This is a genomic window from Sporolactobacillus caesalpiniae, assembly GCF_040513385.1.
In the GTDB taxonomy this organism is placed as follows: Bacteria; Bacillota; Bacilli; order Bacillales; family Sporolactobacillaceae; genus Sporolactobacillus.
In genome coordinates this window covers 57,672-288,357 of the sequence record NZ_JBEVCB010000001.1, presented here as the reverse complement: position 1 = coordinate 288,357, position 230,686 = coordinate 57,672, and the positions used below count along the sequence as shown (strand labels likewise).

The window sequence follows — 230,686 nt, the reverse complement described above, 5'->3', positions numbered from 1 at the left end:
ATCAATGATTTTCCTGAATCAGGCAGTTTTTCATTAGAATCCGGGTTTATCGCGGAGCAGATACAGCATCAGATCGGATGCGTTGCGGAAACGTATATGGAAATCAAAACCGGCCGCCAAAAGAAAGTCGTTTTTCTTATAAAATGGGACGCAAAAGACCATGTAGGAGTGGAAAACTAACTTTTCTCTCTGCATGCATCCGAATATGACAATAGCCCGGGGAAGACGAAACTTAGTGTGTTGTTTTTCTTTATACACTCAAATTAAGACACACAAAAAGCAGGCGATATGCCTGCTTTTTGTTGTTCCTATTTTTTCCTTTAACCTTACAAGCTTACCGATTCTTCTTCTGCCAAATGAAAAGTTTCATGGAGCGTATCGAGCGCTTCAATAAGCTTGCTCTCGTCAATAATCGTTGACACTTTAATTTCAGAAGTACTGATCATTTTAACTTTAATGTCTCTTGCTGCCAGGGCGTGAAACATCTGGGCAGCAACACCGGGATTAGATGCCATTCCTGATCCGACAATTGAAACCTTTGCAAGTTCCGACTCAAAGATCATCTGATGGTATTCCAGTTCTTTCTCCTGTTCACGGAGTACATCCAGTGTTTCATTTAAGACATCGTGATCAACAGTGAACGACAGGCTCGTTCTCGCTTCATCGAGCACGTTCTGAACGATAACGTCGATATTTATATGCTTCGCCGCAATCGCGTCGAATACGCGCGATACCGCCTCCACACTATTTGGAAGTCCGAGCAGCGTCACCTTCGTCACATTTTTCTCAAATGCGAGTCCTCTGACCGACTTAGTCTTCTCCATTGACACTTCCTCCTTAATTACCGTGCCCTCTTCGTCGGAAAACGAAGAGCACACCACGAGTTCGAGATGACTGTTCTTCGCATACTCAACCGCACGCGGATGGAGTACGCCCGCTCCAAGATAAGCCAATTCAAGCATTTCATCATAACTGATTTCCTGCAGTTTTCGCGCCTTGTTCACGTAGCGCGGATCTGTAGTAAAGACACCGGTCACATCCGTGTAGATTTCGCATCGCCGCGCACCGAATGCTGCAGCGATCGCCACGGCGGATGTATCGGATCCGCCTCTGCCCAGTGTTGTAATCTCACTGTCTTCAGTCACACCTTGAAATCCTGCGACGATGACAATCGAACCCTTTTTCAACTGCGGCCGGATTAATGAGGTGTCAATTGACGCGATCCGCGCGTTTTCGTGAACTGCTTCCGTTTTGATACCGGCTTGCCAGCCGGTGAATGAAACAGCGTCATATCCACGTTCAACCAAAACCATGGAAAGCAAAGCGATCGTTACCTGCTCGCCTGTGGATAAGAGCACATCCATTTCCCGTTTAGACGGTCTGCTCGAAATCTCACCAGCCATCGAAACAAGTGCATCCGTTGTTTTCCCCATTGCGGAAACAACCACAATCACTTGGTTCCCAGCCTCTTTTTTCTTAATGACTTTATCCGCTACCTTCTGCAACCGTTCAACTGACGCTACCGATGTTCCGCCAAACTTCATTACCGTTAAAGACAACTTCACTCGCTCCTTTAAACTATGACCGGCATATATGTGCTTACTCTCTCCGGATCCTCTTTAATGAAGCCGCGGGATCTCTGTGATAAGAGCGTGCTCCTTATAATTCGTTCACGTCAGTGACAAAAAGAACAGCGAGAAATCCCCGCTGTTGAACAGTCAATCTATTTCAACAATGCTGAGATAGTTCTCCACACTTAAAGATTTCATAAGGCTCAATGCCTTTATAAACTCCTTAAAGTGTGACAGCTCTGCATTTATTCAATGCAGATCCAGCACGGAACGGTGATGAAGCTGTTCCGGCTTCGGCAGGATTCCCTTTCTGTCGCGGTCAATGAAATTCATCTTTCTCGCGCGCCATACTTATGAAGACTGCTCCTCTATCACTTCAGTTATTTGAAAAATTAAGTTATGGAAATTATAACAAACCTAAAGAATTGAAACAATACCCTTCATCGGGAATTGTCCAAATAATTTCTCATGGATTCGGCAACTTTTTTGGGCAATCCCGCCTCCCGAAGTTCTTCACTGCTCGCCTCACGTATCTTCTTAATCGAACCAAATTTGCGCAGCAGCATTCGCTTCCGCTGCTCGCCAACGCCAGGCACATCGTCTAACAATGAGTGAATCATTGACTTGTCTCTGACTTGTCGATGGAATGTGATCGCGAACCGATGCACTTCATCTTGGATACGCTGAAGCAGGTAGAAGGCTTGGCTGTTTCTCGCAAGCGGAACAATCTGCGGCGGCTCACCAATCACAAGCTGAGATGTCCGGTGTTTGTCATCCTTCACAAGACCGCAGACCGGAACATAGAGTCCGAACTCATTTTCCAGCACATCAATCGCCGCGGACAGCTGCCCTTTACCCCCGTCAATTAAAATTAAATCAGGGAGCGGTTTTCCTTCCTTGAGAACCCTTGTATAGCGTCTGCGCACAACCTCTCGCATCGTCGCGTAATCATCGGGTCCGTTCACCGTTTTGACACGATATTTTCGATAATCGCTTTTCTTTGGACGGCCGTCTTCAAAGACAACCATCGCCGATACCGGATCGGCACCTTGAATGTTCGAGTTGTCAAAGGTTTCAATTCTGCGTGGTGCCGGCATGTCCAGAGCTTCGCCAAGCTGTTCGACAGCGCCGACGGTTCGCTTCTCGTCGCGCTCAATCAGAGCGAATTTTTCTTTGAGTGCGATACGCGCATTCTTCACCGCCATCTCAACTAGATCTTTCTTTCGTCCACGCTGAGGCTGAATGACATCGGTTTCCAGCATCTGTTCGATCAGATTCTGGTCGACAGAATTTGGAATAAGCACTTCTTTAGGTTTGATGTGATTCTGGTGACTGTAGAACTGGCCGATAAAAGTCAGAAAGTCTTCCTCCGGTTCCTGATAAAAAGGAAAATGAGAGACTTTCCGTTCGATTAATTTTCCTTGGCGCATAAAGAACACCTGAACACACATCCAGCCTTTATCAAAGGCATAACCAAAGACATCTCGATTATCGAGATCATTAAAAATAATTTTTTGTTTTTCCATGATCGTCTCAATGTTGCTGATCTGATCACGCAGTTCCTTAGCCTTTTCAAAATTAAGTTGATCTGAGGCTTCAAGCATCTCCTCTTTCAAGCGTTTTTTCACATCTTGATAGCCGCCATTCAGAAAACGGGTGATATCCTCCGACATCGACTCGTAGGTTTCTTTCGGAATTTCGTTGACGCACGGCGCCAGACACTGCCCGATATGATAGTAAAGGCATACGCGATTCGGCAAGGTGCGGCATTTTCGTAAAGGATAGAGATGATCAAGGAGCCGCTTCGTCTCATTCGCCGCAGTCACGTTCGGGTAGGGACCAAAATATTTGCCGCTCTTACGGTTCACCTTTCTCGTAATGATCAGGCGCGGATATTTCTCAGACGTCAGCTTGATGAACGGATAACTCTTATCATCCTTAAGCATGATATTGTATCTAGGCTCATATTTCTTAATCAAATTAATTTCCAAAAGTAACGATTCAATTTCTGAAGAAACGACGATATATTCAAAATCCGCAATATCTGCAACAAGCCGCTGCGTTTTCGCGTCATGCGAACCACTGAAATAGGAATGCACGCGGTTGAACAGATTCTTCGCTTTGCCGACATAAATAATTTCTCCCTGTGCATTCTTCATTTGATAACAGCCCGGCTGTTTTGGAAGCAAGCTGAGCTTTTCTTTTATTTTCTGACTGACCATTCTATGAATCATCCTTTAATAGGTGTACATAAGTTCATAAACACATTCTTTATTTATTATCTAAGAGATGCGAGAAACATTCAACTTTTAGAATTCAAAAACAAAAAAGGACAGTGGGCGGGAAAATGCACGCCTCTGTCCCGGTTAGAACTCTCTGTTAAAAAATAGTCATCAGAATGGGAATTTCAATCATGCTGAGGAGCGTTGTTTCAGTCACCATCACAGCCGCATAGTCCGAATCTGCATGATACAACTCCGAGACGACAGGGGCGTTCGTCATGACCGGCATCGCTGATTGCAAGATAAATACTTCCTTCATGAGTGCGGGCATCGGTGCCGGCAATACAAGCAAGGTCATGATTGCGGGTGCCGCAACAAAACGGCCGATCAGGACACCTATGTTGTCTTTATTAAGACGGAGTTTGCTCAAACCCGCCTGATGAATCGCGATACCAATAAAGATCATTGATAACGGAATGGTGAGCCCGCCGATATAATTAAAATCGGACATGAGAAACGCAGGAAGCTTCACATGCAGAAGAACTAAAATGACGCCTGCGATGAACCCCAAGAGCGGCGGCGAAAATATTTTGCCAAGTGTTTGTTTCAGACTTATTTTGCTCAAATAGTTTCCATCTCGTTGGATCAGATAGACACCCAACGTCCAAAAGAAAGTTGTATTGGCCATATAAAACACAAGTACATAGGGCAGGCTCTGCTCGCCGAACAGCGCCAGATTGACCGGCAGACCAATGAAAACCGTATTCGAGTTGCAAAACATTGATTTAAACAATCCACTATGATTTTTCTGAACAGAAAAGATCTTAACTGCCCAAAAAGAGATGGCGAATAAAATCAGCATCGACAGAATCGGAAAACGCAGATTCGGCAGCAATTCAATTAATTCCTTACTTGTAAAATGATTGGTAATTGTACTAATCATATAAGCAGGAAGCGCAATTTGTGTCACCAATTTGGCGATTAATTTACTTGCCTTTTTATCAAACCAGCCGAGATGAGTCAAACCATAGCCCACGCTGATCATTACAATAATTACTAGAATCCCTTGAATTCCTTGAAAAAAGGTGCCCACTCCAAGTGCCTCCATGACTGACATGATGCGTCTACTCATTGTCGTTTTTTTCTTGTACCAATGAGCATACATCTTTGCTAGAGTCATAGTCAACAACTATTTTAGAAAAACTTGACTGCCATTAAATCATGATTGGTGGCTTGAAGGTTTGTACTTTCTGCATTTTTTAACCAAGGAACTTCGTTCTTCAATGCGCGAAGCAAAAGATTTAAGGCATAGGCGTTTAAAAATGAGACTTGGGGAGTGTTAGGGTACCGTTCGATCAGCATGCTCAGCATTTGATTCCAAACAAAACGATTATAGCCAAAGTTCAAGTGAATCATTACATTCTGTTTTTCGTTTGGATAGATGCTTACTTTGAGTTCTTTTAAGGTCATGGGTTCACCATAGCCTAATTACAGAACGTGCATTCACTTTTTTATCAACGATTTAAATAGTTACTAAACAAAGAACGGAGACCTAGACGCTGATACATCTCGGCAATGAATTGCCGAGTTTTCTCAGGCTGGTCTCCTAATAAAAAAATGACCCTCGTGCTCCAAAACGATTCTTGAAACACGAGGATTCATCTTTCCCTGTACTAGCAAATATGACAGGTGATCATTCATTGGGTGAACTCTATAATTCAGCTCATTCAACGGCGCCTGCCATCGATTTAATCGCTGCTTCGCTCAATCCGGTCAATTCACTGATTTCAGCATGACTCATTCCTTTTTGCAGCAGCTTCCGGGCAACCTGTTCAATTCCCTCTTTCTTTCCGCGATCATAAAAGGAATTGGGCCACTTGAGCACTTCTTCTCGAATTTCGTCTGGGAGTTTTTTCGCTTGGTCCATCAATTGATCCACCTCTTCCTTTTCTAATTGAAGATAGGTCTCGAAAAATCCATTGATCATGCTCTCACGCGCTTCTCCAAGATGCATGTGGATCATTTGCCTAATAAAAGCGAGTCGTACTTGTACACGTTCCCTTTTCGAGTAGTTCATCCTGCTCATCAGCGCGGCGGCGGCCGGATTATTGCTGTTCATAAATTTTCGCCAGTTCATTCTGGAAAGTTCGAGTTTCAAAAAATGGAACTCGCTAACAATCATTAGATGAGGCACTTTCACCACAAATTCGTCCGATTCATCTCTAACTCCATCATAACTGAAAATGGCGATTGGTAAAACAGGTTTTCGAAATTTCAGATAGATCATGCTGTAATAGATATACATCCGTTCAGAAAAATCTTCTTGGTAATAATTCTGTGCTTCAAGATGGACAATCAGAATGACGTCTTTTTTTGATTTCAGCTTCGTTTCCGCGATAACATCTGCCCGTTTTTTGTCGCCTTCGATCATATCTGCGAACAGTTCCTCGGAAAGAAATTTTTTCTCGGAAAGATCAAGCGCCTGGTAAATTTTTGGGAAGAAGGCTTCGAGAAATTCATCAAAAAACTCGTGCAGCAGGACTTTAAAGCGTCGGTCGTGGTCTATAGACATAGGAAGCCTCCTTGCGAGGTATGTTTCGGTCATGCGAAAGGAATGTGTGGAACGAATCGAGAAGAGAACAAACGGTCGTGTTGGCTATTAGTATACCTTATATTGAAATAAAATGCGTCAATTATTTTGGACAGTTGATGTGTATGACCGAAGATTCAGTATCGGTTTCGTCTTCTATCGAGCATAGGCACTGCACTCGAACCATTCATAAAGGCGACCCGCGATCAATTCACCTGTTACAGTTGCTGCCGCTTAACTGATGAAGTTTTCAATCATCTGCCAAGTTATTCGTTCACCTGCTTGAGATGCGGTTTACCTGAATCAACCAAAGTGGTTGTTGAGGATTCCGCTGCTTTGTGTAGCCAGGTTCCGTTTCTCCAGAAGTTCTAAAACGAGTTAACTAAAATTCAGATAATTCCCTAGACAATAAAAAAAACCGGGCGTTGTCGCATGTGAGCGATACGTCCCGGTTTCGGTGAATTACTTAATTCAATTGCTTAGCTGTCAGCCGATATGCTGCTTGATACGTTCAGCCAATGCTTCTTTCGGCTGGAAACCAACAACTTTGTCGACCACTTCGCCATCTTTGAACAAGAACATCGTTGGGATGCTCATAACTCCGTACTTGCTCGCAGTAGCTTGATTTTCATCAACATCCAACTTAACAATTTTAAGATTATCCGCTAATTCGGAATCAACTTCTTCAAGAACTGGAGCCATCATTTTGCATGGTCCGCACCATGTTGCCCAAAAATCAGCAAGTACGAGTCCTTTTGACGTTTCATCCGTAAAATTTGCATCATTTACCTGACTAATTGCCATTACTGAAAAACCTCCTCAAAAAGTTCAAAATGCTCTATGTCACAAAGTATAGCATGTGCAAGAAGCAGATGCCATTATTCAGCTTGGCGCCCGCGTCACTTGAATTCAACGACGGTCACGCCGCTTCCGCCCTCGCCTTGTGCACCTAATCGTGACGCTTTCACACGTGGATGACGATCAATCAATTGAGTCACGCCTTTTCTAAGCGCGCCGGTTCCTTTCCCATGAATAATGGAGACGCGCGCGTAACCGGCGAGCAAGGCCTCGTCCAAATACTTCTCGACCTTAAGCATCGCGTCTTCATAACGCTCACCGCGCAAGTCCAATTCCGGACGCACGGTTTGCCCCGATGTACGCACGTTCACAACCGGTTTGACTTTCTTTTTTTCTTTAACTTTCTTCAAATCACTCGCCTTGACATTCATTTTTAAAATGCCGGCTTGAACCAGATATTCCTGATTGCTGATCTTGCTGACGATGTACCCATCCTGACCGAAGCTGAGGATCTTCACTGTGTCTCCCGGATGGAATCCGGAGCCTGTCTCTTGAGCAGGCTTCGCTTTATTAGCAGAATCCGTCTGTTCGAGCGCGTCAAGCGCGTGTGTGAGTTTGGTTTTCGCATCGATCAATTGGTGATCCTTAACCTGACCATTCCTCTTGAAATGGCGCAGCTCATCAATAATTTCCTCTGCCTCACGCCGAGCATCCTTGAGCGCGCGCTCCGCCTTATCACGCGCCTTTTTCAGAATGTCTTCTTTCGACCGTTCCAGTTCGCTTAATTTCTTGGATAAGTCCGCTTCCTTCGCTTCAACCTGAAGCTTCAGCTCGCGCGCTTTTTCTTCCTCCATCTCAGCAGCCTTCTGATTCTTTTCCAGTGAAGCGATCATTTTGTCGACTTGATTGGTCTCTGTGCTGATTTGAAGACGCGCTCCGTCTATAATATCGGCCGGCAAGCCTAATTTTTGCGAAATTTCAAAGGCATTGCTTCGGCCGGGAACGCCAAGCAGCAGTCGATAGGTTGGACTCAAGGTTGCAACATCGAATTCCACGCTCGCATTCATTACACCCGGCCGTTCGTAAGCGTAGGCTTTTAATTCACTGTAATGCGTTGTACAGACGATCGTTGCTCCTTTTCCATAAACCGCATCAAGAATCGACATTGACAGCGCCGCGCCTTCCTGCGGATCGGTTCCGGCACCAAGTTCGTCAAAAAGAACGAGGCTGTTAAAATCAAGGTGTTTCAGAATTTCAACAATATTCGTCATATGTGAGGAAAAGGTACTAAGACTTTGTTCAATCGACTGTTCATCACCAATATCTGCAAACACCTCGTGAAAAACGCTTGCCTCTGAATCCTCATCCACCGGAATCTGCAAACCGGATTGGGTCATAAGTGTGAGCAGACCGATCGTTTTCAGCGAAACGGTTTTGCCACCGGTGTTCGGTCCTGTGATGATCAGCGCATGTGTATGCTCATCAAACACAACATTAATCGGTACAACACGTTCGCGGTCAATCAGCGGATGGCGTGCCTTCTTCAAACGAATCAAACCTTGGGCATTTAATTTGGGGCGTGTCGCCTTCATCTGATGTCCATAGGCAGCCTTCGCAAAGATAAAGTCAAGCTGTGCCAGTGCCTCAACATTTTCAAGCATCGATTCAGCGTATTCCGCTGTTTCCTCAGACAGGAGGCGCAAGATCCGTTCAATTTCATGGCGTTCTTTAGCTCGCGCTTCACTTAACTGATTGTTCAGATCCACAATGGCTTGCGGTTCAATAAATAGTGTCGCGCCCGAGGCTGACTGATCATGAACAATGCCGCCAAATGATCCTCGGTATTCCTGTTTCACCGGAATAACTTGACGATCGTTACGAATTGTGATGATCTGTTCAGACAGCATCTTGGCGTTCGATCTGACAATGTTCTCCAGCTTCTGCTTCACTCGGCTGTCACAGGTTCTGATTTGCCCACGAATATGGCGCAATGCCGGACTAGCTGAGTCCATAACACCGCCTTGGTCATCGATCGCACTGCGGATTTTCCGTTCCAAGCTTCCCGGCGGGTCAATTGCTGTAACCAACTCCATCAGGATTGGAAGATCAAGCGCGCGGTCTTCAACCAAATCTGTGATAAAACTTTTCATCAAGCGCGCGCCGCGGATTGTATCGGCGATGTCGATTAATTCCTTCGCCTGAAGAATTCCGCCGATCTTTGAACGCTTCAAAGCCGAACGAACGTCGGTAATCCCGCCAAACGGAATTGATCCTTTCAGACGAAGCACCGTAGCGCCTTCCTCGGTCTCTCCCTGCATCCGCTTCACTTCATCCAGATCACCAGATGGCGTTAGGTCTGCGATCCGGCTCTTACCCAAAGACGAAGCTGTATAATGCATTAATTGTTGTTTAATTTTCTCATATTCAAGAATGCGCAGTGCATGTTTGTTCAACAATGACATCTCCCTCTATTTGAGGATACGTATCGATTAAAATTTTTTCTTTTGATTGAAAAATTGCTTGAGCCGATCTGTCGGCCATGTATTAATCACATTCTCCGGCTTTATACCTGCGCGGATTGCTGTCGCTACGCCTAGTTTCATGTCGTCCATCATCTTCAATGAATGGCTGTCTGTATCAATCGCGATCTTCACGCCCGCATCCTGAACCTTTCCCAACCACTCCGAAGACAAATCAAGTCGAAATCGGCTAGCGTTCAGTTCGAGCGCTGTTCCTGTTTCCGCTGCGATTTGAATGAGACGGTTTACATCAACGGCGTAACCCTTCCGTTTGCCAAGCATGCGCCCGGTTGGATGCGCGATCAAGCGTACATAGGGATTGCGGCAAGCATTTTCCAAGCGCTTCATGATCTGTTTCTGATCTTGGGAAAATGATGAGTGAATGGAAGCAATTACAAAGTCCAACCTGCTTAATACTTCGTCAGGATAATCTAATGATCCATCAGGCAAAATATCCATCTCTATGCCGGAAAACAGCGTAAAATCGTCGTATTGATCATCAATTTTCGCTGCTTCATCAATTTGTTCAAGCAAACGTTCCGTGCTCAATCCGTTTGCAACCCGAAGTGAGCGGGAGTGATCAGTCAGGCAAGCATACGCATAACCTTTCGCGTGCATTGCTTCTGCCATTTCTGCGATTGTATGCGATCCATCACTCCATGTTGAGTGCATATGCAAGTCGCCTTTAATGTCGGAAAACTGAATCAAGTTAAGCGGCCCGTCTTTCGCTCGGTCTAACTCATCCTTCCCCTCGCGTGCCTGCGGAGGTATAAAATTCAGACCAAAATAGCGGTAAAATTCCGCTTCAGTAGTGAATGTGCGCATGGTGCCGTCTTCCATCTCGACGCCATATTCGCTGATTTTCTCATTGCGTTCCTTCGCCAGTCGGCGCAGTTGGGCATTATGTTCCTTCGAACCAGTGAAATGCAGCAGCATCGAGGCATAGAAATCTACCGTGGCAAATCGAAAATCAACAGAAACCCGATTAGGATCATCAAGCAGGACGGTCATTTTGGCGTCCCCTTTGCCAACGATCTCATGAATCGGTAATTTCTCAAGCAGTGCTTCTGAGACGTTCTCAGGATCAGTCGTTTCAATAACAAAATCCAGATCCTTCATCTTCTCTTTCGCACGTCTGAGGCTGCCCGCATGAGAAAATCGGCTGATGGATTCCATCGACTTCAAGACGCGCGCGATCTTTTCCGAAAGATCAAGCATATAAGGAATCGGCAACACGATCGGCCGCTGCTGCTGATCGTTCAATGCTTGCAGCAGATGTTCTTCGGTTTTCTTCCCAAACCCTGCAAGTGCATGAACCTTCCCATGTTCACATACATCCCGCAAGGAATCAAGGCTAGTGACACCGAGTTCACGATATAGTTTTCCAATCTTCTTGCCGCCAAGTCCGGGCAGGCGAAGCAGATCGAGCAATCCATAAGGGATTTCTTTTTCAAGGGCCGCAAGAACACTTGATTCTCCGCGAGTCATTAATTCCTCAATGACCTGAGCTGTTGATTTTCCGATCCCTTTAATTTTGCTTAAATCGTCAATACCGGCCATCGATCGTGGATCATTTTCTAAGGCCAGCCCTGCGCGATGATAAGCGGCAACTTTAAATGAGTTCTCACCTTTTATTTCTAGATAAAGCGCAATTGTATCCAATTGATTAATAATCTGTTTTTTATTCACAAGTCTTCACCTTTTAAAATCGAGCAAAATAGACATAACATCTTGCGATTACCCCATCCATACCGCAAACGCGACCCATATCTCTTTTAACAGCGCAGAAAAATACGGAGTGTGTGAAATCATTGATTGAGCGAGCGACGAATTATCAATCGCTGATTGTATCTCGCCTAGCGGTGTCAGCGATCCGGCATACAGCAGGAAGAAGGCGATGAGATAGACTTCAACGAATCCAAGAAGCGCTCCACCTAAATGGTTCACAGACCGCAATATAGGGAGTTCCGCCAAGAAATTGAGCATTGATCCTAAGATGTTCAAGATAATTTTCGTGGCGATAAATAAGATGACGAACGCGATCGCACGATAGTACGCGGTCTGTAAATCCATATTTCCTAGAAACTGAAACATATCGCTTTGCGATGCGGAGGTAGGAAAAGGAATCCAGAATTTCAACGTGCCGGCGAGCGGCTTAAAGTAGATCATCGCAACAATATAGGCGATGACAAAACCTGCCAGATGCACCAGTTGCAAAATCAGGCCACGCCTGAAACCAGTAAAAAATCCCGAAGCAAGTACGATCAGTAAAATGAACGTGAGAAGCATAACATCTATCCCAACTTTCTTTTTTTACATATGATAAAGATTCGTTGTCGCCCTCATAGAACATAGCGAAACATGCCGCTTTTTGTATTAATCATATCAGAAACTCAGGCAGATGAAAAATATGATTTAGCTTGTGCTGATAAGTTTTGGGGCAACCCAGTCGACATCATTGATCATCCGTTCTTCGCAATAAAAGTTTGGCTCAATTGTATGCCCTAGAAAAAGCGGGCACTCTTGGAACTTAACTCATGCTGAGAGTTGAATACACTCCTGTTACTCGCATCAACAAGATACGGTCGCAGATGATATTGACCAATAAGGTAAAACACTTTACGCTAGCATTAACCTAATAGGTCAATTTACATTGAGGAGAATTAAATGAACACAAGGTTACAGGATTTAACTAGTGAACGACGTGATGCCATTTTAAATGCCGCGCTTAAAGAGTTTTCATTAAAAGGATTTGACGATGCTTCAACAAATAAAATTGCAAAAGCAGCTGGAATTTCAAAACCTTTGATGTTTCATTATGTAAGTAGCAAACATGAGCTTTTTCTATTCGTATATGACTATTTCGCAGAATTGCTTAACAGAGAATATTATCAGCTAATCAATTATGATGAAACAGATATCTTTACTAGACTCCGCCAGTCTTACGCTCTTCAAATTAAGCTACTAAAAAAATATCCGTGGATACTTGATTTTAGTAAACTTTCATCGACCACTAGTTCTAATGAAATAAATAATGAGCTAACAAAAAGACATAGTATACAAAACACTACATGTTATCCATCTATCTTCGACTCGATAAGTGAAGCAAGGTTTAGAGCAAATTTAGATATAGAAAAATGCAAGCAAATTATTTACTGGTCTAATGTTGGCTTTACAAATCAAATTTTAGAAACTATTAGGAATACTGAGTATAGCAGTATTAACTATATAAAAACTAGTAAGTTACTCAATGAATATATTAATGACCTTGAATCAATTTTTTATCAGAACTAATCCTTTATATGAACGTAATTTCAACTATGAATGAGTGATCTTTTTAATCAGGTTAAGGAGGGTGGCAGGATGCATAGGCATGATAAAAAAATTAAGCATACTATTTATTTTGCTATTTATTGGAGCTTTTTTCACAAACATTAGTCCAGAAAAATCAGTTCAGAAAGAAGGCGAAATAATGGATAGAGAGGTAACTATCATTGAATTTCCGCTACGTGGAGAATGGGTTACTGAAGTTAGTCCAGCAGACCGTATTCCCAGCCATGGAACCAATCGTTTTGGGTTACGGTATGCGTTTGATTTTATTCAGGTAAACTGGGATAATGCAAAGCACCCCACTCATGATAAAAAAACTCAGACTATTTTCTCAAAGGTATTCCTTTAGAAAGCTATTATTGTTTTGGAAAACCTGTCTATGCTCCTTTTTCGGGAGAGGTTGTTACTGTTGAGAATAGTGTGCTAGATGGGGAGAAGGCTTCTTGGCTTCATGACCAGCCTTTGGCAATCCACAATTCCCTCTTCTTCGATTCTGAACGAGATGGGTTTGAATCAATCGGAGGCAACTATGTATTATTAAAGAAAAAAGAAGGAATCTATGCAGTATTTTGTCATCTCCAAAAAAACTCTATTGTGATTAAGGCAGGAGAAAAAGTTCAAAAAGGACAACTAATAGGAAAAGTTGGACATTCAGGAAATTCTACAGAACCACATTTGCATTTTCATTTGATGGATTCTGCTGATATTGAAAAAGCTAACGGAATTCCTTTTGTTTTCGAACAATACGAAAAATATAACGGGTCTAACTGGGAAAAAATAACGAATAAAATTCCTGCTGCAAAAGATCGTATACGATTTTTGAAGTGATATCGGGTATACATCTGGTGCTTTTCGACAGATCGCAGGCAATAAGAACCTATCAACAAACACATTGAATAATGACATAATGTCCATAAAGTATATTTGCGTGTTGTCACCTGTTTTCATTCGTTAAATAATGCGGGTCAATTTCAATTAATGAGCGACATTTCTGTTTCATAAATCCACTTGGTCCTTAATACAGAATCGCGGAGTAAAATAAGCGGAGATTTTCCGGTTATTTGCATCAGGGCGCTTGTTTCACAGGTAAATAAGGGTAATTTATCCGCTTATACACAGAAAAAACCTCCATTTTCACGTTTTTCGATTCAATAAGCGGAATTTTTCCGTCTATTCAAGCGATTTTTTCCTTCATTATCTAAATAAGCGGAATTTTTCCGCTTATTTTTCAGATTAGGCACTTACCTACCTGGTCACCCAACCGAATCCTACGACCTTATCGTCGAACTTGTAAAAAAAAAGGCCAATGTGACGAATCACATTGGCCTCAGATGTATTTTTTCTGAATTATCCTCTTAGCTCCGCGCCTAATTGTTCGGCACATGCGTGAACGATTTTTTCGTGAACCGCGTTCACTTCGTCATCGGTCAACGTCCGCTCGGGATCAAAATAGACGAGCGAAAAGGCCATGGACTTCTCGTCTTCGGCAACATGACTACCTTCGTAGACATCGAAAAGTCTCACTGATTTCAACAATGACGTCCCGTTCTCGCGAATCACGCGATCCAGATCCGACGCCGACACTGTGCGTTTAACAACAAGGGCAATGTCTCGGGTCGTTGAAGGGAAACGCGGCAAGAAGTGATAGTCAATGGCCGTTTTACCATGACGGAGGAGCGATTCAACCGCAACTTCAAATACAAATGTTGCATTTAATCCGTTGTCGTTCTGAACCTTCGGGTGAAGAGCGCCAAGATAGCCAATCACCTTACCATCGCGTAAAATATCCGCTGTTTGCCCCGGATGTAATCCGTCACGCTTTGACGGACGATACTCTATTTGATCAGCAACGGCTAAGGAATCAAACAGCGTTTCAACAATTCCTTTAATTGAGAAAAAGTCTACCCCTGCCGATTCGCCTTCCCAATTACGTTCGGTTCGTTTTCCTGTAATGATGCCTGCTAAATGTTCTTCCTCAGCCGGTCTTGGTTCACCTTTTACCGGGAGAAATACTTTACCGATTTCATAGAATTTAACATCCGGCATCTGACGATTTGAATGATAGTTGACAACATTTACGAGTTGAGGAACAATGCTTTGGCGGAGCGCCGCGTGCTCTTCACTCATTGGCCAAACCACTTGCGTCGGCTCAATTTCTTGATCATGAATCACATAGGACGAGGCGCTCTCTTTTGACGTTAAGGAATACGTATACACTTGGCTTAAACCGGTGCTTTCCATCAAGCGTTCCACTTTGCGTCGAATTTTCTGATAAGGCGTAAGCCCTGCGTGCGTTGAAGAGCCCTCAGGCAGCGTCGCCGGAATGTGATTGTATCCATAAATCCGCCCAACCTCTTCAACGAGATCTTCAGGAATGGTCACATCAAATCGCCGTGCAGGAACAGATACATGCATGAGTTCATCTGCCACTTCTACCGTGAAGTTCAACCGTCTTAATGTACCGACGATCTGCTCGCGTGTCAGTTCAGAACCTAGAACCTGATTAATTTTTTGCCATGGCATCGTAATCTTGTGTTCAGGAACTGTTCGTTCACCAGCTTCGACAATGCCTTTTAGCACGGTTGCATGAGCAAATTGAGTGAGCAGTTCTGCGGCACGGTCGGCAGCAAGTCCGACACGATTGCGGTCAAGCCCTTTCTCATAACGACTGCTCGCATCCGAACGCAGTTGGAGTCTGGCTGCCGTCTTGCGGATCGAGATTGGATCGAAGACAGCCGCCTCAAGCAAGACATTTTCTGTTGTACTTGAGACTTCCGTATTTTCTCCACCCATGACACCCGCTACGGCTACACCTTTTTTACCATTGGTAATCAGAAGATCCTCAGAAGTTAGTTTCCGCAGCTGGCCGTCAAGCGTCGTCACTTCTTCATTCTCGCCGGCATGACGAACCAACACGTGATCCGAACCGAATTGATCATAATCAAAAGTATGCAGCGGCTGACCATATTCAAGCATGACATAATTCGAAATGTCGACCACATTACTGATTGGACGTACACCTGCCGCGATCAAGCGCAGCTGCATCCAACGTGGAGATGGGGCAACCTTAATCCCCGTCAACATGCGCGCACCATAATAAGGCACTTTATCCGTCGCTTCAACAGAAATACTGATTTTGTCGCTTGCAATCTGATCCGTTTCATCAACTACAGGCTTTTTCAATTGAACCTTTTGATCCAGAATCGCGGCCACTTCATAAGCAACACCGATCATGTTCATACAATGCGCACTGCTCACAAGGATATCCAAATCAAGAATCGCGTCATCAAGGTTCAAGTAGGGAAGCGCGTCCGCGCCGACCGGCACATCATTATCAAAAACATAAATACCGTCTGCGTATTCCTTAGGTACATAATTATGATCGAAACCGAGTTCGTCGAGTGAGCAGATCATGCCGTTTGAAATCTCGCCGCGCAGCTTTGCGCGCTTGATTTTTACATTATCGGCGATTCTTGCGCCGACCGTTGCAACCGGCACTTTCTGACCGGCGGCGACATTGGGCGCGCCACATACGATTTGAACGGATTCCGTACCTAGGTTCACCTGACAAAGATGCAATTTTTCCGCTTCGGGATGTTGCTCACAGGATTCTACCTCGCCGACAACAATCCCTTTTAATCCTGCTCCGGGATAATCAATATGCTCCACTTCAATCCCGGCATTTGTAATTTTATCTGCTAACTTTTCCGGCGTAACGCCGCTTAAATCTACATACTCTTGCAACCATTTATAGGAAACCAACATGGTCAATTCTCCTCCTTACGCCCGATTAAATTGTTTCAAGAAACGAATATCATCTGTGTAGAAATGGCGAATGTCTTCAATACCATATTTCAGCATCGCGATTCGTTCCGGTCCCATGCCAAACGCGAAGCCGGTATACTCGTTCGGATCAAAACCGGACATGCGCAATACGTTCGGATGCACCATGCCGGCACCAAGAATCTCGATCCAGCCGGTACCTTTGCAGACATTGCAGCCATGACCGCCGCACCTGAAGCAGGAAATATCCATTTCTACCGACGGTTCGGTAAATGGGAAGAAGCTTGGGCGGAGACGGATTTCACGATCCGCACCAAACATATGCTTTGCAAATACCGTCAGGACGCCTTTCAAATCACTTAACCGCACATTGTGATCAACATACAATCCTTCTATTTGCATAAATTGATGTGAGTGTGTGGCGTCGTCATTATCACGTCGATAAACTTTTCCTGGGCAGATAACTTTAACCGGACCGACACCTTTGTGTTTTTCCAAAGTATGTGCCTGAACGGGTGATGTGTGGGTACGCATTAAGAGTTCATCGGTAATATAGAATGAATCCTGCATGTCACGTGCCGGATGATCTTTCGGCAAGTTCAGCGCTTCAAAGTTATAATAATCCTGCTCAACCTCAGGCCCTTCTTCAATAGAAAATCCGAGCCCAATGAACAGATCCTCAACTTCTCGAATAATTGAGCCAAGCAGATGACTGCTGCCCGTTGCTATCTTTCTGCCCGGGAGTGTCACATCAATCTTTTCCGATTCAAGCTTCTTTTCAATCAGTTTCGCTTCAAGTTCCGCTCTCTTCTCTTCAATCCTTGCGGCAATGAGTTTACGTACTTCATTTGCCAGTTGTCCCACTACCGGACGCTCCTCGCTTGAGAGCTTGCCCATACCCTTCAATACTTCCGTAATCGGACCTTTCTTGCCAAGGAAACGAATATGCGCATCTTGAAGTGCTTTTAATCCTTCGGCAGAGCCGATATTTTCAAGCGCCTGAGCGCGCAGTTCAAGCAATTTCTCCTTTAACATCTGTCTTCATCCCTTCATTATTTTTTCCCAGACTTTTTGAACATCCGCTGAAAACAAAAAGGCTCCGCCCCTAAAAAGGGACGAAGCGTCGCGGTACCACCCTGTTTGACAGCCTGCTCGCAGACTGCCCACTCAAAAATCGTTTAACGGCGAATGCCGGCTCATTCTAGAACCGGCATTCGCGCCGGCATTCAAATGGCAACTCAGAAGTGAATTCGTTCGGTTCGATCATAAGCATGCTTTCAGTCGACGACATGCTCTCCCTGATTGATGATGCCGAATTACTACTCTCCATCACAGTTTTTTCATTCATTTTGGTTCATCGAATACACCAATGAATCCAATCAGTCATTCAAGTCTTTACCTAGTATAGGCAATTTCATACTGTTATGCAAGTCCCCCAGACTCCAGCCAATACAGCAAAATACCTGATGCGACCGCGACATTCAGCGATTCCGCATGTCCGGCCATCGGAATCTTTACTTGCTGATCCATCTGCGCAAGTAACTCGGGTGAAGCTCCGTTACCTTCATTTCCAACAACCAGTCCGTAATAAGAACCATTTACTTTAACTTTATGCAGTTCATCGCCTTGCAGTGAGGAACCATATAGGGGAATGTCTTGTTCTTTCATCTCATCAGCGAGACTGAATAGATTTTTGTGAATAACCGGTAGATGGAAATGCGATCCCTGAGCGGAACGAAGTGTCTTCGCGTTGTAGCCGTCAACACAGCCATCGCCAAGATAGATGGCGTCAAGACCAAACGCATCTGCAGTCCGGATCAACGTCCCCAGATTGCCCGGATCCTGAACACCGTCAACGAGTAAATAGCGTCCCGGCCGTAATGTGACCGCGGATTGACTCATATCACAGACCGCGATAATTCCTTGCGGCGTTTCTGTTTGAGACAGTTCAGTAAAAATTTTGTGCGTCACCTGGAAAACTTCAATAGATTCAAGCGGCCAATCCGCAGGGAGATGGAACGCTTCATCAATTAGAATCGTGTTGATCTGTTCTTTTGCAGAAAAAATCGCTTCTTGGACGAGATGCGGACCTTCAAGTAAATATTTTTGTTCTCGGTCCCGCCATTTTCTTATTTTTAATTTCTTCCATAGTTTAACTTTTTCATTTTGTAATGACACCATTCGCCGCACTATAATAGCCCCTTTAAGATCGGTACATATTTGTCTGTTTATTACCCATACTATACCATATCACCGACACTAAATGCTTCAAAGAAAGGGGATTTGCGAATTTATGGATTTGGATATTCGGCGTGCCGTTCTGCATAATTTATCCGGCAATAACAAACAGCAGCTTCAAGACACCGTCGTTGACGCAATTCAGGATGGTCAGGAAAAAATGCTGCCGGGACTCGGCGTCATTTTCGAAGTACTTTGGAACAAATCGGACAACACGTTCCGTGATCAGATGCTGACCCGTCTGGAGCAAGGAATTTAACGACATATCACGTGAAAATCGGGAGCACGCAGCTTCCGATTTCATTTATATTTACAACGATTTCTACATGCTTTATTCAAAACGGGCAGTAAAAAGCAAATGAGCGTATAAAGCAATATCATCTTACCAGCACCGAACTACCTTCAATTTTTTTTCAAACGTTTACATTAGCATAAGGAATTTTGCCTGCAATCATGGAATTCGAGTTATTTGGCTCGACTTGTAGCAATTTTGGATCAGCATTGCTGCCATGATTAAAAGCTTGCTCATCTCTTAGTTATTCATCAAAAAGTATAAACTCGCGATATTTTCTGGCAATCACGTCGAGGATCACTTCCAGACCAATAAGTGAATGAACAGATTGCTTATAACGACGACTGGGCAGTGGTGTGGCTTCAAAGAAAAATGAATAGTCAGCATGTTCACTCAAAAAGTTGCTGCCGAATCTTGTGACCGTTGCAATGGGTATGTTCTTCATTTTAAGTATGCGAACGACATCCTTTATACCTGGTGTTTCGCCGCTAAATGAAGTGAATACAATCAAGTCCTCTTCTGTCAAGACAGAACTGCTCATCGACAAATTGGACTCTCCGGAAATCACCATGTTTGCCCGATTTGCAAGCATCAAATCCTTTGAGAATTCCTTCGTAAAGTTATTCTGGGAAAATCCGGTCGCATACAAAAAGACCATGCGCGCACCTTTTATTTTTTGTAAAAACGGCTGGAAATTTGTTTGATCCGCATAGCGAAACGTTCGATCCAAATCCTGTTTTAATAATTGAGTTAAATCTGAGGGCTCCAGGGTAGAGACCGTCATCGATTCGCGAATAACATATTTTAACTCTGAAAATCCATGGTAGCCCAGCTTTTGTGCCAAGCGAAGCACGGAGCTTTTGGAACTAAGCATGGCTTTGCCCAATTCAACAATTGTCATATTGATCACATCTTGTGGTCGATTCATCATAAATCTGACCATTTCTTTTTCAGAATCAGTCAATTGATCATAATTCATCTTTACACTTAACTCAAAATCCATATGACTCCGCCTTAATTTTTGATTTATCCTTATTGAATTTAATTACGTCTCTATTAATCCAGCTGCTTGGGACTTCCATATCATTCCTCCTCAGTATACCGCAAAAAAAGACCAGCAAGAAAAAATGTTCTTACTGGCCCTGTTTATCGCTTATGCTTCAATAAGATAGATAACCGCTTCATACGGACGAAGTTCTAAGTTGCCGAGTTCTTTTTTTGTATCCTGATAATTCGAGAGCAGTAATTTTCCTGCATCTCTTTTTAACTCTTCAGGTAACAAATAGTTCACCTTATGCTCTGAAAAGGAACAAATCACCACCAGCTTCTGCCTTTCCAGTCTGCGCATATACCCATAGACATCAGAATCGGTAGGATTAATGAGTTCATACGTTCCATCCACCACAATCGGCAACTCCTTGCGAAGACGAATAAGTGCCTTATAGTGATAGTAAACAGAGTCCTTATCTTCAAGACAGTTTTCTACGTTAATGGTCTCATTATCTGGGCTGAAATTGATCCACGGTGTCCCGGTCGTAAATCCGGATTTTTCCCTTCCGTTCCAGGGCATCGGTGTACGGGCGTTATCTCTGGACTTCAAAAAGATCGATTTTTGTATGTAGGACTCTGGAAGCCCTTTGGCTTCAAAATCATTCTTTACACCAATGGTTTCAATGTCCTTATAGCGATCAAGGGAATCGAAGCGAACATTACGCATGCCAAGCTCCTCCCCTTGATAAATATACGGTGTCCCTTTCATCATATGAAGAAGTGTCCCCAGCATTTTCGCTGATTCCACGCGGTATTTGGTGTCGTTACCAAAACGCGTGACGGCACGCGGCTGGTCATGATTGCTCCAATAAAGCGAGTTCCATCCCCGGCCCTCCAGCTTGCTTTGCCATTCCGTCATCACGTCTCGTAAATCGCTCATTTTGAATCGAACATCTGAAAACTTTCCATAAGGTCCATAGTCCAGATGCATATGGTCAAAATGAAAGACCATATTTAGTTCTTCGCGTTTCGGGTCCGTATATAAAATCGCTTGGTCACTGTTCGTGTTGGCTGTTTCACCCACGGTCATCACGTTGTACTGGCTCAATACTTTTTGATTCATTTCATGGAGAAATTCGTGGACACGCGGTCCATTTGATGCGCCAATATAATAGGACTTAGTGTAGACCGCATCGTTCGGTGCATCCGGCCAATCCTGACGTTTACTAATTAAACTGATGACATCCATTCGGAAGCCATCAATGCCCAGTTCAAACCAGAATTTCATCATGTCATAAATCGTTTCACGAACCTTGGGATTCTCCCAGTTTAAATCAGGTTGTTCTTTCGCAAACAAATGGAGATAATATTGACCGCGACTTTCCACATACGTCCAAGCAGGACCGCCAAAGGTAGATCCCCAGTTCGTTGGCGGACTTCCATCTGCTTTCGGATCTTTCCAAATATAAAAATCAGCGTATGCGTTCTCACGCGACGCGCATGATTTTTTAAACCATTCATGCTGATCGCTCGTGTGATTGACCACCAAGTCCATGATGATCCTGATCCCTAGACGATGTGCTTCCTTCAAAAGTTGCTTAAAATCGTCAATCGTTCCATATTCAGGATTGATTTTAAAGTAATCCGAAATGTCGTATCCATTATCCACCAACGGTGATTGATAAATGGGATTCAGCCAGATGACATCAATGCCTAAATCGGCTAAATAAGGAAGTTTTTCGATAATTCCATTCAAGTCCCCCATTCCGCTTCCCGTTGTATCTTTGAAGCTTTGCGGATATACCTGATACACGACGCTTTTCTTCCACCAATTTTTTTCCATGGGGTCCTCCTTACTCATCATCTTCAGACATATTGGTCACAAGATCATTCACATAAACAAGCTGTTCCTTCGCTTCATTTAGAGCCGTGTGGATTTGATCTGCAGTCAGATAGCCTGGTTCAGGATTCAAGACCAAAGACATAATCACCGGTAAATTCATCCCCGTAATTACATGAACATGCGGGCGATTAATATATCGGGAGAAAGCCTGGTTGACCGATCCGCCAAGTAAATCAGTAAAAATCACGACTTCGTCTTCTTCTTTTATTTCTTTAACTAGTTCTTCAATTTCTTCCTGGATCGGTATGTTTTTCAGATAGGCTGAAAGCGCGTAAATGTTGCCCTGACCACCGGTTATATAGTTAAGGGTATCCTTGACCCCTTCCGCCATCTTATGATGACTGGCAATAATAAATTTTCGCATATGAGTCGTTCCTTTCTTTAAAATAGGGTGAGACAAGTTGCCTCACCCACAATCTTTAAACACCTAAAATACCAAAGAATGAGCAAACCAACGCTAGGCCAATTACCATAAAGATAATTTGTGTCACGCTAAACTTCTTCGAAGCAATCAATTTATAGACAACAAACGTTAGTATTGCTGGAAGCAACGCCGGCATAATTTTATCTAGGATATCGGCCTGAATCGGTAAGGACACTTTTCCGGTTTTAAACTCAATTGGAATCGTCATTTTCACGACAGATGGAATCAGGGCACCAATGACCGTTAAGCCCATGATTGACGCTGCCTCAGTAAATACATTCAGCTTGTCGCCAAGAGCCGTGATGAGCTTCAATCCGGAAGTATGGCCTATATCGAATAATTTCACACGAAAGAAGAAGAAAAACACATTCAAGAGCAACCAAATGATCGCGCCGGTCGGGTTACCTTGCAGTCCCATGTACCCGGCAATTGATCCCATAATCGTCGGATAAAGAACCCAAACCAGCGTATCACCAACCCCAGCCAATGGACCCATCATCCCCGTTTTGAATGCTTGAACGGCATCTTTTGATTTAATACCATCCTTTTCTTCCATCGCGACAGAGGCACCCAAAAGCAAATTGGCCATCCATGTTGTGGTATTGAAATAGTTAAAATGGTTATTTAATGATGCCTTATAATCTTCATCTTTTTTATAGACTTTGCGCAGAACTTTGCTCAATCCATAGACAACTGCAGGACCTTGCTGATTTTCATAGTTAAATGTATTGCATGCCATGAACATATAGCGAATGGCTGCTTTTCGAATATCCTTTTTCGTTACGGACTCGTTTGTCTTTTCTTCGTTATTCATCAAAGTCATCTCCTTCACTTATTGCCTCTGTAGCTCCAGCCGTTGCCGGTGCTTTTTTAATATTTTGCGTGAAGTAGTAATAAGCAAAAGCAAAGCCTAAGATTGCAATGCCCAAGATGGGTAATTTAAAATACGCAGAAACGACAAAGCCGATTAAGAGCATGGTTAAGTATTTTTTAACAGGCATGAATTGCAGTAATAGTGCAATACCGACAACCGGCAGCATCGATCCGGCAATGGATAATCCATCGGTAAACCATTTAGGTACAAAATCGAGAATCAGCCGAACAAGCTTATCGCCAAACAACACACACAGTGCGGTTGGCAGCGCCGTCGTTAAACCAAAGATTAGCGGCCCTAGCCAAAAAATACGTTCCATTTTCTTGAACTTCCCTTGATTTAACGCTTTTTGAGCTGCATGTGAGACATATGAATTCAACAATTTTCCTAAAACATCGAGTTGAATGCCTAACATACCAACAGGCACACCCACTGCCAGTGCAATTGCTTTTGCATGTGAAACATCGTGGGTTGTACGAATCGCAACATAAATGCCTACAAGTGTCGCGAGTCCGTAGTTTGGCACGGACGAACCGCCAATGTTGGCTACCCCGAGAGCCATTAGCTGAAAGGTTCCCGCTATAATCATCGCTGTGGGCACATCGCCCATAATAATACCTGCAATCATCCCGATAATGGCTGGGAACCATGTTGTAATGACAAATCCTTGTTGGTCAAGGACCATCCAGAAGGCAAGTGCTATGATGAGTATTCCTTGAATAATTTCCATCTCTTTTTCCTCTTCCCAGTCTTATTTCATTTCTAAAAAGTATTTTGACAACGACTGAATCATTTAATATAGGTTTCCAGCGGTTCTTCCGGTTCTCCAGGGACAAAGTGGAAGGTAACCGGAATGCCTTTTTCTTTTAAAGCTTTTAAGTCCGAAACTTCTTTTTCACTGACGGAAACCATCTTTTTCAGCGTTTTTTTACCTTCACCGTCAAAAATGATGCCGACGTTAATCTTCGGAATATGAACGCCTCCTGCGGCAAGCGCTAACAAAGTTTCAGGCTCACGGACAACTAAAAAAACATTATGGCTGTCATATTTTCCAGCATTGAAATTGGCAATTGCTGTCTTCGTATCAATGATCGACATCCCTGTTCCTGCGGGTTTACTCATACGCATAGCCGCTTTTTGAACTTCATCTTTACTTACCTCATCATCAACGACCATCAGCCGCTTTGCTTTTGTATGTGCTGCCCATTGTGTCACGACAATTCCGTGAATCAAGCGCTGATCAATTCGTGCTAAGACTAATCCCATTATTAAATCCTCCTTAATTGGATGCGTTTTCTTTTTTGATAAATAGAGATTATCACTATTTGAAAGCGTAAACAATGAATTGTAAGGGTATCGGGAAATGAACAGTCATAACGAGAAAAGCGTCAATTGTTCGGGAATTTTCCCTGATTTTGTTACAGTTACTCATATTTATGATCAAGCCTGATATACCGCAGCTCCTTCATAAAATTTCCTACTGAAGTAGGATGATGGGTCAACCTCGCGTCCATTGGCTGAATAATTCACAGTCATGTATAATCGACTTAATTGATGCAACCGAGGTCAAAAAAGATGAGAATCGCAATCTGTGAAGATGACAAAACGCAAAGAGAATACTTGGCAGCCATCGTAAGAGAATGGGCGAAAAAAAGCAACAAGACGCTTACTCTTGAACACTTTGAAAACGCGCAAGCATTTCTATTCTCGTGGAGTGCCGATCAGAGCTATGACGCTCTGCTTCTGGACATTCAAATGCCCGGTTTAAATGGGATGAACCTCGCCAGGAAAGTTCGCGAGCGCGATGAGCAGCTGGCGATCATCTTTATTACCGGCTTCTCTGATTATATGGATGAAGGATATGAGGTCTCTGCACTGCATTATCTGATAAAGCCAGTCAAAGTGGAAAAAATCCTCGCAGTTCTCGATCGCGCTTCAAAAAAAGTTACGGAGCAAGCGAAAACGCTGCTGATCGAGCAAGAAAGCGAAATGATCCGAGTGAATCAAGAGGATATCATCAGTCTTGAGGCTTTTGCCCATACCATTGATGTGACGACTACAGAGCATCACTACCACATTAAGGCAAGCATCGATCAGCTCGAGCACCAGCTTGATCAAGATCTGTTTGTGCGTCCTCATCGCTCTTATCTCGTCGGATTGAAGTACATCAGCCAGCTTGGCAAAACAGAACTCACCTTGGACTCCGGCAGGACAATTCCGGTCAGCAGACGCCGTTATCACGCGGTTAACCAAGCGTTCATCCGCTTTTACAAAGGAGGCGCTTCACGGTGACCTTTTATCTCATTTTCGGACTGATTATTCTTGTTTTGATCGTTCTAACTGTGATCATGACACATCGCCAAACCCTGCGCGCAGGCGAACGTCGGCTTGATACCTACCAAAAAGACCTACTCGCCAAACACTATGATGAAGTTCAGAATATCTACCACAAAATGCGCGGGTGGCGCCATGACTACCACAACCATATCCAAACCATGAAGGCCCATCTTGCGCTTAATCAAATGGACGAACTCAAATCTTATTTAGACATGCTGGACAATGACCTCGAAACCGTTGATACGGTGATTAAAACCGGAAACATTAAGCTGGACGCGATTCTGAACAGCAAGCTTTCACTGATCACAAGCAGCAACATCAAAGTAAATGCTAAAGCTCAGGTTCCAGCCAAGCTTTCTGTGAATGAGGTTGATCTATGCATCATCATCGGCAACCTACTCGATAACGCGCTTGAAAGCTGCCGAAGCCTGCACAGCGAAGATCAACCGTTTATTCGCATCTATATTGGTATCTTCAAAAAACAGCTCTATCTTTCCGTGATGAACTCGGCACCGGAAAAGCTGAAGAAAATAGGCATTGGCCGCTACCTGACAACAAAAGGCGGCGGCCACGGCTTCGGCCTGAAGCGCATCGACGCTTTAGTCAAAAAATATGACGGGTATCTCAACCGTCAAAACGAGCCCAGAGTGTTCGCCACCGAAATCATGCTCCCCCTTTAGCTGAGGAGGGGTCACAGATAGGGCTGAATTGTGCTTCCCCTTTAACTATGTAGGGGGCACAGATGGAGCTTAGTTGTGCCCCCACTGTAGAGAAACAGTGCGAAACGGGTATGACCGTTCGTGTTTCATATCGTGCCATTCGTGCACGTTTTTATTTTTGAGACGGTTCCTGTGCTAATTTTAGTCATAAGGAGTTGGTGCTTTGTGAAGAAAACAGTTCAAAAGCCAAGTTATTCGACACGACAAAATATTGGCTACGTGCTGAAAAATATGTGGCGCTGGAACAAGACGTTATTTCTCGCTGCAGCCGCACGCGTTCCTTTTCTTGTTTTACTCCCATTTCTCGGGATTTTGATGCCGAAGCTCGTGATTGACAGTTTGACCGAAAAAGTAAGCCCCTTGCATTTCTCATTGGTGATTGGTCTCATGACACTTGCCATCATGATCTGCAATGTTGTCGGACGTTCCCTTGATGCCTGGCTGCAATGGAATGTCACCTCAAATCGAACGAATTATATTATCTTAATTTTTCAAAAGATGATGGATACCGATTATGGAAATCTCGAAAGTCCCGATGGACAGAACAAGTGTGAAAAAGCTCACCAAGCAACTAGAGGCAATCGTAATGGAACAGAAGCGATCATTATGGCATTGGTTAGCTTTGCCGCCACTATTTTCGGAATGATCCTTTATGGCGGCGTACTTGCCGCGCTGAATCCGCTGGTTATTGCTTTTCTTCTTATCACCGCGGCCGTTGGATTCCTATTTTCTCGCCACGCACAAGTCTATGAACATGTACATAAAGATGATTGGACACCGATTGAAAATAAACTAGACTATCTGATTCGTGAATGCGACGACTATTCTACCGGAAAAGATTTGCGACTTTATCATATGACCTCTTGGTTCGATGAACGATTTAATACGCTGATGCATGATCGAACAATTTGGCTCAAGCGAATTGCACTGCGCCACTATTATTCCGATGGTGCCGTCGGCGTCATGGCACTTTGCCGAGATGGCGTTGCTTACGCTTATCTCATTTATCTCGTGCTGAATGGACATTTGACCGTTGCTAATTTCACTCTTTATTTTGGAACGATCGCCGGTTTTTCCACGTGGCTGACCAGTTTGACTGAACAACTGGCAAAAGTACAGCATATGAGTCTGGAAATCTGTGATGTCCGCAATTATCTGGATATGAAAGATACATCCAACCGTAATGAAGGGCCACCGCTGCCGCCTAAAAACAGCTGGCCCTGCTCGATCGCCTTCGACCATGTATCCTTTTCCTATCCCGGAAATGATCGGAAAATTCTCGATGATGTCAGTCTTCATATCGATGCAGGGGAAAAAATTGCACTTGTTGGTTTGAACGGTGCCGGAAAAACAACCTGCATTAAATTACTGTGCGGATTCTACCAGCCGACATCCGGTCACATTTTGATTAACGGCAAACTTGCGACTTCCTTTAATCGTGACGATTACTATAAGCTGTTTACAGCAGTTTTTCAGGACATTCATATTCTGCCGGTTTCGATTGCGCGCAATATTGTACCGAAACTCGATGAACCAATTGATGAGAAGAAAATGGAGCGATGTCTGCGACTAGCGGGTTTCAAGGAGAAAATCGACAGCCTCGAACAAGGATTAGAATCTATGATGGTTAAAGAGGTGCACGAACATGCGGTACAATTCTCCGGCGGCGAGTTGCAAAAAATGCTGCTGACACGCGCTCTGTATAAAGAATCGCCAATCCTGATTCTCGATGAACCGACCGCGGCACTTGATCCAATCTCAGAAAATGAACTTTATGAGCGTTATGGAACGCTAACTACAGGCAGAACATCACTGTTTATCTCCCATCGTCTCTCAAGCACGCGTTTCTGTGATCGAATTATTTTTCTATCTGACGGAAAAATTGCTGAATCTGGGACGCACGAAGAACTGATGAAACAAGATGGAAAATACGCGGAACTTTTTGAGATCCAAAGTCACTATTACCAAGATCAGCTTCACAGAGATACTGTAGGAGGCGAGCAGTTTTGAAAAGCAGCATTCAGCAATCAAAATTCAAAACGAAATGGCATTATTTATGGCGCGGCATGGGATTTATTCAAGCCAAGGTTCCCTCACTGCTCCCAGCCGTTGCTTTTGGCGCACTGCTGAAAGCGTTCAGCCCCTTCATCACCATTTATTTGACCGCCCGGATCCTTGATGAATTGTTTGGCGCACGTTCCGTGATTCATCTTGCATGGCTGACCGGAGCAGCAATTGTATTGAACCTGATTGTTTACCTCATGCAAAAAGCGATGGAACGAATAGAAGATATGGGCCAATTTCGATTGAATTATTTCGGATCATTTGAAATGGATCAACTAATTCTGAATACCGATTATGAAAATGTGGAAGAACCTGATTTTCACCTGAAGAAGCAGAAAATTGATGAAGGTGCCAACATGAGTATGAGAGGAATTTGGCGGCTTCCAGAAATAACCGGACAGTTCATCTCTAATCTGTGTACCGTTGTTTTTTCAATTACACTTGCCTTTCCACTGTTTCTAACCTATTCGGTACGATCAAGCTCCTTTATCGATTCGCCATGGCTTTCTATTATCTTGTTGGGCCTTATTCTTACCTCATCCATATACTCTGTTCTATCGAATTCCCGATTCAGTAAATGGATCTTTCATAAATTAGATGGCATGATGGCAATCAATCGCGCATTTAGCTTTTACGGTAATCTGATGCAAGATCATCAATTGGGGAAAGATATTCGAATTTATCAGGAACAAAAATTGATTGGAAAAGCCTATGATGATTTTAACCGACGAGGGATGAAAGCTTTTGCTTCTGATGTATCCAAACGGCAAAGCCGTTTTTGGGGAATCAGCGCCACTATCTCTTCACTAATCAGCGGCTTTGTCTACCTTTTCGTCGGTATGAAGGCACTGGTTGGGCTGATCAGCATTGGTTCGGTTGTACAGTATGTTGGCGCGATCAGCCAGTTCACCACTGGTTTCTCTGAACTGATCACTTCGGCAACCGACATTTGGCAGGATATTGATTATGTTGAGCTCTATTTCAATTTTCTCGACACGCCGAACCCAAAGTACCAAGGCAGCTTGCCTGTTGAGAAACGCAATGATAATGAATATGAGATTGAATTCCGCAATGTATCCTTTAAATATCCTGGATCGGACACTTATGCTTTGATAAATCTTTCACTTAAACTGAAAATCGGCGAGCACTTCGCTGTGGTTGGCCGCAATGGATCGGGCAAAACAACGTTTATCAAGCTGCTCACCCGGCTCTATGATCCACAGGAAGGCGAAATTTTGCTCAACGGTATCAACATTCAGAAATACGACTACACCGAATATCTGAGCCTTTTCTCCATAGTCTTCCAAGATTTTAAGCTGTTTGCCTTTTCTGCCGGACAAAACGTTGCAGCAGATGTGCATTACGACAAGGAACGCGTGATGGAATGCCTCGACAAGGCAGGTGTTGGTAATCGAATTCGCAAAATGAGCAAAGGTCTGGACACACCACTCTATAAAATAGACGCGGACGGTGTCGAGATCTCGGGCGGAGAAGCTCAGAAAATTGCCATTGCTCGTGCACTTTACAAAAATGCACCGTTTGTTGTCCTTGATGAACCAACCGCAGCATTAGATCCGGTTGCGGAGTTTGAGGTCTATTCAAAATTTAAGGAGATTGCCAGTGATAAAACCGCGATCTATATTTCGCACCGACTATCGTCATGCCGCTTCTGTGACAATATTCTTGTCTTCAATCAAGGCGAGCTGATCCAAAGCGGCAGCCATGATGAGCTGATTCAAGATGAAGATGGCCAATATTACAAACTGTGGAATGCGCAGGCACAGTATTACCGAGAAGATCCACGTAAATCGAGATTGCATGGATAAGCTTTTTCAAATTATCTAGCGTTTTAGAGTTTATATCGAGCGCTTTCGCAAATTTATCGAGCGTTTCCGGATTTTTTCATTGCTCAACGGATTATTCGTACTTGTTTGCCAGCCTTAGTTCACTTACGCCTATTTCCTTGAATTTTTTACCTTTTATACTTTTATCAGTGTAAGAAAAACCGGGCAAAGAGCGCCTGCGGGATTAGCGTGCCGGCGGGACCCCGCAGATTTCTGCCTGTTTGAGGAGGCTCGCGGTGCGCCCGCGGCAAGCGAGTAACCGAAGCGACGATTCAGCACCGAAAAGACACAAAACCATCACACATGGCTGGAGATTAAGGACCGGGCTGTGCCCGGTTTTTCTAATAAATCATTTTGATCCTTAATTAAGTAACGCGGCCGGAATAAAATAAGCGGAGATTTTCCGCTTATTTGCATCCTGGCGCTTGTTTCACAGGTAAATAAGGGTAATTTTTCCGCTTATACACAGAAAAACCCTCCATTTTCACGTTTTTCGATTCGATAAGCGGAATTTCTCCGTCTATTTAAGCGATTTTGTCATTCATTTTCTAATTAAGCGGAATTTTTCCGTTTATTTCTCAGATTGGCGCTTACCTGATCGTCCCAACCGAATCTTATGACCCTATCGTCGTACCGGCAAGGCAAAACGCTATACTTTCTTCACTTGTAAAAAAACAACACCCCCGCATGCTTAGTAGCATGTGGGGGTGTTTATTCGTTCAATCGCTCTTATTTAGCGACTGCTTTTGCTTTTTCAGCGAGTGTTGCGAATGCTGCTGCGTCGTTAACGGCGAGGTCAGCAAGCATCTTGCGGTTTACTTCGATACCTGCAACCTTGAGACCGTTGATCAGCTTGCTGTAAGACAAGCCGTTGATACGAGCTGCTGCGTTAATACGCGCGATCCACAGTCTGCGGAAGTTACGCTTTGTTTGACGACGGTCGCGGTATGCATAAGACAGGGATTTGAAGACCTGTTGCTGTGCGACTTTAAACAGCTTGTGCTTTGCGCCAAAATAACCCTTTGCTAACTTAAGAACTCTTTTGCGTCTGCGACGAGTCACATATCCGCCTTTAACTCTTGCCATTGTAAAAACCTCCTAGAATGAGTCGTCCGAAATTGCCACCTGTGGCTTTCGAACCGACATTGAAAAATAGCCTGTTACGTTTGTTAGAATTAGTTGTTGATCAGTTTCTTGAGCTTGTTAGCAAGCGTTGATGTCGCAATCGTACTCTTGTCAAGATTACGTTTTTGCTTGTTTGACTTATGGCTGAACATGTGGCTCGTGAAGCCGTGTTCCCGTTTGAACTTGCCGGTACCCGTCTTTTTGAAACGTTTTGCTGCACCTTTGTGTGTTTTCATTTTTGGCATAAAAAGAATCCTCCTAGTAAGATCAGTGGCTAAAAGCAGCCGAAATCACTTTTAGATCTGCTCCGTTAATTGCTTTATTGCTTGTCGGCTTTAGGAGCAAGCACAAGAAACATGCTGCGTCCTTCCATTTTCGGCCTTGCCTCGATAACACTGACATCTGCACATTCTTCGGCGAGCTTTTCAAGTACTTGCCTTCCGAGATTGGAGTGCGTAATCGCGCGCCCTCTGAATCGAACGGAAGCCTTGACTTTATCGCCTTTTTCAAGAAATTTCTTGGCATTGCGCATTTTCGTATTGAAGTCGTGTTCTTCAATACTCGGACTGAGCCGAATTTCTTTCAGATTGATGACTTTCTGATTCTTACGCGCTTCGCGATCTTTCTTCTGTTGTTCGAACCGGAACTTGCCGTAGTCCATAATCCGGCATACCGGCGGTTTCGCGCCTGGAGCAACCATGACCAAATCCAAATTAACATTGTGAGCCATGGTCAGTGCTTCTGCCTTCGACTTAATACCGACTTGTTCCCCGTTCTGACCGATCAGACGAACCTGCTGCGCACGAATCCCTTCGTTAACAATCATATCTTTGCTAATATTGAGCCACCTCCAAATAAATTTGAGCAAATCGCTGGCTAAGTGTACAAACAAAAATACGGGCGCAAAAACGCCCGTATTGACTATTTCTTCCTTAATTCATACCTGGCAACAGCATGACTGCGTCGATCAGGTGAGAAGCCGGGCGGCTCTGCTTTACTCGTTGTAAATTCCTTTAATACTATAACATGCCGTTTTTTATATTGCAAGCCCATTTGTATTATGAATGGAGCTTATCACGGTTTTCCATGAGAAAATCAAACAACATGTCGTGGCTGACTTTTTTTGCTTCTTGCTCCAAACCAAGTTGGCGCAGGATCTCCAGGCCAATCGGCAGCGTGGTTCCAGCGGCTCTGGATGTAATAATCTTGCCGGAGACGACGACCGGATCTTCGCTGTAAGCCGCGTCTTTAATATGATCCCTAAAGTCCGGATTGCTTGTCGCCGTTTCTCCTTTGAGAACACCGGCGCGTTCCAAAGCAATCGGTGCCGCACAAATCGCCGCCACTAGCTTGCCGTTTTCTTTGTAGGCACGAATCAGCTTCTGCGCACGCTCATCATCACGAAGCGTCGTCGCTCCTTTGACGCCTCCCGGCAGATAGATACCGTCAAAATCAAGCAAACCATCACTATTTATGCTCCGATCCGCTTTCACAACAATATTTCGTGAACCCTCAACGAGCAAAGATTTAGCAAGCGAGCAGAGAACAACTTCAACGCCGCCGCGACGAAGCACATCAATCGCAGTCACAGCTTCAGTTTCTTCAAATCCTTCCGCAAGTAAAACAAGAAACTTCTTCACCATCGCTCACTCCCTGTTTTCTTCTGACATTATCGTATCACATCAGAACAGCCAATCAAAGTAGAGCGCAGTTACAAAAATTGTGTACCCTTTCCGAAACGTACGCGAATCACAAAAACAATTTTATTAATCATTTGAATCTCCTCCTCTTATTTTTTTCAAAATAGAATTATCTAATGTGACGTTCGTACTCAAACCGTTTATCAAGCATTTTGTTTCTCAAAGCCTCAATGCGCTTGCGGTCTTCATAGCGTTGTTGTACTGATGCCGGCTTCCTGATTGAAACCGTGAACGTCAACGCAAATAAGTTGAATTTCATCATCGCACGACCTCCCTCCATTTTTAATTGTGTTTTGTTGAAAAATCCTTTTTGTTCAATCGGCATACGTAGATTTGCAGTTGATGCTTGCATGTTCTTCATCCTTTCATTTAGCATTTTTGTGGGTTAAGATCGCCGGACGGAGTGTTGATCAACATTCCGAGAGACAACATTTATTTATATAAAAGCGAAGCGCAAAGCGCTCAGCTTCATACCAAAAAGCAAAAAAAGACCGCAAAGGCAGCACGCCGATACGGTCAAAAGAGCATAAAAAGACCGCAGTCAGTGGAGACCTGCGGATTTATTCTTATTCATTGCTTAAAAAGAGCCAATTAGTGCACTAAGAAATTCGTCGAGGTCATCCGAACAGAATATACAATTGATGATACGGTAACTTTCTTCTCAACTGTCATCATGTTTTGATGACCTCCTTTCGTTAATTTGCTTTTTTATTATATATGGTAAATGTTTCAAAGTAAACCCTTATTGAAAAAAACAGGCGTTTTTTACACTGATAAGAACGTATAAAAAAGATTCAAGGAAATGAGTGTAAGTGGTCCGACATAACGCCACGTCCTGTGGCAGGCCGGACACTAGGCCATCCATGACCGTCGCAACTAAGCCTTTGCCAGAGGCTTGGTGAAGCCAAGTTTTCTAATGGGGGTAGCTGCCCCCTTTCCGATCAAATTTATTGCGTTGCGCCGCTTCCACTGCTTAAATGCAAGGTTGAGGCGACAAAACATACGCGATCCTCAAACACGTGGTGCAAGGTCTTCATCATTCCGTGTTCCGGCCGGTCTGTATACACAATGACTTGCTTCGGCGCCAGGGCGATCAAAGTCAGAACAATCGAAGGTTCAGCCTCAATGCCCCATTGCTTGAGCAGCGGGTAAAAGGAACGTACCGATTGCACATTGCGGATCAGACGGTGGTGATCGTCATATAATCGAAACGGATGCTCATCGTATACTTCAATCTTTTCACAAAGAGGCTTATAAGCCCGGATGATGCGTCTTAGCTTGTCTATAAAAACTTGATACTCCTGCTCCAGCTTATATTCGTCAATCGCGATCTCCACGTATTGACGGAGTGCTTCTTTATACGCGATCAAGCGGAAGCGGATGATGGATTCGAAAGAAAACGTATTGTGTTCTTTTAAAATTCCTTCAAGCGATTCCATGATGGTTTCACGTCGGTCTTTAAGTGTTTCTGTTTGCGGCAAATCATTTTTTTCACCCGCAAAAATAGCGAATACTATATTTAAGATTGCCACTTGTTCTTCCGGTTCCGTAAAATAGTAATACTTTTCAATGATCGTCATGATCCAGTCTTTTTCATGATGTTCGATTATATAGCGGGTAATTAATTGTGCAAATTCTTTATAGTCCGCCGTTTTGTCCGGAAAAACGGCGAGACGGCTGTTAATGAGCAGCACACCGGTCACTTGCCTGAAGGAAGAGGGCAGTCTTCGATAAAAATCTGCCGCCTCCTGCTGGGTATCAAAAACAATCTCCAATGGTTCATCCTCCCCGTCCCATCTTATATAAAGACTATATGGGAGGAAGTCCTCATTCATGCTTTCGAAAAAATTATATTTTTGCTTTTATTTGCTAACGGCGGTTAGAGCCGTCCATTTTAACAAGTTTTGTGAAATGGCGGATACGCTCCATCAGTCGCTTCGCTTTGACATTTTCGATACCGCTTTTCTGCGAATAGGAAAAATGATCTTCCAATTCATCGTAGTTAAAGTTAGATGTATAAAGCGTTGGCAGATGATCCATCATTCGGTATTGAAGAATACTTCCGAGCACTTCATCGCGCACCCATGGCGTAATTGTCTCAGCACCGATATCGTCTAGGATTAAAATGGGTGTTTTTTTCAGCACATCAAGCTTCTTATCAACGGAGTTATCTTGGATCGCACCTTTAATTTCTCTAAAAAAATCGGGAACATAGACAATAAGCGAGGCAACATGCCGCCGTTCAGCTAAACGATTCATGATCGCTCCCATTAAATAGGTTTTCCCGACACCAAACTGACCGCAAAGATACAGTCCCTTTGTCTCGCCAGGATCCGTCAGGTAATCTCTCACGAATTCACCCGCCGCAAGAATGGCTTCTTGGCGTCCGCCTTCTCCCTTGTCAATCATCCCAAATGTCGCATTTAAAATATCCTTGGGCACATAGTAGCTGCGAATCAATTCGCTTTGACGATGCTTCGAATCGCGTTCTTCAAGCAGAGGACAGGGAGAAAAGGTGAGGGAAGGCGTTCCCTTATCATTTACCAATTGCGGCCTATAGCCTTTCATCATATTTGGACATTGATCCAACCCGGGACACTGCGCACAATGCTTCTGTTCGGCGGCAAATTGATAAAGACGGGAAAGGCTTCTCGTCCAAGCCGCTGAATCGATATCCGGATTTTTCTCAGCAAATTCACGAATAGCCGGATTTTTCCCGAGCGCACCGGCAAGCTGATCCCATTTTCCCTGTATAGTTCGCTGACCGGTCAAGTCCTTAAATAATGAGTTAATCGGTTCCATTCATGCACCCTCCCTAACCACGGCTCTCATATATTATTCAGGTAATCCTCAAGCCATTTTGCTCTCTGTTTCACCGCTTCATCGTCTGCGCCTGATTGTTCTTTCGGCTGTTTCGGGTTCTTCATCCATTCAGGAATGACTTCACGGTGCTCATCCTGCCCCGACTTTCTCGGTCGTCGCGTTTTATTTGCAGATCCTGAACCAACGGCTCTTTTCGTCTGATCACGTTTCTTTTGTTCTTCTCGGGCGTAAGTCATCGCCTGCCGCACGGTCCGGACATTTGCTCTTGCCCACTGGGCCGCAACTTTTTCAACAAAGGACTTGTTCAAATTGTGATCATTGACTTGCGATATGTAGTCAATCAAGACATTGATCACGCCCGGATTCAATTTTGTATCGAACATCAGATTCTCGACCAAGCGTAAATCAGGCGCTGCCGGTTTGCTGCCCTGCCCAAGTGCTTGGAGCAGCTGATAAGGTGAATTTCCTTCATACCAAGCGATCAAGCGTTCTTCTTCAGTTTGCGGCTCTTTTTCAACGATTTCTCGTTCCGCGCGCGGCTGAGTACGTTCGTAGAGTGCGGGCATTTCGTCCTGTCCATGCTCAAGAAGATAAAAATCACGTACTTCTTTTCGCAGCATATCAATATCCACAGTACCGGTATGCAATGCCGCCGACTGTAATGCCCGACTCATATCATAAGGCTCAGTCTGGTAGACAAAAGCCAGCTTATCAATAGCAAATCGAACGTCATCGGTCAGCGCATCTTCCGTCAGAATAGCGTCGGAAAGATAGGGCATCATCGCTTTAAAATCAAAATGTCTGTTAAATTCAAGCTTGGGTGCTTCAGCACGGGCGCTCCACGAACCAGACAATGAAGTGTTTTTCATTTCATCGGTGGATTCTGCGGACGGCATCGATTGAAATACCTCGTCAAAATGTGCGGAGACATCATCATAGCCAGCCATGTTCATAATTTTGTTTTCAAATAAACGAAGGAGCCTTTTGTATTCTCTGGGTCCAACCTGCCGATACAAAAATAAATTTAAAAAACCGTCTTTAAAAAACAAATCGGGCGTCAGTGGGGGCTCGAGACAGTATACGAATTGTCCGGGATTCGCTTCCTTTTTCTTCAAGGTTTGCAACAGACCGACAGCTTCCAGCTTCTTTCTTGCTGTGAGAATACGGTCTAGAGACAGGTTCATCATGCCCATGAGATGATGATGCGTCAAAAAATCCTCTGAATCATCAGTTTCCTGCCAAAGCGTAAAATACATGCTTGCCGCCTCTAAACCGATCAGAGGCTGATACAGGCATGTAATGACTCTTTGGTCGAATGAATGAAGCAATCCATTGGTTCGAACACGATAGTGATCACCGGGCAGCACTTCTTTCCAAGACTGCAGCAAATCGTCAACCCCCATTCTGCGTCTTTCGTGCTAGAATTAAGGACCCTTCTCAGATCGGCATTCCTCATTCTCTCACTTCTTGCTGTTTTTTTCTTTCTCCAATTGATCTTTCAATTCTTGAATTTTCTTAGCAAAAACATTGATGTCCGTAAACTGTCTATATACTGAAGCGAAGCGGACATAAGCAACCTCGTCCACCTTCACTAGTTCATTCATCACACGCTCGCCAATTTCATGGCTATTCACTTCCGAACGACCCTCGTCGCGCAGCACCTTTTCTACATCATTTGCCAGCTGTTCAAGTCGCTCGAGCGGAACCGGACGTTTTTCACAGGCTTTAATAAGCCCGCGCAGCATCTTTTCATGACTGAACGCTTCTCGGTTATCCCCTTTTTTCACGACGACCAAAGGAGTCTCCTCCACTTTCTCGAAAGTGGTAAAACGGTGATGGCATAATTCGCATTCTCTGCGTCGGCGAATAACGCGCCCATTGTCGACCGGGCGGGAATCCAACACTTTTGTCGCCATTTGTTTACAGCTTGGACAGCGCATCTTTTTCACTCCATTCGCTGTATTTCGATAAACTTATTGTATCCTACTAAACAGCTGATGAAAAGCCGAGCGGTAACAAGTCCAATTAATTCTCAAGAGACCACCGTTGAAGCAGCCGCTGAAGCTGTGCTTCGGTTTCCTCAATCGAGCCATTGTTATCAATCACCGCATCCGCCAGCTTCACTTTTTCTGATAGTGGAATTTGTGAACCCATGCGTGCACGTGCCTGAGACTCATCCAAATGGTTTCTCGCCATCAGTCGTTTCAGTTGATTGGTTTCAGACACATAGACGACGATCGTTTTGTCTACCCAAGACGCCAAGCCGCTTTCATAGAGCAAAGGAATATCCAAAAAGGCAGCACTTGCTCCTTCTTTTTCATATTGGTCAAGTTCTTTGAGCATCCACGAGCGAATAAGCGGATGGAGCAGCGCATTCAACGCGGCACGTTTTTTATCATCTTGAAAAATCAGGCTGGCGAGTTGCTTACGATCAAGTTCACCCGTAGGCAGAATCATGGCATCTCCGAACTTATCAGAAATTCTGCACAGTGCCGGCTGCCCTGCGGCGACAACCTCTCTGGAAATCTTATCTGCGTCAATGACCGAGTATCCATGGTGTATCAGCCAGCGTGAGATCGTGCTCTTACCGCTCGCGATCCCGCCTGTCAATCCGATTTTCATCATTTTCCAAACCTCTTGGCTGGCAGAGTGGACAAAAATGTGTGCCGCGTCCGCCAACTTTAATTTTTTCGATCGGTGTTCCACAATGCACACAAGGCTCGCCGGCTCTGCCATACACCGTTAATTGCTGCTGGAAGAGGCCCATATGCCCCTGACTGTTAACGAATGTACGAATGGTGCTGCCGCCAAGTTTTACAGCATCGCCTAATGTCTCAACGATCGCCTTTCTTAATCGTTCCAATTGTGCTTCAGAGAGTTCACTTGCCGCAGTCAACGGATGAATTCCGGCCTTAAACAAGGACTCATCAACATAAATATTTCCGAGTCCAACGATGAGCGTTTGATCAAGCAAAACGAGTTTAATTGAGCGTTTCGTACGTTGAAAAGCATGGGCCAGGTAGCCTGTCGTCAACTCGGGCGACAACGGCTCGAGGCCAAGCTTCGACAGCGGCAAGTGCTTCCATTGTTCACCTTTGTTAAAAAGGTGCATCGTGCCGAATTTGCGGACATCGCGATAACGAAGTGCTGTGTCATCGGTAAAATGGAAGATGACATGAGTATATTGATCAATCGGATCTTTCTCAGGATCCAGTCGATAACGTCCTTCCATTCTTAAATGTGAGACGAGCACTACGTCGTCATAACAAAACAGCAAAAATTTGCCGCGCCGCTGTACATCATGCAACGTTTCCCCAATCATTCTCGATTTAAATTGATTGAGATCAGTTGGTTTGCGGATAATGTTCGGCCAGCGCACCTCTACACTCTTGATTGTCTTCCCAATAACCAGCTCATTCAACGTGCGTTTGACGGTTTCCACTTCTGGTAATTCCGGCAACCTGTTTCCCCCTAAATTCTCTATTCTATGATCGGCGTGTTCCGTTCAGGCTTCTCCTCCCGTTTGGACATTACTTTGCATCGTACCAGGTCGGGCCGTAGGAGCTCTCCACCTTCAAAGGGACACTCAGTTTAATTGCGTGCTCCATCACATCCGGTACAATCCGATTCATGACTTCTAATTCCTGCTCCGGAACTTCAAAAATCAATTCATCGTGCACTTGCAAGAGCATTCTGGCTTCCAACTTCTCATCTTTGAGGCGTTGATCCATATTGATCATTGCCTTCTTGATGACATCGGCTGCGCTGCCTTGAATCGGTGTATTCATCGCCGTACGTTCTGCGAAGCTGCGGCTATTAAAATTCCGACTATTGATATCAGGCAGATAACGGCGGCGATTCAATAATGTCGTTACGTACCCGTCCGTTTTCGCCTGCCGAACAATATTTTCCATATAACGATGCACACCTGGATAACTCTGCAAGTATTTTTCTATAAAGTGTGCGGCATCTTTCCGTGTGATTCCCAGATTCTGCGAAAGGCCATAGTCGCTGATCCCGTAGATAATACCGAAATTGACTGCTTTCGCATGGCGCCGCATCAGAGACGTAACCTCATCTTTTTCTACACCGAAAACATCCATTGCCGTTTTCGTGTGAATATCCATATCTTCAATAAACGCCTGTTTCAAGTTATCGTCATCAGCAATATGCGCGAGTACGCGCAATTCGATCTGAGAATAATCCGCTGAGAAAATCTGCCAACCCGCTTCTGAAGGAAGAAAAGCTTTCCGTATCTTGCGCCCCTCTTCCAGCCTAATTGGTATATTTTGCAAGTTCGGATCGGTTGAACTGAGTCTCCCGGTCTGTGTGAGGGCTTGATTATAACACGTATGCACGCGCCCTGTCTCCGGATGAATCACTTTGAGCAGCCCCTCCACATAAGTGGATTTGAGCTTTCCCAGCTGACGGAAATCGAGAATCTTGCCGATTACTTCATGGCGGCCACGCAATTTCTCAAGTACATCCGCTGCTGTAGAATAGCCGGTTTTTGTTTTCTTTACCGGTGGCAGCTGCAGCTTCTCAAAGAGAATTTCGCCAAGCTGCTTTGGCGAATTAATATTAAACGTTACGCCTGCCATGGCATAAATATCATGTTCAATAACATCAAGCGTCCGATCAAGCTCCTCACCCATTGCCTTCAGTGTTTCGCTGCTCGCTTTAATTCCCGTATATTCCATTCTCGCAAGCACTCGGGCAAGGGGAAGTTCAAGATCAAAAAGCAGTTCTTTTTGTTTGTTTTCGATTAATTCTTGAATCAATTTTGGCTCAAGCTGCAGCAATGCGGATGCCTTTCTGCCAAGGTGCTGGGCTTGAGCTTCGCCTTCAGGTATTTTACGTTTTGCGCCTTTTCCATAAAAAACGTCATCGGTTTCAATGTTGGAAATACCGCGTTTTGTCGCAAGCAGCGCTAAATCCTGCCCCGCCTCCGAAGTATCAATCAAATAAGTTGCCAGGCGAACGTCAAAAGCGATTCCTTGGAGCTTAATTCCGCGCCATTTTAAAGCCACTTCAGCTTTCTTGCTGTCAAGCAGCACTTTTTTCATTTCAGGATCTTCCAGCCACCGGCGGAAGCATTCGTCCTTGATCGCCTGCTCGGTTTCCATAAAGAACGTACCCGCCTCATTTGAAATGGCAAATCCGGTAATCGCCGCGTAATGATAGTTTTCATCGAGCATCTGCACAACTAATGCGCTCGGAGATACGAGCTGTTCAGCAGTGAATTCTGTCACTGTTTGAACAGAAATAGCCGCCGTTTCCGATGCGTGTCCATCAGGATCTGGAACTTCTAGTTTATTAAGCAGCGATTGAAAACCCAGCTCACGAAATAAATCTTTCAATCGATCCGTAAATTCATGAGAATAGCTGCATGAGTCAATGGTTAGTTCTACGGGCGCGTCCTTGTCAATCGTCGCGATTTTCTTGCTTAGCAAAGCCTGATCTTTATTCGTTTCCAGCTTTTCTTTTAACTTCTTGCCGGTCACTTCGTCAACATGCGCATACACACCTTCGATCGTCCCAAATTGCTTAAGCAGTTTGATCGCGGTCTTTTCCCCCACTCCAGGCACACCTGGAATATTGTCGGAGGCGTCACCCATTAGTCCTTTAAGGTCAATCACCTCATGCGGATTGATCGCGTAACGTTCCTTGACCTTATCTACATCATAATCAACAGTGTCGGTGATTCCTTTACGGATCAATGAGACGCGAACCCCTTCGTCAACGAGCTGAAGGTAATCCTTGTCTCCAGTCACAATCCGAACATCAAATCCATCGTTACTTGCTTTTCGAGCAAGCGTTCCAACGATATCATCCGCCTCATAATTGTCGAGCTCGTAACGCTGAATCGTCATCGCATCAAGCAATTCGTGGACAAGTGGAAATTGCTGTGACAATTCAGGCGGCGTCTTCTGGCGACCGCCTTTATATTCTTTATAGGTTTCATGACGGAAGGTCGTCTTCCCTGCATCGAAAGCGACGAGCAGATGCGTTGGTTTCTCTTCTTCAATGACCTTCATCAACATCATCGTGAAGCCGTAGACTGCATTTGTATACATGCCTTGATTATTGCTTAGTAACGGCAATGCGAAAAAGGCACGATAAACGACATTATTTCCATCAATTAAGACAAGTTTTTTCATCATATTCCTCCTGAAAAACAAAGAAAACCTGTGTTGCTTTTTCTTATATTCTAAAGCAACACAGGTTATTTATCCAATCAAGTTGATGATTTATTAAAAGTGATTGTAAAGGTTGAACCTTTACCGGGTACACTAGTTACGTGTATTTTGCCATCATGCGCCTCAACCAGATGTTTGACAATAGCAAGGCCTAATCCTGTTCCGCCTGAGTCTCTGCTTCTCGCCTTATCCACACGATAAAACCGCTCGAAAATGCGCGGAATTTGGTCTTGCTCAATTCCCATTCCTGTATCGGATATGACAAGATCCGCCTCTGATTTGCGTTCATGTATCGCTATTGTGACTGTTCCATTTTCTGGGGTATAGGAAATCGCGTTGGAAATCAAATTGATCATGATTTGACGAATCCGAAATGCATCCCCGGCAATCACTCCTTCATCACCTTGAAGATACTCTAATTTTATCTTCTTCGCCTCCGCTTTTTCTCTAAGAATTAGCAGCACACTTTCCAATACATCACTAAGAGAAACCGGTGCCCACTGGAGTACAAAATGCTCCCGTTCGATTTTCGACAGTTCGAGCAGGTCAGTGATGAGGCTCTGCAAACGACGACCTTCGTGAAGCATGATGTGCAAAAATTGATCCTCAAGCTCTTTATCTTCTCGCGCTCCATCAAGTAACGTTTCAGTAAAACCGATCAGCGAGGTAACCGGTGTCTTTAATTCATGAGAAACATTGGCAACGAAGTCTTTTCGAGTATTCTCCAATTTCTTAATCGCAGTGATATCGTGAAATACGACGACAATACCTCTGATTTTCTTGTGCTTATTCAAGATCGGCGCGCATGAAATGTCGAAGTGCTTACGTTCGATATGAACTGTGAATTGCAATTGGCGAGCAAGTTTTTCCTTCGTCTCAAAGACTTCGTCAATCATTTTGCGAACCTCATCATAAGGAATCACCTCATGATAGTCTGCCAACTCCCAATGGGTCGCACGAGTTTGAAAGTCTTCTTTAAACGTTTGATTAACATAATTGATACGTCCAACGCCATCGACAAATAGTAGACCGTTCCCTATGTTCTCAATTAGTGTTGTCATACTGTCCTGTTGACGTGTGTAGGAACGATTAATCTCATGCATCGCATCAGACATTCGGTTCAGTGCCAAATTAAGTCGCAGTATACTCTCACGCTTTACATGGTCCGGAGCGATCATGTTGTAAGAACCCTCTAATAGATTCTCGACCATGCGGGAAGCAAAACGTATCGGACGTGCGTAGGAGAGAACAAGATAATCTCGATAATACAGCAGCGCGATACCGGCCGCTGCAAGGAGGCAATAGACAAGTCCAAGACCGACAATGGACGTCCTGAATCCTTTTATTTTGAGATAGCCTACCTTTGCTCCATCCGATTTCAATGCTTTTATGTATACCAAAGAATCGCCCGATTCACGCAAGCCTGCAACCTGATTGAGCGTCTTTTTGTCTTTCCCTGTTGATGAATAGATCAGCTTCCGATCACGATTATAGAGAGCTAGCTGAATATGCTCCTTTTTTGCGAATTGAGAAAAAGAAGATTCAAATTCATCTACTTGGACCTTTCCCTGTCTAACTGCAACGGATTCAATCCAGTTTCCCCGCGCGTCCATTGTCTGCTTATCGTCATAAAGGAGGGCAACTTGAATGACTTCGTTTGTAACAAAAATAACAAAGAGCATGCAGACGATGACAAATCCCCAGCGCGCCCACATTCTGCCATCAAACCTTCGGCTCATCAAATTTATAACCCAACCCTCGTACTGTTTTTATATAAAGCGGTTTGCGTGTCACATCTTCAATTTTTTCTCGCAAATGACTGACATGAACATCAACAATCCGTGTATCACCAGCAAAGTCGTAGTTCCAGACAGCGTTCAGCAATTGCTCACGTGTGAGGACCCTTCCCTTGTGCTCCATCATATAGACCAGCAATTCGAACTCCTTTGGTGTCAAAACCATTTCATCATCTTTGAACGTCGCTTCAAAGTTGTTCGGATACACCTTCAAATCGCCGATTGAGAGCACTTCATTTTGTTCCTGTTTTCCAAGATCTGCACGTCTCAAAATCGCTTTGACACGCGCAACTACTTCACGCGGGCTAAAGGGTTTTGTCATATAATCATCCGCACCCAGTTCAAGACCAAGAATCTTGTCAAGCTCATCATCCTTGGCTGTAAGCATTAAAATCGGCACAAAATAGCGTTCCTGGCGAAGTTGTTTGCATACATCCATTCCATCCATACCAGGAAGCATCAGATCCAAAACAATCAAATCCGGTCGAGAATCTCTTGCCAGTTTCAATGCATCTGTCCCATTTGCGGCAGTCAGTACGTCATAGCCTGCTTTTTTAAGGTTAAAGGAGAGCAGTGTCACAATAGACGGCTCATCATCCACAACCATTATTTTTTTTGTCAAGCATATCACCCCTTGCTTCTCTTTTTATCATAACAAGTTTAAGCAAAAGATTCAGCAATGATCCCCTTGATCAGCCGAAACGTCCGGAAATATAATCTGATGTACTCTTTTTTTCCGGATTCGTGAACAACGTTTTTGTTTTACCGAATTCAATCAACTCTCCCTGATAGAAGAACGCGGTATAGTCGGCAATTCTGGCTGCCTGCTGCATATTGTGTGTAACAATGATAATTGTGTAGCTGTTCTTAAGCTCAAGCAGCAGTTCTTCAATTTTGGCACTTGAAACAGGATCAAGCGCGGATGTCGGTTCGTCGAGCAAAATCACATTCGGTTTAAGCGCAAGCGCGCGGGCGATGCACAAACGCTGCTGCTGACCACCGGAAAGGCTGGTCGCCGAACGATCCAGGCGATCCTTTACCTCATCCCATAGACCAACCTGTTTCAAACAATCTTCTGTGGTTTCCTTCAGCGTTTTCTTGTTGCGTACTCCTGCGAATCGAAGCGGCAATTGAATATTCTCACTGATGGATTTTGGAAATGGGTTCGGCTGCTGAAATACCATACCGATCTCCTTGCGCAACTGAACAACGTCCACTTTCGGATTAAGAATATTAACATCCTTATACCCAATCATTCCTTCGCATCGAGCGGAAGGAATCAAATCATTCATCCGATTGATCGTACGGATGAATGTCGATTTCCCGCATCCGGACGGACCAATCAAAGCTGTGATTGATTTCTCATGAATTGGGAGATTGACATCTTTAACCGCATGATTATCACCATAAAAAATATTGACATTCTCCACATTAATTTGAATCGGAAGCTCCTTAGTCACTGTATTATTTGTAAATGAGACAATATTTTTCTCCATTTGAATCATTTCCATTCCCCCCGCTTATTTTCCTGAAAATTTTTGATTAATTAGTTTGCCAAGCATGCGTGCAAATAAATTAAAGAGCAGAACACAAATGACAAGCACCGCGGCAGAGCCGTTTGCAATTGTTTGCACATCCGGCATAATACCACCTGTATTTACCGCCCAAATATGCACCGAAAGTGTTTCAGCCGAACGAAAAAGATTAAGTGGCGAGTTCGGTGCCGCAGGATTCCAATTGCCAAAATCCAGATCCGGTGTTGAAAGTCCGGCGGTAAACAGCAGTGCCGCCGATTCACCGAAAACACGCCCCGCAGATAGAATAATACCCGTTAAAATGCTGGGAAACGCCGCCGGAAGTAAAATTGTTTTGATTGTATGCCAATGTGTAAGTCCCAGTGCGAGGCCGCCTTCTTTTTGATGGCGCGAAAGCGATCTGAACCCGTCTTCAGTCACACGTACGATCACCGGAAGATTAAAAACCGTCAATGCGAGTGCTCCTGAGAATACCGAATACTTGAAACCGAAATAGTTGACGAATACAAGCATACCGAACATGCCGACAACGATTGATGGTAGAGAAGCGAGCACTTCAACGCAGGTTCTGATAAAAGAAGTCAGCTTGCCGGGTTTTGCGTATTCAGCTAAATAGATTCCTCCGAATACACCGATCGGAACGGTCAAAAGCATTGTAATAATTAATACGTAAAATGAATTCCACAATTGGTCTTTAATACCGCCTCCAGCCAAGAAAGGACTGGCGGATGTTGTAAGAAATTGCCAAGAAATGCTTGAAACGCCTTGAACTAAGATATAGCCCAACATCGAAATAAGAATAGCTGCCATAGCCACGGCGCATGCGATGATTACTGAAATAGCGATTCGATTCGTGATTTTACTGTTCATCGTTTCTCTCCTCTCCTTCCTAAGAAGCGAATAATGACGATAAACACGTAGGAAATCAAAAGTAAGATTAAGCCTAGAGACCAGAGTGCGTCGTTAAGCACGCTTCCCGTAGTTGTATGTCCCATACTTAAGGTGATAATTGTCGTAAGTGTTGCCGATGGATCAAGAATTGAAGCGGGAATATTGCGCGCGTTGCCAATAACCATCTGCACAGCCAGCGCTTCGCCAAATGCCCGCGACATCCCCAAAATGATTGCAGTTAGCAGGCTTGAGCCTGCAGCAGGAATCACGACACGCCAAATCGTCTGCCATTTTGTTGCTCCGATGGCGTAAGAAGCTTGCCTTAAGGAGTCAGGCACAGCGCGGATACTGTCTGCCGCAATACTTGCAACTGTCGGTAAAATCATGATACCGACAACGATTGCTCCCGTGATCAAGTTAAATCCGGATCCGCCGAAATGCTGACGCATAAATGGAACCACGATCGAAAGTCCGATTAGACCATAGACGACAGAGGGTATGCCAACAAGTATTTCAATCACGGGCTGCATCACTTTTGCGCCCCATTTTTTGGCGATTTCAGCCATAAATATAGCAGTACCGATCGCAATCGGTGTCGCAATGAGTGCAGCTAAAAACGTAACAGCCATAGATCCGAAAATAAAAGGGAACGCACCGAACGAGGGGTTTTCTGCGCGATCCGGAAACCATTCCGTTCCTGTAATAAACGTCCAAAAATTAAGGTGATCAACAACAAAAGCACGAAGACCTTGTATTGATAAAAAAAGTGTAATTGCTGTTACCGCAACGATCATAAGCAGTGCACTGCCATAAATGAGCAGTTTTCCTCTGCTCTCGCTCGTTCGATCCGTCAACTGCGAGAAAAATCCCTTTTCATTGATCAGCCTTGATTTGCCGCCTGATGCCGGTGCCGCATCCGTAACCATTTTGCCGATTTTCATCCTCACACCTCATTTACATTTATTCATGAGACGCCCATATGACGGCAAGCGGGATGTTTTAGACCTTCCCGCTTAAACCGCCATTGGACTTTGCTTTGTATTTAATTTGCCCTGCATTTCTTAGGACAATCCTTATTTATCTGTTTGTTTACCTTCAGCATCACGCTGTACTTTCATATTTTTATCGGACAGGTAACCTTGAGCCGGTACATCTTTTGTCTGGACAGCATCGCTCATTATGAAGTCAAGGAACGCTTTAACCAGCTTCGATGGTTCGCCTTTGGTGTACATGTGCTCATAAGCCCATACTGGAAATTCGCCGGAAGCTACGTTGTCGTCAGTTGCTTCAACTCCGTCAATGGAAAGTTTCGTCACTGAAGTGTCATTTGCTGTGAAATATGAGAGTGCCATATAGCCTACAGCGCCAGGAGTTTCAGAGATGATTTTCTTAACAGTGTTCGTCGAATCTTGAGTAATACCTTCAGCAGGTGTTTTGTTATCAAGAGCAAATTGGTCAAATGTTGCTCGAGTACCGGAACCGTCAGGACGATTTACCAATGTAATTTTTTGGTCTTTACCGCCGACTTCTTTCCAGTTCTTAACTTTGCCGGTAAATACTTTTTGGAGATCTTCTTTTGACAAATTCTTTACACCGGCTTTTGGGTTAACAGCCGCTGTCATTCCGACTACAGCGACTTGATAATCTTTAAGCGATTTCGCATCAATGTTTGACTTGCTTTCTGCAAACACGTCAGACATACCGATATCAAAGTTTCCCGCTTGAGCTTCGCTCAAACCGGTACCGCTTCCTCCGCCCTGTACTTCGATCTGGACATCAGGATTTTTTTCCATGAATTCCTTAGCTGCTTGTGCTGCCAGCGGTTGAAGTGCTGTCGAACCGCCAATAGTGATTTTACCTGATAGTGATGCAGACGAAGAACTTGAATTTTCAGAAGAACTGCTGCTGTCTGACGAACTGCTTCCGTTTCCACACCCACTAAGAATAAGTGTTAATGAAAGAACGAAAACCAGTCCGATCGCGAGCAAGTTTTTCTTTTTCATAAGACTATTTCCCCCTCAAATTGTTGAGTCACCTTATTGCATTTCTAATAGTAAGCCTTGTTTTTTAAACACATATAAACGAATTGTAAAGGTTTTGTAAAGGCGTTTCGTGTCGAACAATGTTCCTAATTATAGAATGACCACAGTTTGGTCAATAATGCGCAGGAAAAGGAATATAGTCATGGTATAGAGATATGTAAAAGAGGCTGTCCCATAAGTCTTTTTGACTCTGAGACAGCCTCTCTTTTGCTTTAAAATGAAGTTGTGAACAGCTTAGTTCAAATTTTTGATTAGAACATCGGCAAATTGTGAGCACTTTACTTCCGTCGCATTTTCCATTAATTGTGCAAAGTCAAAAGTCACGGTCTTACCTGAAATCGTCTTTTCAATCGCATCGACAATTAATTTAGCCGGCTCATACCATCCAAGATACTCCAGCATCATCACGCCGGAAAGAATGACTGACGATGGGTTCACCTTATCCTGGCCCGCAAAGGTGGGAGCAGTTCCATGCGTCGCTTCAAATAAGGCGACACCCGTCTCATAATTGATATTGGCACCTGGAGCGATTCCGATACCTCCCACTTGAGCCGCAAGTGCATCCGAAATGTAGTCACCATCCAAATTCATAGTCGCGACAACATCATAGTCATTCGGACGCAACAGAATCTGCTGTAAGAAATTGTCGGCAATCGCGTCTTTAATTAAAATACGGCCGCTGTCTAGCGCTTCATACTGAGCTTTGTCCGCTGCTTCTTTGCCCTGTTCTGCTTCGATTTTCTGATAGTGCTTCCACGTAAAGGTTTGTTCCGGAAATTCACGTTCCGCAAGCGCATAGCCCCAATTCTTGAACGCCCCTTCTGTGAATTTCATAATGTTCCCCTTATGAACAAGTGTCACGCTTTTGCGTCCTTCATTGATCGCATAGCGAATGGCTGCGCGGACCAGACGCTCAGTCCCCTCTTTAGATACTGGCTTAATACCTATTCCCGATGTTTCCGGAAAGCGGATATTTGTTACATCCATTTCATTTTGGAGAAACCGGATGATCTTTTTTGCCTTAGGAGATTCAGATTCAAATTCAATTCCGGCATAAATGTCTTCTGTATTTTCTCGAAAAATCACCATGTCAACCAGTTCCGGTTGCTTTACTGGTGAAGGAACACCCTTAAAGTGGCGGACCGGACGCAGACAGGTGAACAGATCAAGCTGCTGGCGTAATGCGACATTTAATGAGCGTATACCTCCTCCTACTGGTGTTGTGAGCGGCCCTTTTATCGCAATGACATACGTTTTCATTGCGTCAACCGTCTCCTGAGGAAGCCATTCACCTGTTTGATCAAAAGCTTTTTGACCGGCCAGCACTTCCTTCCAAATAATTTTTCGACCGCCATTATAAGCCTTTTCTACAGCGGCGTTAAAAACACGTGATGCCGCAGACCAAATTTCCGGGCCAATACCGTCTCCTTCCACATAAGGAATAACCGGATTGTTTGGTACGTTCAGTATGCCATTTTGTACAGAAATTTGTTGTTCATGTGTCACAGTATGTACCTCCATGCCTTTTTGTCATTGGCTGTTACAGCCTTATTCTTTTCTAATCTGCCTAAATTCACCATAACCCAAGCTTTTGTTCAGCGCTGATCAATCGGCACAACTTTTCTTAGACGTTCGCCATTATATTCGGCGCGCGGTCTGATGAGCCGGTTGTCGTTGTATTGTTCCATAATGTGTGCCGCCCATCCGGATGTTCTGCTAATCGCGAAGACAGGCGTAAACAAGTCATGATCAATACCCAAGTCATGGTAGAGGGTCGCCGAATAAAAGTCGGTATTCGGCAGCAACCCTTTTTTCTCTTTGATCAGACTTTCAATTTTCACCGACATATCATAGAGTCGCGAATCGCCCTTGAGATCGCTCACTTTTTTCGCCATTGTTTTTAAGATCTTGGCGCGAGGATCACCGTTTTTGTAGACACGGTGACCGAAGCCCATTATTTTTTTCTTGTTTTCAAGTGCGTTCGAAATATAATCATTTACCCACTCAATGGAACCGATCTTCTCCAACATATGCATGACTTGTTCATTCGCACCGCCATGAAGCGGTCCCTTCAAAGCACCGATCGCCGATGTAATTCCGGAATACATATCTGATAGCGTCGCCACGCATACTCGTGCCGTGAACGTTGAAGCATTCAGTTCATGATCGGCATGAAGAATTAATGCTTTGTCGAACATCTGCGCTTCAGTCTCTGAAGGATAGTGACCTTTCAGCATATAGAGAAAGTTAGCTGCGTACCCCAATGATTTATTTGGGGATATCGGCTCCAGTCCTTTCCTGATTCTAGAAAACCCGGCAACAAGTGTCGCAATTTTCGCCTGAATGCGGACCGCCTTATCTTTATTCGATTGCTTATCCATCAACTCAGCATCAGGGTCATACATGGCCAAATTCGAAACAGCGGTTCTTAAAACCGCCATAGGGTGTACGTGGTCAAACGGATACATCTTCATGATTGTAAACAATTCACCCGGTACCGCCGCATTCTCAGCAAGCGTTCCTTTGAAGTGACTGAGCTGGTCAGCAGTGGGGAGTTCGCCATTCCAAAGCAAAAAAACGACTTCTTCAAAAGTAGACAATTCAGCTAAATCCTGTATACTGTACCCTCGATACATGAGCACATCATCTTTAATTGAACTAATTGTTGAAGTTGTTGCAACAACACCTTCCAAACCTCTTGTCATTGTCAAATTAATCCCCTCCTTGAATGTAGCGCCTTGCTATCTGAATACGAACAATTCATCCATTGTTGCTTCCTCATTTGATAACTATCTGAAATCAGAAGATCAGCATTCTTTCAATTCTATTATTTAATAATAGTACATTTTTCTGAACTCTTCATGAACAGATTCAAACATCTTGATGAAAAATAGGATTTTTCAAATTAACTATCACTTGAATGTTATGAGTATTATGCAAAATTGTTATCTTGATTATATCCGCTTATGCTGACTTTGTGAATAATAACTCGTAATATTCTTTTTCAGATCCTGTTTTAAATGTATATTTCCCGCTTGTCCGCATACGCATAGACTTAAGGTGGGGATAAGGACATGAACTCTCAGGAAACTCAGCCATTCATTGCCGGATTATTTATTGTTTTGCGTGCCCTTGTTGTTATGACCATTACCGCGGTGATCGTGACGGTATTGATGTTTGCCATCCGTTACGCGTTACCATTTCTTATCGCCTGCGCACTCGCATTCATGATCAATCCTATTGTTGTTTTTATTGAAAAAAAAATAGGACTTCCCCGGGGGGCAGCCTCATTTGTTGTTCTTTTTTTCTTCTTTTCGCTTTCGATAAGCATACTATTATTTACTTCAATTGCCCTGATCAAAGGAGTAAGTTCACTGTCTCGCTCTGTTCCGGATGAAGTTCAAGTGCTTATCGGAGACCTGCAAACTTTCTTTTTCTCACATCTCCTGCCTTCTTGGGAACAGGCAATGCATATCTTTTCTGGGCTTCCAAGTGGGCAGCAGAAAGCTATTCAACTCAATGTCGAAAGTATGGCGGGAACACTTGTGGAGATGCTTCATGACCTTGCCGGTCGTTTATTAATGAATCTGACTGAATTTGTAACTACTATTCCGGACACACTAATTTCAGCTGTTTTTATCTTTCTTGCGACTTTTTTTCTGTCTAAAGACTCTGAACGGATAAAGAAACAGTGTCATGCATTCTGTTCCCATTCAGCTATTGGCCGGCCAATTTATAAAGTACTGACAGAACTGAAAAAAACATGCATCGGGTTTGTACGCGCTCAGTTTTTGCTCGTATTCATGACCATGATTCTCGTATATGTAGGTCTTATCGTGTTGAAAATCCCACATCCGCTTACCATCGCGCTGATTACGGGAATTGTAGATTTGATTCCTTATTTAGGAACCGGCGCAATTTTTATTCCATGGATTCTCTACCAATTTTTCATGCACCATTATTTTTTCACCATTAGTCTAACAAGCCTGTATATCGCCGCAATCATTCAAAGACAACTGATGGAACCCAAAATACTATCCGTGACTATCGGCATTGATCCGCTTGCGTCGCTCGTCTCCATCTATTTCGGCTTTCGCTGGATCGGTCTAGCCGGAATTATAATCGGACCGCTGATTCTTGTTGTGATTCGAACCCTGTATCATGCGGGCACATGGCAAGATGTGTGGCGCTACATTCTTGGCAAAAAAGTCTGAGGCTCATTAACGTCTTCCAAATGAAATGAACGTAATGCCGCCTTTGTCAATACGTTCGCGAATCCATCTTTTTAAACGTAGGATCAATAGGATTCTAAGCTTAGGGATCAGAAGCAGGAGCCCGGCGCTATCACTGATTAACCCCGGGGAGCAAAGCAGCAATCCCCCTATAAGGAGACAGGCGCCGTCTAGAAGTGATTCTGCCGGCACTCTTCTTTGACTAAGATCATCATTAATTTTCTGCAAAATGATAAATCCTTGACGTCTTACCATCCAAATACCAAAAATAACAGATAGTAAAAGAATTAAGATTAGATTTAATCCGCCAATCAGGCTGCCAACATAGATCAGTGCGCATACCTCGGCGAACGCATAGAGTAACAACGTAATCAAAATCATTTTTGGCAATGTCAACCCTCCTACAAATTTATGCCTGATCCATTACGCTCATAATCAGCGTGTGCAGCTCTTTATTCTTTCTTCTGATCGAAACCGGGCGCAGTGACAAATCTGTCCAACAATGAGAGCTGGAACCCTCTACAAGCAATTTTCGATCCGTCTGTCTATAGATTTTGTAATCAAATATCATTTTAATACTGTCATACGTTCTAATGGACGTCTCAACAAGGATTGTATCATCATACAGTGCGGGCGTATGATACTGCACATTGATGCCGAGAACCGGCATCATTAGTCCTTCTTCTTCAATTTTCCGATAAGATATCCCTGCTTGTCGAACAAAATCAGTTCGGGCAATTTCAAAATAATTCACATATTGGCTGTGATGAACAATACCCATTTTATCGGTCTCATTATATCGAACAACGATCTTGGTCGTGGATACATTCATAGTTGAACACTCCCAAAATAAAATTTAAGAGAAGGCACATAGCGCGCCTTCTCTTATCATAAATGATGAAACTCAAGAATAACAATGAAACGTTAAGGGATATCTGTCCCCGCACACGAATTATGCTTCTGTCACTACTTCGCCGACTTGATGAACACGCATGATGTTCGTCTTGCCTGAAGCTGCAACAGGAAGTCCGGCAGTGATCACGACAAGATCTCCGTCTTTTACAAGTCCGGTTTTCTTGCCGCTGTCAACAGCGATTTCAAACATCTCATCAGTTGATTTTGCAAGTTCGCTCAATACCGGCGTTACGCCCCAAGCAAGGCACATTTTGTGCGCAACACGTTCAGAGCTTGTTACCGCGATAACTGGAGCTTTCGGACGGTAGTGTGATACAACGCTTGCTGTATAACCGCTCACCGTTGCCGTGATGATTGCGCCAACGTTAAGATTCAAAGCTGTGTGTGCTACTGCTTCGCCAATAGCTGCCGTTACGGTAGGTTCACTTGAATCGCTCAGATGCTTAAGAATACCCTTGTAGTCAAGTGCTGATTCAGCCTTCAAAGCGATATTGTTCATTGTTGTTACAGCTTCTACTGGCCATTTGCCGGATGCAGATTCACCGGAAAGCATGATTGCGTCTGTTCCGTCGAAAATAGCGTTGGCAACGTCACTTGCTTCGGCACGTGTACAACGTGGGTTGCGGATCATCGAATCAAGCATCTGTGTAGCAGTAATAACTGTTTTGCCTACTTTGTTGCACATTTTGATCAAATGTTTTTGAACGAGCGGAACATCTTCCGGTGGAATTTCAACACCAAGGTCGCCACGAGCGATCATTAAGCCGTCGGACACTTCAAGAATTTCTTCAATGTTGTCAACAGCTTCTTGGCTTTCAATTTTAGGGAAAATATGAACATCGTTAGCGCCGTGTTCTTTGCACAGGTTGCGAATGTCGTTAACATCTGACGCATGGCGAACAAATGAAGCAGCGATGAAGTCAATGCCTTCGCCAATACCAAAGACAATGTCGTCTGCGTCTTTTTCAGTCATACCTGGAAGGTTGATGCTGACGTTAGGCACGATGATACCTTTTTTGCTCTTTAGAACGCCTGTGTTCAAAATTTTGTTATGAATGAGTCCGGCTTCTTTGTCGATACCCGTTACTTCAAGTTCAACCAGGCCGTCATCAATCAAGATCTTCGAACCAACATGAACGTCGTCAATCAATTCTGCATAAGTAATAGAGAATTTGTCGGCAGTTCCGGCAACTTCAGTCGTTGAGATATCAACCGATTTGCCTTCTTCAAGAAGAACTTCCTTAGTAGCCATATCATGTGTACGGATTTCCGGTCCTTTTGTGTCAAGCAGGATGCCGATCGTTTTGCCAGTGATCTTCATTGCTTCACGAAGGTTAAGTACTTTTTGATGGTGTTCTTCATGGTCACCATGTGAGAAATTGAAACGTGCAACGTTCATTCCTGCGTTAATCATTTTTACAAGCGTTTCGACCGTATCACTTGCAGGTCCCAGTGTACAAACAATCTTTGTCTTTTTCATTTAAGTTATTCCCTCCAGCATTTTATATGGATAATTCTTTTGCCAACTGATACAGATCCTTGTTGAATTCATGCTTTTTCGTGAGCAGATCAAGGATGTCATGAGCTACAATCTTATTATCTTGAATGGCGATCATTTTGCCCTTGTCGCCGTTCAAAAGCAATTCGACAGCCTTATTGCCCATTCTGGCTGCCAATACGCGGTCAAAAGCGGATGGTGATCCTCCACGCACAACATGTCCTAATACGGTCACACGCGTATCCATGTTAGCCTTGGCTTTAATTTCATCGGCAATTTCATTAGCGTGACCCACACCCTCGGCCAGAACAATAATATTGTGCCTTTTCCCACGTTCAATACCACGATTCAGCCGTTCAACAATTGTGCTTATTTCTTCCTTTGTTTCCGGAATCAGTATTGATTCTGCACCATCGGCAAGTCCGGACCACATGGCAAGGTCACCGCAATTACGGCCCATGACTTCAATAATAAACCGTCGTTCGTGGGAAGTGGCCGTATCACGGATCTTGTCGATTGCGTCGATAATCGTGTTTAAAGCAGTATCAAATCCCAGTGTAAAATCAGTGCCCGGAATATCATTATCAATGGTTCCGGGGATGCCGATCGTAGGGAAGCCGAGCTGTGTCAGTTTGACACCGCCCATGAATGAGCCGTCGCCACCAATAACGACAAGTCCTTCAATACCAAATTTCTTCAACTGCTCAATCGCAATAGCACGACCTTCTTCAGTCTTGAATTCTTCACAGCGAGCTGTGTAAAGAATGGTACCGCCACGCTGTACGATATCGCCGACGTCTGAAACTTCAAGCTTCTTGATGTTGCCGGTAATCAAACCTTTGTAGCCATGATAGATCCCGTAAACTTCCACTCCGCGGTAAATTGCCGACCTTACAACAGCGCGTACCGCCGCGTTCATTCCCGGCGCATCGCCGCCGCTTGTCAGAACGCCAATCTTTTTCATCACAACAATCACCTCATTTTAGTGTTCCTTCTATTGCCTATCTGATGAATAGGAAAAAATTGAATGATTCGGTTGCTTTTCCTGGACTGTGTCATAATTGCCGACCGCACGATACTTGGCTAATCGCTGATTACGAACTTGGTCTGCGCTCAAGCGACTTAACTCCTTCAACGACTCAATAATGGCATGATCAATGAGTTGCGCCTGTTTTTCCGGATCATGATGAGCACCGCCCAAAACCTCCGGAATCATTTTATCAATAATACCAAGTTTTTTCAAATCGAATCCGGTAATTTTCATCGTTTTTGCTGCTTCTTCTGCTTTACCGGCATCCTTCCACAACAAAGCTGCCGCCCCTTCCGGGGAAATTACGGAATACCATGAATTCTCCAGCATTAAAATCTGATTGCCGACACCGATGGCGAGTGCGCCGCCACTTGCTCCTTCGCCAATAACGACGCAGATCACCGGCACGGAAAGCCAAGACATTTCAAATAGATTTCGGGCGATTGCTTCACTCTGCCCGCGTTCCTCTGCAGTCTTGCCCGGGAAAGCGCCTTTTGTGTCAATAAAAGTAATAATTGGACGATGAAACTTGTCCGCTTGTTTCATCAGCCGAAGTGCTTTGCGGTAACCCTCCGGATGAGGACTGCCAAAATTTCGCATTATATTTTCTTTTGTATCACGCCCACGCTGTTCCCCAATGATTGTCACCGGGTATCCGTGAAATTTCGCGATTCCGGCCACAATCGCTGGATCATCGCCATAAAGACGATCACCATGGCACTCAACGAAATCCGTAAACAAAAGCGGAATATAATCCAGTGTGGTCGGGCGATCCAGCTTTCTCGCAATGCGAACGCGCTCCCATGGAGTCATGCTGCCATAGGTCTCTTTCTCAAGCGCTGCAAGGCGTTCCTGCAAGTGGTTCAGCTCATCAGAAAGATCGATGCCTTTCTCGTCCATAAACTGCTTTAATTCCGAAATCTTTCCTTGAAGCTCAAGAATCGGCTTTTCAAAATCTAATTCCGGTCCCATTCCTCGGCACCTCCTTCAGAATGAATCGACAAGACTTGCCGCAACACATTTCTCAACTCGGATCGAGGAATCACTTGGTCAAGCTGACCGTGTTTCAAAAGGAATTCAGCAGTTTGAAAATCGTCCGGTAATTCCTCACCGATTGTCTGCTCAATAATGCGACGTCCGGCAAATCCAATCAATGCGCCGGGCTCAGCAAAATTGTAATCGCCTAGAGAAGCAAAGCTCGCCGAAACACCACCGGTTGTCGGGTGGGTCATTATGGAAATATAAAGTCCGGCATTTTCACTGAACGCTTTTAGAGCCGCGCTTGTTTTCGCCATCTGCATCAAGCTGAGCACGCCTTCTTGCATACGCGCGCCTCCGGATGCCGAGAAAATGAGTACCGGAAGTGCGTTTTTATCGGCATATTCGATCATTCGCGTGATTTTCTCGCCGACAACCGAACCCATACTGCCCATTCGGAAACCTTTATCCATGATGGCAACAGCACATTCAAAGCCTTCAATCCGACCTTTTCCGGTCCATACAGCTTCATTCAGTTTGGTTTTCTTACGGTCCGACTCCAGCTTGTTCATATAATTAGGAAACTGAAGAGGATTGAGTGAAACCATATCTTTGTCGAATTCCACGTATGAATCTTGATCAAAGAGCATCACTGCGCGATCATGGGCACCTATTGGATAATGATACCCACAGGATTGGCAAACAAACAGGTGCTTTTGCAGCTCTTTTACATACATAATTTTCTTGCATTTCGGGCATTTGCGGACAATGCCCTCAGGAACATCCTGCCTCGCTTTCGCGGACGGGACAGTTGCGTACTTTTTTTTCTTAGTAAAAAAGTCCTTCATCAAGTATATCACCCTCTTACTTTGTCAAAGCTGTAATTTCACTTTGCGTCACAACATGTCACTATTTCTTCACGTATAATTCATGGAATCGTCGATTATTCACTCAGGCAGTCAATTTAAATAAATAAAATAGAATAATTCATAAATCATTGAGTATCGACATGTTTGCATTGTCCGGACCATCCGAAAAAAAATTCCTAAACTTCACCATTATAACAAACGTTCTGTAAAAACATAAGCAACAGGCAGACAATGCAGAAAAACAGCAGTTATATAAAGGTTTTTCGCCCGACCGCTCGTCACTAACAATTATTTCTGAAGCTCATCACGCTTAATCATCACATTGTTCTCTCCAAGAAGCGTTCGCATCGATTCAACGAAATCCTTGGTTAAACAAACTGCAAATTTCGGAGCAAGCTCGATTGTTTTGCGGCTGTCCTCATAATAAAGAATGACGCGATGTTGACCCGGTGTTTTCTCAATTGCCGACTTTACATGCTCAAGTAATTTAGAATGATAATGTGCGCGATCAATTTTCAGAAAAAGAGTCGCTTGACGCTCGGATAAATAGTTGTTCAGACTAATCGCCCGCATTAAGATCAGTTGCGGTGTGTTTCTCTCTTTTCCCACTGAACGTTTTGCCTGAATAACAACCATTTCTCCATCCCGCAAGAGTTCCTTAACCTTTTCATACGATGTGGGAAAACAAACGGTGTCAATTGTACCTGTTTCATCTCCCGAAGAGAAGAATGCCATTGACTGTCCCGACTTTGTCCGTATGCATTTTACCTGTTCCAACCTGACGGCCAATGTGGTTAATGTTCCTTCCGGAAGCTTTTCTGCGGTACTAACCGTCACAAATGCTTCCGGCAAGCGGAATCGGTATTCACTAATTGGATGCGCGGTCAAGTAAAATCCCAGCGTTTCACGTTCATAATGCATTTTTTCTGCGGCGCTAAGCGGCGGTACATCCATGTAATCTTCATCATTTGTTTCAGGCATAAGCAAAGATGTCTGTCCGCCATTAAGCTTCTGCTCCTCTTCACCTAAACTTAATGCACGATCAAGTGTCGCAAGCAGTACAGCTCGATCAACGTCGAACTCGTCAAACGCACCGGCGAAAATCATCGATTCAATCGCTTTCCGGTTGACCTTTCGTGCCGGGACTCTGCGGCAAAAATCATAAAGACTCTTATACGGTCCGTTTTTTCGTCGTTCCTCAACCAATACGTCAACCGCGCCGTTTCCTACATTTTTGATTCCCGATAAGCCAAACCGTATCATCTTTCCAAAAGGTTCAAAGCTGCTCAAGCTTTCGTTTACAGAGGGAGGCAACAATTGGATTCTTCGACTTCGTAATTCGCGGATCGCTGCCTCTGTCTTATCCGAATTACCGATGATTCCGGTCAGATGGGCAGCCATAAACGCTTGAGGAAAATGCGTCTTTAAATAAGCAAGCCAGTAGGAGACAAAGCTATAAGCTACAGCGTGGGAGCGATTAAAACCATAATTCGCAAATCTAACGATTAGACTAAACAGCTGGACGGCAGTTGCTTCTGAATAGTGATTTTGTTTACATCCGGAAACAAATGTCTTTTTTTGCGCTTCAAGCAGTTCACGCTTTTTCTTGGCGACCGCTCGGCGCAGGATATCCGCTTGACCAAGTGAATAACCGGCCATTTGCACGGCAATCTGCATGATTTGTTCCTGATAAACCAACACACCGTAAGTCGGCTTGAGAATCGATTCCAAATCGGGATGCGGAAAGGCAACTTTTTCTTCTCCATGTTTTCTGCGCACGTATTGGTCAATAAATTGCGCCGGTCCTGGTCGATAGAGTGCAATAACAGCCACAATATCTTCAAATTCAGTTGGTTTTAATTTACGGAGCACCTGTCTCATGCCGTCTGATTCCAATTGAAAGACGCCCATTGTATCCCCATCGCTTAATAATTCGAATGTTTTCGAATCGTCAAGTGGTATCGATTCAATGGTCAGTTGACGGCTTTGAGATGTCGGGATCCTTTGGAGAACCTCTCGTATAAAGGTTAAGTTGCGCAAACCAAGAAAATCTATTTTTAACAAACCGAGTGATTCTAGGATATCCATCGGATACTGTGTGATCGGAATACCATCATGACCTTTTTGGATGGGAACAGATTCAGTCAGTGGTTGATCGCTCAAAATCACACCTGCCGCATGAATGGATGAGTGTCTGGGTAACCCTTCAATGCGGCGGGCAAGTTCGAACAGGTCACTTGCCTCCGTTGAAGCGCGCACGAGAGTCTTTAATTTTTCCGACTCCTGAAGCGCCTTATCCAGAGTCATTTTCGGCACACCTGGAATCAATCGAGCCATCCGATCAATAACTCTCGGATCACTTCCCAAGACTCGGCCAACATCACGGATCGCCGCTTTCGCCGCCAAGGTTCCGAATGTGATAATCTGAGCCACATGTGTGCGACCGTACTTATCAAAAGCGTACTCAATCATTTTGTCACGATCAACATCAGGAAAATCCAAATCAATATCCGGCATGGTTACACGTTCCGGATTCAAAAATCGTTCAAAAAGCAGGTGATACTTAATGGGGTCGACTTCAGTAATCTTTAAAACATAAGCGACGAGCGAACCTGCGGCGGAACCGCGTCCGGGACCAGGCATGTAGCCCGATTTTCGAGCGTGAGCAACAAGATCAGCAACGATAAGAAAATAATCATTAAAGCCCATTTTCCCAATAATGGACAATTCGTAGTGCAGTCGGGTTTGAATTTGACCCGTAACCACCGGGTATCTTTCCTTCACACCTCTGACGCAGGCCGCGCGCAGCATCTGCTCGGTGCTTACCCCTTCTGGGAGCGGAAACGCGGGAAATCGGACACGATCAAACGAAAAGGTTACCTGGCACTTTGCAGCGATTTGCCCGGTCAGCGTCACTGCTTCCGGTATATCGCTAAATATGCGTGTGATTTCATCCGTTTTTTTTAATGAGAGATCGCGGCTGTTCTGGGGTTTTTCGGCTAATTTCAATCCGTCTCGTATACAAGTTAAGCAGGTGTGTGCTTTGGCGTCCTCTTTATTTAGGTAATGCACACTGCTCGTTGCAACAAAAGGAATCGAATGCCGCCGACCAAGTTCACGTATGCCCTGTTCACTCTTTTGGTCATTCCCGTCTCGCTGCAATTCGAGAAAAAAGCGATTGCCGAAGATGGTATGGAGCCCTGCCACCAATTGATTTGCCCGATCATCATTACCCGAGGCGATCAATCGGTCAATGGGGCCGTCAAAACCGCCGGAAAGCGCGATAAGTCCTTCCGCATAGTGCTTCACCTGCGATAAAGGAACGCACTCACTCTTATTCATCTGAACAAGAGACGCAAGTTTGACAAGATGCTGATACCCTAAATTATTTTGTGCAAGCAAAATAAGCGCAGGTATATCTTCTGAACGCTTCGATCGCGCCATCTTATCATTGTTCATTCCATTATCTAGGGACAATTCCATTCCAATCAGCGGATGTATGCCCGCTTTTATGCACGCGCGATAAAAAGGGATGACGCCGTACATCACGTTTCGATCGGTCAACGCGATTGCTTTTTGACCAACAGACTTAGCCAGATCAACGAGATCATTGATCCGGCACGTACTGTCCAATAAACTAAATTCACTATGCACATGAAGATGTACAAATGGCATGCGTTCGTACTCCTTTTTCAACGCAGATTCAGGAGATTCTTATCGAGTTGTCAGTCATCTCGATTACTCGCACAGTTTGCGCAAATCGGCGATCAATTGATCTGCTTCTTTCCAACTTTTAACAGTAGCGCCGGAAGCCATCGGATGACCACCGCCATTATATTTTGCAGCTAACTCATTAATTGACGGACCCTTCGAACGAACTCGAGCGCGGATGACTTGATCCTCTTCCGAAAAGAGTACCCAAGCTTTAAGGTGCTCGACATTAGAAAAACAATTGACAAGTGCAGATGCGTCAGAGGCATTCAATTCATAAGAATGAATGAGATCTTGAGAAAGCTTCACAAAACCAACACCTTCATCAGTCAGCGAAAAATGTTCAAGAACATAGCCGTTCAAGCGCGCTTGTTTCAGACTGCGCTGATATAACTGGTTAAAGAAGGATTGACGATCAAAGGGCAGCTTTACAAGCTCGGACGCCGCAAGAAAAGTCTCGGAAGTCACGTTGCTGAACTGGAATCGTCCCGTATCGCCGACAATTCCAGCGAAAAGCAGTCGTGCGGCGTCTTGCGTCATTGTGAGCTCAGGATGACTCCGATAGATTGCAGCGATCATCTCACTCGTTGAACTCGATTGGGTATTCACCCATTCCGGTTTTCCATAGGAGTCAACAATCGGATGGTGGTCAATCTTAATTAGATGCGCGCCGGATTCATACCGGTCATCGGATATCCGTTCTCGATTCGCTGTGTCACAAACGATTACCAAAGCATCTTTATAAACCGCATCATCAATCTGATCCATTTGAATGAGAAAACGCAAAGATTCCGATTCTTCGCCGACCAGATAAATAGTTTTTTCCGGGAAGTTGTCCCGAATAAGGCAAGCAATTCCTCCCTGAGAACCAAGTGCGTCGGGATCCGGACGGACATGTCTATGTATGATTATCGTTTCATACTGTTTTACCAAATTCAATAGTTCATCAATCACTGAAAATCATCCTCCAAAAAGCTCGCCATGAATTCAAATGACGGCTGACCCTTGTTAATAACGGTCGATAAATTGAGCGTTTAATAACGCTTTTCCGCAAAGTTGTCCATCAACAAACAATTCAATGTCCATCTTTCCATTTCTTCGTGTCATTTCAAGAATCTTCAGATGGACGGTCACTGTTTGTTCCAATTGAACGGGTTTGAAAAAGTAAAACGATAAATTGTCCACAACCAAATCACTGCGGCGTAAATGATTCAGCACGCGTCGACAAACGGTTGTAATCATCGACGTCATAACCCCGTGAGATACCGAACCAAGATAGTCGCTCATTTGCGGAGTAACATTGAATTGGAACACATAATTATTGTCTTCTGAGTAATCCTTCAGCTGAGACGAAACAATATCTTCAATCGTTTCTCCCATCTGCGGCTGTTGCTGAATCATCTGCAGTGCTTTAAGTACATCGCGACGCGTAATCATTCCAAGCAGATGCTGTTGTTCATCAACAACCGGCAGGCCATCAATACCTTCCCAAATCATGCGGTGAGCTGCGGCAGCTACTGAGGTTGTCGGATTGACAACCAAGGGCATTGAGGTCATAACTTCCTCAATAGTATGCACGTCCTGATCCCGTATGATATCTTTCATCGCAACAATACCGATCACTTTCATTTGTTGATCAACGACTGGGAAACGGCTGTGCGCTGTGCTATGGTTCAGCTCATGCCACCGTTTTGGCGAGTCATAACCAAAAACAAACTGTGTTTCTGAGAATGGGATCATAATATCTGAAACATGAACAATTTCTTTTTTTATTAGCTGATCGTAAATCGCTCGGTTGATCTTTGCCGCAACGGTGAACGTATCATAAGAAGTTGTAATCACCGGAAGATGCGTCTGATCCGCGAGCAGTTTCACACGCTCGCTTGTATTGAAACCGCCCGTAATCAGCACTGCGGCCCCTTCTTTAAGTGCATACTCGTGGACTGATTCACGATTTCCGACAATCATTAAATCATTAGCACCGATATACCGCTTCATTGCATTAATCTCCATTGCGCCGATCACAAAATGATTCAATGTTCGCGACAGACCCGACTTACCGCCGAGAACTTGTCCGTCAACGATGTTGACAACCGTATCAAAAGTCAGCTTTTCAATACTTTCCCGAGTCTTCCGTTCGATTCGAATCGTGCCCACACGCTCAACGGTACTGACTAATCCTTGATTCTCCGCATCCTTGATGGCACGATAGGCCGTACCTTCACTGACCTGAAGAATCTTTGCCGTCTGACGGACAGAAATTTTGCTGCCGATTTCAAGATCCGCAATATACTTTAATATTTGATCATGTTTTGTTTCCATTTCAATCGCTCCAAACAGCCTTTACAGGTCTAGTGTTTGACCAGGCGTCAAGACATGTCCATGTCCGTCAAGCTGATCTGCGAACTTGCCGGCATCTTGAGTGATGACGGGAAAAGTATTGTAGTGAATCGGCACCACGTTTTTTGCTTTGAGCCATTTCGCCGCCTGCAACGCATCCTCCGGTCCCATTGTAAAATTATCGCCAATCGGCAGAAATGCAAGATCAAGATCATTTTGTTCACCAATTAACTTCATATCGGAAAAAAGTGCTGTGTCTCCCGCATGATAAATGGTCTTTCCATCAAGTTTCAACAAAAAGCCAGCCGGCATGCCCGCATAAATAATTCGCTTCGTTGCGGCGTCCGTAATGCTTGATCCATGAAACGCTTGCGTCATTTTGACCGTACCAAATGGAAATTCATAGGCGCCGCCGATCGACATGCCATGAACAGTCAGCCCTCTCCAGCTGAAATAAGTTGCAAGCTCCGCAATAGCAATAACAAGCGAGCCATCCCGTTCAGCAATCGGCTGCGTATCTTCACTATGGTCGCCATGCCCATGGGTCAGCAAAATTGCGTCAACTTTTGGCAAATCATTGATTGACACGGGGGTTTGCTGATTACCGCTAATAAAAGGATCAATTAACAAATTCGCTTTTGCTGTTTCTATAAGTACTGTCGCATGTCCGATATAGGTAATACGCACCGTTTATTCACTCCTCATTATAGAATGTTTGTTCGTTTATTATCAATAGAAAAGAAAGTTAGATTGATTGATTGACAAAACGCTCATGCGCCCGATTTGAACTTCCTTATATTATACACTACCTGATATGCTCTTCGCATAAAAGGACTGCCAGTAATTCACGCAGATGCCATTCATGTACTTTTCCAATCAAATCCAATAAGATTCATCCACACACGTCAAGATTGTGATACATTAGAAGTATTACTATGGATGAAAGTGGAGTGACCTTAATTGTCAGACAAAATGAATCAAATTGAATCATGGTTGAGAAAACAAGAGGGACGGTTCGCGTATATCGCAGATCCGACAAATGTTTTCTACCTTACTCATTTTAAATGCGATCCACATGAACGCTTTCTCGGCTTATTTCTTTTTCCGGATGATGAGCCGTTCCTCATTTGTCCGGAGCTTGAGGTTGGTCAGGCATGTGATTCCGACTTCGGTCATGAAGTGATCGGCTATCGAGATGATCAGGATCCGTGGACGTTTGTTAAGAAAGCGTTGGCTGCCCGCCGCACTGATTTCACCACGGCATTTATTGAACCCAGCACATTGCCTTATAATAAAGCACTGGCACTCAAGCAGATTGATGAACACCTTTCGTTCCAATCCATTGAGGATTATCTTGCTGACATGCGTAACATTAAAGACGAGCACGAACTTGCAGCCATGAAAAAGGCGGGAGAAGTCGCTGATTATGCAATTAAGCTCGGTATCGATGCAATTAAAAAAGGTCGGACCGAAACAGCGATCATTGCCGAAATTGAGCATGAGCTGGCAAAACAGGGGTACACCCAGATGGCTTTCGATACCATGGTGCTTGCCGGAGAAAACACGGCAAAACCGCATGGCTATCCGGGAACACGCCAGATTCGCGAAGGCGATTTTGTCCTATTTGATCTTGGTGTTGTCATTGACGGTTATTGCTCTGATATTTCACGAACTGTGTGCTACAAACACGCTTCTGATGAACAGCACAAAATCTATGAAACGACCTTGCAAGCGAACTTGGCAGCGATCAAAGCGGTTCGCAAAGGTCTGCGTATCGGCGATCTCGATGGTGTTGCACGTAAAGTCATTGCTGATGCGGGCTATGGGGACTACTTCACGCACCGTCTCGGCCACGGTCTTGGTCTTGGTGAACACGAGCAACCATCAATGAGCTCGGCAAACGACAAGACATTGACTACCGGTATGGTCTTCACGGTAGAACCAGGTATCTATGTACCTGAAATTGGCGGCGTCCGTATCGAGGACGACGTTTATCTCAGCGAAAATGGTCCGGAAACACTGACACATTACCCTAAGGATCTTCTAATTGTTGACTAATTTTGTTTATAGTGAAAGAAGGAGCCTCAATCATGAGGCTCCTTCTTTTTTTCTATACAGTACCTATTAAACAGCACAAGCAGAATCTCACTTCATTTTTTGATGCTGCTTGGACAGACGAACCGTGTCTCTAGCAATCATGACTTCTTCATTGGTTGGTATCACCATAATTTTGACTTTGGATTTATCCGTATTGATGAATGTTTCCTGACCGTTAATTTTATTCTTATCCGCATCCCAATCAATACCCATAAACCCGAGTCCTTTAAGTACATGTCCGCGCACCTCAGAACTATGTTCACCGATTCCAGCCGTAAAAATAACTGCGTCGACTCCGTCCATTTTCGCTGCAAACGAACCAATATATTTCTGTATCCGTTCCACAAAAACGTTAATTGCCAGCTTGGCGCGTTTATTGCCCCGCTTTGCTTCTTTTTCAATATCCCGCAAATCGCTTGAGAAACCTGAAAGACCAAGCAAGCCGCTCTTCTTGTTCAGCACATTAATGACTTCGTTCGCATTCATACCCGTTTTATCCATGATAAATGGAATGAGAGCCGGATCGACATCCCCCGAACGTGTTCCCATCGTCAATCCTGCAAGCGGCGTAAATCCCATTGATGTGTCAATCGATTTGCCGCCTCTGACTGCAGTAATACTGGCACCGTTTCCAAGATGGCAAGTGATCAAGCGTAATTCCTCAATCGGTCGTTTAAGAAGTTCAGCTGCACGGTAAGCGACATACTTGTGACTCGTGCCGTGAAACCCATACTTTCGAATACCGTATTTTTCATAATATTCATAGGGAAGACTGTATAAAAAAGCCTCATTCTCCATACTTTGATGAAAGGCGGTATCAAACACAACAACTTCCGGCACATTCGGCAGTACATCGCGAAAAGCGCGAATACCAACTAGGTTCGCTGGGTTATGAAGAGGCGCCAGTTCGGACAAATCTTCAATTTTTTTAATAACATCATCAGTGACCAGTGCGGAATCGTCGAATGCTTCTCCCCCATGGACAACACGGTGGCCAATCCCTTCAATTTCTTTCAAAGAACGGACAATTTTCAAATCAGTGAGTTTATCGAGCAGTATCCTTACCGCCACTTCATGATCTGAGATTGAGGCGATTTCCTGCTGCTTTTCACCATTAACACTAATTGTAAAAATCGAATCCGACAAACCAATACGCTCAACCGAGCCCTTGGTTACCAGATGCTCGGCAGGCATATCCAGAAGCTGAAACTTCAGCGATGAGCTGCCGGCGTTGATCGCGAGAATTAAAGCCATAGTCGATCACCCTCTCGTCTTCTTAAACCGAACGGTGCAGAAACCAATGATCTAGTTGCTGCATGAATTTGCGCATCTTCACTTCATTAGAGAAGTCAGGCATTTCCGCGAGGAGCGCTTGTTTGGCATGTGTTTGAGTTCCAGACCTCTTCTGCATCAATAGAATGCTCTTTGCTTGCTCACCCTTAGTGAACAGAGAAACCGGAAGCTGGATCAATGCAAGAATTGTAGCATTTTCGTGAATAAAATCATGAAAGACATGATCCTGATCATCAGAGAATAGATGGTTAGGCACCAGCGAAAGAAAATAGCCGTCGGTTTTCAACTTGCGCAAACATTGTTCCACAAATAAGAAATGTGTCAGCGGCTTTTCAGCCACATCCTTCAGTGCATATGTCTTCGCAGATTCTTGATCAGGATAAATACCAATAGGAACATCGCAAACAACAAAATCAACCGGATCGATCAGTATTGGCTTCAAACCATCTTGATGAAACAGCTGGATTTCTTTCTGCTGCAGATTGGCGTTCGAAGCCGCAAGCCTGATTAACAAAGGATCCGCATCAATTCCATAAGCTAAAATGTCATCGGTTTCAGACTGATTCATGATGCCGGTTAACAGATTTGCCGATCCAACCGCCGGATCAAGGATCGAGAATGGTTTCTTTCCGGCAAGCATTGCAATCATATGACCGATCAGAATCACTATGGTGTCCGGTGTCATTTCATGATTGGGTTGCGGGGAGGCTTTCATGCCTTTCAACATTGCAAGCTGCAGCGCCCGTCTCACATCCTCCGCTGTCACTTTCTGACTATAATAACGATCATAAAGCGGCTTTAACTTGCCCAATAATTCTTCGTCCTTGATCTCGTCTTGAGCTAATCCTTCGACTGCCTCACACAAGGTGGTCAGATAATCCGTTTCCCTTATTTTTTTTATGAATAATGTTGTTTGATCAAAAACTGAAAAGAGTTCACTAACTGTTGTTGTCTGCAAAACGATTTCCCCCAAATGTATGAAGCGCTTACATTGTATATTATACAGCTAAGCTGAAAAAATTTCCTTTCTCATTAAAGGATTGATTACACATATTTGTCCAAAAGATAATACTTTGACTCATTAACTGATTAAAAATATGTATACATAACAGAAACAGGATACCCAAACTCATCAACGCGGATACCCGGATTGTGACTGCCTGCCCATTTTTCATTCGTTCTCCACCAGCGTTCATACTTTCCATAGCTTCTATAGTTAACTATAGACTAAATCTCCGAACAGAGCAATTGTCACACAAACGCGCGACAAACGGATAAAATCTGTCTTTATAATTACGTGATTACGGAATGATTCGTTTCATTTTTACCTTGAAAAGAAATTATTTTTTATGTTTTTGACTTGTCAGGGAAATTTGATTCGATGTGCCCGTACCCAGTACAATGAAATCATTTCAAGCTCATTCATCCAGTTTTAAAACAATAGGACTTATTAAACCTCCTCTTTATCCTAAGAAAAACCGGGCAAAAAGCGCCCGGTCCTTACTTCCGCAGGATGTGATGACTTTCGCTAAATGCGGTTTTGAATCATCAAGCTTGTCTTGAACAAACAGTTCTAGTTCATGAATCATTTTGATCCTTGATTAAGTACCGTGGCCGGAATAAAATAAGCGGAGATTTTCCGGCTATTTGCATCATGGCGCTTGTTTTACAGGTAAATAAGGGTAATTTTTCCGCTTATGTACGGAAAAACCCTCTATTTTCACGTTTTTCGATGCGATAAACGGAATTTTTCCGTCTATTCAAGCTATTTTTTCATTAATTTTCTAAATAAGCGGAATTTTTCCGTTTATTTCTTAGATTTGGCGCTTACCTAATCATCCATCCGAATCTTATGACCATATCGTCGTACCGGCAAGGCAAAACGATAAACTTTCTTTACCTGGAAGAAAAACCGAGCAAAGCCCGGTCCTTTGCCATTAACCTTGTGCTTGTGCAACACTCCAGCTGCTCGCTTGCCGCAGGCGATCCGGGAGCCTCCTCGAACAGACTGATGTCTGCGGGGCAGGCGTCTCGCGCTTTCGTGTTTGGTTTACACTATTACTAAGCCAAAAATTTTTTACTTTCTTATCTTGAAAAAAAATCAGAATGACGCATAGCGCTCATTCTGATTTACCAAATTGTATCTGTTAGAATTCTTCGTCCTGCCATTCGTTGCGGCGTTTCTTCCGCTTTTGAGCACCGCCACCGCCACCCACACCGTTTTTCTCAATAATTTCTTTTATTTTATCAATGGTTTGCGGTGCGAGATCAATCAGACGCTCATATAAATGAGTGTTGTTATCTAAATGAATGGTCTTAACGCCTTCATCTCCGATAATCAAAAAGGCGATTGGCGTAATGGACACCCCTCCGCCGGTTCCTCCGCCGAATGGCAGGTAGGCCTCGGTTTCTTCGCTTGGTTCTTCATCTGGATTTTCATTTTTTGTGTTAAATTCACTACCGCCGGCAACAAAGCCGAATCCAACCTTTGACAAAGTGATAATTGTGTGCCCGTCTTCTGTTTCGATGGGATCTCCGACAATCGTGCGCACATCCACCATAGATTGGAGGCTTTCAAGCGCGGTCTTCATCAATCCCTGTATTGGATGATCTGCCATATGCTTAACCTTCTTTCAATTGGCGTCTGATTTTCTTGATCATAGCTATAGCGTCTCCGATCCTCACTTGAAACATGCATGATAAGTCTGAGTTCAAGCATTTTCTCTGAAACATCGGCACCACATTGATCCTTGGACGGTCTGAACTAAGCGGAGCAATCCATGGCATCGTTGAAGCTTTGATCGACCAGATAGTACCACAAAGAAGTGCGGTTTCTGAAGCATCGCCCGTACCGCATGTCGTAATCCAAACCAGATGGCTGATTTTAATCTTCCCACTCGGAACGGTTCGCAGTATGCGGATTATCTGCTTTAATTTACCATACAACGCTTCATCGTCTACTTCATCGTCAATTTGCTGTTTATCCAACTTCTTCACAGTCGATTTGTTTTTCGTTTTTCCTTTGGCACGCCTCAATTGGTATGTCCAGACTTTTCTTCGCCACAAATAGATGTCTGCATACCATTCAAAACGGTGCGATCCGATCAAACATTTGACGCATAAAGTGAGCGTGCTTCTCAAAATCAAAAAAATGATAAATACCATGAGACCCACACTTACTCCCGACAAAATAATGAACAGGCGCACCGTAAACGCTCCTTTTTCGTTCCTTTTTATACAGACCGCCAATGGAATTCAACTCAGTAACCGACTACCGAGTTGCATCAATGTCCCGGACGGCCTCATTGGAAAAAGTGACCATACGTTCTATGACCTCTACCCTTTTTGGGCAAGGTACACTGTTCCGAGGTAGTTCACAACTAGTATCCGGTAAATCCGCCAAAAACATACAAAAAGCCCAAGAGGATGTATCCTCCCGGGCTTTTGGCATTCGCTCACTCTATGTCTTTCGCCTTTTCTCGTTGGAATTCACTTTTATCACGGTGCCGTTGTTCCAGCACGCGAAGTACGCGGTCAAATCCAACCTTTTGTTCGCGAAGCATGACGAGGGTGTGATAAATAACATCTGAAACTTCCCATTCAAGTTCTGCAACTGAACGATTCTTCGCAGCAATGATAACTTCTGATGTTTCTTCACCAATCTTCTTGAGGATCTTGTCGATGCCCTCATCGAATAAGTATGTGGTGTACGTACCCTGCGGACGCTCTGCTTCGCGTTTCGCGATTACATGCTCCAGTTCAGCAAGAATTTCATAACGATCCGCTCCCGCAGCCGCCGCTTCCTGCTTGTCGCTCTTCTCCGGAACGAAGCAGCTGTATTCACCTGTGTGGCAAGCAGGGCCTGCAGGGTCTACCTTGACAAGCAATGTATCGGAATCGCAGTCAATTGCCCAATCAACAATTTTTTGCGTGTTGCCTGAGGTGGCGCCTTTGTGCCACAATTCTTGACGTGAACGGCTGAAGAACCAAGTCTCTCCGCTTTCCAGCGACTTTTCGATTGATTCCTTGTTCATGTAAGCCATCATCAAGATTTCTTTGCTCTGCGCATCTTGAACGATCGCAGGTATAAGTCCATTTTGATCAAATTTTAACGTTTCAACGTTCATCGTATTGCCACTCCCTTTTGTTTTAGGAAAGATTTAACAGCTGATACTGAGGTTTCTCTATAATGAAAAATTGAGGCAGCAAGCGCAGCATCCGCTTTGCCTTCTTCAAAGGCGTCAAGAAAGTCAGATGCCTTTCCGGCACCTCCCGAAGCGATAACCGGAACACCAACCGCCTCACTGATCTTACGCGTCACATTCAGTTCAAATCCGTTCTTCTCTCCGTCTTGATCCATACTTGTGAGCAAAATTTCTCCGGCGCCTAATTCGACTGCCTTCTTTGCCCATTCTATCGCGTCAAGCTGTGTTTCTTGTTGTCCGCCATGAGTGTAGACCTTATATGTACTTGATTTCGGATCCCATTTTGCATCGATGGCGCATACAATGCATTGATTACCGAAAAAATCGGCGCCTTCCTTAATCAAGCCGGGATTCGCCACCGCGGAACTATTCAGTGAGACTTTGTCAGCTCCGGCACGAAGCAACGTTTTAATATTATCGAGTGAACGGATGCCGCCACCGACTGTGAAGGGAATGTTGAGTTTAGCAGCAACTTGCTTCACAACTTCAACCATTGTATTTCTTCCTTCATTGGAAGCTGAAATATCAAGAAATACAAGTTCATCCGCTCCCTCGCCATTATAAAACATCGCGAGTTCGACGGGATCGCCCGCGTCACGCAGCTGAACGAACTGTTTGCCTTTGACAACGCGCCCATCTTTTACATCCAAACACGGGATAATACGTTTTGCAAGCATCAGTTTTTCACCGCCTTTATTACTTCGCTGAGTTCGATCTGCTTCGTATAAAGTGCCTTGCCGATAATTGCCCCGCTTACCCGGTGATTGTGAATCATCTGTTTGATTTCGTCAAGTGTTGTCACACCGCCGGATACGACAACGGGCTTGCCAATTTCTTCGGCCAACTTTTCAACTGCGGCTACGTTAGCTCCCCGCAGTGCTCCGTCTCTCGAAATGTCGGTATAAATAAAATGCTCGGCACCCTCCTGAATCAGCTGCTTAGCAAGAGCAGCCGCGCTAAGATCGGAGACCTCGAGCCAGCCGCGTACCGCGACCTTGCCGTTCTTCACATCAAGACCAATGGCAACAGATTCCGGATATCGATGCAGCGCCTGTTTGCAGAATTCCGGATCGCTGATTGCTGAGCTTCCAAGAATTACGCGCTTGACACCTTGGTTTAAGTAGATCTCCACGGTTTCAATCGAGCGAATTCCGCCCCCAACCTCAATGTTAATCGGAACCTCCGCAGCCATGCGAGCGATCAGTTCCTGATTGACCGGTCGCCCCGCCTTTGCGCCATCAAGATCAACAACATGGAGCCACTCGGCGCCTTGCTCGTAAAAAGATCGGGCGACGTCAATCGGCGCCTCACCATAAATGGTTGACTGATCATAGTCGCCTTGAAAAAGCCGTACACATTTTCCATCAATTAAATCAATCGCAGGATAGACAGTGAACATCAGCACATCTCCTTTCCGCAGGAACACGTACCGCCTTGTTGTCGGACAAACTTCAGGTAGTTTTCTAATAGTGACTGGCCAAATGACCCACTTTTCTCAGGGTGAAACTGAGTACCAAACACGTTGCCCTTCCCAACGACCGCCGGTACTTTACGAAAATAATCCGCTGCGGCGATCAATGTCTTGGGGTCTTCAAGATCTGCGTAATAGGAATGCACAAAATAGACATGATCCGGCTTTAATCCGCTAAGCAAGCATGATTCAGGGGCTGTAAATGAGAGCGTGTTCCACCCCATATGCGGCACTTTATAGCGCTCGCCTTCTTTTGACGTGCCTGAGAACCGGGTTATTCTCCCTGGGATGAGTCCCAATCCTTTAGTCAGAACGCCCTCCTCACTTTCATCGAAAAGCAGCTGCATACCGAGACAGATTCCCAGCAGCGGCTTGGACTGTGCATATGTTCTGAGATAATCACTCAACTTTTTCTCATTAAGTAAGGCCATTGCGTCTTTAAAAGCGCCCACACCCGGCAGAATCAATCCATCTGTTTTATCCAGTTCGTTGGGTTCATCACTGATGATATAAGATTGTTCCAATCTTTTCAACGCCTGGCTGAGGCTATACAAATTGCCCATGCCATAATCTACGATTCCGATCATCCCAGCGTTCCTTTCGTTGAAAGAACCCCTTGAATTCTTGGATTTTGAACAGTAGCCGCGTCAAGGGCGCGCCCGAGTGCTTTGAATACAGATTCAATCATATGATGTGTATTTTCACCATAACGAACCGTAACATGAAGGTTCATCTGAGCTTCAATACAAAGCTTATCGAGAAATTCCTTCACGAGTTCCGTATCGAATGTGCCGACCTTTTGAGACGGAAATTGACCGTTGAAAACAAAATAAGGACGGCCGCTCAAATCAATAGCGACCTCTGATAGTGCCTCATCCATTGGAACAACGGAATAACCATAACGATTAATACCTGACTTATCGCCGATTGCCTGACGAATAGCTTTTCCAAGACAAATAGCTATATCTTCTGTCGTATGATGATCGTCGACATCTGTGTCACCATGAGCGTCCACATCAAGCGAAAACAGGCCATGCTTCGTAAATAAAGTAAGCATATGTGTGAGAAAAGGTACACCGGTTTCAAGATGTGATTCGCCGTTTCCATCAAGTGCGAATTTTAATTTAATTTGCGTTTCAAACGTGTCGCGTTCGACATAGCCTGTTCGATTATCCATGAATCACAGCACCCTTCATCCGTTTTTCTACAGCACGCGCGTGGCCTTCAAGTCCTTCAAATCGTGCAAAGGCGGCGATTGCCTGTCCGTTTGCCTGAAGTGCCTCATCGCTGTATTCAATAATACTCGAGTGTTTGATAAAGCTGTCCACGCCAAGCGGGCTGGCGTAGCGTGCCGATCCGTTGGTTGGAATAATATGATTCGGGCCTGCGAAATAATCGCCAACCGGTTCGGAACTGTATTTTCCAAGAAAAATAGCTCCGGCGTTACGGATCAACGGTAGGATTTCATGCGGATTATTCGTCGCTAACTCAAGATGTTCGGGCGCGATTTGGTTAACCGCGGCTGCTGCTTCCTGAATATCCTTGGCGAGTATTATTTTCCCTTGATTGTGTACGGATGCAGAAGCAATTTCGACACGCGGGAGCTCTTTAAGTTGTTTTTCAATTTCCTGCTCGACTTCTTTTCCAAAAGCCTGTGAAGTTGTCACAAGAACCGGCATTGATAAACGATCATGCTCTGCCTGAGACAACAGATCAGCTGCGATCCAACCTGCATTTGCAGTCTCATCGGCTACCACGGCTATTTCACTAGGTCCGGCAAGACTGTCAATGGCAACATCACCAAATACATGCTTTTTAGCAAGCATGACATAAAGATTACCTGGACCGACAATTTTATCTACCGGCTGGATCGACTCTGTTCCATAGGCAAGCGCGGCAATTGCTTGCGCTCCGCCGACTTGGTAAATTTCATGAATACCGATCTCACGGGCGGCGGCAAGCACGCCATCAGCGATCAGGCCGTTCTTTTGAGGCGGGGAAACGAGCACGACGCGTTTCACACCTGCAACAAGAGCAGGAATGGCACCCATTAGAACGGATGAAGGATAGCAGGCTGTCCCGCCCGGCACATATACCCCAACTGAATCAAGTGCAGTCACTTTTTGTCCAAGCACAACACCTTGATCAACAGTCTCGGTCCATGACTGAGGCACTTGTTTCTCATGAAAAGCACGGATATTTTGCGCCGCCTGCTTGATCGCTTTCAACACTTGCTCCGGCACGCGCGCTGCTGCCTCGCGTATCTCACTCTCAGTTACGCGAATGGATTCCAACGCAATACCGTCAAATTGCTTTGTGTATGCCTTGAGCGCTTCATCTCCACCTGTTTTCACGTTGGAAATAATTGACGCAACAGATTTTTGCGCTTCTTCTTTAGCTTCCACTTTTCTTTTTTTCAGAAAGTCCAAATTTCCATCTTTAATCCATTCCAACTTTTGTCCCCTCCGTTGCCCTGATCATCTTTTCTACGATTTGATCGATCAGTGATTTTTTCAGCCGATAGCTGACCGGATTGACTATCAGCCTTGAGCTGATCTCAAGAAGTCTGTCAAATTCCACGAGTCCGTTATCTTTAAGCGTTTGTCCCGAGGAAACGATGTCGACAATCGCATCGGCGAGCCCGACAATCGGCGCCAGTTCAATCGAACCGTTCAATGCGATCAGATCGACCTGTTCGCCGCGCTTGCGATAAAAGTCGGACGCTATGTTCGGATATTTTGTGGCAATCTTGAGGAACGGATGGCGATTCTGGCGTTCCGGTAATCCGGCGACTGCCATGTGGCATTTGCTGATACCAAGATCAACCATTTCATATACATCTCGCCCACTTTCAAGCAGCACATCTTTTCCGGCAATACCAAGATCTGCCGCTCCATACTCAACATAAGCAGGCACATCGACAGGTTTTGCCAGAATAAAGCGAAAGGGCTCGGATTCCAAATCAAAGATCAGCTTGCGTGTTGTTTCAAAAGTATCGGGAAGCTGAAAACCGGCATTTCTTAAAAGCTGACACGCGTCGCCGAAAATCCGTCCTTTAGGCATGGCAATTGTAATAACCGATTTACTCATTCTCCTATCTCCGTCCTATCCAAAAAATAATTAACCGCTTCAAATTGCTGCTCAAAGGTCTCAGGATTGTCAATCCCATCAGCATGCTGAAGAACAACCGCGCGGCCTTTCTCTCTTTCTTCAGCTGCAAACCGCATCGCAATTCCGGCATTTTCACGATTATAGATCACAGCGCTTTTCTTGCCTGCGGGCTTGCCTGCCGGGATGTCGATCGCACTCAAAAGCCGATCAAGGCGAATACCGAATCCCGTTGCCGGACATGGGCGGTTAAATTTCGCCAGCAAATCATCATAACGCCCGCCGCTTGCAACCGGAAAACCAAGATTCCCCCCAAATCCTTGGAAAACAAATCCCGTATAATAGCTAAGATGCGGCACAAGGGTTATATCCAAATCAATTTGACCTTCTAAATGATCCAATTTCAATAAATGTATTAGCTCCATAATATTCCGATAATATGATTGTACCGGCGATGCAGATCCGGATACCAAGGATTCCAAATAGGTCAATGTCTCTTCGTTATTCATTCTTCTTGAATCGACGAACTTATTAAGTTGTTTTGCGACGTCACTCGGCAAGTTCAAAGAAGTGACGTATTCATGAAACCCGACATCATTTTTATTGTAAAGCAGATTACGAAGATGCTTCACAATTTTCTTATCCTTAACAATATCATAGAAAAAAGCATTCACGAAGCCGACATGACCGACAGCTAATCGTACCGACGCGAGTCCGCTCTTCTCCAATAGACTCATCATCAAGGAAATCACTTCAACATCTGCATATGGCGTTGCGTCGCCGATTAATTCCGCGCCAGTCTGTTCGAACTCGCTCGGGTGACCGCCCTCTTTTCGCTGACTGCGATAAAGGTCGGCCGTGTAAGCCAAACGAAGCGGCAACGGTTCTTCACGCAAGCTCGATGCAGCAATTCGAGCAATCGGTGTTGTCATATCGGGACGCAGCACCACCGGATGACCCTCTGCATCTAAAAATTTAAAGAGACGATTATCAGAAATCGCCGACGCACGCCCAATCGTTTCCGCGTATTCCAAAGCCGGTGTTTTAATAAAATCATAACCCCAACGTTGCAGCTCACGCTGAAAAATTATTTCTAATCTCGATATTTCCTGCTCCGCCTGCGGCAATGTGTCGCGCAATCCGAGCGGTTTCTCAAACATATATGGCTGTGACATAAATTTTTCTCCTTCTCGCAGTTCTCTCTATTTTATTATGTATGATAGGACTAAAAAAAGAAACCTCTATCGCTTTATCTCATTAGCATAGTAAAGCATGTACTGTGTATTTTAGCTAAAATATAAAAATAAGTCAATAGAAAGTTATTTTTGCGTACGTTAGAAAAACTGGGCAAAGAGCGCCCGGTTGTTACTTCCGCAGGATGCGGTGACTTTCGCGTTGCTTACAGGACCTATGCGTCATTAGCGAAAGTTCTTCTATTGTTAGCGAAAGATCCCTTACACTTAGCAAAAGCTCCTCTTTTATAGTGAAAGTTTCCTTTGCTCTAAATACCGTTTTGAATCATCAACCTTGTGCGTGAACAGACATTTCTATGATCCTTAATTAAGTAACGAGTAAAATAAGCGGAGATTTTCCGCTTATTTGCATCCTAGCGCTTGTTTTACAGGTACATAAGGGTAATTTTTCCGCTTATGCACAGAAAAACCCGCCATTTTCATGTTTTTCGATTCGATAAGCGGAATTTCTCCGTCTATTTAGGGGATTTTTTCATTCATTTTCTAATTAAGCGGAATTTTTCCGTTTATTTCTCTGATTGGGCGCTTACCTGATCACCCAATCGAATCTTATGAACTTATTGTCGTACCGGCAAGGCAAAACGCTATACTTTTATTTACTTATCAAAAAGGACGGCCAAGGGCCGTCCTTTGATGATTCTTGTTGGAACTATTCGTAATTAGAACTTGCCGCTGCTCAATGCAGTTGCTACGAGGCGTTTCGTAATTTCACCACCAACGGAACCGTTGGCACGTGAAGTCGTATCAGGACCAAGCTGTACACCAAATTCAGAAGCGATTTCGGTTTTCATTTGTTCAAGAGCTTTTTCTGCACCTGGAACAAGGATCTGGTTGCTATTATTTTCTGCCATGTCTCTCACCTCCTTGTGACATTATAATGTGCAATCTTCAGTTCCTACATGCACAAGGAGGTATGGTAATTATTGCAATTGATTCTTGCGAATCACACGAGGCAAGAAAACTGGATTGGTTTATAAAAGACCGCTCAGTTCTTCTTCGTTCGTATCCGCGTCAATTATAATCGTCTCAATTCCTTCAACCGCCTCATTCACCAATTCATCAACGGCAAGGTTGCGCTCAAAACGTTCCGCGTGAATACGATCGGGACGTGTTCTCGGTGCTTTCGGCAAGAAGATTGTGCAGCAATCTTCATACGGACGAATAGAAATCTCGTACGTGTCAATCTTCTTAGCAATTTGTGCAATATCAATCTTGTCCATTGTGATCAGCGGTCTAATGATCGGAAGATTGGTCACCGCATTGATGGTATTCATACTTTCCAGCGTCTGGCTGGCAACTTGACCGAGACTTTCGCCGGTAGCAAGTGCAAGCGCGCGACGCTGCACAGCCTTTTTCTCGGCTATACGAAACATGAGACGCCGCATGATAGTGATCCTGTAGTCTTCAGGAACGGCATCACGAATCGCAACCTGAGCATTTGTAAAAGGCACCAGATGCAGGACAAATTTACCGCCGAATTCACGTAGTTTCTTCGACAGATCCATTACTTTTTGTTTGGCACGATCGCTCGTGTATGGAGGGCTCTGAAAATGAATCGCTTCAATTAAAGCACCGCGTTTCGCAACTAAATAAGCGGCTACAGGGCTGTCGATGCCTCCCGACAAGAGCAGCATTACCTTACCGCTTGAACCAACAGGAAGTCCGCCCGCGCCCTTGACTTCTTTTCCGTAAATACGTGCCTCGTGATAACCGACCTCAACACGTATGATAAAGTCCGGATGATGAACATCTACGCTCAGCCAATCGCAATGCGTCAATACTTCTCCGCCCAAATCCTGATTGAGTTCACTTCCATGAATCGGATAGCGTTTATCCTTCCTTCGTGCGGCAATCTTGAAAGTCTTAGCATCTTTTTCTTGACCAGCAACCCGCAGGACACCTTCACGGATCTCTTTAATATCTGTACCGACTTTAATCGCCGGAGAAATGTTCTGGATACCAAACACTTTTTTCATTACTTCGAGTACATCCGACGACTTTTCACCATTTAGTTTTATTTCCAAGTCATCGAAATGACGTTTGATCTCAAGTTGAGGAAAACGGCGCAGCTTCTCTCGGACATCATTCTCCAATTTGATAACAAACAGTTTCTTATTCTTGCCCTTTAAGGTGATTTCTCCAAAGCGAACCACCAAATAATCATAAATCACTCAATTCACCTCATTACAATCTTTAACTGACCGACTTTTTCAGCGAGCGTCTGTAGAAATTGATCAATTTCTTTTTCCGTTGTCTCATAAGCCATACTGATCCGTATTGCCTGTTCGGCTTCTTCGTCAGAAATACCCATAGCGGTTAAAATGCCGCTCGCACCGTTTTCTTTTGAAGAACATGCCGACTTTGTCGAGACATAAATATCCTCTCTTTCCAAGGCATGCACAAGAACCTCGGATTTGATACCAAGAAGCGATACATTGACAATAGAAGGAGCCGAATTGTGTTCCGGTGTGTGCACAACTGCTCCGTCAAGCTGCTTCAGCCCTTCAAACAGCTTGTTCTGGAGTTTGGTTAGATGACGAATTCCCTCACGTTCATGCTCCAATGTGAGGCGAAGTGCCTTCACCATGCCGCAAATCCCCGGTAAATTTTCAGTACCTGAGCGAAGCTGATGCTCCTGACCGCCACCGGCAAATAAGGGAGAAAGCAAAGTACCTTTACGCACATATAATAACCCGGTTCCTTTTGGACCATGGAATTTATGACCAGAAATGGTACATAGATCAATTCCACTGTCTTTCAAATGCAACGGTACTTTAGCAAATCCCTGAACATGGTCAACATGAAAAACCGTTTTTGGTTTTTGTTTCAGAAAAGCACCGATTTCTTTTACAGGCTGAATCGTTCCGACTTCATTATTCACATGCATGATGGAAACAAGGATCGTATCGTCGCGGTATGCTTCTTTGAACTGTTCAAAGGATACACAGCCATTATGGTTAACCGGCAAATAGGTGACTTCAAAGCCAAGCTCTTCCAATTGAGCGAATGCGTTCTCGGCCGACGCATGTTCAATTGCGGAGGTAATTAAATGCTTCCCACGGTTTCGATAGGCGAAGGCCGCCCCTTTGATCGCGAGGTTATTTCCCTCTGTCCCACCTGAAGTAAACACGATCTCACTTGGTTCACTATCGAGCAGCGCCGCAGATTGTTCACGTGAACGGGTAAGCAGATGCTCGCTCTTCCCGCCTAAACTATGGAGTGAAGAAGGATTAGCGAAATAGTGTTCAGAGACTGTACGATAAGTATCCATTGCCTCGGAATACGGTTTCGTTGTTGCACTGTTATCTAAGTAAATCATGAAAATGTAAAAACTCCTTTCAGAAATAACTCATATCATTAGAAAACTTAACTTCGCCAAACCCTGACGTAGGCGAAATCGCCGTCGCTACGGCCATGGACGGCCTAGTGTCCGGCTTGCCACAGGACATGGCGTTTATGCCGGACCGCTTACACGCGTTTCCTTGAATCCTTTATTTTTATACATTCTTATCAGTGTCAGCAAGGGTACTATTATTCATTAGTGCCCACCTTGTCTGAATCGTAACATGAGTATTTTTTTTTCCATAGTCAAACCTCGCGTTCTTCAAACAACTCGGTACGTTTCAAGACCTTTGGCTCCTTCTTTTCGACCGCACGAACCGCGGTTTCAACCGCCGCCTGATAATCGTAGTTTCTAAAATGTTGTTCGGCTGCTCTTAATGCCTGATCAATATCCGGGTAGTCCGTACGGTAGCGGTTGCCATACTGAATCATTTCCTCGGCAAAATTTGCTGTTTCAACCAGTTTTTCTGCCTGATTGAAGACATCATTGATATCCTCACTCGCTTGAGCAAGCAATGTCTGTACTGTTACCATATTCAGCGGTTTTTCATCCAGTTTCTGATTTACTGAATTGAGCTGTTCGCCTGCTTTTTGCAGAGCCGACGCAAATGAACCCGGAACTCCCGGCAAATTGCTTTTTAGAATCAGTTGTTTCGTCTCAAAAAGTTGCCGTTTCAGATCCTGAATCTTTGTTCTGGCACTCATTTCATCCTTGCGAAGCGCCTTTATCTTCTCGCTGAATTCGTCGGCAACCGTCTCCATATCGGTCAATTCTGCTTTCAGTACCTCGAGCTTATCGAAAATCAAACTGAATGCTTCTTTGTGGTCTTCGTTACGCGTTTCATTGAGCGTATTCTCCAACTTTTGAAATGATTTGCTTAGATCGCGCTGCATCTTAAGATCGTCGTCAGTAATATGGTAACTGTCACGAACGATTTCCGTCTCATCATTGAGATCCTTTATTTTTCCACCGATGCGCTCCATATTAACTTCAATAGTCGGCGCCACTTCCTGAAGCCGGCTGCGGCTTACCACTTCTTTCTCGAGCTGCGTGTAGAGCCAGTCCAATTGTTCGTGCACACTCTTTAGCCCCTGATCCGCTTCATCCAGTTCAAGTGTGTTTACCGCGGTCGCTAGCAACTGGCAATGCTTCTCCACCTCTTGCAGTTGATCATTAATCTGCAAGTGGTCTAGAGGATAACCTTGATCAGTCATCTCTCGTTCACCTTGGCGAAGCTCTTTCATCTGATCAGGAATAGTTTTCAATAGATCATGATACAGACCTGGGACGCGGCTGATTTGGTTTAGAAGCTGATCTGCTGATGATCGTACATTGATCAGAATTTGCCTAGCATCCAAATAATTGCCGTTCTCCGTCTCGGCCTCATATTTTTTTAATTGCTCTTCTACAGCTTTCATGGATTGTTCGAGCGAAGGAAGCGTACGTCCAAACTGGCTTCTTTTGGTAATGATATCCTTCTTAATTTGGTGAACGGTTTCTTTAATCGGAGTGACGTCTGCTCGATTCTTCGTCTCACTTTCGACAACGACGTTCAGCTCGCCAAGGATTTCCTCAATATGTGTTTCAATCACATTCATTTTTTTGGTCACTTCTTTAATTAGAAGCTCCGCTTTATGAAAACGATACTTCTCGGTAAGTTCCTCTGCATTGAATAACGTTTCCTCTATACCCGGCAAAGACTGGCTCACAATCGTGTCCCAATCCTTGTGCCACTTATCAAATTTTGTCTCTGTATCTCCAGCCATATTAAGCTGCTTAATTTTCGAGAGTTCCATTGCCACCGGACGATTCATAAGATCCGCTCGTCGCGTTTCTGCGCGATCAATGTCAGCGAATGTTCTCTTTCTCATCCAACCGCCATAAGCAACAATAAAGACCACTATCAAAATTAAGCCAACCAACACATAGTACAGCATACGGAACTTCCCCCATTCTCGCATGAAACGCACACTTATAATGACTATATTGTAACAAAATAAAGTGATTTTAGGTCAATAAATTAAAGAAACTGTCGATTTAACTTTGATTTACCCAAGTGGTGCTCCCATTTGAAGTGAGTAAACGGTACACGAACGCAGGCTTCACAGAGTTAGTTCTGATGGCAGAGGACCCTTTCTTCCGTTTAATTGCTGTAAACACAAACAAACTCGCCAGCTGAACCGAAGCCTGCCAAGTATCTTGACACATATACCTTTTCACCATTACACGCGCGGTTGCCACCAAGCGTGATGCAATCAATAAGATAGCGCTAAGACGCGGATTCACTTATGTATAAGTGCCCTCTATTCATTGCATTGCAGACTATTTATCGTTGTAAAAACTGCCATCCGGACGACAAATCAACCTGCTGGCCCAGTCACGAATGAATCGCATATACTGCGTGCAGAAGGATTGTTCGCTCGGCTGTATGAAAAAAACTTCCCGTAAATATTGAGGCTGAAGAAAAGGTGTAATAATCAAATCACGATAATGAATGATGGCAAACTCAATTTGCATCTGATCCATCTGCCTGCCATTTAAAATTTTCTTAAAGATGCGTGCGAACAGAAATTTTTCTTTCATCAAATAGCTCGACATCAGTTCTCGCACTAATTGATTGTCCAATGTCATTTCTCGGTGTACAAACCGTGAAAGATAGAAGCAGTGCTGTTGATACCGAATTAATTGCTCAGCAACAATGGTCAAACGTTCCACTGATGAAATCTGTCCCGATGTCTCCTGCTCCGCTTTCTCTAAAGTGCTTAAGTATCCTTCAAAAAAAGTAGCCATTAAATGTTCCAGCAAGCCCTGTTTTCCACCAAAGTAGTAGGAGACAAGCGCGATGTTGACGCCTGCGTCTGATGCAATCGCGCGAACAGAAACCCCATCGTATCCGCTCATATTGAACAATTTAAGAGCCGAGTGAACAACCGCTTCTTTAGATTTTTTGCCACTTACCCGATTCAAACTTTTCGTTGGCATATCGAGTCTCACCTTTCTCTTTGGCATAGGGACCTGCGTTTACCGATCCTTTTACTATAAACGTTCGGCTTAAAGAACGTCTACCCTCTAAAAACCTTTCGACATATCAGCTGAAAAATCTACGCTATTCTGCTAAAATTAGAGTACTTTCTCATATGATCGAGGTGGAAAGAAATGAATTCTGTCAATAAAACAAGAATTCAAGTACTTGAATCATTAATTAAGGATGAATCAAATCGAATTGCGAACCTGTCCAACGCTTCTGCATGGTTGAATGAATGCCTCGATACAATTAATTGGGTCGGTTTTTATTTACTGGAAGATGGCGAGTTGGTACTCGGACCCTTTCAAGGGAGAACAGCCTGTGTGCGTATCAAAATGGGGCAAGGCGTGTGCGGCACATCAGCTAAGGAGCGAGAAATTCTTCGTGTCCCTGACGTTCATGAATTTCCCGGGCACATTGCGTGTGACGCGGCATCCCGTTCAGAAATTGTGGTTCCGCTGATTAAAGATAACGAACTGATCGGCGTACTCGATATTGACAGCCCGATTTGCGACCGTTTTTCCGAAGATGACCAGCAATTTCTTGAAGCTTTTGCGGAAACACTGGTTACCTATCTCTAAGCTTGACAATTTGCCTTTAAAAAAGGTATAATTGCATTCGTGTAAAATGAGGCAGCATTGCATGGGTTCAAAGCATTTCTATTTTGTTCCTCTTTAGTTGTTGAAGAGGTGTACTGCGTAACCTAGACTGCCTGGGCGAAGGTGCAAGATAGCAAAATATCTTTGAAGAGCTTGCAAAGGTGTCATTTTATACCACTTGAGTTTGCATATGAATGAATGCGTTCATTCACGGCATTCTCGAATAAAATGACGAAGGAGGAGTCAGTCAATGGCTCGCTATACTGGTCCAGTTTGGAAGAAATCTCGTCGTTTGGGTATTTCACTCAGCGGCACAGGTAAAGAACTCGAAAGGCGCCCTTATGCACCGGGACAACATGGTCCGACACAACGTATTAAGTTGTCCGAATATGGTCGTCAGCAACAAGAAAAACAAAAGCTTCGTTTCATGTATGGGGTTAACGAACGTCAATTCCGCCGCATTTTTGATGATGCAGCAAAAATGAAAGGCGTACACGGCGAAAACTTCATGATTCTGCTTGAATCTCGTCTCGATAACCTTGTTTATCGTCTTGGTCTTGCAAGAACACGCAGACAATCACGTCAGCTGGTTAACCATGGTCATATCACGGTTAACGGCAAACGCGTCGATATCCCGTCTTACCGCCTGAAACCAGGTGAAACGATTGGTGTCCGTGAAAAATCGCGCAACCTCGTGATTATCAAAGATGCTTTGGAAACAAACAACTTTGTTCCGGAATATCTAACCTTTGACGAAAAGACTCTGGAAGGCACATACAACAGACTTCCGGAACGTTCGGAACTCCCTGCGGAGATTACAGAAGCAATGATCGTCGAATTCTATTCAAAATAATTTGTCTTGCTGTGAAGGACCTTCCCGGTTTTACTGGGAAGGTCCTTTTTACACTGGCAAGAAAGTATAAGATCTTGAGCATGCTGACCCAGAAAATATAGCCAGACACGAAAGCGCGAGACGCCTGCGGGCCAGGGGAGCCCCCGCAGATAAAAGCATGTATGAGGAGGCTCCCGGATCGACCGCGGCAAGCGAGTAACCGCAGCACTGATGCAACCTAATCCTTCGGAAGTAAAGGCCAAGTGCAACCCAGTTTTTCTAACAAGTTAAGAAAGTATAGCATTTTGCCTTGCCGGTACGACGATAAGGTCATAAGATTCGTGGGGCGATCAGGTAAGCGCCCAATCTGAGAATTAGGCGGAAAAATTCCGCTTATTTAGCAAATGAATGAAAAAATTGCTTAAATAGACGGAGAAATTCCGCTTATCGAATCGAAAAACGTGAAAATGGCGGTTTTTTCTGTGCATAAGCGGAAAAATTACCCTTATTTACCTGTGAAACAAGCGCCAGGATGCATATAAGCGGAAAATCTCCGCTTATTTTACTCGTTACTTAATTAAGGATCATAGAAATGTCTGTTCACGCACAAAGTTGATGATTCAAAACGGTATTTGGAGCAAAGGAGCTTTCGTATGTGAGGATCTTTCGAAGGAGCTTTCGCTAAGTGTAAGGGAGCTTTCGCTAAGTACGCATACGTCCTGCAAGCAACGCGAAAGCCACCACATCCTGTGGAAGTATGTCCTGCAAGCAACGCGAAAGTCACCGCGTCCTGCGGAAGTAAGGACCGGGTGCTTTTTTCCCGGTTTTTCTAACAAGTAAAGAAAGTTTATTATTTTGCACGTTTTCAAACCAATAGACCAGTGTCTTGGCCGAGAATCAAAGCGGAGGTACGAGGGCGCCTGCGGGATTAGGTGCCGGCGAGACCCCGCAGATTTCTGCCTGTTTGAGGAGGCTCGCGGTGCGCCCGCGGCAAGCGAGTAACCGAAGCGACGATTCAGCACCGAAAAGACACAAAACCATCACACATGGCTGGAGATTAAGGACCGGGCGCTTTTTGCCCGTTTTTTCTAATTGGCAGGGAAAAACTTAAGGTGCTTCGATTAATGGCGCTCACTTACCGAGAGCAACACCAAAGTCACCGCATTCGGCGGAATCACCAGATCCTAGGCCGGCCATGGCCGTCGCAACGAGCTCTGGTCGGTTTTTCTTTTCAACCTCTGTGATTTACGCTAATATATAAGAAGCTTTAATTAAATTTTTCTGAATGTTACATGCTAGAGATGACTAAATTTTAGAGGAGATTTGCGAATGCATGCCCCATTAAAAAGCTTTTCCGATTTTTTCGACCGGTTGGCGGAAAAATGGGCTTCAAGCTCAGTAGTCCAAGTAACCCAATCAATAACCGGAATCATCTGGGATTCTCTATTGCTCACGCTATCCGTAATCATTATCGGACTATTTTTCACGGCAGGAACCGTATCCGGTTATTTTGCCGCTCTTGTGCGCGACCAGCCCGTGCTCAGTTATAAAACATTAAAACATGATATCAGCAACTATTCTGAGAGCAGCGTGAGCTACTTTGCCGGCAATATTCCCATCGGCAAATTGAACAGCGATCTTGTTCAAACAAAGACAAAGTTGAGTGAAATGTCGCCACACTTAACTCACGCGGTCATTGCGACTGAGGATGAATTGTTTTATCAGCACCATGGCGTTGTTCCTAAGGCGGTCATTCGTGCCAGCGTGGAAGAGCTGCTGCATAAGCCTCAAGTTACCGGTGGAAGCTCGATCACGCAGCAGCTTGTGAAAAATCAGATTTTAACCAATGAAGTTTCTCTTGATCGAAAATTCAAAGAAATATTGCTTGCCATGCGCCTGGAACGGTTTTTCACGAAGGATGAAATTCTTGAATCGTATCTAAATATGGCTTCGTTTGGCCGAGACGCATCAGGAAAAAATATTGCGGGTGCGACAACTGCGTCCGAAGGCATTTTCGACGTAAAGCCGAACAAGCTCTCAATTGCGCAGGCAGCGTTTATCGCCGGCTTACCGAAAAACCCATTTACATATTCCCCTTTTCAGAACCATGGCGGGCTGAAAAATGATTTATCCGCTGGTATCAATCGAGCACATACCGTGCTGCACCGGATGTATGCTGCCGGTTATATAAACAAAAAGCAGCTGAATCAGGCGATGAACTATGACTACAAGAAACATTTTGCGAAGCGCGGAAATTCTATAAATGACGATTATCCCTACTTATCTAAAGAAATTGAAAACCGGACGAAGGTCATTCTTGCTAAACTGATGGCTCAAAAGCAAGGCTACAATAGCGACAAACTCTACACGGATTATTCAAATTACAAAAAAATCGTATATGAGTATAACAACAATGTGTATCACGGACGCAATCTAAAGGAGATTGCGAAGCTGCATGACTATGACTATTCTTCAATAGCAAATCACTACTCATTGTTCACTAATTTTCTGGACAACGCCTCCCTAAACTTGGCAGACGGGGGTTATCGGATCTACACGACAATCAACAAACCAATCTACGATGATATGGAATCATTCGCACGAAATTATTCAGGATATAGTCCAAGCCAGTATGCGCGCAGGACGAACGGACAGATTTTAGAAGTAAAAAACAGCAAAACAAATAAAATGGAAAAGGTCAGCGACCCAATGCAAGTTGGTTCCATGCTCATTGAGAACAAAACAGGCCGGATCATCAGCTTCGTTGGCGGTCGCGGCTTTGACAGCTCCGAGTTAAATTATGCGACGGAGGTGCCGCGTCAGAACGGTTCAACCATGAAGCCCCTGCTTGTCTATGCACCAGCTATGGAACTCGGATTGATCCAGCCAGGATCAATCGTTCCCGATCTCCCATATAAACGTATTGTGAACGGGAAAGTGTACGCGCCAACCGATTATGGCTCGACATCTACCAGCGCCGTCTTCCATGGCTTTGAAACAGCTCGCGCCGCACTGGCCGCCTCACACAACGTTCCAGCTGTAAGCGTCTTTACAAGACTAAGCGCAGTCACAACTAAGGCACCTGATTACTTGAAAAAAATGGGCATCACCTCCCTTGTCGGGTCGGACGGATACAACGTCTCCGCTGCACTTGGCGGTATTACAAAAGGTATTACAATAGAAGAAAATACCAATGCTTATACCACTTTTGCCAACGGGGGTTCATTTGTTGATGCATATATGATCGATAAAATTACGGATAGTTCAGGAAAGGTGATCTATCAGCACAAAGCGGAACCCGTCCGAGTTTTCTCCAAACAAACCAATTACTTAATGCAGGATATGATGCGCGATGTGTTCACATACGGCACCGGAGCATCACTTCGCGGGATGCTGCAATTCAATTCAGATTTAATTGGCAAAACCGGAACCTCACAGGATTGGCACGACGGATGGCTCGTCGCATCCAACCCAAATATTACGATGGGGGTATGGGTTGGGTATGCTCACAACCAGCAACTGAACCGTAATACCTATTCAACGCAAAGCAAGCAACTGTGGGCGGGTTTTGCCAATCGTGCATACGATGTAGATCCGGACTTAATGGCGCCTAAAAAACGCTTCACTCAACCGCAGGGAGTTGTAAAACAAACCTATTGCGGCCTCACAGACGGCAAGCCAACCGAGTATTGTAAAGCTGCCGGCTTCGAGGTCAACGACCTAATGAATCAAAAATATGCACCAACAGAAGCCATTGAGGCACTTGAGCCTTTTACTGAGCAGCAGAATTCAGAGGAATCTCCCGTTGTGGATCAAGGCCAAGGTCAAGACCAACCCGATCAAAATCAAGAACAGGAAGAGCAAAAAGCTGAAAGCGGACTCTTCAAGTTCAAGCCTGATTTCTTAAATTCGCGCTTTCCTTATACGGATCTTCGTGCAGCTAAGCCTGAGCTGCTAGGTAAAATTCGCCCTTAAAAATAATAGGTAAAAAAATCCCCCGTTGCGTAGGCATCACACAAAGTGCCTTTGCAACGGGGGATTTTTACACTAGAAAAAAGTAAAGAACTTAAGGAAAACAGGCATAAGTAATCCGGAAAGAAAACGGGTTTAGACCAACTAGAAGCTTGGCGAATACTAATGTTCTCACCCGTTACTTTGTTGATTTTCTGCTGTCCACGCGGTGAGGAAGCACAACTGTAATTGAGTCCACTTTTTCATGGTTCATCAATTTAGTCAGCAAACGCATTGCAACCGCCCCAATATCATAAGTTGGTTCAGCAATACTCGTCAGCGTCGGACGAACCATCTGAACGAGACGCGTATTTTCACTGCTGACGACTTCAATATCATCCGGAACCTTCAAGCCCTCATCCTGAATCTCGTGGATCGTTCCAATCGCCATTTCATCTGAATCAACAAAAATCGCCGTTGGTTTAATCTCCTGACTGAGAAATTGAGCCGTAGCTTCCTTTCCTGATTCATAGGTGTAGTCGCCTTCGGTTATTAATGATTCTTCAAATGGAAGATGATGGGCTTCAAGGGCGCGCTTGTAGCCATTCAATTTATACTTGCCGTTAATCGGTACGTCAACAGGACCATTGATAAATCCAATGCGTTGATTGCCTGATTCAATCAGTTTGGAAACCACTTCAAAAACCGCTTGTTCATAGTCGATATTAACTGAAGGAATTTCTTGTTGCTCGTCCACAGTTGATGCCAGGACAATCGGAACATTGGACTGTTTGAATTCTTCGATATGTTCCTGATCGATTTTCCCACCCATAAAGACAATACCGTCGACTTGCTTGCCAAGAAGTGTCTGAAGCAGACGAATCTCCTTGTCCTTATTTTGATCGGAATTGCAAAGAATGATGTTATACTTGTACATCGTCGCAATATCTTCAATTCCACGAGCAAGTTCAGAAAAATAGACACTGGAAATATCGGGAATAATCACCCCGACCGTTGTCGTCTTTTTACTTGCAAGACCGCGAGCAACTGCGTTCGGACGGTAACCAAGCCTTTTTATAGCCTCGGACACCTTTTTCCGAGTTGTTGGTTTTACATTTGGATTGCCGTTCACAACTCGAGAAACAGTAGCCATCGAAACGCCTGCTTCTCTGGCTACATCATAAATCGTTGCGCTCAATGCTTATTCCTCCTCAAAATCCACTATTTTTTCTATAGTCAGCCTGAACACCGGTTCACGCTCTACAACGTTTTCATTTTTCCGTACCTCAAATACGCACCAATTAGCTACTGATGCCTATTTCCAATACTATCAAATTTTGACAAGGTTCGCTATACTTTTGTGCGAATTGTAACCAAGGATTGATTGCGCCACATCATCGAAAAAAGGATCGCAAAAGAAAAGAATTAATAATCCTTTGGAATTGGAATCATTTGTTCTTTTTCTTCTACGCTATCCTTTTTCACGGCTGAGATTTTATGGGTCAAATCAATTGACCTTTGCTTCGCCGTCTCAATGATCTCCGCACTTTTGCCCTTCAGCAAAACACTGTCCTGCTGCAGCCGATGGATAACTTCCTTTCCGGACGGGGCAGCGATCAGATACAATACAACCGCTCCAAGCGCGCCACCCGCAACAAATCCTGAAAAGAAAGCCGCACCTTTTCTTGCAGTACTTTTTTCACTCTGCCCCATGAAAAAAATCCCCTTTCTTAATCTTTTTCCGGGTCAGACTTGCGTGCGTTTTTCCAGCGTTGCACCAAGTCGATTGCCGCTTTGCCCCATTGCACACCCTGAGCAATTTTACCGGAGTGCTCAATGCCCTTATTTTCAATGCTGGCAGTCACTCGCTTAACAGACGTATTAATTGTGCCCAAGGATTCGCCAAATCCTTCAATTGCGTCGAAAATACTGTTTAGACTTTTAGACTTTCTCTGAAGATCGACAGCAAGTAAGTTCGTCCGGTGCAAAAGTTCGGTTGTTTCTTCGCTTATGCCCTTCATCTGCTCCTGAACATCTTCAAGTGTCGAAGCAGCATCTTCCATCGTTTTTTGTGCGGCACTTAATGTCTGCGCCAAAAAATAAACAAGAACGGCAAACGCAACAGCAATAACCGCGACTGCCAAATATAGGATAATGATCACCGTACATCCTCCCTTTCAATCGATTCCATATTAGTTTGATGAATCATCGCATTTCTATACCTATTCTTATAAATGAAATCTCGGATTACTTGTCCACTCTCTTATATTAACATTTAAAAATATTAAAAAAAAGGCGGAAGGCAGTACGATGAAAAGGATTACAGTGATTGTTTATACGCATTCTGATATTTTTGGATATCACCCGCACCCATGAACAGCAGCACGCCATGATCATAGTGCTTTAGATCATCAATAGTGCTGTTGTGCAGAATATGCGATCCTTCAATACGGTCTTGAAGATCATGAATAGATAATTTGCCGCTCTTTTCCCGGGCTGAGCCAAAGATGTCACAAAGGTAGACTTCATCAGCAGTAGCAAGCGCGTTTGCAAATTCATCCATAAACGTCATCGTTCGAGAGTAGGTGTGCGGTTGAAAAATTGCGATTAGTTTGCGATCAGGATACTTTTCACGAGCTGCCTCAATTGTGACGCGAATTTCTGTTGGATGATGCGCATAATCATCGATCATCACTTGATCTCGCTGCTCGAGTTTCGTTTCAGAGAACCGGCGCTTTACGCCGCGAAAAAGTGTGAGACGCTCCTTCACCAGCTCAATCGGAACACTCATGTAATTACAGAATGAGATCACTCCCAGTGCGTTGAGCACGTTGTGATTGCCATAACCGGTAATTTTGAAGTGTCCATAGAAGTCGTTACGCACATAAACATCAAATTCGGTTCCTGAATCGTCAGGGAGAAAGACTACATTTCTCGCCTGAAAATCATTCTCTTCGTTAAAACCATAATAGATAATCGGTACATTCGACTTAATCATCTGCAATTGTTCGTTATCACCGCAGGCAAACACCGCTTTTTTCACTTTAAGCGCTAATTCTTGAAAAGCGCTGACAACGTCGTCAAGATCCTTATAGTAATCCGAGTGATCAAATTCGATGTTTGTAATGAGACAATAATCAGGATCCGAGTGCAGGAAATGCCGTTTGTACTCACAAGATTCCCAAATAAAATACTTGCTCTTATCATTACCGGAGCCCGTTCCGTCGCCAATCAAATAAGAGGTCGGTGCGAATGTTTTAAAAACAAAAGAAAGCAGTCCTGTCGTGGACGTTTTGCCATGAGTCCCTGTAACTGCGACACTGGTATACTGTTTCGCCAAATCGCCTAGGAAATCATAATAACGGTAAACAGGTACACCGATTTCTTTTGCCTTAGCAATCTCTTCGTGTTGATCAGGAAACGCATTTCCCGCAATCACAACTTCGTCAGAAGAAATGTTATCCGCTGAAAACGGCAATATTTTTATTTTTTTATCCTCTAGTGCCTTTTGTGTAAAAAAACGTTTGTCGTAATCCGATCCTTGAACCTCATGGTGCAGATCCTGAAGAATCTGAGCAAGTGCGCTCATACCCGTGCCCTTTATACCAACAAAATGGTATTTCGCCATACAATGACCTCCATAAATTGCTTCGTACATGACCAAATCGCCGCAATATGAATAGTATACTCATTTATTGGCTATTCTGTGTGCTGCGGATTCGTCACCAATAATAAAACAGAGACTGATCAACAAGTGCGATGTACTATCATCAGATATTATTGTGCAAAACTGGGACACACAGTACTACTATATGCTCTATCACCGTCATGCCCGACACTTATTTTAACCTTTATTACCACCGTTGTAAAAACATATTTAATTTCATTTATTCGCTCAATCGTGGATCATGCGCGACACCATTAATCAGCAGTCGTCCAACTCGTGTTCAGCCAGCTGTTCTCTAAGCTTTTCCTTAGAAACCAGTACCTGGCGAGGCTTGCTTCCATTATTCGCTGAAATTATGCTCCGCAACTCCAGTTCATCCACGAGACGGGCAGCTCTATTGTAGCCGACTCGAAAATGGCGTTGAATGCCGGATACCGAAGCTTGTCCCTGCTCGACAACAAAAGCCGCCGCATCACCAAGCAATTCATCCTCCTGTTCCGAACGTTCGTAATCAGTACGAACCGTTTCCGGAGAGAAGAGGTAATCTGGTTTTTGCCAATCTTGGAATGCATGTGTTACACGGTTAATTTCTTCATCAGATACGTAGCATGCTTGGAGTCTGCGCAGACTGCGGGAACCGTTTTCCGCAAACAGCAAGTCACCTCGCCCAAGCAAGCGTTCTGCCCCGCCGCAGTCCAAAATTGTTCTGGAGTCTGTCTGCGATGAGACGCTGAACGCAATTCGGGTTGGAATATTTGATTTTATAAGTCCCGTAATGACGTCTACAGACGGCCTTTGTGTTGCGACAAGTAAATGAATACCTGCCGCTCTCGCTTTTTGAGCGATTCGGCACACAGATTCTTCAACATCCTGAGGAGCGACCATCATTAGATCAGCGAGTTCATCAATTATTATGACTATGTACGGAATTTTCGTGTCGCTCGTATTTCCAGCAGCTACCTTACGATTATAGCCTTCCATGTCTCGTACGGCGTTATCCGCGAACAGACGATATCTTTGTTCCATTTCTTCAACAGCCCATTTAAGGGCCGCTGCCGCCTCTTTGGGCTCAGTAATTACGGGTGCAGCTAAATGTGGAATCTCCTGATAAGGGGCGAGCTCAACCACTTTGGGATCAATTAGAAGAAAGCGGAGATCCTCAGGCGGCGTACGATAAATCAAACTTAGGATCAACGAGTGAATGCACACGCTTTTCCCCGAACCGGTCGCGCCGGCAATGAGTCCGTGTGGCATTTTCGCCAGATCGGTAACTACCTGATTGCCTGACACATCCTGACCGAGAGCAGCCGTCAATGGCGCTCTGCTTTTTTTATATTCCGCCGATGTCAGCAATTCTTTAAGCAGAACGGGTCTTCTAACCTTATTCGGTATTTCAATTCCCACAGCGCTTGTCCCGGGAACCGGAGCGATTCGTATTTGCCTGGCTGCTAGACTCAATTTAATGTCCTCATTTAAACTGAGAACCTTATTAATCTTCACACCAGGATGAAGATGTAAATCAAATCGAGTGACACTTGGCCCGCGCACATAACCAATCACATCGGCATCGACATGGAAATTTTCGAGCGTTTCCGTTAAGGTCGCTTTTTTATCTTCAATCCACGCATCACTATCTTGTTCCGATTGTGCGGAATCATTAAGCAAATCAAGAGGCATCTGCAACTCGGACGCTTTTGGCCGTTCAGCAATAGAATTAGGCGTTGATACGTGCTTCGCCTGCCCATCCGAATGAAACATCAGAACATTGAACGGAACCTTGGATTGTGTGTTTTGACGGTGAGGAGACCGCGGCAAACGGCTCTTCACGCGCATTATGCCTTCATTCTCCTTAACGGGTACACCGCTGTCCATTGAGTCGGCAGTTGCTTCTTTGTCCGAATGCTCTTCTGCGCGGTTATTCATTCGTTGCTTTTGTGTATGATCCGAGTACGCTATTGATTCCTGTTGAACGGAGCGCTCGCTTAGCGGATGCACTGTCTCATATGACTCAACTACTTCGGCAGACTTATTCTCCTTGTGTGATTCCTCTTTTGGCATCCCTTTCGTTCTGTTGAACGATGGTTGATCCGTGATTTTCCGATCAAGAACCGGATGATCCGCAGAAGACGACAGTTCAACCGGATGCAGCAAATCTTCTTGTTTACGCTCTTGAATTTGCCGCTTTTCCTGTGTTTCTTTTGAAACATCTAGATAAAAAGAAGAATCCTGTTTTGTTGAGCTGAAACTGTCCGGCGGCTTGCGATAGCCAAAGACAGGGGAAGGTACCTTAGTCAGACGGAACGGCGTCTTTTTCTTTTGACACTCTGAAACCTGCTGATTAGGCAGATGTGTCTCCTTATCCAAACGATGCCCCTTCACGGCAGGCATATTATGTTCTGGATATCGAGCAAGCATTTTCACCTCAGCATGCCGATTCGTATCCTTAAAACGCCCTACAGGAGCTGCCGGATGCGATCTCTCAATCCCTTGTTCATGCTCGGAATCGTCATCATTATCCTGATTGAAAAAATGGCGCCACCATCTGTCAGCCATTCCATTCACCTCACCTTCACATGAATTTATGCGTTAGACGCGCATTTTCTTTAATGAATTGAAATCTTGTCCGACTTGAATCTCCGAGTTGAGCACCAGAATGCCTCTTTTTTGCGGTGCGTTGGCAAGCGCCAATTCACGAGCAGAGCAGATCATCCCGTCAGAAGACACTCCGCGCAGCACAGTAGGACGAATAATGGTTCCATCAGGCATCAGTGCGCCGATTTTGGCGACAACCACCTTCTGCCCTTGTTCAATATTCGGTGCGCCGCAAACAATTTGCAGCTTCTCTTCACCGCAATCCACCTGACACACATGCATATGATCTGAATCCGGATGGTTCTTTGATTCAGATACATAACCGGTCACAATCAAAGGTTGAACATCCACAGGCAAAGTCAGATCCACTTTTGCATCAGTCAGTTTCTGATTCAGCAAGTCAATGAGTGCGGCATTTACCGCCACCGCTCCTGTCGCTTGATCGTCTAAAAAATGAGAAGCATTAAAAAAATTTAATCCTAACGTCTCATTGGTCGCTTCATCGAAGACTCGCGCGACATCATTTTTCGTCTGAACGCTTTGCTTTCCCCCTTCCTTCAAGTAAACAATTAGTGTGTCTCCAATGCCTTTCCGATTATAATAAAGAATCATTCATGAAACTCCTTCCGCACGGTTATACTGCGTCCCGTCTTTTAACGGCACTATTTTTAGTTCTTGTCATTTCCAGGTACTGGTCGTTTATTGGCCATAATAAAAATTGGTTCAAGCGTTTCCTTCTCGTCAAAAATAAATGGAAGCATTGTGATCCTCAGAGTACCTGTCGTATAAAATTTCATTGTCATCTGAGCGAGGATGTCGTATCCTTCAGGATTAACAATATCACCGAAAATCAACACATCCTGATGAGGGATCGCCACAGTCAAATCGCCCTTTGCTTTCGCGCGCATATCTGAGACAAGCTTTCGGTTCAATAATCGGCTGGCATCATAGCCGTCGTTCATATTGATAAAATAAAAAGTGTTATTGCGGACGATATCCTTTTTTATTTTAGTCGGAAGCGCGCTCAAGTTAACTGTTGCGCGTTCTTTAAGTGCCCGCTCATCCATGCCTTCTTGATCAAGAAATTGCTTGTCAATCAGTCGACACGCGTCTCCAAGGTCAAGCGCATAGTAAATCCTCGTTTCAGCGGTATGTTCTCTTGAAACAAGCGCCTGCCCGTCTGCCGTTTGATTGGGAAAAGACGCCGAGCGAATCACCGGAAAAAGACGATCTTCATTCCCTTTTAAGTGCGGAGCGCAGGCCATAGCCTTAAGTCCGCGGTCAATAGCAATGATCGATTGTTCCAGCGCTTTGGGCCCTTTTTCCTCGAAACGACGGAGCAATTCATTCATCGAAAGGGTTAACCCTTTGCCATTCATATCCTGTTCAACGCGCACACTGTCTTTTTTATGATCAAAATGCAATTTACGTCCTTTGCCATTTAACTTGAGTTCAAGCATTTTCCTTAGTTCAGCACGATCCATACGCATCAGCCCCTTTCCTTTCGTCGCCAGGTGCCGCATTTCCGTGGATATGTCCTTAGTTTAGCATAGCCTTACTTCATATGAATAGGTTATCCTCTTTTCAAATGGTTTACGTTTTTCTATGCGCATACATACCTTCAATTAATTTAAGAATATGTAGAAACATTTCAGTACGCGTGATTCGTCCCTCAGTAAGAATACCGATCGTTCCTCCATGAGTGCGCACATTCTTCTGATGCGCATACTCATCAGCAAGATCTCCAAGCTCATGACCGGCACGAATTCCTTCGGCAAGCACCTCTGGGAGAAGAATTCTGGCACCCCCCGCGCTGATGAGCTGACCGTGACGGTCTGCCGCCGCTGCCCAGTTGCATAAGTACATGTCCCCATCAATATCGGACACGCCGCCTTCCATACCGACACCGAAGGTAACTTTCGAATCCTGTTGCAACACGGCTTTCGCACGATTAATCGCCCCTTGCCTTGTCTCTGAATCAGACATAGGCATCGCTGAAATTCCAGAAGGAACATCAAAGCTCCGAATGATCGCGTCCATACTTTGATTTTGAATCAATTGATTCACTGCCTCTATCTTAGCCGGATTTTTTGTGCCTACTCCGATAATGATCATATGTTCTTCTCCTCCTTTCCATTGAGATTAACTGCGCATTCTCAAGCTGCCCCGCGCTTACTTTCGCAGGATTTGGACGCCTTTAATAAGTGATCTATTTAATACTTGGTTAAATGGATCACTTTTATTATACTTTGAAGTAGATCTAAGAATCCAAAACACAGGCTCTCCCTCAGTTCAGATTTGACAACTGTCGGGCATACGCCTGTGAGAATAGAGGAATTGACATGAAAAGTCACTTTGGAACAGCACTTGTTATCGGTTTGGCCGCCGGATACCTCGCAGGTACCGCCACTAGCCGCCTTATGTCCGAAAAGAAGACGCTAAGCTCAGAAAAAGTGTTGGAACGCGTCAAAAACACGGTTAACAAACAACTCACAATTGACGGAGCTTGGATCTATCTTTCGCCGCATATTTGGTCAAAAGACAGTTTGACCCACATGGTGTATAGAGGCGGCTTGATTTCAAATGAAAAAGGAAGCAATCGCCATTTTGACTTTATCGCCGATGCGGGCAGCGGAACAATTTTGGAATTTAAGCCGCAAAAACAAGGGTGAGGTGGATCCTCCCTTGGTGATGCGTTAGTTTACTCACTGGCTATGGCCTCACACCGATAAATTCTCTGCCCTTTTTCAGAGAATTTTTCTTCATATTCAGTAACCACATTGTCTTTGAGCCGTGCGCGATGTAAATCAAGACTAATATTCTGCAGCGTAAACCCATATTTTGAAAAACTTTCAAGTGAATATTCAAACAACCCCTGATTATCCGTTTTAAAGTTGAGAACTCCACCTTTTTTCAGCACATACTCATATTGGGCAAGAAAGGCTGAATAAGTCAGCCTTCTTTTTTCATGGCGGTTTTTCGGCCACGGATCACAGAAGTTCAAGTAAAGAGCATCTACCTCATCCTCAGCAAAAAATTCGGTAAGCCCTCTTGCATCTTCATTAATCAAACGAACATTTTCAAGACCTTCTTCGAGGCACTTGTCAAGAGCGGTAACGATCACACTTTCGTGCAACTCAATACCTACGAAATTGTCATTCGGATATTTTTTCGCCATACCTGTGATGAAGCGGCCTTTGCCTGATCCGATTTCTACATGAAGCGGCGCTTCTTTATGAAACACTTCATGCCATTCGCCGTTGTAATCTCTGGCCGACTGAATCACAATATCCGAATGCAAATCAAGTTTTCCTTTAGCCCAAGGTTTATGGCGTACTCTCATGTTTAACTCTCCCTTATTTTCACTTTAAGAATAAAACTTATTATTAGCACGCATATTTCGCACGCAGCGGGTTTGCGTCAATCACTTTATTGTATTTATTAGTTTACCATGAACTTCTTCAACATCCTGGTATTTTGTCACGAACAAAGTGCCGGAGGTTTGGCAAAGCCAAGTTCTCTAAAAATCAGTGTCTTGGCTCAAAAGCGGAGGTCGAGACATCTGAGCAACCGCCGCGACCGCATCCTGCGGAAGTAAAGAACGGGCATGTCCGGTTTTTCTAAACAAAGAACTGCCGTACGAGTTTCCATCTTTACGTATTCGTGCAAAAAAGTGCATCCCCCCGATCACCGGGAAGATGCCAGATTCGAGTTGTATACACTAACCGCTCTTTCATGTACATGATTTAGATGCGCACTCAGAGTAAGGAATCTGCGGCATACTCATTAAGCCAGAGCAAGTCTTTCTCAAATAAGATCATTTTCTTCGTCTCGGCATGTTCCTGATGCCAGAACATAAATCTCAAAGTCATCGCCAGCATATGCCACACAAGCCGCAACTGCAAAGATGGCGTGAGTTCGAGTCCATAAAGTCCAAGCCAATTCTGCCACTGATCCTCCTCGACATACCAGTAAAGCAGCATAGCCAGATCCATGGCCGGATCAGCGATCACCGCCTGATCCCAATCCACAAGGTACAAACTTTTTTCATCAGTTCCAAGTAACCAATTATTATGGTTAATATCCGAATGACAGACACTCTTTTTCGGATATTCCGCAAGCTCTGCCATATCTTTTAAAAAGTTGAGCGATTGTCGAAGCGCGCGTGTCTCATTGCGCCCGCGCGCCTGACCCGTCAGCTGATTTACGATTTGCGTGGTCGTCATTGGCTTCTTGCCCAGTCGTTTCATCATAGTTAGAAGCGGCTCGGACGTATGAATTTTCTTCAACAATCCGGCGACTTTATCTGAAGACATTTCTTTAGGCGTCAGTACTCTTCCCGTCAGCCATTTCTGTGCGGTCAGCACATCACCATTGTCCACACGCCGTGTCCACAGCAGTTTTGGCACAATGCCCTCAGCAGAGAGAACAGCAAGAAAAGGAGAAGAATTTCGCTTAATAAAAAGCTTATTTTCCCCAGAACTTGCCATAAAGGCTTCTCCAGTTAATCCTCCTGCCGGAGAAATTTCCCAATTATCGCCATCGAAAAATCGAATCAAAACATTCCACCATTGCCTTTCTGAGTTAACCGCGTTAATCAGTATTAGAAAACTTGGCTTCGCCAAGCCTCTGGCGAAGGCGAAGACTTAGTTGCACTTACACTCGTTTCCTTGAATCTTTAATTTTTTTATACTTTCTTATCAGTGTTAGAAAACTTGGCTTCGCCAAGCCTTTTTAAAGCGAAGCCACCGTCGCGAATGTCCTTGGACGACCCAGTGTCCGGCTTGCCACAGGACGTATTTTCGCAGGCTGCGATGGCTCTCGCGTTGCTTACAGAACGTTCCCGTGTTTAGAGAACGTTCCCTTATTGGCATACCACTTATACTATAATCCTTAAAACTATATACTTTTTTATAGTACAAAAAAACAGACTATGCCTAAAAATATACCACGTTCACGTTGAATCAACAATCATTAAAGTGAGATTCTGTCTCATGTTTTGTGATCAATCCATTCTTGAGTCGCACAGAGTTTCACTCATCTTCAGCAGTGCTTCAGCAGCTTCAAGCTGCTCTCTTTTCATAAGTAATGAATGCTGATCCATTCTTTGAAACCATTCGCTTTCATTCCGCTGATCAACAAAATCCGTCTCATAGTCGTTAACCGTATCTTCAATATAACAGTCTGGAGCGTAAACAACCGTACCTACTTGCATTGAGGTCAACCCTTTACCCTTCAGAAATGCGGCAACAACTGCTTTCGTTCGCCGCAGTGAGATCATCGGATTCACTAGCGGACGTACCGAGGCTCCATTCGTAATCTGATTCCACATTCTTTGCGAATATGGCTGAAATACATCGCCTGTCTCTCCTAAGAGCGGATGAACACAGCAGATCTTATCATTGGTGATCAGCAAAGAATCAAGCTGAACGGAGCCGGATTTGGTAAGCAGCACCGGGCGATACATTAAAAAAGAAACATCATTTATTCCCTTGAGCATTCTTCTTAGCCAATGCTCTGTGGAAATATCGTCCGGCCGCGCCGATCGTTCAGATGCAGTGCGTGTCGACCACAACACTTGTTTATCAAACAGCCAGTCATCAAAACCAATTTTCCAATGATTACTATATTTATCGACACCATTAACTGAATTTTGAATAGTATGTTTACCTAACCACTTCTCTCTCCATGCCTCCATGCGCCTTTTTTTCAACCAATTATAACGATTTGCATAGCAGCGCAAGTTTAATTGATACCGTGAAACACATTGATTAACCTTAATGAGCTGAGCCATACTTGTCCACCTTCACCTAGTCTATGCCCTATTCTAATACAAAAAGGCTTACAAGAAACGATTTTTATTCGTTTCGAAATGGAAAATTGACGACCAACTGATACTGTGGTGACATACCCGGACAAACCCTAAATAGTGATATGCTGTTAACTTCCCATGATTTTCCTGAAACCGCGCAATCCATTACAGGTAAATCATGATACAATTCGCCTTCTACCCACCGTTTAGCCAACGTGATATGCGGATGAAACGGTCTACTCTCAGTATTAAAGCCAATCTCAGCAAGTTCCCGGCTCAATTTCTCTCTTAGTGCTTCCAGCCTGCGATTTGGGGCAAGCGAAGCAAACAGAACGCGTGGATGGTGCTTCTCTCCAAAGCCGTCGATTCCAGTAAGTATGATTTGAAAAGCGGAAATTTTTTCTGTGACTCGCGCGACAGTACGATTTAATTTCTCTTGTCTTTCCTCATCAACTTCGCCGAAGAAGAAAAGGGTGATATGATAATCCCTTGGATCTGTTCTTCGCTTATAACAAACAGATTCCAAAAAAGGATCTGTTGTTTCGTATAATAAGGATCTTAGATTTTCAGCAATCGGAATCGCTAAAAAGAAATGGTTTGACATAACCTCAGCCCTTTTCTATTGATCATAACGATGCTCCACTGGCTCATGCACGTATCGTTACCTTTGTTTATTATTATAGAATCAATCCCTATTTACTAGGAAATCATACATCAATAGTCGACCCGCGCCCTACTCATCCTGTATAATGTAACTAATACAATTCGAATAGTACGTCTTAGCTGTACAAGCCCTTGAAGAAAAGAGAGGTAATTATGACAAAAGTTGTTCAATCTATCGATGAACTTGTTGGCGCAACCCCAATGGTGCGTCTAAACCGGCTTCCGGATCCGAACGGTGCCGCAATTTACGTGAAATTAGAATATTTAAATCCCACAAAAAGCGTGAAGGATCGCGCCGCGTTGTACATGATTCTCGAAGCGGAACGTCAAGGAACCCTCCGGAAAGGCGCAACCATTATCGAACCAACTTCCGGAAACATGGGCATCGGCCTCGCAATGGTCGCAGTTGCGCGCGGTTACAAGGCGATTATTGTCATGCCGGATACGATGACTCAGGAGCGCATTAATTTATTAAAAGCATTTGGCGCAGAAGTTGTATTGACCCCTGGGAGAGATAAAATGCCCGGTGCGATTAAAAAAGCGCGGGAATTAGCCGAAAGTCTGCCTAATAGTTACATGCCGATGCAATTCGAAAATCAAGCCAACCCTGCAGCACATCAAAAAACGACGGCTGCTGAAATTATCAAGGACGTCCATTCTCTAGGCTGCACCCTTAACGCTTTTGTTGGAGCCGCCGGAACGGGAGGAACCGTTTCAGGAGCAGGAAACGCCTTAAAAGAAGCATTTCCAGGCATGACCGTACATATTTGCGAGCCTGCCGGATCACCTGTATATACTGGTGGAAAACCCGGACGGCATAAAATTGTCGGCACGAGCCCTGGATTTATACCCAAAACGATGGATATGTCCGTTATCGACGAAGTGATCGATGTCAGCGATGAAGACGCCTATGAAATCACACGCCGTCTCGCAAGCGAAGAAGGCATTCTATGCGGTCCGTCTTCAGGAGCCTCCGTCTATGTCGCACTTCAAGTTGCACGTCGATTCAAACCAGGTCAACTGATTGTCTGTATTATTAACGACACCGGCGAACGCTATTTATCCGGTGATATTTTTCCAAGATAATGGATCTTTTATCTCCTCCACGCGCACGCGCGTGGAGGTTTCTTTATTTTTGCGGATTTTCATCGATGAACCGACTCCATTCATCGTCCTATGAAGGACAACTATAGGAAATCAAAAATTAACAAAAAAACAATTGACTTTTTTGGATTAAGAGTTATATTAAAGTTGTTAACAGAAAATTATGTGACTTTGTGATTGAAGTCGGGCTTCCATTGACTGTTCTTTTTCATGGATTTCCGTCAAATGGATGAGGTGCTAAATCCTCCATCCCTCATTTATTTTCGGTTCTTTATCCGAAAATAAATTCTGTGTGTTGACTCTTGTTTGAATATTTCGCTCAGTAAAAGGCATAACTTTTATTGATAAATAATCTAGGGAGTGGTGACTTGAGTCCTTCAACTGATCGAATGCTAAATCGTGTGAGGTCCGTATATTTGTTCATTCGCAGACAAGGTACTGTTTCGACGAAAGAGCTGGTTGAAGAATTTGACATGACACAGAGAACAATGCAAAGAGACTTGAATATTCTTACCTATAATGATTTGGTTAGAAGTCCTGAGAGAGGCCAATGGACCGTAACAGAAAAAAAAGTCAGGGTTTCGTGAGCTGTTGAAAAAGAACAGCTCTTTTTATTTGCCGTTAAAATGCGGACACATAGGCAAAAATCATCCGCAAACATAGACTATAGATGAATGTTACCAATTACTTGATTCAAGGAGGATCATGTTTATGTTCTCAAACGGCAATACCTCTTTGCCTCCGGATGCAACTGCTTTTCAGCCTGCTTCAGCACCAAGAGGCAGGATTGACCAGTCAAATCAATTACCTTTTCAAGCAAAGACCACCACCGCCTCAAACGAACGTTCGGATGCGTCATATCCGTTTCCGGCCTCTCAAGGCGCCGGCAATACCTATATGGATAACAGCTTTGTATGGGATGGATCTGACGGACCTGCTCCGAACGCTGGCGATAGACAGATGCAGCCGCCGCGTCCGCTACAGCCGCCATTTAATCCGCAGCAATTTGATCGACGCCTTAACCAGATTGAACGTCAGCAAGCTCAGTTTCAACGCGAGTTGCAGAGCCTCGACCGGCGCGTACGAATGATCGAACGGCGACTTGGTTTTCCAATTCCCCCGATTGGTGGCCCAGGATTTCCGCCAAGATGAAGACGATTCGGCTAAATTTATGCCGGTGTGAAAAAATTTTGGTACGAACCGCATTAAAAACAAAGGAAATTCGGGAATGAAGCCGAATTTCCTTTGTTTTTTATCATTATAATAGAAATCACTCAGCTCTGCGCCCTCTAAATCCGCCGACAATTCGCCGAAGCAGCCCAGTCCAACGCGCGAGGATAAGATATACTGCTGCACCCACAACGACGCTAAGAATAATCACGGTTATCGCAATCCCTCTTCCGCTCGGCACATTTCCGCCGAATAACAGGAAGATGAGTTGGATCACGAGGCACATGGCAATTGTGTAGCCAATAATATGTACCATTTGCCGAGCAACGAGCGAATAATGATAATCGGTCGCGCGTTTAATCGCGATTAAATTAATTAAGATACAAACCGCGTAACCAATATCGGTCGCGATCACGGGGCCGACCATTCCGAAAAATTTCATGAACGCAGGATTGAGCATCACTTTGATCAGGACTCCTGCTCCAAGGCTGATCAACGTTACACGCTGATGATTGATGCCTTGAAGTATTGAAGCCGTCACTTGGAAGAGTGCAAAGAAAATGGCTGTCGGTGCGTACCACTGCAAGATACGCCCGCCAATCTGCAGATCATGTGGATTAATTTCAAAAAGCAGACCATGCACCATATACCCGAGAACAGATAAACCGATTGCTGCCGGAATGGTGAGAAAAAGAACCAGTTCAAACGCTTGCGTAATTTTATGATTGACTTCGGCTATATTTCCCGTAGAAAAAGATTTAATAATAGACGGAACAGCACTGACGGCAAGCGAAGTTGCTAAGGTGACCGGAATCATCACCATTTTTTGATCGTTGCCCGTTAAATCGGAAAGAATAATATCTTTTACCGGCACACTATAATCAAGATAGTGAAAAGCCATGACTTGATCAATAAGCTGGTACAGCTGCATGGCAATCCCTACTGCTACGAAGGGAACCGCATAGGTAACCAGTTCCTTGTACATGGCTGCATACGAAATTCGATACCGTTGTTTTGTTTTTTGCTTCAGCTTTGCAAGATACGGACGCCGCTTCACCCAGTAATAGAGCATTACGTAAAACCCGCCGACCGCACCGACAAACGCAGCAAAAGTGGCAAGCGCAGCTGCGGTAACCGGAGAGCCGTTAAATACGTTCATGACTAAGAAAGCGCAGATCAAAATAAAAGTGATCCGAACAAATTGTTCCACCACTTGAGAAACGGCGGTTGGTCCCATGGATTGGAAACCTTGAAAGTAGCCGCGCATCAAGCTCATGACCGGCACCACAAGAATAGCAATACTCACGACTCGGGTAACAAGCACAACATCAGGCAATTTATCTGATGGAAGTCCATAAGCCGTCGCAAAATGCGGTGCACCGAGAAACAAGATCAGAAAACCAATCACACCTGTTAGCGACATTAATACGAATCCGGATTTCATTAGGCGTTTTCCTGAATCATAATCGCCCATCGCATTATACTTGGACACAAATTTAGATACAGCAAGCGGAAGCCCCATCGTGGATATGCTCAGCATGATCGCATAGGGTGTATAGGCAACCGTATAGAGAAATACGCCCTGTGTACCTGTCAATGCATTATAGGGAATTATAAATAGGATTCCGAGTAATCTTGATACAATAGAGGCGACCGTCAGGATCATTGTCCCGCGGATCATTTTTGATGCGGACATCTGTCTACGCTCCTAAATCTTCAATTGGGCCAACTGCCCACAACTCTTAGTATTTTACCACATTATGCCGTTCATACAGCATCATTTTAACGATCTCTTATCAGTCGCATTCATCAACAGTGAAGCTAGTATCAAGCGAATCTGTAAACGATGTAATAAAAACCGCTTCTATGCGTTCGCATCAGAAACGGTTTTTATGAAGGTGCTTTGATTTATTTTGCAACAATATTAACGAGTTTATTTGGAACAGCAATGACTTTCTTGACAGACTTGCCTTCAAGATTTTCCTTCACTCGATCATTGTTCATGGCTTTTTTCTCAAGTTCTTCTCTTGATGTGCCTTTGCCGACATTAAAGCGAGCACGGATCTTGCCATTTACCTGGACAATGATTTCGATCTCTTCTTCTACAAGTTTACTTGCCTCATAGGTCGGCCAAGCAGATTTTTCAACCGATTCGTCATGACCGAGCAGTGACCAGATTTCTTCGCTGATATGCGGAGCAACCGGAGAAAGCAGTTTAATAAATCCTTCAGCCATATAAGTCGGAATTTGTTCCTGCTTATACGTTTCATTGATGAAGGTCATCATCTGCGCAATTCCGGTGTTAAAGTGCATGATCGTAAAGTCATCAGTCACCTTTTTAACCGTTTGGTGATAAGCTTTTTCAAAAGCCTCACTCGCAGCTGCATCACGTGACACCGCTTTGGTAAGACTGCCTTCCGCTGTAACAAAAAGTCTCCAGATCCGGTCGAGGAACCGGCGTGATCCGTCGATTCCGGTTTCCGACCAAGGAATTGCTGCATCGATCGGTCCCATAAACATTTCATATAGTCGGAGTGTGTCTGCACCATGAGAAGCAACAATATCATCCGGATTAACGACGTTTCCTTTTGACTTGCTCATTTTCTCGTGGTTGGTCCCAAGAATCATCCCTTGATTGACCAGCTTCTGGAACGGTTCTTTGGTCGGCACGACACCGAGATCATAAAGAGCCTTGTGCCAAAAGCGCGCGTACAGCAAGTGAAGCACAGCATGCTCCGCGCCGCCTACGTAAAGGTCAACCGACATCCAGCGTTTCAGTTTCTCAGGATCCGCCAGCTTCTCTGTATTATGAGGATCAACGTAACGAAGGAAATACCAGCTGCTCCCTGCCCATTGCGGCATTGTATTCGTTTCGCGGCGACCCTTCATTCCTGTCTCCGGATCAACGATATTGATCCAGTCCGTATCATTTGCCAGTGGCGATTCTCCCGTACCAGACGGCTTAATGTTCTCCGTCTTCGGCAGACGCAGCGGTAACTCTTCTTCAGGCACCGCCTTAAGCGATCCGTCTTCCATATGGATAATCGGAATAGGTTCACCCCAGTAACGCTGACGGCTGAATAACCAATCACGCAGACGATACGTTATTTTGCGGTTGCCGACCTTATGTTCTTCCAGCCAGTCAATCATTTTTGTAATGGCTTCTTTCTTTCCAAGACCGTCAAGGAAGCCTGAATTCACATGCTTACCGTCCCCTGTGTACGCTTCCTTGGACAGATCACCACCTGCAACAACTTCAATAATCGGCAGGTGGAATTTCGTTGCAAATTCATAGTCACGATCATCGTGACCAGGCACCGCCATGATCGCGCCTGATCCATAAGTAATGAGAACGTAGTCAGCAATCCAGATCGGCACTTTCTTACCGTTAACCGGATTGATCGCATAAGCACCGGTGAACGCGCCGGTTTTCGTTTTCGCAAGATCCGTACGCTCAAGATCGCTCTTTGCAGCCACTTCTGCGCGATAGCGATCAATGGCTGATTTCTGTTCCGGTGTCACAATCTCATCAACGAGTTTATGCTCCGGAGCAAGTACCATATAAGTCGCACCAAACAGTGTATCCGGCCGTGTTGTAAAGACAGTGACGCTTTCTGCCTCATGCCCGTCAATTTTGAATTGAACCTCGGCCCCTTCTGAACGTCCGATCCAGTGGCGCTGCATTTCTTTAACGCTTTCCGGCCAATCCACCTCGTCAAGGTCATCAATCAGGCGGTCGGCGTATGCAGTAATCTTCAGCATCCACTGGCGCATCGGCTTGCGGACAACCGGATGGCCGCCGCGTTCACTTTTTCCATCGATGACTTCTTCATTCGCTAGAACCGTTCCAAGAGCGGGACACCAGTTAACCGGCACTTCAGCAATATAGGCAAGGCCCTTTTTGTAGAGCTGAAGGAATATCCATTGTGTCCATTTGTAGTATCCAGGATCCGTTGTGTTAATTTCACGATTCCAATCGTACGAGAAACCGAGCGATTTAATCTGTCTCTTGAATGTTGCGATGTTTTGCTGTGTAAAGTCAGCAGGATCATGTCCGGTATCCAGCGCGTATTGTTCCGCAGGAAGGCCGAACGCATCCCAGCCCATCGGATGCAGGACTTCAAAGCCCTGCATTCGTTTCATTCGCGCCATGATGTCAGTCGCGGTATACCCTTCCGGATGGCCGACATGCAGCCCTTTACCTGATGGGTACGGAAACATGTCCAGCACATAATATTTAGGTTTATCAGAATCATCATCGGTCTTGAATGTTTGATGATCATCCCAGTATTTCTGCCATTTTGCTTCAATTTTCTGATGATCAAAAGCCATTGCCATGGCGAGTTCCTCCTTTTTTTAAAGCGGGCTTACTAGTCAAAAAAATATAAAAACCTCCCGCCCTTAACTTGTTGTTAGGGACGAGAGGTTGATTACTAAGTCAAATTCCCGCGGTACCACCCAAATTAGCGTTCGGATTTTTCCGTTCGCTCGCTTGTTGAACCCATAACGCGGGTTGCGGCGAGGCTCCCAGTTAAGGGCCGCACTCGCGACTCCGGAGCGAGTTCACTCTGTATCCGTACCGGCTCTCACCAAACGCCGACTCTCTGAAAGCGGATCATAAGCTACTTTTCTCCTTCATTGTCGTTCATTATTAAGGTTGTGTTTCCATTTTATTGATATAAACATGAGATGTCAACTCGCTCCGACAAAAAAGTAGATTTTCCGATTAGAAAAAACCAAATATGGGCGAAAAAAGGTACTTCATACCTGCGGAGTCATGGTTACAGGCAGGATGGTCAAACCCTTTGAAACAAATTAACGGATCGGACAAGCTGCCAGTTTCAAGGCCGAAGATACGGCGATTGTGCCGCTTAAACTCGCGGCTTTATGTTTAATCAAATGTTTGCTAGAATGTGCCATAGGTAATTGAAGGGAGCAAGCCAAATGGCGGAACAAAAAAGACCGGCGCATTACGGCCCGGATAAACGATATTATACATGGAATACCTATTTGAGGCATGAATTTGGAAGTAAGGTCTTCAAAGTACCCCTGGACGGTGGATTCGACTGTCCGAACCGCGACGGCAAGGTCGCCTGGGGCGGGTGTACCTTCTGCAGCCAAAAAGGATCAGGTGACTTCGCGGGCAACCGCAGAGATGATTTAATCACTCAATTCAATACGGTAAAAAAACAAATGAAAACGAAGTGGCCGCACGCTGATAAATATATCGGCTATTTTCAAGCGTTTACAAATACATACGCCCCGGTTGATGTTCTCCGCGAGAGTTATGAAGTGATTTTGGAACAAGAAGGCGTTGTCGGACTTTCGATTGCCACACGCCCGGACTGCTTGCCGGATGACGTCGTCGACTATCTTGCCGAATTAAACAAGCGCACATTCCTATGGCTCGAATTAGGACTGCAAACCGTGCATGACGAGACCGGCCGCCTCATTAACCGCGCACATGATTATGACTGTTTTATCGAAGGCGTTGAGAAACTCCGCAAACACAGTATACCGGTATGCGTTCATATTATCGACGGATTGCCGCGCGAGACACCGGAAATGATGCTTGAAACAGCGAAGGCAGTCGCTAAACTCGATGTTCAGGGTATTAAAATTCACCTGCTCCATCTGCTGAAAAAAACAGCGATGGTGAAGCAGTATGAGAAAGGCATGTTACAATTCCTTGATTTTAAAACCTATGTAAATCTTGTTTGCGACCAACTCGAAATTTTGCCTCCTGAAATGATCATTCACCGACTCACAGGTGATGGCCCCGCTGACCTGATGATTGGTCCGATGTGGAGCTTGAATAAATGGGAAGTGCTGGATGCGATTGACGATGAATTAACAAGACGCAACAGCTGGCAAGGAAAGTATGCCGAAACAACAACGCACGCTTAAATGCTCTGCCTGATTCTGCGGTAGAGCCAGCCGTTGACAAAGAAAAACAAGGCGCTGCCTCCCGATCGGCAAATCAATCGTCGCGCCAGCACACGAACATTGCGCTGTTTGGCAACTTTTCGGTCAGCGAGATAGATTCCGAGCAAACCGCGATTAATCATCTTATGGAAGTTTTTGTCCGGCATATTTTCAATTGCCTTATCCGCCTCTTCAATAAAATGCTTAAAGCGATGAATCATTTCTTCATCGCTGCTGTAGTAGGAGCAGAAATTCAGATCCCCTTCAATGCGGTCCTCTTCTTGGTCAACGAAATAGTCCATCATAATGTGCAGCCCCTGCACCCATGGAAAGTAACTGTCCTTAATTCGATCGACAAGCTGCGCCATCTCAGAGCCGCGCGAAGCAGCATAGGAGACGATGCAAAAGATTCCTAGTGTCGAACCGGAACAAGCAGCGAACTCATACCAGCTCATCTCAGGGAGGTGAGCTTTATTTTTTTGGAAAAAAGCGATGAGTCTCGGCACACGCTGGTCTTTTTTCACATGCTTATGCACTTGCAGATCACAGTAGAATCCTGCCAGCTCAAGGAGCGCGGGTTGAATGACTGGGAATGCCGGCAAACCGTTCAGCGTTTGCTGACATGTATTCACAAGCGCCTGAAGATAGCCTCCATCATTGCAAACGCCGCGGTAGCGATAGTAATCCTCCGGTGCTGCTCCCGGGGTCAGCGCATGCAGCATCGACTGATGCAAACAGCGAAAATCTTCCGGGTCAAGAGATATGCTTCGATCGCAAAGGTTGTCCAGATAATCACTAATTGTTTGATAGGCGACAATGAACGCAATAATTTCCTTCCTGTGTCCTTCGGCTAAAAGGCTGTAAATGGAACCGCCCTCGCAATGAAATGTCTTTGATTCAATGCTCGCAAGCGCCTGTTTGCGCAACTCGGCATCAGGAATCGCAAGCGCCTTATCCTTCCATTTTTTTAGATTATGATGCACATCAGGAAGCACTTTCCTGTATATTTGCGCCATAAGTTTAATCGGTCTCGATGGTACCGTCATCAACACGCCTCCAGTTAAATCCGCCCATAATATCCGAGAGCGAACATCTCACTATCACCTATTATAGCAAACGATCAGTCTGCTTATGCGAACTTATCTATAAGAAAAACCGAACAAAGAGCGCCTGTTCCTTACTTCCGCAGGATGCGGTGACTTTCGCGTTGCTTGCAGGACATGCGTCATTAGCGAAGGTTCCTTTGCTCCAAATACCGTTTTGAATCATCAACCTTGTGCGTGAACAGACATTTCTATTTCACAAATCATTTTGATCCTTAATTAAGTAACGAGTAAAATAAGCGGAGATTTTCCGCTTATTTGCATCCTGGCGCCTGTTTTACAGGTACATAAGGGTAATTTTTCCGGTTATACACAGAAAAACCCGCCATTTTCACGTTTTTCGATTCGATAAGCGGAAATTATCCGTCTATTTAAGCAATTTTTTCATTCATTTTCTAATTAAGCGGAATTTTTCCGTTTATTTCTCAGATTGAGCGCTTCCCTGATCGCCCAACCGAATCTTATGACCTTATCGTCGTACCGGCAAAGCAAAACGCCATACATTCTTACCAGTGTTAGAAAACTTGGCTTCGCCAAGCCTTCTGGCGAAGGTCATGGACGGCCTAGTGTTCGGTGAGCCACAGGACACACTTCCGCAGGATGCGGTGGCTTCGACGTTGCTCATAGGATGTGAGCGCCGTCGTTTCCTTGAAACAAATATTTTTTATGCTATCCTATCAGTGTGAAAAAAATCGCTTATCCACACCCGAGGGCGTGGAAAGCGATTTTGCGTGCAAGAAGTTAATGGGTCTTAGACTCAGAGTGTATTTGCTGTTTTAATAAATCTGCTTTATCGGTCTTCTCCCATGGGAGTTCGATGTCGGTTCGGCCAAAGTGTCCGTAAGCCGCCGTCTGTCGATAGATCGGCCTGCGTAAATCAAGCATCTCAATAATACCTGCCGGACGAAGATCAAAATTATGGCGAATCAACTGAACAAGCTGTTCCTCAGTTGCTTTCCCGGTGCCAAAGGTATCCACGGAAATGGATACCGGTTCAGCGACACCGATGGCGTAGGCTAATTGAATTTCACATTTTTCAGCCAATCCCGCTGCGACAATATTCTTTGCGACATATCGGGCCGCATAAGAGGCCGAGCGGTCAACTTTCGTCGCGTCTTTTCCTGAAAAAGCGCCGCCGCCATGACGCGCGTATCCGCCGTAGGTATCAACGATAATCTTTCTTCCGGTCAGACCGGCATCTCCTTGTGGTCCGCCAATAACAAAGCGCCCGGTAGGGTTAATGAAAAATTTGGTTTTTTCATCAATTAAGTTCGGCGGAACTGTCGGCCGAATTACAAACTCATGAATATCTTTCTTGATTTGTTCTTCGGTCGCTTCTGGATCATGCTGTGTGGAAATGACAATTGTGTCAATGCGTTCCGGATGGCCCTGTTCGTCGTATTCAACCGTTACCTGAGTCTTTCCATCGGGACGGAGATAACCGATCGTCTTGTTTTTGCGAACGTCAGCCAGCCTTTTTGCAAGCTTATGCGCGAGTGAAACTGGGAGCGGCATCAGCTCCGGTGTTTCATTGACTGCGAAACCAAACATCAATCCTTGATCTCCGGCACCAATTGCTTCAATCTCATCATCTGACATCGTGCCCTCACGCGCCTCAAGCGCCTTGTCAACGCCCTGCGCAATGTCTGCCGATTGTTCCTCAATAGACGTTAAAATTGCACAGTTAGAGGCATCAAAGCCGTATTTCGCATTGTTATAGCCAATCTCCTGAATCGTACGGCGAACTACTTTCGGTATATCCACATAGGTGGAAGTCGAAATTTCACCTGTTACAAGGACAAGTCCAGTATTAACCACAGTTTCACAAGCAACCCTTGCATTTGGATCCCCCTTAAGGAGTTCATCAAGAATTGCATCTGAAATCTGGTCGCAAATCTTATCCGGATGGCCTTCAGTTACCGATTCGGAAGTGAACAAGCGTCTTGAATACTTCTTCGTCATTTTTCTTCACCCTGCCTTTCAAACATTATATACAAAATGGTGTCAACGGTACTCGATCCCTCTGCTTTTGTTTTCAAGGCATGAAAAAAGCCCACTCCAATTAAGGATAGGCCGATTCTTATCGCGCGCCTCTTATTATCAGAAGAAAGACGAAACAATCTCTTTTCTCTGCAGGTTAGCACCGTGCCGTTATTCGGCCGGTTGCCGGGCTTCATCGGGCCTGTCCCTCTGCCTACTCGGAATAAGAGCAGCCGTATGTAAATCCCATCATAACGCAGGGGATTAAAACTGTCAACGAATTCCTCGCGACTGTCACAGGCAAACATTGCAGAATAGTATAGATTGAAAAAACTAAGATTCACAGAAATTCTGATTTCACTGTCCATTGCATCGTGACACATACACTGTTAATCTATTAGAGTCTGTTCAAAAAGGAGGACAAAAAGAGCCGAGGTCAGGCAAATCGCCACGTCGCGTGTCATGCCTGACACTAGCTCGTCCTGAGCGTCGAAGATCAAGGAAGCGCAGTTTTGAGCTACCCGCGCGTACTTTCACAGGACGTGATGGCTTCACCGTTGTGCACAGGGCCGTGCACGGTATTAGTTGAAGATCCCCTGTTAATACGTGAGGAGCGGAGAAACAAGCTGACGCAGAACTTCCACAGGATGCGGTGACTTCTGCGTTTGGCACAGGACGTGCATGCTGTTAGCAGAAGATCCTCATTGCCTTTTTCCCGGACTTTTTGAACACCCTCTATTAGTAGGTATTATTATTTCTAATGCGTTATACTATAAATAGTAAGTGAAAATTTTTTGATTAGACAACTTGGCTTCGTCAAGCCCTCTGGCGAATGCGAAGTTTTAGCTGCTTCTATACTCCTCTGAATTTTAAACATTCTTAACGTACACAGAAAGGGTTGATTCCATGTACCATGCGTCCCTTGAAACACCCATCTCTGAATTGCTGCATACCGGGAACTCGTTCATTAATTTATCCGTTCCTGAACTTATTGAACATGCACTGAAGAAAAATGAAGGCGTTTTAACTAATAACGGCGCTCTTGCTGTTACAACCGGAAAATATACAGGGAGATCGCCTAAAGACAGATTTTTCGTTAAGGATGAAGTGACAAGCGAATTAGTTGACTGGAGCAGGAATCAGCAAATAAATGAAAGCGTTTTCCTTAATGCTTATCAGAAAATTGTTCATTACCTGACAGGGAAAAAAGACAAATATGTGTTTCGCGGCTTCGCAGGTGCAGACCCGGAGCATCGCCTCGCCATTCAGATTGTTAATGAGTATGCTTGGCAGAACCTATTCTGCCGGCAGCTGTTTATTGAGCCAACCAACTCGGAGTTGGAACATCATCACGCTGCGTTCACGGTCCTTGCCGCTCCAGGATTCAAAGCAGATCCACTTGTTGACGGCACACGCTCCGAAGCGTTTATCATCATATCCATGAAGTACAGGATCATTTTAATCGGCGGCACTGAGTACGGAGGAGAAATTAAAAAATCCATTTTCACTGTTATGAATTATTTATTGCCTCAAAAAGGGATCATGTCGATGCATTGTTCAGCAAATCAAGGATCAGACGGACGTGTCGCTTTATTTTTCGGATTATCAGGAACGGGAAAGACAACTCTCTCCAATTCACCGGATCGATCTTTAATTGGCGACGATGAGCATGGATGGTCGACAGATGGTGTGTTCAATATTGAAGGCGGATGCTATGCCAAAGCCATCCGATTGTCGCGTGAAAAAGAACCGCAAATCTATGACAGTATTCAATTCGGCACCATTCTTGAGAATGTTGTCATCTCCCAGAAAAATCGCAAACCTGACTATGATAATGCTGATTTGACAGAAAACACACGTGCCGCGTATTCGCTGAATGCTGTTGCCAATGCCTTGCTTCCAAGTATTGGCGGTCATCCGAGCACAATTATTTTTCTGACAGCAGATGCTTTTGGTGTACTTCCGCCAATCAGCATACTTTCCCCGGAGCAAGCGATGTACCAATTCCTTTCAGGCTATACGAGTAAATTAGCCGGTACAGAACGCGGCGTTGTTGATCCCGAAACGACCTTCTCAACCTGTTTCGGCGCTCCATTTATGCCGCTTCCGGCGATAAAGTATGCCGAACTCCTTGGGACGTCAATTAAGCGAAACAATGTGACCGTTTACCTTGTGAATACCGGTTGGAGCGGCGGGCCGTACGGGGTTGGCAAACGCATTGATCTTTCGTACACAAGACGGATAATTGACGCCGCCTTAAATGGCAAACTAAGTGATCAAGACATCTATAAAGATCCCATTTTCGGTTTGCATATTCCACGATCATGTCCGGGTGTTCCCGATCATGTGCTGATACCTTGGAAAACGTGGTCGGATCATTCAGCATATACTCAAGCTGCCCAACATCTCGCTCAGCAATTCCAAGCGAATTTCAAGAAATTTTCGGATGTTCCGGAGCAGATTCGCAGCGCCGGACCGATCTATTCATGATCACCGTTTCAACTGCTTGCGATTTGCAAGTCTTTAGTTGTAATCAAAAACCACCCGTGTGAACGGGTGGTTTTGATTTTAGTCAGACTTGTAATTCGGTCACCGGTGTCCATTTTCTTTGACGAATGGCTTTCATCGATAAAGGGAGCACTTGATCCTTCATCAAGAAGCTATACTGTTTCCGCTCTTTAATTGACTCAGGAATATAACTGATAAACCTTGGGCCATCGGTCTCCATATAATCCTGTTTCAGAGTTACTTGGTCAACGCTGGCAAAGTAAATATTCTTTACCATTTGCTCGTTTTGGCCGTCGACTTGGTATTGACCTATAAAATATAACCGGTCAACATGGGCACCTGTTTCTTCAAATACTTCTCTTCTGGCTGCTTCTTCCGGCCGCTCGCCGGGTTCTACCTTTCCACCGGGAAACTCAAGACCGCGTCTTGAATGCATCGTAAGCAGCCATTGACGATGGAATTTGCAAAGGACCCAAACATGCTTTGGGTTCTCCGAAAAGGGAGTTGACGAAAGCGCAAGCGTTACTTTATTCCCATAAAAATCAGAGAAAGTTGGATAGTCGTTCATCCGATCTTCACCTCCACATCCGCATTGAGCGGACTTCTAACCTATTTTATCAAAAATAAGCCCGCATACCTGCCCTTATTGTTTTTTTCAACCAATATCTTCATTGTTTTTTTTCTGATAGATCTTCCATTCATTTTCGAGTTCGGAGAGTGTCCATTCATTCAAGTGATCAGACTCCTTCATCTCAACATTTTGTCTTAATGCCTGAATCAGATATTTTTTCCGGTTCTCGACGGCTCTTCTCAACAAGTTAATACGCTTCATGAATGAACAGGGTTGCAGACAAGTAAACGGTTACATAAGTTTCCTTGACCGGCACCCTTCCCCCCTTCCCGCACAGCGGCTTATACAGGTAACTACGCTCGTATTCTTCAAAAGGCAGTCACACAGAATGATTCAATTAAGAATCATTATGCGCATGCGCCATGTTTTTAAACACCATTATACAATAAAAGCGCTTTCAATTGTTCGTTATTGAGAATATATGAAAATGAGGCACAATCAACAATCTTTTTTTTAAAATAATGTTTAGCTTTTGGATAACATGGCAATAGTACAAATAACCCTAACCCCAATTCACTTTTTAATTGGAATCCGCATTTAAATGCGGATTTTTTTTGCAAAAAAAAGCGCTCAGGGCGCTTATACTTTGGTCGTTCTGGTTTTTCGTATTTTTTCCTGAAACGCCTTTTTCTCTGCCTTTGTCATCTTCTTGTACGTTTTAATAAATTTTTCGTACTGCGGCATAACCTCTGCCATTGAACCATAGTTTTCGACATGCCCATATTGAATCCAAAGCGCTTTATCGCAAAACTTCTTCATTTGGTTGATGGAATGACTGATAAAGAAAATCGTCTTGCCTTTTTCCTTAAACTCATTCATTTTATCAAGGCATTTATCCGCAAAGGTCTGATCTCCGACAGATAAAGCTTCGTCAATCACCAAAATATCCGGATCGATATGAATGGAGATTGCAAAGCCGAGCCGTGAACGCATCCCGCTCGAATACGTCTTCACCGGTTGATCAATAAAATCGCCGATATCGGCAAAGTCAATAATCTGCGGTGTTAATTCAACAATCTGCTTTTTATCGAACCCAAGCATCAAGCATTTAAGCTCAATGTTCTCGCGACCGGTGAGTTCTTTCTTCAAACCCGATTGAATTGCAATCAGTGCCGCTTCCCCCTTGATTTCAACCGTTCCGGAGGTGGGCGGAATGATTCCGGCAATAATATTAGAAAGCGTGGACTTCCCCGATCCGTTCACACCGATGATCCCGATCACATCGCCTTTATTCGCTTCAAAGCTGATTCCTTGCAGCGCGTAAAAAGACTTTCCGTAGCCCTTTGGCGAAATCAAATCTAAGATTTTTTCGGAGTTTTTCGCATACATTTTATATTTTTTTGTTACATTTTTTACGATAACCGATTTTTCCATGAATGGAGATCCCCTTACAAATAATCTACGAAATGATCTCTGAATTTCAGATGTATAAATGAACCGAAAAGCAGCGCCGCCAGAACAAATCCCCAAAAGTATACGGTATAGCCAATGTGATCAATCCCATACCAAGAAGCGCCGAGCAGTGTTGAACGGTAGCCTTGTACAAGATAATACATCGGATTGAGCAATAATATTTTCTGGAATATGTCCGGCAGTCCGGCGTCCGCAAGTCGTGCGGGCTCCCATAGAAATGGTGTCAGATAAAACATCATACGCATGAGCGAAATCAAGATCTGATGCACATCGCGTACGATTGTTGAAAATGTCGATGTAATCAGCGATACGGAAAACAGAAATGCCAGCGCGGCAAACATAAAATAAGGAAGCTGGATCATATAGATACTGATTTTATACTCTGTGAATTGCAGAATTACAATAACAATTCCCGTAATCATTAAATGCTGATAAAATTTTTCAAGAATGACGTAGCTTGGTATCGCACTCATCGGAAAATTCATTTTGGCGATGAAGCGAATACGTGAATAAATTGATTTCGATCCTTGAATGATGGACGGCTGTACAAAAAACCAAACAATAATTCCTGAGATCAACCAAATAATGTAAGGAGGATCGACCCCATTATCAACCGGAATGTCATTGCTTCTGCCTAGAATTTTACCAAAAACCAGCCAATAAATTGCGATCTGAATTAACGGATTAATGACGACCCATGCCATCCCCAGATAGTTGTTCGTATTCTCACTTTTTAATTCATAAAGGGACAAGCGCCTGATGAGATACAAGCTTTTCACTTGTTCCCGAATGACTTTCCATGCCGATTTCATATCAATTTCCTTCCACTAATCAACAATTTGCCTTTCTCCTTCCATACTTTAACACAGCTTATTTAAAAAAGGAAACGCAGTCAACAGGCTGGTCAGTGCTGTTTCAATAAAACAAAACAAAATCAAGAATAATAAGCCTCATCTCGGGAAAAATAATTTTAAGAATGATGAGCAAACGTAAAGGAAGAATTTCATGTATACACTACTCTATCTTACATATTTTGGATTCCTTGCAATTTTTTTATTATTTGTCGGTTTCCGCATTCCAATCGGTGAGACGATTTTGCTTTATCTGTTAATTGCCTTTCCTTGTGTCATGCCTTTTGTGATCCTTCTTTTAGACCAGCCTCATGATGAGCGAAAAAAAGCGAAACAAATGGAACGGGATGCAAATTAAAGGGAAACGAGGCGTTCTTCGTGTTTTGGAAAAATAGAAAAAAAAAGAATGACCACGGTCCGGCACAGCCCGCAAAGAACATGGCAGACTTGCTGATTCAGTTGCAGACCAATCCTGATTTCAATCACTATCGTCACGAAAACAAAAGGTTTACCTGTTGGGTATCATTCGTTGTCTCGTTGGTCGATCTGGAGTACATTCACAGAGATCTGCTGCCTGCACTTTATTCAGATCGCGTACAAAGTATGAAAGATATCGCACAAGTTGTGCCCGCAGATAAATTAATTAAAACAAAGGATTTATCCGTGATCCAGTCAAGTCTGCTTGACGGCTTTTTAATGATTCAGCCATCGCAGAATGGACAACAGGTCTATTTGATCCCATGCACGAAAAAACAGGGACGAGCAGTAGAGCAGTCCGAAATTGAAAGCAGTATTCTGGGCTCTCATGATGCCTTCGTTGAATCATTAGAAACAAATATCAACTTGATACGTACGCGAATTCCGATTCCGCAATTCAAAATTGAAGAATTTCATAAAGGGAAACTTTCACGCACACGGGTCTCTGTTGTTTATATTGAAGGAATCGCAAATAAAGCCAACCTGAACACGATCAAGCAAAGGATTACCGACCTTGAAACCGTAAGTTTGATTAATGCAAATATGCTTGCACTCATGATTGCCGACAATAGTTTTTCATTTTTCCCTCAATTCATTGACACCGAGCGTCCCGATCGTGTATGCGGCGCACTTTATGAGGGTAAAATTGCCGTACTTGTGGACGGTTCTCCAAATGCGCTTATTCTTCCAAGCACGATTGTTGAGTTTTTCTCGACATTAGATGACTATACACTCGTTTGGCCGATCGCATCCTTATATCGGCTGCTGCGTTTGTTTGCCGTTGCCTTTTCCGTCATTTCTTCATCGCTGTACGTTGCTGTGCTGACCTACCACTATCAATTAGTACCCAAAGATTTACTGGCAACATTAATCGTTTCGCGCAGTTCCGTTCCTTACGATCCGATCATTGAAGTGCTGCTGCTTGAAGTCATGATTGAACTGCTTCGCGAAGCGGGCGCGCGCCTGCCGACAAAGGTTGGTCAAACCATCGGTATCGTAGGCGGTATTGTCATCGGTACCGCTTCCGTTCAAGCCGGTGTAACGAGTAATATTCTGTTAATTATTATCGCGATGTCGGCACTGGCTGCTTTTATCACACCAAACTATCGGATGGCAACAACGATCCGATTCATGCGCTTTCCATTTATTTTGGTTGCACAAATGTTCGGTCTGCTCGGTGTCGGTCTCTGTTTTATGTTTTTCGTCTGCCACCTGTTGAAACTGACCTCGCTTGGCCGACCGTTTATTGAACCCATCTACCCCATGCGCGTGACAGATTTGAAGGACAGCTTCATCCGTTTGCCAACCAGCGCGCAAGGACAACGTCCGATGTTTCTGCGCACCGCGGATAAAAATCGTGTGAATCTGCAGCGGACAACGCAGAAGAAGGGCAAACCAAAGCCGGATATTGATGAATAATTGCCTTTTCAAAATGGAGGATCTGACGCTCTATGAATGATAAGATAAAACCTGCACATCAAGTTGGTCCTGTTTCTGCCTTTTTTATTCCGCAGACCATGCAGATTGGAATCGGCTATCTCTCGTTCCAGCACGTCATAACCAAGTACAGCCAGCAAGACGCATGGCTCGCAGCGCTTATCAGTGGTGCGATTATTCTTGGCATTCTTTGGGTTGTTCTGCGCCTTCTGGAGAATGAGCGTCAATTCGGTATGCCCGACCTTTTTTCGATCCATTCCCGTATTTTCGGAAGACGAATCGGAACCTTCCTTAATCTCTTCACCGTGACGCATATTCTTCTCTTCACTATCATGTTTTTACGTAGTTACGTCGAAATTGTACACGTGTGGGTTTTTCCGCAAATGTCAACGTTTCTATTTTCGCTTATCTTTTGTTCCATTGTCTGGTATATTGTCAGCGGAGGGATTCGAACGATCACCGGCGTTTGTCTGCTCAGTTTCATCTATTTGATGCCGTTGAGTATCCTGACCCTCTTTATTGTTCCCCATGCTCAGTTTGCAAATTTACAACCGTTTTTTGACCACTCACCGGTAACGCTGCTGAAATCCTGTTATAAACTCACGCATGAATATTTGGGATTTGAATTGCTGCTTTATGTCTATCCGTTTATCAGCCATCCGCGTGAAGCACGTAAATGGGCGTTTCGCAGTGTACTGACAACCATTTATTTTTATACAACAGCGCTCATTCTTGCGATTGTTTATTTCAGTCAAGGCGAGATGCAGAACACGATTTGGCCGACGGTCACTTATTGGAAAAGTGTCCGCTTTCCTCTTGTTGAACACATCGATATCATTGCGATCGTCCTCTTGCTATGGAGTCTTGTCCCTAATATCTGCTTATGCAGCTGGATTATCGCTCGCGCTGTAAAATTCACTGTACCGAAGATTAAAATGAAATATTCGCTGATCGTTATTCTCGCTTTAATTATTTCAGGGACAACGATGATCCATAGCGGACTCCAAGTGAAGAAGATAAACGATGTGTATGCAACGTACGGTGCGCTGATTATCTATATCTATCTTCCAATTCTCTTGTTTTGTCAGTGGATTAAGAAAAAATGTGGAAGGGGTGCTGCATCATGAAACAAAAGGCAGTCCTTATCGCGCCCTTGATCGCTTTACTCCTTCTGTCCGGATGTTTGCCAACGAGCATCCTCGACGATGTTCTGCTTGTTGAAGCAGAGGGGATTGACTATCTTGGGAATGAGAAAGTGATGGGAACCATTACCATGCCGAACTATGTTGAAAATCCAAACCCTGGAAGCGCCGGCGCCGGACTGCCGACGACCGCATCGATGCTGCGTCATCTTAGCGGAGTGACCTACGACGGCAAATCGCTTGTCGACCGTTTTCAACAATCCGGACAAATGCCCATTCACGTTGGCAAAATACGGCTTATGCTGTTTAACACGGCCATGGCAAAAAAAGGTTTGTACAAACAAATTGATTTAAGAAATCGCGATCCTGACTCACCACGCGATATGAATTTTGCGGTTGTAGAAGGCAGCTGCCGGAAATTACTGACGTCTGCGGACTATCAAACACAAATTCCGGTTGCCCGTTATATTCAAGATATGATTGAGCAAAACACGGAGCAAAATTATCCGGAAAGTACAATGGAGTCCTTCATGTACGCCTATTATGGCGACTATATGGACCCGTTTCTTCCTATAATTCGTAAGCAAGGTGACCATATTGCCATGCACGGACTCGCTTTATTTAAGAATGACAAATATGTTATGCGCCTTAGCGAGAATAGAGTGTTCACGTTTAAAATGCTCTTTCAAAAATTTAACCAAGGCGTCTATGACTATGAATTTGCCCCGAACAAACACATTGCTTTAAAAAACGTTCATACTGATGTGAACTATAAAGTTAAAAACGGAAACAGCGCTGCGCCCGACATCTACGCATCGGTGAACGTCAGCGCGCAAGTGCGCCAGTCTTATCCGAAAACGCTTAGCAAAACAACCGGTCCGGGTATGGAAAAAAAGCTAAACAAACACATGGCTAAAGAGGCCGTTCAGCTCGTTCGCCGTTTTCAAAGGAAGCAAATCGATCCGCTTCAACTCGGGCAGCATGTGCGCAGCTACACACGCAACTTTGATGGAAAGTCATGGCCGGAACGCTACCCGAACGCTCGTTTCCACTGCAAAGTCGACGTAACCATTAGACAGACGGGAATTTCGGAGTGATGCTCAGCTGCATCATTCAAGCATAAAATTTGATAAATTTCAGAAAAAATCATATAATAGTAAGAATAACAGGAAAGGGGATTTTTAATCAATGGGATTTAATCGAGGCCCGCAAGAACCGGTTCCTGAAGCAGAAACAGCAATCTGGAAATGTACGAACGACTCATGCTCGGGGTGGATGCGCGATGCGTTCTCCTTCGAGGAGACACCAAAATGTCCGCTTTGCCATTCGGAAATGAAAAAAGAAACAAAAATGCTGCCGGTCATTGATTGACCACAAGTTCTTACATCAAATGATTAAACTTAGATCCGCTTAATAGAGCAGGACGATTTTTCTGACATGCTTCAGAAAAGTCGTCCTGTGTTTCTTTTTTCATGAGTGCATTCTATCGCATGAAAAAGCAGAAAATAACATGAATACCGATAAATTCAACTGAAAATGATTTGGATAAGTTTTCAAAAGTCAGAACCATACATAGTTTGGTATTAGGAGAAACAAGTAGGTGTCATCGGATAAAATCAACTCATAATCTCCATTTTTTGGTGTATTACGTTACAATAACAGATAGGACAGAAGGTGATGTTGTGAAACTGACGAAAATGAAACGGAAATATGCGGACAGGCGCGGTTGGCGACGAATAATCTCGAGCCGTATACGCAAGAAATATTTTATGTGGCCATCTTTTCATGGTGAGGCTGTTCTGATTCAATTCAACGATATAAAAGCACCGTTATCTGTTGTTTACGGTGGAGTGCGCACAAAAACAGTCGATCGGAACTATACGTGGCTGCAGCTTTTCCCTGCACATACACCGCAGTTTGTCCTGACAGCGATGTTTAACGCAAACGGCCGACTCGTACAATGTTATTTTGATGTCATTCATCAAGTCGGTCATGATGAGCTCGGCACGCCATGGTTTGATGACCTTTATCTTGATCTTATCCTCTTCCCCAACCATCGACTCTATCTCGTGGATGAAGATGAATTAACGGAAGCGCTGGATAACGGAATCATCACCACAGAAATGTATGAGAAAGCATGGCAAACCGCGCAGGGGCTTATGCGCTCCATCAAGAAAAATCCGGAGCACTTCCTAATGCTGGTACGGGATGTGCGTGGCACTTTTTCCAATTGAATGATCGGAGGATCTACAATGAGTATTTTGATAACCGATATGCCGGAGATTGATTTTGCGCCTTATCTAGACTATTCAACGAATGAATATGCGAAAGAAAAACAAAAGAACGGCACGTGGCCCGCGGATCGCGCATTAATGAACGCGCGCGCCGAGATAAGCCGCTTGCTGCCCCAAGGCTATGCGACACCAAACCATAAATTTCTTTCATTAGTGGACGGCTCGGGTACAAAGGTCGGTATCTTCTGGTTGTATGTGTCCCCGGAACGAAAAGAAGCTTTCATCTATGACTTTGAAATTTTTGAAGCTTATCGTAATCATGGAATCGGGCAAATGGCAATGCAAACACTGTTCGCGTATTGCCGCGCGCTCGGAATCGTCAAAATCAGCCTGCATGTGTTTGCGACTAACGAACGCGCCTATCATGTTTATCAGAAATTAGGCTACCAGACAACGGACATTAATATGAGTAAGTTATTATAATCCTGTATGGGAAACAAGACGTTATCGCATACTAACATTCAGGAGGAATGCGATAATGTCTGAAGCGAGGAAAAAGGAATACCGATCAAATAAGGGCGCGACTGCAAGCAGCGTCACATCTGCCGGACGCGCGAAAGATGACCCGCAGTCATCCGCTTCTAAATTGGAAGAGCGTGCAAGAAAAAACAAATAGAGACACAAACAGCCGGCGTGCTCCGGCTGTTTGTGTTTCTATAGAGCCCATTTCATTCGTTTACTAATGCTTCAACCAATACATCGGCGATATGCATCGTGCGCACCTCATTGCTTTTATGGACCCTCTCGACGCCTAGCTTCATTTCCAAAAGGCAGCCGGGATTCGCAGTCACAATGGTTTGGGCACATGTATCCGCCACTTTTTCCATTTTATGATCAAGGATCTGCATCGCCATTTCCGGCTGAACGATATTATAATCCCCTGCAGACCCGCAGCATGTGTCGGCACCCTCCAATTCCACAAAATGAGCGCCTTTAATCGCCTTTAAGAGAATTCTCGGTTCATTAAACGTTTTCATGACATTACGTAAGTGACACGAGTCTTGATAAGTAATGATTTGATCCGGCAATTGCAATCGATGTGTTTTCTGGAAATCCAGCTCGACAAGTATCCTAGAGATGTCCTTTAATTTACCGACAAAATGCTTTGCACGCTCCGACCATTCAGGTTCATCTTTCAACAGATGATCATAATCAATCAGAAAGGCGCTGCATCCTCCGGCATTTGTAATAATGTAATCTGCCTCTGCCGCTTCAAACGCTTCAATGTTTTGTTTCGCAAGCTGCTTCGATTTTTCCAGTTCACCGTTATGTCCGTGAAGCGCGCCGCAGCAAAGCTGATTCTCGGGAATCAAGACGTCGCATCCCGCTTTTCGTAACAGTTTGATTGTCGCATTATTGGTGTCAAAGAACATCGTATCCATGAGACAGCCTGCAAATAAGGCGACGGTCGCTTTCTTCTCGCCTTCATGTTCGAAAAATCGAGGACGTTGCTTCATCACGCTCCGTTTCGGAACTTCCGGAAGTACTTTTTCCATCGTTGCCATGCTCTCAGGGAAGAGATTCATAAAACCGACTTTTCGTGCCACCTTTGAAAGACCGCTACGTTGGTAGAATCCGATCAATCCGGTCACCTTCTCCATCCGATCCTGACGAGGAAACAGTTCGTCAAAAATCCCCTTACGAAGCATTTTCACGCCAACCGTCTGCTTCTTATTACGTTGAAGGATAGTACGCGCGTCTTCAAGCAGATGACCATACTGCACGCCAGATGGACAAACAGGCTCGCAAGCGCGACACCCCAGGCACACATCAAGTGAGTGAGCGAGGTCGTCGTCCGGTTCGATGAGGCCGTCGGCTACACCTTTCATGAGCGCGATCCTTCCTCGCGGTGAATGTTTCTCCTGATGACCGGTTTCAATGTAAGTCGGACATGAGGGCAGACAAAATCCGCAACGCATGCAATTTAATAGTTCATCATAATCCATCTCTTCTTTAAATTCCCTTTGAATGTTCTTCTTGTCCGCCGCTGACATCATTTGATCGTCGCCGCCCTCTCCTTAGTTTTATCTGCAAACACTTTTCCCGGATTCATAACCCCATTTGGATCAATCGCTTGCTTGATTCCCCGCATCACTTCCATGCCCGCTTTGCCTAGTTTCCACTCTAGATACGGAGCTTTGGTCACGCCGACGCCATGCTCGCCAGTCAAAGTGCCGCCTAGCTCGATCGCTTTTTCAAAAATTTCAGCAAAGGCTTCTTCCACTCGACTCATTTCATCTTCATCCCTTGCATCAGTAAGACAAGTTGGATGCAAATTCCCGTCGCCCGCATGTCCGAATGTTGAAATACGGACATGATATTTTTGAGCGACCTCAGCAATCGCGCGAACCATTGCGGCGATCTCCGAACGAGGAACCGTGGCGTCTTCCAAAATAGTTGTCGGTTTCAATCGGGCGAGCGCGCTTAATGCAGAACGACGAGCAGTCGCCAGCTCTTCTGCTTCTTCTGCGGAGGAAGCGAGCCGGACGTCTACCGCCTGTTCCTCGCGACAGATTTCCGCAATTTTATGAATATCACGATCGACAATTTCTTGTGGCCCATCCTGCACAATCAGTAAAATCGCCTTAACATTGGTCGGTAAGCCAATATGTGCAAAATCTTCCACCGCCTTGATTGTATCTTGATCAAGGAATTCCAAAGTAACCGGAATCATTTTATGGGCGATGATCGCCGAAACCGACCGTCCGGCGGCTTCAATATCCTGATAGAGTGCGAGGATCGTCTTTTGGGATTCCGGCTTTGGAATCAGCTTCAGTGTCGCCTCCGTAATCACGCCCAGGGTTCCCTCCGACCCGACAAACAAATGTGTCAGATCATATCCTGCCACATCTTTTGTCAGTTTTCCGCCGGTACGGATCAGCTCACCATTTGGCAACGCGACTTGAAGCGCCATAACATAATCCTTTGTGACGCCGTACTTAAGTCCTCGTAATCCTCCCGAATTCTCCGCCAGATTGCCTCCAATGGTTGAAATCTTCATCGAGCTTGGATCAGGCGGATAAAACAGATTATCCTTCTCCACAAGATCACTTATCTCTTTTGTAATCGTTCCAGGCTGAACCGTAATTGTTAAATTTTCCTTATCCAGTTCCAAAATCTTGTTCAGGTGCTTCATGAGTAAGACAATGCCGCCTTTGAGCGGACATGTGTCAGCACATAGATTCGTTCCGGAGCCGCGTGTATAGACTGGGGTTGACGTTTCAGCGCACACTTTTAAAATAGCAGCAATTTCTTCAGCCGTGCGCGGTGCTACCACGATATCCGGCAGCGCCTGAAAATTTGGAGTCGCATCATACGAATAGACAAGCCTTCCGCTCGTCGTATCATCCACATTTTCATTCCCCGCAATTTCAATTAATTGAGCCTTCAATTTATTGAGCCTTTTTTCCGAGTGTAATGGCATGATCGATCCTCCAATTCATTTTTGTAAACGGTTTCTTAAAACCATTATAATCAACTAACGAGAACTATTCTATTTAGAAGAATTCATAATTACGTCAAAAATTTATTGAAAAGGTGATTCCACATTTTCTTTTTAATTTATGCAAAACACCGGACGAGTAAACCCGTCCGGTGTTTTAACTAATCTATTTAGTTCACGACATCATAGCCTTGATCTTCGACAGCATCCTTCATCTGATCGAAGCCAACCTTTGCCTCATCATAGGAGACATCTACTTTGCCATTTGCCAAATCTACTTCTACTGCAGAGACACCTTCCAATTCCTTCAAAGCGCCGCTCACCGCCATTTTGCAATGACCGCAGCTCATTCCTTTGACTTCCAATGTGCGTTCAGCCATGTTTCTCACCTCCTCAAAAGAATGATCAGGTTAAACTTTCATCCGTTTGAGCCGCAAACTGTTTGCGACCACGGATACAGAGCTGAATGCCATAGCCGCACCTGCCACCCAAGGTGCGAGTAAGCCTAGCGCGGCAACCGGAATACCAACCGTGTTATAAAAGAGCGCCCAGAACAGATTCTGCCGAATGTTGCGCATCGTTTTCTTACTCAAATCAAGTGCCTTAGAAACATGCATCAGTTCACCGCCGACAAGTGTAATATCTGCCGCTTCTATCGCGACATCAGCACCAGTGCCGATCGCCATACCAATATCGGCCACAGCTAGAGCAGGAGCGTCATTAATCCCATCGCCAACCATTGCCACGCTAAGCCCTTGGCTCTGCAACTCCTGAACTTTTTTCGCCTTATCTTCCGGCAGTACTTCAGCAAACACATGATCAATACCGACCCTTTTCGCAATAGCCTCCGCTGTTCGCCGATTGTCGCCGGTAACCATGTAGACACTGATTCCACGTGCTTTCAGTGCTTCAATCGCGGAGACAGACGATTCTTTTATCGTATCCGCGACAGCGATCACGGCTTGAAGTTTTCCTCCTACAGCAACAAACATGACCGTCTTGCCATCCGATTCCAGATTTAGGCTGTCATCCAATGCCTGGTGAATACTAATGTCGTTCTGTTTCATCAGTCTTCGTGTGCCGATCAAAACTTGATTGCCAGATATCGAAGCTGTAATACCCAATCCGGTAAGTGTCTCAAAATGATCAACGTCTGGTAAATCGGCATTTGGGTAAGCCGCAACAATAGCTCTTGCCAGAGGATGTTCACTGGCGCGTTCTGCGGCAGCTGCACATCTTAGCACTGCGTTTTTGTCCCAGTCGCCGAATAAAACGATATCGGTGACTTCCGGTTTTCCATTGGTGATCGTCCCCGTTTTATCAAACATAACGGATTGTAAATTTTGCGTTGTCTCCAAAAATTCGCCGCCCTTAAAGAGAATCCCATGTTCGGCTGCTTTTCCGGTGCCAACCATAATCGATGTTGGCGTCGCGAGTCCTAATGCACAGGGACAAGCGATGACCAGAACACTAATTGCCGCAGCAAGTGCCGCATTCCATTGACCCGGTTGAATTGCGGCAAGCCAAACGGCAAAGACGAAGACGGCAATGACAATCACAATCGGTACAAAGACGCCTGAAATGCTATCTGCAAGTCGCTGAATCGGCGCTTTCGATCCCTGCGCTTCTTCAACAATACGCACAATTCCCGCCAATGCTGTATCCTTGCCTACCTTTTCGGCTTTCATTATAAATGATCCGGTCGTATTCACCGTTGCTCCGATCAACTTGTCTTCAGGACGTTTAACTATTGGTAACGATTCTCCAGTGATCATCGATTCATCGACCGCAGATTCTCCCTCAACAAGCACGCCGTCTACCGGAATTTTTTCACCCGGTCTGACACGAAGCAGATCGCCAACCTCAACTCGATCAATGGACACAAGCTCTTCCGTGCCGTTCACGATCCGGCTGGCTTCTTTTGCCTGTAAATCCATTAATTCCGAGATCGCTGCTGTGGTCTGACGCTTCGCGCGCGTCTCCATATATTTGCCGAGCAGAACGAGCGTAATCAACACCGCACTTGTCTCAAAATAAAGATCCGGATGATGTACACCCGCAAATTGATAGCGAAGTGTTTCAACAACGCTGTAAAAATAAGCGGCGCTTGTCCCTAGTGCAACCAGTACATCCATATTCGCGCTTTTATTGATTAACGCCCGCGCGCCGCCGTTGTAAAATGACCAGCCAATGTAAAATTGAACCACACTGGCCAATGCGAGCTGAATCCACGGATTCATCAGCAGCATTGGAACGGGACCATGATAGAATGGAAGATGTGTCACCATGGTCAGGAGCAAAGGCAGAGATAATACTGCGGACAAGATCAGCTTATTCCGTTTTCCACGTATCTCTTGATTTTTCATTTCATCGGGCGTGTCGTTTTTCAGCGCTGCTTTATAGCCAAGCTTGTGTACCTTTTCGAACACATCTTCAGGTTCAATGAATCCCGGCCGATAGTGAACGGTCGCCGATTCGGTCGCCAAATTCACATTTGCGGACTTGATGCCCGGCAAACGATTCAGACCCTTTTCAATTCGAGCAGCACAAGCTGCGCAAGTCATTCCTGTAATTGCAAGATTCATGCGCTCGCTTGTTACCCTATAACCAAGTTTTTCTATTTTCTCGATAATATCATTTGGTTTAATTTGTTCATCGTCATAGTCAACCTTTGCCTTCTCCATCGCTAAGTTCACATTTGCGGACACACCATCCATCCGGTTTAGCCCACGCTCAATTCGATTGGAGCAGGCGGCACAAGTCATGCCGGTAATACCTATATGAGCAATCTTCTTCATACCGTCTTCCCTTCCTTCTTCGCACCATCTATTTAAAATGCTTTAGGACCTTAAGCAACTCATTAATCTGTTCTTCCCCATGTCCTTCTTCAATAGCTTTAGCAACGCATGACTTCGTATGACGTTCAAGTACAGAAAAACCGATTTTTTGCAAGGCGGCCTGCACGGCAGAAAGCTGAATCAGGATATCGACGCAATAACGATCATCCTCAATCATCTTTTCGATGCCGCGTACTTGCCCCTCTACTCGCTTCAGGCGATTCATTATCTTCCTTTTTTCTTCAGAAGTTCGCGGTACCAGCGGCGCACGGTTAGCGGACACATCCGCACAAGCGGAAGATTTCTCGCTGCATGTGCACTCATTTGTTTGTTCTTCCATGAAATCGCCTCCCCAGTCCACATTATACCCTATGGGGGTATTAAATCAAATGATTCGTTTTCAAAAAACAAACTGTGCAAACAGTCACTCAAAAAAGTTAGAAAAACCGGGCAAAGTCCTTTGTGGTCACTCTGCACTCGGATTTGATCCATCAATCTTTTTTGCTTGAACAACACTTCGCCTGCGCGTTTAATGCACTGTCTTTTGCATGACCAAAAATCACATACTTTCTAAACCTGTTAGGAAAACCGGGCACAGCCCGGTCCTTAATCTCCAGCCATGTGTGATGGTTTTGTGTCTTTTCGGTGCTGTATCGTCGCTTCGGTTACTCGCTTGTCGCGGGCGCACCGCAAGCCTCCTCAAACAGGCAGAAATCTGCGGGGTCTCGCCGGCAACGCTAATCCCGCAAGCGCCCTCGTACCTCCGCTTTGATTCTCGTCCAAGACACTGGTCTATTGGTTTGAAAATGTACAAAATAATTAACTTTCTTTACCTGTTAGAAAAAACGGGCAAAGAGCGCCTGGTCCTTACTTCCGCAGGATGCGGTGACTTATCGCGGAATAAAATAAGCGGAGATTTTCCGGTTATATGCATCCTGGCGCTTGTTTCACGGGTACATAAGGGTAATTTTTCCGCTTATGCACAGAAAAACCCTCCATTTTCATGTTTTTCGATTCGATAAGCGGAATTTCTCCGTCTATTTAAGCTATTTTCTCGTTTATTTTCTAAATAAGCGGAATTTTTCCGCCTAATTCTCAGATGGGGAGCTAACCTGATCGCCCAACCGAATCTTATGACCTTATCGTCATACCGGCAAGGCAAAACGATAAACTTACTTTACTTAGAACAAAAAAAGGCGCACCTTCATTTACGAAGTTGTGCCAGCCTTTTCACCGATTCGAAATCCAAACAAGCTCCTCTCAAATTTCATTGCGGATACGATTTATTTAGCAGGTTAGACGATTATTCAACAGGTGAGCGTTTTATTTAGCAGGTTAGACGATTATTCAACAGGTGAGCGTTTTATTTAGCAGGTTAGCTCGTTATTCAACAGGTGAGCGATTTATTTAGCAGGTTAGCAGATTTTTCAACAGGTCAGAAAGACGATTTTATACCCCCTCCGTTTCAGACACGGTTGACTCATACTGTGACGCTTCTCTGAAAGAGGCTTCCAATTCGTGCGCATATCCTTTCTTTTGCTGATCCGACCACTGTAACTGCTCAGCCATATAATTCATCACCGGTTGGGCCCACTTTCTCGCCGATTGAATGGAGAACAGCGTCATGCCGGAGCGTCTCGTAAAATAGTCCACAGGCGAAAGGATCATTTCATGATTCAACGCGTAGTGAACCGTAGCCAGCAGTGCAGGGGGCAGCTGATACTTCTTCGCCTCTTCTTGATTCATCTGAATATAACCGAAAAGTTCGCCTATATTCGTTCCATATTTCTTCACAAGTGCTTCCGCCTCCACCTTTGTCAAACCAAGACTGATTCCTATCTGTTTTTGCTCCTGAATATAAGTCGCATAGTGCGTCGAACCGCCGAAGTGTCCGCCCGACAATTCAATGTGCGCGGTCCGGCATGCTGAATACACCGTGCCGGTTTCATGATGAAGCTGCGCTGCCACCTCATCAACTACGCGTTCGGACATTTTTCGATAGCCGGTCAATTTTCCTCCTGCTATGGAGATTAACCCTGAACGTGAAATGAAAATTTCATCCTTTCGTGAAATCTCAGAAGGTGACTTTCCTTCTTCTTGAATCAGCGGACGAACACCAGCCCAGCTCGATTCAACATCGCCGGCGGTAAGTTGAGCAGAAGGAAACATACCGTTAATCGCGTCAAGAATGTACTCTCGGTCTTCAGCTGTGGGTTTCGGATCAATCGGCCAACGCGAATACGTAGTATCTGTGGTTCCTGCGTACACCTTTCCTTCGCGAGGAATGACAAAAAGCATTCGCTTATCGCCATTCGTTGTATCAAAATATACCGACTGTTTCATTGGGAATCGTTTGCCATCGATCACAATGTGAACACCTTTAGTCAAATGCAAGTGCTTGCCTTTCTTGGAATGATCCTGTTCACGAATCGTATCGACCCAAGGACCCGCCGCATTGACGATCTTTTTCGCAAAAATGACGTATTCTTTTTTTGTCAGCTGATCTACAACACGCACACCGATCAATTTTTTCTGGTTATAGATTAAATCGTCCACTTTTGCGTAATTAACAGCGAGCGCGCCTCGCTCTGATGCTTCTTTTATTACCTCAATGGTCAGCCGCGCGTCATCCGTCCGGTACTCCACATAATAGCCGCTCCCCTTCAGTCCTTCCTTTTTGAGCAACGGTTCTTTGGCCAACGTTTCTTTGCGGCTGAGCATCACGCGTCGTTCTTCCCTTTTCACACCGGCGAGAAAATCATAGACTTTCAAGCCAAGCGATGTGGAAAAACGGCCAAAGGTACCACCTTTGTAGATCGGCAGCATCATCTTTTCCGGCGCAGTCACATGAGGGGCATTTTCATAGACGATAGCACGCTCTTTGCCAACCTCTGCAACAATTTTCACTTCAAATTGCTTCAAATAACGCAATCCGCCATGCACAAGCTTCGTTGACTTGCTTGATGTGCCGCCGGCGAAATCCTGCATATCGACCAAACCGACCTTTAACCCGCGGACTGTTGCATCCAGAGCGATCCCCGCTCCTGTAATTCCGCCTCCAATAATAAATAAATCCAGTGGATCACCGGCCATTCTTTCCAAGTATTCGCTTCTATTAACAGTTGATAATATCATGTTCATTCCTCCGTTTTATAAATTACATGCACTATTCGGCGCTTCATTCCTATAGAAAAAGACCACAAATACACCTCCGCGCCATCCATTGATTGGCCGGTTGTGCACCGTGGTCTTCTCATTCACCCATGACCTTTGATTAACTTGTTTGTGCCCTATTTAAAGGCTCTTGCCGCGTTTACAGCCTTTTTCCAACCTTGATAAAGTTCTTTACGCGCGTCGTCTTCCATTGTCACTTCGAACTTCTTTCCTACCTCCCATGCTTCCGCAAGCTCAGACTCGTTTTTCCAGAGACCGACGGCGAGTCCGGCGAGATAGGCCGCACCAAGAGCGGTAGTCTCACTGCTTGTCGGTCGTTCAACTTCAACACCAAGGATATCGCTTTGAAACTGCATCAGAAAGTTGTTCATTGAAGCGCCGCCGTCCACGCGTAATTTTTTTAATGTAATTCCGGAATCTTCCTCCATGGCATTAAGCACATCCTTGGTTCGGTAAGCGAGCGACTCAAGTGTCGCGCGAATAAAGTGTTCCTTAGTTGTGCCGCGCGTGATCCCGAAGGCAGCTCCGCGAACATCCGCATCCCAATACGGCGTCCCCAGTCCGACAAAGGCCGGAACAAAATACATCCCCTCAGTTGAGTCCACACGGTGCGCGTATTCTTCACTTTCCTGTGAATAACGGAACATGCGCAAGCCGTCACGAAGCCACTGTATCGCTGATCCGGCAACGAAAACGCTCCCTTCAAGCGCATAAGTAATCTTGCCGTTCAATCCCCAAGCGATTGTCGTCAGTAAACCGCTTTTCGAACGGACAGCCTGCTCGCCTGTATTCATCAACATGAAGCAGCCGGTTCCGTACGTATTTTTCACCATACCTTTGTCATAACATGCCTGGCCGAAGAGCGCGGACTGCTGATCGCCGGCAATCCCGGCAATCGGCACTTCTTCACCGAAAAAGTGGTAATCAATCGTATTGGCATAGATCTCGGACGATGAGCGGACTTCCGGAAGCATGGCCTTCGGAATGTCTAAGATGTCGAGCAGTTCGTCATCCCATTGCAAATCATAGATATTGTACATTAATGTTCGGGACGCATTCGAATAGTCCGTAACATGTGCCTTTCCGCCGGATAGTTTCCAGACAAGCCATGTGTCGATGGTTCCAAAAAGCAGATCTCCTTTTTCTGCCCGTTCACGCGCACCGTCTACATGGTCCAGAATCCATTTGACCTTAGTTCCCGCAAAATAAGGATCCAGTACCAAACCTGTCTTGTTCCGAAATGTATTTTCATACCCTGCCTCTTTGAGTTCGCGGCAAATATCCGCTGTCTGTCTCGATTGCCACACAATCGCATGATAAATGGGGTGACCTGTGTGACGATCCCATACAACCGTTGTCTCACGTTGATTGGTGATACCAATCCCGGCAATCTCTTTCGCGTTGATTTCTGCGGTAAGCAAGGAATCAGCGATCACGGATAAGATCGAACCCCAAATCTCATTCGCATCTTGTTCTACCCACCCAGGTTGCGGGAAGAACTGGGTGAATTCTTTTTGAGCTATTTGTACGACCTTGCCTTGTTCATCGAAAATCATCGACCGTACACTGGTCGTTCCTTCATCAAGCGCCATAATGTATGTTCCCATAAGTAAAAAGCTCCTCTCAATTCACCTATAAAAATTAGTAATTATTTTCTAATGAACCGCTGATTTCCTTGTTTGAATCCATCAATTTATGTTGCTTCTCAGTAATAAGAGCGCCAATGATTATAACGAATAGAATAGCTGAACTAATCCAAAAGGCCGGAGTCATTTTTCCAAGGAAAAAGGTTTGATAGAAGAAGGCGCCAAATACGCCGCCAATAATTGGACCAACAACCGGAATCCATGCGTATCCCCAGTTTGATCCGCCTTTGCCCTTGATCGGAAGCAATGCATGTGCGAGTCGCGGCGCAAGATCTCGCGCCGGATTAATTGCATAACCGGTCGTTCCGCCAAGTGCCATACCGATCACAACGATTAAAAACCCGACAATGAGCGGATTCAATCCATGAGCGAATTCATTCGCACCGATCGCGAGAATCGCAACGACCAGAATAAAAGTACCAATTAGTTCACTCAGAAGATTTGACCAATTTTGCTTGATTGCAGGTCCGGTGCAGAAAATTCCTAATTTCACCGCTGGATCCTTGGTCTCGCGCCAATGCGGCAGATAGTGCAGATAAACGACACATGCGCCGATAAAACCGCCAATCATCTGCGCGGCGAGATACATCGGCACCTCGCTCCACGGAAACTCACCAATCGCTGCAAGTCCGAGGGTGAGTGCCGGATTTAAATGCGCGCCGCTGAACTGGCCGACCGCATAGGCACCAATAGCCACCGCTAATCCCCAACCAAATGTAATGACGATCCATCCGGAGCTCTTTGCATAAGATTTCGTCAAGTTGACACCGGCACAGACACCGTCTCCGAGTATGATTAATATCATTGTGCCAATTAATTCGCCAAGAAACCCCGACATGACAACAACCACCCTTTTCCCTAGTATTCAAGTCAACCATTGATACAAAAAGCTGCCACGTTCAGAGCAAAAAAAATCCACAACAACTGACAACGAGCCGCCGATACGCTCGTTATCTTGCGTGGATGGTCCAATCTCAGTATCCGTAGCAGAGCATTAACTTGATAGTTATATAGTAGCCGTACGTGTAAGCGCTGTCAATTAATTGTCACAAAAAATATAAATTTCGTTCACATTTTACCTGATCTGAAACTAGTTGTCCCTTTTATAAAGAAGACCAGTGCTATGATCAGCCCAATAGCGATTGATCCCAAAGCTCTGCCCTCGAAGTAGATATTGCCGCGGCTCCAGCATTGATTGCCTTTTTCGCGTCATATGTCGTTCGAATTAATCCGCCGGCAATCACCGGAACATGGACTTTTCCGCTTATCTCTTGAATGAATTCTGGAATTATTCCGGGCAAAAGTTCCACCATATCCGGTTGTACTTGCTCAAATAAGCGGTAGCCTGTCTCCATAGAGCGCGAATCAAGTAAGAACATCCGCTGAACCGTGACAAGTCCCCGCTTCTTTCCAATCTCCAGCATGTTGCCGCGTGTCGAAATGATACCGTACGGGCGTATACTTTGACACACAAACTCAGCGGCTGCCAAATCATTCTTCAATCCCTGAATTAAGTCCGCATGAACGAATACGTGTTTATGATTTTGTTTTCCCATCCGCACCATCGTTGTGATCAGCGAAAGACGACTATCCAATAGGATTAGATTGTGATACGGCTCGCTAAGTAAGCGTTCAAAGCTTTTCATGTTATTGGCCGCCGGAATCACTTTTTGACCATCAAGAAACATTAAATTCCCTCCCTACACCAATAAGACCTAATCGTTTGTGTGGCTAATCGCATTTTTTCGTAATTCCTTACTCCCTAAAAATCAATGGGCACGCAAAAATAGCAGCCAACGCTGCTGTTTTTGCTGAATCGAGGAGGAGGTATGGGGGAGTTGCTGCCAATTAAGAAATCGGCTCTGTTAGTCAATTCATACAGAGAGTGACTCCGCTTCTTATTCTGCGCCTGCTCAAACCCTGTCGATCTTCGGAAAACAAGCCCGTCATTTCAGAAGCCGTCAGTCGAACTTTGATGAACTAAGATCAGTTGATCTTGTCCCTTTAACGGATCGCCTGTTTTATAAACAAGGATAGCGTTAATTAATGTTTGAGCGCGCGACTGACGGGTCAACCTTAATGGATGCCAGCGATTATCCGTTGAGCAAGCGCCCGAAGCTTTGCCATTACTCTCTGCACAAAGATCATAACCTGATTTCAAAATAGATGCAAAAGCATATTTTACATAGTATAACGCTTACAATAGCTCAAAAGCACAAAAAAAGTAATGAACATTCATTCAAATAAGCAAGATTATACTATTTTTTACTATTCAGACAAAAGTTTAAGATGCTAAGGTTGACCAGTTGACACATGCTCCGATACAATTAAATTAAGCGCTTGCGAAATTGAGCGATGCAAAATCATTATTTTTTTAATGCCGGTTGGCTAGTTGGACATACTTTTAAGTGAAGTACAGTTCAGCATTAGTAAAGAAGGGAGCGAATTAATGAATATCAAAGAAACTGATTTACCAGGTATCGGAAGAAAATTTGTACTAACAACAGATCAAAATGAGCGGGTTGTCGTCGTTATTCATGATGACGGACGCAGAGATGTGTACCATTACGCTGAAAATGATCCTGATGAATGCATTTCATCGGTAAGTTTCACTGACTCTGAGGCGCGCCAGTTCGCCTCAATTATCGGTGGTATGGCTTATAAACCGAAAGCGATGGAAACTGTGGAAGTTGCCTTAAATGATCTAATCATCGAATGGTACAAAGTGCTTGGCGATGCACCGATCGCAGGTAAAACGATTGGCGAAGTCGGCATGCGGCAGAATTATAAAATTAACGTGATCGGGATTATTCACAAAGATCAGACCAAACAATTAAATCCGGGAGTGGACTCACGTGTTCTCGCCGGAGACACGCTTGTTGTTTCGGGGGAACGCACCGATCTTAAGCGCGCATTTAACGAACTGTTCTCTCGAGGAAAGGAGGAATAAATGGATCATTTAGTCTTTGAAGTCGGTACCGCTCTTGTACTTGTCGCGATTGCGGCATTGATCGCAAATCGGCTCAATTTTTCCATTATTCCCTTCCTGATTCTCGTTGGTATGATTGTTGGTCCTCACGCCCCTCACTTTTGGATCATCAACTTGAAATTCATTCATAGTGCGGAGCTCATTGAATTTCTCGGGAGGATCGGCATTCTCTTTCTCCTTTTCTACCTTGGTTTGGAGTTTTCCACCAGTAAACTGATCCGATCGGGAAAATCAATACTCATTGGCGGCTCCATCTATATTGGCATTAACTTGTCGCTAGGGCTTCTCTACCCGATTGTTCTAGGATTTCCGCTTAAGGAAACATTGATTATCGCCGGGATCATCACCGTTTCATCAAGTGCGATTGTGGCCAAAGTTCTGGTTGATTTGCGGCGTACCGGTAATTCGGAGACCGAGTTGATTTTGGGAATCATCATGTTTGAGGATATCTTTCTTGCCGTTTATCTTTCGGCCGTCTCCGGACTTGTGCTTGGAAAATCGCAATCGCTGATCGGAACGATGCTCTCGATCCTGCTCTCATTAGGGTACATGCTGCTGTTTTTCATTATCGCAAGAAAAGCAGCTCCCCTGCTTAACAAATGGCTCAAAATTTCGTCTGATGAAATTTTTATTATTGTGATTTTCGCATCGCTATTCTTCGTTGCCGGATTTTCGGAAACAATCCATGTTGCCGAAGCGATCGGTGCCCTTCTGCTTGGGCTTGTCTATTCAGAAACCAATCAGGCTGAGCGCATGGAGCATCTGGTCATTCCTTTCCGCAATTTCTTCGGAGCGATTTTTTTCTTCAGCTTCGGGCTCAGTATCGATCCCACGAAACTTGGCGGAGCAATTTGGATGACACTTGGTGCGGTAGTAATCACGATCATCGGAAATTTTGCGGCAGGGCTAATCGCAGGAAAGTTTGCCGGACTTTCCTATAAGTCTTCAACAAACATTGGACTGACCATCGTGTCTCGTGGCGAATTTTCAATCATAATGGCCAACCTTGGTATTGCTGGCGGACTCATGCCGATCTTACAGCCGTTTTCCGCTTTATATGTTTTAATTCTTGCAATTCTAGGGCCGATTTTGACGAAAGAATCAAAAAACATATTCACTATAATGAACAGAATGTTCAAATGGCAGCCCGTATCTGTTCAAACGAGCAAAACTGCAGCAAAAAAGAAGCAAGAGCATTGATTCTCACCCATGTATGGGTATATAAGCAGAATATTTTGATTTTTACTTGCGACTATTCTTATAATAGATCTATGATCAACTTTTGCCGGCAACTGCTCACTGCCGGTTTTACATAACGTTAAGCTTTATTCCTCAACCTTCTCATTTGTTCATCGACGCAGTTTTTTTGCCCAACCGCACGAATACCGTCATGGACACTGAAGAAGAAAAGACAAAACTTTTATTACCAAGTATCTAAATTTGAGAGGTGTGGTCCGCAATTGGAAGCAGCAGAACAACTCAGTACTCCCTCGAAACAGAAGCACAAAGGGTTAAGATTTTATCAATACGTCATTCGTGCGTTACTGATCGCAATTGGTGTTACTTTTGAAGCCATTTCACTTGAGGCATTTCTTGTGCCGAACAAAATTATCGATGGCGGCGTTGTCGGTATATCAATTATGATGGAACATCTTACTGGTTTTCCTCTTGGTGTGTTTCTTGTCATTATTAATATCCCTTTTTTCATCATTGGTTACAAGCAAATGGGAAAGACTTTTACAATCACCTCTGCGTGCGGCGTAACGCTTCTCGCTTTTCTCACATCGCTCTTTACGCCGCTTCCACGGTTCACCAACGACTTATTGCTTGCGGCAGTTTTCGGCGGCATCATTATGGGAATCGGTGTTGGTCTGGTTATCCGTAATGGAGGATCTTCCGACGGAACAGAAATTCTTGCCGTGCTTTTCAACCAAAAAACGCCATTTTCTGTTGGTGAAATTGTGCTTTTCGTCAACATTTTCATTCTTGGATCAGCAGGATTTGTTTTTGGCTGGAACTATGCAATGTATTCGCTTATCGCTTACTTCGTTGCATTTAAAATGATTGACATTACCAGTGAAGGGCTTGAATCATCAAAAGCCGTATGGATCATCAGCGACCAGCATGAAGAGATTGGCGATGCGCTGAATGACCGACTTGGACGCGGAGTCACCTATTTGAACGGCGAAGGCGCTTATACAGGAAATAATAAGAGCGTCATTTTCACTGTAATCAGCCGACTTGAAGAAGCAAAAGTTAAGAATATTGTTGACTCGATCGATAAAAGTGCATTCCTTGCGATCAGCGATATTCACGATGTTAAAGGCGGCCGGTTTAAAAAAAGAAGCATCCACTAAGTGTAGATGCCATCACCTCTTTACATTCAGTTCATCATTTAAAATCATCGAAGTCCGCTCCGTGCGGCTTCGATTTTTCTTTCCTTTTTTTTCACAAGCATTTCCGAGGCGACCACCCATCCCGCGTTAACGAACAGGAGCAGACTCGTGGAAAAGAACACATATTTGATGCCGTAAACGGCAGCCATATGTCCGCCAAGTAAAGAGCCGCCCAATGTACCAAGAAATTGGGCCGACTGGTTGTAACCAAACAATTGACCGGTTATTGCTGCCGGAGCCATCTTTTTAACAATCGTATTGATCGACGGCAGAATACCTGCAGTTGCAAGTCCAAGCATAAATCGCAAAACCGTCAGTTGCCATGCATTGGTGACGAATGCCTGCGGTATAAAGATCACACCGGTGAAGAGTAGTGCGTAAAGCAGGATGCGTCGCGGCCCGATCCGGTCGGATAATTTGCCGAGAATAGGTGCGGCAATGACACTCGCTAATCCAGCAGCAGCAACCACAACACCACTCGTTAGTTCAAGATGTGCCGATCCAGGCGAGAGGAGCTTTACATACACAGTAATGATTGGCTGAATTGACATATTGGCCAGCTGTACCATAAAAGTGGTAATGAACATAGCTAAGAACAAACCGACATGCGGCGTCATTGCCCAAACTTGTTTGATGGACGGCTGCTTCTTTTCCGAAACAACCACCTTCTCCTTAACAAAGAATAAGGATGCCAGAAACGCACACAAGAGCAGAAAGCTGGTATCAATAAAAACAAGTCGCATCCCCATATACTCAGAAAGTAGCCCACCAACCAGCGGACCGATGAGTGAACCGCTGATCCCACCTGTGGACAACATACCCAAGGCCCAGCCTGAATGTGATTTCGGTGTCTGCGTAGCAACGAGTATAATTGAAGCAGGAATATACCCGGAAACCACACCCATTATAAGACGCAGTCCAAACAGCTGATAAACATTCTGTGCAAAAGCCATCAGGAACACGATAAGACACATGCCTAAGCTCGCTCGAAGCAACATCGGTTTACGCCCGTATTTATCGGCAAGCCGACCCCAAAGTGGGGAAACAAATGCGGATACAAAAAATGTCGCTCCGAAAATCAGCCCTGACCAGCTTTCAATAGCAGACGTTTCTGTTATTCCTAGTTTTTCAATGTAAAGCGGCAGAAACGGAATGATCTGGCTCATTCCTGCTGCAGTTGCAAATGACCCGAACCAAACAACATATAAATTTTTCTTCCAAAGTGGCAAAGCCAAAGAATACACCTTACTTTTGTTAAATTTCCCGATAGAAAAAGCGCCTTTAATGTGGCGCATCGTTTACACTTACTATATTAGTCGGTATTGCTCATTAAAACCAATATATATATTATTATAAATGTATAGTTTTGAAACTATTAATAAATGATTATCCAAGGAGGCCACATGATGGAACTGCTTCAATTAAAATATTTTCAAACTGTCGCACGAACCGAGCACATGACAAAAGCTGCGCAAGAATTATCCATTGCGCAGCCTTCACTCAGTCAGACAATTAAACGGCTTGAAGACGAGATCGGCATTCCCCTCTTTGATCGCAAAGGACGGCGGATCAAGTTGAACCGGTACGGAAAAATCTTCTTGGAAAAGGCTGAACTCGCATTCTCCATCCTGCAGGAAGGTCGGCAGGAGGTCATTGATTTAGCAAAACTAAATGAAGACAGCATCTCCATTGCCGTCATGCGCACACCGATTGTCCCAGAACTTCTTAGCAGTTTCCGAAAACAGCATCCCCATGTTCGATTCCGCGTAAAACAAATTTCCCGAGCGACGATTCAGCATCAGTTGGAAAATGGCGAAATTGACTTGTGTATCACGCCATATCCGCTAGAGCAGAATAAACCGCTTCACTCACGCCTGCTTATGAACGATGAGATCTACCTGGTCGTTCCGAAAACGCACGCTCTTGCTTCCAAAAAGAGCATTGATCTGCATGATATTGCTCACGAACCCTTTGTTTTAAAGGCAAATGGCGCATTTCGCGAGACAACCGATACCTATTGCCGCATGGCAGGTTTTCAGCCCGATATCGCCTTTGAAGTGGACGATTCCTTGTCCATTCGCGGACTGGTCTCGGAAGGATTAGGCGTTGCTTTTTTCTCCTCGCTCACCTTGAGAACAGTCAAAGATGAATCCATTGTACCGCTCAGAATCAGTCATCCGCACTGCAGTCGGACAATTCATTTAGTATGGAACAAGGAACGGTTTCATTCATCGATCGTCTCGGATTTCTATCAGTTTATCATCCAGTACTTTGAACACTTTGACCGTAACACACCAACGATCCAATAGTTTAAAAGATTGATTTAAATCGCTTGATTTTGTTTCTGTTGCTCCATACTCTTTCTCTGGCTAAGCCATCCGAAATAAAGTACACCCGCGATGGTCATGATGGCAACCGGCCATTCTGTCCATGCGACGAGGTCTCCCAGCCATTTAATGACAAAGGGTTCGGCAAACAGCATGCGAGCAGCCGTCATCGCGAGAATTCCGGAGCCAACATAAATTAACCAAGCATAGCGATCCAATAGTTTCAAAATGATTGCGCTGCCCCCCATCAAGAGCGGAATGCTGATGAGCAGGCCAAAAATAACAAGCAGCGGATCATTCTGCGCTGCTCCGGCAACAGCAAGCACATTATCGAGTCCCATTAACGCATCGGCAATAACAATTGTCTGAACAGCCCCCCACAGACTTGTCTTTGCCTTGACCTCTTTCGTCGATTTCGAAGATTCAGCCGGACTAAGCAGACGGTACGCAATCCAGATCAGCAGCAAGCCTCCGATAAAATGAAGACCGGGAACCATGAGCAAGTAAACAACTAAAATCGTGCACAGTGCACGCAGAATCACCGCACCGACTGTGCCATAAAGAATGGCTCGTCCGCGCTGATGATCCGGGAGACGACGGGCAGCAAGCGCGATCACAACCGCATTGTCTCCCGCTAAAAATAAATCAATTCCAACAATAATAATTAAAGATGACCAAAATGCCATTGTAAATAGTTCCATAAATCAACAGTCCCCCTATAAACACTTACCAAATTTCATCAATGAATTGCGAAAAGGCCGACATGAGGCATGTCGGCCAGAACATGGCGGTAATCGCCAAGGTCAATGTCTCGATTATATCGATTCTTCAACAGGTATTGCTTTAGAAGATTTCGTGTGTCCTTGCTGGCTTCTCCATCCGAAGAAGACCACACCCGCAATAATCAGAGTCACAATCGGCCACTTGATCCAAGAGAACCCAGCAATTGCATCGTAGACAATATGATCGGCAAAAATCATCTTTCCGGCGGTAAACGCAAGAATTCCGGAGCCGGCAAAGGTAATCCAAGCATAGCGATCAACCAATTTCAGAAACAACGCGCTGCCGCCCATCACGAGCGGAATGCTGATGAGCAAACCGATCACCACAAGTATATAGTTGCCCGAAGCTGCTCCGCCAATTGCAAGCACGTTATCAAGTCCCATTAATGCATCAGCCATGATAATCGTGCGAATGGCTGCGCCAAGACTGGTCTTTGCTACAATTTGCTTACTCTCCTTATGATCTCGAAGCAAGCTGTATGCGATCCAAACAAGCAGGACACCGCCGACCAAATGCAAGCCAGGAACTTTGAGCAGCCAAACAACAGCCAGTGTTGCAATGACGCGAATAACGACCGCCCCAAGTGTCCCATATATGATCGCACGTTTTCGTTGATGGTCCTGTAAACGCGCTGCCGCAAGTGCAATGACGATTGCATTATCGCCGGCCAAAATCAAGTCAATACCAATGATAAGCAGAAGCGCGGTCAAGAACTCAAGCGAAAAGAAATCCATTCAATCATCCTCCTCAAATAGGGTTCCTCTATCTTGCAAAACAAAAACAGCCGCTCCGACATTAATCAGAAAGGCTGCGTGCATAAAAAACACCTTTGCCCTTTCATCCGTCCGAGGCAAAGGTCTCGCCAACAGCACCGAGGCTGCCAGAGAAGCCGGGGATTTCTCCCGTAATGACGACTTTACTCTGATGGCTACTCCCCTTTTACGAGGCTGATTCACTTGTTATCATCATTATATTATGAGGCTACTAATCTGTCAACTCAGACAACATCCCATTATTTTGTAAACAAATGGTTTTGATACGCATAGACTGCTGCTTGCGTGCGATCCGCGACATCCAGCTTGCTGAAAATGCTGCTGACATGGGTTTTCACCGTCTTGATCCCGATAAAAAGGATTGCCGCAATTTCCGCATTATTTTTGCCGTCAGCAATCAATTTCAGCACTTCTTTTTCTCTATTAGTCAGCTGATCAAACGGCTGTGGACTTTTGTGCAACCCCGCCACAAGTTTTTGCGCAACTTTCCCATCAATCACGGTTTTGCCTCGATGCGCTTTATGAATCGCTTGGATAATTTCTTCTGAAGAAGCTGTTTTCAACAAATAGCTCATCGCACCTGCCTCAATTGCCGGAAAAACTTGCTCATCATCATAGAAGCTCGTAAGAATGATAATTTTTTTTGAAGGATCTCTGGCCAGAATCTGCTTGGTCGCCTCAATCCCATTGCCGTCTTCCATAATTAAATCCATTAAGATCACTTCCGGCCGCAATGATTCAAAGGAACGGACTGCTTGATTTCCACTAGAGGCTTCGCCGACAATCTCAATATTTTCCTCCGTTGAGAGATAGGCTTTCAGCCCTTTCCGGACCATGTCATGATCATCGACGATCATGATTTTAATTTTCTCTGTCATCTTCCTTAGCCTCCCTATGAATCGGCACACGTATATGAATGGATGTGCCTTCTCCTTCATGCGCCGTCAGCATAAAATGACCACCGATTTCTTCCGCACGTTCTTTCATCGTCTTTAATCCATATGAAGCTATTTTCTCCTGTTTCGGATCAAAGCCTTGTCCGTTGTCAAATATGGTAAGCGTCACAAGCTGATCCTTCTCATGCAAAGAAAGCACAACCTTTGTCGCTTCAGAATGTCTGAGCGCATTAGACAGCGCTTCTTGGCTAAGCCGGAAAAGATGATTTTCCACTCCCTTGGTGAGACCGGGAACAGGATGAATCGATGCTTCAAAATGAATCATCGTCTTTCCGTCTAATTCATGAATCAGCCGCTCCAAACCTTTATCAAGCGATTCATTATTCAGTCGTACCGGTCTGAGATGAAGCAGTAAGGCTCTCATTTCTCCCTGCGCCTTGCGTGCAATATCCGATACGTCGGCGATATTTTCAGCCGCAAGATCAGGATTGCTATGAATCGTCTTCTCTGCGGCCGACGCCAGCATCGACAGAGCGAACAACTGCTGACTGACCGCGTCGTGCAAATCTCTGGCTAGACGTTGTCTTTCCGCAGTAACCGCCTCATTTTTTATTTTTGCATTCATCTGCACATTTTCATCAACGAGTCGTTGAAGCGACTTCACCTGTGTATCGATTTTATCAGCCAATTCGTTCAGTGATTGCTCCACATGGCTGATTGCGCCAACGTTTTCAACGTTCATTCTGGCTGATAACTTTCCTGCCGATAATGTCTTAACGAACAGATCAATACTGTCTATGTGGTCGAGAAGAAGCCGATAGTCCTTCGTTAAGGCATTAGTTTCTAAAACAAACTGAGTGACAAAGCTTACCATAAAGACAAACGTGCTCACGAGCAAAGAATGTTCAAACGGGAAGAAAAATGCGAAAATCTGCACGAAAGTAAACAGTATAAGCGCTGAGAAAAAACTGACAATCAATTGAAAGCGAGCAGTTCGAATTCGATAATTTTGCATCGATCACACCTGCACAATACTTAGATCAATGACCTGAAAATCAAACGTAAAATCAATTTTACGCGCCGCCTCATCATAGTTCGGTGTTTGATAGCTGATATTTCGCAGCACACCGCTCTGTTTGTCACCGCCTATTTTGGCGTCACCCACCTTCGCATGCACATGGACGCGGTAGGCCAGATCATCCGGCAGCGTAATCCGGATATTACCGACCCAGCCCGACAAAGTAATCGGAATCGTCTCTTCCGGAATAAATGCCTTGGTAAAATCAAACGTGTAGTCACCAATTCGTACGCGTTCGTTCATTGGTTTTACCATCCAGTTTTCATGTTTAAACGTTGATTCATTGACAAATGTATAAGAATCTCTGTCATTTTTTGATGATTGTTCACTGTGATGGTGCTCATTATCCCAAGAAAAATCAATGCTATGTCTATGATGTTTCTTCTTGCTTCTTCTCCGTTCATCTGTAACTGAAACCGTAAAATTTTTTCCAAATAGCATGCCTAATCCAAAATAGATAATCAGGTATGGCCATAGTTTCCAGAAATCATTCCATTGAAAAACCAACAAATCGGACTGGCCGGCAAACAGCAGACTACCATAAATCAAGAAGAACAATCCCCAGAAAAAATGTGGTTTCTTCTTATCAAAAAGTGGGGCAATAATGAGCAAGGCTCCGAATAAAATCGGCAAAAATGGAAAATACGCGCTAAAAATCGGCATCATTCCCTGGGAAATAAGATTGAGGCTGTCCAGCAGCCAATAGACACCGAGCAAAACCACCGCCAGAGCAGCCAACAGTTTTCCAAAAGACATTTTGCCTCATCCTTTCTTCTCTATAAAAAGCCGCATGACATCAAGGTCCTGACCAAGCTTATAGTTTAACTATACAGAGAAGCGCGGAACATTTCCATAGACTGCGAACGGTTTTTTACTCCGTCCCAAGTCTGAGTGATCATCCTAATATGTGAACAGAAGGTGACAATAAGTGTTCTGTTTATCGTTTTTCATGGAATAGGTTTAATATGAGTGCTGTAAGGGTACTTTTAAGATATGTTTGATGAAAGGGTGACTGACATGGACAAGAAAGTCCAAGCTTTAATTGATGGTTTAAATAAAGATCTTGCAGGTGAATATTCCGCGGTTATTCAGTACAATTATTATGCGACAACCGTATCCGGTTTGAATTACCAAATTCTCAAGCCTTTCTTTGAAGAAGAAATTCCTGACGAACTAGGACATGCCGCTTATCTTTCTGAAAAAATTGCCAACCTTGGCGGCGAACCAACGACAGTACCAGCCACAGTTGCAAAAGTAAGTAATGCCAAAGCCATGCTCGAGGGCGCGCGTCAAGCAGAAGCCGATACATTGGAAAATTATCGTGAACGCCGCAGCCAAGCTCAGGAGCTCGGCATGATCGAATTGGTTGTTAAACTGGAAGACATGATCGCTGATGAACAGAATCATTTGGAAAAGCTAACCAAAACATTGACCGATCCTGTATTTGCTTGATAAAAAAACAAAAAAAGGAGTTGAGGAGAAATCCCCAACTCCTTTTTTATGCGGCACGCTGAATTCTTCGCTTTATATAGCTCTTTGAGAAAAACAAGCCCACTGCTGAACCTGCACAAATAAAAATCAGAAAAGCGGTATACGAACGCGTGCCGAAGCCTGCCGCAAGACTAAGTACAAAACTCTGCCCGATAAGCAGCCGGGTGGCAAGCTGAACGAATGGATCACGTTTCAATTGTTCAGCGAGCGGATACAAACCGGCAAGTGCCTGCGGAAAAGGATGGTTCCAAATGGGCAGAAGTTGTAATCCGGTTAAATAAACAACCGAAACAACGATAAAAACGGAAAAATAACCGATGTTGAGAAAATAAGCGAGCAAAGCACCGATCACAGTCAGGCGCATGTACATGCCTAAGTACTCATCCGAGCGTATAAATGTCTTGATGAAAATCTGAGCGAACACCGTTTTCTTTTCAAAACGGCGCACAGGGAACAAACTACTCAATAGGCGGCGCGCACGGGTTCGCCGCTTCAGCCGCGGAACATCGGTAAACAAATTGGCAAAACGAAGGAACTGCATTGCCTGCCGCTCATCGCTTTCAAGGATACGCGACCAGCGCATCAATGCGTCCGCAGCCTGCCTGCGAAACAAAAACACTGCGACCAGGACCATGATTACAGCGCACGCGCCAATAACAATTAAGTTTTGACGACTGAGCACGAAGTAAATGAAGCAGAACGAAAGCGTGGTCCGTAAAAAACGAAGCGGCAGCGTATCCTCAATAAATTGTTCACGCCAACTGCAATTGATAGCCCATGCTTTTACTGCCAGCAATGCGGCAAAACCAGAAAAAAACATACCTGTTCTTAATCCGGTGGATTGAAAATAGAGCGGTGCACAAATAATCCAAAGCACAAGCAAATCCGCACTTTGCATCCAGAAACTATATCGTTTGCTTTTTCGAAAATAGTCGCCAAGTTCGGCTTCGGCAGGCAGAAGAAATACAAGATCAGCACGCTGGAAAAAGGTGCGAATCGGTGCATGGGCACAAGCCAAAGCGAGTACGATGCTGATCACAAGTACTCCCGGAAAATTTAGCGGCAGCGTGTCGAGCCATTTTTTATAATAAAAGCCGCCAACTAAGATCATTGCATACACAAAGAACATCAGGCCGCTGTTCCGTCCGATCAAGTTCCAATAGCGCAGCTGCATCTGAAAATTTTCCCTGCACCGCTTACTCCAAAGCCTGCTCATTCCATCCATTGTGTCTCGCCCCTTGCCACGGCCAGATAAATCTCATGAAGACTTGCCTTCGGATCGCCGAACTGACGGCGAATCTTCTCTAAAGTCCCCTGCACCGCAATTCGTCCTTCATGCAAAATAATGAAGCGGTCGCAATACTGCTCTGCAGTTGTCAGGATATGTGTGGACATTAGAATCGATGAACCTGACTTTTTCATATCAGTCATAAGATCGAGCAGCGATTGGATGCCGATCGGGTCCAATCCGACGAAAGGCTCGTCAACAATATACAGCTCCGGACGTACAAGAAACGCGCACATAATCATCACTTTTTGACGCATTCCTTTTGAGAAGTGAGTTGGAAACCAGTGTTTCTTCTTCTCCATGTTGAAAAGCTTCATCAACTGCTCGCTTCGTTCTTTGTAGGTTTTCTGATCCAAGTGATAAGCCATTGCCGTCAGTTGCAAATGTTCCTCGAGCGTCAGCTGTTCATAGAGTTCCGGCATTTCAGGAACATAGGCCATGCTCTTTCGATAGCCGATCTTATCCTCGCGAATCGTCCGGCCACTGATACGTATTTCTCCCGAATACGGCTCTAAAAGTCCGAGAATGTGCTTAATTGTTGTACTTTTTCCTGCACCATTCAAGCCGACAAGTCCCACAAGTTCGCCCGCATTCATATCGAACGATACGTCATGGAGTACCGGTCGCTGGCGTGAATAACCGCCACTTAGCTGTTTCACAGATAGCACTGGATTCATAGCTCTCTAGCCTCTTTCATTTTTTGCTTTGAAGTGTAAACGTCTTAACCGCCGAAACAGTTTCATCTGTGTCAATGTACTGAATGGACACGCTGTCCCCAACCTTCAGAAAAACGCTGTACGGATTTTGCCCCGAAGACACGGTAAAGATTTTCTCGCTGCCCTTGATCATAAACTGAGTCACTGTCTGCCGTGATTCGCTGTCTTGGTATTTGTATATCTGAGTCACATTGCCTTCCAGATTCTTGATCAGCGCTTTATTGGTTGGAACGGTTTTGTCACCGCCCAGCTTTGTCGCTACAGCATATTTATAGTTATCGAAAAGACTACGCTTATCTGTCTCCGCACTGTAGACATTTTCATTTTTCGCATGAATCAGCATCAACTCGCGAAGTACATCATTGCTGTCCATTAATGGAACAACCCATGTCTCCTGCCCATAAATCGTATAGAGGTTTGGAATGCCCGCCTCATATTTATTCTGCTTGAACGTCTTTTCCGCGACATTCATCGCTGATTTTCCATTAAGCAGACCGTTTGCCCCCGAATAATAGGTGATTTTGCCCGTCCGGGTGTTGAGCATCGAATACCCGACCATCGCACCGCTTCCTGATTTGGGTCGTGTAAAGTCAGTAAACCAATTTAGTTCAAGCTCGTGATCAAACACACCATTCACTTCATCGGAATGCGACCACTCCGTGGGGCGCTTGATATCTTCCTGAGCAAAGATTTTATTCCAAAAACCATGGACGTTCTCACCGTACCACGCATTCCATTGTTCCGCGACATTTGAAGGAATCGCCTGATCGATAAATGCGGGAAGCTTATTCATTGGATAGCTGCGGATTTTCCCATCTTTCGGATCAACAACAAATACGCCTTTAATATCAGGAATCTGCCGCAATTTATTATAGTATCCATAAGCTACAACATAATAAGGCTTTCCAGATTCATCCGGTTCGAAACTTGGACGAAACAAAATAGGCGCTTTATTTTCGGTGCGGACAAGTCGCTTCAGATTCTCAGAGAAATAAGCGGAGGGTACATATTTCATTTCTTTTTTCACAAGTGATGCGTTCGCATTCTCATCCTCAGCACTCATGCTGATGTAGCCGGGAATTCGATGACTTTTCATCCACTTAAAAAAGCCGCTGTATTCAATTGGCGTAACCCAAAAGAGATGCCCATCAATTTTTTGCAGCGACGTATAGCCAAGCTCGTAATAAGATACATGAGCCAGTTCTCCGAGAATTTTCTCACTTTTATAACGCGCATACTTTTCCGGAACCACCGGAATATGCTGTTCATCCATTGATCGTGCGTCACGGGTGGCCACTGTTGTTTTTTCAGCGGCAAAATTATATTTTGCCATCGTCACTGTGAGTGGATAAATGACATGCAGGTATCCGAAAAACAGAAGCATCACCACTCCTGCCAGGAGATTGATTGAGATCAACCGCTCCTTCGCATAGACCACATCAATAAGCAGAAAGATTCCCCAGAACAAAGATCCGTGGCTTAAAAATGCCTGCCACGTGTGATCAATTAAACCCACATAGGAAAGTAGAAACAGGATCATTAATCCTAAGATCACACGCGTCGCTTGAGCAAAAAGAAAGGTTCTGCTTTTGTATTTTTTCTTCCACACAAAAGGATTTAAGGTTAATGCAAGTAAGCTGAATAAATAAATCATAAGTTCCTCCGTCCCTTATCTTGCAGCAATGTCTTTTGCCCTGCCGCAATCTCTTTCTTTATATTGTAACTTAGCGAAGGCTCCACAGGCTATACTGATAGCTAAATTCGCCCTATTGATCCGCAATCCCTTTATGATACTGTTAAAGAATGTGCTAAAATGAACAAAAAGCAGACAAGAAAGGATGATTTTCATGTGTGAAGCGGCAGATTGCATTTTCTGCAAAATTGCAAAAGGCGAAATTCCATCAGCAAAGGTATATGAGGATGACGATATCTTGGCTTTTCTCGATTTGGGACAAGTAACGAAGGGCCACACGCTGATCATTCCTAAAGTGCATCAAAAAGACATTTTCAATCTTGACCCTAAAATCGCAGAAAAACTGTTCAGCAAAGCTCCTGTGATCGCCAAAGCGATTCAGAAAGCTTTTCAACCGGTGGGTATGAATCTGCTGAATAATAACAGCGAACTTGCAGGACAAAGCGTTTTCCATTTCCATCTCCATTTAATTCCGCGCTACGGGAAGGACGACACATTCTCATTCAGTTTCCAGTCACACATGGATGACTATTCAAATGAAGCGCGTGCCGAGATCGCCCAAGCGATTGCAAAAGAAATCGATTGAATTGTTTATGACTAAAAAAGTCTGTTCAAAAAGGAGGAAAAAAAGGGCCGAGGTCAGGCAAATCGCCACGTCGCGCGTCATGCCTGACACTAGCTCGTCCTGAGCGTCGAAGATCAAGGAAGCGCAGTTTTGAGCACCGGAACGTACTTTCACAGGACGTACTTCCACAGGACGTGGTGACTCCGGCGTTGCTCACAGGACGTGAGTGTTTTTAGCCGGAGTTCCTACACTATTAGTTGAAGATCCCCTGTTAATACGTGAGGAGCAGAGAAACAAGCTGACCCAGAACTTCCGCAGGATGCGGTGACATCTGCTGACGACGTGCACGTCGTCAGCAGAAGATCCACATTGCCTTTTTCTCGGACTTTTTGAACACCCTCTAAAAATTTCTGAATTTGAATTGAATTTTTCGTATAACACGTGTATAGTATTGAATACACCTTGCAGCAGGCCGTTGGGGCACTGCTGAAGGAAACATCAGCTCAGTTGAGGAGAGATTAGAATGAAACTTAAGAATTTGATTATTGTTGCTTTATTACTCGCCATTGGAACCATACTGCATGCGGTAGTTCCGGGATTTCCTATGAAGTCCGATTTTGGACTTGTGATGCTTTTCTTATCCCTGTTTCTTTTCGCCGATCTCAAGACCTTTGTCATTATCGGATTTGTCGACGGAATTTTAGCAGGATTAACAACGACGCTTCCGGGAGGATTTATTCCGAATGTTGTGGATAAGTTGATTACTTCTACCGTTGTATTCCTTGTTTTCTACTTAATCGCACGGCACTTACAGCCAAAAGTTAAATACATTTTTGGTGTTGTTTTAGCAGGACTCGGTACTCTGCTCAGCGGAACGATATTCTTGACTGTTGCCATTCTTGTTGCAGGTATGAACTCGGCAGCATTCGGTACATTATTTATCGCTATGGTGCTTCCGACTGCACTTGCCAACTTGGTACTGTTCGCTGTTCTTTATCCAATCATTGTTAAAATCGGCGAACGAAGCGGATTCTTCCGTGCAGCTCCAAAACCAACACTTCACTAAAAATAATTATTGAAATCTCCGATTCTGGACAGAATCGGAGATTTTTTGTTATCCGGATCTATGCTTTCAAGTGATAAGCGTGAGCGTCTAGGGTATAATAGAAGTAATGACGAACGTATACTTTAGTTGAAGAGGTGAATGGAATGAGCAAATTTTTTTCGTACACAATCGGAGCGGTTGTCGGCGGTATTATCGGCGGCACCATTGTCCTTCTGACCACACCTAAGAAAGGTGAAGAAATCAGAGGGGACATTAAGGAAAAGGCAGCCTCAATCCAGCAGCCATTGAAGGATGCGGCAAACAGCTTGAGCCAGGTGAAAGATCGCGTCGTCGCATTAAAAGACGAGAGCGTACCGGTTCTCAAGTCTGCTGTCTCAGATATCGGTAATCTTCTTCAAGAATGGAAAGAAGATGTTCAGCCCTATCTGACGAAGATCAAAAACAATGTCGTTCAGTTGGAAGCTGCAAAGGAAAAGCTGACCAATAAATTGATGGAAGAATCGCCTGAGAAAAAACCTGGCGAAGAAGAAACACCGCCGTCACTATAATAAAAAAAGATCCTCGCCTGTTTTTGTTCACAGGCGAGGATCTTTTTTTATCTTAAAAAGCCCAGACACCATTTCGGAAAACCGGCTCCCATTCACCGTTGGCATTTTCACCATCAATATCCAACTGATCAGAACCAATCATAAAATCAACATGAATCAAACTGACATTTGCTCCGTGCTTTTTCAATTCCTCCGCAGACATATCCGTCCCCCCATCGAGACAAGTTGGATACGCTTTACCGATCGCAAGATGACAGGAGGCGTTTTCATCATACAATGTCGTGAAGAAAACGAGTCCGGATTTCGAAATAGGAGAATCATTCGGCACAAGAGCCACTTCTCCTAAGTAGTGCGAGCCTTCATCCGTATCGATCATATGATTCATCAATTCTTCGCCCTCTTTAGCATTCAATCGGGTGATACGTCCGTCCTCAAAAGTGATCGAAAGCTTCTCAATCAATTTTCCACCGTAAACAAGAGGACGCGTCGCCATGACGGTTCCATTAACACCATTCTTTAATGGCAGCGTATAGACTTCTTCAGTTGGAATGTTGGGAACAAAGGTCGTTCCCGAACTGTTCACTGCAGCTCCGCCATCCCAATGGTAATCGGGATCGAACGCGATCTCTAAATCAGTCCCCGGAGCCTTATAGTGCAGTTTTTTATATTTTTTCTTATTCAGAAATGCAACTTTATTCGCCAGAGTCTGCTTATGATCCTCCCATGCCTGTACCGGATCATCACAATCAACGCGCGTCATTTTGAAAATAACATCCCATAGATCGGCAACTGCGAGCTCTCTGATTTTGCCTGGAAACAGCTTTTTCGCCCATTCGGCCGTCGGATAGATCATAATGGTCCAACTGACACGATCAGACATGCGATAATCGTAATATGTGTTTAGCGCACGCCACATTGTCTCTTGGTCTAGTGCTGCCTTTTTTGGGTCGATCCCCTCCATTAAGCCAATTCCCGTTGTGCGGATATCAATACACGCCGCGCCGCGTTTCACCAAGTCTTCCAGCTTATTCGCTTTCCAGACAGGATATTCGCCAATCACTTTCTCAGAAGCGTGGCTCAGACGCAAATGATCAAGTTTATCATCCGTCCAATTAAAGTGCACACGTTTGGCCCCGGCTTCATAAGCTTTCTCCGTTACAATACGAACAAGCTCGCCTGCGTCAATTGGCGCTTTAATCAATACCTCCTGCCCTTTCTGCACATTCGCGCCTACTTTGACAGCAAGTTCCGCATACTTTTCCAATTTCTGAGCAAAGGTTTTCAAATCGAATGCCCCCCATCTATGATTCATCTAAAAAAGCTGTTCGAGAACAAAACCGTTTCTTCGAACATCATTCGTAAGATGTATTTTCCTACCAACTCTATTTTAACACTTGCTGTGCGTATAAGTGCAAGCGCTATCAATAATAAACCCTGAACCTTCATTATTTTTTTTGATGAACACTGAACGAAACGTCATTGTTGGCTAAATCCATTGATTTCGCTCGAAGGTAGAGTCCTTTTTGTACCTGTACACTGGTCAGGTTAATATAAATTTGTCGTTTGTTTGGCTGGATGGCCACCCATTTTGGAAAATTTGAGCTGCTTTTTAAGAAGCTAAGCACCTGCTTGTCCGGCAGCGGTATGCTTCCTAACTTAACATTGGTTTCCTTTAGTACGACATCGCCTTTGTACACGCTTGGCGTAAACGTAAGGGAAAAAGGAATTGCTGTGAACAGGAGCTTGTACTTACCGTTTAACACGAGCTGATCGTTAATATCAACATGGTAAGTGAGTCTCTTATTTCCTTTTGCATCGATCTGGTCGTTCACCATATTTTCCAGCTGCTGTTTGTTCGCCTGCACGGAAAAAATGGCTTGTCCGTTTGTTCGATCTGTTTGCGGTGTGGGTGTGTCTGAAGCAGAGAAACCGTTTGTAATCATTATTAACACGACAAGCACTGCCAATACTTCAAGACTAAGCAATGTTAGAAGTGCAATTTTCCAAAGATTCTTCTTTTTCCTGGGATAATCTGCAGAAGTCACGATTTTTCTCCCCCTCCTTTATATTCTCAATACATAACAGGCATATGGTTGGACTGATTTTCACCAAATTAAGACATGCTCCGTAATTTTCTTATTATAGCGCATTTCATGATTTGTGCGAAACATGCTGACAAAGCTTCATTTTGGAGCTGTCATAAGTGAATTTACGCGAAAAAAAAGCGAACAATTCGGCTATAACTCGACAATAAGGGTCCGTTTCAGTTAGAATGAACATTGTCGACGAACGGACAACCGCCAGGGGAGGAACTAAAAACTTGTCCCTTGCGACGGATAACCGCACGCAGTTACGAAATACTGTTGTAATGTGGAACAATTTAAAATAGGAGTGGACATAGTGAAGAAACTGATGATGATTCTAGCCGCCGTTATCGTGCTCGCAAGCCTCGCAGCCTGCGGAAACGGCGGAGATAACGCCGCAGTCGTAAAGACGAAGAGCGGAAATATTACCAAAGAAGAGTTCTACAACGAATTGAAGAAGACGAACGGAGAAGCGGTGCTTCAGAATTTAGTCTACGAAAAGCTGCTTGAAAAGAAATACAATGTTTCTAAAAAAGCGGTTGACGCAAAATATAATCAGGTTCGCAAAACGTTCTCCACTGAGCAGCAGTTCGAGCAGGCGTTAGCTCAGAATAAGCTGACCAAGTCCCAATTCAGACGTCAGATCAAAGATTCATTGATGATGACGAAGGCGCAGCAAGCCGGTATCAAGATTACGGACAAAGCGCTCAAAGATTACTATAATAAAAACAAGGTTACTTTAACCGAGTTGAAAGCAAGTCATATTCTCGTTAAAGAAAAGAAAACGGCGCAGTCCATTCAGAAACAATTGAAAGGCGGCGCAGATTTCGCTAAATTAGCTAAAAAGTATTCCACGGACACCGGTTCAAAAGAAAAAGGCGGCGAGCTCGGCTGGTTCAAGCAATCAACAATGGTTCCTGAATTCAGCAACGCAGCGATGAAACTGAAAGTTGGTCAAATCAGCCCGCTCGTTTATTCAAGCACCGATGGCGGCTATCACATCATTAAGCTTGAAGGCAAAAAAGACGCTTATAAAGACCTGAAGTCTTCCGTCAAAGAAGCTTATCTTGCCAGCAAAGAAAAGTCTCAAGACGAGGTAATCAAAAAATTGATCAAAGACGCTGACGTGCAGGTTAAAGACAAATCGTTCAAAGATCTCTTTAATGCAACATCAACGACATCAACAACGCAGCAGTAATAGTGAGCAATTAAGAAGAACACGTATCGGAGAACCCTTTCGATTCGTGTTCTTTTATTATGCTTTGAGCCGTGCCAAATGTGGCAAGGCTCGAAGCCAAGATAAACAATTACTCGTTTTCAATAATTGTTGCGAAAAATTGATAGGCGCTCACTTCTAATTGACCAAGACTTCCTTCAGGTAATTCTGGATGTGACTTGAGAATCACAACGTATTCACTCTTACCATTGGTCGAAATTTTATCTGCGGCACGAACCGTGGTGGTCACCCGATTGAAGAAAACAAATCCTCCATGGCCACCGTTAAGCATAACAATAGCTGGACTGACATCTCTTTTTTCAGCGACCAGAGTGTTTCCCAAACTGTCTCTTCTCCAAATTTGAATGAGCACAGGTACATATTTGGAAATGGCGGCAAGTAAGCTTATCCTATTTAACGGAAGCACACCTATAGGGCGCCATTCAATCGACGCATCAAGCCAGACACTGTCCACACTGCTTTTTCCGCCTATTTTAAGTTCACTGATCACGTGTTCTTCACAGAATGGAACAGTGCCATCATGATGATTTTGTTTATCATTAATACGATCAGAGTTCACATGCTTTTTTCTTTTCTTATCACCATCTTTGTCCGATCCGAATTCAGCCCCCCCATTATTAGAATCATCGTTCACACGTATCACTTCCTTTTCAATTTACGGCTTATCTTATAGTTTATTTTTCTTTACGACCTTTGGCATGGACCGTTAACGGAAGGAATTCACACATTTTCACCTCAACTCTTTTTCAATAAAGTTGGCACGTTCTTAATAGCACAAAAATGACGAGATGAAGTTAAGCTCATCTCGTCGTTTATTATCTAATTGATCTCCATCTGCGAATCAGAAAGACTGCACGCGCCAATTAATTTTGGTTAAGAAAAACAGGGCAAGCCTGATCCTTACTTCCACAGGATGTGGTGACTTTCGCTAAATGCGGTTTTGAATCATCAAGCTTGTCTTGAACAAACAGTTCTAGTTCACACTGGTAGGAAAGTATAAGAAAACATTTAAAGGAAACGAGTGTAAGCGGTCCGAAAAAACGCCGCGTCCTGCGGCTCACCGGACACTAGGCCGTCCATGGCCGTCGCAACTAAGTCTTCGCCTTCGCCAGGGGCTTGGCGAAGCCAAGTTTTCTAACACTGATAAAAAAGTATAAAAAATTAAAGATTCAAGGAAACGAGTGTAAGCGCAACTAAGTCTTCGCCTTCGCCAGGGGCTTGGCGAAGCCAAGTTTTCTAATAAATCATTTTGGTCCTTAATTCAGTAGCGAGTAAAATAAGCGGAGATTTTCCGGTTATATGCATCATGGTAGAGTTAGTCTAAATAGTGGACATGTCAAAATGGGATTTCGTATGATTAAACTATCCTAAAAAGGGGCGTGTTCAACTATGGCATACGATCGGGAGTATCGGGAATATGTCGCAAAATTGATTGTGGATGACGGGAGGGTTGCCCGCGAAGTTGCCTATGAATTGGAACTGTCCAAGAGTACGGTCAGTCGCTGGGTGAGCGATTACCGAGAGTCGTTAAAACAGAAACATCAACCGTACCGGACACAAAAAGAAATAGAACAACTCCAGAAAGAACAGTTAAAAGAAATTGCACGACTTAAAGAGGAAAACGAAATCTTAAAAAAAGCCATGCACATCTTCACTCAAGGCCGTCAGTGAGGTACAGATTCATTGAAGCTCATCGAGATGAACATTCTGTAGTGTTGATGTGCACTGTCTTGAACGTATCGAAGAGCGGTTATTATAAATGGAGTCGGGGCGAGCGACAGGAAACGAATACCCAGCGGATGCGTAAACGAAAAGAATTACAGCGTCGGATCAAGCAAATCTTTTATCAGAATCACGGACACTATGGCAGTCCACGCATCCATATTGCCCTGTTGCGTCAAGGTTTTATTGTGTCGCAAAAAACGATTGCACGCGAGATGAAAGCAATGGGACTGAGGGCAACGCCAAAGAAGCGATATGTCGCAACCACTGATTCCAGACACGATCTGAAGGTCTATCCTAACCTATTGAATCGTCAGTTCCAACAAAAGGCGCCGAATCAAGCCTGGGTCACAGATATGACCTATATTCGGACACTGGCAGGATGGGTGTATCTGGCTTCGGTCATCGACCTGTTTTCACGGAAAGTGGTCGGATGGTATATGGACGCGACGATGACACAAGATCTTCCTCTGCAGGCACTCAAGTTGGCGATTGAGAAACGTCAGCCAGGTAAAGGACTCATTCATCACTCAGACCAAGGCTCTCAGTACTGCGCCAACGAGTATATCGCTCTGATGAAAAAGCACCAGATGCAGATCAGTATGAGCCGCAAAGGAGATCCGTATGACAATGCTTGCATGGAGTCATTCCATGCGACACTGAAGAAAGATCTCATCTATCGGAGACGCTTCAGATCGCGTGAAGAGGCTATACAGGCGATCAATCACTATATCTATCGCTATAACACATACCGGATGCATTCAAGTCTGGGTTACTGGTCGCCGAACCAATTTGAGAAGATGCATGAGCAAGCAGGGAGCGTCTCATAAATGACCCAAACGGGTTTTCTCATGGACAGTTGGTCCTTTCAACTTTCCATGAGAAAAGCCACACCAAGCGGAGCGCGGTAGGCATTTAGTTAAACTCAGTTTCACATTTTTGTGTCCACTTTATTGACAGAACTCCATGGTGCTTGTTTTACAGGTAAATAAGGGTAATTTTTCCGGTTAAGCACAGAAAAACCCTCTATTTTCACGTTTTTCGATTCGATAAGCGGAATTTCTCCGTCTATTTAAGCTATTTTTTCGTTCATTCTCTAATTAAGCGGAATTTTTCCGCTTATTTCTCAGATTTGGCACTTACCATCGCCCATCCGAATCTTATGACGGGAATGATCCTTACAAAGACATTGTTTTGTTGATTGGATACAGGGCAAAATCTTATACTCCTCGCAAAAAAATCCAAAAGCCACTCAGGACATGGCTCTCGGATTTTTTTGACTTTGGCGCCGCTTTTTCTCAGCGCTGATTCGTTTCATATACACATTTCCTTGTTTCTGCACCCATTCCTCATCGACTTCTTTTTCTTGCTTAGAGAGGTTAAAGGCTTGGTAACCGCTAAAAATGATTCCTGCGACCACTAGATATACCCACCAAGCAACGGTTTCCAGCTTGTTGATTATTGGATCGATCAAGCCGAATTGCTGCAACATGAAGAGCATAAAGAGTGTGGTGACAACAATTATCGAACGTTTGGCCTGCTTCATCTTTTCCGCCTCCTACTATGGAGCGTTTGTCCCTATTTTTGGTTCACATTGTAACTTATGCAAGGGGGCAGACAAATAGACCTTCATTAATCATTGTCTTTTACTGAGTGTCCTGATTCATCATCTGAATCGCCTGTGTCAAATGATGGGCGATAGAGCGATCGATTGTTCATGGCGAAAATGCGCTCCGAGAACTCGCCCGGACGCGTCTTCCGCACCGCACGTGTCATGACATTAATTTTCGCGTCCATATCGTCAAGGATATGAAGAATCTCCGCTTCCTTGAACATCGGCGGCTTCGGACTGCCCCATTCCGGATTCTCGTGGTGACTGAGCACCATATGCTTGAGCAGCAGAACTTCTTCTTTGTCGGCGATGCCAAGTTCATCGGCGATCTTGCCGATATTATCGACCATTATCGAGATATGGCCGATAAGATTTCCAGACAAAGTGTAACTGGTCGCTGTCACACCGGACAATTCTTCAAGCTTTCCCATATCATGAATAATAATGCCGGCATATAACAAATCCTTGTCTATTTCAGGATACAAAGCGACAACTGCCTTCGCCATATCCAGCATACAGCAGACATGGTAAGCAAGTCCGGAAAGAAAATTATGATGGATGCTCACCGCCGCCGGATATTCAAAAAAGGCATGATGATTCTTTTTCAAAAGCGCGCGAGTCAAGCGCTGAATCACCGGATTTTTGATTTCAAATAAATATTGGGTGATCTTTTCATTCAATTCGTCAATCGATAGCGGAGCAGACATGACCAAATCTGCCTTATTAACAGCATCATGTTCCGTGGCAGGACGAATCGTTCGAATTTTAAACTGGTTTCTTCCTCTGAACGTAGTAATGTCACCCTCAGCCAGTACAACAGCACCCGGCACGTAATTCGCCTCATCATCTGCTGTGCTTCCCCATAGTTTAGATTCAATATCCCCCGTCTTATCCTGTAAAAATATCGTAAGAAAAGGTTTGCCATTACTAGCTAACCCCTTGGTCACGCTCTTTATCAACAGGTATTCATGAACATGCTCGCCTTCTTTATAAAACGCGATTCCCTTCACCATGAACCCTCCCCTTCAAATAGAGCCGTTTAGAACAGCTGTCTAACTTCTAATGACGGGCTGACCCCCGATCTTCGCCAAACGAACGATCAGTCCTTCTTTCCTTTACTTCTATCGGATTTTCTGTTCTTTTTCTTAGGCGGAGCGGGCAATGTCATTTGAAAAGCAACCCCATCCTTAAGATTCTCAACATGAATGACTCCATGATGATTATGAATGATTCGCTTCACAATTGCCAGTCCTAATCCAAATTGACCTTTCTCGCCTTTTTGAAAAGGTTCAAACATTGCTTGTCGTTCATTTTCAGGAATCTTCGGTCCGTCGTTCTTTACGCTAATCAGCGAACGATACTTGCTTCGACCATCAGCATCCATCCATATGTTGCCTTTCGCATAGCGCAGCGCGTTTTCAAGCAGATTTTCCAATACTGTCTGCATTTGTTCCTGATCGGCATAAATCACCGTATCTTCTCCGCTGATATGAATTTCAATATCCGAACGCTGCGTGATGAATCGCTCGCGCACGAGTCCCGCGAAGTCACCGAAGCGAATACGCGTGTAGCGCATCTGCTTATCGCCAAGGGAATCAAAGCGAGTGAAATAGAGCAGCTTACGGACCCTTTTCTCCATTTGTTGTGATTCTTTAATAATGATATCCATTGAATCGTTAAGTCCGCCCTTTGGATAAATGCCATCCTTAACGGATTGCGCGTAACTCTGAATAATCATGATCGGCGTTTTCAATTCATGGGAAGCTTGCTGGAGAAATACTTTCTGCGATTGATCATATCTGATCAAGTTCAGACGCATCTCTTCAAATTGCGCGGATAGCCGTTCGTATTCGACGTCACCTTTCCATTCAAAGGGTTTCTCCCAATTTAAACGTGAGATCTCTTTGAAACGTTTACCCAAGACATCGAGCGGTCGTTTCAAATAGCGCGCCAGCCAGAATGCGAGAAACAGGCTGAGGACGCTTGCCATCACGAACGTAAAGATCAGACGACTCCACAAGTTGTTTCTCAATTCATTATTATAAGTATCCCACATGTAGGAAATCAAATAGCCGTCAATTGAGTCAATTCGGCAACGTCTTGCAACAAAATAAAGAGTCGAACCGTCACGCTTTAACTCATAGCGGGCAAGATCACTTTTTTGATTTTTAATCTGTGCCTGCATCTGTTTCATCACACTACGGTCTGCCGGCATATGTCCGCTCATCATTTGGAAGTGGCGATTGACCAATACTGTCCATATTGAACTCGTTACACTTTTATCATGTTCTTTACTACTTCCCGGATTATCAACCGTAAATTCCTCGGATTGTGACTCAAAGCTGAACAACTGTTGCACTTCAATCGTCCGGAACGTGTTTTCTTTGAGCGTGCTTTGTATGGAATACGGATAGACACTGATAATGATAAAACCGATCACGCACTCAAGCAAAGCGAAAGAGAGCCATATTCGTTTCGTTAACGTCATTTTGAACGGCAATTTCATGAGACAATCCTATAACCAGAACCATAGACGGTTTCAAGAGACAGGCGTCCCATTTTCCGGCGGATGCGTCGAACAACATCATCTACCGCGCGGTCGGAGCCGACATAATCCTGTCCCCACACTTCCGTCAAAATATCCTGACGTGATTTGGCTACATTGACATTTTCCACTAAATAGAGCAATACATCAAATTCTTTTGTGGTGAGTTCGATCAACTGGCTTTCTTCATCAAACACCTTGCGTCGAACGACATCGAGCTGATATTTGGAGATAACCATTCGATTCTCGTGGATGCCGGCTCCGTATACGCGATGAAGCAATTTTTTGACACGGATAACGAGTTCTTTCGGTAGAAAAGGCTTAGCAAGGTAATCATCGCTTCCCAACTCAAGGCCAAGAATTTTGTCAAGATCCTGGTCTCTTGCTGAAATGAAAATAACCGGTTGCTCCGAATGATTCTCTTTAATTCTTTTGATCAGATCATAACCGGACATGCCCGGCAGCATAATGTCCAAGATCCACAAATGCACACCGTTGTGCATATAATCTAATGCATCTTCAGCAGTATGAAAAACCGAAACAGTCCATCCTTCATTCTCCATATAGGCTTTAAGAATGGAGGCTAAGCTTTCTTCATCTTCAACAAGATTAATTTTAAAAAGTGTTTCATTCATTATGAAATCATCCTTATACGATTCTATTGTTGACTCCTAAATTATAGCATGTACGTCATCTTATTAAGATAATGAAACAAATTCCACAAAAAAACTAACTATGCGAAGCAGACGTGCGATCATCCGCGTGAAGACGCAGCACCGCCTCGGGATGGTCGCGCTGAAAATCGTTATCGTGACAGGTCAGTATAATAACTTGTCGATTTTCCGCCACCTTTTCGAGCAATTCATACACTTTTTTTGATCGTGAGTAGTCAAAATTCACAAATCCGTCATCGATAATCATCGGCAATGTTTCATAGCCGCTGAACACCTTCATCAGAGCTAAACGTAACGAAAGATACAGCTGTTCCGCTGTCCCGCGGCTTAGCCCAAGCGCATGAATCCTTTGGCCAGCTGAATCTATTGCACTGAAGCCGTCATCATCAAGTTGAATGCTTTCATAACGACCGTCTGTCATCATTTCGAAATAGATTGATGCATCATTTAAAACACGCGGCAAACGCTGCTCTCGGTATTGTTCTTTTGCCTCGCGGATTGCCCAGAGCGCGGTTTGAAAAACCGCCCAATCCTTTGCTTTTATACCCGCATCATTTAATAGAGCATGGTAACGATCAAGTGTGTCGCGATACGAATCATTTTTCTCCAACGACGCGCTATTCGCGCGATCGCTTGCTAATTGATCACGAAGCTCTGTCAGCTTGAGTTCAACGACCGAAATTCGATCTTTGAATTCTTGTTCAGATAAATTTTCCCACTGGTGACTGTCTAAATAAGCAACATATTCCTGCACTTGTTTTTCTGATCCGGTCAGCTCCAGTAGCTGCATGCGGCATGTTTCCATCTGCTTTTTAAGCACTCGTCGGCGTTCGTCTCGGTCTGCCGCAATAAAAAACTGTGATTCATTGGCAACATTCGCCTCTTCAAGTAAGGACGCTTGTTCATGCTTGATCAACTCAATCCGATTCACGATCCGTTCTCTTTGCTTCTGGTAAATAAGTCGCTGCTTATCCAAATCTTCGCGCCGACGGATCTCCTCGACCTCCTGCCGATAGCGCTGCTCCAAATAGTCAGCGTCTCCATCCTGAATTCCCAATTTCGCTGCCAATTTTCGAGTTTCATGTTTGAACTTTTCATGTGCCTTTCCTAACGCCTGCTGCCTATCAAAAAATGTATCCAACTTACGGCATATCTCCTGAGCACCGTTCACGAGACGAACCTTTTCTTCCGCACCATTCAGATCATCAATGGGATAGCCTTGTTCCCCTAGCCATATCCTAATCTCTTCTTCCAAATCTCTGCCAGCGCGCGCACATGCTTCTTGACGTTCGTTCAAGCGCCGTTCATCTGCACGAACCGCTCTTAATTGGTCCTCAAGCAAGGTTTGCTCGGCCGCAATCCGCCCATCTTCAGAGCGCGCATGCACTACGCCCTTCGAATTCCCGCCTATGTGCGCTGCTGCGAAGTAGAGGCTTGCGCACATCCCAACGCCAAACAAGAACACGGGAACGCCCGCAAGCGGTGTTATGACAACGGCTGACAGAATAGTGAGTAAAAGTGTCACGCAGCCCGTTAGGATGGTCAGCGCCTGGAAGCGAACGGGACGTGCAGATGGGGCATCATGACGCCTCTTACCTCCCGTCGCCATACGTTTGAACGCACAATCCTTCAAACGCGACTCCAAATTTTTTGCTCGTTCCGAAATAGACTCCAGATCGCGTACACCATCACGCTGTTCATCCAAATTCTTCTTCCAGCAGTTAATCTTTTCCTTGAGTTGATGACGCAAGGTTAATTCCGATGATGCCTGTCTAATTCTTTCAGGGGACCAGATTGATCCAAGTAAATCACAGAGCCTTTTTAAGTCGGCTTGCTGCTTGCGGCATTCCTCATCAATCCTTTGCCGCTCTTTTTGGTTCTGCACATCCGTAACCGCATCGTGAAAAAGCCGCTGAAGGGATCCCTCCAGCTCACGCCATTGTTCATTGGCATGGATCAATCGACGCGATTCATCGAGTTGACCAATCTGTTCGTCTGACTCGGCCAAGTCATTGTTCAGTGCAATCAGTCGTTTGCGCGTATCTTCATAGTGCTCTTTTCCGTTTTGTGGGAACGGTAAATCTTGCTCCAAATGTTCGTGTTCGTGGTTCAAAGCCTGATAGGTGAGGATCAAAGGACGGGCGGCTGAAAACGCCGTCCACCATTGAAATTCATGCTGTATACTCTTTTTTTGAGCTTCACGTTCTTCTAACTGTTTTTGATTGTCCCTGATCTTTTGTTGGAGTTCCTGGTAGGAATCCAGCTTTTTTTCCCATTCCTTTAAATCTGCTGAGCAAGCGCTAAGTTCTGTGAAAAGTCGATTGATTTGCGGCTTTTTCCCGCTTTTCTTGAACAGTTCCGCACAATTTTTCTCCAACCTCTGTTCGAGGCTGCCCAGTTCCCCGCTGCCAATCATCCCTGCGCCAAGCAAAAGATCGTTCATGTCCGATGGATTCTTTTTGTCGATATTCCGGAGCCCGTCTAAATCAAAACAGAAAACATTTTGGTAAAGAACTCTGTTGATGCCGCGAAGTAGCGCGTGTAAGTCAGCTGCTCCACCTGTCGCCGTAACGAAGCGCATTTCTTCTTGATCAAAAAGGTTCCGTTCCACACGATAGCTTTTTCCATCATCAGCCGTAAACGTGAGGGAGCCTCCAAATGCGTCAGAACGATTTTTACCTTTCCATTTTTCAAGCACTTTTTTTGAAGGAAAACCAAATAGCTGGCTGAGAATAAAAGCCATCATCGTCGATTTCCCAGTTTCATTCTCTCCATAGATCATGACAATCGGAGTCTGTGGAAAGTCAATTTTCTTATCTTCAAAACGGCCAAATCGATGTATCGCAAGCGTGTTAATTTTCATAAGAGAAAGGTGATTTCATTTGAAATCCGCCACTCGCCTCCTCGGGATCATTTCAATCGTCTTCATTTGCGCTCGTTTCCTCCGCCATCAGCGCTTCCACGAGTAATTGCTCGCTCTCATTGCGAATCTGGTCCCGATCTTTCGCGGACAACGGCTCAAGATATTTTCGTCCTGAGTGATGACTGTAAAGCGGCTTTACTGCCTTCAGAATACTCCCTTCTTGTTCAATAAGCCGAAAAAGGTCACCAAGAAAGTGCGGACTGTTCACAATCTGATTCTTATCCCAGTGCTGCCGAAATGTGCATGTTCCGGGAACCAACCAGATAAAGTCATTCGGTTCATCCTCATCCTCATTGCTCGTCTCAATTAATTCCCGTACAAGATTTTCAACGTCCAAATGAGGCATGCCCGGATTACTAAAAGAAAAATAGAGACGGATAAAGGCACACTTATGCTTCTCCCGCACCCCTTCTTTAAAAGCGTTAATTGCTTCTTCAATATGATCGGCAGTCGCCATCCCCGAAAAATCAAGTTCCGCGCGCGACCATTCGATCGCCGCCGTCGAAAGAAAACGAACATGGGCGCCGCTATGGTCCAGCTCGACAAGCGATGCGCCTTTCTGACCAAGTTCAGACTCCTTGAATGAAAGTCCTTGCAAATCACCCGGATACCAGATTGGCACAGGAGACGACAATTGTTGTCTTTTATGAATATGCCCCAGTGCCCAGTAATCAAAATTTTGCGCTTCAAGCTCACCGATCGAAAATGGCGCATAGTTGCTCGCGTCCGATCCTGAACGCTGCTCACCATGAAGAATCGCAATGTGATAATCCGCTTTTCCGCTCCGCAGATATTGTGAAACCATATCTTGCTTAATCCATCTCCGGTGATAACTAAACCCATATAAATTGACAACCTGTCCACCGGCACACGTCAGAGAATTGACGGACGGCTTCTCTGGGAAAACGCGAACATTATCCGGAAGCCGCAGATGATTCCACTCTTTATTAAGAAAATCATGATTGCCGTATACTAGGAAAACGGGAATAGATGCATCGTGCAGACGCTTCATTTCGCGGACAAACGCTCGCTGTGCCCTGATACTTCTATGGCTGTTGTCGAAAATATCCCCGGCAATAATCATAAAATCGGGTTGTTCGTGCAAAGTGATTGTTACGAGTCGGGTAAGTGCGGCGAATGTGCTGTCCGCGGACCTACGCCGTAACGGTTCAGGCAAATGCGTGAGACCATCAAATGGCCGGTCAAGATGCAGATCGGCAGTATGAATGAACCGGATCAAAATGCTTCCTCCTTCCGAACTCATCTATTTGTTTCATTTTACCATAACCGATCACACGTTCTCAATTGTCGGCCGATCCCTTATGTATAAAAACCATTGAAAGCAGCTTGGTTGAGCCGCTCTCAATGGTTTTTTCTAAACAGTTAATGAACACGAATTTGTTTCCTAAATACTTCTCGAACCATATAGGCTACTCCGTTCATATCATTGGAACGTGTGACCCAGTCCGCCTTGGCTTTAACCTCTGCCGGGGCGTTTCGCATCGCTACGCCGAGTCCGCATTTTTCAATCATTTCAGCATCCTCAAGACTGTCGCCTACTGCAACAATCTCATGAAGCGGAATACCGAGCTGACCGGCAAAGAACAACAGACCGTTGAACTTTGATGTGCCTTGACGCACTAACGTCAGACTGTCCGGAGCCGTTCGCCAAACGTCGAGTGAAGGAAAATAGTCCCCGATTGCATTTTCAAGATCATTCATGGCCTTCTTATCCTCAAGCTTCACTTTAACATCCGTTGCGCCTTCATAATTTTCAAGTAAATATTGGCTAAGCGAATCCACATAAGTCACCGGATAAAAAAGCGGTTCATTCATGCCAATCGTCATTTTTGCGATCAAATTTTGCTGATGCGGCCGATTGCTAATGGAAAGGCGTTCATGTGACATTTGAATCTGGCACGGGTATGTTTCCAAAAATTCAGCAAGCTGCATCAATACGCTATGGTCAATCTTGCTCGTATAAACAGGATCATCCATAGATGACGATACAAACGCGCCGCTATGCGTGATGATCGGTTTGGTTAGTCGCAATGCTCTGGCAACCTTCGCCGCTGAGTGAAAATGACGTTCTGACACCAATGTAACAATAACACCTTTCTTTTGTGCATACTGAATGGCATACTTTGTCTGCCGATCAAGCCGATTATTGCTGCTTAACAGGGTTCCATCGATGTCCAGTGCAAGTAAGCGATATACCAAGGTTATCCCCCTCTTCGGAATCCATATCAGTACTTCATTCCTGTCAAAAGTTTATGTATGGATGCAAACAAATAGAACCAGGCATCTGTTTGTCCGATTTGAAAAAGAGCAAGATCAATTTAACAAAATAAGAAAAGAGAACGACCGAAGCCGTTCTCTTTGTTATCATTCGTGCACATTGTTTCAAATTACTTTTGGTAGCCGCCGAATTGAGACTGGGCCTGAGCTACCAAGCGCTTTGTGATTTCTCCGCCAACAGAACCATTTGCTCTAGATGTTGTGTCCGGTCCTAGGTTAACGCCAAATTCACGTGCAATTTCTTCTTTCATTTGATCAACTGCTTGCTGTACACCTGGCACTACTAACTGATTTGAATTTGCCATGTGTTTCACCTCCCTTACGAGCTTTATTTTGCTCTGTTGTCGTTTTCTATATTCCAAAATTGAATTGGAAATTTATAGGCGACAAAGACAAATTTAAAGGAAGGTGATCTTCAGTCATGAAATCATACTTGCTTCAGTTCACCGGTCTTGGGATCCATCACAAGACCAATTACTGGTGTATGTTCAGGTAAGAGTGGATGATTTTTCACAATCGACACACTCTTTTTAACTTCACTTTCAACCGATTGAAATCCATTCAGCCATTGTTTCAGATCTACTGTTACCTCTGCAAATTTTTGATCATCGAGGCCGCGCTTTTTGATATCGTTAATCATTTTATCCGCATGAAGGCCGTGCATGCCGCAATCGGTATGCCCAATGATGTAAACTGCTTCAGATTCAAGCTCATATAGCGAGACAAGAATGCTTTTCATCGTGTTGCTGTATGGTGATTCCACCATCCCGCCTGCTGATTTAAGCATGATGGCATCGCCATTCTTCAGATTCAACGCTTTTGGCAACAGCTCAATTAATCGGCAATCCATACATGAGACAATGGTCATTTTCTTAATTGGCCGATTTGGCGCTTCATAGGGTCGATACGATTCATCCTTAACAAATTGTTGGTTATAAGCCAGCATTTCTTCAAGCTGTGACATATTTTCTTCCCCCAAGTCAAGTATAAACGTCACAGTTAATCATAAAAGAAATCGAACAAGTAATCCAATAACTTGCTTATAATCGGAAATTTTGGCTTTGCCAATTTCAGGTGAAACGCTATTTAATAATTTTCTTTATGTATCAAAAAGGAGCCGCCCCCCGGATGGGAAACGGCTCCTTCCAAATCGTTAATTACAGCTTAGTAACGTTAGCTGCCTGAGGTCCACGGTTGCCTTCAACAACTTCGAATTCAACTGCTTGGCCTTCGTCAAGAGTCTTGAATCCGTCAGTTTGGATAGCGCTGAAGTGAACGAATACATCGTTTTCACCTGGAACTTCAATGAAGCCAAAACCTTTGTCGCTGTTAAACCATTTAACTGTACCTGTTTTCAAAAAGAAAACCTCCTAATAATAAGTGGATGTTCAAATGAATTTGAACGCACTTTGAAAATTTGATATATGCGTATGTTTTATCTGGCGTATCTTATCCCTGCGGCTACAGATTTAAATCCTTCACCGACCGGGGTCTTCCCGCAGAAATAAAAAATTCACATATTATAAAAAGTATCAATAAAAAAGTACAAACACATTGATAATCCTTTTATAACACGTGAATTATAAATGTTACCTTTTATCATACGTACATAATCATAAAGTTAGACCTAACCAAAACGATCAAAAACAAAAACATTAATCGGCTTTTTTACGGCGCCGAAACAACGAAAGCCCTACCTCTCTTCCATCCTTACGGTTCCTCTGACCGAGCCAGTATGATTCAGCGCAAAGTTCAATCTGCTTTTCATACAATCTGTTGCACAGTATTACCAAGAACACAATCGTATATTCATGAAAACCACAAATAATTTGTCATTCACATTAGGTCTACTATAGTATAGAGCCTATTGCTGAAAAAGTCAACTCATGAAATAACTGAAACCATTCACAATTGTCCCTAATGGTTTCAGTCCCTTTGATTAATGTTCTACAAGCACATGGAGAACTTTCTCCAAATCCTCAATCTTTCGCGCGTAAAGGAGCATTCTGCGCCGATTCGTATCGACAACCAAAACACCGTCCTCGGACAGGTTCATTTTCTTCACCTGATCATACTTTGTATAGCTCAAGCCATAAAAGAAACCATCGCTTTTGAATCGGACACAAGGTGTCTTGATAAACGTATTGTAGAGCAGTGCTAAGATCAGTAAGATAAGAACGATATTCATCACTGTGTTATTCTCACCTTTAATGGCATTCGAAATGAAAATGATGACGAGCAGGGCTGCCAATACAAGTTGATCAATATAATTTCTTTTTTTTCAGACGAACTGATAAAACCGTTTTTCCCTTGAACAGCCGAACAAGGAGGTCGTCATAGAGAATATACGCGAGAAGTCCGAAAAAAGTTAAGTATAAGAAAGTAATCGTCCATGTCATCTGCTATCCCCTCTTTCAATCATGTCTCATTAAAAGTACATTTTAAATCATTGAACTGGTTTATGAGACAGCTGCTTGATCATTAATCATCATAAAATTGAAAAAAACGCGGCAGATTCCGCTTGGTTCATCTCTGTCAATCATAATAGAAAACAGTAAGTCGATCTTTTAAAAGTTCTATATAACTCAATTTTCGCAACTTGTTTGGCTTAGAAAATTGCCTTTGTTTTAATGAAAAGTAATTCCCATTGCTGCAAGGCCAGTGCCTAGATTTTTTTTTAGCAATCCCGTGGTTGAAATTTCCATGTAAAATCCACCAACCTGAGGACTTAGTTTAGATTGAACGGTTAATCGTTTAACTGCTATTTGCCGTAATCCTTCAGCTAAATACATTAGTCGTCTTTCAAAATCTTTGTCTTTTTCAACATTATTTTTAAAAATAATTAACACGTCGCGTTCATCATCTTGTATTTGTTCATCAAGGATAAGATCGTAGACTTTTTCTAAAATTGCCTCTTCTTGTTCTTTCCGACTCAATTTCTTGTTTATAGACATAAAACTTTATCCCTCTTTTTTACACTGGTAAGAAAATATAAAAAATTAAAGATTCAAGGAAACGAGTGTAAGAGCAACTAAGCCTCTGTCTGCGCCAAGGCTTGCCAATCGGCAAGTTGTTTAATGGAACGATATAGCTCTCACCCAAACGGTGGCAATAACATGAAGGTGTATGAAAGCAAAGTAATTTATATTTTTACCCTTTTTCTAACTCACGAACGTAATCCATAATGATTTTTGATCATTAACTTTAACTTCTTCATCAGAGTATGCTTTGTTAAAGAATATGTAAAGAAAAAAACAGCCGTTTGCAAAGCGGCTGTTCGTTCAGGTGCAGAGCAACAAACCATGTCCTATTTAAAAAGTACAGGATACCTAATTACTGCTTTTTCGACTGAACATGGCTTTTAGAGCACGCTTAACAACTTGAAAAAAAGTCAGCGACCTAACCATTCGTTCCGGTTTGACGTATTTACGTATCTCACGTAAAACTTTCTTCGGATGCTTAGAAGAAAAAGTGTACGTTCCATTTTTCTTAGTTCGTATTGCATAGCGAGGAATCCACCTTCCCTTGAACATCACTGAAGCAATGACATAATCTACTTCTTCCCAAGCGATTCGAACGTATTTTTGAGCATTTCGTTCATTATAAAACTCAAACCCTTTGTCGCCGATCATGATCTTGCCATAATCAGTCAGTCCCATATAAGAAGTGGCCTTCGTTACAAAGTCGACTTTTGTGTTTATTGATTCAACCATTTTCTTTACTTCACTTCCCTTCGTTTCACTTTCCCATTATACTGTTTTTCATCACTCTAAAATTCATATACTTTTTATCGTACAAAAATGCCCAGGCTAGAATGATATCTCATAAAACGCCCGGGCAAAATCTTTATGATTACATTAAGTGGATCAAATGGAAAACGACACCAATCACGAACAAACCAAGAATAATAATGATTGGAGAAACTTTCCTCTTGAGCAGCCACATGCAAAAAAGAGTTAACGCCAATGCGGATAAACCGGGAATTAAGCTATCCAAGTTGTTTTGTAGCGTTGTTACTTTTTGCGCGGCTAATGAAAGACCGGAAGCTTGCTGTTCCAACGCCGCTTTAACTCCTTCGGCTCCGGATGGTAAATTGCTCCAATCAATAAACGCACCTTTATCAAGTTTAACGGAAGAAACAACAGGCGTGAATTTTATCGATACCCAACGGTTTACTAATGAACCAAGGATGAACATACCAAGTATTGACGCGCCCTTAGTAATATCCTGAAGTAATCCGCCGGACAAGTCTTCGGTAATTTTAGAACCGGCTTTGTAACCAAATTCCTGTGTGTACCACATGAATGCCATACGAATAATGTTCCATCCGAAGAAATAAAGAATAGGTCCAAGCAGGTTGCCGGTCATTGCCAGAGAAGCCGCCAGCGCGCCAAGGATTGGTTTCACTGTGAACCAGAAAACCGGATCACCGATACCTGCGAGCGGACCCATCATACCGACTTTAACCCCTTGAATAGCGACGTCATCAACAGGCGCGCCGTTCGCTCGTTCCTCTTCAAGTGCCAGGGTAACACCGATAATCGGTGAAGCCACATAAGGGTGCGTATTGAAAAACTCCAAATGACGTTTTAGAGCAGCCGATCGTGCTTCTTTGGATTTATATAATTTTTTAATTGCGGGAATCATGGTGTAGGCCCAACCACCGTTTTGCATACGTTCATAGTTCCAAGAACCTTGAAGGAACGTTGAGCGCCACCAAACAGAAATTCGATCTTTTTTGGATAATTTCAATTCTTGTGCCATTTTATATCAGCCTCCTTCTTAGTAGTTATCAATAATATCGCCTAACGGATCACCTGTATTTGAATTTCCGCCGTTACCTGAACCGCCTTGTTTGGAAAGTGCCAAATAGATGAGAGCAAGCGCGACGCCGATTGCACCAAGACCAATCAGTGTGATTTGGGTCACCGTTGCGAGTACAAACCCAATGGCGAAGAATGGCCATACTTCTTTTGTCGCCATCATGTTGATAACCATTGCATAACCAACGGCAACGACCATGCCGCCGCCGATTGCCAAACCATCAGTCAGCCAAAGCGGCATTGATGCAAGCAGTCCTCTAACGGGACCGGCACCAATTGCTAAGATTAACGCTGCAGGGACAGCAATTCGGATGCCTTGCAGACAGATTCCGGCGATTTGCCAAAACTCGACTTTTCTAAAGCTTCCTTCATTAGCTGCCGCATCCATGAAATGAACAAATGCGGTTGCAATCGTACGACAGATGATGGTTAGTAATAAACCGGCAACGGCAAGCGGAACGGCAATCGCGATTGCCGAAGACACACCGGCACTGCCCTGCCCGCCAAGAACCAAAATAATTGCGGATGCGATGGAGGCGAGCGCTGCATCAGGCGCCACAGCGGCACCGATATTGGCCCAGCCGAGCGCAATCATTTGAAGTGTCCCGCCTAAGATGAGGCAGGGTACTAAGTTTCCTGTTACAAGTCCGATTAACGTACAAGCGATTACTGGTTGGTGGAAATGAAATTCATCCAATATTCCTTCCATACCAGCTAGAAATGCGACGATAATGACTAATATAATTTGAATAATGTTTAAGTCCATAATTATCGTTCCTCCGTTTCTCCTGATCATTTAATTATCTTAATCTGTTCAGTTCTTCTTGAGCTTTCCTAATAATTTCATTCATGTCATCCTTCGAATCGTTTGGAACTTTACGCACATCGAATTTTACGCCGGCCTTTTTTAATTTGGCAAAAGCATCGATATCGTCTTGCCCAAAAGCGAGCACCTTGTTCGGTTGCACTTTACCCGGTGAGTGTGCCATCGATCCAACGTTAATTGTTGTCAATGGAACGCCGCCTTCAACTGCTCGAAGCGCGTCCTGCGGATTTTCAAAAAGAAGCAGTGCGCGTTGACCGCCGAAATGCTGGTCGTCTTTCGCAATTTTGATCATTTGATTGACAGGAACAACATGCGCTTTAACGCCTGGCGGAGCCGCCTGTTGGATTAATTTCTTTCGCAGTTCATCATTGGCTACCGTATCAGAGACGACAATGATGCGTGTCGGCTGTGTTGTCTTTGTCCATGCAGTGGCGATTTGTCCGTGAAGTAAACGAGAATCGATACGCGCCAGCACGTATTTAAATTTACCAGGAGCACCTGTATTTGTTTTCTGAGCAGAAGCTGCAACTGCTGGCTTTGTCGGCTCTAATTCTTCAGGTCTTATTTTGACCCCTTCTTTAGCTGTTCCTGAAATATGCGTGGCAATTTCACGGGCAGTGTTCATTGATAAGCGTGAAGCATACGCTTCGATTACCATCGGTAAGTTCATGCCGGAAACAATCGCCCATTTGTCTTTGTGTGCTTCAAACAAGCTGTTGACTTGATTGAATGGTGTACCGCCCCAAAGATCGACTAAGAACAGTACTTCTTCCTGATCGTCGAAAGTGGCAATCGCTTTTTTCAGTTTTGCTTTAACGGCATCGGGTCCTTCGTTAGGCATTAAGGTGACCGTTTGGACATTCTCCTGCTCTCCGAAAATCATTGAGCCAGATTGGAAAATGCCTTCAGCAAAATTGCCGTGGCTCGCTAGGATAATCCCTACCATTTCTTCATACCTCCTATTGTAACTATTTTTTACATTAGCAAATGACTCAAGCATCCAGATATGTTATCGTTTTCATAAGCACGCCGGATCAATTTGCTGTGCCGGAATCTTCTCACCCCCCTTCATGTCTATGGAGATGCAAGGCAAAGTATATCGGAACGGTTAAAAATCATTCGTTTTACACCAAACCTTTTTCGGAAAGCGATTTCCAAAGATTTTTTGAACTATCATTGGAAACCTTGCGGACATCAAGCTTAATTCCTTGACCATGTAACCATTTGAAAGCTTCCACATCTGCCACATTAACGGCGATCGCATCAGTGACCATGATCCGCGTTGTGTCAAAACTAATCGCACCAATATTGATCGAATCAACCTTTATGCCGCCTTGGACAACACGTCTTGCATCAACAGGATCCTCAACCAAGATCATCGGTTTTAAAACATTAAAACGCAGATCATGATAGAGTCTGATCATTTTGTCCACCGTGATGATGTGCGTTCGAATTCCGGGGGGCGCAGCTTGGGTGAGTAATGTCTTTCGCGTCACATCACTTGCAACGCGATCAGACACAATTAAAATACGATTAACCTTTATGGCTTTGGCCCAATTCGTTGTCACTTGCCCGTGCAACAAGCGACTGTCAATACGCAATAAACGAACATCCATTGTCATGACCATTCACCACCAATGCTCGTGCGACCAAACCAAATTCTCCACCTTTTCCGAGTAAGTAATCCCCGTACACTCATGCAGTTGGTTTTCCAGGTCACCTCATAGCGCTTTCATGATTTGAGTTTCAACCAGCGAGAACTTGAATTATTCCTCAGAAAACAACTACACTACACGACAAGCAATTTACATGCCACTTTTTGTGTATCAGACCAAAGGGCTGGTATAATAGGTATTTACTACTAATCAAAAAAAGATTGATACAATAAAACTGTGTATCAATCCTTTTGTGTATCGTTTTTTTCGTTTTCTGTCTTAAATAATTCGATGATATAATACACTTCTACCTCTGAAAGATTAATATTAAGCGTTTCATGTAGAACCTCATTCGCCTGCTTAACGATCGGATACAACTTTTCAGTTCTGACGCTCGATCGTTTTTGCTCATCGACACTCATTTCTGAGCGCGTCAGATAGCGTTCAAGCGCTCCCGCCATATGCATGATTAAACTAATTTTGAATGCATTTGACATTTTAGACTGACTGCGCCGCTGAATAAAATCGCAATAATTCCACAATATTTTTACAATTTTTGCGGGATTAATGAATGTAAAATACTGTCCCAAATACTTCTGACTCACTTCTTCCGTTAATGACTCTGATTGTTCCAAAGCCTCTGATTCACCTGCAGTATGATTGTTTATTTCTTCGATCAGACTGACAAAACTTTCGCCTCCACCCTGCAATAAGTTCTCCAATGAAACAAATGGAGCTGCAACTTCGGGTTTCACAACGCCGGTCGTAGCCACGATTTGATATTTTTGCCGAATCTTAGCAATTTGTTCTTTCATAGTCACGACCGAAACTGTGATTACTGTGATATCATCAATTAGATTATCGACTAATATCTTATCCAACAGATCCTTAATTCGTCGAGCTGTTCCCTCGCCAGTTGAACAAATTGCAATAATCGCCTTCTCTCTTTGATTTGATAGTGTCTGAACATAATTCTTTTTTCTATGGACCTTTTCAATCGTTTGTGCATAGCCGTCAAATTGACGCAATTCCCGATATACTGTTTTAAGATCACTATCGATCAGCGCTGTTTTACGGGCTGCTTCGAGCACCATCGCTGTAGTCACCATATCAATCGTTTTGACATGAACATTCGTTTTCTCGGTCAGTTTACTGCTAAATGTGTTAAGAGATCCCATATCGACCAATAGTAAAACCCCGTTGCCCTGATCAATTTTTTTAACTTGTGCGGCAATACCATCCAACGCGACTTTAGGACTCATTTCAAGCGGCATATCGTAGGCAGCAATATTATCTACGGACAGCAATTGCGAAACAACGTGAACCATTGAGGATGCGGTACTGTTGCCATGGGCCGCTACAACGATTCCAACTTTCCCGGTTTTAGGTTCTGATTTTAAAGATACAAAAAGGATCGCCATGTAATAAACTTCAGATTCAGGAATAGGAAAATGATAATGATCCTCGATCAAGTCTTTAACATGTTCAGCAATCTTGAGTTCAGCTGGATAATCATGGACCATTGAAATCAAATCAGCCGGAATAGTGCGTAACGGTTTTCCTGACTGGACGCGTTTAATAAAAGAACTGATGTGCAGGCTCATCGCATAAATGAAGTTATCTCGGACCGGATAACTCTCTCTTTCCTGAAGCAGCAGTTGGATCCGTTTTGTTAAATCAATAATCTCTTGATCAACGATCTCATTCAAACTGCTGACGTTTCTTTCCAACTTCCCTTGACGATAAAACGATTTTAAATGCAGATTGATATCGGTCATAATGAAGTTATTGATCGCTGCTTGATCCAATCCTTCATCTTTCAGCAGCGCAGCTTTATCACCAATGATTTCATACAGATTATATGGCAGTTCATAACTGTCACTATCGGGCAGACCACGCTCAGCATCAGGCTTGATCACCATCGTTGGTTCGAGCAATCGACTCAGGTTCCCCAGTTCTTGCCGATTGTTCGCTAAGTTGGAAAGTCCATCTTTGATATTAGGCGGCAACTGGCTGAAAATCAGAGTTATTTCATTTTTATTACGCATGCTATTCAAAAAACCTTGAGCACATACTAATTGAATATTCGATTTCAACTGCCCAACATTACCGTAGGTGACACTTCCCAGCAAAGCTTGGACAACATCTTCACTTAAACGAATATTTTTATGGATCCGATTCGCTTCAAGCGTTAATAATTGTTCTAGTAACTGCAACTTTTCACGTGCACTTCTTTGGTTAAAATCGGGCAGTTGAATGATAATCGGGATACGGCGGACAAAAGTCTGCAGCAATGAACTTTTCGGGTCTTCAGTCGTTGCGTAAACCAGTCTGACGTCTGCATGATGCACTTTGGCAGTTTCGCCTAAACGGCTGTATGTTCCATGATCCATAAAATAAAAAATCATTTCTTGTCCCTCGGGCGGCAGACGATGGACTTCATCAAGAAAAAGCATACCGCCATCAGCTTCCTGAATCAGACCATCTTTATCAGCGTTAGCACCGGTAAAAGCCCCTTTGACGTAGCCAAACAGATGCGACATCAATAACTGCGGATTGTGTGCGTAGTCCGCACAATTAAATGTAGTAAATCCCTTTTTGGAAATGATCCCCCTATCCAATGCAAAATGGTACATTTTATTAGCGAAATACGTCTTACCGGATCCTGTTGGACCAATGATCAGTGTGTTCAGTCCATGTGGCGGATAAAGCAATGCCGCTTCGGCCTGCTCGACTTGATTCTTTAGGCTGTCGCGACTGCCAATCATGTTATCAAAAACATCCACGTTGTTCTTCTTTGCAGTCGACTTCATTTTAATGCTTTGATTACGGATACGAGCATCTCCCGCGAACCCAATGTTGGGTTTCTGCTCCAGCATAAATCCACGTTCCCCTTCTTCACTATTCATGAAATAGTGAACGGGTCGCCCATTTGTCTTCTTTACTTTTCCCTCTCTGACAAGCTGATTTAACACATTGCTCACATTCGGACGAAGCACACCAATCGCTTCGGATAGTTCGCTCGTTGTAATGCCTTGATCCATACTAAGCGCGCACTTTTCCAGATAGGTCAAAACTTTTTCACGACGTGTCATTATATTCCCTCCTTTTTTAAGTCTATTGTGTATCGACAGTGTATCACAGGTTGAAAAAGTAAGCGAATTCATCAACTTAAATTCAGGATTTATAATGGCATCCGATTACCTGCGCGCATCGTGTTAATTGACATAAGCAAACGATTAAACTTACAATTACTTGACATATATATTTTATTACTTATACTTACTTAAGCAAGATACTTTTTAGTTGCTATTTGGGACTTACCGTCACCATCGTGGCTCATTAAAATTGCAAGACTGACAAACGATATGAAAATCTGGGTTGCGCGCAAATGAACTAATTACTGGCGTAAGAAAATAAAACGATTCCCTTCAAATAGAAAGAGGTGGCGCATCATTTATCAAGAAGAACGGCTTGTCGCTATCCTAGACTATTTGCAAAAAGCGCGTACGATGTCCGTTGCTGACATTTGCCAACGTTACACGATCTCACGAGATACGGCCCGCCGCGATATTGTTAAGCTTGTGAACCAAGGAGCTGCAACTCGGACACATGGAGGCATTGCCCTTCCGGATTTAGGCAACAAGATCCTAGCATATCGTGACCGGCTGCAAACGTATTCTGAAGAAAAAATGCGCATTGGTAAAGAAGCAGTTTCCTATTTAAATTCAGATGGCTGTTATTTTCTAAATGCGTCAACCACCATTTCCTGCATGGCTAGGCAACTTGAGGCACAGGTCAGCGTCTTTACGCAATCACTCGACGTTGCAGAATTATTGTCTCAACAACAGAATGCAACCGTCCATTTACTTGGCGGGAAATTGAACCATGAAAATCGTTTTTTCTTTTCTATGGAAAGTGCGCGGCAGATTGAGCGAATTCAATTTGACGGTGTTTTTCTCGGTGCAGCAGCAATAGCTGAAGATGGTATTTACTATGAGGATGAAGAAGATGCATGGATCAGCAGGCTTGCAACTGAACGCTCCGAATGCACAATTATCCTTGCCGATCACAAAAAGTTTGATAACCGAAGCAGGTTCAAAGCCTTTGATTGGGATGCCGTGGATGTGCTGATTACCGATCGCACTCTGCCTCAACCAATCCATACATTAATGGAGACACACGGCATTCAACTCATTATTGCCAATTAATCGCCACGGAAGCAACTAAAAAAAAGCATACAAGGAGAGGTATACTATGCCCATTCACTTGATTTTCAGTGACATCGATGGTACATTAATCAATTCAAATCATGTCATCACGGAAAAAACGATTCAAGCAATCAAAGGATGTGCAGAGCAATCTATTCCCTTCATCCTAGTATCGGCGCGGATGCCAAGTGGAATTCTCCCTTTGCAACAGCAGCTCGGTTCATCGGATCCGATTATTTGTTATAGCGGCGCGCTCATCGTCGATACGCACAATGTCTTTTCCGATAATAAGGTCTTGTTGTCGACCACAATGAACCCGCTAACCGCACAATTTGTTTATCAGCAAATATGCGAGCGCTTTCCTAAAATTAGTTTTTCAGCATATAGCTTCGACCGCTGGCTTGTCCCGGAACGTATTGATCCTTGGATCGCTCAAGAACAAGCAATTGCCCAAACACCAGCCTATGCCTGTGCCTTTCACGATCAAACTTTCGATGAATTACCGCCTATTCATAAACTACTCTGTATGGGGGATCCGGCGGATATTGATCAACTTCAGGAAACTTTGGGCGAGTTAAACCTAGATGCTGAATTTTACAAATCAAAACCTACTTATTTGGAAATCATGGCCAGGAACGTGAGCAAGGCACGTGCATTACGAGAAATCATGGATCGCTATCACATTGACCAGAAAGACACGCTCGCATTTGGCGACAACTTCAATGATGTCGCGATGCTTCGATTTGCCGGAATTGGCGTCGCGATGGACAACGCCCCGACACAAGTCAAAGGTGCTGCAGATTTTGTGACTTTATCTAATGATCAGGATGGCATTAAAGCAGCTTTGGAACGATTAGGCGTACTTAAAGTCAACTATTAAATCTTATTCGTTTTAAGCTGTTCCAACCAACGATCCAAAAAGTCGAAAAGGATCACTTTGTTTTCTTGAATAAATCCAAAATGCCCGCACATATCCGAGATACTCTGAACATATCGCCCGCCGGTCAATTCGCTTCGTGAATGAGCAATGATCTCGCGAATGTTCGCTTCACCGACCCCAAGGTGGAATTGCAATCCCACGACCCGCTCCCCATAAAGAAACGCCTGATTTCTACAGGCCTTGCTAAAGGCAACATGAGACGTGCCTTTTGGAAGATCGAATGTGTCTCCGTGCCAATAAAAAACCGTCATCTGTTTCGGCATGCCATAAAAGGCGGATCAATCTTGCTCATCAAAGAGATCGGGAGCCAGCCGATCTCTCTTTCTTTACCTGGATAAATTTTTGCGCCAAGACAATCAGCAAGTAATTGAGCACCCGAACAAATACCGAGCACAGGAATATTTGTTTTCATCGCCCTCTCAATCCATTCTTTTTCCTTCTTCAGCCACGGATAATCGTTTTCTTCATAGATATTCATCGGATCACCCATAATCACAAGCAAGTCCATCTGCTCAAAATCAGGTTCGTCAAATTCCTTTTCATAAAAATGTGTTCCGGACAGACGATATTTGCGTGCCAGACACCATTTGGAAATAAATGCCGGTTTCTCAAAAGAAACATGCTGAAAATAATGTACGTGCACCTGCTTCATCTCCCCTTAATGACTATGTGTGCGCCGCGCCATATTTGAAATAGACAAAGTCCGGATAAGAGGAAGAATCTCTTTTCCGGACTGGTCCCGCAACAATCAATCGAATATGTCTCCGAGCATATCCATCACTGACTTCTTCTTTTTTCTGCGTGGATCGTTATCTCTGTACTTTCCTTTATCATAGTATGGATCTTCCTTATAGTCACGATCTTTATAGACTTTTCGATCATCATCATGTTGATCTTGTTCATACCAATCATTAAACGGGCGGCGGACTTCCTTCACTCGGCTCGATAATTTGTCTAACTCACCGCGATCCAGCCAAACACCTTTGCAGTTCGGGCAAATGTCAATCAATACACCGTCTTTCTCAACTTCTCTCATACGTATATCATCGCATACCGGACAATACATGGCACCACTTCCTTTCATACTAATAGTGTATCAAAAATTCAATTAATACGCTTTCATTAAGCTACTCCTTCTTTTTGCATCATCTGTCACAGAATCATTTTTCCATTAATTAATGTTAACAAAAAAGTCACATTTTAGGTGTAAGCGTTTACATCTGTTATTATATAATTAATGTGTGCTCAAGAATACTTTGTTCAATTAGTCGACCATTTAAATGAGGAGATGAACGACATGGAAGCAGTAGTAGAAGGAAGTAAGTATGGATCTGCTTGGGATGGATTTGTTGACGGAATTTGGAGTAATGAAATTAACGTTCGCGATTTCATCATGAAAAATATACATGGATATACGAGCGACGAATCGTTCCTTGCCGGACCAACAAAGAATACGGAACTTCTTTGGAAACAAGTAATGGACCTTTCCGAGCAAGAACGGAAGAACGGCGGTGTTCTCGACATGGACACCGAGATTATTTCAACCGTCACCTCTCATCAGCCCGGTTACTTGAATAAACAACTAGAAAAAATAGTCGGTGTGCAAACCGATGCGCCTTTCAAACGTGCGCTGATGCCTTTTGGAGGAATCCGAATGGCAAAGCAGGCATGCGAATCCTATGGATATAAATTAGATGATAAAGTCAACCATTTCTTCACAGAATATAGAAAAACACATAACCAAGGCGTCTTTGATGCCTACACCGATGAAATGAAATTAGCACGCCACGTTGGCATTATTACCGGACTTCCGGATGCATACGGTCGCGGACGAATTATCGGAGACTATCGCCGTGTTGCCTTGTACGGCATCGATTTTCTGATTGAGCAAAAGAAAATCGATAAACAAAACACAAGCAGTACAATGAGTGAAGAAGTCATTCGCCTGCGTGAAGAATTATCTGAACAAATTCATGCGCTGCAAGATATTAAGAAAATGGCCGCAAGCTATGGCTTCGATATTTCCAAACCGGCAACAAATGCCCGCGAAGCGTTCCAATGGCTGTACTTCGGTTATTTGGCTGCGGTTAAAGAACAAAATGGTGCCGCTATGAGCCTCGGCAGAACATCATCGTTCCTTGATATCTATATTGAGCGTGACCTTGCGAACCATGTGCTTACTGAAGAAGAAGTTCAGGAATTGGTTGATCACTTCATCATGAAGCTTCGTCTTGTTAAGTTCGCACGTACACCAGACTACAATGAATTATTCAGCGGAGATCCGACTTGGGTAACCGAATCTATCGGCGGCATGTCTGTTGACGGACGCACCCTCGTCACAAAGAACTCGTTCCGCTTCTTGCATACTCTGGAAAATCTCGGACCGGCACCGGAGCCGAACCTAACCGTACTTTGGTCGAAACAGCTGCCGAAAGCATTCAAAGAATATTGCGCGAAGATCTCCATCAAAACGAGCGCGATTCAATACGAAAACGATGACCTGATGCGCGTTCAATACGGAGACGATTACGGCATTGCTTGCTGCGTATCCGCAATGCGGATCGGAAAACAGATGCAATTCTTCGGCGCACGTGCCAACCTTGCGAAGACCCTGCTTTACGCGATCAATGGCGGTGTCGATGAAGTCAAGAAGGTTCAAGTCGCTCCCGCACTCGCGCCGATTACTAGCGAAATTCTCGACTACGATGAAGTCATGGTAAAATTCGACCGTATGATGGATTGGCTGTCTGATCTTTACATCAATACACTAAATGTCATTCACTTCATGCATGATAAGTATTCCTATGAGCGCGCCGAGATGGCCCTTCATGACACGCACATTCTGCGCACGATGGCAACGGGAATTGCCGGACTGAGTGTTGCCGCAGATTCACTAAGTGCCATCAAATATGCGAAAGTTCATGTTCAGCGTGATGAAGACGGCATCGCAGTGGGTTTCAACATCGAAGGCGATTTTCCTAAATACGGAAACAATGATGATCGCGTGGATACGATCGCAGTGGATCTCGTTGAACGCTTCATGGGCAAACTAAAAAAAGTCAACACTTATCGCGATTCTGTACCTACTTTGTCCATTTTGACCATCACATCGAATGTAGTTTACGGCAAAAAGACCGGCAGCACTCCAGACGGCCGACTTCATGGCGAAGCATTTGCGCCAGGAGCGAACCCAATGCATGGACGTGACAGCAAAGGAGCACTCGCTTCCCTGTCGTCAGTCGCTAAACTGCCTTATCGTTATTCTTTAGATGGCATTTCCAACACATTCTCCATCGTTCCGCAAGCGCTTGGTAAAGATGATAGCGTTCGTAGTGCGAATCTGGACGCAATGCTTGACGGTTATGCGGTTAAAGGGGGTCATCATATTAATATCAATGTGTTCAACCGTGAGACGCTGATTGATGCGATGGATCATCCTGAAAAGTATCCGCAACTGACCATTCGTGTTTCCGGATATGCCGTCAACTTTATCAAATTGACTCGTGAACAACAGTTGGAAGTCATTCATCGGACCTTCCACAAATCAATTTGAGTCAATCCGAGATAAGTACCTGCACTAAAGAAAGGAGGGAATCGTCAATGGTTCTTGGCACTATTCATTCTATTGAATCGTTCGGAACAGTTGATGGACCCGGCATTCGATTTGTCGTCTTTACTCAAGGCTGTCCGCTCCGATGCAAATACTGTCACAATGTTGACACTCGAGCAATCGGTACGGGCAAGCAAATCAGCGTCGATGAGATTATCCGTGAACTGAAAGACTACTTGCCGTTTATCCAATCGTCAGGCGGCGGAATTACGGTCAGCGGAGGCGAAGCATTGCTTCAAATGCCTTTTCTCATCGAACTATTCAAGGCATGCAAATCGATAGGAGTTCATACAGCTCTCGACACATCCGGATGTTGCTATGTCGATGCTCCCTTCTTTCACAAGCGGTTTGATGAATTGGCAAAGTACACAGATCTCGTGCTTCTAGACATTAAGGAAATCAACTCGGAACGGCACAAATGGCTGACCGGCCAACCAAACGAACACATACTGGCATTTGCCAAAGTGTTATCAAAAAAACAAATTCCGGTCTGGATCAGACATGTTCTTGTGCCTACAGTTACCGATTCTGAAGAAGACTTGAGCGCACTCGGTGCCTTCATCAACACACTGAGCAATGTGGAACGTGTTGAAATACTGCCCTATCATCAAATGGGCGTCTACAAATGGGAAGCAATGGGACTTGATTATCCGCTCGAAGGCATTGAATCGCCGACGGATGCAGAAGTGAAACGTGCCGCCCAATTGATTCAGCAAAATATTATAGAGCCGCTCGTTACAATCCCGCAATAAAAAAAGAAACGCGCTTCGCAGGAAATTTCTGCGAAGCGCGTTTTTTGCGCAATAAGAAAGTATAAAATCTTAAAAGATTAGCGGAAGCTAGCATAAGCGCAACTTTGGCTTTGCCCTTTTCAATGGCTTGGCAAAGCCAAGTTTTCTAACACTGGTAGGAAAGTATAAGAAAACAAAAAATTTAAGGAAACGAGTTATCATGAACAAAACTAGCCCCCTTGATTGTAGAATCGTGGATTAAATGGGGAAAAATGAAAGAGACTTTCAAATCCTCAAACAGAGCCATCATACGAAAGGGAGCTAGCACTATGAATGATAACACAAAATATGTAGGTTTAGACGTCTCTAAGGAAAAAATAGCGGTTGCGGTTGCCGAAGAAGGAAGAAACCAGCCCCAGTACATCGCGATGATTCCTTATCGACCAGAAGCGATTCGGAAACAAATGAGCCGATTAGGGGATCCGAGCCAGTTGCGTGTCTGCTACGAGGCCGGACCCACCGGATATGGCCTTTATCGTTTACTCAAGGCGATGGATATTTATTGCGAAGTCATTGCTCCGTCCCTGATTCCGCAAAAGCCGGGTAATCGTGTCAAAACAGATCGACGTGATGCTCTGCAGCTGGCAAAATTATATCGAGCAGGCGAACTCACCCCTATTTATGTTCCCAGTGAAGACGATGAAGCACTCCGTGATCTCGTCCGTGCACGGGAAGATGTCAAAGAAGATGAATTGCGCGCGAAGCATCGGCTTACGAAGTTTCTTTTGCGGAACGAAATCAAAGAACCTAGTGGAGTACGAAAGTGGACCCGAGCGTACAAAGATTGGCTCGATAAACTTTCGTTCGAGAAAAGCGCCTCTTTGGTAGTTTTTCAGGAATACTTGCACACACTCAAAGACATTGAACTTCGCTTAAATCGTTTAGAAAAGGAAATTGAGCGTCAAGCAAAAGAAGGACACCATGCGTCGATGATTCAGGCGCTTCAAGTTTTTCGTGGCATTTCAACCATCACAGCCACAAGCCTTGTAGCGGAAATAGGATCATTTCAGAGATTTCAGACTGCGCGACAGTTCATGGCTTATACCGGGCTCATCCCTAGCGAGCACTCGAGTGGCGAGTCCCGGCGACAGGGGAAAATCACAAAAACAGGCAATCGTCATGTTCGACGGCTGCTCATTGAATCTGCATGGAGTTATCGTTATCAGCCGGCCGTTAAGGGTGCTTTGAAAAAGCGTCAAGAAAATCAACCGCCACAGCTTTTAGGCATTGCTTGGAAAGCACAGACGCGCTTGCACACAAAGTATTTCCGTTTAATGGGAAGAGGTAAGGAAGCAGGCAAAGTAGTGACGGCGATCGCACGGGAACTCGCTGGGTTTGTTTGGGCACTCACGCAACAGCTTGACGAACCGAAAACGGTCACTCTCAATGAGGAGCGCACTGCATGACCTTTGACAGGGAGCCTCTGTGGGCGCTGTTTTCCCGCAAAAGGTGGCCAGCTTGAGTTTTGCACGGCTTCCCAGCCTACCACGCCCACCTCTCCCTGTCAAAGGGTGCTCGTATCTTGTTTCGTTGTAGAAAAAATAAAATAAAAGAAGAGAAGGACTTGAGAATAGGGCTGGAAGGCAAAGATGAAAACCGTAAGGGATAACGCACGACTTACACATGTGCTCGCTTGAATTGAAGTGAATGCACGAAACGAGTTCGTGACAGATCCTGAGACGGAACGATAAAATGTGAAAACCCACGGATATCAGTATACTCATCGGCGAAGAGATTTTTGCCTTCGAGCCGTGCGCTCGAATCGTTCTAGAAAGCATTCGTTCATAAAAAGAGAAGGTGAATTCAAAAGAGACGCAGTGGAGTGATGGAGTTGAAAGAAAAAAAGAAGCCCAAGAGCTTCTCTTCTTAAAGTTGGAATAAAACAGCTGATCCAATCCAATGTAGTGGGGGTATTGACAGTTTTGTTCATATCAGTGTAAGTGGTCCGGAAAAACGCCGCGTCCTGCGGCCCTCCGGACACTAGGCCGTCCATGGCCGTCGCAACTAAGACCTCGCCTTCGTCAGAGGCTTGGCAAAGCCAAGTTTTCTAATCTTAGTACATGACATTTACGATTTATTTCGCGTATTGTCGCACCTTGGGCTGAACATATGCGGCAGTAAAAGCCTCAATTTCATCAAGTGAATCCGAAATCAAAACCTTTGACCGATCATTTTCCGACAAAAATCCTTCATCAACCATTTGATCAAAAAAATGCTTCATCAGATCATAATAACCATTTACATTTAAGAAAATGCAAGGACTATCATTTTCGCCAACTCTAGCCCAAGAAAAAGCTTCAGAGATTTCTTCAAGCGTTCCGGGTCCTCCGGGGAGCGCGATACAGCAATCAGCCAGTTCCATCATTTTTTTCTTTCGTTCATCCATATCGTGGGTCACAATTAATTGGTCCAGTCGATCATGTGCGATTTCGCGATTGACGAGAAATTGAGGCATGATTCCAGTCACTTTCCCCCCGTTTTCCAATACAGTATCGGCAACAACCCCCATTAGCCCCACTTTGCCACCGCCGTACACGAGTTCATAGTGATTGTCCGTGATCCAGTTTGCTAGTTTCACCGCGTAATCTTCATAGATAGGATTCTTCCCTTTGCTAGCGCCACAATAAACTGCAATTCGTTTCATCTTGATTCACCTTCTATTAAAAACTGTAAATTCAATATAGCATAAATTGAGATATTTTCATCGTAGAACCCATTAGTGGCACCTCTACTAATTTTAATTGTTTTCTTGCAACCCCAAACGAACAATAATATGATTAAAGAAAACATTGATCGAATGAATATATTCTTAATGGAGGACTACTATTTGAGCGCGTTAATTCAGCAAATCAGAAATCGACTAAATCAATTATCGGAAGCAGAGAAAAGGGTTGGCCTCTATGTCACACAATATCCTGAACTTGTTCCCAGCATGACTTCCAGAGATCTGTCGATTAAAGCAGATGTCAGCGAAGCGACTGTTGTTCGCTTTTGCAAATCAATTGGCGCGGCCAACTTCAAAACATTCAAGTTAGAGCTTGCAAAAGAGCTTACCATTTCTAAAGAAGACCTAACAGATTTTTCCAGTCTTCAAAAAGCGGACGCGCCTTACGACCTTTTTTGCAAAGTCACACAATTAAATAAACAGGCAATTGAGTCAACGCAGCTCTCTCTTGATCGTAAAAATTTTGAAAAAGCGGTCAGTCGTCTACAGGCAGCCGACAAGATTATTTTTTATGGTGTTGGCGGTTCTTCAATTGCGGCGACTGATGGCAGCTACAAATTTTCACGTCTCGGTTACCATTCCGTCATGATTCCCGATTTTCATCAGATTGCCGCCACAACCCCGTTTCTCACACCTTCATCCGTATTTGTCGCAATCAGCATGTCCGGTAAAACAAAAGATGTACTGCAGCTCACCCAACTTATGAAGAACAAAGGTGCATGCGTTGTGGCAATTACTAATGCGCAGCATTCGCCACTTTTTAAAACTGCAGACATTCAACTGTGCACACCTGCTGTCGAACAAGATTTTCGCATTGGCAGCATCGCATCCACAATGACACAGCTGAACATTATTGGCGCACTCTATCTAAGTGTCTTCCACTTATCAAGCGATCAATTGGTTGATCAGTACCGAGAAGCTCGGGAAGCGGTCATCAAATTTAGGCGCTAACACTTTGATGGCTTTTTTTGCATTTTTTGAAATTATATTTCACTATTTTATAAATATATATTGACTTTTCATTTCAATTTAATAGAATATTAAGAAGAAACATAATAAAGAAAACAACAAAGGTGTGTGTGCAGTGACTGAAAATCTCTCGACCGAATGCCGTAATCAGAACACGATGAATCTGGACACCATGTCGCTCCATGAATTATTAGTTTTAATGAATCATGAAGATCAGACTGTACCACTAGCTATTAAGAATGCATTGGCAGTAATAGAACAAGCTGTTGAGCAAGTGGTTTCTTCTTTCCAAGCGGGTGGCCGTCTGATCTATATGGGTGCGGGAACAAGCGGCAGGCTAGGCGTCCTTGATGCCTCTGAATGTCTGCCTACATTCAGTGTCTCCTCAAGAATGGTGAAAGGAATCATTGCCGGAGGCGAAAAAGCGCTAACGACAGCAATTGAAGGGGCGGAGGACAGCGAGAAACTTGGAGGTGAGGATTTAAAGAAACAATCGATCGGACCGCTGGATACTGTTATGGGGATCGCGGCCAGCGGGAGAACGCCTTATGTGATCGGAGGACTTAAGTACGCGAAAAGCAAAGGAGCGAAAACCATCAGCCTTGCGTGCAACACTAATGCGGAAATCAGCCATTACTCGGATGTAGCAATTGAAATTGAGACAGGGCCAGAAGTATTGACCGGCTCCACTAGACTTAAGGCAGGGACTGCACAAAAACTCGTTCTAAATATGATTTCCACCGCATCCATGGTACAAATTGGAAAAGTTTATGGAAATTTGATGGTGGATGTTCAGCCATCGAATAAGAAACTAATTGAACGCTCCAAACGGATTGTCATGCAGGCAACCGGTATTGACCATGAAATAGCAGAGAAACAATTTGAAGAGGCGAAACACAATGTCAAAGCAGCGATTGTCATGACTCTGCTAAACTGCTCATATGATGATGCCATTGATCAATTAAACAAAGCAAACGGATTTATTCGGAAAACTTTGAAGGAGGAATGAAGGAAATGAAAAAAGAACAGCAGATGGCAGCATCCATTTTGGAGTACATTGGTGGCAAAGATAACATTCAGAAAATTATGCATTGTCAAACCCGCCTGCGCCTCTCCATTAATAATAAGAAAAAAGCAGATTTGACGAAATTAAAAGCGATTAACGGTGTCATGGGGGTAGTTGACGATGACACCCTGCAGATCGTAGTTGGACCGGGCACTGTTAATAAAGTTGCTGATGAACTAAGCACATTGACGGGCCTCGCGATTGGTGAAGAAAAAAATCCCGACAATTTAACACTTAGCGAACGCGCCGCAATAAACAAACAAACTATGAAAGAAAAAACGAAGAAAACACCAATAAAGCAACTGCTTAGAAAAATTGGTAATATCTTTATTCCACTCATTCCAGGACTTGTCGCTTCTGGATTAATTAATGGCATCGCAAATTTTGCAATTAATGCTGGTGCAAATCCAAAATCAACTTTGCTGTCCATTCTAGTGCTTATCGGAAGCAGTCTTTTCACTTTCTTAGCAATCCTAGTCGGCTGGAATACCGCTAAAGAATTTAACGGAACTCCTGTTCTTGGTGCGATTATGGGTATGATCCTGTTCAACCCAATGCTCGCAAATATTACTATCTATGGTGAACCATTGACACCGGGGCGCGGTGGTCTTTTTGGTGTCATATTCGCCGCATGGTTGATCACAGTTATTGAAAAACAAGTACGTAAAGGTATACCAAATAGTATCGATATTATCGTTACGCCGCTTATTTCATTGCTTGTTGTCGGACTTCTTTCTCTTTATGCAATTCAGCCGTTATTTGGTGTATTCACTGACGGAATTACGCATGGTATTCAAGCAATCCTTAATATCGGCGGCGTTGTCGCTGGCGCACTTCTCTCCGGTTTCTTTCTTCCTCTTGTTATGGTGGGCCTGCATCAAGGACTGACACCAATTCATCTTGATCTGATCCACCAGTTCGGTTATACAAGTCTCCTACCCGTACTTGCAATGGCTGGCGCAGGTCAGGTAGGTGCAGCAATCGCCATCTATGTCAAAACAAAGAATCAAAAACTTCGCGACAATATTAAAGGCGGACTGCCCGTTGGATTTCTTGGCATTGGTGAGCCACTACTCTATGGTGTCACCTTACCCCTTGGTCGCCCTTTTGTCACAGCATGTATTGGTGCTGCTTTTGGAGGCGCCTTCCAAGCAGTCATGCATACGGGTGCGGTAGGGATTGGGGTGTCCGGTCTTTCATTAATCCCGCTGATCGCTCAAAATAAATATATTTACTATTTTATCGGTCTTGTCATCGCCTATGCCGCCGGATTCATTTTTACTTACTTGTTTGGATATAACGAAAAAATGGCAGATAATATTAAATAATTTCACGAAGCCAAGTGAATGGAGAAATGAAGCTGTTATATCAATTTATCTGCTTCATTTCTTTTTTCATGTGACGATGTTGTTCGTGAAAAGGAGAGAACACTATGCTTGGCATTTCCATTTATCTAAATCAGCCAATTGACCAGCAGCAAGAAAAAATTAAGCACTATAATGCTCAGGGGTTTAACATGATTTTCACTTCATTGCACATTCCTGAGGAAAACAAAGAAGTGTATCGAGAACGTCTCATTGAATTAGGAATTCTTGCAAAAAATTTAAAAATGAAATTAATCGTCGATATTGATGCCAGTTCCTTGAACACACTCCATCTCAGACTCAACGAGGCAAATCAATTAGACCAAATGGGTATCAGCGCCCTCCGTTTAGATGAGGGGTTCGACGAAAAAGTGACTGCTGCACTATCCAAACAGATTCCAATTGTACTCAACGCAAGTACACTAACTACTGAATTGCTGCGAAATATGACAAAGGAAGGCTTGAATGTGAATCAAGTGACTGCCTGCCACAACTATTATCCACGTCCGGAAACCGGTCTATCACGTCAGGCCTTCCGACAACGCAATCAGTTTTTAAAAAATGTCGGGCTATCAATTGCAGCTTTCTTTCCAGGTGATCAAAATAGACGCGGACCAATTTTCAAAGGTCTGCCAACGCTTGAGTATCACCGCAATTATTCACCTTTCGCATCCTTTCTAGATCTATCTCAAGAAGATGTTGATGATTTAATTCTTGGAGATTCTGATATGAGCGAGCACGCGCTTCGGCAATTCTCTTCCTGGAAAAATGGCCTATTCCTTTTACACGCTCATCCTAAGACAGATGATCTTACTCTGCTTGAGGCAGTAGCTTTGCCCCAATCCAATCGACTTGATGAAGCAAGAGATTGCATTCGATCACAGGAATCCAGAATGCAGCATCTATTGAAACTGCCTGTTCTCCCGACAAACCATTCTGTATCTAGACTCATTGGATCGATTACGGTTGATAACCAACTTTACGGAAGATACCAAGGCGAAATTCAAATCACCAAACATGATCTTCCCGCAGATCCAAAGGTTAATGTCATTGGAATAATTATGTCTGAGGATTTGCCCTTGCTTCACTTCATGCATGGCGGGTCTAAATTTCAGATTGAATGGATCTGCTGATAAATTAAAGTGCTGATGTATCATGCTATCGAGTAGGAGGAGATAATTTCTCCGACCTCTCACACCACCGTACGTACGGGTCCGTATACGGCGGTTCAATAGCTTAAGTGTACATGCTCGAACAGATGGACTAGATTTTTGAGTCCCACCTGTTCGAGTATTTTGTTTGTGATCGACCGATGTAAGATATGGCTACAGGCGATGCGCCAGTAGCCTTTTCGTGTATTTGCCCATTCCCATGCTTTTGGTTTTGGAACGTTAAGTTTCATGAGACTTTTATATCTCGTCTTGACTTTCTTCCAACGTTTCCAAATGATCTGGCGAATTCTTCGCCGGAGCCACTGATCAATATGCCGAATATAGCTCTTCATATAGCTTATGCCATAGTAGTTGATCCATCCTGTGGTTACTTCATTAATTTCTTTAACGATCCCACGGATGTTACCGCTTCGGCTTCTTTTCGTCAGTTGTTTGAGCTTTCGCTCAAAGCGCTTTTTCGACTTGATGTGGGGGCGAAATCCCAATCCCTGCTTGGTCGTGTGCAGGCAGAATCCAAGAAATTTAAGTTTCGTTGGGCTGCCGACCTGAGTTTTCTCCCGATTGACGGTTAGTTTCAGTTTATCTTCCAGAAAGGTGGTGATGCTCTTCATGACTCGTTCGCCCGCTCTTCTGCTTTTGACGTAGATCGTACAGTCGTCGGCATAGCGAACAAACTTATGTCCTCTTCGTTCCAGTTCCTTGTCCAGTTGATCAAGATAAATGTTGCCTAGAATGGGCGAGAGATTCCCCCCCTGGGGAACACCGGCCTCGGTCGGTACAACCTTTCCATTCGTATGCACACCACTGCGCAGGAACTTGCGAATGAGTTGAAGGACGATTTTGTCCTTAATCCGTTTTTCCACGCAATACATCAACTGATCATGATTCACTGTGTCAAAGTAGGCTTTTAAATCAAGATCCACCGCATATCTATATCCTGCTTCGTAGTAAGCCTTGACGCGTTTCATTGCGTTATGGGCACTGCGGTGCGGGCGGAAGCCAAAGCTGTTGTCTGAGAACGTCGGATCAACGATTCGTTCCATCACTTGAAGGATCGCTTGTTGCACCAGTCGGTCACAAACAGTCGGAACGCCAAGGTTTCTTTTTGATCCATCGGGTTTGGGAATTTCCACACGTTTTACCGGTTGTGGCTCGTACGAGCCATTCGTGATCTGTTGGATAAGCTCATCCCTATTTCGCATGAGAAAGGGAAAGAGTTCATCAACGGTCATTCCATCAATTCCGGCTGATCCTTTATTCGCCTTAACACGCTTATAGGCTCGATTTAAGTTCATTCGGTCGGTGATTCTCGTGATGAGATCATGCACACCATCTCTTCTTTCAGTTTCACCGTGAGTCGTACTGCACACTTCTACCGTACCTTCGGATTCCATCCTATTCTTCGATAGATAGCCATCTTTTGATGTTGTCTGTGATTGTCGCATGACTCACACCTCCGCTGCTTCCAAGATTACTATTGTTCAGCCCTTCGTCCTGTCGGACTACTATGGCTTCTGCTGACTTCTTACAGTTCACCAAACCATCACTGGCTCGGTTGCTTCTGTGGAAATTTTCTTTCCTCTTGTCGGAGGCCCCTGTAAGATCTCCCCGGGTAAGAACGACCGCTTTCCTTCCATGTGGCTGCTGCATATACTGTTTGAGATTCGGGCAGTATTGGACTTCACCTTGTTACGCAGGCTTATCCGTCTCTATTCAGCCTTAGTATGCAGTTCTTGTTCATCAGCCCAGAAGTTTGCCTCCGGCTTCCTTCAGATTCCACCTCACGGTGGACACCCTTGCCTTTGGCTAACAGTTCCTACTGCCAAGCCTGTAGCGGACTTTCACCGCCTAGCTGTCGTCCATGCCGGGCGCACGTAAAAAAGCAAACTGAACCTTACTGCTCAGTTTGCTTTTTTGTTCATTTAATCATAGGCTTGGAAACAAAAAGTTTTACCTTTCCATGTTCTTTGACTTCTATATCTTTACGCAGTGGCATCTGATCGAATTTTCCACTGGCAATTTGTGTTCGTTGAAGTACTAATTTGGATTTAGGCGCCGTCGGAGGGTGGGTCATCATTGGAAGATAAATAATGCATAGAATCAGGAACAAGCGAAACGATTGGAGAAAAAGCTTCCGTGTGAGTCGCAAGCTATTCAGCTCCTTAGTTAAATTGTGATCCTATGGTTAAGTTTAAAAAAGAATTGTGAAGTGCGCTTTAAGTGGAGATTAAGAATTGAAATGGCGCACGTAAAGAAAACTTGGCTCAGCCAGCCCTCTTGCGTAAGCTGAGTCTTAGTTGTGCTTATACTATTTTCAATTGAATTTCTACTTGTTATAAGTCACAAAAAAACCTCTCCTTAGACCGGGAGAAGTTGTGCTTTGATCAACTGATTCAATTAACTATCGAGTCGTTTTCGTCTCATTTCACCATTTTCAAAACTGAACAAGACCGGATGATCCTCAATCATTGTCTCCATGTGAACCGGTCGTCCCCAGAGCTGAACAAGATACTTAAGGACGCCTTCTAGATCTCGAACATCAAGCTCTGTTCCTTCATAACGGTGCTTTAGCAGCAATTCGCCATTGTTTCGATAATCGCCGTTCTCAACGACAATATAAGGAAAACCGCCATTAATGCGCATGGATACAAGCTGATCGCGTACATTCCTCCAACCTTTATCTGTAATGGTATACTTGTCGCCTTTTTTCTCAAACATGAACAAGTCTTCACGTTGGACAAGAGGCTTCGACAAATAATTGCGGATGAACGACTGATCGGATTCAAGTTCTCTTACTTCGAAAATTTTCTCACGCCCGGTGCCTTCTTTAATACCAGTGGAGAGCATCTCATCACTGGGATGATTATAGCGCTCCTCTATATCTTCAAAAATCTTCAGACCGAGGTAATAGGGATTCAGACTTTGCTGAGATGGCTGAACCACCTGCGCATTCAGTTTAGCAAACTCAACCGCTTCTGAGGAAGTCAGATCCAGTTCGCGTATGATTCGTGCATGCCAATAAGAGGCCCAGCCTTCATTCATGACTTTTGTTTCCAACTGCGGCCAGAAATAGAGCATTTCCTCGCGAAGCATGGTTAATATATCCCTTTGCCAATCTTCCAGCACTTTGCTGTATTCCTCAATAAAGAACAACAAATCTTTTTCAGGACGATGCGGGAATTTTGTTTTCTCAGACTCATCCTGAGCAGGATCTTCCGACTCATCAAGTCCAATCAAGTCCTGATATTCAGACAACGGTTTTTTTTTCTTTTTTGCTGGTTTACCCGGCTTGCTGTCCAGCCAGTCACCTTTTCGGATAATACGCGGGTCCACATGCTCTTGAATGGCCAGTACCGCATCAATAAATTTCTCCACATTTTTACTGCCATATTGCTCTTCATAATTATGGATACGTTCTGCGGTCGCGCTCATGCTCTCGACCATATCCCGCCTCGTGTTGATGAATCGGACATTGTTTTTAAAGAAATCACAGTGCGCCAGTACGTGTGCGACAATCATTTTATTCTGAATAAGGCTATTCGTGTTGAGCAGAAACGCGTAACATGGGTTAGAATTAATCACCAACTCATAAATTTTGCTTAAGCCCAGATCATACTGCAGCTTCATTTTATAGAACTGCTTGCCGAAACTCCAATGAGAAAATCGTGTTGGCATGCCGTAAGCGCCAAATGTATAAATGATTTCTGCGGGACATATCTCATACCGCATCGGATAAAAGTCGAGACCAAATCCTTCCGCAATCTCCGTAATTTCGGCAATTGAGCGTTCAAGTTCTTTATGATCATCTGTTTTCATCGGATCGCTGCATCCTTTCTGAGCCATAGTGACTCTACGCAATGGCTTTATTCTTCATCTTATGAATCTGACCGACTGGAATATACCCGGCAGGCTCTTAAAGAATATGTTCAATGGTTTGGGGAAAGGGAAAAAACCGTTAAGAGGTAAAAAAACGAGCCCATAGGCTCATTTTACTTTACGTTTATTCAATCGCTCTTGAGGATGCGCATTGGGTTCGTCAGCAATGAGCTGATCCGCCAACGTATGGAAACGTTCCGCACTCATTGACGGTATTTGATTATCATTCATATAAATAATCCGTTCGTAACACTCTGTCAACAGAAGCAATGCATTCCCGTTGTTCTGATGACAAACACGGTTTGCAAACTCGCGCAACGTCTCGGTGTCCGATCGTTTCACTCCGTTCAACGCAAGTATTCGAAGCAGCAGGCGATATCCATTCCGAAAGTCCCGGGTGCTGTGTAACGGATTCTTTTTAATTTTCCATCTGTAAATCGCACGCAGCCACTTTTTTCGTGTTACTAGTGCCGCTAACGTTCCGATCAGCAGAACAATCAATGTGATCCAGCCAATACGAGACCAATTCATGCCAACGCCCGGCGAATTATTTGCCGAAGCGTTTTTCTTTTGGTCACTAGCTTTGTTCACAGAATGATCCGCTGGCTGTTTCTCCAGTTGTTGCGTGGCTCCATCCTGCTGGCTCTGAGCACGCTCAGAGCTGCCCGAAGGTTGTTTTGAACTCGATCCTTCAGAATCATTACTTGGTGAAGCGCTGGCAAATTGGCTTGGATCACTGAACGAAGGTGTCGGTTCAAAAGTAACCCAGCCGCTGCCCGGAAAATAGACCTCTCCCCATGAATGCGCGTCTGCGTTTGTAATTTGATATTGATTCAAACCTACGTTTTTTCCATTCACTTTTTCCTGGACTTGTCCTTGAAACTCACCCGAAGTAAATCCCTTGACCCATCGTGCCGGAATTCCCGCCGAACGCAGCAGTACAACCATCGACGTCGAGAAATTATCACAATAACCCACTTTTGAATCAAAGAGAAACTGATCGACATAATCCTGGTTCTGAGATGGACGCGGGATCTGTTCCGTCGAATATCTGAATCTTGAGGAACGTAAATAATTGACCACAGCCTTTACTTGATCATAGCGGTTCGTATGTCCGGCTGTTAGTCGTTGACCGAGCGCACGTACGCGATCAGGCAAATCTTGAGGAACTTGAAGATAGTGTTCTCGAATGATCTCGGGATCGCTTTCGGAAGTCGCTTTCCTCAGAATCGATGTTTGGTAGACAGGCTCAGCGTACGCTAATTGTTCTGAGGACACTCTTTTTTCATCAATAGGCAGCACCTGTCCCGTTGTCTGCTCAATTTTCAGCTGTTTTCCAGGGACAGTGATTTGCATCGGTTCACCGCTGTATGGCAAAATCGCCGGGCTTGCTTTGCTGAAATGTAGTATGGCTGTCTGTTTATTTGTTTTTGTTTGCGCTTCGTACAGTGACAAATTAGATGCGAGCGTCTTCGCAGCGGATGCCGGTAAATAAAAAGGTTCACTATTACTCCACCCGCGACCGGTGTAGTGGTCTTTGTGCGCCACACGCCAATAGCCGGGATTTCCACTGATCGCAGCTGTAAACAGCGGCGTCTGATCCATGCCAATTGATCCTCCAAGACGTGAGTCGTCATCATCATAGCCAATGCGCTGGTTTCCTGAAAAGAAGGATCCGTTTTGAAATAAGGAAAATCCGAATCCGCTGAGGTAATCCGATGATGCTGCCCAACGCGATTCCGGCTTAGGCATGAGCAATGCGAGTACCACAATCACAGCGATGATGCTACTTGTCGCGGCAATCCACGAAAAACCGCTTCTAAGCTCTTTTTTTTCGGTGTTTTTTAACGGAAATTTTTTCCATTTCCACATACTGAGCAGAAGTAATGCGCACACAACAATGCCAATCATTGTTTTACTGCCATCATATACCGTAAACGTATCAATGAGCACGCCGCTTAGCACTGCAAGCGATGTAAAAAGAACAAGCCTTCCCTTCTGAATCCAATATCTGATCGCAAATAGAATCAATCCGAACAATAGAAAAAAGAGAAATGCGCTGAACAAGTCCGACTCCTCTGCCGGCTGTCCATGCCATAGATACTCTATATTTTGACTTATTCCTTCGCCTAATTGAATCAGCCAATCCGCACTCAGAATCGGGTACGTATAAAAGAAGTAATGATGCATTGCATGTAAAATCAGAATACCGCACACAATTGCACACAACCCATTCGACCATTCCAAATAAAAGATCAGCATCATAATCGCGATGAAGATAACGAGTAAACTTTTAGAATTGAGAATAGTCAGTTCAATGAGCGGTTGTGCGCACAGCCATAAAAGAAAGCCTGCCAGCGCATAAATAATCGTATTGATCACTCGATTAAATGGACGCTCATTCAATCACGTTCACCTACCTTTAGTTCCTTTTCCGAAACGATCGTTGCTGAGAACCAAGATGATCTCAAATGAGTGAAGTCCGTTTCAGGCAATTCATCCGTGATATAAAACAACTTTTGCTGCTGTCTGCTCTTCGCTGCAAATTCACTCATGGTAAAAGCAAGCTGCGCGTCCGTGCTCACAGCATAGCCTAAGTAACTTTTATTTCCGGACATGCGCACTTCGTCCGCTTCAAGAACCTGCTGTTTTGTCAGCTCTGCCAATGTTTGATAGACCTGATTCAGCGTGCGGGATGAGCTGTCCTGTAAAAAAAGAGCGGCAGACCCTGAGCGGTACGTCAATAACACGGTAAATCCATAATTCAGAAATGTTTTCACTAATGAAGCGGTATAGGAAATCGCTCGCTCAAAGCGCTCGTCCGATTCCTGCTTTCGCGAAACAAGCACAATCGAGACATAGCGTTCACGCTCCGGTTCAAATTGCTTTGTAACCAGAGTGTTGGTTCTGGCTGTTGACTTCCAGTCCATCCGAGAAGGTCGGTCACTGGGACGGTAGGCACGAATTCCTGAAAAATTAGACAAATCCGCCTGTTGAGCAAAAGCGTCAGCTGTTTGATTCGGCAGATCCAGCTCATGAGCTGCTATAACGCGCGATTTCGGATAAACATAAACGACTATTCTGCTGCTTAATTGGACTGATCGTTCAAAAAATCCAAACGGATCGCCTGTCTTAAGAACAAGACTCTTTAGAACATGCCTTCCTCTTGGCATATTAGATAAATCTAGCGGGATCGTCACTTCACGTGAACACCAACACATAACTCCTGCCGTATGTGTTATACCGTTCCGCAGCGAGTCTTTGGGACTTTCGTAAATGGACATCAAAAAGAGAGGGAAAGCCAAACGCCTTTTCAAATGGATCTGCAAATGAAGTGTATCACCGGAAAATAGTTGATCATTATCAATCGAACGCACAATAACAATTGAATGAAATGGATACAGCAATAGGGCACTCAAATACAAAGCAATAGGGAGAAACGCGTAGAAGAGAAACCAGCTCAGGAAACCTCCGTGAGCGATTGCGAACAAAAACAGTACGACTGCAGTCACGAATGTTGGTACAACACGCAAAATAGAATATAAACGGCCTTTTTCCAACCAATGCCCAATCATTCAATCGGTTCCTTCAATGAGACTGGAACCTTTGTCTTACTGACGATTTCTTGAATGATCGACAAAGGCTCCCTATTCTCATAAGCTGCTTCCTGTTTGAGAATAATACGATGAGCAAGGACATAAGGTACTGCAGCTTTAACATCATCCGGAATCACGTACTCACGTTGTTCAATAAAAGCGATCGCTTGTACTGCACGCAGCAAGCCGATCGTGCCGCGAGGACTTACTCCGAGCGCAATCAATGGGTGCTCGCGCGTCGCCTGAATAAGATCCATTAAGTAATTTTTCATTTCTTTGGAAACGTAAACGGACGCAACTTGGCGACGCAGATACAGGACATCATCCACTGAGAGGATTGGTTTCAAGTTACTGAGCGGGTTATGATCCGGCACTCGGTCAAGCAGTGAAAGTTCATCCCTGCGGTCGGGATAACCTATGGATAATTTCAATAGAAATCGATCGAGCTGCGCTTCAGGCAAGGGGTATGTTCCTTCATATTCAATCGGATTTTGTGTAGCCATGACAAAAAAGAGATCCGGCAACTCCCGAGTAACGCCGTCAACCGTTATATGGCCTTCCGCCATTCCTTCAAGCAACGCCGATTGAGTCTTGGGTGATGTGCGGTTTATTTCGTCTGCAAGAATGATGTTGCCCATCAGTGGACCGGGCCGAAATTCGAATTGCGCATTCTTTTGATTGTATATTGTTAACCCGGTAATGTCTGAAGGAAGTAAATCAGGAGTGAACTGAATGCGCTTGAAATCAGCACCTATCGACTTTGCGATTGCGTGAACCAGTACCGTCTTTCCAACGCCGGGTATATCTTCGATGAGCACATGGCCGCCAGCCAGCAATGCTACGGTAATCAGCTTCACTACCCTTCTTTTCCCAACAACAACAGTTTCCACATGATCAATGAGTTCGGAAATTACGTGATGCGCTTCAACGCTTGAATTCATAAGTAACCTCGATTCCGATTATTTTCCGATTAGTTAAACCATTAACCTTAGTGTACAAAAAAAATTCGATTAATTCCAAACATAGGGCTGAAAAAAAAGAACACACGATATAGCATTCGTCTGTTCTTTTTCCTTTATGATCGCCTGTAGAACAGCATTCACTGACTTACAGTTGGCTCTTAAGCTGTTCTGCTGAAACAACCAAGGTCTCTACTCCCGCACCTATCTGTTCAGTAATTGCGGCAAGTTCATTAATACTATGTTCCGTGACAGATGAAAGGTTGCTGCTTTGATCTGCAGATTCGATAATACTTTCGAATTTCTCTCCCGTATGCTTCGATTCCTGCATACTCTTCTGAATAATCGACGTAGTCTTATCAAGAGAAATAACCACATCACCCGTGACGGTTGTTGATTTATGAATGAGTTCGGAAATTTGAACCATCGCTTTATTGGTTTCTTCAGCCAGTTTCTGAATTTCTTGAGCGACGACAGTGAATCCTTTTCCATATTCTCCCGCTCTTGCCGCTTCAATGGCAGAATTGATCGCCAAAATATGGGTCTGTTCGGAAATTTCTTTGACTAATAAAGTTACTTGTCCGATTTGTTGTGACGACGTTTCCAGTTCGCCAACCATTTTACCCATTTCCTTTACAGACTGGCTTGCAGCCATGACCTGAACAAAAAGCTGTTCCAACTGCTTTTGACCTTCTGAAGCATGTTGTTTCGCGTTTCGAGATACTGTGTCTCGTTTCTGAGAGTTTTCACGCACAATTTTAAATTGATCAAGGAGACTGCGAACCGCTTCCTCACTATGCTCAGAGAGCTGCGTCAACTGACTGCTCACGTGTAGAATAGCCGTGCGCAAGTCCTCTCGTCCAATTTCATACTCTCTTTTTAACGTCTTCTCGTATTCTTCGTCATAAGCCTCAAGAACAACTTGCTGTTCAAAGCTGATCATCTTGTTGATCGAACGAATCACGCGATCCGCCTCGTTCTTGTCCGCAACGTTTTCCAAGACAATGCTGATCAAATTCGAGAGCAGGTTCTGGAATGTGCCCATGTAATAAGGAGGAGTCAGCGCAATCCGATAATGCATAATACCGACCTGAAATCTACGTTTGATAAACGCTTCATCGATCACTCCGGAAAACAAGTCTAACACATGGACCGCCAATGTCTTGCTCAATTTTTCAATCGTACTATATTTATCAATAATTTTCTTAAGCGGTTCAATTTTATAGAAACTGCTATAAAATTCATTTGCCATTCGTTCTATATCTTTCTCTACGAACGGCCGCATCACTTTCATGATTTGAAGATCGAATTCTTTAATGTCAAGCATCTCGATCTTCTCAAGCACTTTCGAGTCCAGAGTATCAATTAACACTTCTTCTGATTTCGCCTTCTCCAACCATGATGTAACCTTTTCTTTTCGGTTTAGTAACTGCACGCCAAACACTCCCATCCAAAATAGTCACAGATCAAACATTCTATAACCAATTCTTTTCCGTCAATGGTGATGGTTCACTGTTTATCCCATTGTTTATGCTAAATATTTTTCAGAAAAATCTTCTTCTGCAAGCGGTCGACTATAATAATAGCCTTGAATGGCTCGGCATCTGCATGATTCGATTGCGAGCAGTTGTTCCTTTGTCTCAATACCCTCCACAATCACGTCGATCCATAATTGTTCGGCCATGGACACAATTGCAGTCACAATCGCTTGATCTCGATTGCTTTTGGCAATATCCAAAACAAATGATCGGTCAATTTTTAATTGATTGATCGGTAAACTCTTCAAGTAACTGAGTGAGCTGTATCCCGTTCCGAAATCGTCGAGACTGACACCAACGCCAAGTGCTCGGATCTCGTTCAGAATCTTAATTGAGCGCTCCAAGTCCTCCGCCATGGTTGATTCAGTGATCTCTAGTTCCAGATATTCAGGACATAGTCCGCTCACTTCCAATGCATGGCACACCCGTTTCACTAATGAATCGTCATGAAATTGATTAAAAGAGAGGTTTACTGAAACAGGAACTCGTGGAGCACCTCGATCCTGCCAGCTCTTCATCCGTTGACATGCCTCTTTAAGCACCCACCAGCCGATTTCACGAATCATGCCCGTCTCTTCAGCGACAGAAATGAAGCCGCTTGGAGGGACGATGCCGCGCTTTGGATGTTTCCAGCGGATCAGAGCCTCAACGCCGATCAATGTCCCGTTGCACGCGTTGACTTGCGGCTGATAAAACAAGACAAATTGATGGTTGTATAAAGCGGTTTGCAATTCGTTCTCAGTGCTTACTTTCATTATAAGCTGTTGATGAAGCTCATTGTTATAAAAGAAATAGCTTTCTTTGTTGCTTTTCTTAGCTTCCCTCAACGCCGCCTCAGCGCTCGCCAAAATCTGCACACTGGAGGTACCGTCATAAGGATATTCGGAGATGCCGATGCTGAATGTTGCATAGATTTCTTTTCCTTCAATAGTGTGCGGTTTCTCAGTGGTGTGCACAAGTTTTTCAGCTATATGAATTAATCCGCGTTTGTTCAAACAACTTTTGCAGATAATCATAAACTCGTCGCTGCTGATTCGAAATAATTCCGCGTTCATTCCATTAAGCGTCTGATTAACCCTTCCGGACAGAGAAATCAGTAACTCATTTCCGATACTTCTTCCGAATATTTCATTTATTATTTTCAACCGGTCAATATTGATTTTCAAAAGTGAAAACGATTGCTTGCTTATTTGACAAGTCTTGATTAAGTCAACAATTGTCTCTTCAGCAACCAAATTATTAGGTAACCCTGTAAGTACATCATGAAAAGCCTTAAAACGTATTTCCTCCGCTTTTTGGATCTCGTACGCTTTCTTCATCTGCTGATAGCTGTCCATGACCAATTGATAGTTCAGATTAAGCACTTTGCCTAACGCATCGGAAATCGTCAGTGCTTGTTCGCTGTAATTGACAGCTTTGATGATCCCATCCATAAGTCTGCGCTGATACAGATGGTTAAGCGCGGCTTGATTGGTCAAGTTTAGATGATGATCAAAGAAAAAAGCCGCCTGGTCCCTGCATATCGTCAGAAAGTGCTGATCGATGATTCCACTGAAAACACTCCGAGCTTGCGTTACGTACATGAGTGTCAGATCTTCTTTTGTCTTCTCAGACAGAACCATACTTTGTATATTGAATAAATCGGAAACAGATTGACTCATCTGCTGAGCAACATGGGCGAAGTCGTGTAACATAAACGGGCGCATCCATCTTACCAATTGTAAATCCAACATGTGGATTTGCGTCAGGCTAATCCGCTGTTTAACCAAATGGTCGCTAATTGATAAATCTACCGCTTGCTTCTTCACTTCCGCGAGCCATTTTTCTCGATTTAACTGTTCCCCCATCTTGTGTTCACCCTCATCATTTCTTTGCTGCCTTAATTTCGTAATTGAGAGACTAATACATTCTTTTTATCGTCACAAGAGGAACAAAAGTGAACAGGTTCATGATTGATTCAAAAAAATTTTTAGCAAAAAACAAAACATTGACGAACGGTCCATTCCATGTTAGTATTCAAATTAACTTAATTAATCTCTTATTGCGAGCGGCGGAGGGACTGGCCCTATGAAGCCCGGCAACCTTTCAGATTTATGAAAAGGTGCTAATTCCAGCAAGATTTCTGTTTTAGAGATCTTGAAAGATAAGAGGGTGCGGATGATATGTCAAGCCTCTCTATTAAACTAGAGAGGCTTTTTGTTTGTCCCCTCAAAAAAATAGGATTGCAGAACACAGGAGGATGATCATGAGTAACGTATTAAGCGCGAATCTTGGATACCCGAGAATTGGTGAGAAAAGAGAATGGAAAAAGGCACTTGAACAATTTTGGGCAGGAAAAATTTCAAAAGAAACTTTTCTAGATACGGTAAAAACATTGCGATTAAGTTATCTAAAAAAACAAAAGGACATTGGTGTCGACCTGATTCCAGTTGGCGACTTCAGTCTCTATGACCATGTTCTTGATACCGCCGTTCTTTTTGGTTTAATCCCTGATCGATTTAAATCAGACGAAAAAGAAGTATCCCTCGAAACCTATTTTTCGATCGCCCGAGGCAACAAAGATGCAGAAGCATCGGAAATGACAAAATGGTTTAACACAAACTATCACTATATCGTTCCGGAAATCACTAATGATACGAAGCCTTATCTCACTAGGAACCGCCTTCTTGATCTGTTCAACGAAGCGAAAACAGAACTGGGTATTATTACAAAGCCCGTTATTGTAGGACCAATCACATTATTGAAACTCTCAAAAGGTTATGATGACGATCACTTTACCACACTGCTTGACGCACTGCTTCCTCTATACGCCCAAGTACTAGGCGAGCTGCAAGCGGCCGGCGCGGAATGGGTACAGATTGATGAACCGATTCTTGTTAGAGAACAAAGCGAAGAAGATCTTGCTGCATTCAACCGCGCTTACAAATTTATTAAAGAAAGCGTTCCTGAATTAAAACTTCTGCTTCAAACCTACTTCGAAGCGATTGACGACTACAAAGAAGTTGTGCAATTGCCTGTAGATGGAATCGGACTTGATTTTATTTACGGCAAAGAAGCGAATCTGGCCGCGATTAAAGCATACGGCTTTCCGGAAGACAAAGTACTTGCCGCTGGAGTTGTTGACGGCCGCAATATCTGGAAGACTGATTTAGCTGCAACACTTGCCGAACTTCAAACCTTGCTTTCAGCGGTTAAGGATCACGGAAAACTTTGGGTCACTCCGTCATCAAGTCTGCTGCATGTGCCGGTAACGGTATCCAATGAAAACGATCTGGATTCGGTCTTACTGAACGCACTTTCCTTCGCAGATGAGAAACTGAACGAAGTCGTTACGCTTGCTAAGGGACTAAGCGAAGGCGAAGCCGCAATCGCTGACGCTGTTCAGAAGAGCAGCGCAGACCTTCAAGCGCTACAGCAATCGGCGCACCGCAATAACCAAGCGGTTCAAAAAGAAATCGACCAATTAGGCGATGAACTGCCGACACGTCCGGGCTCATACAAGCTGCGCCAGCAAATTCAGGCCGACGCGTTCAATCTGCCGCCACTGCCGACGACAACGATTGGAAGCTTTCCGCAGACAAAGGAAGTTCGCCAAGCACGACGTAATTGGAGAAAGGGCGAATGGTCCGACGCTAAATACGAACAGTTCATTAACGACGAGACAGCAAAATGGATTCAAATTCAGGAAGATCTCGGCATCGATGTACTCGTGCATGGCGAATTTGAACGAAACGACATGGTTGAATATTTTGGTGAAAAGCTCGCAGGCTTCGCCTTTACCCGTTTTGGCTGGGTTCAGTCTTACGGCTCGCGTTGCGTGAAGCCACCACTGATCTTCGGTGATGTATCATGGATCGCACCGATGACTGTCAAAGAAAGCGCCTATGCACAATCGCTGACGAAAAAGCCGGTAAAAGGTATGCTCACCGGACCGGTTACAATCTACAACTGGTCGTTTGTTCGCGATGACATAAGCCAAGCGGAAGTCTTCAATCAAATTGCGCTCGCATTGAAAAAAGAAGTGCACGCACTTGAAGAGGCGGATATTCGCATGATCCAAGTCGACGAGCCTGCGCTTCGTGAAGGTTTGCCATTGAAGGAAGCAAAGAAAGCCGGCTACCTCCATGATTCTGTTTATTCGTTCCGTCTCGCGACCACATTCGTCAACAACGACACACAAATTCATACCCATATGTGTTATTCTGAGTTCGATGAAATCATCGATACTATTGATGCACTGGATACCGATGTCATTTCGATCGAGGCCGCCCGCAGCCATGGTGAAATCATCGCCACATTTGAGGATTTTGACTATAAAAAAGGCATCGGACTTGGCGTGTATGACATCCACAGTCCACGCATCCCAAGTGTCGAAGAAATGAAATCTTATGCCGAACGCGCGTTGAAAGTTCTTGATCCAAAGGTTGTCTGGATCAATCCGGACTGCGGTCTTAAGACACGACGCCCGGAAGAGACCATTCCAGCACTCAAGAACATGGTCGAAGCCGCTTACGAAGTGCGTGAAGAACTTAGTAACCACGTTGGAAAATAAGTACTATTAAATAAGAAGCAGAGCCGCGATCATTGTCGCGGTTCTTTTTTTGGTATGCTTTTTAAACTGTAGCGCACAGTAAATACGAACTGCGCAACAAAACAATACCTGATAAAAAGAGACGGACAATTTTGCATTGTCCAGGCGAAATTATCGGAGTTCAAAGAAAAATATCCCCGTTCAGAGCAAAGTGTCAGCGCTCAGGCAAAAATATCAGCGTTCAGAGCAAAGTATCAGCGTTCAGGCAAAAATATCAGCGTTCATTCGTTATGGTGTTGAACTTTCTAGGAATTCGGTTCAACTTTTCGTTCGTTGGGTTGAACTTTTCAAGGTTTAGGTTCAACTTTTCGTTCGTTAGGTTGAACTTCTGGTCTTCGGTTGAACTTTTCCTCTCTTCGGTTGAACTTTTCCTCTCTTCGGTTGAACTTTCCACTCGTTAGGTTGAACCCTCTTGGTTGAACTTTCCACTCGTTAGGTTGAACCCTCTTGGTTGAACTTTCTAGGGGTTCGGTCTAACTTTTCCTCTGTTCAGTCTCACTTTTTATGGTTTGGTCTAAGCTCTAATTTTTCAGTCGAGTATCTTCCGTCTACTGTTCGTGAATGGAAATGTGGATTCTTTTTTCTGAACCATTAAAATTGTTATCCTTTTTTTTCTTATAACGAAAACTTAAATTCTCCGAGCCTCTGGTAAAGGCAAGGATCCGTTGCAATGACCAGCCTAGTATTCGAAGTATTCGGCTTGGCACCTGATGTGCTTCCGCAGGATGGAGTAAGTTCGACGTTACTCGCAGGAAGTGGGCAATGTGCAATGTCAAGGGTTCTTTTTTTTGCCGGGTCGCTTACGTTCTCTGTTATTTTTTTTCATGCAAAAAAAGAGCCTAAGGGCTCTTTTGCTGCTCTTACATATTATGGCTTGAATCGCGAAGCTCGACTTTCGGATGCTTCTGCTGAAACCAGCGCAAGGAAAAGTCGTTTTCAAAAATAATGACCGGACGGTCTTTATAATCAGACACAACCAAATTATTGGAATTGCGTCTGAGTGCTTCAGCTTCCTCGCGATTCGCGATCCACTTAGCAACCTGATGCGGCATGCGCTCAATGTCGAGATCAACGCCATACTCGGCTTGCATGCGGTAAACGAACACGTCAAACTGCAGCGTTCCGACAACACCGAGAATCGTTTCTTCGTACTGCGTCTTGTAAACCTGGATCGCGCCTTCTTGAGCAAGCTGACTCACGCCTTTCAAGAAGTGCTTTTGCTTCATCGCGTTTTTAGCGCGAACCTTCGCAAAATGTTCCGGAGAAAATTGCGGCAATGCGCCGAAGTTAAAGGTATCCTTCGACCTGCACACCGTATCCCCGATCTGATAAAAGCCTGTATCATAGAGACCGACAATATCTCCGGGATATGCGTCGTCAATCAGTTCTCGGCTATCCGCAAAGAATTGCTGCGGCTGCGCGAGCTTTAACTGTTTCCCGGTGCGATCAAGATAGACGCTCATGCCCTTCTCAAATTTTCCGGAGCAAATGCGCAGAAATGCGATCCGGTCGCGGTGGGCCGGATTCATGTTTGCTTGAATCTTAAAGATAAATCCTGAAAAATTCGGATCATCCGGCTGAATGACACCTTCACTAGACTGAAGCGGTTGCGGCTGCGGGGCAAGCTTCAGATAGTGCTCAAGAAAAGTCGGTACTCCAAAATTTGAGATCGCGCTACCGAAGAATACCGGCGTCTGTTTGCCGGCTTTAACAGCCTCAAGATCGAAGGTACTGCCTGCCTCATCCAGAAGCATCAGATTTTCTTCCAGTTGGCTGAGTGTATAATCATCTACTGTATCCTTCAATATTTCCGACAATTCATCAACTTCACTTAGCGCTTGTACCTGGCGCTCTCTTTTTTCGTTATACCATTCAATCTTATGTTCCTGGCGGTCATAGACACCGCGAAAGGACTGACCCATGCCGATTGGATAGTTGATTGGGTAGGATTCAATACCAAGTACATTCTCAATTTCTTCAAAGAGCTCGAGCGGCTCCTTACCTTGCCGGTCAAGTTTATTGATGAAGGTGAAAATCGGTATCTTGCGTTCGCGGCAGACCTTGAATAACTTAATGGTTTGCGGTTCAACACCTTTTGCCGCATCAATAATCATGACTACACTATCGACGGCCATCAATGTTCGGTAGGTGTCTTCACTAAAGTCCTGGTGTCCGGGCGTATCCAGAATATTAATCTTGTAGCTGTCGTATTCAAATTGCATAACACTGGATGTGACCGAGATTCCCCTCTTCTTTTCTAGTTCCATCCAGTCTGAAGTCGCAAATTTTTCGGCTTTTCGTGATTTGACGGCGCCGGCTGTTCGAATGGCACCGCCAAGCACCAGCAGCTTCTCAGTCAGCGTCGTTTTACCGGCATCCGGGTGCGAAATAATGGCAAATGTGCGACGCCTTTTTAATTCCTGCTGTAACTGATTCATGATTTCCTCCTACTTAAAAAATCAAATCGCCTTTTGGCAATTATGATTACCCTATTCAAGAAAAAGGCACTCGCGCTGCTAGACGAAAACGACACATGCTCCCGCTTTGCTTCCAGCCAACTTGCTGCGAATGCTTTTTCAATCATTCTATCTTAATTATATACATATTCCATTTGAATCATAAATGCCCGATCAAATTGATCACTGATATTCAGTTAAACAAATGATTTATTTGCTGACCAATCCGTGAACGCGGTCCATAACCGCTGTTTTAAGCGCATTAAATTTCTTGTCACGGTCTGCGGCGTCACTGCCCTTAATACCAAAGTAAAATTTAATCTTCGGCTCGGTACCGGATGGACGAAGGCAGAACCACGAGCCATCGCTCAACTTATATTTAAGAACATTGGACACCGGCAGATCAATTGTTGAGACTGCTTTTTGCGCTACATCCGTAGTCTCTGATTTCTTATAGTCCTCGATAAAAGCGACTGGGACATTGGCAACTTCAGTTGGCGGCTGCGTGCGGAAATCATTCATAATCGAATTGATTTCTTCTTTCCCGCTAATTCCCTTCAATGTCAGAGACTCCAGACCCTCTTCAAAATATCCGTAGGTCTTGAATACATCTTGGAGCGCGTCATAGAACGATTTGCCTTGCGACTTGAAGTAAGCAGCGGCTTCGCAGGCAAATAATGCTGCCTGTACAGCGTCCTTGTCACGCACAAAGGAACCGATCAAGTACCCGTAGCTTTCCTCATAGCCAAACAAGAAACTGTATTTTCCGCTGAGTTCATACTCATGGATTTTCTCACCGATAAACTTAAATCCGGTCAGCGTGTCGATGGTTGGAATGCCGAATGCCGCAGCAATTGTTCGTCCAATTTCAGATGTAACAATTGTCTTAACAACGACTCCGTTATTCGGAAGCAGTCCTTTTTCCTTCTTCTGCGTAAGCAAGTAATTCAGGAGAACCGCGCCGGTCTGATTCCCGGTCAGAACCTCATATTCACCCTGATCGTTCTTCACCGCTACACCAAGTCTGTCAGAATCCGGATCCGTTCCGATCAAAAGATCCGCATCCAGTTTCTTGCCATAGTCAATCGCTATTTTGAACGCCGCGTGTTCTTCGGGATTTGGCGATTTAACGGTTGAGAATTCCGGATCAGGCTCTGCCTGTTCCTTCACGACCGTCACATTCGTAAAGCCCCAATTCTTTAATCCGTTTACAATTGGATGGTAGCTCGTTCCATGAAGCGGTGTGTAAACGATCTTCAGGTCGGAACCAACTTTTTGAATGGTTTCTGGATTCAGCGACAGAGTCTTCACTTTGTCCTGATAAGCCTGGTCCACTTTTGCGCCAACCACTTCAAGAAGTCCGCTTGTTTTCAGTTCTTCCTCATTACCGACCTTCACCGACAGTTCATCCTCAACAGAAGCCACATAACGAATCACTTCATCAGCTTCCGCGGGAGGAAGCTGTCCGCCGAACTCGTTATATACTTTATAGCCATTATATTGAGGCGGATTATGGCTCGCGGTAATCACAATGCCGGAAAATGCGTTCAAAAAGCGTACGGCAAAAGACAAAACAGGCGTCGGACGAAGCGCGTCAAAAATATAGGTTTTGATTCCATGAGCGCCTAGAGTCTTAGCTGCCTCCAACGTAAACTCCGCGGAGAAATGGCGCGGATCATGCGCGATCACAACGCCTCTTTTCACAGCATCTTCGCCGGCATTCACGATGTACCGTGCGAGGCCTTCAGATGCCTTGCGAATCGTGTAGATATTCAGACGATTCGTGCCTGGACCGATTTCACCGCGCATGCCCCCGGTACCAAACTCCAGGTTTGTATAAAAGCAGTCTTCCAACTTTGCCGGATCCTGAGCGATCGCATCTAATTGCTTTTTCAAATCCAGATCCAGATTCGCATCGGCGGTCCATTTCTCGTATACCGTTTCCCAACCCATAAGTTCACCCCATAATAGTAAAAGTTTCTCAATCAATACACGAATATTGCCATTTCTATTATATAACAAAAATTTGAAAAGCGCTGTCATTCTTTGAAAGGGAAAGATGAACATTCCCTCTCTAAAAGCTTATGCTTTGTTTCTTAATTCAGGCGAAAAATATCGGATGATTTTTTCCAGAGATACATCTTGGAGTGATTTGAAGCAGCCGTCGACATGACCGAACGGCATTTGTTTGGTGACCGCATTTGGCACGACAATACAATACATGCCCGCGCGTTTTGCGGCGAGTGAACCGTTAAAGGAATCTTCAATCGCAATCGCTTCTTTCGGATTCACCCCGAGGCTTTCCAAAGATTTAACGTAGAGCGCCGGATCCGGCTTAACCTTTTGGACATCGTCCCAAGACTTGATGCTCATAAAATAGTCTGTGAGTCCGAAACGCCCCAAGTGTTTGCGCGGCCATTCGCCCTTTGAACTCGTTGCAAGTCCAACTTTCAAGCCAAGGCTTTTCGCTTGATTCAGCACAGACTTTACGCCGGGCAATACATCCTCCTCATCCACGAGCTTATTAAAAAGCGCGTAGCGTTCTTCTTGAAAGGCTTCCCTGTCTATTTTCACATTCGCATGCTCTTCAAGATAAGCAAGTGAATCAAATCCATGCTGCGTTCCAATCGCCTGGCTCCAGATACTGAGCGGCAGCTCCACTTGATATTGATGAAACATTTTCTGCATGACTAAATACATGATACGTTCACTATCTAAAATCACACCGTCAAAATCAAATACAATTGCTTTAATCATCAAATACAACCCTTCTCAGTGGTCTCGTTTTCCATTTTAACATGCACGGGTCTTATTTCTATAATTGTCACAAATATTTATTAGAAAACTTGGCTTCGTCAAGCTTCTGGCGAAGACGAAGCCGCCGTCGCGACGGCCATGGACGGCCTAGTGTCCGGTGAGCCGCAGGACGCGGCGTTTTTTCGGACCGCTTACACTCGTTTCCTTGAATCTTTAATGTTTTTATACTTTCTTATCAGTGTTAGAAAACTTGGCTTCGTCAAGCTTCTGACGAAGACGAAGCCGCCGCCGCGACGGCCATGGACGCCCCTAGTGTCCGGTGAGCCGCAGGATGTGGTGGCTTTCGCGTTGCATACAGGACGTATGCGTGCTTAGCGAAAGTTCTTCTATTGTTAGCGAAAGTTCCCTTACATACGAAAGCTTCTTTGCTCTAAATACCGTTTTGAATCATCAACCTTGTCTAGAACAGACATTTCTATTTCATAAATCATTTGGATCCTTAATTAAGTACCGAGTAAAATAAGCGGAAATTTTCCGGTTATATGCATCTTGGCGCCTGTTTCACAGGTACATAAGGGTAATTTTTCCGGTTATGCACAGCAAAACCCTTCATTTTCACGTTTTTCGATTCGATAAGCGGAATTTCTCCGTCTATTTAAGCTATTTTCTCATTTATTTTCGAAATAAGCGGAATTTTTCCGGTTATTTCTCAGATTGGGCGCTTACCTGATCGCCCAACCGAATCTTATGACCTTATCGTCCTACCGGCAAGCCCGGTCCTTGGCTGTCATTCTGTATAAAGCTTTGATCCATCACCTTGTGACTTGAACGACACTTCAGCTGCTCGCTTGCCGCGAGCGATCCGGGAGCCTCCTCAAGTAAACCGATACCTGCGGGATCTCCCCAGGCTCGCTAGTCTCACACTTTCGTGTCTGGATATATTTTTGGGGTCAGTATGCTCAAGATCTTATACTTTCCTACCAGTGTTAGAAAAATTGGCTTCCCCCAAGCCTCTGTCGAAGGCTCCTACTCGAGTGATCAACGTCCATTTTTCAATCTTCATATAAAAGAGGTCAAGGTTCAGCCGCTTTCGCATAAACTAAATTAATCAACCTTCACAGCAGTCCCGCAGTTCATCTTGCAAATTAAAGGAGGGATTCAAAATGAGTAACTTCTTGATATCGGAAGAAGAATGGGATCTTCATCACAAAGGCGAGCAGGATCAACGCCGACACGCGAGCAAAGTCAAGGAGGCAATAAAGAACAACCTTCCTGATTTGATCAGCAGTGAGAATATCATTCTCTCAGACGGTAAAAAAATGACACGGATTCCGATCCGATCTTTGGATGAGTACAAACTGCGTTATAACTATGATAAGACCAAACATGTCGGTCAAGGTGACGGCAAAAGCAAAGTAGGCGATGTAATCGGCAAAGCACCTGGGAAGCAGCAAGCACAGGGACCCGGTAAAGGACCTGGCGCGGGTGATCGTCCAGGAATCGACTACTACGAAGCAAATGTTTCCATCATGGAAATTGAAAATCTTTTTTTCAAAGAATTAGAGCTTCCCCACCTCAAAAGAAAACAGGAACCGGACATCACCGTAGACAGTTTCGATTACCGAGATATTCGCCGCAAAGGGCTGATGGGCAATATTGATAAAAGGCGCACCATTCTATCAGCCATCAAGCGAAACGCGCGTGATGGAAAAACGCAAATTCACCCCATTCGCGAAGAAGATCTGCGCTTCAAAACATGGGAGACCATTGTCAAACCGGAAAGTCGTGCTGTAGTCCTCGCTCTGATGGATACAAGCGGATCAATGGGTGTTTGGGAAAAATACATTGCCCGCAGTTTTTTCTTCTGGATGAGCCGCTTTCTACGTACCAAATACGAGAAGGTTTCGATCGAATTTATCGCGCACCATACCGAAGCGACCGTTGTCAGCGAGGAAGATTTCTTTTCAAAAGGTGAAAGCGGCGGAACGATTTGTTCCTCAGCTTATATCAAGGCACTGGAACTGATCGACGCTTCTTATCCACCATCAAAATATAATATCTACCCTTTTCATTTTTCCGATGGTGACAACTTGTCCTCAGACAATCCGAAATGTACACGGCTCGTGAAAGAGATCATGGATATCACCGACTTTTTCGGATACGGAGAAATCAATCCTTATCATCGATCAAGCACATTAATGAGCGCCTACAGAAGCATTAATAATGACGCATTTCATTCATTTATTTTAAAGCAAAAAAGCGATGTCTATCACGCAATGAAATACTTCTTCCATAAAGATCCTGAAACTGAAGTCATTTAATTAAGAACAAGTTCTAAAAAGCCGGGCAAAAGTCCGGCTCTTCTTATGCGTCAATAGTTGGTAAAACTGTTCCATCGTTAACTAAAACCTGCGTTTCAATGCAGAAAAAAAACGTCAGAACGACGTTTTTTAATTGCGGTGGATCATTCCAAAATGGTTTATCGGCCAGTAACGCAGATCGACCTTACCGACAACCTTCTTTTCACTGACAAAGTGGAACACGCGACTATCCGTGCTGTTCTGGCGGTTATCGCCCATCACCCACAGCATTCCCTTCGGAACCTTTTCCTTGCCGGTCAATTCCTTCAACGAAAAATCCCAAGTAAGCTGCCCCGCCAGCATGCTGTTTTTTTTCTGCTTCAAAAATGGTTCATTGACCGGTTTTCCATTCACATAGAGTTGGTCATTTCTATACTGGATCGTATCACCAGGAAGTCCAATCACGCGTTTCACGTAATCATCCGTCTTGGTCGCATGGAAAATCACTACATCAAACCGTTTTGGCTGCGACAACTTGTAATTGATCTTATTCACGATCAGCCGGTCTCCGTTGTATAAGGTTGACTCCATAGACGGCCCATCAACAATGTAATTACCCAGTATAAATGTCCGGACAACGATAACGATCAGCACGGAGAGTGCGATCGCTCGAAACCAGGCAAATGTTTCATTTCTCTTTTTTGTTTGACGCATAGCTGCAACGACTCCCGACTATCATCATTCACTAGAATAGCTTAATCCATACACCCATTGATCCGATCATAGGCAAGCCCTTCTTATAATGTACACGAATCAATCAGTGTTCACAAGAAACGCAGCTTCTTGTCCTACGTCCGTCCAGTAAAAAAGCGCCGATAAACGGCTCGGCGCTCATAGATTGCATGCCGCGAGTCAATGGATAACGCCCGTTTGCATGACCGACCATTCATTGAACGGCCAATAGCGGACAGAAACCTTTCCGACTACGGATTTTTCATTGATAAAGCCGAAATAACGGCTATCTTCACTGTTCTCTCGATTGTCACCCATTACCCAGAGTTCGCCCTTCGGCACGCGAATCTCACCTGTCTTTGACTTTAAGCTAAAGTTTTCAGTTAGCTGCTGCCCTTCAGGTAAGGCGTCTTTATACTTCTGGAGATAGGGTTCATCCACCGCTTTTCCATTGACATAAAGTTGATCGCTCTTATAGGAAATCGTATCCCCAGGCAACCCAATGATTCGTTTCACGTAATCATCTGTCTTTGTCGCGTGAAAAACAATGACGTCAAATCGATGGGGCGTACCGACAGAATAACCGATTTTGTTGACGATCAGCCGATTTCCGTCTTGAAGCGTCGGCATCATTGATTCGCCGCGAACAATATAATTACTGAAAATAAAATGGCGGACAAGCAAGGCGATCAAAATCGCGATTGCGACCGCTCGAATCCAACTCCACAGTTCTCTCTTTGCTTTGCTCATTGACTCGCGAGTGTCCTTTCTTTATTAGCCGCCCATCCTGATTCCCGGTTACCTCGATCCGCAGTCTCAGCGATTAAGCAAACTTCCTACATATCTTAGTAATTCGTTCGCCGAAGTCGTATTATAGCCGTATTCATCCACAAGTCTCGCAATAACTTCATTAACTCGCTTCAATTGAGTCTCGTCAGGTGTCTTACTGGAGGTCGTAATTTTTACAACGTCCTTAAGATCAGCAAACAATTTTTTCTGAATGGCTTCTTTCAGGCGTTCATGAGATTTATAGTTAAAACGCTTGCCTTTACGTGCATAGGCCGAAATACGAATCAGAATTTCTTCTCTGAAGGATTTTTTCGCATTTTCCGAAATTCCAATCTGTTCTTCAATCGAGCGCATGAGCTTTTCATCCGGGTCAATTTCATCACCGGTAATCGGATCGAAAATTTTATTGCTGTTGCAGTAGGCTTCGACGTTATCCAAATAATTGTCCATCAGCGTTTTCGCTGATTCCTCGAATGAATAAACAAAAGCTTTCTGAACTTCGCCCTTCGCCAATTCATCATATTCACGGCGGGCAAGCGCAATATATTCGCTATAATGTGCCTTGTCCTCGTCAGTTATCGAGGGGTGCTGTTCCAAGCCTTCCTTAATGGAGCGCAGAATATCCAGCGCGTTGATCGACGGAACGCCCTTTCTTATGATTGCTGAAGAGATTCTGTTTATGACATAGCGCGGATCAATTCCGCTCATACCCTCATCAGAGAATTCATGCTGCAGTTCTTTGATATCGGCCGCATTGTAGCCCTCGACAATTTCACCGTCATATAGGCGCATTTTCTTAATCAAGTCAATGCCGCGACTCTTTGACTCCTTCAGACGCGTCAAAATGGAGAACACCGCAGCAGTCCGCAGGGCGTGCGGCGCGATATGGACATTCGCTACATCACTTTCGGAAATCAATTTTTCATAGATCTTCTCTTCGTCGCTTACCCTTAGATTGTAGGGAACCGGCATAACAATCATACGTGAGTGAAGGGCTTCATTCTTTTTGTTGCTGATAAAGGTTCGATATTCTGTCTCGTTCGTGTGTGCGACAATCAACTCATCCGCGGAAATCAAGGCAAATCGACCCGCTTTAAAATTTCCTTCCTGCGTCAGCGAAAGCAGATGCCATAGAAATTTCTCATCACACTTCAACATTTCCTGAAATTCCATGAGACCGCGATTCGCCTTATTCAATTCACCATCGAATCGATACGCGCGCGGATCAGATTCTGATCCATACTCGGCAATCGTTGAGAAATCGATGCTGCCTGTTAAATCAGCGATATCTTGAGATTTCGGATCAGACGGGCTGAAGGTGCCAATGCCGACCCGCTTATCTTCCGAAAGAAAAATTCGTTCAATCGGCACATTTTCAATCTCACCGCCATATTCCTTTTCCAGACGCATGGCATTCAATGGCGAGAGATTTCCTTCAATGCGAATGCCCGTCTCTTGAAAAAAGTCCTCGCGCAGATGCGGCGGAATTAAATGAAGCGGATCTTCATGCATTGGGCAGTCCTTTATCGCATAGATGGCACCGTCATCTGTCCACGAATATTTTTCAAGTCCACGCTTAAGCATGGTTACAATCGTTGACTTTCCTCCGCTGACCGGCCCCATAAGGAGCAGAATTCGTTTTTTGACATCCAAGCGTCTCGCCGCAGGATGAAAGTATTCCTCGACAAGTCGTTCAATGGGTTCATCGAGTCCGAAAATCTGTCCGTCAAAGAAGTGATAATGCTTGTGTCCGTCTTGCTCGGAAACTCCGGCAGAGATAATCATCTGATAGACTCTGGAATGTGCGGATTGCGCAATCAACGGATTCTTCTTTACTAGTTCCAGGTAATCTGCAAACGTGCCTTCCCACTTTAGCTGTTCCTCATAGTCGCGAAATTGTTTCAGTTTATCAAGAAAGTTCATTGTATCCCCCCTAGGAAAGATTCGTCACTGCTTCCACCCATGTACTTAAGTGTATGCGGGTGATTGCTAATCTTTCATGGAAACTGCCGGCAGATTACAGAAGCAACTTGATTTAAGAAACAAGAATAGCCTGCCAATAGGAGGAATACGCCCACTAACTGTAAAAAAAACTTATCAAATTCCGAACTGCAACACTAAATACAGCGTTTCTTTCAGAGCGCGTTAATCAAGACAATCCTGGAAAACGTTGTTGGCGAAGGGCTTCATAGATAATGATAGCAGCCGAATTTGATAAGTTAAGCGATCGAATCGCTCCGGTCATCGGCAACCGAACACATCGGTCCTGATACTTGGCGACGAAATCTTTCGGAAGACCGGTGGTTTCGCGTCCGAAAAAGAAAAAATAGTCCTTGCTCGGATCAGTATAGTCAAAAGCGTCGTATGGCCTGCTGCCATCGGTTTCGACCAGATAGTATTCACCTTGAGGATGCTTGGAGAAAAAATCGTCGAGAGAATCATAATAATGCAGGTCCACTGATTCCCAATAATCCAGTCCGGCACGCTTCAAATGTTTATCATCCGTTGAGAATCCAAGCGGGCGAATCAAGTGAAGCGAACTATGCGTGCCCGCACAGGTTCTCGCAATATTACCTGTGTTCGGCGGGATTAACGGTTGATAAAGTATAACATGATTACTCATTTCAATCAAACACTCCTATGTAGATCAGTGTGTCCATCGCACAATGCTCGTCCGATGAACTATTCCCGATCAACAAAAAATGGTCGGAAAAAGCCGACCATTTCAGTCATTAGTTTTAAATCCGCATTTATTATAGCACACCTTAGGCAATGAAATTATGTCTGATCTTTTATATGAAAAAATTTATACTGAATCTGTTTTGTCCACGCAGGGGAGTCGGTATAGGCCCATGGCCTGTGACGAGCGTCATAGGTGTGTGCGTTTACAAGCGGTGCGCCGGACCCGTCCATCGCCGTAACAATCGTATTATGATTCCAATGCCCATCCCCGTCGAAATCATAACAAATCACGTCCCCGGGGACCAGCTCATTCGCACTGCTTTTTTCAACGGCGCGCATTACGCTCCCCTGCCTGCTCAAATACCAACGCAAGCTGTTGGCCACAGTCCAACTAAAGCTCCAATTTGTCTTATGCTGCCACCATCCTCTGCCGCGGATCGGCTCGCCCCACATCGGGATTCCGCCCGCATGAAGACATTGTGAAATAAAGTTTGTACAATCGTCGCTCACCATTGGATAGTTGGGGTTTCTGCGATTCCACCATAAATCGGCGTAACGTACCGCCTGCAAACGATCATAGGTGCGTGATCTTACTTCCTCTGGTTTTTGATCGGCAGTTTCCTCACGCACTGAGGCTTGTTCCTCGATCGGAGCGAACGGAACAAGCGTATCCGAAACAAGTCGATTATCACGGATAACCGTTTGGCGATCCTCCTGGCGCTCTTCAAGAAAAAAGTCATCTTGTTTTTTAATCAGCCACTGAGTATGCAGACAATAATCAACAACCAAATCTTCACGCTTCTCGCTCGTTCTAACATTCTGTGCATGAACAATGGCCTGTTTGATCTCCGCCTGCTGTTTGAGCAATGCCTTAGTCTTATTCAAGAGACGATTTTGTTCCTCCGCTCCCAAAACCGTGTTGTGAATGTCGGCCCTCCCTACCCAGAAGTCACCAAGCATTGTTAACTGTTTTTGAAACACATTTTTCCAGTCCACCTAAATTCCCCGCTTCAGCATGATTTCGTTACACTCTATGCGAAGAGACAGGAATTCATACCCGGCGGTCTTTGCTCATGGAGAATCATCGCCGTTCGAAATTTAAAAGAAACTGTTTGGTCTTAAGTCCTCCTCCATAACCGACCAGTGAACCGTCTGCCCCGATAACCCGGTGACAAGGAACAATAATTGGAATCGGATTGCGATTATTCGCCATCCCGATCGCCCGCACCCCTTTCGGATTTTTCACCTCGCGCGCAATATCCTTGTAAGACCGCGTCTCCCCGTAAGGAATAGCGGCGAGCGCGGTCCATACTTTGCGCTGAAATTCTGTTCCTTTCATGAGCAGTTTCACGGTGAATGTCTTCCTGTCACCGTGAAAATAGTCACGCAGCTGCCGCGCTGCTTCCGCACAGTGTGTTTCATCCTCCTTAAGAACTGAAGGGAGTCCGTGTTTTTCAGCCCAAAGCATCAATTTTGGCCGATTCTCCTCGAGAGATCCAAAATCGAGATGACATAATTGCTGCTCATAGACAGCAAGCGTCAGCATTCCGATCGAGGTTTCTAGTTCATGAACAGCAAGATAATTATTTTGATCCATGGGTTTGTTCTCCTCCGTCATTTATCGATTAAGTCACTCCGCCTGATTGATTGGTATAATCTTGAGAACCGATTGCTGCGGCTGCTTGAGAAAAAGCGGATCATGAGAAATCACAATAACAATTTTTCTCTTCGCGACCAATTCATTGATCAAGTGAAGAATAATTGCTTTATTACTCATATCCAGAAAGTTGGTCGGTTCGTCAAAGAAATAGACACTTTTATCCGTGCTTAGATCGTGCTTCATTTGCGCGATCTTCTTCTGACCGTAAGATCCGTTGGTGACCGAAAGATTGCCATAGCTACTGATAATGGGCTCCGCAGGAACATAGACAAAGTCTGAAGAGCGTACTTTGAAATTCGCTCCGTTGATTTGAACCTCCCCTTTATAGCGATCACTGAATCCAAGAATTGACTCAACCAAAGTTGTTTTCCCACTTCCGTTCGCTCCTTGGATGACATGAAGACAACCGGGCAAAAACGTCCAATCAATCGCTTGATGCAGTTGTTCCCCATCTGCGTTTAATCCCCAAAAACCATTTAATTGAAGGGATTGAATCGACGTTCCTGAATAGCTCACAATGGGGAGATTGAGAAAACGCGTGAAGCTTCGCAGGACCGGCTTAGTCGCTAAATAATCCTTGCGAATGGTCGCGAAGAACTCCGCAGGATCCCAAAAACGTGACGTATAGAGTGTAATGGCAAATAATCCGCCAATCGTCATTTGTCCCTTATAGACAAAGTAAGCACTCATTAATGTACTGATTAAAATGATCGCGTTAAGCATACCGAATGATAACAGATTATCAAAAACAGCCTCAGTACGCACCTTTTTCTTCATATTTATATTATAAGACTGAAGCAATTTTGAAATCGGTTTGAGCTGCTTGATTTGCAAAAAGCGTTCTTCTTTTGTCAGACGAAACTGATCTGCCTCATAATCCTTGAGCTGCTCCATATCATGAATGGTCCGTTCAGTATTTTCAGTCATTGTCTTTTCGAATTGATGAGACAAGAGTAGAAAAATCGGTATGGAAAAAGTGACAACAAGCGTTATCGGAAGTGAGAGGTAAGTCATGCAGAAGATAATGCCGACAATATAGACTGCATTGATAATAGCCATAATTGGCACTTGGAAGATAAAACGTTTCACGAGTTCATAATTCTGACCCATGAATTGCTGAAGGTTTCCTGATTTCACATTATTTCCTCTAAGATCAAGATCACTCAATTCACGATCAAGCTTTGAGAAAATGGAAACATAGCCTTCTTTTGTCGCATAGCCGTCAGTCAAATCGACAGCGTAGTTAAGCGCCTGGCTGAGGACGAAAGCAGCAATCGACAACAGGACATAAATCATAAGATTATGGTCGTTTTTTTCAGATAGGGCGTCAATGAGTTGCATTTCAATAATCGGAACTGATAGAAAAACGAGCTTATGCACAAGGTGAATAAGAAAATTGACAACAAAGGTCTTTCTCGTAATTAACCCGATCAACGAGAACACGCGCGAACTCCTCTATATCCTCACAAATAAACAACTATTTGGGAAGAAGAATTTCATTGACTCTAAGTGACCATCGCAGATTAATTACTACCATTGGAACCATCCCTTTTCATTTTCTTAACTAACATTATAGCAAACGTACTAAAGAAAATAAGATCAATTATGGTACACTATTGGTAGATTGGTCAGTCAGGAGGCGCGTTATGGTTGATGTTTCGATTTCTTCTCAATTAAGAGATGCAGTACCTGGTTTTAAAATCGGTGTCATTTATTATCCGTCGATTGTCATTGGCGACTTGCCTCCATTAATCGGTGACCGCCTGCCGCTTTATTATGAGAATATACAGCTTTCATTGGACGAACATCCGGTAAGCGAAATCGCCGGAGTCAAGGAATGGCGATCTGTTTTTAAAAAGGTCGGAACCGATCCTTCTCGTTACCGTCCATCGCAAGAAGCACTGCTGCGAAAAATAAAAAAAGACGGTCGTCCGCATTTTATCCACTCAGCCGTCGATTTACTTAACTTTTTCAGTGTTCAGCACAGCATCCCCATGGGCTTGTATGACGCGGAACAGCTTCGCGGGCCTGTACAAATAAAAGTTGGTACTGAAGCGGACCAGTATGAAGGACTGAACGGGAGAACCATGCATATGAATGAAAAGATTGTCTCCGCGGACGCGATCAGCGCGTTCGGCAGCCCGATTGTCGATTCGAAACGAACCTGCGTAACCGAGCAAACCACGTGCGCCCTGCAAATCGTTTATCTAAGACCTTCAATGGATCATAAAGAAGCACGTCAACTGATCGATAAAATGGCAGAAATGTTCACCCAAGTCCATGGTGGAAACCATGAATTTACGTTGATCCAATAGAATATAGTCATTAGTGACTTGCGCGAGGAGGAGAAAAAATGAACTCAGATTTATTCAGCATTGATTATTTTAAAAAAGCACTTCATTTACAGATTGAGAAAAACAGCGATGTTCAGACCCCAGCGCAAACGATGAACAGCTACTACCACACCGTCGTTTCCGCAATCATTCAAGACCGGATCAACAAAAATTTTGAACTGATACGCCGGATTCGGAATCTGGATACGGCATACAAGGAAGTTAAAACGGAAATCGCGCAGCAACAACAAATGCAGCAATAATTAAAAGATCGTCCGGAACACCGAGTTCTAGACGATCTTTTTGATCATTCCTATACGTATATGTATATCATTTTGCTGCCCGAAATCCCGCTTTTTCCGCGTCCTTACGACTTTTAAAGCATAGTTCCGCCTTAGTCACTTTATAGTATCGATCGGAGGGCATATGATAAATCTTTCCTCGAGATGAGACATTGCCCTTAATCGCGCCATTACAATCACCCGTCTCAGTCGGTGATGTTTGACCTGCGGTTGTCGCTTCTGCGGCACTACTCGACGCTTGACCACCGCTTTTCTGTGTCTCTTTATAGACTTCTGTTCCCTTCATCACATCCGGATGAAAGCCGTTTGCCTCAGCGTAGCCGCTCACAGACCAAATACCAATTTTCTTTTTTTTCGCCTGTGCCTCAATCGCCCGGTATTGATCAACATAGTTGGTATTTGGCGGATAGACATAGGCGACACGCGCCAGTCCGCTTGCAAGCTGCAGCTCTTCAAAGGATCTGCCATTAACAAAGACATAAGCGAGCATCCGCCCGTATTTATCACGTCCTCCATTTTTGGCAAGCTCAAGCGCTACGGTTTTCCCATCCAGCAACTGATGCGCATGGGCGCTTGCTTCCGGCCCATAAGGCTGGACCCCTAATTTTGGATGGTGCGTCTCCGGCGTATCGATCAGAAGCACACGCACAGTTGAAATTTTCTTCTGATACAACACCTGCAACGTATCACCGTCAACGACCTTGATCACTTTTGCATTCACGGCACCTCTGGGCACGTCAACTTTGTTGACGACTACTTGTGAATTTCCGCTTGCGGTAGAGGCGGATTCAGCCGGTGTGCTTGATTCAGGTGACGGGGTTGTCGCGCTTGATGCATCCGACTGACCGCTTTCATCGAACTGCGCGCAACCTGAAAGCAGAACGATCGCCATTAAGCTCCCAATAAACGTCATCATACTTTTTTTCATCATGTTCACCTATTCATTGTTTTGGACGTGAATTGCATCGGGATTAAAATCCCGAGTTTCTAGGAACGTCTCATACTTGCTTGAAAAACCCAAGTTGAGGTTAAGACTTTTTACTAAGGCTTGTACCAAGCATTTTTTTATTTAGTAGGCAATTGCCCTATTTAAACTATTTTTCGCTGCGTTGACATCCCGATCATGGTGCATGCCGCAATGCGGACACGTCCATTCACGGACACCCGGTTCATGTTTCCCATCATCATCTTCTTGCACGTTTTTGAAGTCAGCGAGCTGTCTTGGCTGAAGGACCTTGTTATGCCATGGTTTTTTGTGCGTGCAGGCGATGCCAAGTTTAATTACAGCACAAACGTTCGTGTTCAAGCTATTATTGAACCTGCTTCCAAACAAAAAAATTGGAGACCTATGACGCTGATTCAACTCGGCAATAAGTGGTCGAGTTGAATCAGACTGGTCTCCCATATAAAGAAACGACCGCTCAGCAAAAAAGAGGCCGCTCTAAAAGTTAATGCCGCATCAAAGACGGCAGATGTTCATCGGGCACCGATCTTCACAATGACAAATCGCTTTAATATACGTCAAATCCTTGATCACAATCGACCCATGATAATAGTCAATCGCGCCATCACTTTTCCAAGACTGCAACATTCGGTTCACCGTTTCACGCGTCGAACCGATTAACTGAGCTAAATCGGAATTCGTCAAACTGATTGTATAGTGAATACCATCTTCATCAGTGCGGCTGTATCCATGGATCATCCTGAGAAGTGTTGAAGCGAGCGCACCATTCTTACCATAGAAGATTAAATCCCTCATCTTGATTTGCGTGTACTGCCCCATCATACCGATCCATTTCATAAATTCGAAGGACAGACTCGCATTGGACAGCAGCAACGGCTCAAGATCTTTTTCAGAAATAATTCCAACCGTGCATTCCGTAACAGTCGCCGCAGTAAAGGAATTTTCCACGCTTCCCAAGCAGCCGATCTCGCCGAATAAATCGCCTTCCATAAAGTAATGAAGCACAAGATCCTTACCATCATACGCGGATTTGAACAGCTTAACACGTCCTCCAAGCATGTAAAAGAGCTTGTCGGCATGATCTCCTTCCCAGAATATATTCACACCCTTTTTATAAGTTGTCACGGTCATTACTGATTTCAGCGCTTGCAGACTCTGCTTTGAAAACATACATGTATTGTTTAATCCGTCCTGTTTCAAGCAAGCAACCTCTTCCATAGCATCACGCCCTTATTGTTCGATAGCTTTATCTTATTTCATTATACAAGATTATTTCTTAATTCAACGCGATAAGTGTGACGGAAATCATACAACCTTATAAAAGTATCCGCTTACCTTTCATAATTATGATTCACAGAAGGCGCGAGATGCGCAGCAAGAAATGATTTAAAGTTCCACTGAACGAAAGACAAGTTCAACCTAACGAGTGAAAAGTTGAACCGAACCCTTGGGAAGTTCAACCCAAGAGAGGAAAAATCGTAACGTATTCATTGAAAATAGTAACGAATTCCAGACTCGTAACGAAGACATCAAAAATCGTAACGAATCATCCAAAACCGCAAAGAAAGTACTTCGCCGTTCGTCTTTGTTGCGCAACAGCATCTCAATCGTTCTATGTGACGAAAATCATACAACCTTAGAAAAGTATCCGCTTACCTTTTTTCATCTTTAAACACATGAATAGGATCGGACATACTCATGCTATAATGAATACAAAACCATCGTATTGCGGTAATGACAATGAATGGAAGAAAGAAGGAACAAATTTGGCAGAACTGACAGTCGGAACAATTGTGACCTTAGAGGTTTCACATAAAGCGCCATTTGGCTATTTTCTCACCGATGGCACGCACGAGGTACTGCTCCACGAAAACGATGTAATCGGCAAGTTGAATGATAAAGACAAAATCACTGTCTTTCTCTATCAGGATCACCAAGGACGGATTGCAGCGACGATGACGATCCCTACTGTGCGATTTGACTCCTTTGACTGGGCTACAGCCACCTCACAGCACAAAAAGTATGGCGTCTTTCTCGATATAGGTGTCAGCAAAGATCTCTTGCTCTCCAAGGATGATCTTCCATACGAATGGTTCTACTGGCCGCAGCCCGGTGAACGAGTTTACTGCAGTTTGAAATTGGATAAAAAACAGCGTTTATTTGCTCGCTTGGCGGACGAAACGGTGATCAGCACTCTGTCGATACCCGCACCGGAGAAGCTGCGGAACAAAGATGTCCACGCGACTATTTATCGGTTACTTGATGATGGCGCCCATGTGTTGACTGAGGAAGGCTATCTCGGCTTCATTCATACCGCCGAGACAAACGGCACCATCCGCATCGGTCAATCCATTGAATGCCGGGTCGTCGATGTGAAAGAGAACGGCAAGCTGAACCTGTCGATGAAACCGAGAAGCTATGAAGTGATTGGCGGAAATTCGGAAAAAATCGTCGCATACATGAACAGCCGGGATGGAGCAATGCCCTACTGGGATAAAAGTCTTCCCGAAGAGATCAAAAAACGGTTTGGCATCAGTAAAGGCGATTTCAAAAAGGCACTCGGTCAGTTAATGAAAGAGGGAAAGCTGTACCAAGAAGATGGATGGAGCTATTTAAAGCAAGACGAAACGTCAAAAAGCCCTGATCAAGGTTAAATCCCTGATCAGGGCTTTTCTTCTTTTAGTTCAGTTAAGCGGCAATGCGTCGCCGCTCCGTAAGGCGGTGATAAATCATACCAAAAAAATACGCGGCGGCAACAAAACAAACAATAAAAAAGCTGACCGGCGCGTTGGTGTAGTAACCGATGATCAGCCCAAACCATACACCAAGAACAGCGATTAGGGCAGAAAGCAGAATCATTCCGAAGATTGATTGTGTATAAAAACGCGCGGCTGCAGCAGGAATCGTCATAAGTGCAAACACCAGCAACGCACCAACAATCTGCACCGTGACACTGACAGCAACTGCCATCAGCAGCAGAAAGCCAATTGAAATCCAACGAATCGGCAACCCTGCAGACTGGGCGCCAAGTTGATCAAAAGAATCAAACTTTAACCAGCGATAGCTGACCGCGAGTGCGAGCAAAACAAAGATGGACAATATAATAATCTGCCACACATCCTGCAGGTCGATGCCAACAACACTTCCAAACAGAATCGTTTTCGTAAAGCTTGCCTGAACATTCGATAATGAGAGAAAAAGGATCCCAAGACCAAGGGCAAGACTAAGGATCACGCTTACGGAAGCATCTCTCCGGAACATCTTGACACCCAATTGCCCGACACCTAGAGCCCCAAGAAGGGTAAAGAGCAGAAGTCCAAGCAGCGGATCAATGCCGGCAAATACGGCGAAAGAAGCACCGGCAAAACCAATATGCGAAAATGTATGAGCAATAAAGGATAGATTTCTTCCTATTATAAAAACACCAATCGCTCCGCACATGATGGCGATCAAGGTTCCCGCTATAAAAGCATGCTGCATAAAGTCATATTGAAACATCTGTTTTAATCCTCCAGATTGCCACTATGGCAGATTCAAAAAAGTTCATTATTCTTTAGGCGATGGCATCTTTTTCACCTAACTGTTCCATTAAGATGACTGTCAAGGAAGGAATCTAAAGGCACCGCATGTTCTTCATTTGCTTCCGGTACCTTATGGTAGTACTGTCTCAGCTTTTCCGGTTGATCAAGGATCGCCGTACTCTCCGAGATCTCATGGCGCCCGGGTGCGATCAACATTAAGCGATCAGCATACTCCTTAACGAGATTGAGATCATGGCTAATAAAGATGACCGCAACATTCCATTCTCGTGCAACTCGTTTAACGAGCTCCATCATTTCTTTCTGAGCTTCAGGATCAAGATTTGCCGTCGATTCATCTAAAAGGAGCAAGTCAGGGTAGCGGACAAGCGCTTGAGCAAGAAAAGCGCGCTGCCGTTCTCCGCCTGAAAGCTTGCCAATCGCTTTCTTAGCAAATCGCGTTGTATCAGTAAATTGCATGATTTCCTGTAATGAAGCTCGTTCCTTTTTAGAAAGCCATGGCAATAGACCTGAACATTGTCCGAGTGAAATAAAATCTTTTGTTTCAATCGGCACTTCATCGTCAATTGCTCGCGACTGAGGTACATAACCGACAACCGCCTTTTTATGATCTGCTTCAATTCGGATTGAGCCGGATTGGGGTTTTAACAGACCCAGAATACATTTAAGCAAGGTTGACTTTCCCGCCCCGTTCGGTCCGATAACTGCAAACAGTTCACCTGCAGACACGTTTAAAGATAGATTATTGTACACTTCTTGACCATTAAAACTGACCTGCAGTTGATCGACTTGGAGATTGCGCAGCATCAAAAGACCTCCTTGCTTTTACTTTTGTTATTTTTGTGCTTCTTCAATTTGCTTTAATTCATCAAGTATCCATGTTTTATAGTTCTTACCCGCAGGCAATGTTTCAGTCACTTTAATGACTGGAACGTGATGCTTGTTTGCCAGTTTTACCATTTTCTCAACCGTAGGACTCATTTCTTGACTATTGCTGACAAAGAAAGCGATTTTTTTCTTTTCAATATCCTGTTGCATTTGCGCGATATCTTTCGGTGACGGATCTGATTCTTCCTCTACCGCTTGTTCGAAGTGGTTATTTGCCACTTTATAGCCTAGCGCTTCAAGCATATAATCAAATACAGGCTCTGAAACGTCAACTAATTTATTATCCGATTTTTTACTAAGTTTTGCAACTTCATCTTTAATTGGTTTAATCGAAGCTATATATTTCGCGGCATTGTCTTTATATTCATCAGCGTTAGCGGAATCTAACTTTCCTAATTTGTCTGCAAGATGATTTGCTAACGCCAGCATCGTATCCGGCTGATACCATAGGTGTTCGTTGTCGCCATCTTTCTTGTTCATGACATCTTCGCCGACACGAATCACATTGCCCGATTTTTGATTGGATACAAGTTTCTCCATCCAGCCATCGTAACCAATACCATTATAGATTACAAGTTTCGCAGAGCTAACCGCTTTCGCTGTCTGAGGTGTTGCTTCAAAATCATGAGGATCCATGTTTGGCTTATTAATAATCGAGGTGACCAATACATGCTTTCCTCCAACCGCATTTGCTACCTCTCCATAAAAATCTTCAGCCGCGACAATACTAATCTTGTTGGATGATTTGTCATCAGAAGCTGAACTACTGCCACATCCTGCTAACAGACCGACTAGCAGAATTATAATTCCCATAAGAAAAGCTGCTTTGTTCGACCGTCGTTTCATCATCTTGTTTTATTCCTCCCATTATCTATGTATATAAACGTAATGATTACGATTTAACAACAAATATAAATAGTAACGATTACGTTTTATTTTGTCAAGTCATTACCAGCTTGCTTTCCTTACACCCGGGATTTGACCTTTATGGGCATAGTCACGAAAAGCAATACGTGACATATCGAATTTACGCATATAGCCATGAGGGCGACCGGTCAACGGACAGCGGTTGTGCAAGCGTGTCGGTGATGACTCACGAGGAAGCTTGGCAAGCGCTGCATAATCCTTTTTTTCTTTCAACTCGCGTCTTAATTCCGAATACTTGGCAACAAGCGCTTCACGTTTCAGTTCTTTTACTACTTTAGATTTTTTAGCCATGAAAATGTTCCCTTCTTTTCAAATCGTAATAATTACGTTTTGCACTATCTATTAAAACACCAATTATCTAGAAGTGCAAGCCGAAACCCGTACGAAAACGAACTTAATGGTTCTATCACGATTCATTCGACATAGTGTTAAAAAAAGAGACATCGATTTGATTGGCAAAAAAGATCGCTTTGGATGCCGCGCACAAATGCCAAATTGACACCATTCATAACGATCCATCACACCCAAAAAGGAGACAAACTATCTTGAATACATCCTACTCCAAACGCATCAGCCATCCCATGACCATTGTCTTTTTCCTGTTTTTCTTTATTCTGATTTTCTTTTCAGAAAAAACAACAGGCATAGCACCAAAACAGATTCCAACGCAATTCTATAGTTTCAATACCATTTTTCTAAGTATGGTCATTGAA

The 230,686-nt window shown here is 44.3% G+C and carries 206 protein-coding genes, 1 pseudogene, 3 riboswitches and 2 other annotated features (2 of these 212 only partly in view); of the genes and pseudogenes, 54 read left to right on the top strand and 153 right to left on the bottom strand.

Annotated features, from left to right (window positions below):
* Positions 1–180 carry the end of a YslB family protein gene (locus tag ABWW58_RS01310; RefSeq protein ID WP_353867478.1) on the top strand. 288 nt of this gene lie to the left of the window's left edge, so 180 of the gene's 468 nt are visible here — the last part of the coding sequence; its start codon lies off the left edge, out of view; it ends in the stop codon at positions 178–180.
* A gap of 146 nt (positions 181–326) precedes the next feature.
* Here the strand turns inward: ABWW58_RS01310 and ABWW58_RS01305 are convergent, their stop codons facing one another.
* From ABWW58_RS01305 to ABWW58_RS01265, 9 genes are all read right to left on the bottom strand, one after another.
* Positions 327–1,559 (bottom strand): aspartate kinase, encoded by a 1,233-nt coding sequence (locus tag ABWW58_RS01305; RefSeq protein WP_353867477.1) that lies wholly within the window; start codon positions 1,557–1,559, stop codon positions 327–329.
* A 176-nt stretch (positions 1,560–1,735) separates the two neighbouring features.
* Positions 1,736–1,950, bottom strand: a riboswitch (Lysine riboswitch).
* A 61-nt stretch (positions 1,951–2,011) separates the two neighbouring features.
* Complete coding sequence (gene uvrC / locus ABWW58_RS01300) at positions 2,012–3,793, bottom strand: excinuclease ABC subunit UvrC (RefSeq protein WP_353867476.1); 1,782 nt, start codon at positions 3,791–3,793, stop codon at positions 2,012–2,014.
* A 157-nt stretch (positions 3,794–3,950) separates the two neighbouring features.
* Positions 3,951–4,910, bottom strand: a complete 960-nt coding sequence (locus tag ABWW58_RS01295) for an AEC family transporter (RefSeq protein ID WP_353867475.1) — start codon at positions 4,908–4,910, stop codon at positions 3,951–3,953.
* A gap of 77 nt (positions 4,911–4,987) precedes the next feature.
* Positions 4,988–5,263 carry a helix-turn-helix domain-containing protein gene (locus tag ABWW58_RS01290; RefSeq protein WP_353867474.1) on the bottom strand — a complete coding sequence of 92 codons (276 nt, stop codon included), beginning with the start codon at positions 5,261–5,263 and terminating at the stop codon, positions 4,988–4,990.
* A gap of 253 nt (positions 5,264–5,516) precedes the next feature.
* Positions 5,517–6,365, bottom strand: a complete 849-nt coding sequence (locus ABWW58_RS01285; RefSeq protein WP_353867473.1) for an Rpn/YhgA-type helix-turn-helix domain-containing protein — start codon at positions 6,363–6,365, stop codon at positions 5,517–5,519.
* Positions 6,366–6,869: 504 nt separating this feature from the next.
* On the bottom strand, positions 6,870–7,187 hold the full coding sequence (gene trxA, locus ABWW58_RS01280; protein WP_010027600.1) for a thioredoxin: 318 nt from the start codon (positions 7,185–7,187) through the stop codon (positions 6,870–6,872).
* 95 nt (positions 7,188–7,282) lie between these two features.
* A complete protein-coding gene (locus ABWW58_RS01275; RefSeq protein ID WP_353867472.1) occupies positions 7,283–9,634 on the bottom strand; it encodes an endonuclease MutS2 in 2,352 nt (783 codons plus the stop codon).
* Between the two features lie 36 nt (positions 9,635–9,670).
* Entirely contained in the window at positions 9,671–11,389 is a 1,719-nt protein-coding gene (polX, locus tag ABWW58_RS01270; protein ID WP_353867471.1) for a DNA polymerase/3'-5' exonuclease PolX, read from the bottom strand.
* 48 nt (positions 11,390–11,437) lie between these two features.
* Positions 11,438–11,989, bottom strand: a complete 552-nt coding sequence (locus ABWW58_RS01265) for a CvpA family protein (RefSeq protein ID WP_353867470.1) — start codon at positions 11,987–11,989, stop codon at positions 11,438–11,440.
* A 378-nt stretch (positions 11,990–12,367) separates the two neighbouring features.
* Between ABWW58_RS01265 and ABWW58_RS01260 the strand changes: the two genes are divergently transcribed.
* From ABWW58_RS01260 to ABWW58_RS01250, 3 genes are all read left to right on the top strand, one after another.
* Complete coding sequence (locus ABWW58_RS01260; protein WP_093672042.1) at positions 12,368–12,994, top strand: TetR/AcrR family transcriptional regulator; 627 nt, start codon at positions 12,368–12,370, stop codon at positions 12,992–12,994.
* Between the two features lie 79 nt (positions 12,995–13,073).
* Complete coding sequence (locus tag ABWW58_RS01255; protein ID WP_218143233.1) at positions 13,074–13,379, top strand: hypothetical protein; 306 nt, start codon at positions 13,074–13,076, stop codon at positions 13,377–13,379.
* Between the two features lie 71 nt (positions 13,380–13,450).
* Positions 13,451–13,858, top strand: coding sequence for a M23 family metallopeptidase (locus tag ABWW58_RS01250; protein ID WP_342742015.1), 408 nt, complete (start codon positions 13,451–13,453; stop codon positions 13,856–13,858).
* A gap of 519 nt (positions 13,859–14,377) precedes the next feature.
* Here ABWW58_RS01250 and pheT read toward each other — a convergent pair.
* From pheT to ABWW58_RS01235, 3 genes are all read right to left on the bottom strand, one after another.
* Complete coding sequence (gene pheT, locus ABWW58_RS01245; RefSeq protein ID WP_093672040.1) at positions 14,378–16,795, bottom strand: phenylalanine--tRNA ligase subunit beta; 2,418 nt, start codon at positions 16,793–16,795, stop codon at positions 14,378–14,380.
* A 15-nt stretch (positions 16,796–16,810) separates the two neighbouring features.
* Positions 16,811–17,848, bottom strand: coding sequence for a phenylalanine--tRNA ligase subunit alpha (gene pheS / locus ABWW58_RS01240; protein ID WP_093672038.1), 1,038 nt, complete (start codon positions 17,846–17,848; stop codon positions 16,811–16,813).
* Between the two features lie 73 nt (positions 17,849–17,921).
* Positions 17,922–18,155: a binding site (T-box leader), on the bottom strand.
* A gap of 80 nt (positions 18,156–18,235) precedes the next feature.
* The gene (locus ABWW58_RS01235; protein ID WP_093672125.1) at positions 18,236–18,994 is read right to left on the bottom strand and encodes a TrmH family RNA methyltransferase; all 759 of its coding nucleotides are present in this window, start codon (positions 18,992–18,994) and stop codon (positions 18,236–18,238) included.
* Positions 18,995–19,106: 112 nt separating this feature from the next.
* Here ABWW58_RS01235 and sspI point away from each other — a divergent pair, with 112 nt between their 5' ends.
* Entirely contained in the window at positions 19,107–19,310 is a 204-nt protein-coding gene (gene sspI / locus ABWW58_RS01230) for a small acid-soluble spore protein SspI (protein ID WP_093672036.1), read from the top strand.
* Positions 19,311–19,587: 277 nt separating this feature from the next.
* Here sspI and ABWW58_RS01225 read toward each other — a convergent pair whose 3' ends face one another.
* The 6 genes from ABWW58_RS01225 to ABWW58_RS01200 form a co-directional block, all read right to left on the bottom strand.
* The gene (locus ABWW58_RS01225) at positions 19,588–20,346 is read right to left on the bottom strand and encodes a MurR/RpiR family transcriptional regulator (protein ID WP_353867469.1); all 759 of its coding nucleotides are present in this window, start codon (positions 20,344–20,346) and stop codon (positions 19,588–19,590) included.
* 150 nt (positions 20,347–20,496) lie between these two features.
* Positions 20,497–22,176, bottom strand: coding sequence for a glycoside hydrolase family 13 protein (locus tag ABWW58_RS01220; RefSeq protein WP_093672032.1), 1,680 nt, complete (start codon positions 22,174–22,176; stop codon positions 20,497–20,499).
* Positions 22,177–22,186: 10 nt separating this feature from the next.
* Positions 22,187–22,600, bottom strand: a complete 414-nt coding sequence (locus ABWW58_RS01215; RefSeq protein WP_353867468.1) for a PTS sugar transporter subunit IIA — start codon at positions 22,598–22,600, stop codon at positions 22,187–22,189.
* 55 nt (positions 22,601–22,655) lie between these two features.
* Entirely contained in the window at positions 22,656–23,474 is an 819-nt protein-coding gene (locus ABWW58_RS01210) for a PTS system mannose/fructose/sorbose family transporter subunit IID (RefSeq protein ID WP_353867467.1), read from the bottom strand.
* Positions 23,467–24,264, bottom strand: coding sequence for a PTS mannose/fructose/sorbose/N-acetylgalactosamine transporter subunit IIC (locus ABWW58_RS01205; protein WP_093672026.1), 798 nt, complete (start codon positions 24,262–24,264; stop codon positions 23,467–23,469). Before ABWW58_RS01205 ends, ABWW58_RS01210 begins: the two co-directional genes overlap by 8 nt.
* Positions 24,265–24,323: 59 nt before the next feature.
* Positions 24,324–24,800: a PTS sugar transporter subunit IIB gene (locus ABWW58_RS01200; RefSeq protein ID WP_093672024.1), complete on the bottom strand. Its 477-nt coding sequence runs from the start codon at positions 24,798–24,800 to the stop codon at positions 24,324–24,326.
* A gap of 309 nt (positions 24,801–25,109) precedes the next feature.
* Here ABWW58_RS01200 and ABWW58_RS01195 point away from each other — a divergent pair, with 309 nt between their 5' ends.
* The 4 genes from ABWW58_RS01195 to ABWW58_RS01180 all read left to right on the top strand — a co-directional run bounded on the left by ABWW58_RS01195 (position 25,110) and on the right by ABWW58_RS01180 (position 30,480).
* The gene (locus ABWW58_RS01195; RefSeq protein WP_353867466.1) at positions 25,110–25,826 is read left to right on the top strand and encodes a LytR/AlgR family response regulator transcription factor; all 717 of its coding nucleotides are present in this window, start codon (positions 25,110–25,112) and stop codon (positions 25,824–25,826) included.
* A complete protein-coding gene (locus ABWW58_RS01190) occupies positions 25,823–26,551 on the top strand; it encodes a sensor histidine kinase (RefSeq protein WP_353867465.1) in 729 nt (242 codons plus the stop codon). Before ABWW58_RS01195 ends, ABWW58_RS01190 begins: the two co-directional genes overlap by 4 nt.
* Before the next feature lie 204 nt (positions 26,552–26,755).
* The gene (locus ABWW58_RS01185; protein ID WP_353867464.1) at positions 26,756–28,600 is read left to right on the top strand and encodes an ABC transporter ATP-binding protein; all 1,845 of its coding nucleotides are present in this window, start codon (positions 26,756–26,758) and stop codon (positions 28,598–28,600) included.
* Positions 28,597–30,480, top strand: coding sequence for an ABC transporter ATP-binding protein (locus tag ABWW58_RS01180; RefSeq protein ID WP_353867463.1), 1,884 nt, complete (start codon positions 28,597–28,599; stop codon positions 30,478–30,480). Before ABWW58_RS01185 ends, ABWW58_RS01180 begins: the two co-directional genes overlap by 4 nt.
* 747 nt (positions 30,481–31,227) lie before the next feature.
* Here the strand turns inward: ABWW58_RS01180 and rplT are convergent.
* The 20 genes from rplT to citZ all read right to left on the bottom strand — a co-directional run bounded on the left by rplT (position 31,228) and on the right by citZ (position 51,321).
* Complete coding sequence (rplT, locus tag ABWW58_RS01175; protein ID WP_093672014.1) at positions 31,228–31,584, bottom strand: 50S ribosomal protein L20; 357 nt, start codon at positions 31,582–31,584, stop codon at positions 31,228–31,230.
* Positions 31,585–31,673: 89 nt separating this feature from the next.
* Positions 31,674–31,868 (bottom strand): 50S ribosomal protein L35, encoded by a 195-nt coding sequence (rpmI, locus tag ABWW58_RS01170; RefSeq protein WP_093672012.1) that lies wholly within the window; start codon positions 31,866–31,868, stop codon positions 31,674–31,676.
* Between the two features lie 74 nt (positions 31,869–31,942).
* On the bottom strand, positions 31,943–32,449 hold the full coding sequence (gene infC / locus ABWW58_RS01165) for a translation initiation factor IF-3 (RefSeq protein ID WP_143128443.1): 507 nt from the start codon (positions 32,447–32,449) through the stop codon (positions 31,943–31,945).
* Positions 32,450–32,681: 232 nt separating this feature from the next.
* Complete coding sequence (locus ABWW58_RS01160) at positions 32,682–33,266, bottom strand: DJ-1 family glyoxalase III (protein WP_245734157.1); 585 nt, start codon at positions 33,264–33,266, stop codon at positions 32,682–32,684.
* 166 nt (positions 33,267–33,432) lie between these two features.
* Positions 33,433–33,675, bottom strand: coding sequence for a YrzI family small protein (locus ABWW58_RS01155; RefSeq protein ID WP_353867462.1), 243 nt, complete (start codon positions 33,673–33,675; stop codon positions 33,433–33,435).
* 595 nt (positions 33,676–34,270) lie between these two features.
* On the bottom strand, positions 34,271–35,098 hold the full coding sequence (locus tag ABWW58_RS01150; protein WP_093672004.1) for a putative sporulation protein YtxC: 828 nt from the start codon (positions 35,096–35,098) through the stop codon (positions 34,271–34,273).
* 94 nt (positions 35,099–35,192) lie between these two features.
* Positions 35,193–36,125, bottom strand: a complete 933-nt coding sequence (gene dnaI / locus ABWW58_RS01145; RefSeq protein ID WP_353867461.1) for a primosomal protein DnaI — start codon at positions 36,123–36,125, stop codon at positions 35,193–35,195.
* A 26-nt stretch (positions 36,126–36,151) separates the two neighbouring features.
* Positions 36,152–37,534 carry a replication initiation and membrane attachment family protein gene (locus ABWW58_RS01140; RefSeq protein WP_353867460.1) on the bottom strand — a complete coding sequence of 461 codons (1,383 nt, stop codon included), beginning with the start codon at positions 37,532–37,534 and terminating at the stop codon, positions 36,152–36,154.
* A gap of 72 nt (positions 37,535–37,606) precedes the next feature.
* Positions 37,607–38,086: a transcriptional regulator NrdR gene (gene nrdR / locus ABWW58_RS01135; RefSeq protein WP_093672001.1), complete on the bottom strand. Its 480-nt coding sequence runs from the start codon at positions 38,084–38,086 to the stop codon at positions 37,607–37,609.
* An 85-nt stretch (positions 38,087–38,171) separates the two neighbouring features.
* Positions 38,172–38,771 carry a dephospho-CoA kinase gene (gene coaE, locus ABWW58_RS01130; RefSeq protein ID WP_353867459.1) on the bottom strand — a complete coding sequence of 200 codons (600 nt, stop codon included), beginning with the start codon at positions 38,769–38,771 and terminating at the stop codon, positions 38,172–38,174.
* The gene (mutM, locus tag ABWW58_RS01125) at positions 38,731–39,606 is read right to left on the bottom strand and encodes a DNA-formamidopyrimidine glycosylase (RefSeq protein WP_353867458.1); all 876 of its coding nucleotides are present in this window, start codon (positions 39,604–39,606) and stop codon (positions 38,731–38,733) included. Before mutM ends, coaE begins: the two co-directional genes overlap by 41 nt.
* Positions 39,607–39,676: 70 nt before the next feature.
* Positions 39,677–42,307 carry a DNA polymerase I gene (polA, locus tag ABWW58_RS01120; RefSeq protein WP_353867457.1) on the bottom strand — a complete coding sequence of 877 codons (2,631 nt, stop codon included), beginning with the start codon at positions 42,305–42,307 and terminating at the stop codon, positions 39,677–39,679.
* Between the two features lie 77 nt (positions 42,308–42,384).
* Positions 42,385–44,085, bottom strand: a complete 1,701-nt coding sequence (gene pnpS / locus ABWW58_RS01115) for a two-component system histidine kinase PnpS (protein WP_353867456.1) — start codon at positions 44,083–44,085, stop codon at positions 42,385–42,387.
* Positions 44,069–44,764 (bottom strand): response regulator transcription factor, encoded by a 696-nt coding sequence (locus ABWW58_RS01110; protein ID WP_353867455.1) that lies wholly within the window; start codon positions 44,762–44,764, stop codon positions 44,069–44,071. The genes pnpS and ABWW58_RS01110 overlap by 17 nt, the downstream gene beginning before the upstream one ends.
* A 70-nt stretch (positions 44,765–44,834) precedes the next feature.
* Complete coding sequence (gene pstB / locus ABWW58_RS01105; RefSeq protein WP_353867848.1) at positions 44,835–45,638, bottom strand: phosphate ABC transporter ATP-binding protein PstB; 804 nt, start codon at positions 45,636–45,638, stop codon at positions 44,835–44,837.
* Between the two features lie 24 nt (positions 45,639–45,662).
* Entirely contained in the window at positions 45,663–46,547 is an 885-nt protein-coding gene (pstA, locus tag ABWW58_RS01100; protein ID WP_353867454.1) for a phosphate ABC transporter permease PstA, read from the bottom strand.
* Positions 46,544–47,509: a phosphate ABC transporter permease subunit PstC gene (gene pstC / locus ABWW58_RS01095; RefSeq protein ID WP_353867453.1), complete on the bottom strand. Its 966-nt coding sequence runs from the start codon at positions 47,507–47,509 to the stop codon at positions 46,544–46,546. The genes pstA and pstC overlap by 4 nt, the downstream gene beginning before the upstream one ends.
* 132 nt (positions 47,510–47,641) lie before the next feature.
* Positions 47,642–48,571: a phosphate ABC transporter substrate-binding protein gene (locus ABWW58_RS01090; protein ID WP_353867452.1), complete on the bottom strand. Its 930-nt coding sequence runs from the start codon at positions 48,569–48,571 to the stop codon at positions 47,642–47,644.
* 273 nt (positions 48,572–48,844) lie between these two features.
* Positions 48,845–50,131, bottom strand: coding sequence for an NADP-dependent isocitrate dehydrogenase (gene icd, locus ABWW58_RS01085; protein ID WP_445783401.1), 1,287 nt, complete (start codon positions 50,129–50,131; stop codon positions 48,845–48,847).
* 74 nt (positions 50,132–50,205) lie between these two features.
* Complete coding sequence (citZ, locus tag ABWW58_RS01080) at positions 50,206–51,321, bottom strand: citrate synthase (protein WP_353867450.1); 1,116 nt, start codon at positions 51,319–51,321, stop codon at positions 50,206–50,208.
* A gap of 363 nt (positions 51,322–51,684) precedes the next feature.
* On the opposite strand from citZ, the gene ytvI reads away from it, so the two are divergent.
* The gene (gene ytvI, locus ABWW58_RS01075) at positions 51,685–52,824 is read left to right on the top strand and encodes a sporulation integral membrane protein YtvI (RefSeq protein ID WP_353867449.1); all 1,140 of its coding nucleotides are present in this window, start codon (positions 51,685–51,687) and stop codon (positions 52,822–52,824) included.
* A 6-nt stretch (positions 52,825–52,830) separates the two neighbouring features.
* Here the strand turns inward: ytvI and ABWW58_RS01070 are convergent, their stop codons facing one another.
* The 10 genes and pseudogenes from ABWW58_RS01070 to ABWW58_RS01025 form a co-directional block, all read right to left on the bottom strand.
* Complete coding sequence (locus tag ABWW58_RS01070) at positions 52,831–53,223, bottom strand: FxsA family protein (RefSeq protein ID WP_353867847.1); 393 nt, start codon at positions 53,221–53,223, stop codon at positions 52,831–52,833.
* Positions 53,224–53,251: 28 nt separating this feature from the next.
* Positions 53,252–53,674, bottom strand: a complete 423-nt coding sequence (locus ABWW58_RS01065; protein ID WP_353867448.1) for an acyl-CoA thioesterase — start codon at positions 53,672–53,674, stop codon at positions 53,252–53,254.
* A 126-nt stretch (positions 53,675–53,800) separates the two neighbouring features.
* Positions 53,801–55,237, bottom strand: a pseudogene (pyk, locus tag ABWW58_RS01060) (pyruvate kinase); the annotation flags it as partial.
* 22 nt (positions 55,238–55,259) lie between these two features.
* Positions 55,260–56,219, bottom strand: coding sequence for a 6-phosphofructokinase (gene pfkA / locus ABWW58_RS01055; RefSeq protein WP_353867447.1), 960 nt, complete (start codon positions 56,217–56,219; stop codon positions 55,260–55,262).
* A 30-nt stretch (positions 56,220–56,249) separates the two neighbouring features.
* Complete coding sequence (locus tag ABWW58_RS01050) at positions 56,250–57,257, bottom strand: acetyl-CoA carboxylase carboxyltransferase subunit alpha (RefSeq protein WP_353867446.1); 1,008 nt, start codon at positions 57,255–57,257, stop codon at positions 56,250–56,252.
* Entirely contained in the window at positions 57,242–58,114 is an 873-nt protein-coding gene (accD, locus tag ABWW58_RS01045) for an acetyl-CoA carboxylase, carboxyltransferase subunit beta (RefSeq protein ID WP_093671965.1), read from the bottom strand. Before accD ends, ABWW58_RS01050 begins: the two co-directional genes overlap by 16 nt.
* A gap of 306 nt (positions 58,115–58,420) precedes the next feature.
* The gene (dnaE, locus tag ABWW58_RS01040) at positions 58,421–61,807 is read right to left on the bottom strand and encodes a DNA polymerase III subunit alpha (RefSeq protein ID WP_353867445.1); all 3,387 of its coding nucleotides are present in this window, start codon (positions 61,805–61,807) and stop codon (positions 58,421–58,423) included.
* Between the two features lie 63 nt (positions 61,808–61,870).
* Positions 61,871–62,797 carry a DHH family phosphoesterase gene (locus ABWW58_RS01035; protein ID WP_353867444.1) on the bottom strand — a complete coding sequence of 309 codons (927 nt, stop codon included), beginning with the start codon at positions 62,795–62,797 and terminating at the stop codon, positions 61,871–61,873.
* A 54-nt stretch (positions 62,798–62,851) separates the two neighbouring features.
* Entirely contained in the window at positions 62,852–64,165 is a 1,314-nt protein-coding gene (locus ABWW58_RS01030) for a DRTGG domain-containing protein (RefSeq protein WP_353867443.1), read from the bottom strand.
* A 21-nt stretch (positions 64,166–64,186) separates the two neighbouring features.
* A complete protein-coding gene (locus tag ABWW58_RS01025; RefSeq protein WP_353867442.1) occupies positions 64,187–64,870 on the bottom strand; it encodes a metal-dependent hydrolase in 684 nt (227 codons plus the stop codon).
* Between the two features lie 273 nt (positions 64,871–65,143).
* Between ABWW58_RS01025 and ABWW58_RS01020 the strand changes: the two genes are divergently transcribed.
* Positions 65,144–66,241, top strand: a complete 1,098-nt coding sequence (locus ABWW58_RS01020) for a M24 family metallopeptidase (RefSeq protein ID WP_353867441.1) — start codon at positions 65,144–65,146, stop codon at positions 66,239–66,241.
* An 87-nt stretch (positions 66,242–66,328) separates the two neighbouring features.
* Here the strand turns inward: ABWW58_RS01020 and ABWW58_RS01015 are convergent, their stop codons facing one another.
* From ABWW58_RS01015 to refZ, 17 genes are all read right to left on the bottom strand, one after another.
* The gene (locus tag ABWW58_RS01015; RefSeq protein ID WP_353867440.1) at positions 66,329–67,534 is read right to left on the bottom strand and encodes an acetate kinase; all 1,206 of its coding nucleotides are present in this window, start codon (positions 67,532–67,534) and stop codon (positions 66,329–66,331) included.
* 22 nt (positions 67,535–67,556) lie between these two features.
* The gene (locus ABWW58_RS01010) at positions 67,557–68,531 is read right to left on the bottom strand and encodes a class I SAM-dependent methyltransferase (protein ID WP_353867439.1); all 975 of its coding nucleotides are present in this window, start codon (positions 68,529–68,531) and stop codon (positions 67,557–67,559) included.
* Positions 68,532–69,720: 1,189 nt separating this feature from the next.
* Positions 69,721–70,191: a GerW family sporulation protein gene (ytfJ, locus tag ABWW58_RS01005; RefSeq protein WP_353867438.1), complete on the bottom strand. Its 471-nt coding sequence runs from the start codon at positions 70,189–70,191 to the stop codon at positions 69,721–69,723.
* 4 nt (positions 70,192–70,195) lie between these two features.
* Positions 70,196–70,780 carry a DUF2953 domain-containing protein gene (locus ABWW58_RS01000; protein WP_353867437.1) on the bottom strand — a complete coding sequence of 195 codons (585 nt, stop codon included), beginning with the start codon at positions 70,778–70,780 and terminating at the stop codon, positions 70,196–70,198.
* Between the two features lie 248 nt (positions 70,781–71,028).
* Positions 71,029–71,700: a bifunctional phosphoribosyl-AMP cyclohydrolase/phosphoribosyl-ATP diphosphatase HisIE gene (gene hisIE / locus ABWW58_RS00995; protein ID WP_353867436.1), complete on the bottom strand. Its 672-nt coding sequence runs from the start codon at positions 71,698–71,700 to the stop codon at positions 71,029–71,031.
* A complete protein-coding gene (gene hisF / locus ABWW58_RS00990) occupies positions 71,697–72,455 on the bottom strand; it encodes an imidazole glycerol phosphate synthase subunit HisF (RefSeq protein ID WP_353867435.1) in 759 nt (252 codons plus the stop codon). The genes hisIE and hisF overlap by 4 nt, the downstream gene beginning before the upstream one ends.
* Positions 72,455–73,177: a 1-(5-phosphoribosyl)-5-[(5-phosphoribosylamino)methylideneamino]imidazole-4-carboxamide isomerase gene (hisA, locus tag ABWW58_RS00985; RefSeq protein ID WP_353867434.1), complete on the bottom strand. Its 723-nt coding sequence runs from the start codon at positions 73,175–73,177 to the stop codon at positions 72,455–72,457. The genes hisF and hisA overlap by 1 nt, the downstream gene beginning before the upstream one ends.
* The gene (gene hisH, locus ABWW58_RS00980) at positions 73,177–73,836 is read right to left on the bottom strand and encodes an imidazole glycerol phosphate synthase subunit HisH (protein WP_353867433.1); all 660 of its coding nucleotides are present in this window, start codon (positions 73,834–73,836) and stop codon (positions 73,177–73,179) included. The genes hisA and hisH overlap by 1 nt, the downstream gene beginning before the upstream one ends.
* Positions 73,833–74,426, bottom strand: coding sequence for an imidazoleglycerol-phosphate dehydratase HisB (gene hisB / locus ABWW58_RS00975; RefSeq protein WP_353867432.1), 594 nt, complete (start codon positions 74,424–74,426; stop codon positions 73,833–73,835). The genes hisH and hisB overlap by 4 nt, the downstream gene beginning before the upstream one ends.
* The gene (hisD, locus tag ABWW58_RS00970; protein ID WP_353867431.1) at positions 74,419–75,702 is read right to left on the bottom strand and encodes a histidinol dehydrogenase; all 1,284 of its coding nucleotides are present in this window, start codon (positions 75,700–75,702) and stop codon (positions 74,419–74,421) included. Before hisD ends, hisB begins: the two co-directional genes overlap by 8 nt.
* Positions 75,689–76,339 (bottom strand): ATP phosphoribosyltransferase, encoded by a 651-nt coding sequence (hisG, locus tag ABWW58_RS00965; protein ID WP_093671932.1) that lies wholly within the window; start codon positions 76,337–76,339, stop codon positions 75,689–75,691. Before hisG ends, hisD begins: the two co-directional genes overlap by 14 nt.
* Positions 76,336–77,532: an ATP phosphoribosyltransferase regulatory subunit gene (locus tag ABWW58_RS00960; RefSeq protein WP_353867430.1), complete on the bottom strand. Its 1,197-nt coding sequence runs from the start codon at positions 77,530–77,532 to the stop codon at positions 76,336–76,338. Before ABWW58_RS00960 ends, hisG begins: the two co-directional genes overlap by 4 nt.
* 737 nt (positions 77,533–78,269) lie before the next feature.
* On the bottom strand, positions 78,270–78,461 hold the full coding sequence (locus ABWW58_RS00955) for an alpha/beta-type small acid-soluble spore protein (protein WP_093671926.1): 192 nt from the start codon (positions 78,459–78,461) through the stop codon (positions 78,270–78,272).
* 120 nt (positions 78,462–78,581) lie between these two features.
* Positions 78,582–79,781: a tRNA uracil 4-sulfurtransferase ThiI gene (gene thiI, locus ABWW58_RS00950; RefSeq protein ID WP_353867429.1), complete on the bottom strand. Its 1,200-nt coding sequence runs from the start codon at positions 79,779–79,781 to the stop codon at positions 78,582–78,584.
* Between the two features lie 5 nt (positions 79,782–79,786).
* Positions 79,787–80,929, bottom strand: coding sequence for a cysteine desulfurase family protein (locus ABWW58_RS00945; RefSeq protein ID WP_093671922.1), 1,143 nt, complete (start codon positions 80,927–80,929; stop codon positions 79,787–79,789).
* A gap of 269 nt (positions 80,930–81,198) precedes the next feature.
* The gene (gene ezrA, locus ABWW58_RS00940; protein ID WP_353867428.1) at positions 81,199–82,890 is read right to left on the bottom strand and encodes a septation ring formation regulator EzrA; all 1,692 of its coding nucleotides are present in this window, start codon (positions 82,888–82,890) and stop codon (positions 81,199–81,201) included.
* Positions 82,891–83,275: 385 nt separating this feature from the next.
* Positions 83,276–83,935, bottom strand: coding sequence for a forespore capture DNA-binding protein RefZ (gene refZ, locus ABWW58_RS00935; protein ID WP_353867427.1), 660 nt, complete (start codon positions 83,933–83,935; stop codon positions 83,276–83,278).
* A 174-nt stretch (positions 83,936–84,109) separates the two neighbouring features.
* Here refZ and msrC point away from each other — a divergent pair, with 174 nt between their 5' ends.
* From msrC to ABWW58_RS00920, 3 genes are all read left to right on the top strand, one after another.
* Positions 84,110–84,559 (top strand): free L-methionine (R)-S-oxide reductase MsrC, encoded by a 450-nt coding sequence (gene msrC, locus ABWW58_RS00930; protein WP_353867426.1) that lies wholly within the window; start codon positions 84,110–84,112, stop codon positions 84,557–84,559.
* A 268-nt stretch (positions 84,560–84,827) separates the two neighbouring features.
* Entirely contained in the window at positions 84,828–85,430 is a 603-nt protein-coding gene (rpsD, locus tag ABWW58_RS00925; protein WP_093671916.1) for a 30S ribosomal protein S4, read from the top strand.
* 1,308 nt (positions 85,431–86,738) lie between these two features.
* Positions 86,739–89,384: a transglycosylase domain-containing protein gene (locus ABWW58_RS00920; protein ID WP_353867425.1), complete on the top strand. Its 2,646-nt coding sequence runs from the start codon at positions 86,739–86,741 to the stop codon at positions 89,382–89,384.
* A gap of 175 nt (positions 89,385–89,559) precedes the next feature.
* Here the strand turns inward: ABWW58_RS00920 and ccpA are convergent, their stop codons facing one another.
* The 8 genes from ccpA to ABWW58_RS00880 form a co-directional block, all read right to left on the bottom strand.
* Complete coding sequence (gene ccpA, locus ABWW58_RS00915) at positions 89,560–90,558, bottom strand: catabolite control protein A (RefSeq protein WP_353867424.1); 999 nt, start codon at positions 90,556–90,558, stop codon at positions 89,560–89,562.
* 227 nt (positions 90,559–90,785) lie between these two features.
* On the bottom strand, positions 90,786–91,073 hold the full coding sequence (locus ABWW58_RS00910; protein ID WP_353867423.1) for a YtxH domain-containing protein: 288 nt from the start codon (positions 91,071–91,073) through the stop codon (positions 90,786–90,788).
* Between the two features lie 17 nt (positions 91,074–91,090).
* A complete protein-coding gene (locus tag ABWW58_RS00905) occupies positions 91,091–91,522 on the bottom strand; it encodes a DUF948 domain-containing protein (RefSeq protein WP_353867422.1) in 432 nt (143 codons plus the stop codon).
* Between the two features lie 158 nt (positions 91,523–91,680).
* Positions 91,681–92,988 (bottom strand): UDP-N-acetylmuramate--L-alanine ligase, encoded by a 1,308-nt coding sequence (gene murC / locus ABWW58_RS00900; RefSeq protein ID WP_353867421.1) that lies wholly within the window; start codon positions 92,986–92,988, stop codon positions 91,681–91,683.
* 297 nt (positions 92,989–93,285) lie between these two features.
* Positions 93,286–95,580: a DNA translocase FtsK gene (locus tag ABWW58_RS00895; protein WP_353867420.1), complete on the bottom strand. Its 2,295-nt coding sequence runs from the start codon at positions 95,578–95,580 to the stop codon at positions 93,286–93,288.
* 33 nt (positions 95,581–95,613) lie between these two features.
* Complete coding sequence (gene ytpR, locus ABWW58_RS00890; RefSeq protein WP_353867419.1) at positions 95,614–96,231, bottom strand: YtpR family tRNA-binding protein; 618 nt, start codon at positions 96,229–96,231, stop codon at positions 95,614–95,616.
* A gap of 56 nt (positions 96,232–96,287) precedes the next feature.
* The gene (locus tag ABWW58_RS00885; RefSeq protein WP_353867418.1) at positions 96,288–97,103 is read right to left on the bottom strand and encodes a DUF1444 family protein; all 816 of its coding nucleotides are present in this window, start codon (positions 97,101–97,103) and stop codon (positions 96,288–96,290) included.
* Positions 97,104–97,212: 109 nt separating this feature from the next.
* On the bottom strand, positions 97,213–97,734 hold the full coding sequence (locus tag ABWW58_RS00880; RefSeq protein ID WP_353867417.1) for a DUF84 family protein: 522 nt from the start codon (positions 97,732–97,734) through the stop codon (positions 97,213–97,215).
* Between the two features lie 227 nt (positions 97,735–97,961).
* Between ABWW58_RS00880 and ABWW58_RS00875 the strand changes: the two genes are divergently transcribed.
* Positions 97,962–98,291: a hypothetical protein gene (locus ABWW58_RS00875; RefSeq protein WP_353867416.1), complete on the top strand. Its 330-nt coding sequence runs from the start codon at positions 97,962–97,964 to the stop codon at positions 98,289–98,291.
* 29 nt (positions 98,292–98,320) lie between these two features.
* Here the strand turns inward: ABWW58_RS00875 and trmB are convergent, their stop codons facing one another.
* The 4 genes from trmB to thpR all read right to left on the bottom strand — a co-directional run bounded on the left by trmB (position 98,321) and on the right by thpR (position 102,035).
* Entirely contained in the window at positions 98,321–98,962 is a 642-nt protein-coding gene (gene trmB / locus ABWW58_RS00870; RefSeq protein ID WP_353867415.1) for a tRNA (guanosine(46)-N7)-methyltransferase TrmB, read from the bottom strand.
* A gap of 415 nt (positions 98,963–99,377) precedes the next feature.
* Positions 99,378–100,175: a phosphotransferase gene (locus ABWW58_RS00865; protein ID WP_445783409.1), complete on the bottom strand. Its 798-nt coding sequence runs from the start codon at positions 100,173–100,175 to the stop codon at positions 99,378–99,380.
* A gap of 449 nt (positions 100,176–100,624) precedes the next feature.
* Positions 100,625–101,413, bottom strand: coding sequence for a hypothetical protein (locus ABWW58_RS00860; protein WP_353867413.1), 789 nt, complete (start codon positions 101,411–101,413; stop codon positions 100,625–100,627).
* Positions 101,414–101,477: 64 nt separating this feature from the next.
* Positions 101,478–102,035, bottom strand: coding sequence for an RNA 2',3'-cyclic phosphodiesterase (thpR, locus tag ABWW58_RS00855; protein ID WP_353867412.1), 558 nt, complete (start codon positions 102,033–102,035; stop codon positions 101,478–101,480).
* Between the two features lie 212 nt (positions 102,036–102,247).
* Here thpR and cysK point away from each other — a divergent pair, with 212 nt between their 5' ends.
* The 3 genes from cysK to ABWW58_RS00840 all read left to right on the top strand — a co-directional run bounded on the left by cysK (position 102,248) and on the right by ABWW58_RS00840 (position 104,350).
* Entirely contained in the window at positions 102,248–103,180 is a 933-nt protein-coding gene (gene cysK, locus ABWW58_RS00850; RefSeq protein WP_353867411.1) for a cysteine synthase A, read from the top strand.
* Between the two features lie 386 nt (positions 103,181–103,566).
* Entirely contained in the window at positions 103,567–103,785 is a 219-nt protein-coding gene (locus ABWW58_RS00845; RefSeq protein WP_093671886.1) for a DeoR family transcriptional regulator, read from the top strand.
* A gap of 124 nt (positions 103,786–103,909) precedes the next feature.
* A complete protein-coding gene (locus ABWW58_RS00840) occupies positions 103,910–104,350 on the top strand; it encodes a hypothetical protein (protein ID WP_093671884.1) in 441 nt (146 codons plus the stop codon).
* Between the two features lie 118 nt (positions 104,351–104,468).
* Here the strand turns inward: ABWW58_RS00840 and ABWW58_RS00835 are convergent, their stop codons facing one another.
* Together ABWW58_RS00835 and leuS are read right to left on the bottom strand one after the other, a co-directional pair.
* Entirely contained in the window at positions 104,469–106,064 is a 1,596-nt protein-coding gene (locus ABWW58_RS00835) for a putative polysaccharide biosynthesis protein (RefSeq protein ID WP_353867410.1), read from the bottom strand.
* 212 nt (positions 106,065–106,276) lie between these two features.
* Entirely contained in the window at positions 106,277–108,700 is a 2,424-nt protein-coding gene (gene leuS, locus ABWW58_RS00830; RefSeq protein ID WP_353867846.1) for a leucine--tRNA ligase, read from the bottom strand.
* 79 nt (positions 108,701–108,779) lie between these two features.
* Positions 108,780–109,016 (bottom strand) — a binding site (T-box leader).
* Between the two features lie 296 nt (positions 109,017–109,312).
* Here leuS and mnmL point away from each other — a divergent pair.
* Positions 109,313–110,275 carry a tRNA modification radical SAM protein MnmL/YtqA gene (mnmL, locus tag ABWW58_RS00825; RefSeq protein WP_353867409.1) on the top strand — a complete coding sequence of 321 codons (963 nt, stop codon included), beginning with the start codon at positions 109,313–109,315 and terminating at the stop codon, positions 110,273–110,275.
* Here mnmL and tbcS read toward each other — a convergent pair.
* Positions 110,272–111,339: a tetraprenyl-beta-curcumene synthase gene (gene tbcS / locus ABWW58_RS00820; protein ID WP_353867408.1), complete on the bottom strand. Its 1,068-nt coding sequence runs from the start codon at positions 111,337–111,339 to the stop codon at positions 110,272–110,274. The genes mnmL and tbcS overlap by 4 nt on opposite strands.
* A gap of 798 nt (positions 111,340–112,137) precedes the next feature.
* A complete protein-coding gene (gene metK, locus ABWW58_RS00815; RefSeq protein WP_353867407.1) occupies positions 112,138–113,358 on the bottom strand; it encodes a methionine adenosyltransferase in 1,221 nt (406 codons plus the stop codon).
* A 129-nt stretch (positions 113,359–113,487) separates the two neighbouring features.
* Positions 113,488–113,606: riboswitch (SAM riboswitch) on the bottom strand.
* 676 nt (positions 113,607–114,282) lie between these two features.
* On the opposite strand from metK, the gene pckA reads away from it, so the two are divergent.
* Positions 114,283–115,866 carry a phosphoenolpyruvate carboxykinase (ATP) gene (gene pckA, locus ABWW58_RS00810; protein WP_353867406.1) on the top strand — a complete coding sequence of 528 codons (1,584 nt, stop codon included), beginning with the start codon at positions 114,283–114,285 and terminating at the stop codon, positions 115,864–115,866.
* Between the two features lie 82 nt (positions 115,867–115,948).
* Here the strand turns inward: pckA and ytkD are convergent, their stop codons facing one another.
* The 4 genes from ytkD to ABWW58_RS00790 form a co-directional block, all read right to left on the bottom strand.
* Positions 115,949–116,452, bottom strand: a complete 504-nt coding sequence (gene ytkD / locus ABWW58_RS00805) for an RNA deprotection pyrophosphohydrolase (RefSeq protein ID WP_353867405.1) — start codon at positions 116,450–116,452, stop codon at positions 115,949–115,951.
* An 87-nt stretch (positions 116,453–116,539) separates the two neighbouring features.
* Entirely contained in the window at positions 116,540–116,701 is a 162-nt protein-coding gene (fbpA, locus tag ABWW58_RS00800; protein ID WP_353867404.1) for a Fur-regulated basic protein FbpA, read from the bottom strand.
* A 393-nt stretch (positions 116,702–117,094) separates the two neighbouring features.
* Positions 117,095–117,889 (bottom strand): teichoic acids export ABC transporter ATP-binding subunit TagH, encoded by a 795-nt coding sequence (gene tagH / locus ABWW58_RS00795; RefSeq protein WP_353867403.1) that lies wholly within the window; start codon positions 117,887–117,889, stop codon positions 117,095–117,097.
* A gap of 14 nt (positions 117,890–117,903) precedes the next feature.
* Positions 117,904–118,740 (bottom strand): ABC transporter permease, encoded by an 837-nt coding sequence (locus ABWW58_RS00790; RefSeq protein ID WP_353867402.1) that lies wholly within the window; start codon positions 118,738–118,740, stop codon positions 117,904–117,906.
* A gap of 193 nt (positions 118,741–118,933) precedes the next feature.
* Here ABWW58_RS00790 and ABWW58_RS00785 point away from each other — a divergent pair, with 193 nt between their 5' ends.
* The 8 genes from ABWW58_RS00785 (at position 118,934) to ABWW58_RS00750 (ending at position 124,745) form a co-directional block, all read left to right on the top strand.
* The gene (locus ABWW58_RS00785; RefSeq protein WP_353867401.1) at positions 118,934–119,137 is read left to right on the top strand and encodes a hypothetical protein; all 204 of its coding nucleotides are present in this window, start codon (positions 118,934–118,936) and stop codon (positions 119,135–119,137) included.
* Between the two features lie 20 nt (positions 119,138–119,157).
* Positions 119,158–120,675, top strand: coding sequence for a spore germination protein (locus ABWW58_RS00780; RefSeq protein ID WP_353867400.1), 1,518 nt, complete (start codon positions 119,158–119,160; stop codon positions 120,673–120,675).
* Positions 120,676–120,707: 32 nt separating this feature from the next.
* Positions 120,708–121,820, top strand: a complete 1,113-nt coding sequence (locus ABWW58_RS00775; RefSeq protein ID WP_353867399.1) for a GerAB/ArcD/ProY family transporter — start codon at positions 120,708–120,710, stop codon at positions 121,818–121,820.
* Entirely contained in the window at positions 121,817–122,932 is a 1,116-nt protein-coding gene (locus ABWW58_RS00770; protein WP_353867398.1) for a Ger(x)C family spore germination protein, read from the top strand. The genes ABWW58_RS00775 and ABWW58_RS00770 overlap by 4 nt, the downstream gene beginning before the upstream one ends.
* A gap of 91 nt (positions 122,933–123,023) precedes the next feature.
* Positions 123,024–123,206: a cold-shock protein gene (locus ABWW58_RS00765; protein WP_093671862.1), complete on the top strand. Its 183-nt coding sequence runs from the start codon at positions 123,024–123,026 to the stop codon at positions 123,204–123,206.
* A gap of 269 nt (positions 123,207–123,475) precedes the next feature.
* On the top strand, positions 123,476–124,069 hold the full coding sequence (locus ABWW58_RS00760) for a ribonuclease FAU-1 family protein (RefSeq protein WP_510770839.1): 594 nt from the start codon (positions 123,476–123,478) through the stop codon (positions 124,067–124,069).
* An 18-nt stretch (positions 124,070–124,087) separates the two neighbouring features.
* Positions 124,088–124,552: a GNAT family N-acetyltransferase gene (locus tag ABWW58_RS00755; protein WP_353867396.1), complete on the top strand. Its 465-nt coding sequence runs from the start codon at positions 124,088–124,090 to the stop codon at positions 124,550–124,552.
* 55 nt (positions 124,553–124,607) lie between these two features.
* On the top strand, positions 124,608–124,745 hold the full coding sequence (locus ABWW58_RS00750; RefSeq protein ID WP_353867395.1) for a hypothetical protein: 138 nt from the start codon (positions 124,608–124,610) through the stop codon (positions 124,743–124,745).
* 52 nt (positions 124,746–124,797) lie between these two features.
* On the opposite strand, the gene ABWW58_RS00745 is transcribed toward ABWW58_RS00750, so the two are convergent.
* The 9 genes from ABWW58_RS00745 to ABWW58_RS00705 form a co-directional block, all read right to left on the bottom strand.
* On the bottom strand, positions 124,798–126,123 hold the full coding sequence (locus ABWW58_RS00745; protein ID WP_353867845.1) for a (Fe-S)-binding protein: 1,326 nt from the start codon (positions 126,121–126,123) through the stop codon (positions 124,798–124,800).
* On the bottom strand, positions 126,123–127,553 hold the full coding sequence (gene glcD / locus ABWW58_RS00740; protein ID WP_353867394.1) for a glycolate oxidase subunit GlcD: 1,431 nt from the start codon (positions 127,551–127,553) through the stop codon (positions 126,123–126,125). Before glcD ends, ABWW58_RS00745 begins: the two co-directional genes overlap by 1 nt.
* A 188-nt stretch (positions 127,554–127,741) precedes the next feature.
* Complete coding sequence (copZ, locus tag ABWW58_RS00735) at positions 127,742–127,951, bottom strand: copper chaperone CopZ (protein WP_353867393.1); 210 nt, start codon at positions 127,949–127,951, stop codon at positions 127,742–127,744.
* 30 nt (positions 127,952–127,981) lie between these two features.
* Complete coding sequence (locus ABWW58_RS00730; protein WP_353867392.1) at positions 127,982–130,369, bottom strand: heavy metal translocating P-type ATPase; 2,388 nt, start codon at positions 130,367–130,369, stop codon at positions 127,982–127,984.
* A 28-nt stretch (positions 130,370–130,397) separates the two neighbouring features.
* Complete coding sequence (locus ABWW58_RS00725; protein WP_353867391.1) at positions 130,398–130,748, bottom strand: metal-sensing transcriptional repressor; 351 nt, start codon at positions 130,746–130,748, stop codon at positions 130,398–130,400.
* Between the two features lie 1,109 nt (positions 130,749–131,857).
* On the bottom strand, positions 131,858–133,543 hold the full coding sequence (locus tag ABWW58_RS00720) for a glycerol-3-phosphate dehydrogenase/oxidase (protein WP_353867390.1): 1,686 nt from the start codon (positions 133,541–133,543) through the stop codon (positions 131,858–131,860).
* Positions 133,544–133,698: 155 nt separating this feature from the next.
* Positions 133,699–135,189, bottom strand: coding sequence for a glycerol kinase GlpK (glpK, locus tag ABWW58_RS00715; RefSeq protein WP_353867389.1), 1,491 nt, complete (start codon positions 135,187–135,189; stop codon positions 133,699–133,701).
* A 34-nt stretch (positions 135,190–135,223) separates the two neighbouring features.
* Positions 135,224–136,066 carry an MIP/aquaporin family protein gene (locus ABWW58_RS00710; protein WP_353867388.1) on the bottom strand — a complete coding sequence of 281 codons (843 nt, stop codon included), beginning with the start codon at positions 136,064–136,066 and terminating at the stop codon, positions 135,224–135,226.
* A 289-nt stretch (positions 136,067–136,355) separates the two neighbouring features.
* On the bottom strand, positions 136,356–136,916 hold the full coding sequence (locus tag ABWW58_RS00705) for a glycerol-3-phosphate responsive antiterminator (RefSeq protein WP_353867387.1): 561 nt from the start codon (positions 136,914–136,916) through the stop codon (positions 136,356–136,358).
* Positions 136,917–137,677: 761 nt separating this feature from the next.
* On the opposite strand from ABWW58_RS00705, the gene ABWW58_RS00700 reads away from it, so the two are divergent.
* The 3 genes from ABWW58_RS00700 (at position 137,678) to ABWW58_RS00690 (ending at position 140,574) form a co-directional block, all read left to right on the top strand.
* A complete protein-coding gene (locus ABWW58_RS00700) occupies positions 137,678–138,178 on the top strand; it encodes a cation:proton antiporter regulatory subunit (protein WP_353867386.1) in 501 nt (166 codons plus the stop codon).
* Complete coding sequence (locus ABWW58_RS00695; RefSeq protein WP_353867385.1) at positions 138,179–139,417, top strand: cation:proton antiporter; 1,239 nt, start codon at positions 138,179–138,181, stop codon at positions 139,415–139,417.
* A 260-nt stretch (positions 139,418–139,677) separates the two neighbouring features.
* A complete protein-coding gene (locus ABWW58_RS00690) occupies positions 139,678–140,574 on the top strand; it encodes a YitT family protein (RefSeq protein ID WP_353867384.1) in 897 nt (298 codons plus the stop codon).
* A gap of 44 nt (positions 140,575–140,618) precedes the next feature.
* Here ABWW58_RS00690 and ABWW58_RS00685 read toward each other — a convergent pair whose 3' ends face one another.
* Entirely contained in the window at positions 140,619–141,842 is a 1,224-nt protein-coding gene (locus ABWW58_RS00685) for a multidrug efflux MFS transporter (protein ID WP_445783408.1), read from the bottom strand.
* Positions 141,843–142,019: 177 nt separating this feature from the next.
* On the opposite strand from ABWW58_RS00685, the gene ABWW58_RS00680 reads away from it, so the two are divergent.
* The gene (locus ABWW58_RS00680; protein ID WP_353867382.1) at positions 142,020–142,922 is read left to right on the top strand and encodes a LysR family transcriptional regulator; all 903 of its coding nucleotides are present in this window, start codon (positions 142,020–142,022) and stop codon (positions 142,920–142,922) included.
* Positions 142,923–142,936: 14 nt separating this feature from the next.
* Here the strand turns inward: ABWW58_RS00680 and ABWW58_RS00675 are convergent, their stop codons facing one another.
* The 5 genes from ABWW58_RS00675 to liaF all read right to left on the bottom strand — a co-directional run bounded on the left by ABWW58_RS00675 (position 142,937) and on the right by liaF (position 147,226).
* Positions 142,937–143,641, bottom strand: coding sequence for a TerC family protein (locus tag ABWW58_RS00675; RefSeq protein WP_353867381.1), 705 nt, complete (start codon positions 143,639–143,641; stop codon positions 142,937–142,939).
* Positions 143,642–143,755: 114 nt separating this feature from the next.
* Positions 143,756–144,457 carry a TerC family protein gene (locus tag ABWW58_RS00670; RefSeq protein WP_353867380.1) on the bottom strand — a complete coding sequence of 234 codons (702 nt, stop codon included), beginning with the start codon at positions 144,455–144,457 and terminating at the stop codon, positions 143,756–143,758.
* A 278-nt stretch (positions 144,458–144,735) separates the two neighbouring features.
* Entirely contained in the window at positions 144,736–145,374 is a 639-nt protein-coding gene (locus ABWW58_RS00665; protein WP_353867379.1) for a response regulator, read from the bottom strand.
* Positions 145,358–146,407: a sensor histidine kinase gene (locus tag ABWW58_RS00660; protein ID WP_353867378.1), complete on the bottom strand. Its 1,050-nt coding sequence runs from the start codon at positions 146,405–146,407 to the stop codon at positions 145,358–145,360. The genes ABWW58_RS00665 and ABWW58_RS00660 overlap by 17 nt, the downstream gene beginning before the upstream one ends.
* A gap of 3 nt (positions 146,408–146,410) precedes the next feature.
* A complete protein-coding gene (gene liaF, locus ABWW58_RS00655) occupies positions 146,411–147,226 on the bottom strand; it encodes a cell wall-active antibiotics response protein LiaF (protein ID WP_353867377.1) in 816 nt (271 codons plus the stop codon).
* A 261-nt stretch (positions 147,227–147,487) separates the two neighbouring features.
* On the opposite strand from liaF, the gene ABWW58_RS00650 reads away from it, so the two are divergent.
* Positions 147,488–147,922, top strand: coding sequence for a ferritin-like domain-containing protein (locus tag ABWW58_RS00650; protein ID WP_353867376.1), 435 nt, complete (start codon positions 147,488–147,490; stop codon positions 147,920–147,922).
* Between the two features lie 46 nt (positions 147,923–147,968).
* Here ABWW58_RS00650 and ABWW58_RS00645 read toward each other — a convergent pair whose 3' ends face one another.
* From ABWW58_RS00645 to ABWW58_RS00635, 3 genes are read right to left on the bottom strand one after another with little or no spacing between them, the layout of a single operon-like run.
* Positions 147,969–149,186, bottom strand: a complete 1,218-nt coding sequence (locus ABWW58_RS00645) for an ABC transporter permease (RefSeq protein WP_353867375.1) — start codon at positions 149,184–149,186, stop codon at positions 147,969–147,971.
* Positions 149,174–149,926, bottom strand: coding sequence for an ABC transporter ATP-binding protein (locus ABWW58_RS00640; RefSeq protein WP_353867374.1), 753 nt, complete (start codon positions 149,924–149,926; stop codon positions 149,174–149,176). The genes ABWW58_RS00645 and ABWW58_RS00640 overlap by 13 nt, the downstream gene beginning before the upstream one ends.
* A 16-nt stretch (positions 149,927–149,942) precedes the next feature.
* Positions 149,943–151,619: a hypothetical protein gene (locus ABWW58_RS00635; RefSeq protein WP_353867373.1), complete on the bottom strand. Its 1,677-nt coding sequence runs from the start codon at positions 151,617–151,619 to the stop codon at positions 149,943–149,945.
* Between the two features lie 193 nt (positions 151,620–151,812).
* Here ABWW58_RS00635 and ABWW58_RS00630 point away from each other — a divergent pair, with 193 nt between their 5' ends.
* The 3 genes from ABWW58_RS00630 to ABWW58_RS00620 all read left to right on the top strand — a co-directional run bounded on the left by ABWW58_RS00630 (position 151,813) and on the right by ABWW58_RS00620 (position 153,837).
* Complete coding sequence (locus ABWW58_RS00630) at positions 151,813–152,244, top strand: HIT family protein (protein ID WP_353867372.1); 432 nt, start codon at positions 151,813–151,815, stop codon at positions 152,242–152,244.
* A gap of 502 nt (positions 152,245–152,746) precedes the next feature.
* Positions 152,747–153,289 (top strand): tryptophan transporter, encoded by a 543-nt coding sequence (locus ABWW58_RS00625; RefSeq protein WP_353867371.1) that lies wholly within the window; start codon positions 152,747–152,749, stop codon positions 153,287–153,289.
* Between the two features lie 143 nt (positions 153,290–153,432).
* Positions 153,433–153,837 carry a YtxH domain-containing protein gene (locus tag ABWW58_RS00620; protein WP_353867370.1) on the top strand — a complete coding sequence of 135 codons (405 nt, stop codon included), beginning with the start codon at positions 153,433–153,435 and terminating at the stop codon, positions 153,835–153,837.
* Between the two features lie 52 nt (positions 153,838–153,889).
* On the opposite strand, the gene ABWW58_RS00615 is transcribed toward ABWW58_RS00620, so the two are convergent.
* Positions 153,890–155,122, bottom strand: a complete 1,233-nt coding sequence (locus ABWW58_RS00615) for an aminopeptidase (protein WP_353867369.1) — start codon at positions 155,120–155,122, stop codon at positions 153,890–153,892.
* Between the two features lie 160 nt (positions 155,123–155,282).
* Positions 155,283–155,882: a YpmS family protein gene (locus ABWW58_RS00610; protein ID WP_353867368.1), complete on the bottom strand. Its 600-nt coding sequence runs from the start codon at positions 155,880–155,882 to the stop codon at positions 155,283–155,285.
* A gap of 355 nt (positions 155,883–156,237) precedes the next feature.
* Here ABWW58_RS00610 and ABWW58_RS00605 point away from each other — a divergent pair, with 355 nt between their 5' ends.
* Complete coding sequence (locus tag ABWW58_RS00605) at positions 156,238–157,119, top strand: peptidylprolyl isomerase (protein ID WP_353867367.1); 882 nt, start codon at positions 156,238–156,240, stop codon at positions 157,117–157,119.
* A gap of 109 nt (positions 157,120–157,228) precedes the next feature.
* Here ABWW58_RS00605 and ABWW58_RS00600 read toward each other — a convergent pair whose 3' ends face one another.
* On the bottom strand, positions 157,229–157,792 hold the full coding sequence (locus ABWW58_RS00600; RefSeq protein WP_353867366.1) for a hypothetical protein: 564 nt from the start codon (positions 157,790–157,792) through the stop codon (positions 157,229–157,231).
* 755 nt (positions 157,793–158,547) lie between these two features.
* Here ABWW58_RS00600 and ABWW58_RS00595 point away from each other — a divergent pair.
* Positions 158,548–158,829: a transposase gene (locus ABWW58_RS00595; RefSeq protein ID WP_353867365.1), complete on the top strand. Its 282-nt coding sequence runs from the start codon at positions 158,548–158,550 to the stop codon at positions 158,827–158,829.
* Entirely contained in the window at positions 158,826–159,710 is an 885-nt protein-coding gene (locus ABWW58_RS00590; RefSeq protein WP_353867364.1) for an IS3 family transposase, read from the top strand. The genes ABWW58_RS00595 and ABWW58_RS00590 overlap by 4 nt, the downstream gene beginning before the upstream one ends.
* A 422-nt stretch (positions 159,711–160,132) precedes the next feature.
* Here ABWW58_RS00590 and ABWW58_RS00585 read toward each other — a convergent pair whose 3' ends face one another.
* The 19 genes from ABWW58_RS00585 to ABWW58_RS00495 all read right to left on the bottom strand — a co-directional run bounded on the left by ABWW58_RS00585 (position 160,133) and on the right by ABWW58_RS00495 (position 179,331).
* A complete protein-coding gene (locus ABWW58_RS00585) occupies positions 160,133–160,426 on the bottom strand; it encodes a sporulation YhaL family protein (RefSeq protein WP_353867363.1) in 294 nt (97 codons plus the stop codon).
* 86 nt (positions 160,427–160,512) lie between these two features.
* The gene (yhaM, locus tag ABWW58_RS00580; RefSeq protein ID WP_353867362.1) at positions 160,513–161,505 is read right to left on the bottom strand and encodes a 3'-5' exoribonuclease YhaM; all 993 of its coding nucleotides are present in this window, start codon (positions 161,503–161,505) and stop codon (positions 160,513–160,515) included.
* Positions 161,506–161,591: 86 nt separating this feature from the next.
* A complete protein-coding gene (locus ABWW58_RS00575; RefSeq protein WP_353867361.1) occupies positions 161,592–162,998 on the bottom strand; it encodes a sensor histidine kinase in 1,407 nt (468 codons plus the stop codon).
* Positions 162,995–163,672 (bottom strand): response regulator transcription factor, encoded by a 678-nt coding sequence (locus ABWW58_RS00570; protein ID WP_093674561.1) that lies wholly within the window; start codon positions 163,670–163,672, stop codon positions 162,995–162,997. Before ABWW58_RS00570 ends, ABWW58_RS00575 begins: the two co-directional genes overlap by 4 nt.
* 94 nt (positions 163,673–163,766) lie before the next feature.
* Positions 163,767–166,574 (bottom strand): ATP-binding protein, encoded by a 2,808-nt coding sequence (locus ABWW58_RS00565; RefSeq protein ID WP_353867360.1) that lies wholly within the window; start codon positions 166,572–166,574, stop codon positions 163,767–163,769.
* Positions 166,575–166,626: 52 nt separating this feature from the next.
* Positions 166,627–167,874, bottom strand: a complete 1,248-nt coding sequence (locus tag ABWW58_RS00560; protein ID WP_353867359.1) for a metallophosphoesterase family protein — start codon at positions 167,872–167,874, stop codon at positions 166,627–166,629.
* Positions 167,875–168,017: 143 nt separating this feature from the next.
* Positions 168,018–168,854 carry a Cof-type HAD-IIB family hydrolase gene (locus tag ABWW58_RS00555; RefSeq protein ID WP_353867358.1) on the bottom strand — a complete coding sequence of 279 codons (837 nt, stop codon included), beginning with the start codon at positions 168,852–168,854 and terminating at the stop codon, positions 168,018–168,020.
* Between the two features lie 188 nt (positions 168,855–169,042).
* A complete protein-coding gene (locus ABWW58_RS00550; RefSeq protein ID WP_093674557.1) occupies positions 169,043–169,237 on the bottom strand; it encodes an alpha/beta-type small acid-soluble spore protein in 195 nt (64 codons plus the stop codon).
* Positions 169,238–169,359: 122 nt separating this feature from the next.
* A complete protein-coding gene (locus ABWW58_RS00545) occupies positions 169,360–169,896 on the bottom strand; it encodes a beta-class carbonic anhydrase (RefSeq protein ID WP_353867357.1) in 537 nt (178 codons plus the stop codon).
* A 193-nt stretch (positions 169,897–170,089) separates the two neighbouring features.
* Positions 170,090–170,290 carry a cold-shock protein gene (locus tag ABWW58_RS00540; protein WP_023511572.1) on the bottom strand — a complete coding sequence of 67 codons (201 nt, stop codon included), beginning with the start codon at positions 170,288–170,290 and terminating at the stop codon, positions 170,090–170,092.
* A 581-nt stretch (positions 170,291–170,871) separates the two neighbouring features.
* Positions 170,872–171,183 carry a DUF986 family protein gene (locus ABWW58_RS00535; protein ID WP_353867356.1) on the bottom strand — a complete coding sequence of 104 codons (312 nt, stop codon included), beginning with the start codon at positions 171,181–171,183 and terminating at the stop codon, positions 170,872–170,874.
* A gap of 10 nt (positions 171,184–171,193) precedes the next feature.
* The gene (locus ABWW58_RS00530; protein WP_353867355.1) at positions 171,194–171,331 is read right to left on the bottom strand and encodes a DUF986 family protein; all 138 of its coding nucleotides are present in this window, start codon (positions 171,329–171,331) and stop codon (positions 171,194–171,196) included.
* Positions 171,332–171,559: 228 nt separating this feature from the next.
* Positions 171,560–171,886, bottom strand: a complete 327-nt coding sequence (locus ABWW58_RS00525) for a bacteriocin immunity family protein (protein ID WP_353867354.1) — start codon at positions 171,884–171,886, stop codon at positions 171,560–171,562.
* A gap of 375 nt (positions 171,887–172,261) precedes the next feature.
* Positions 172,262–172,645, bottom strand: a complete 384-nt coding sequence (locus ABWW58_RS00520; RefSeq protein ID WP_353867353.1) for a DUF956 family protein — start codon at positions 172,643–172,645, stop codon at positions 172,262–172,264.
* Between the two features lie 139 nt (positions 172,646–172,784).
* Positions 172,785–173,696 (bottom strand): PTS system mannose/fructose/sorbose family transporter subunit IID, encoded by a 912-nt coding sequence (locus ABWW58_RS00515; protein WP_353867352.1) that lies wholly within the window; start codon positions 173,694–173,696, stop codon positions 172,785–172,787.
* Positions 173,697–173,714: 18 nt separating this feature from the next.
* On the bottom strand, positions 173,715–174,521 hold the full coding sequence (locus tag ABWW58_RS00510; protein WP_353867351.1) for a PTS mannose/fructose/sorbose transporter subunit IIC: 807 nt from the start codon (positions 174,519–174,521) through the stop codon (positions 173,715–173,717).
* Between the two features lie 34 nt (positions 174,522–174,555).
* On the bottom strand, positions 174,556–175,527 hold the full coding sequence (locus tag ABWW58_RS00505; RefSeq protein WP_353867350.1) for a mannose/fructose/sorbose PTS transporter subunit IIA: 972 nt from the start codon (positions 175,525–175,527) through the stop codon (positions 174,556–174,558).
* A gap of 178 nt (positions 175,528–175,705) precedes the next feature.
* Entirely contained in the window at positions 175,706–176,203 is a 498-nt protein-coding gene (locus ABWW58_RS00500) for a PTS sugar transporter subunit IIB (protein ID WP_353867349.1), read from the bottom strand.
* 275 nt (positions 176,204–176,478) lie between these two features.
* On the bottom strand, positions 176,479–179,331 hold the full coding sequence (locus tag ABWW58_RS00495) for a sigma-54-dependent transcriptional regulator (protein WP_353867348.1): 2,853 nt from the start codon (positions 179,329–179,331) through the stop codon (positions 176,479–176,481).
* Between the two features lie 321 nt (positions 179,332–179,652).
* Here ABWW58_RS00495 and ABWW58_RS00490 point away from each other — a divergent pair, with 321 nt between their 5' ends.
* Entirely contained in the window at positions 179,653–180,447 is a 795-nt protein-coding gene (locus ABWW58_RS00490; protein WP_353867844.1) for a DeoR/GlpR family DNA-binding transcription regulator, read from the top strand.
* Positions 180,448–180,493: 46 nt separating this feature from the next.
* A complete protein-coding gene (locus tag ABWW58_RS00485) occupies positions 180,494–181,327 on the top strand; it encodes a Cof-type HAD-IIB family hydrolase (RefSeq protein WP_353867347.1) in 834 nt (277 codons plus the stop codon).
* Here the strand turns inward: ABWW58_RS00485 and ABWW58_RS00480 are convergent.
* The 3 genes from ABWW58_RS00480 to ABWW58_RS00470 all read right to left on the bottom strand — a co-directional run bounded on the left by ABWW58_RS00480 (position 181,324) and on the right by ABWW58_RS00470 (position 182,453).
* The gene (locus tag ABWW58_RS00480; protein WP_353867346.1) at positions 181,324–181,638 is read right to left on the bottom strand and encodes a type 1 glutamine amidotransferase family protein; all 315 of its coding nucleotides are present in this window, start codon (positions 181,636–181,638) and stop codon (positions 181,324–181,326) included. The genes ABWW58_RS00485 and ABWW58_RS00480 overlap by 4 nt on opposite strands.
* Complete coding sequence (locus tag ABWW58_RS00475; RefSeq protein WP_353867345.1) at positions 181,635–182,030, bottom strand: type 1 glutamine amidotransferase; 396 nt, start codon at positions 182,028–182,030, stop codon at positions 181,635–181,637. Before ABWW58_RS00475 ends, ABWW58_RS00480 begins: the two co-directional genes overlap by 4 nt.
* 105 nt (positions 182,031–182,135) lie before the next feature.
* On the bottom strand, positions 182,136–182,453 hold the full coding sequence (locus tag ABWW58_RS00470) for a TFIIB-type zinc ribbon-containing protein (RefSeq protein WP_353867344.1): 318 nt from the start codon (positions 182,451–182,453) through the stop codon (positions 182,136–182,138).
* A 231-nt stretch (positions 182,454–182,684) separates the two neighbouring features.
* Here ABWW58_RS00470 and pflB point away from each other — a divergent pair, with 231 nt between their 5' ends.
* From pflB to ABWW58_RS00455, 3 genes are all read left to right on the top strand, one after another.
* Positions 182,685–184,940: a formate C-acetyltransferase gene (pflB, locus tag ABWW58_RS00465; protein ID WP_353867343.1), complete on the top strand. Its 2,256-nt coding sequence runs from the start codon at positions 182,685–182,687 to the stop codon at positions 184,938–184,940.
* Positions 184,941–184,987: 47 nt separating this feature from the next.
* Entirely contained in the window at positions 184,988–185,749 is a 762-nt protein-coding gene (gene pflA / locus ABWW58_RS00460; protein WP_353867342.1) for a pyruvate formate-lyase-activating protein, read from the top strand.
* Between the two features lie 308 nt (positions 185,750–186,057).
* Positions 186,058–187,194: an IS110 family RNA-guided transposase gene (locus ABWW58_RS00455; RefSeq protein WP_353867341.1), complete on the top strand. Its 1,137-nt coding sequence runs from the start codon at positions 186,058–186,060 to the stop codon at positions 187,192–187,194.
* A gap of 668 nt (positions 187,195–187,862) precedes the next feature.
* Here the strand turns inward: ABWW58_RS00455 and ABWW58_RS00450 are convergent.
* Entirely contained in the window at positions 187,863–188,432 is a 570-nt protein-coding gene (locus ABWW58_RS00450; RefSeq protein WP_353867340.1) for an LOG family protein, read from the bottom strand.
* Between the two features lie 183 nt (positions 188,433–188,615).
* Between ABWW58_RS00450 and ABWW58_RS00445 the strand changes: the two genes are divergently transcribed.
* The 4 genes from ABWW58_RS00445 (at position 188,616) to ABWW58_RS00430 (ending at position 193,045) form a co-directional block, all read left to right on the top strand.
* Positions 188,616–189,464: a MurR/RpiR family transcriptional regulator gene (locus ABWW58_RS00445; RefSeq protein ID WP_353867339.1), complete on the top strand. Its 849-nt coding sequence runs from the start codon at positions 188,616–188,618 to the stop codon at positions 189,462–189,464.
* Between the two features lie 124 nt (positions 189,465–189,588).
* A complete protein-coding gene (gene murQ / locus ABWW58_RS00440; RefSeq protein WP_353867338.1) occupies positions 189,589–190,491 on the top strand; it encodes an N-acetylmuramic acid 6-phosphate etherase in 903 nt (300 codons plus the stop codon).
* Between the two features lie 5 nt (positions 190,492–190,496).
* Entirely contained in the window at positions 190,497–191,876 is a 1,380-nt protein-coding gene (locus ABWW58_RS00435; RefSeq protein ID WP_353867337.1) for a PTS transporter subunit EIIC, read from the top strand.
* Between the two features lie 104 nt (positions 191,877–191,980).
* Complete coding sequence (locus ABWW58_RS00430) at positions 191,981–193,045, top strand: DUF871 domain-containing protein (RefSeq protein WP_353867336.1); 1,065 nt, start codon at positions 191,981–191,983, stop codon at positions 193,043–193,045.
* 95 nt (positions 193,046–193,140) lie between these two features.
* Here the strand turns inward: ABWW58_RS00430 and ltrA are convergent, their stop codons facing one another.
* The 7 genes from ltrA to ABWW58_RS00395 all read right to left on the bottom strand — a co-directional run bounded on the left by ltrA (position 193,141) and on the right by ABWW58_RS00395 (position 204,900).
* Positions 193,141–194,529: a group II intron reverse transcriptase/maturase gene (gene ltrA, locus ABWW58_RS00425; protein WP_353867335.1), complete on the bottom strand. Its 1,389-nt coding sequence runs from the start codon at positions 194,527–194,529 to the stop codon at positions 193,141–193,143.
* A gap of 952 nt (positions 194,530–195,481) precedes the next feature.
* A complete protein-coding gene (locus tag ABWW58_RS00420; protein WP_353867334.1) occupies positions 195,482–196,900 on the bottom strand; it encodes a SpoVR family protein in 1,419 nt (472 codons plus the stop codon).
* Between the two features lie 168 nt (positions 196,901–197,068).
* Positions 197,069–199,366: a transglutaminase TgpA family protein gene (locus ABWW58_RS00415; protein ID WP_353867333.1), complete on the bottom strand. Its 2,298-nt coding sequence runs from the start codon at positions 199,364–199,366 to the stop codon at positions 197,069–197,071.
* Entirely contained in the window at positions 199,363–200,535 is a 1,173-nt protein-coding gene (locus tag ABWW58_RS00410; RefSeq protein ID WP_353867332.1) for a DUF58 domain-containing protein, read from the bottom strand. Before ABWW58_RS00410 ends, ABWW58_RS00415 begins: the two co-directional genes overlap by 4 nt.
* Positions 200,532–201,497 carry an AAA family ATPase gene (locus tag ABWW58_RS00405; RefSeq protein WP_353867331.1) on the bottom strand — a complete coding sequence of 322 codons (966 nt, stop codon included), beginning with the start codon at positions 201,495–201,497 and terminating at the stop codon, positions 200,532–200,534. Before ABWW58_RS00405 ends, ABWW58_RS00410 begins: the two co-directional genes overlap by 4 nt.
* A 166-nt stretch (positions 201,498–201,663) precedes the next feature.
* Positions 201,664–202,950 carry a protoglobin domain-containing protein gene (locus ABWW58_RS00400; RefSeq protein ID WP_353867330.1) on the bottom strand — a complete coding sequence of 429 codons (1,287 nt, stop codon included), beginning with the start codon at positions 202,948–202,950 and terminating at the stop codon, positions 201,664–201,666.
* Between the two features lie 93 nt (positions 202,951–203,043).
* On the bottom strand, positions 203,044–204,900 hold the full coding sequence (locus ABWW58_RS00395) for a putative bifunctional diguanylate cyclase/phosphodiesterase (RefSeq protein ID WP_353867329.1): 1,857 nt from the start codon (positions 204,898–204,900) through the stop codon (positions 203,044–203,046).
* A 188-nt stretch (positions 204,901–205,088) separates the two neighbouring features.
* Positions 205,089–205,203, top strand: a riboswitch (SAM riboswitch).
* 95 nt (positions 205,204–205,298) lie between these two features.
* Between ABWW58_RS00395 and metE the strand changes: the two genes are divergently transcribed.
* Positions 205,299–207,605, top strand: coding sequence for a 5-methyltetrahydropteroyltriglutamate--homocysteine S-methyltransferase (gene metE, locus ABWW58_RS00390; RefSeq protein WP_353867328.1), 2,307 nt, complete (start codon positions 205,299–205,301; stop codon positions 207,603–207,605).
* 899 nt (positions 207,606–208,504) lie between these two features.
* On the opposite strand, the gene ABWW58_RS00385 is transcribed toward metE, so the two are convergent.
* The 3 genes from ABWW58_RS00385 to ABWW58_RS00375 form a co-directional block, all read right to left on the bottom strand.
* Positions 208,505–210,085: a peptide chain release factor 3 gene (locus tag ABWW58_RS00385; protein ID WP_445783407.1), complete on the bottom strand. Its 1,581-nt coding sequence runs from the start codon at positions 210,083–210,085 to the stop codon at positions 208,505–208,507.
* A gap of 225 nt (positions 210,086–210,310) precedes the next feature.
* Positions 210,311–212,053: a phospho-sugar mutase gene (locus ABWW58_RS00380; RefSeq protein WP_353867326.1), complete on the bottom strand. Its 1,743-nt coding sequence runs from the start codon at positions 212,051–212,053 to the stop codon at positions 210,311–210,313.
* A 129-nt stretch (positions 212,054–212,182) separates the two neighbouring features.
* A complete protein-coding gene (locus ABWW58_RS00375; RefSeq protein ID WP_353867325.1) occupies positions 212,183–212,857 on the bottom strand; it encodes an HAD family hydrolase in 675 nt (224 codons plus the stop codon).
* A 1,163-nt stretch (positions 212,858–214,020) separates the two neighbouring features.
* On the opposite strand from ABWW58_RS00375, the gene yhbH reads away from it, so the two are divergent.
* A complete protein-coding gene (gene yhbH, locus ABWW58_RS00370) occupies positions 214,021–215,178 on the top strand; it encodes a sporulation protein YhbH (RefSeq protein WP_353867324.1) in 1,158 nt (385 codons plus the stop codon).
* Between the two features lie 129 nt (positions 215,179–215,307).
* On the opposite strand, the gene lepB (ABWW58_RS00365) is transcribed toward yhbH, so the two are convergent.
* From lepB (ABWW58_RS00365) to ABWW58_RS00335, 7 genes are all read right to left on the bottom strand, one after another.
* Positions 215,308–215,871 (bottom strand): signal peptidase I, encoded by a 564-nt coding sequence (gene lepB, locus ABWW58_RS00365; RefSeq protein WP_093673015.1) that lies wholly within the window; start codon positions 215,869–215,871, stop codon positions 215,308–215,310.
* Between the two features lie 198 nt (positions 215,872–216,069).
* Positions 216,070–216,639, bottom strand: a complete 570-nt coding sequence (gene lepB / locus ABWW58_RS00360) for a signal peptidase I (RefSeq protein WP_353867323.1) — start codon at positions 216,637–216,639, stop codon at positions 216,070–216,072.
* A gap of 66 nt (positions 216,640–216,705) precedes the next feature.
* The gene (gene prkA, locus ABWW58_RS00355) at positions 216,706–218,601 is read right to left on the bottom strand and encodes an ATP-dependent protease PrkA (RefSeq protein ID WP_353867322.1); all 1,896 of its coding nucleotides are present in this window, start codon (positions 218,599–218,601) and stop codon (positions 216,706–216,708) included.
* Between the two features lie 226 nt (positions 218,602–218,827).
* Complete coding sequence (locus ABWW58_RS00350) at positions 218,828–219,301, bottom strand: tRNA (cytidine(34)-2'-O)-methyltransferase (RefSeq protein ID WP_353867321.1); 474 nt, start codon at positions 219,299–219,301, stop codon at positions 218,828–218,830.
* Positions 219,302–219,456: 155 nt separating this feature from the next.
* On the bottom strand, positions 219,457–220,356 hold the full coding sequence (locus ABWW58_RS00345; RefSeq protein ID WP_353867320.1) for an amidase domain-containing protein: 900 nt from the start codon (positions 220,354–220,356) through the stop codon (positions 219,457–219,459).
* 85 nt (positions 220,357–220,441) lie between these two features.
* A complete protein-coding gene (locus tag ABWW58_RS00340; RefSeq protein WP_353867319.1) occupies positions 220,442–220,957 on the bottom strand; it encodes a methylated-DNA--[protein]-cysteine S-methyltransferase in 516 nt (171 codons plus the stop codon).
* A 33-nt stretch (positions 220,958–220,990) separates the two neighbouring features.
* Entirely contained in the window at positions 220,991–222,463 is a 1,473-nt protein-coding gene (locus ABWW58_RS00335) for an ATP-binding cassette domain-containing protein (RefSeq protein WP_353867318.1), read from the bottom strand.
* A 203-nt stretch (positions 222,464–222,666) separates the two neighbouring features.
* Between ABWW58_RS00335 and ABWW58_RS00330 the strand changes: the two genes are divergently transcribed.
* Positions 222,667–223,335 carry a B3/B4 domain-containing protein gene (locus ABWW58_RS00330; RefSeq protein ID WP_353867317.1) on the top strand — a complete coding sequence of 223 codons (669 nt, stop codon included), beginning with the start codon at positions 222,667–222,669 and terminating at the stop codon, positions 223,333–223,335.
* Positions 223,336–223,373: 38 nt separating this feature from the next.
* Positions 223,374–223,616, top strand: coding sequence for a protein YvfG (yvfG, locus tag ABWW58_RS00325; RefSeq protein ID WP_353867316.1), 243 nt, complete (start codon positions 223,374–223,376; stop codon positions 223,614–223,616).
* Between the two features lie 67 nt (positions 223,617–223,683).
* Here yvfG and ABWW58_RS00320 read toward each other — a convergent pair whose 3' ends face one another.
* The 3 genes from ABWW58_RS00320 to ABWW58_RS00310 all read right to left on the bottom strand — a co-directional run bounded on the left by ABWW58_RS00320 (position 223,684) and on the right by ABWW58_RS00310 (position 225,837).
* The gene (locus ABWW58_RS00320) at positions 223,684–224,583 is read right to left on the bottom strand and encodes a thermonuclease family protein (RefSeq protein WP_353867315.1); all 900 of its coding nucleotides are present in this window, start codon (positions 224,581–224,583) and stop codon (positions 223,684–223,686) included.
* A gap of 141 nt (positions 224,584–224,724) precedes the next feature.
* The gene (locus ABWW58_RS00315) at positions 224,725–224,961 is read right to left on the bottom strand and encodes a zinc ribbon domain-containing protein (protein ID WP_353867314.1); all 237 of its coding nucleotides are present in this window, start codon (positions 224,959–224,961) and stop codon (positions 224,725–224,727) included.
* A 153-nt stretch (positions 224,962–225,114) separates the two neighbouring features.
* Positions 225,115–225,837 carry a Crp/Fnr family transcriptional regulator gene (locus tag ABWW58_RS00310; RefSeq protein WP_093673031.1) on the bottom strand — a complete coding sequence of 241 codons (723 nt, stop codon included), beginning with the start codon at positions 225,835–225,837 and terminating at the stop codon, positions 225,115–225,117.
* Positions 225,838–226,385: 548 nt separating this feature from the next.
* On the opposite strand from ABWW58_RS00310, the gene ABWW58_RS00305 reads away from it, so the two are divergent.
* Complete coding sequence (locus ABWW58_RS00305; protein ID WP_353867313.1) at positions 226,386–227,273, top strand: CvfB family protein; 888 nt, start codon at positions 226,386–226,388, stop codon at positions 227,271–227,273.
* Between the two features lie 34 nt (positions 227,274–227,307).
* Here the strand turns inward: ABWW58_RS00305 and ABWW58_RS00300 are convergent, their stop codons facing one another.
* The 4 genes from ABWW58_RS00300 to rpsN all read right to left on the bottom strand — a co-directional run bounded on the left by ABWW58_RS00300 (position 227,308) and on the right by rpsN (position 230,264).
* Positions 227,308–228,117: a metal ABC transporter permease gene (locus ABWW58_RS00300; RefSeq protein ID WP_353867312.1), complete on the bottom strand. Its 810-nt coding sequence runs from the start codon at positions 228,115–228,117 to the stop codon at positions 227,308–227,310.
* Between the two features lie 74 nt (positions 228,118–228,191).
* Positions 228,192–228,965 (bottom strand): metal ABC transporter ATP-binding protein, encoded by a 774-nt coding sequence (locus tag ABWW58_RS00295; RefSeq protein WP_353867311.1) that lies wholly within the window; start codon positions 228,963–228,965, stop codon positions 228,192–228,194.
* Between the two features lie 27 nt (positions 228,966–228,992).
* Positions 228,993–229,895: a metal ABC transporter solute-binding protein gene (locus ABWW58_RS00290; protein WP_353867310.1), complete on the bottom strand. Its 903-nt coding sequence runs from the start codon at positions 229,893–229,895 to the stop codon at positions 228,993–228,995.
* A gap of 99 nt (positions 229,896–229,994) precedes the next feature.
* The gene (gene rpsN, locus ABWW58_RS00285; RefSeq protein WP_353867309.1) at positions 229,995–230,264 is read right to left on the bottom strand and encodes a 30S ribosomal protein S14; all 270 of its coding nucleotides are present in this window, start codon (positions 230,262–230,264) and stop codon (positions 229,995–229,997) included.
* A 254-nt stretch (positions 230,265–230,518) separates the two neighbouring features.
* Between rpsN and ABWW58_RS00280 the strand changes: the two genes are divergently transcribed.
* A protein-coding gene (locus ABWW58_RS00280) for a permease (RefSeq protein ID WP_353867308.1) crosses the window boundary here: on the top strand, positions 230,519–230,686 show its 5' portion. Its footprint extends 879 nt past the window's final position; only the first 168 of its 1,047 coding nucleotides appear in the window; the start codon lies at positions 230,519–230,521; the stop codon falls past the right edge of the window.

What these genes read in the sequence shown, in the direction of transcription:
- ABWW58_RS01210 (WP_353867467.1), bottom strand. Translation starts at nt 23,474, where the DNA reads ATGAATAACGAAGAAAAGACAAACGAGTCCGTAACGAAAAAGGATATT.
- ABWW58_RS01285 (WP_353867473.1), bottom strand. Translation starts at nt 6,365, where the DNA reads ATGTCTATAGACCACGACCGACGCTTTAAAGTCCTGCTGCACGAGTTT.
- ABWW58_RS01030 (WP_353867443.1), bottom strand. Translation starts at nt 64,165, where the DNA reads ATGGAAACAAAACATGATCAAATATTAAAGTATATTGCGGATCTTGAA.
- ABWW58_RS00730 (WP_353867392.1), bottom strand. Translation starts at nt 130,369, where the DNA reads ATGAAGAAGATTGCTCATATAGGTATTACCGGCATGACTTGTGCCGCC.
- ABWW58_RS00960 (WP_353867430.1), bottom strand. Translation starts at nt 77,532, where the DNA reads ATGTCACAGCCATATATGTTTGAGAAACCGCTCGGATTGCGCGACACA.
- ABWW58_RS00875 (WP_353867416.1), top strand. Translation starts at nt 97,962, where the DNA reads ATGAAAAGTCACTTTGGAACAGCACTTGTTATCGGTTTGGCCGCCGGA.
- ABWW58_RS00530 (WP_353867355.1), bottom strand. Translation starts at nt 171,331, where the DNA reads ATGACATGGACGATTACTTTCTTATACTTAACTTTTTTCGGACTTCTC.
- trxA (WP_010027600.1), bottom strand. Translation starts at nt 7,187, where the DNA reads ATGGCAATTAGTCAGGTAAATGATGCAAATTTTACGGATGAAACGTCA.
- prkA (WP_353867322.1), bottom strand. Translation starts at nt 218,601, where the DNA reads ATGAACTTTCTTGATAAACTGAAACAATTTCGCGACTATGAGGAACAG.
- ABWW58_RS00505 (WP_353867350.1), bottom strand. Translation starts at nt 175,527, where the DNA reads ATGGTAGGGATTATCCTAGCGAGCCACGGCAATTTTGCTGAAGGCATT.
- ABWW58_RS00710 (WP_353867388.1), bottom strand. Translation starts at nt 136,066, where the DNA reads ATGTCGGGGTTTCTTGGCGAATTAATTGGCACAATGATATTAATCATA.
- rpmI (WP_093672012.1), bottom strand. Translation starts at nt 31,868, where the DNA reads ATGCCAAAAATGAAAACACACAAAGGTGCAGCAAAACGTTTCAAAAAG.
- ABWW58_RS01220 (WP_093672032.1), bottom strand. Translation starts at nt 22,176, where the DNA reads ATGGAAAAAAATTGGTGGAAGAAAAGCGTCGTGTATCAGGTATATCCG.
- ABWW58_RS00570 (WP_093674561.1), bottom strand. Translation starts at nt 163,672, where the DNA reads ATGAATGAAACACTTTTTAAAATTAATCTTGTTGAAGATGAAGAAAGC.
- ABWW58_RS00495 (WP_353867348.1), bottom strand. Translation starts at nt 179,331, where the DNA reads ATGACACGTCGTGAAAAAGTTTTGACCTATCTGGAAAAGTGCGCGCTT.
- metE (WP_353867328.1), top strand. Translation starts at nt 205,299, where the DNA reads ATGAGTAACGTATTAAGCGCGAATCTTGGATACCCGAGAATTGGTGAG.
- ABWW58_RS00725 (WP_353867391.1), bottom strand. Translation starts at nt 130,748, where the DNA reads ATGGAAGAACAAACAAATGAGTGCACATGCAGCGAGAAATCTTCCGCT.
- ABWW58_RS00770 (WP_353867398.1), top strand. Translation starts at nt 121,817, where the DNA reads ATGAAACAAAAGGCAGTCCTTATCGCGCCCTTGATCGCTTTACTCCTT.
- ABWW58_RS00330 (WP_353867317.1), top strand. Translation starts at nt 222,667, where the DNA reads ATGGTTGATGTTTCGATTTCTTCTCAATTAAGAGATGCAGTACCTGGT.
- pheT (WP_093672040.1), bottom strand. Translation starts at nt 16,795, where the DNA reads ATGTTGGTTTCCTATAAATGGTTGCAAGAGTATGTAGATTTAAGCGGC.
- ABWW58_RS00565 (WP_353867360.1), bottom strand. Translation starts at nt 166,574, where the DNA reads ATGAAAATTAACACGCTTGCGATACATCGATTTGGCCGTTTTGAAGAT.
- refZ (WP_353867427.1), bottom strand. Translation starts at nt 83,935, where the DNA reads ATGCCAACGAAAAGTTTGAATCGGGTAAGTGGCAAAAAATCTAAAGAA.
- ezrA (WP_353867428.1), bottom strand. Translation starts at nt 82,890, where the DNA reads ATGCTGTACTATGTGTTGGTTGGCTTAATTTTGATAGTGGTCTTTATT.
- ABWW58_RS00290 (WP_353867310.1), bottom strand. Translation starts at nt 229,895, where the DNA reads ATGATGAAACGACGGTCGAACAAAGCAGCTTTTCTTATGGGAATTATA.
- ABWW58_RS00675 (WP_353867381.1), bottom strand. Translation starts at nt 143,641, where the DNA reads ATGGAACTATTTACAATGGCATTTTGGTCATCTTTAATTATTATTGTT.
- ytkD (WP_353867405.1), bottom strand. Translation starts at nt 116,452, where the DNA reads ATGAACGACTATCCAACTTTCTCTGATTTTTATGGGAATAAAGTAACG.
- dnaE (WP_353867445.1), bottom strand. Translation starts at nt 61,807, where the DNA reads ATGCCATTTGTACATCTTCATGTGCATAGTGAATTTAGTTTATTGGAC.
- ABWW58_RS00650 (WP_353867376.1), top strand. Translation starts at nt 147,488, where the DNA reads ATGGACAAGAAAGTCCAAGCTTTAATTGATGGTTTAAATAAAGATCTT.
- ABWW58_RS00630 (WP_353867372.1), top strand. Translation starts at nt 151,813, where the DNA reads ATGTGTGAAGCGGCAGATTGCATTTTCTGCAAAATTGCAAAAGGCGAA.
- lepB (WP_353867323.1), bottom strand. Translation starts at nt 216,639, where the DNA reads ATGAGCAAAGCAAAGAGAGAACTGTGGAGTTGGATTCGAGCGGTCGCA.
- ABWW58_RS01260 (WP_093672042.1), top strand. Translation starts at nt 12,368, where the DNA reads ATGAACACAAGGTTACAGGATTTAACTAGTGAACGACGTGATGCCATT.
- ABWW58_RS00695 (WP_353867385.1), top strand. Translation starts at nt 138,179, where the DNA reads ATGGATCATTTAGTCTTTGAAGTCGGTACCGCTCTTGTACTTGTCGCG.
- ABWW58_RS00420 (WP_353867334.1), bottom strand. Translation starts at nt 196,900, where the DNA reads ATGAAAACAGATGATCATAAAGAACTTGAACGCTCAATTGCCGAAATT.
- ABWW58_RS01215 (WP_353867468.1), bottom strand. Translation starts at nt 22,600, where the DNA reads ATGCGAAAATTTATTATTGCCAGTCATCATAAGATGGCGGAAGGGGTC.
- rpsD (WP_093671916.1), top strand. Translation starts at nt 84,828, where the DNA reads ATGGCTCGCTATACTGGTCCAGTTTGGAAGAAATCTCGTCGTTTGGGT.
- ABWW58_RS00680 (WP_353867382.1), top strand. Translation starts at nt 142,020, where the DNA reads ATGGAACTGCTTCAATTAAAATATTTTCAAACTGTCGCACGAACCGAG.
- ABWW58_RS00765 (WP_093671862.1), top strand. Translation starts at nt 123,024, where the DNA reads ATGGGATTTAATCGAGGCCCGCAAGAACCGGTTCCTGAAGCAGAAACA.
- icd (WP_445783401.1), bottom strand. Translation starts at nt 50,131, where the DNA reads ATGGAGGTACATACTGTGACACATGAACAACAAATTTCTGTACAAAAT.
- hisF (WP_353867435.1), bottom strand. Translation starts at nt 72,455, where the DNA reads ATGCTTGCAAAACGTATTATCCCGTGTTTGGATGTAAAAGATGGGCGC.
- ABWW58_RS01225 (WP_353867469.1), bottom strand. Translation starts at nt 20,346, where the DNA reads ATGGATTTTGAGTTAAGTGTAAAGATGAATTATGATCAATTGACTGAT.
- ABWW58_RS00745 (WP_353867845.1), bottom strand. Translation starts at nt 126,123, where the DNA reads ATGTCAGCGGCGGACAAGAAGAACATTCAAAGGGAATTTAAAGAAGAG.
- pnpS (WP_353867456.1), bottom strand. Translation starts at nt 44,085, where the DNA reads ATGAGCCGAAGGTTTGATGGCAGAATGTGGGCGCGCTGGGGATTTGTC.
- ABWW58_RS00860 (WP_353867413.1), bottom strand. Translation starts at nt 101,413, where the DNA reads ATGGCTCAGCTCATTAAGGTTAATCAATGTGTTTCACGGTATCAATTA.
- ABWW58_RS00575 (WP_353867361.1), bottom strand. Translation starts at nt 162,998, where the DNA reads ATGAAATTGCCGTTCAAAATGACGTTAACGAAACGAATATGGCTCTCT.
- hisIE (WP_353867436.1), bottom strand. Translation starts at nt 71,700, where the DNA reads ATGAACGTTGAAACGTTAAAATTTGATCAAAATGGACTTATACCTGCG.
- ABWW58_RS01195 (WP_353867466.1), top strand. Translation starts at nt 25,110, where the DNA reads ATGAGAATCGCAATCTGTGAAGATGACAAAACGCAAAGAGAATACTTG.
- metK (WP_353867407.1), bottom strand. Translation starts at nt 113,358, where the DNA reads ATGACGAAGAAGTATTCAAGACGCTTGTTCACTTCCGAATCGGTAACT.
- ABWW58_RS00470 (WP_353867344.1), bottom strand. Translation starts at nt 182,453, where the DNA reads ATGTATTGTCCGGTATGCGATGATATACGTATGAGAGAAGTTGAGAAA.
- dnaI (WP_353867461.1), bottom strand. Translation starts at nt 36,125, where the DNA reads ATGGAACCGATTAACTCATTATTTAAGGACTTGACCGGTCAGCGAACT.
- ABWW58_RS00835 (WP_353867410.1), bottom strand. Translation starts at nt 106,064, where the DNA reads ATGTCCGCATCAAAAATGATCCGCGGGACAATGATCCTGACGGTCGCC.
- pfkA (WP_353867447.1), bottom strand. Translation starts at nt 56,219, where the DNA reads ATGAAAAAGATTGGCGTTCTGACAAGCGGCGGCGATGCGCCGGGAATG.
- rplT (WP_093672014.1), bottom strand. Translation starts at nt 31,584, where the DNA reads ATGGCAAGAGTTAAAGGCGGATATGTGACTCGTCGCAGACGCAAAAGA.
- ABWW58_RS01265 (WP_353867470.1), bottom strand. Translation starts at nt 11,989, where the DNA reads ATGCTTCTCACGTTCATTTTACTGATCGTACTTGCTTCGGGATTTTTT.
- ABWW58_RS00595 (WP_353867365.1), top strand. Translation starts at nt 158,548, where the DNA reads ATGGCATACGATCGGGAGTATCGGGAATATGTCGCAAAATTGATTGTG.
- ABWW58_RS00480 (WP_353867346.1), bottom strand. Translation starts at nt 181,638, where the DNA reads ATGACGGTTTTTTATTGGCACGGAGACACATTCGATCTTCCAAAAGGC.
- pstC (WP_353867453.1), bottom strand. Translation starts at nt 47,509, where the DNA reads ATGAAAATCGGCAAAATGGTTACGGATGCGGCACCGGCATCAGGCGGC.
- polA (WP_353867457.1), bottom strand. Translation starts at nt 42,307, where the DNA reads ATGAAAAAACTTGTCTTAATTGATGGAAATAATGTCGTTTATCGTGCC.
- cysK (WP_353867411.1), top strand. Translation starts at nt 102,248, where the DNA reads ATGACAAAAGTTGTTCAATCTATCGATGAACTTGTTGGCGCAACCCCA.
- infC (WP_143128443.1), bottom strand. Translation starts at nt 32,449, where the DNA reads ATGATTGTTAACGAAGGGATTCGTGCGCAGCAGGTTCGTCTGATCGGT.
- ABWW58_RS00665 (WP_353867379.1), bottom strand. Translation starts at nt 145,374, where the DNA reads ATGACAGAGAAAATTAAAATCATGATCGTCGATGATCATGACATGGTC.
- ABWW58_RS00410 (WP_353867332.1), bottom strand. Translation starts at nt 200,535, where the DNA reads ATGATTGGGCATTGGTTGGAAAAAGGCCGTTTATATTCTATTTTGCGT.
- ABWW58_RS01295 (WP_353867475.1), bottom strand. Translation starts at nt 4,910, where the DNA reads ATGTCAGTCATGGAGGCACTTGGAGTGGGCACCTTTTTTCAAGGAATT.
- ABWW58_RS00380 (WP_353867326.1), bottom strand. Translation starts at nt 212,053, where the DNA reads ATGGGTTGGGAAACGGTATACGAGAAATGGACCGCCGATGCGAATCTG.
- ABWW58_RS00485 (WP_353867347.1), top strand. Translation starts at nt 180,494, where the DNA reads ATGCCCATTCACTTGATTTTCAGTGACATCGATGGTACATTAATCAAT.
- ABWW58_RS00300 (WP_353867312.1), bottom strand. Translation starts at nt 228,117, where the DNA reads ATGTTTCAATATGACTTTATGCAGCATGCTTTTATAGCGGGAACCTTG.
- ABWW58_RS00945 (WP_093671922.1), bottom strand. Translation starts at nt 80,929, where the DNA reads ATGATTTACTTAGATAACAGTGCAACAACGAAACCGTATTCCGAGGCA.
- ABWW58_RS00670 (WP_353867380.1), bottom strand. Translation starts at nt 144,457, where the DNA reads ATGGATTTCTTTTCGCTTGAGTTCTTGACCGCGCTTCTGCTTATCATT.
- ABWW58_RS00320 (WP_353867315.1), bottom strand. Translation starts at nt 224,583, where the DNA reads ATGAAAAAAAGTATGATGACGTTTATTGGGAGCTTAATGGCGATCGTT.
- ABWW58_RS00640 (WP_353867374.1), bottom strand. Translation starts at nt 149,926, where the DNA reads ATGAATCCAGTGCTATCTGTGAAACAGCTAAGTGGCGGTTATTCACGC.
- liaF (WP_353867377.1), bottom strand. Translation starts at nt 147,226, where the DNA reads ATGTCTTTTGGAAAACTGTTGGCTGCTCTGGCGGTGGTTTTGCTCGGT.
- ABWW58_RS01290 (WP_353867474.1), bottom strand. Translation starts at nt 5,263, where the DNA reads ATGACCTTAAAAGAACTCAAAGTAAGCATCTATCCAAACGAAAAACAG.
- mnmL (WP_353867409.1), top strand. Translation starts at nt 109,313, where the DNA reads ATGGCGGAACAAAAAAGACCGGCGCATTACGGCCCGGATAAACGATAT.
- tagH (WP_353867403.1), bottom strand. Translation starts at nt 117,889, where the DNA reads ATGGAAAAATCGGTTATCGTAAAAAATGTAACAAAAAAATATAAAATG.
- ABWW58_RS00340 (WP_353867319.1), bottom strand. Translation starts at nt 220,957, where the DNA reads ATGGATCAAAATAATTATCTTGCTGTTCATGAACTAGAAACCTCGATC.
- glpK (WP_353867389.1), bottom strand. Translation starts at nt 135,189, where the DNA reads ATGGGAACATACATTATGGCGCTTGATGAAGGAACGACCAGTGTACGG.
- ABWW58_RS00660 (WP_353867378.1), bottom strand. Translation starts at nt 146,407, where the DNA reads ATGCAAAATTATCGAATTCGAACTGCTCGCTTTCAATTGATTGTCAGT.
- msrC (WP_353867426.1), top strand. Translation starts at nt 84,110, where the DNA reads ATGAATTCTGTCAATAAAACAAGAATTCAAGTACTTGAATCATTAATT.
- ABWW58_RS00955 (WP_093671926.1), bottom strand. Translation starts at nt 78,461, where the DNA reads ATGGCAGAAAATAATAGCAACCAGATCCTTGTTCCAGGTGCAGAAAAA.
- leuS (WP_353867846.1), bottom strand. Translation starts at nt 108,700, where the DNA reads ATGGCTTTTGATCATCAGAAAATTGAAGCAAAATGGCAGAAATACTGG.
- pheS (WP_093672038.1), bottom strand. Translation starts at nt 17,848, where the DNA reads ATGTTAAAGGAGAAATTGCTTGAACTGCGCGCTCAGGCGCTTGAAAAT.
- pflA (WP_353867342.1), top strand. Translation starts at nt 184,988, where the DNA reads ATGGTTCTTGGCACTATTCATTCTATTGAATCGTTCGGAACAGTTGAT.
- ABWW58_RS00405 (WP_353867331.1), bottom strand. Translation starts at nt 201,497, where the DNA reads ATGAATTCAAGCGTTGAAGCGCATCACGTAATTTCCGAACTCATTGAT.
- ABWW58_RS01155 (WP_353867462.1), bottom strand. Translation starts at nt 33,675, where the DNA reads ATGCAAGCATCAACTGCAAATCTACGTATGCCGATTGAACAAAAAGGA.
- hisB (WP_353867432.1), bottom strand. Translation starts at nt 74,426, where the DNA reads ATGGATAATCGAACAGGCTATGTCGAACGCGACACGTTTGAAACGCAA.
- copZ (WP_353867393.1), bottom strand. Translation starts at nt 127,951, where the DNA reads ATGGCTGAACGCACATTGGAAGTCAAAGGAATGAGCTGCGGTCATTGC.
- nrdR (WP_093672001.1), bottom strand. Translation starts at nt 38,086, where the DNA reads ATGCGCTGTCCAAGCTGTAAACAAATGGCGACAAAAGTGTTGGATTCC.
- ABWW58_RS00545 (WP_353867357.1), bottom strand. Translation starts at nt 169,896, where the DNA reads ATGTCACAGCTTGAAGAAATGCTGGCTTATAACCAACAATTTGTTAAG.
- ABWW58_RS00705 (WP_353867387.1), bottom strand. Translation starts at nt 136,916, where the DNA reads ATGTTTCTTGATGGTCAAAAAGTGATTCCGGCGGCCAATAACATGAAA.
- ABWW58_RS01255 (WP_218143233.1), top strand. Translation starts at nt 13,074, where the DNA reads ATGATAAAAAAATTAAGCATACTATTTATTTTGCTATTTATTGGAGCT.
- ABWW58_RS00430 (WP_353867336.1), top strand. Translation starts at nt 191,981, where the DNA reads ATGCTTGGCATTTCCATTTATCTAAATCAGCCAATTGACCAGCAGCAA.
- rpsN (WP_353867309.1), bottom strand. Translation starts at nt 230,264, where the DNA reads ATGGCTAAAAAATCTAAAGTAGTAAAAGAACTGAAACGTGAAGCGCTT.
- thpR (WP_353867412.1), bottom strand. Translation starts at nt 102,035, where the DNA reads ATGTCAAACCATTTCTTTTTAGCGATTCCGATTGCTGAAAATCTAAGA.
- ABWW58_RS00310 (WP_093673031.1), bottom strand. Translation starts at nt 225,837, where the DNA reads ATGGAAGAGGTTGCTTGCTTGAAACAGGACGGATTAAACAATACATGT.
- ABWW58_RS00500 (WP_353867349.1), bottom strand. Translation starts at nt 176,203, where the DNA reads ATGACAATGGATGTTCGTTTATTGCGTATTGACAGTCGCTTGTTGCAC.
- ABWW58_RS00375 (WP_353867325.1), bottom strand. Translation starts at nt 212,857, where the DNA reads ATGATTAAAGCAATTGTATTTGATTTTGACGGTGTGATTTTAGATAGT.
- ytvI (WP_353867449.1), top strand. Translation starts at nt 51,685, where the DNA reads ATGAACTCTCAGGAAACTCAGCCATTCATTGCCGGATTATTTATTGTT.
- ABWW58_RS01200 (WP_093672024.1), bottom strand. Translation starts at nt 24,800, where the DNA reads ATGGGATTAGTCTTAGCACGAATTGATCAGCGCTTGATTCACGGAATT.
- ABWW58_RS00435 (WP_353867337.1), top strand. Translation starts at nt 190,497, where the DNA reads ATGAAAAAAGAACAGCAGATGGCAGCATCCATTTTGGAGTACATTGGT.
- sspI (WP_093672036.1), top strand. Translation starts at nt 19,107, where the DNA reads ATGGATTTGGATATTCGGCGTGCCGTTCTGCATAATTTATCCGGCAAT.
- tbcS (WP_353867408.1), bottom strand. Translation starts at nt 111,339, where the DNA reads ATGACGGTACCATCGAGACCGATTAAACTTATGGCGCAAATATACAGG.
- hisH (WP_353867433.1), bottom strand. Translation starts at nt 73,836, where the DNA reads ATGATCGGAATCGTAGATTATGGCATGGGCAATTTGTATAGCCTCAGC.
- pckA (WP_353867406.1), top strand. Translation starts at nt 114,283, where the DNA reads ATGTACCATGCGTCCCTTGAAACACCCATCTCTGAATTGCTGCATACC.
- ABWW58_RS00840 (WP_093671884.1), top strand. Translation starts at nt 103,910, where the DNA reads ATGTTCTCAAACGGCAATACCTCTTTGCCTCCGGATGCAACTGCTTTT.
- ABWW58_RS01090 (WP_353867452.1), bottom strand. Translation starts at nt 48,571, where the DNA reads ATGAAAAAGAAAAACTTGCTCGCGATCGGACTGGTTTTCGTTCTTTCA.
- ABWW58_RS00885 (WP_353867418.1), bottom strand. Translation starts at nt 97,103, where the DNA reads ATGGATCGTGCTGAACTAAGGAAAATGCTTGAACTCAAGTTAAATGGC.
- ABWW58_RS00920 (WP_353867425.1), top strand. Translation starts at nt 86,739, where the DNA reads ATGCATGCCCCATTAAAAAGCTTTTCCGATTTTTTCGACCGGTTGGCG.
- ABWW58_RS00775 (WP_353867399.1), top strand. Translation starts at nt 120,708, where the DNA reads ATGAATGATAAGATAAAACCTGCACATCAAGTTGGTCCTGTTTCTGCC.
- ABWW58_RS00455 (WP_353867341.1), top strand. Translation starts at nt 186,058, where the DNA reads ATGAATGATAACACAAAATATGTAGGTTTAGACGTCTCTAAGGAAAAA.
- pstB (WP_353867848.1), bottom strand. Translation starts at nt 45,638, where the DNA reads ATGGAGAAAAATATTGTCTCATTTACAAATAATACAGTGACTAAGGAG.
- ABWW58_RS01065 (WP_353867448.1), bottom strand. Translation starts at nt 53,674, where the DNA reads ATGAATGTATCCACGACCAAGATCGTTGTTCGATATAATGAGACCGAT.
- yhaM (WP_353867362.1), bottom strand. Translation starts at nt 161,505, where the DNA reads ATGGTGAAGGGAATCGCGTTTTATAAAGAAGGCGAGCATGTTCATGAA.
- hisG (WP_093671932.1), bottom strand. Translation starts at nt 76,339, where the DNA reads ATGAGTAAATCGGTTATTACAATTGCCATGCCTAAAGGACGGATTTTC.
- murC (WP_353867421.1), bottom strand. Translation starts at nt 92,988, where the DNA reads ATGGCGAAATACCATTTTGTTGGTATAAAGGGCACGGGTATGAGCGCA.
- coaE (WP_353867459.1), bottom strand. Translation starts at nt 38,771, where the DNA reads ATGATGAAAATCGGATTGACAGGCGGGATCGCGAGCGGTAAGAGCACG.
- ABWW58_RS00585 (WP_353867363.1), bottom strand. Translation starts at nt 160,426, where the DNA reads ATGAAGCAGGCCAAACGTTCGATAATTGTTGTCACCACACTCTTTATG.
- ABWW58_RS00790 (WP_353867402.1), bottom strand. Translation starts at nt 118,740, where the DNA reads ATGAAATCGGCATGGAAAGTCATTCGGGAACAAGTGAAAAGCTTGTAT.
- ABWW58_RS00520 (WP_353867353.1), bottom strand. Translation starts at nt 172,645, where the DNA reads ATGGTTGAATCAATAAACACAAAAGTCGACTTTGTAACGAAGGCCACT.
- ABWW58_RS00510 (WP_353867351.1), bottom strand. Translation starts at nt 174,521, where the DNA reads ATGGACTTAAACATTATTCAAATTATATTAGTCATTATCGTCGCATTT.
- ABWW58_RS01015 (WP_353867440.1), bottom strand. Translation starts at nt 67,534, where the DNA reads ATGGCTTTAATTCTCGCGATCAACGCCGGCAGCTCATCGCTGAAGTTT.
- ABWW58_RS01160 (WP_245734157.1), bottom strand. Translation starts at nt 33,266, where the DNA reads ATGGTGAAGAAGTTTCTTGTTTTACTTGCGGAAGGATTTGAAGAAACT.
- hisA (WP_353867434.1), bottom strand. Translation starts at nt 73,177, where the DNA reads ATGTTCACTGTCTATCCTGCGATTGATTTAATTGATGGAAAATGTGTA.
- ytpR (WP_353867419.1), bottom strand. Translation starts at nt 96,231, where the DNA reads ATGATTCTTTATTATAATCGGAAAGGCATTGGAGACACACTAATTGTT.
- ytfJ (WP_353867438.1), bottom strand. Translation starts at nt 70,191, where the DNA reads ATGGCAGATCATCCAATACAGGGATTGATGAAGACCGCGCTTGAAAGC.
- ABWW58_RS00450 (WP_353867340.1), bottom strand. Translation starts at nt 188,432, where the DNA reads ATGAAACGAATTGCAGTTTATTGTGGCGCTAGCAAAGGGAAGAATCCT.
- ABWW58_RS00645 (WP_353867375.1), bottom strand. Translation starts at nt 149,186, where the DNA reads ATGGATGGAATGAGCAGGCTTTGGAGTAAGCGGTGCAGGGAAAATTTT.
- ABWW58_RS00620 (WP_353867370.1), top strand. Translation starts at nt 153,433, where the DNA reads ATGAGCAAATTTTTTTCGTACACAATCGGAGCGGTTGTCGGCGGTATT.
- ABWW58_RS01070 (WP_353867847.1), bottom strand. Translation starts at nt 53,223, where the DNA reads ATGATTTTGATTACGTTGTTACTCTATGCGTTCGCCGAGGTATGCGCA.
- uvrC (WP_353867476.1), bottom strand. Translation starts at nt 3,793, where the DNA reads ATGGTCAGTCAGAAAATAAAAGAAAAGCTCAGCTTGCTTCCAAAACAG.
- ABWW58_RS00750 (WP_353867395.1), top strand. Translation starts at nt 124,608, where the DNA reads ATGTCTGAAGCGAGGAAAAAGGAATACCGATCAAATAAGGGCGCGACT.
- ABWW58_RS00700 (WP_353867386.1), top strand. Translation starts at nt 137,678, where the DNA reads ATGAATATCAAAGAAACTGATTTACCAGGTATCGGAAGAAAATTTGTA.
- lepB (WP_093673015.1), bottom strand. Translation starts at nt 215,871, where the DNA reads ATGCGTCAAACAAAAAAGAGAAATGAAACATTTGCCTGGTTTCGAGCG.
- ABWW58_RS00295 (WP_353867311.1), bottom strand. Translation starts at nt 228,965, where the DNA reads ATGCTGCGCAATCTCCAAGTCGATCAACTGCAGGTCAGTTTTAATGGT.
- ABWW58_RS00755 (WP_353867396.1), top strand. Translation starts at nt 124,088, where the DNA reads ATGAGTATTTTGATAACCGATATGCCGGAGATTGATTTTGCGCCTTAT.
- pflB (WP_353867343.1), top strand. Translation starts at nt 182,685, where the DNA reads ATGGAAGCAGTAGTAGAAGGAAGTAAGTATGGATCTGCTTGGGATGGA.
- ABWW58_RS00635 (WP_353867373.1), bottom strand. Translation starts at nt 151,619, where the DNA reads ATGATTTATTTATTCAGCTTACTTGCATTAACCTTAAATCCTTTTGTG.
- ltrA (WP_353867335.1), bottom strand. Translation starts at nt 194,529, where the DNA reads ATGCGACAATCACAGACAACATCAAAAGATGGCTATCTATCGAAGAAT.
- ABWW58_RS00625 (WP_353867371.1), top strand. Translation starts at nt 152,747, where the DNA reads ATGAAACTTAAGAATTTGATTATTGTTGCTTTATTACTCGCCATTGGA.
- ABWW58_RS00550 (WP_093674557.1), bottom strand. Translation starts at nt 169,237, where the DNA reads ATGGCAAATTCAAATCAGTTAGTAGTGCCAGGTGTACAGCAAGCAGTT.
- ABWW58_RS00880 (WP_353867417.1), bottom strand. Translation starts at nt 97,734, where the DNA reads ATGATCATTATCGGAGTAGGCACAAAAAATCCGGCTAAGATAGAGGCA.
- ABWW58_RS01235 (WP_093672125.1), bottom strand. Translation starts at nt 18,994, where the DNA reads ATGGTGTCATTACAAAATGAAAAAGTTAAACTATGGAAGAAATTAAAA.
- ABWW58_RS00785 (WP_353867401.1), top strand. Translation starts at nt 118,934, where the DNA reads ATGTATACACTACTCTATCTTACATATTTTGGATTCCTTGCAATTTTT.
- yhbH (WP_353867324.1), top strand. Translation starts at nt 214,021, where the DNA reads ATGAGTAACTTCTTGATATCGGAAGAAGAATGGGATCTTCATCACAAA.
- ABWW58_RS00895 (WP_353867420.1), bottom strand. Translation starts at nt 95,580, where the DNA reads ATGGCTGACAGATGGTGGCGCCATTTTTTCAATCAGGATAATGATGAC.
- ABWW58_RS00395 (WP_353867329.1), bottom strand. Translation starts at nt 204,900, where the DNA reads ATGGGGGAACAGTTAAATCGAGAAAAATGGCTCGCGGAAGTGAAGAAG.
- ABWW58_RS00720 (WP_353867390.1), bottom strand. Translation starts at nt 133,543, where the DNA reads ATGATATTATCAACTGTTAATAGAAGCGAATACTTGGAAAGAATGGCC.
- ABWW58_RS01205 (WP_093672026.1), bottom strand. Translation starts at nt 24,264, where the DNA reads ATGGAAATTATTCAAGGAATACTCATCATAGCACTTGCCTTCTGGATG.
- ABWW58_RS00515 (WP_353867352.1), bottom strand. Translation starts at nt 173,696, where the DNA reads ATGGCACAAGAATTGAAATTATCCAAAAAAGATCGAATTTCTGTTTGG.
- ABWW58_RS01050 (WP_353867446.1), bottom strand. Translation starts at nt 57,257, where the DNA reads ATGGGACCGGAATTAGATTTTGAAAAGCCGATTCTTGAGCTTCAAGGA.
- ABWW58_RS00910 (WP_353867423.1), bottom strand. Translation starts at nt 91,073, where the DNA reads ATGGGGCAGAGTGAAAAAAGTACTGCAAGAAAAGGTGCGGCTTTCTTT.
- yvfG (WP_353867316.1), top strand. Translation starts at nt 223,374, where the DNA reads ATGAACTCAGATTTATTCAGCATTGATTATTTTAAAAAAGCACTTCAT.
- ABWW58_RS00525 (WP_353867354.1), bottom strand. Translation starts at nt 171,886, where the DNA reads ATGTCTATAAACAAGAAATTGAGTCGGAAAGAACAAGAAGAGGCAATT.
- ABWW58_RS00350 (WP_353867321.1), bottom strand. Translation starts at nt 219,301, where the DNA reads ATGAGTAATCATGTTATACTTTATCAACCGTTAATCCCGCCGAACACA.
- glcD (WP_353867394.1), bottom strand. Translation starts at nt 127,553, where the DNA reads ATGCCATTACACTCGGAAAAAAGGCTCAATAAATTGAAGGCTCAATTA.
- pstA (WP_353867454.1), bottom strand. Translation starts at nt 46,547, where the DNA reads ATGAACAGTAAAATCACGAATCGAATCGCTATTTCAGTAATCATCGCA.
- trmB (WP_353867415.1), bottom strand. Translation starts at nt 98,962, where the DNA reads ATGAGAGTACGCCATAAACCTTGGGCTAAAGGAAAACTTGATTTGCAT.